The following is a 226,416-nucleotide window of genomic DNA, read 5'->3' as shown; positions in this document are numbered from 1 at the left end:
GCTTCTTTCAGCCGGTGGAACAGTGCGTCAACAACACTATTTTCCCAGCTCAGAAGCACCTTTCGTCGCTTAAACACACCCTGCGACCCCACCCTCATGAAAACCCCGGGCTAGTCCTTAGCCTTCTTTATTGTGTACGGGTCAGAAGGTTTTTCTGGGCGGGAAAGGCCGCAAAAAGCGTATAGAACCGCGGCAATAACGGTGTACGCCTCGGATACATTCTGGGGGTATTCTTGGTGATCAATCTTGGATGTATTCCTACTATTCAAAGCCGCACGGACATCACGGGGGTAGAGTTAGCAAAGATTCAGCAGACGATAGTCGGTATTCTCGACCCGCCCGATTGAGATGGCGCGGCGAGCAAGGTAGCGGCCGATTCGGTGGACTCGATGCCTTCGGGTCAGAGTTTTGCTCCGATATGTTCCGCCAACTTATGGATGCGAGGCTCTAATCGGCACGTCGGCCGTTCCAATCCGCTGCACTAAAGAGCCGGAAAGCCGATTGGGCTTCTGAAAAATACTGGGGAGATTCTGGGGGGTTTTAGCTCTCGAACTCGCAGGCCGCACTGATGCGCTCCATTGCCGCTTGCCTGGTGTCGTAGTCCGCGTATTCGCCCTCGCCGTAAGCGTTCTCGTACTCGGCGACTGCGGCCAGTTCGTCGGCTATCGCATCAGAGGACCTCTTTGAAAGCTCCTCAAGGTCGCTGGAGAACTGCGCGCTGAATTCTTCGTCCGGCGAGGATGGGTAGTCAACTATGAGCACGCGCAGTTCCGCACAAGTATCTGCGGTGGAGAGCTTTTCGCCGCCACAGCCGACCAGCAGCAGGGGGGTAGCGATCATGGTTAGGAGCGTGGACTTCTTCAAGGATTTCCTTTTGCTGGTGCCGGCCACGCGAAGGATTTTCAAGAGCAGTTCGGAATACAACGATGTCCCCCAGATGTCGAGTTGCGATAGCTCAGGCTAATCGAACCGGGGAAGCTTGAGGCCAGGCAACACACTGGACGGGACGTTGCGCATCCTTACCGCCGGTCTCTTGTGCCGGGCGGGAAGCGGTTACGGACAGTTAGTGCCGTCACCAGCCGTATGGCTGCTCCACTCGGCGTGGCGGAACCTGTCCGCGCCATCGACGCTCGGCGCAGTGAGGTGGTTGGACTTCGTCAGGCTTGAAGGCGGGCTTGCCTTCAATCGGAGGAAACGGCGTTCGTCCAGATCCTTTGTCGGTGGTTCGAACTTGTGGTTCCGCCGCCTTCGCCTGCTGGAGTTTCGTCGCCGCCTGCCGGAGCCGAGCACGGTGACCCGTAACACTCCTTTCTGCCGCGTGGGCCAGTTCGCGGCCGCTGGCAATTACTTCCGGTGTGACCGCTTCGTCCCCTCGGATGACTCGGTCGGAAAATGAAGAGTTGCTTCTGAGGATGGACGCAAGCATGTTTTCGGCTTTGGTGAGTGCTGCCACGGCTTGCTCGTACGCGTTCTGGGCTTCGGTGGCCTTGGACGAGGTGATCAACGTGACCGGTGCGTCCCGGTTATCCAGTGCGGGCATAAGGTACGTTCTCCTGTGAATTGGAATGGGAGTTGGGATGGCTTCGGTGCGTTGACGATCCGCCCGTCATGGGTTGCTTGGATGAGTGGGGCTTCCCGCAGGATTTCGGGCTCTTGGAAGACGTTCGGAAGGCCATACTGGAGTGCCTTGATGGCCTCAGCCATGGTCCGATGCTGTACGGGCGCCGTGAGGATGAGTCCGTGAGGTGTCGCGTACTTTTTACGCCAGTGTCTGAGCTTCAGGTTCATCGACCGTGTGACAGGTTGCAGGTGGCCGGGGCGAACGCATGCCGGGTTCTCACAGATGTGGTCAAGGTCGTCGTTAGGCAGTGGGAGTCCGGCGATGTGCACCCATCCCCAGCGGTGTGCCCGATGCGTAGTGCCACGGTTTGTCCATTTGCCGTAGCCGCGCTGAGTCCTGCCGGTCCAGTTCCAGCACCCAGTAGTCCAATCGCCTTCAACGCGTGCCATGAAGAGGTCGAGCGGGTCTTGCAGGCAAGCGGGCTTGTCGGTTTCTCCGGTATCTCGCCGGCGGCGCCAGTGGAGTCGGCAAAGTCCTAAGGCGTGATGTTTACGGCCGCATTGAGCTAAACGGCAGATTCGGTTCTTGCTGGCAGGCAAACGAAGCTCCTGATGATTGTGAGGAAGTGGGAAGTGGGGTGAGTGCTGGGCCGACGGCGCATCGGCGGGTTCGCGTGGCGCGGGCGGGTTCACGGTCCGGTGGTGGACCAAGAGGGCACGAATGCGCTCCTGGCCCACCACCCACAACCCAAAAGCGGTCCCCGAGCGTGAGGGAGGGGGCGGCAGGGCTAAATTTCGTCCGCCGCTACATCCAAGTTGGTGCGCTGTAGACGTGCGCGCTGGTTGAGCCAGTCCGTCACGTCCCGCAACCCCCGCGACGCCGCGGTCGCCTCCGCGCTCGACAATGCCTGCTTGTGGCCGTACTTGCGCGATAAAGCCCTTCGCCTGCTCGCCGTAATGACATCCAGCGCGCCGTTGATGTCCACATCGCCCTGCACAATAAGGTGCGGGCCAAGTTCAGTCCAAACCGACTTCGCGAGCATCTTCGAAACCATCTCGCCGGAGTACATCACCCCGCCCGTGAAATACATGTGCTCCGTTCGCTCATCTTGGCACCACGTGCGCGCCTGACGCTTGGCGAGGAAGGAAATCATTGCCGCGTCCGCATCCTTGACGTTCTTCCAGTCACGGATGAACAGCTCCCAAATGGCTTGTTCGATGTCCTCGACATCGAAGAGCGTCGAGTTCTTGTGCTCGGCTCGGGCGGCCCTTTGCACAATGGGAGAGTTGCGGACATAGAAGTCCGTGGTGAGTGTGTCGGACAATCTGACCCCTTTCGATATGAAGTTGTGGTTGCAGTACTAAGCGGATTGAGCGAAAAAGGCGTCAATGACGTTGGCGTTCCGAGAGGTCGGGAGCGTGCAGGTGATGCCGTCGTCCTCGCGGCGCTCTCCGATGTACCCAGCTCTGCGCAACTGTCCGATCGCCCTGCCGACAGAACTAGCGTCGGCTTGCAGCTTTCGCGCGACTTTGCCGATTGAGGTTTCCGCTATCCCATCCCGCCGTAACGTGTGGGCAAGCGCAACCCCTACTTCACGAGCGAGAAGAGTGAGCCGGTGGTCGCCTGAGACGGCTGCTGCATACTGTTCGCGCGATGCGATGCCGGCCGCGTTGTTCCACACGGTCTTGGTCACGCAGCCACTTCCTCGACCGCACTGGTGGGCGTCGGCAGAAGTAGGCCATAGCCGCCGCTTCCGCCGTAGAGGCGCACCCGGTACTCTGCGAGGAGGGCGGCCTCGCGAAGGTCTTCGATTCCGTCGAGGCAGGTTTGCAGGTCCAGCCCTGAGTAACGTGTCAACTGACGTGTGTTCGAATACGAGACAGGAGATAGACCGCTGGCGTGTGCTGCGATAGCCCGCGCGACTGTACGGGCATTGTCGTCGAGCTGCCGATCGACAATAACGGCCGCCAACCAAGCGTCAACGTGCTGCTTCATCGGTTCACCTGCTGTTGACGTGCCCAGTTGTCCAAATCGGCGAGGTTGTAACGGACGGCCCCGAAGAACTTCGCAAACTTGGGGCCGGTGCGGAGGTGGGTGGCAAGTGTCTTTGACGCAAGGCCAAGATAAGCGGCCGCCTCATTCCGGTTGAGCCATGTCGCTCCGGTAATGTCGCGGGCGGTCGCCGCGTCAATGAACCCGGTGGTGGATGTCGGGATTCGATTGGTAATGATGTGCTCCTATGGTGGGTCGGTTAACGAAAAAAGAGCAACGAGGCGGCCAGCCCATCAAGGGGCGGCACTTCGTTACTCTTATTAGGGCTATTCAGTTTTGGTGCCGAGGGTATCTTGCTCGGCACATTGCAGCAGGTACGACAGAGAACAGTACTCGCATCACTGGAGTGATGTCAATTCGAGCATGCCGCCGAAGTGTCGGGGAGCAGCACCCGCGGTCGCAGATGCTTGCAATGCCGCCCGCACCCTAATCCTCATTATGACCGTTCTATCATTGTCGTCACTGACGGCTAAGATGTGGTGTATGGCTATCCACAAGGTGGACTCACCCAAAAATCCTTGGCAGATCGACTGGACCGATCCGAACGGCAGACGCCGGCGTAAACGGTTCCCCACCAAGAAGGAAGCGCAGGACTTCGAAGCGAAGACCCGTCAAGCGCTTCGAGGCGGCACCTACATTGATCCCAGGCTCGGCCAGCGGATGACGGTAGACGCCCTCTATGCCGAGTGGCTGAACCGCGTCAAATCTGTGGGCGCCACCGGGCGCAAGGCGGCGGCCGCTAAGACCGTCGACAATTACCGCCGCCAGTACGAAAACTACATCGAACCGCGGTGGGGCGACACTCCTTTGGCGAACGTCACTTATGAGGCCACTTCGGATTGGATAACCACCTTGAAGGGCCGCGACGGCGGGACTGCGGGCGGTGCTACCCGGCGGGAGATTGCCCTAACGTTTGGGCGCCTCATGGGGTATGCGGTCAAGCGCAAGTATTTGCCTGGCAATCCCACCAAGGACGCGGTAGGGCAGGCTGACTATGTGCCAGCGAAGAGGCGTAGCAGTGAACACGTCTACTTGACGCTGCCTCAGCTCTTGGCAATCGCAAGGCATGCGGGGGAATACGAACTGATGATCCTACTTGCGGGTCTAACAGGTTTGCGGTGGGGGGAAATCACTGCGTTGACGGTGGGGGATGTGAGGCTTGGGGATCGTCCACAGATAGCGGTGACAAAGGCATGGGCGGACATCGGTGGGTCGCTTGTGCCTGGACCGACGAAGGGTGGGGAGAATCGTAAAGTGCCTATCCCGGACCGGCTGGCTGCCAGACTCGCCACGGCCATGGACGGCAGGTCGGCGGGAGAGCTCCTTTTTCGTTCCGTGAGGGGGCATGAGCTCCGAAACAACCTGTTTGCGCGACGGCACTACAAGCCCGCGATTGTCGCTGCCGCCGGAGACGACCCGGAGTTCCCTCGGCCAACGTTTCATAGTCTCAGGCACACTGCCGTCAGTCTTGCGATCAAGAATGGGGCTAACGTGAAGGTGGTCCAGAGGATCGCCGGTCACGCGTCAGCAACCATGACGTTGGATACTTACGCCGGCCTGTTTGACGACGATCTTCACGACAGCGCGGAGCGGCTGAACGTGGCGCTAGCCGCCTTGGACTTCAAATAGGAACGTCACTTTCTCGTCACCCAACAGGCCTATATCGCTGTGATAGCAAAGGTTATACGTTTCGTTCGCAATGAAAAGGTCAGGGGTTCGATTCCCCTAAGCTCCACGTAAGTTGAGAAATTCGAAACCTGCCCCGTCTGATGGCGGGGCAGGTTCGTGTCCGGGTCCGGTTGGGTCGTCTCGCCCCGGTGCTCCTGAGCGAGGACAGCGGCAGCCGGCTCGGCTGGTAGGAACGTGACGTGTTCGTCCTCGTCGATGATGATCCGCTTGAACAGCGCGCGGTTGAGGATGCGGCGTTCAGCAGGTTCGCACTTGCTGTAGAGGTCCCCGAGGTCGGTGAGGACACCGAGGATCTGATCGAGTCCTTCGCGAGCGTTGGGGTAGGTGGTCGCGAGACTGTCGAGGCGGTTGGTGATCGCGTCCAGGCTGGTGCGGATGCGGTCCTGTTCGGTCTTGAGCAGGTCGAGCGGGATGGCATCGGCGTAGTGGGCCTGGACGAGCTTGAGGCGTTCGGCTTCGAGCTTGTCGCGCTGGGCGGTCAGCACGGCGCGTTCATCGTCGCTGGAGGCTTCGAGCTGGGCGAACACCCGATGCAGGACCTGGCTGACGTGCTCGGCTTCCTCATTGGTGAGCCCGTTGGTGCCGTAGTCGCGTTCGATGCGGTCCTCGATCCGTTCGGCGAGGATCGCCGAGCGGGTGCAGCCGTTCTTCTTGCGTCGCCCTGAGCAGGTGAAGTACTCGTAGCGATCTCCTTGCTTGTCACGGGGCCGTTCGATCATGAGCTTGGCGCCGCACGAGCAGCACACGGTCCCCTTGAGGTAGTGGTCGTACTTCTGAGGCCGCTCACCGACGGCGTTCTTCGCATCGAGCTGCGTCTGGACGCGCAGCCAGGTGTTTGGGTCGACCAGCGGGCTGTGGGCGCCGTCGTAGGTGACGCCGCGGAAGGTGACGGTGCCCTGGTAGTAGGGGTTGGTCAGGATCTTGTGCAGCCCCGTGGTGGTGACCGGTTTTGCCGGCTGGGAGGGCGTGGACCGGGTTGTCAGGCCGCGGGTCTTCAACTCACATGCGAGGGAGGACAGGGACCAGTCGCCGGTGGCGTAGGCGGTGAACGCGAACCGGATCAGGTCCGCGCGGCCGGGGTCCAGTTCGATATCGCGGGCCTCTCGGCCCTTGGCGTCGGTGGTGCGCACGTTCAGGTAGCCCAACGGCGCTTTGGTCGGGGTGCCGCCGATTGAGGCCTTCTGCGTCATCCCTTTGAGGACTTCCTGGGCCAGGTTGAGGGAGTAGAACTCGGCCATCGACGCGAGGATGCCGTGCATGAGCATGCCGGAGGGGGACTCGTCGATATTCTCCGTGACAGAGACCAGGGTGATGTTGGCCCCGCGCAGGGTGGAGTGGATGATCGCGTCATCGAGCCGGTTGCGAGCGAGTCGGTCGACCTTGTTGATGATGCAGTACCGCACCGGGTTGGCTGCGATGTAGTCGAGCATCTCCTGCAAGGCGCGGCGGCGGGCGGTCTTGGCGGACTCGCCGGGCTCTATGAACTCCTTGACGATGACCGCGCCGAGCTGTTCGGCCTTGCGCTGGGCGGCTTCTCGCTGGGCGGGGATGGACAGACCTTCTTCGAGGCCGTTGCGGGTGGCCTGGTCCTTGGTGGAGACCCGCAGGTAGGTGATCGCCGGTACCAGCCCGTCAGGTTTTTCCTCACCGGTCACGGCTATCTGGCGTCGTTTGTCAGTTGCCAGGGCGCGGAGTGCTGCGAGGTCGATGCCGGAGGGAAGGTCGAGGACGTCATGGTGTGACCGCCTTTCAGGTGCCCAACTGTGGGTTGGGTGTCTGGGGCGCTGGATGGCGGTCACGTCAGGATTCGAAAAGAACACCCCTGAAGGGGGTTTAGGGTCTGTGCCAGCGACGCCGTGATCGTCGTGTTGGCCTCTGATTCTACCGTCCGGGTGTGAGCAGTTGTCGGAGGTGCTTGCCTGCTTGGGCGGTGGCGTCGTCGTCGGATGCTCGCAGGGCGAGGCGGATGAGGACTTCGGCGACCTTCTCAGCGTCGATCTCCTCGCGCCGGTCGAATCGAACGCGGACCGGCCGGTCCGCGTCGGCCCGGTCGGTCTTGCGCCCATAGGAGCGCACCATCAGCGCGCGCCTTGCTGGCGGTGGTCACCGGCGCGATGGTCGAACAGTTCACCAGTGGCGTCGTCGATGGTGGCGAAGAACGCGTCCTCAGCGGCTTGCCGTTGTCGGACCTGCTCGCGGACGAAGTCGACGAACTCATCGTCACGGTCAGCGATCACGATGTCCTCCACCGGTGGTGCGGGCATTTCGCCGGGCCAGGTGGTCTGCCGGGTGGGGCGGTCCCGGTCGAGGCGGGTGCCGGAAGCAGCGATCCAGTCGCGCAGTCGCACCCTGGCGTCGGCGAAGTCGCGGTGCCAGCCGATGGGTGCGGAGCCGTTCTGTTCAGCGTCGTAGGCGCATAGCCAGTGCAGGTGCAGGGCAGATAGCTCCCAGACCAGTTCGGGGTGGTGATGCCAGAACGGTGGGACTACGGCGGCGGGGAGCCCGTAGGTGTGGCGGAGCCAGTCGATCCACCGGTTCAGTTCCAGCCATTCTTGCTCCAGGTCGTGGGCTGAGAGCAGGTTCCAGTTCACCGGGTGCGGCGGTCCGCCCACCGACTCATTGGCCATCTCATCGCCGAAGTCGTCGTCCAGGTCGTCATCGAGGTCGCTCTCGTCGGGCTCCGGGGGCGGCATGTGGTCGCTCATGATGCTGTTCCTCCCGGTTCAGTGGCCCAGCACCGGAGCATCGGCAGCCGGCCGGGTTTGAGGCGGGTTGAACGCTCGGTTGTGCTCACGGGTCGCGCTCTCGCGCTCTGCGGCTACACCGGACCGGCGGGGTGTGCGGTCCACCTCGTAGCGGGTCCGGGCGGTATCGTGGCCGATCTTCTTGGCCACGAACTCCTCGCCCTCGATTTGTTGCCCGTCGCGGGTGTAGGAGTACTCGTGCGCGTAGCCTTCGGCGACGAAGTTGTCGCCTTTGGCGAACCGCTCGTAGGCGCGTTCGGCGGTGGCCCGGTACAGCACGAGGTTGCCGAAGCTCGGCTCTCGCTTCGTGAAGGACCCGTCCGGGTCCTTGCGGTAGTTCTCCTGCCCGAACCGGGCATAGAACCTTGCGTCACCGTTCTCCGTGGTGGTGAGCTGCGGATCGGTGGCGATGAACCCCGAGATGGACTGCTGCGTGCGGATAGCCATCGGACTTTCTCCTGACGATCAGTCGCGACCACCAGGACGTGGTCGCTGTGTCAGTCAGGTGCACGCCCCTACCCATGCAGGGCTCAGGACTGCGCGGGGTGGCGCAGCAGCGCTTCGATCTCTGCCCGGTCGGTCTTCAACTTGGCGGCGTCGGGCCGGGCCGGCCAGGCACGTAGGTCGGTGACGATGGGCGGTGCCGACCGCAGGAGGGTGATACCGGTGCCGAATGGCAGCGTTCTGATGCGGTCGGGTGGGAGGATCGGGATGCGGCGGATGGAGCGTTGGTTGGAGCGGGTGCCGTGGTCGCCGAGGGTGACGGAGTCGGTGTATTCGTCGCGTTCGCCGATCAGGGTGGTCAGGTCTTGGAGGTCACGGCTGTTGGAGGCGCCGCCGAGGATGATCTTGACGATGCTGGCGTCCCAGATCGCGCCGGCGGCGTTCTCGTTCCACTTGTCCCGTGCTTGTGCCAGCGACTGCAAGACCGGGAGAGTGGTGATGCCGGTGCCCCCGCCTTCGGCCATCAGCGTCGGCAGTGACGGCAAGGGGGCTAGGTTGCCGATCTCGTCCAGCGCGAGCAGTAGGGGCGGGTCGAGCCTTGCGCCGGGTGAGCGGGCGGCGATCTTCCGTGCGGTTTCGATGAGGTCTTCGACGAACGCTGCCACGAGGGCGGCGGATGCGCCGGCTCCGGCGCCGGTGGCGAGCAGGTAGAGGGTGCCGCGTTTGGTGATGAAGTGTTCGGGGTCGAAGTCCTCACCGGGTCGTGGTGTGACGGCGTCGAGGACGCGGGGGTCGGCCAGTGCACCGAGTGCCAGCGCCACGCCTTGCCAGATGGAGTCGCGGGTCTTGGGGTCGGCGTCGATCATCGCCCCGAGGGAGTCCGCCCACCCGGTCGCGGCCATGGGCGAGTCGGTGAGGATGGTGACGGCTTCGGCGGCCGCGGAGGGGTCGAGGGTCCAGCGGAACAGTTCGGCCGGTGGCCGGTGGTCGAGGGCGGCGGCGTGCAGGAGCGATTGGAGGGCGGTGCGGGTTTTGCCTTCCCAGAAGCCCCCGGATTCGACCCCACCGGCGGACAGCCCGGTGGCCGCGGCGAGGCCGGTGGCGCGGATCATCGCCGTCAACGGGTTTTCACAGCCGCGGACGGGTGACCAGCGCAGCCCGGTGGGGATGCCTGCGGCGAGGTGCTGGGGGTCGAACACCGCCACTGGTCCAATGCGCTGTCGGGCGCGGAGGGTGGCGGTGAGGTTGTCCGGCCGTGTGCTGGTGGTGACGACGGCGCCGGGCGCGTCGAGGATCGCTGGGATCACGATGTGCAGGCCTTTGCCGGACCGGGGTGGGCCGATGAGCAGGATTGAGTCCTCCACACTCGCCCAGACCTCGCGCCCCTTGGAGGTGCCGATCCGGTAGCCGACATCCGACGGGACTGGATCGCTCAGTGAGGGTCGAAGTGTCCCGGCGCGGCGTAGCAGCGCCTTGCCCGAAGCGGTCTGTGTGACTTCCTGGCTGGTGGCGGTCCCCGCGAGGCGCCGCGGGTCACGCTCGACTTTCCGTGAGTGCCGTCGTAACCGGCCCCACACCCATGCACCGGTGGCCATGAGCCCTGTGAGCAGGGCCGCGGTGGTGATCCAGTAGGCGACCGGGTGCAGGCCATCGGCGGCCAGCGCGCTTGCGGGGTCTGCGGGGTTGAACAACACCCCGAGTCCTGCGGCGGGGCCGGCTTCGGGTTGGTGTGTGCCGGTGAGGAACGCCGCGACGGAGCCTGCGGCGCGGAGGATGAGCGCGACCCCGAACATGCCGACCAGGCCGACGAGGGCGGCGTTGGTCAGCTCCTCGCCCATGCTTCCGGTCTGCCGTGGTGGTGCGCTCATGGCAGTCGCCGCACATGCAGGGTCCCCGAGACGCGGCCGAGCAACACGACCTCACCCGTGCCGTCGCGCAGGACGGGCCGGAGGCGGTCGAGGTCGAGGAGGGTGCGGGCGTCCCCGGTACCGGTCGCGTCGGTGTGGGAGACGATGACGGCGACGGCGACGTCCTCGCCTGGCACGAACCCGTCTGCGGTCACCTCCGCCAGCGCGGGGCCGCGGGGCTTCGTCGTGTGCTTCCCTCGCCCCGAGGCTGGCTCGCTGGGTTCGGCATCGGCGGGTGGCGGGGTGCGGCGGGCGCGGATGATGTCGGTGAACACGGTCCCGTCGGTTTCGCGGACCTCGATGCGCACGGTGATCGTCCGGTCGGCGGTGATGGCGTCCAGGAGGGTTCCGAAGGTGCTCCGCGTCCACGTCACACTTTCCGATGGCGGAGGGAAGTCGGTGTCGTCGACCGTGACGTCCAGGGCGCCGGTCTCGGTGACGGTGATGACGACGTGCGGCAACACCACCGGGGTCTCCTCGGACCTGTGCGGGGTCGTGCGGTGTGGGGGCTTGCGGGTCATCACTTCACTCCCGAGGTGAGCCGGGAGCTGGTGTCGAACAGTTCCAGCTCGGCCGGATGCAGCTGGTGTTGGGTGACGAAAGCCCTGTCTTTGATCCGCCAGAGCCCCTGCCCGACCCCCAGGGAGGGGAGGAGTTTCTGCTCGGTGCCGGTGAGTCCGAGGGCGTGGGCGGTGGGGCCGAGCTGATCGGACTCTTGCCGGTAGACGATCCGGGTCTCGGCATTGGCCAGGAGGCTGTTGGCCAGGGAGCGCATGGCGGAGCCGGCATCGCCGACGTTGTCGAGGTCGGAGAGCTTGTGGAAGATCAGCATGTTCGCGATCCCGTAATGCCGCGCCAGCCGCCAGTGCGCATCCATCCGGCGCAGCAGGGCAGGATGGGACATCAGCCGCCAGGCTTCGTCGTAGATCACCCAGCGTTGCCCACCGGCCGGGTCCAGCAGTGCCGATTCCATCCACGCCGACGAGCACGTCATCAACACCGACATGAGCGTGGCATTTTCCGTCACGCGGGACAGGTCGAGGGAGATCATCGGCAGGTCGGGGTCGAACGTCACGGTGGATGGTCCGTCGAACAGGCCGGCGAGGTCACCGGCGACCAGGCGGCGCAGGGCGTGGCCGACCAGCCGGCCGTCTTCGGCCAACCTGCCGTCTGCTTCGTCGTCCGGTCGAAGAATGCGGTCGACGACCATCGGCAGGATCGGCACGGTGTTCTCCCGCACCGTCTCGGACAGCGCCAGGTCGATCGCCGTGTGCTCCAAGGGCGTCAGGCCGCGGGCGAGGACGGTTTCTGCCAGGGCGCCGATGAGGTCGCGGCGGCGGGAGGCGACCGTGATGGACCACTGCGCATCCGAGAGCCCGGATGGTCGGTGGCCCTTGTCGAGGGGGTTGAGGCGGGTGTTCAGGCCGTGGCCGAGGATGATCGCTCGCCCGCCGACCGCTTCGGCCACGCGCGTGTGTTCGCCCTTGGGATCGCCGGGCACGTACACGCGCCGCCCGAACGGCAACGACCGCGTGTAAAGCGACTTCGCCAACGAGGATTTGCCGGAGCCGACGATCCCGGCCAGGACCAGGTTAGGAGCGGTGATGACCCCACGGGCATAGAGAACCCAGGGGTCGTAGACAAAGGAGCCGCCGGAGTAGAGGTCTTGACCGACGAACACCCCGTCGGCGCCCAGACCACCCTCGGCCACGAACGGATACGCACCTGCCAACGTCGCGGACGTGTCCTGGTGCCTGGGGAGGTGGAATCTGCCCGGTGTGCGCAGCGCTGCCGGTCCGGGTTCACCCGCGGCAGGCAGATACCGCGTGGCTTTGCGTTCGGCGCGCTCGGCGTCGGCCTTGGCCTTCGCTGCTGCCTGCTCGGTCCGGCGCTGTTCGGCTTGGAGGCGGGCGGCCGCCTCCCGGCGCTGCTTGCGCAGCCGGCGTCGCTCCTTCGCCGGAGCGACCAGCACCGAGGTGTGCAGCCGCTCGGTCTCACGCGCGCTCACAGGGACAGCCCCCGCCCTGCTGGACCGGCCGTGCGGGCGGGACCGGCGAACCAGTCCTCCTCCGTCGCGGGAGATGTCCGCAGTGGCCCTTCCCGCGTCGCGTCGGGGCTGGCGGCAGGTGTGTTCGTGTCGAGGGGACCGACGCCGGCGATGGCATGGCGGGCGGTTACCACATCGGCGTCGTCCAGTTCCGCATCGGGTGGGACGGTGTGCTGGCGCAGCAGGCTGACGTGTCCCATTGCCGGGTTGTAGGTCAGGGCGTAGTCGCCCTCGGTCACGATCCGGTCCAGTGCCCCGGTCGGGGGTGCGTTGTAGACGTAGCCGTTCTCCATGGCGGCGCCGGTGGTCTCCTCCCCTAAGTCCCACTGGGCCAGGTGGGTGATCGCGGTGTCGGCACCGTCGCGGTCGATCAGGTCCAGCACGTCCTCGGCCTCCTCGCCCTGGAGGAACACCACGGAGACCCACCGCCGCTGGGCGTCCTCGGCGAGTGGCTCGGTCGAGATAGCGGGCTCGGGGTGCCAGGCGATCCGCCCCGAGTGGCCGAACGCGGCATCGAGGCGGTCCTGGGCCTGGTCGAGCAGGGTGCCGGCGTGGTGCAGCTCGTCGGCGGCAGCGAACACGCTGTCCGATCCTGCGAGGTGGTCGCCGTCGTCATCGTGGGCACGGTCGCGGTGGGTCAGATGCGTGTTCGCGAGCTGGTCGAGCACCTGCCGCAGCGACCGCACGCTGGCCACGAGGTCACCGAACACCGCGTACGTGTCGGCGGGATTGTCGAAGACCCGGCTGGCGTGCGCGAGACCGCGCAGCGCTTCGGACGCTTCGGCGGCATCTTTGAGCGGGTCATGGAACGTGGGCATTAGCGTCTCCTGTGGGCGAGAACGGAAAACCCCGGCCTCCGGGGCTCGCCTGTCAGGTGCACGCACGCCCCCACCCTCAGCCCACCGTGGGCGGGGTCAGATGTGGCGGCACAGCGGCAACGCGGCAGCGGTGAACGCCGCGGCCTGCTGGCCGACCAGCAGCCGGGTCTCGCAGGAGGCTTGGATGGCGGCTTGTTCGATCGCGGCCACGGCGGCGTCGAGTTCGTCGACGGTGGGTGCGGAGACGCTGATGAGGCCGGTGTAGCGCAGCACGCCGTGGCCAGCGGTCAGGTCGGCTTCCTGCTGGAGGACGTCGTGGTATTCGGCGGTGTGGGCGGCGTCTTCGATCTGCCCGATCTTGGCGCGTTGGGCCTGGTCGGAGATGTGCTCGACCTTCTTCTTGCGGATGTCCCGGGCCGCCTGGTCCGAGCGCTTCGGCGTGCACAGCAGCGAGAACGAGCGCTGGATGCCGGTGGAGAGCAGCACCGGGGACAGGAAACCGGGGTAGACCATGGAGCGGGGCCACTCGTTGATCCACAGCACGGCGTGGTGGGCGGAGTCGGTGCGCAGTCTGGTCCAGGATTCGTTGACGGCCACGGGTCCGGCCGTGGCGAGGTGCTGTCCGAGTTCGCCGTGGCGCGCCAATGTGGCCGCGATGGCTGGGTCGTACGCGGCGCGCAGGATGACGGCGATCTGCCCCGGACTCAGCCAGCCCGAGGGAGTGAGGTCGGCCGAGCGCAGGGCGGCGGTGAGAGTGGACATCTCCTGGCGCAGCACGGCAGCAGCACCCCGGATGCCACCCCCGGCGGTCCTGATCTGCCGCGCGCTGGTCTTCATGTCCAGGCTCAGGGACACGGTGGTGGCGTGGCGTTCCCCGGCCGGGCCGGCGCGGTCGATGAGTTCGGCATACGTGGTCGCGGCCCATGTGTCGTCGGCGGTGCCGTGGGTCGCCCACCATTCGGCCAGCCCGGTGCCGGAGTCCGGCAGGGTGCGCTCCAGTACCTGGAGGGTCGCGATCCGCCCGGAGCGGCACACGGTGGCCAGCACCCGGCCCCACGAGGTGACCCGGCGTTCCTGCTCGCCGGGATCGAGCAGCACGAACGCGGGATGGGTCACCTCGCACACCACGGTCAGGGTCTGCTGGTGGGGGTCGTGGACCATCCCGGCGCCGGTGTCGGGGTCGGTGTATTCGCGCAGTCGGGCCATGTCGCCGGGCAGCGCGAGCGTGCCGGCCGGCCGGGGGGTGACGATGCGGCGCCGGTACAGGAGCTGACCGCCGGTCGCACGCCACAGCCACCACAACGTGATGGGCATCCATTCCACGGCCGGACGCCCGGCGACCGGTACCCAGGTCAGGGCGGCGGCGAGCACCCAGACCGGCGCGGTGTAGGCCAGCAGGATGCCACCGCCGGCATACAGCGCGACCACGACCGAGAGGACACCGGTCGACAGCGCGATGAGTTGGGATAAGGAGAGGCCGAGGAGGATGCCGCGGCGGGTCAGGCGGGAGAACTTGACCGGCACCAGCGCGGTCGAGGGCTCTTTCTGCTTCGAGGTCATGACCTCACTCCTTCCCCGTGGGCTTCGGCGTCGGCGGTGGTGGCGGCTTCGGCGGGCGCGGCTCCGGCTGTGAGGGACCGGTCGACGGTGCCGTGGGTGCCGGCGTGGACGACGGCTTGGACGTGGGACTCGATGGCAGGGGGCTCGAGGGCGGGGGCGCTTGCGATGGCGGTGGGGTGCTGCCGGTTTGCCCGGCGGCGTCGGCGGCGGTCTCTCCATGGCTGCCGAGGGCGGTGCCGGCCTTGGGGCCAGCGGTGGCGGCGTCCTTGGCGACCTTCGCAGCGATCACCGCCGCTGCGGCTGGACCAGCCGCCGCAGCACCGGCACCAGCACCAGCACCTGCACCAGCTCCGGCTGTGCCGCTCGCGCCGGCGGACCCGGAGCCGGCGGCGGCGGCTTTCCCTCCGCCTGTCCCGGCAGTGCTCCCCGCGGCCTGAGGTGCCGGAGTCTTCGGCTGGGGCGGGGTCTTCCCACCGCTCCCACTGCCGCCTCCGCCACCGCTGTTGCTGCCCCCGCCGCTGCCGCTGTTGCCTCCGTCGAGGACCTTCTGCGGGCCGTCGCCGGCCGGTTTGCTCGGTGTCGGGATGGGCCGGTTGAGGGCGGTCTTCGCGTCCTGCTCGGAGCCGATCGCGTGGTACATGTCAAAGCCCACAAAGGACAGGAACTTGTAGGTCAGGTAGGGGGCGAAGGCGGCCATCGCCATCAGCACGATCCCGGCGATGGGATCGCTGACCGAGGACAGGTCGCCATCGATCGGCGCGGCCACCTGGGTGACGGCGACGAGGAACATGACGACCAGGACCAGCTTCGAGCAGATCAGCGCGATCACGAACATCGCCCACTTGCCGATCCACCCCCGCGTGGCATCCCACGACGCGCCGGAGAACGCCAGGGGTGCAAGCACGATCGCCACCAGCAGCAGCGCCTTCCGCACGAGGAGGGAGAGCCACACGATGGCCGCCGCGCTGATGGCCAGGCCGGCAAGGAAGATCGTGATGATCGCCCCCACCCCGGGCGCGGTGATGTTGATGCCGACCAGTCCCGCGGCCAGCAGGGTGATCTTGTCGCCCATCGACTCGGTGGTCTCGCCGGCGGCCTGGATGATCCCGACGCACAGCTGATCCACGATTTCCAGGAGGAGGGCGGTCAGGGTGATGACGACGAAGCTGCCGAGCACGGACTTCGCCAACCCGAGCGCGGCCCTGCCCAGGGCGGTGGGGTCGCGGCGGATCAGACCGGTGATGAGTTGGAGACAGAAGAAGATCAGCATCACGAACACGGCGATGCCGAACAAGATGTTGTAGACCGCCACATACTCGGGCCGGGTGACGTCCACGAGGGTGGTGGTGTCGAACACCGTCCAGACGGCCTCGAACAACCAGCCGGCGGCGGCGCCCATGGCTTGGGCGAGCCAGTCGAACGGCGCCGCCACCAGCGAGGCGGCTGCTTCGCCGGCGGTGTCGCACACGGTCGAGATGATGGGAACATCGCACACACCCACCGCAATCACTCCTCAGATCGAGTTGATGGAGGGAGTTGGGGTCAGACCTGCTGGCCGACGTTCCAGAAGAAGTTGATCAGCGTCACCGACGCGCCGCAGATCACCGCGGCACCGCAGGAGACGAGGACGCCCACCTTGCCCCGGCCGGCCAGGTGCGGGTTGGAGGAGTTGGCGCCGAAGCCCCACACGATCGCCGAGATGATCAGTGCGAGGACGGACAGGATCAGGCCGATGGTCATGACCGCGCCGACGATGGTGCGCAGCTGGGCGATCCCGGGAAGACCGGAATCGTTGGGGTCGATGTTGATGTTCATCGGCACCAGTGCGGGTGCGGCCAGGACGGTGGTGATGAGGTCGAACACGGTTGGTCTCCTGACGAACGGACCCGCCCCGGAGGGCGGGGAACGCGGATGGGTTCGTCGGTCAGGTGCACCGCCGGCCCCACAGTCCTAAGAACCCTCGCGCCGCGCGGCGCGAGGGTTCGCGGGCGGGCAAGGGGGTCAGAGTTGCTGGCCGAGGTCGATGAGCCAGTTCAGCCATGCCACCCCGCCGCCGGCCAGGACGGCGGCCCCGAGGGCGGTCCAGGCGCCGATGCGCGCCTTGGTGGCGGTGGCGTGGTGGCCGTTGGCGGTGGCGAGTGTCCAGATGAGGGCGCAGACGATCAGCATCAGCACGGCGATCACCAGGACGAAGGTGAGCAGTGCACCGATCACTTCGCGCAGGTTGTCGATCCCGCCGAGGCCGTCGAAGTCGGGGAACACGTCCATGCCGCTCAGCTCCCGGACCGAACGGTGACATGGAGGTGGTCGTAGTGGCCGCCGGTGACGTCGCCGGGGTCGTGCATGCCGCCGCCGGTGTAGTCGCGCCAACCATCGGCGTCGCGGGCCAGTGACCAGATCTTGCCCTGCCAGATCAGATACTCGACACCGAGGGTTTCGGCATGGGTCTGCATCCAGTTGGTGACGTCCCAGCCGGCTTCGAGCTGGGCCGGTGTGGGGTGCTGGCCGATGGCGTTGCCGAAGGTCAGATCGCAGGCCCGGCCGAGTGGGTGTTCGGAGCGGGTGCCGGGACGCGGTGAGTAGCAGGCCCAGGAGGTGTCGGGGAAGGCGGCGGTGCCCTGCTGGTACAGGTGCAGCATCCGAGCGGTGATCTGTCCGTCGCTGGTGGGGTCGTCGACGAGGCGGTCCGGGTCACCGTCGAGGGGGTCGGGCTGCCCGCCCGGGGCGCTGGTGTCGGGGTCGCAGCCGGCCGGGGCGCCGGTCTCGGGTTCGGGGAGGTCGGCGGCATCATGGGCGTTGAGCCAGGCGGCGGGGTCGGTGTGCTCGCCGTCGGTGCCGCCTGGGCGGACCTCGAAATGCAGATGCGGCCCGGTGCTGTTGCCGGAGGAGCCGATGTCGCCGATGTGCTGGCCGGCGGTGACAGTGTCGCCGGGTTGGACGTAGATGCCGGTCTCCCACATGTGCCCGTACGCGGTCGCGACGGTCTGCCCGTTGAGGGTGTGTTCGATGACGATGAGCCCGCCGTAGCCGCCGGAGTACTCGGCGACGGTGACGGTGCCGTCCGCGGCCGCGAGGATCGGGGTGCCGTCCGGGGCGGCGAAGTCGGTGCCCGTGTGAAACGAACTCTCCCCGGAGATCGGATGGACCCGCGGCCCGTATGCGCTCGTCAGCACCCAGGTGCCCGCGGGCACCGGGAACACCACCCGCGAGGACTCCGCAGCAACAGTTTCCGCGATGGGGACTGTGGCGTCGCCGGCCGTAGCGCCCGCGCTGGCTGTCGTGGTGGTGCCGGTGAGGGTGGTCAGGATGGTCTCGGCGGCGGGCTCGTAGTTGCGGTACCGGTCGGGGTAGGCGGACACCTCGACGGCTTGGGCGGCTTCGCCTTTGTCCATCTGCTCCCAGCCGGGAATGTCCAATAGGCCCCGGGGCGAGGGGTGGTTGGGGCCGGTGGGTCCGCCGAAGAACGCCTGCGCCTGATACGTCGGGTCCATCAGCTCGGCGACGGTGCCCCACCCGGACTGCGGCCGCATCTGGAACAACCCCAGGGAGTCGTTGTCGGAACCGTCGCCGTCGTTGGGATAGTCCGCCGACTCCGGATAGACGCTCGTGTTGGACAGCATCCGCAGGGTGGATTCGGTCAGCGCCGCCATCAGCGCAATCACCAGCCCGTCCCTGGTCACCCCGTCGATGCTCGTGCCGTTCTCGATGATCGTCGCCGCATGCGTGAGCTGCTGCCGGTTCAGCGTGAAGGTCTCACCGTTGGCGGTGGTGACCTCCAGCTCGTCGGGGACGTCGCCGACCCTGACGCTTGTGCCGGCCACGGTGCAGGAGGCCGAGGCGGCAGGGTTCATCACCACCCCAACCCCGACCAACACCAGCGACGGCGCCAGGAACACCAGCGCGAGGGCGGCGAGGGCGAGCTTCTTCACCATGAGCGCACCTCCGGCCTATCGGAGGGGGTTGTCGAGCTGGGACAACCGCAGCAGGTGGCAGGTGTCGTAGGTCGGGCCGCAGACGAGGAACACGGTGAACGCCACCGGATGCTCTGAGGTGACGGTCTCGTCGTTCCAGAGGCCGGTGCGGTGGCGGGTGCCCTCGATCGTGTAGGCGATGGTGCCCTCGGCGAGCTGCCCGGGTTGTGCCTGCTCCACTGCCGTATCCCATGCCTCGGGGACGAACACCTCGTCGATAGTCAGGTGCTGGGCGGTGGCGTAGTGGCGCAGCTCGATCCAGGCGTCCCGGTTCGGCAGGTAGATGGCGATGTCGGCGGCGAGCCCGGCCTGCTCGGCACCCGAGGGGTCGCCCACGGCGAGGACGACCGAGGTGTAGTCCAGGGGCATGAACCCGCTGGCCGTGTCCCAGGCGAACAGCGCCGTCGCGACGTTGCGGGCGAAGGTCTCCGGATCAGCCGAGGCCGGCACGCTTGGCAGACGCGGTGTCGCGGTCGGTGCCGGATCGCTGGGTGCGGTCACAGCCGGTCCAGGCCCGGAGCCGCGGTTGGCGTCCTCGCCTGCGGTGGGTGGTCCGGTGAGGAGGCCGTAGACGCCGACACCGGCCAGCACCAGGACCGCCACGAGGGCGGCGAGTGCGGCGATCAGCCGGTGACGCGAACGCGGGGCAGACAGGTCGGGAGTCTTCATGCCCGGTAGGTGCACCACGAGCACCCGCAGTCAACCAAATGCTCAGAGGGCGCGCAGGTGCCCCCGTGTGGGCGGGGTTTCGTGGCCTGCCCGGTGGTCGCGGGCGGTACGCAGTTCCTCGGCGAACCTGCTGGTGCCCTCGACGGCGGTCAGGAAGGACTCGATCTGCTCATCGGTGAGTTCGGCGGCGAGCTGCTCGGCGTCGTAGTGGGTCCACCAGTTGGCCAGTTCGGTCCAGGTCAGCACGAACGCCCGCACCGGATACCGCACTGGTGCAGCTTCATCGTCGGCTGGCGGCGCGGGTCGGGAGGTGCGCTTCTTCGCTGTCGCGGTCTTCGCGCGGGCGAGCGCGTCGGCGGCAAGCTGGTGCAGGTCCGCCTCGCGGTGGTTCCTGGCCGTCTCGGCGAGATCGTGGATGTGCCGGTAGATCGGATCGACGGCGGCACCGGCGTCGATCCGATCCAGCTCGCCGGCCACGTAGTGGCGTAGCTCGACCGGCTGGGCGGTGTCGTCGGCAAGCTGCTGGAGGTAGCTGATCTTGTCCAGCGTGGTGTGGGACGCACCGCCCGGGACCATCGCCGCCGCCTGCTCCCGGGTCTTCCCGGAGGCCCCAGGTGACGGTGGTGCACAATTTGCACCACGGTCACTTCCAGGCTGATTCTCCGCACTGAACCGGGCCGCGGCCTGCCGGCGGGCGGCGTCCTCGGTCATCAGCGCCTTCAGCTCCCGGTAGAGGGCGGCGGCCTCGGTCTGGGTCAGGGGTTTGTGCAGGACGTTGTCGTCCTGCTCGGCCAGCAGGTGCCCGAGCCGGTCGGAGATGCCCGAGCGGACCCACACGTTGACGGTTTTCCAGCCGAGCTGTCTGATCGCGGTCAGCCTCCTGGCCCCGCACACGAGCACGCCGTCGGGGGTGATGGTGATGGGTTGCAGGAGCCCGTCGCGGTCGATGGAGGCAGCCAGTTCGTCGATGTCGCCCAGCTCGGTGCGGTGTCGGCGCCCAACCTGGATCGAGGCGACGGTGCGTTCCAGCTCGATGAACCCCGCCGGCGCGCTCATCGCGACCCGCCCCCACGAGGATTTCGGTTGCGGTGGGCGGGTGGGGCCAGGGAGATGGTGAGCACGAGGTCGTCGTCGCGCAGCAGCACCGGCAGACTCTCGCCGATCAGCAGCCGCAGCAGCACACCCCGCCCCGCGGTCGTGGCGGCGTAAGCGGGGTGGGGGTTGCCCAGCAGCGCCCTCAACAGCGCCGTCCAGGAAAGGCCGGGGATGTCGAGCAGGGCGCGGGCGTGCTTGTCGCGGCGCAGCGCCTCATAGGTGGCCTGGCGGGTGCCGGCCTTGGTCAGCACCCCGCACACATGCTCGATCCCCGCGCGCGCCGTGGCTGGCGGCCAGCCCAGCAGCGTGAACAACGCGATCGCATCCTCAACCGTGGAGCCCGCCGACGTGCGCGCCCGCCACGACGCTGGCGTACCGGCGTTCTCCTCATCCGTGGCCGAGGCGTCCTCGGTGATCTGGAATGCGGGGTGGTACTCGGCCAGCGGGTTCTCCCGGTCGGAGAAGCGTTCGGGGTCGTGGAACGCTGAGATGTGCGGGCGGCGTGCCTGGTGGACCGAGCACAGGAGTCCTTGGGCGCGTTCTTCGAAGATGCAGGTGATCCGCACCGCGTGGGTGACCACCGCCCACGGGTCATTCGCCGTGCGGGCAGCTTGGGCGCGCATCACGTCGAACGCCGCGCTGGCGGCCTCCCACGGGTCCAGGCCGTGCTTATGCGCCAGTGGCGCGTACTTCTCCGCCGCGTAAGCCATCAGTTCCGCGGCGGTGGGGTCGTGCTCCCACGCACCCGGCCCGGCATCGTGGAGGCGAGTCAGCAGCATGCGTAGACCCTCGCTGCGCGTGAAATCCTCGCCGTTCTCGGTTCTCTGGCGACTGGTGGTATGGGTGTTCTCGGTCATGGTTGGGGCACCTCCTGACAGGCAGGTGCGCACGCCGTCCCCAACGACGCCGTCCATGCTGCCTACCCGCGTGGTGCTCATGACCGCTCACTTGCTCAGCTCATCCGACCGGCGACCGCGACGGAACGGACTCGGTTGTCCTGCTGCGGCCGAAAACCGACAGCGGCGGCAATCGGCGCGCCCGATCCCCGAACCCCCGCACACCGGTGTTCGTGGCGGTGCGGGTGCGGCGAGCCAACTCGACCTCGAAGTCGATGCCCCGCCCCGCCAACGCCGCACCGTGGCGGGCAAGCAGGTCCGTAGGCCGCACCCACTCCACCCCCCGCGCACGAAGGCCCGCATCCTGCGCGAGCCGCTCACGGCTGTTGCCCCGGAGACCAGCGATCCTCGCCGCTTGCACTGCCTCTGGTGTCTTCTCGACCTGCTCGGCTAACGTCGACGGCGGGTGGTCGGTCTCCGGCACCGGTGGTCGCCGGAGAGGTTCCTGCTGGTGGTCGTGATCGGGATTCATGCGTCCTTCGCCTCCTCTGCATCGACGTGTTCGGTGGTATCGGGAAGGTGCGCGCTGGTGAACCACCGGCCCACCGTGGACGGGTGCACGCCCAGTTCTCGGGCGATCTTCTTGTTCGACCATCCCTGCCCGCGCAGCGCCGCCGCCCGCGCACGCCGATCGGCGAAATCCGCCGCGGCATCGACCTGCGGGTCAGCGCGCCGGTCCACTGATGCCTGACTCACGCCGGCAGCTGCGACGGGGTCGTTCTCCTGCGGGGTCGGCGCCGACAGCGCGGTGGCTTCCACCGCATTTGGTGGTGTCACCGCCGATACCGGCTCCCACGCTGCGTTCGGGGCAGGCTCCTCGATCGCTGCGGCTTCGGACTCGTCGGTGGATGCGGGCACCTCGGCGGCGAGTTGCGGTCGGGTGAGGATGACGGTCAGGTGGGTGATCGCCAGCAGCACCACTGGCGGCACCGCCGCCACCGCAGCCGCCAGCACCCCGGGCACGTCTGCATCGGCTGCCACCACGGCGTGGATTGCGTTGGCGGTCACCGACACGGCCGCGCCGCCGATCAGCAGCACCCACGGATACCACGCCGACCGCTGGCCGGCCAGGGCAACGACGGCGACGGTGGCCACGACGATGATGCCGTCGACGATCAGCGGCCACGCCCACGCCTGTGAGCCGCCGACCCCGGAGCGGGCCGCCAGGTCCGCCAACGCCGTGAACGACAGCCAGAACGCGCCGCCGGCGATGAACACCGTCCCGGCCACCGCCGTGACCACCGCCCACCGCCGACTCGTGCGACTGTTAGGGACGGTCATGACAGCCCCCGCATCGGAGCGGACGTCCGCACAGTCGCATCGCGAGCAAACCACCCGTCCGCAGCCAGCGGCGCGCCCTGCGCCGTCGATGAAGGGCGGGCTTGGTGTTGGGTGGTGCGGTAGGCTGAGCGGACGGTCGTGGTGATCTCCCGCTCGCCCAACCCCACTTCCGAGGCCGCGGCCGTGAGCACATCCAGTGCCTCCGGGGTCGGGACACCATTCTCGGACAGTCGGCAGGCGGCCCAGAACAGGCCCCGGTTCCGTTCCCCTTCGCCACGGGCAGCGACCCACGCCGCCAGCCGCGACACATCCACCGACCGCTCCACATCGTCACCCGCCCTGGGCGGGAGCATCGGGCGCGGGTCGAGGAAGTCCCGCAACCGGTCCGAATCCAGCGTCGCCGAGGAGCCGGTATTGATCTGCCGCACCCGGTAGCCCACAGCTGTACCGTTGGTGGACACCATCGAGGGTGGGACGAGGATGTAGCCGCCGTCGCCACGGAAGTCCACACCGGCGCGCGCGGCCTGCCAGGACCGTTGCGCCTGGTCCGGTGTCGCCGGGTAGTAGGCGTGCATCCCACCCGATGGCGTGGACACCAGGAGCGCCCACCCGGACACGAGGCCGGCACGGTGGGCGCGCTCGAACGCCTCGTACCCGTCGGTGGGGCCGTGGACATCGACGTCCACCACCACCATCCCGGAGGTGGCGCCGGTGGGGACAGCGACGTTCGCATCCGGGTGCGTCCGCCACCAGGCCTCCACCTGGCCAGGATCAGTGGTGGCGTCGTGGAACCCGTGCTCCGTGAGCGGACGCTTCCCGCCCGGCACGCACGGGAACACCGGCACGCCTGCGGCGGCGAGTTCTCGTGCGGCGGCGGAGACCGTCCATGGACCGGTCATCTGCGTCAACACACCCACGAGCGCGTCCGCAGCGGCCATCACAGATCCCGTCCCTGCATCACGGCCGCGCTGGCCACAGGGCGGAGACCCGATTCGGGCACAGGCTCCACCTGCCTGCCCGACGCTGCACGTTCGGGTGCTGAACGCTCATGGGATGGCTGGTTGCGCTGCGGCGTCTCACGGTCGAGACCCGGTGGAGTGCCGTCACCGACCTGAGCGGTGTCGAGCTGATCGAGGATCGTCAGCGCGATCTTGCGGACCCGCTCACCGGTGGCCTTGACGACCTCGACCGGTTCCTTGCCATCCACCCGCGCCGCCCAGGTCGACACGTACGGGATCGTGTACCCGGTCGTGTCCATGTGATGGGCGGCGCCGATCATCAGCGCCACCGATTCGGCCTCCACCTCCCCGATGCCGCGATGCTGGCGGGCGTCCTCCTGGTCGGGGCCGTGCATCAGGACGTGCCCGAGTTCGTGGGCGAGCGTCTTGACCTGAGCGGCGGGGTCCATGTTCTCCCGGACCGCGACCGTCTTCGCGGTATAGTCCGTCATGCCGTTGGCACCGTGTATCATGCCCTCGTGCGGCACCGCCAGCACGGTGAACCCGCGCTCTTCAATCAGCTTGGCCAGACCATCCCACAACCCGACCGGTGCTTCGCCTTCCAGCAGTTTCGGTGCCGGCGGTTCCGGGATCGGGTCACCGGCAGTTTGGGAGGCGTCCCACACGTAGGCGGGCTTGGCGGTGATCATTTTCGAGCGCACGACCTCACCGGGGCGGGGCTTTTCGCCCTTGCCGAGCCGCCGCCACGACTCCGCATCCTGTGGCGTGGCGGTGGCGAATCGGCCGGTGACCGGGGCGAGGATCATGTATCCCGCCTGACCCTTCTCAATCTGCCGGCCCAGGGTCTGCCACTGGCGATACCCGGCCACATACGACGGCACCGGCTCCGGAACCCGACCTGCCTCGTAAGCCGCGGCATGCTGTGCCCAGATCAGCAGGGTGTTGGAGAACGATCTCGCCCTGAACCGTGCGGCGAACGCGAGCGCCCGGCCCCAGTCGTCGCCGGAGACGAGCTGTTCGACCGCGCCGGTCAGCCGCCCGTGCAGCTCATCGAGCTTCGCCTCCCGCGCGGCTTGAGCTTCCTCTCGTGTCGTGGCCATCGTCGCTGTCTCCTCCCGATACCCTGAGCACCGGACCGACTGGGCTCGGTGACCATCAGGTGCGCCGGGAACACCAGTGACGAGAGACGGACAACAGGACAAGCGATGTGACCGTCAGGCGCGGCAGTGAACCCGACGAATCTCACCGGACTACCAGCCCGCGACCCACCCACGAGGCGAGAACGGTCAATGATGCGGATACGCGTATCGCAGATGCGCAGATCTGAACCGAGCCGTTAGGTGGCGGCTTTCTGCCGGATGAGCTGGCGGTAGCGCGTCGGGCTCGCTCCGACACACTGGCGGAACAGTCGCGCGGCGTGACCCCGGCTGTGCGAGCCGACCCCGCGCATTGCGACCTCGATCGGCAGATCCGTCTCACGCAGCAGACGCGCCAACTCTTGGGCCCGCAGCGTCGCCAGGTACGTCATCGGTGTTTTTCCGTAGGCGTCGACGAAGACGCGGCCGAGCTGGGACGGTGAGAGATGCACAGTGTCTGCAAGCTCGTGGAGTGTCCACCGCTGCTCAGGCATGTCGCGCAGCAGTTCGGCGGCTTGCCGGGCCTCGGCGCGTAGCGGCGCGAACCGACGCAGCGATGGGGGACCGGGACGGGTGGCCCTCCGCTGCGTCGGGGACCGCCGTCTCTGCGTGGTCTTCATGTACGGCTTGATCACGTCGAGGACAGCGAACAGCAGTGCTTGCATCCGGTAGAACCGGTCTGGAGACAGTCCGTCGAGGCTGAGCGAGACCAGCTCATCCAACCACGGCATCAGCATCCCGGTGCGCTCCTTACCGAGGTGAAGTATCTGTGCAGGCTCGGAGTACAGCTCATCGGCGAAGCCCTGCGCATCCAACCGATCAGCCAGCAATGCGGCGTACTGCCAGAACACTTGATCGATCACGTAGTCGCGGTCGAGGTAGAGGGTGGTAACGGTGATCGAGCCTTCGGGCTGACTTCCGCACAAAGTGTTCGCCCCGAGTGCGACGAGGTCACCAACGATGACGGGCTTCTCGCCGAACTCGCTGAGGAGGATCGCTGAGCCGCACCGGACGAAGATGAGCTTCACACAGTCGTACGCGACGGGGCCAACGGGGCGACAGATGCTCTGGGTGCGGGCAACGATCGGTGAGAAGGCACCACGATTCCGAGGATGGCGAGCCGTTACTTGTTGAGGCACCACCGTGTTCACGGCTGGTCATCTGATCCGGTGCGTCGTCCGAACGCGTCGCCAAGGAGGCTCACGCCGTCGCTGTTCACGAAGGCGCATTCGCCAGCGGAGAGAACACGGCAGCCTCGCCGTCGATCAGGGAGGACGCAAGAAGGCGCCTGACCGCTCTACGCCTGTTCGGTCGGCGCGAGGACCTCAACGCGCAGCCCTGCCTCGGACCGATGGCGCCATTGCGGTCGGCTCACCCACGGCAACCTCTGCTCAGGGTCACCGGTCCTTGCATTAGCGGGTCTAACACCCAAGTGGTACTATGTTCCATATGACACAGACTAACACTTCCTCAGTGGGCGCGGACCCTCGCCGCTGGTGGATTCTCGCTGCCCTTTGCTCAGTGCTCCTGCTCGTCGGCCTCGATCTGACGATCCTCAACGTTGCCGTCCCCGTGATCGGCGCCGATCTGGACGCCTCGGTCGGTGAATTGCAGTGGATCGTCAACGGCTACACCGTCGTGCTGGCAGCACTCCTGCTGCCGGTCGGTCAGCTCGGCGACCGCTTCGGCCGCAAACGGCTGCTGCTGGCCGGACTCGTCGTCTTCGGCATCGCCTCACTGCTGTGCGCATTCGCACCCACCCCGGGCTTCCTGATCCTGGGCCGCGCCCTGCTGGGCCTGGGAGCGGCGTTCCTTAACACTCTTGGCCTGGCGGTGCTGGTATCCGTGTTTCCGGCCGAGGAGCGCCCTCGGGCGATTGGCATCCAGGCTGCCGCCGTCTCGGCCGGCATGCCTTTAGGGCCGATCGTCGGCGGGTTCTTGCTGGAGAACTTCTGGTGGGGATCGGTGTTCCTGCTCAACCTCCCGCTAGTCCTGATTGTCTTCATCGCCCTAGCCGTACTGGTGCGGGAGTCCCGCTCCGAGCGCCCGGTTCGGGTCGATGTCACCGGCGGCATCCTGGCCGTCGGCGCCGTGGCGATCCTCAGCTACGGTCTGATCACCGCCGGCGAGACGAGCTGGACCAACGGCATCGCCATCGCAGGCATCCTCGCGGGTCTGGTGCTGCTCGTGGTTTTCGTCATCGCCCAGCGCCGGGTGAAGGACCCGATGGCGGACCTGTCACTCTTCAAGGAGTCCGGCTACACCTGGGGCTCGATACTCTCAACCGCCGTACAGTTCGTCGTCTTTGGCGTGATGTTCATCGTGCCCCAGTACTCATACGTCGTTCTCGACGCCTCACCCGTGCAGGTCGGCCTGCACCTGTTACCCTTAATCGCGGCCATGATTCTTGCCATCGGCGTCGCCAGCCGTGTCCGAAAGACTGTCGGGGCGCGGGCGATCATGGCCGCCGGGTTCGTCGCCTTGGCCGCTGGTCTGACCCTCGGTGCGCTCTCAGACGCCGAATCCGGCTTCGGGCTTTTCGCGTTGTGGACCGGACTCATCGGAGTCGGCTTCGGTGCCGCCATGCCACCTGCACTTGACATCGCGCTGGCACCGGTTCCCAGCAACCGCTCTGGAGTGGGATCGGCGCTGCTCCAGGCTCAGCGGCAGGTCGGCGCAGTCCTCGGCGTTGCTATCATGGGTAGTGTGCTCGCATTGAACTACCGTGCGCGTCTCGACACCGCCGCTGTGCCCGCCGAAACTTTGGAGACCGTTGAGCACAGCGCCCCCAGCGGCCAGAGCGTCGCCGAAGAGCTCGGCTCCACCGAGCTTGCCGCCAACATCTCGGACGCCTTCACCCACGGCATGGCCGCCAGCTTCTGGGTCGCCGCAGGCGTCTCGGTGGCGTGTGCGCTTGTCTCCGTAATCTTTATCCGCAAAGGCGCCGACCAAGTCACCGACCCCGAGCACGCGAGCGAGACCCGATGAGTACTCCCACCCTCGGACGACGCGAACGTAAGAAGGCCGAAACCCGTATCCGTATCCAGCAGGCCGCACTCGACCTGTTCGAGCAGCACGGCTTCACCGAGACCTCGATCGAACAGATCACTGAGTTGGCCGACGTGTCCACGACCACGTTCTTCCGGTACTTCCGAACCAAGGACGAGACTGTTGCGCACAACGGGTTCACTCCTGTCTTCCTCCAAGCGCTGCGCGCCCAGCCGGACGACCTCGAACCCCTTGACGCAATCCGTGTCGCGCTCAAAGCCGCCGACGAATCGGTCTCAGCCGAGACGTGGACCAACGAACGTCGCCGGCAGCTCTACGTCCTCAGCGAGCCCGATCTCCGGGGACCCTCAGTTGGTGCCATCAAAAAACTGTTCGACGACCTCGCCACTCTTCTCGCCGCCCATGCGGGAAGGGAACCCGACGACCCAGAGGTGACCGCCTTCACCGGCGCCGTCCTCGGTATCTTCGGTTCCACGGTCCTCAACGACAACCTCACCGTCGACAAGTACCTCGCCGCCCTCGACGCCGCCCTCGACTTCCTCGCCCAAGGCATGCCCCTGACCAGAAGGCCCTGAAGCAGGCGCCGCTCGCGGTTCCACGTGGCGAAGGGCTGCAGTTGCACCGCCGCCGGTTGCTCCACGGGTTGCACTGGTCATCGTTCGCTACTTCCGCCTAAGGCCGGACAGTGGGCGCGGACAGCAGCCCGCGCACGTCCTCGATCACCACGAACTAGGGGTGTAGCGCGTCAATCGCGGCTGTCGTATGCGGCCGAAGCCGGGAACGAGGCGCCAGGGGCGAGGCAAGCCTGCTTGCCACGATCGACACATCCGGCAAGGGAACTTCGCCGCAGAGGATATCCACCGGTGGCACGCGACGCGTGTCGATGGCAGTGAATTCGTCGGCGCTCGGGGCGTCGGGGCAGTGGCGTGCGAAGACGCGGGTGAAGGGCTCGTTGTGTTCGGGAACCGGACGGTCAGGCCGCTGAGGACGTGCTCGACGGCGAGGTCGCGTCCGCCGTATCCGAAGAACAAAGACCTGACCCGCATACGGCCCCCGCCGGTGGGCTGATCGGCTCGCGCATGACGGCTCCGCAGTTCGGGGAACCCGGACCGGACGCCTTCTAGAGTTCCGCTCGCGGGCTAGTCGCCTGGCAGTTGCTCGGTCCCGGCCAACCGCCACGAAGGCGGGTTACAAACAGCCTCCATGTCCACGGGACGCCTACCGGAGTCGTGACTCGGGCCGTCTCTGCTGACCCGCTCCTTAGTCGAGCACGCGTCTTGCAGACGAGGCGCGAGCCACGTCAACCAGAGTTGACGCACGGCGGGAGGGCTGCCGTCCACGTCCCGCGATCCGAGGCAGTCATTGCCCGCTCACCTGACCGTCGAGGAGGCGGCGGTGACGGTTTCGATGCGCGTGATGTCGGCGGGCGATGGGTACAAATACCTGCTGCGTACGGTCGCCGCGGCCGACGGTGACAGGTCGCTGTCGACGCCGTTGACGCGCTACTACGCCGAAGCAGGTAACCCACCGGGCCGCTGGCTCGGCACCGGACTACCAGCTTTAGGTGCCGGGCAACTCCATATAGGCGATGAGGTTTCCGAGCCCCAGCTCCAGCTCCTCGTGGGAATGGGCCGCGATCCGGTCACCGGCGACTCTCTGGGTCGCGCATACCCCGAGTATCGGTCTGTCTCCGAGCGCGTCGCGGAGCGCGTGAAGGCTCTCGACCCGGCCCCGAGCCTTGGCGAACGCGCCGATGCTGTCGCCGCGATCGAGGCGGAGGAAGCCATACGGGGCACGCGCCGGGCCGTTGCAGGGTTCGACTACACCTTCTCGATCCCGAAGTCCGCGAGCGTCCTGTGGGCCGTTGCCGATGCCGGCACGCAAGCACTGATTGCACAGGCGCATCATGCGGCGGTTGCGGAGATGATTGCGTTCATCGAACGGGAGGTTGCCGCAACCAGAGTGGGTGCAACCGGCCCGGACGGTGCGGTCGCGCAGGTGGACGTGACCGGGGTGATCGCGACCGCGTTCGACCACTACGACTCCCGTGCCGGCGATCCTCATCTGCACACCCATGTGGTGATCTCGAACAAGGTGCAGACCGCACAGGACGGAAAGTGGCGATCGCTGGACGGGCGGCCGATGCATGCCGCGACGGTCGCCCTGTCGGAGTTGCACGAGGCGGTCTTCGCCGACCATATGGCCCGTGCTTTCGGTGTCGGCTGGGAGCAGCGGGACATGGGGCGCGACCGCAATCCTGCCTGGGCCATCACCGGCGTACCGGAGGGACTGGTGGCGGAGTTCTCCACCCGTGCCCGCCACATCGAGGCGGAGAAGAACCGCCTGGTCGAGGAGTATGTCGAGCGCCACGGCCGCCAGCCCTCGACCGTGACGATCCTCAAGCTCCGCGCCCAGGCCACCCTCGCGACCAGGCCCGAGAAGGACGTCCGCTCACTCGCGGACCTCACCGGCGACTGGCGCCGCCGCGCCACCGGCCTGCTGGGCGAGGACGCCACCACCTGGGCACGTCGCGTGACCTCGAACGACGCTCCATTGCTTTTTCGTGCCGATGACATCCCGCTCGATGTCATCGCTGAGTTCGGGTACAGCGTGGTCGAGGCGGTCGGGGAGAAGCGGTCGACGTGGCGACGCTGGAACCTGACCGCGGAGGCGGCCCGGCAGACGATGGGCTACCGGTTCGCCAGCACCGAAGACCGCGAAGCCATCGTCGGCCTCGTCGTGGATGCAGCCGAGTCCGCGTCACTACGGCTGACTCCGCCGGAGCTGGCGACCAGCCCGGCACTGTTCCGCCGCCCCGATGCGTCCTCGGTGTTCCGGCCGAAGCACTCGACTGTGTTCTCCTCCGAGGAACTCCTCGCCGCCGAAGACCGACTCCTGGAGCGCTCGCGCACCACGACCGGACCGACCATCCCACTGCCCGCCATCGAGAAGGTCACCGCGAAGCCCGACCGCGACGGGCGACTCCTCGGGGAGGACCAGGCTGCGGCCCTCGCCGCGGTCGCCGTCTCGGGTCGTGCTGTTGATGTGCTGGTGGGGCCGGCGGGCGCGGGCAAGACCACCGCGATGAACAGCCTGCGCCGAGCGTGGGAGACCGAACATGGCAAACGATCGGTCGTAGGGCTCGCGCCGTCGGCAGTCGCGGCGCAGGTCCTCGCTGACGATCTCGGGATCGCTACGGAGAACACGGCGAAGTGGTGGACCAACCATCAACTCCATGGCGCCACGTTCCAGGCCCGGCAACTGGTCATCGTCGATGAAGCCTCTCTGGCCGGCACCCTCTCCCTGGACCGCATCACCCGGGTCGCCGCCGATGCCGGTGCGAAAGTCCTCCTCGTGGGCGACTACGCGCAACTGCAATCGGTCGACGCCGGTGGGGCGTTCGGTCTCCTGGTCGCGGATCGTGACGACGCGCCCGAGCTGGTCGACGTCCACCGGTTCACCCACGAGTGGGAGAAGACCGCATCCCTGTCACTCCGGCACGGGCGCACCGAGGCCATCGACACCTACATTGACCACGACCGCGTCACCGGCGGCGAGGCCGACACCATGAGTGATGCCGCCTACACGGCGTGGCGCACCGATCGCGCGAAAGGGCTGGTATCGGTGCTGATCGCGGAATCGCGCGAGGATGTGGCCACCCTCAACCATCGCGCCCGAGCCGACCTCATCCTCGACGGTGTCCTCCAGCCCGGCCGGGAAGTCGAACTGAACGGCGGCACCCAGGCAGGCGTCGGGGACACGATCATCACCCGCCGCAACGACCGCCGGCTGCGCAACGGCAAGGACTGGGTCCGCAACGGCGAACGCTGGACCATCACCGGCGTCCGCGACGACGGCTCCATCACCATCCGCAGGCCCGAGCGCCGGTTCGGCGGCGCCATCGTCCTGCCCGCCTCGTACGTGGCCGAGCACGTGGAACTCGGCTACGCGGTCACAACGCACCGTGCACAAAGCATCACCACCGACACCTCCCACGTCGTGATCGAACCGACGACGACGCGGGAGAACCTCTACGTCGCCATGACCCGCGGACGCCAGTCGAATCAGGCCTACGTGGTCCTGAACCGCCCCGACGACCACGCCCCCCCACACCCCTCGGACAGCCTTGACGCCACCGCCCGATCGGTGCTGTTCGGGGTGCTCCGGCATGTCGGCGCCGAGCTTTCCGCCCACGAGACCATCACCGCCGAGCAGGAGACCTGGGGGTCGATCGCACAGCTCGCCGCCGAGTACGAGACCATCGCCGCAGCCGCACAACACGACCGGTGGGCCAGCCTCATCCGCACCAGCGGACTCACCGACGACCAGGCCGAAGCCGTCATCGACTCCGAAGCCTTCGGCGCCCTTGCCGCTGAACTGCGCCGCGCCGAGGCCAACCACCACGACATCGACCGGCTCCTGCCACGCCTCGTCCGGGCGCGAGGATTCGAGGACGCTGACGACGTCGCCTCTGTCCTCCACCACCGCCTCGCTCGGGCGACTGCCCGCCCAGCTGGCTCCGGGCGCAACCGCAGGGCTCCGCGTCTCATCGCCGGCCTCATCCCACACGCCGACGGCCCCATGAGTCGGGACATGCGCGACGCCCTGGACGAGCGCCACCGCCTCATCGAAGCCCGAGCCGATGCCGTCCTCGACACCGCTTTGCAAGACAACGTGCCCTGGACCAGCGCACTCGGGCCGATGCCGAACGACTCACCCGGGAAACGTCTGCGGCGGCGGCGCGCACGGGTGATCGCGGCCTACCGCGACCGGTACGCCATCACCGACACGAGGCCTCTTGGCACCTCACCCGACTCAGTCACTCAGAAGATCGACCGCGCCCGCGCCGAAGCAGCACTTCGCGCACTCAATACGGAGCCGAGCCCGGCTCCGCAGCGGCGACCGGCACAACGGATCACCCCTGAGCGTGGCTTGTAGGCGGGTTTTCCGCGCAGAGAAGAGGGCCTCCGACCGACTCGACCGAGTGCGGGTACTCAGCTCAGGGAACGTTGGGTAGGGGTTCCTACATGGATCGCGTCTGTCCGGTCGCGCTCGGCCTCGGCTGGCGGGAGAACTCCGGGCCCAGCTCCGAACGTTCGATCCCATGTTCCGGTGGGCGACGGGTCAGGTGCTCGACGTCCGTGGCATTCGTGACGACACGGGCTGTCCCATCGCGCAGCATCATGTGCGGTCCCGCGCTGGTCAATGAGGTCACGGGGCCAGGCACCGCGCCGACGCCGCGACCCAGCACGCGCGCTTCGGCCGCGACACGGAGTGAGCCTTGAGCGTGCTCCTGCTTCGACGACGACACTGGCTTCGGACAGGGCCGCCATGAGTCGTCCGCGGGCCAGGAACCGATGTCGCGTTGGGGCTGCGCCCGGCGGCATCTCGCTCATCAGCAGGCCGACGTCTGCGACACGGTTCAGCAGTTCTCGGTGACCGGACGGGTAGGGGCGGTCGACGCCACCGGCCAGTACCGCGACCGTGTCCCCGCCCGCACCCAGCACAGAACGGTAGGCCGCGCCCTCGATCCCATATGCGCCCCCGGCGACGACTACACGCTGAGAACCGGCGAGATCGGCGGCCAGCTCACCAGCCATGTGTTGTCCGTAGGAAGTCGATGCTCGCGCGCCGGTGATCGTCACGAAGTCCTGCATCGGACGTGCGAAGAACGACGTCGCGCCTCGTGCCCACAGCACGTACGGGGTGCGATCACCGAGGTCTGCGAGGGCCTTCGGCCAATGCTCGTCACCCGGAATCAGCACGCTGACGCCGCTCTGATCCATGCCGTGCATCCGCTTCGCCACATCTTCCAGCCGATGCGGTAGCGCCAGGCGGTCACGCCACATCGTGGCGTTCACACGGTTCAATCCTGGGACTTCGCCCTCGTCGTCGACGAGTTGCAGTGTCTCGATCGCACCGACGCGGGCGAGGACACGACCGGTGACGGGATCATCCGGCTCGGCAAGGATCGACAGCAACATGCGCGCGGTGCGCTCGTCGTGGGCCAGGTCGGCGATCGCGGACATAATCTGGGCTCCTTCTCGGTCGGATGACGTCGAGAAGGTGCACAGCACCAGTCAGAGGCGGGTACGTGGGGGCGGTTATGCCGCGACGACGGGATGGCGAGTGACCCGGCGATCCCGCCACTCCACGGCCCGGACGCGGAGCAGGAGGACGAAGCTGACTGGGCCCATGATCGCGAACTTCATCGCGTTCCAGACGCACAGCAGCACCAGCACATGCAGCCAGCCCGGTCTGCCATCCTCGATCAGCACTCTCAGGATGCCCGCCACGTACATGTAGGGGACGGCCAGCAGCATCGCCGGGACACCCCACTTGAGGCCGCGGCGCGTGCGGATCGCATCGAGCAGAACGTTCGTGGGCATGTAGCGCCGTAGGAAGTGGCGGGTGTGGACGCTGGCGGTCCAGATCAAGCGGAACATGAGCGCAGTCCTCTCCTCGTCTCCGGCGACAAGGAATCAAGAAGGACCACTCCGGCCGAAGCCAGCGGGTCATCCCACCACATCCGGCGGTGGGTCACGCAGGTAGAGGCCGCCTTAAACCAACGATACGCCGGCCGCCCGGCCAGCGGAAGACCTGTTGGCTCTACTTCACGGCGCCGCTCCAGCAGTGCATGGCCGCGCCGAGGCTCCGCTCGATTAGTACCGCGGCCGTCACGAGTGGCCGTGTCCTCCAGCGTTCCAGGCTCCTTCTTCGAGATACTGATGGGTGACATGAATCTCTGACATCAGGCGAGTTCGCGCAGCCGAGCCATCGCCAGAGAGCGAGGCAGGCGATGGCGGCGACACCTCCACAAATCCGGCTCTGGGACGACAACCCCAGCACGTTGGACCTCCTCGGGTTCGACGCCGTGGTCGAGCCGATCGTCGCTGCGGTCCGCGAACGCCACATCCATCCGCTGACTCTCTCGGTGCAGAGTCCTTGGGGTGGCGGAAAGTCCACGATCCTGAAGCTCATCGAGGCCGAGTTCGAAGACGACAACACGTGCTTCGTTGTCTCAACAAATCCGTGGGCCTACGACGACCTGGGGGACGTCAAGGGAACGCTGATCTCAGAGATTCTGCATGGCATCGAGAGCCAGATCCCCGATCCGGCGACCAAAGAAAAGGTCGCAGCGAAGGCCAAGGAACTGCTGGGGCGCATCAGCTGGAGCCGCGCCGCAGTCGCAATCGCCAAGGGAGCGCTGACCTTCCAGGTTGACCCGCAGCAGATCGCTGACATCTTCCAGCCCAAGGACCCAGGCGGACCGGACTCGATGGCGAGCTTCAATGATGCCTACAAGGAACTGCTCGCGCTGATCCCGAACGTTGAGCGCGTGGTCGTCCTGGTCGATGACCTTGACCGCTGCCTGCCAGACGCAGTGACCGCGACGCTGGAGGCGATCAAGCTCTTCCTCTCCACCGAGAAGATGGTCTTCGTGCTGGCTGCCGATCAGGACATGGTCCGCGACGCCATCTCTGTCAGCCTCGATGGCGCTCGCCGCGGAGACATTTTCGCCAAGCGGTACTTGGAGAAGATCGTTCAGCTCCCGATCGCCCTGCCGCGCCTGTCCGCCGCCGATGCGGAGGCCTACATCGGTCTCCTCATCGCTGGCCGCTCCATGGAGGAGACAGATCTGCACGCCCTCGCGGCGCATGTTCGCGCCCGACGCAATGCCCACCAGACTCCGCTGCTGCACGACTTCGACGGCCTCGCCGTCAAGCCAGCCGAGGAGGACCTTGCACTTGCGATTCAGCTTGCCGAAGGGCTGAGTGCGGATCGGCGCTCGAACCCACGTCAGATCAAGCGCTTCCTCAACGCGTTTGGCGTCCGGGAGTCCGTCGCCCGCGCTCGCGGCGTCATGATCCCGCCGGCCGTGATGATCAAGATGCTGTTGCTGGAAGAACTTCACCGCACGTCCTTCAATACGCTGGCCGGGGCGCCTGTTCAGGAGCGCAAGTCCATCGTGGCCAGGTGGGAGGCATGGGCGAATCCATCCGGTGAGGAGGGCGAGGACGCGACCCTCCCAGAGGGCATCGACGAAGGGACGAAGGAGTGGGCCGCTGCACGTCCGTCACTGCGTAACGAGAACCTTGACCCGTATCTCACGCTCGCTGCGAGCCTGATCAACGTGAGTATGGGCGCCCAGGTATCCGACGACGTAGTGGCGCTCATCAACGATCTGCTAGGCGAGAGTGAAGCCGCGCGGAACGTGGCCGCCGACTCCCTGAGCGAGCGCGGTGAGGACGAGCAGCTGGCAGCTCTCGACGTCCTGTTCGCCACGACCAAGCGCCTGGATGACGGCGAAGCAGTGGTCCGCGGCGCAGTGCTCTGGGTCGGGAAGACACCCGCACTGGAGCAGGAGGTGGCAGCCGGAGTCGAAGCCCACTGCTGGGGATCACGACTGACTCCAGGTGCCGTCGTCGAACTCGCGACCAGTGGACGACCTACTCTGATACAGCTCGTGAGACGTGCCGCTCAGGACACCACACTGCACCCGTCGACGCAGACCGCCGCGCGCGAAGAGTTGGAGCAAGTCAATGGGAACTAGCGGTGCGTACGGCGGCAGCAACTCCGCCGAATGGAACGACTTCCGAGAAGCATGGTCCGACCTCGGCTCAGGGACCACCGGCACCGGCACGGACACTGGAGAGCCAGACCCTTCCCAGTCTTCCGACCAGCTCTTTGAACCGAGGCAACCTGTGTCCGACCTCGACTGGGTCGGGCAAGCACTCATCGATGCCCTCTGGCGTGACGATCCGGCAACCAGAGGCAACGTCGTCCCGACCATTCCGCGCCCACGTGTTCCCGGCCGCCGTGGCGCCGGTGCAGGAGGAGCGGGCGCCGGCGGAGGCTCCGCAGGCGCCGGACGGTCTGGGAGCCGGTCCACTCGGCAGGTGATTGGGGGAGCCTCACGCGGTGGCGCGACGATCGGCGCGGCCTACGCACTCCGAGATCGCGACGCCCAGCGGCTGGCTGATTACGGCCTGTCGCTCGCCGAGTTCGACTCCCTCAGCCCGCGCGCTCGGATCAGCAGGCTCGTCACCCTCATGATCGGGGACGACGGACACCCCGACGACCGGGCCATCCGCCAAGCGGCCACGGAACAGGTCAAGAAGATCGTGAGGACCGAAGGCGAGGCCCCGACCGCTACCGAGGCAATCAAAGGCTTCGTCAGCGCGTACATCTTCCAGCTGGGACTCGTCGAACTCCAAGACCAGATCACCAACGGAACGCTTGACGGTAACGAGGCAGTCGTCCGCGAGCGCATGCTGCGCGGCTGGATCGACGCGAAGGTTCGTGGCCTCGACATCGACGCCAGCCCCGCGCTCTCAGCGAACGCCCTTCACCAGGCGGCCGCTGATCTTGCCCAACGAGCCGTTCGCGTTCTGAGAGCGAGGTAGACGACATGCCGCTCACGCACTTCTATGTCTCCGGCGAGGCCTCCACCAACCAGCCCCCGGCGGATCGTCACCATCTACGGTGGCCCACCACGGCAGGCGAGACGGACACAGTCAAGAGCGCCATCGGCTGGTGGTTGCCCTCCCTGGGCCCAGTCCCGACGCAGGCGATCGATCTGGTCCGCATCGCGGGCGGTGCCTACCTCGTCGACCGGCTCTCTGGCAGGCCCAGCGCCTTCACTCGGCGACTTCACCTCACTGTCGAGGTGGCCGATCCCGAGCCGTGGGAGGGCGAGGCGATCGACCAGCTCGCTCAGCTACTTTTCTGGCTCACCGGCGACACCTGGGAACTCCAGCTCGTCCAGGACCCCACCACCCCGAATGACCCGGTCGCAGAAGCCTCTGATGGTTCGGACTCTGTCGCGCTCCTCAGCGGAGGACTCGACTCCTATCTGGGAGCGTTGCACCTGCTCTCCACCCTGAGTGAGTCGCCGCTATTCGTGGGCCACTACGACACCGCCACCGCTGTCCGTCGAGCCCAGAACACTGTCCATAGCTGGCTACAGGAGGCCCACACTCCACCGCCCTCGTACACGCAGATCGAGTTCACCCAAGTCGCAGACAAGAAGGAAAGCTCCAGCCGCAGCCGCTCCTTGCTCTTCGTCGCGCTCGGGACCGCCGTTGCCGCCAGCCGAGGCGCCTCCAAACTCTTCGTGCCGGAGAACGGATTCACCAGCCTCAACCTCCCACTGCACCCCAATCGGGCCGGCGCGCTCTCGACTCGTTCTACTCACCCCGAGACCTTCTATCGGATCAATACGCTCCTCCAGAGCCTTGACCTGTCACTCGCCGTGACCAACCCCTTCGCCGCTTACACCAAGGGGGAGGAAATGCGGCTGGTCGCTGACGGCCACCCATCGAGCGGTTGGGATCGCATCGCTGGACTCACGGTCTCCTGCAGCAAACTCGACGGCGCTCGGATCAAGGGCGGAAACTCCACCCTCAACTGTGGCCTCTGCTACGCATGCGTCACCCGCCGGGGTGCATTCATTGCCCCCGGCGTCAACGACTCCACCATCTACCTGTCCAACGAACTCACTGGAAACGCGCGGCTCGAACTTCTTGAACGGCGCTACAGCGACCGTGCCGCCATCTCATACGCGACAACTCGTGGCATCGACGACGACGTGATCGACGCAGGCACCTGGCCCCCAGACGCCGACCTGGACGAAATCAGCGACCTCGCCCGCCGAGGTCTGGCCGAACTCGGAAATGTGGTCCTGACATGAGCAATTTTGCTCTTCCCGCACTAGACGCCCACGCTCACATCGCGCCCGACGTCACGCCGACACAGGTCGCGGCGCTCGGACAGTCCGTGGTATTCGCCATGACCCGGAGCCTGAACGAAGCCCGCCAAGTCAAGAACCGGCGAGACTCAGCACTCGTCTGGGGGATCGGTGTCCACCCCGGCGTAGCGGCAGCGCGCGAGGCATGGGACCCCGAGCAGTTCACCGATCTGCTTGGCTCGTTCGCCCTGGTCGGGGAGGTCGGTCTCGACCGCCGCGGCGGTGACCTGGGGCGCCAACGTGCGATCTTGAAGGATGTGCTGAGCATCGTCCGCAGCGAACCGGTACTCGTCTCCGTCCATAGCAGCGGCGCTGCAACCGAGGTCGTCGAACACCTTCACGACGCCGATATGCGCGGCGCGATCCTGCATTGGTTCAACGGTGATTCCGCCGACATCTCCGGTGCTGTCGAGACCGACGCGTACTTCTCGGTCAACGCCGCGATGTCCGAAGACCAGATCAGGCAGCTGCCCCCGGAGCGAGTCCTGTGCGAGACGGACTTCCCTGCTCGCAAGATTCGCGCCCACAAGCCTGCCGACACACAGCGCATCGAACACCTGCTGAGCCAGATCTGGGACAAGACCCCCGAAGAGGTTCGCGCCCGAACCTGGTGGAACCTGCGCACCCTGAGCGAACGCTCCGGAGCCATCGAACGTTTGCCAGAGCCAGTCGCCGACACTCTTCTCTACCTGTAGGCGGAAGGACTGCCATGCGTTCGCGCCACACATACTTCTCGGTCTCGTTGCCACGCACGGCGGCCCATTTGCTGTCTGAAGGTGTGTTCTCGGCCGATGCCCGTTTGTCGGCTGGTAATGGATGGGGGAGAAATGACTAATCGTATTGGCATCTTTCCCTCCGGAACTGTCGAGGGTATCTCCAAAATTGTTGGAAACCTCTACACCGGTACCGAACTTACGCGCCTCATGTCCGAAGTGCCGCTTCGCTCTGACCCGGGCGAAGGACACACCAAATGGCGCCGAATCGCCCACGCCGTTTCCAACAACCAGGCGATTACGGGCAACGGTAATGCGCTGGTCGCCCTTGTGCGCGCCGCCCTGCGACCGGAGCGCACACTCGACCGCAAGTCCCGAGCTGACATCGCACGCGATGAGCTCAATCAGGTTCTATCGCTGGTGAGCCTCAAAGTGCTCGCTGACGGACGGGTCGCGACCGCCAAGAAGGCGTCCACCGACACTGAGGCGCTGGCTCGCTCCGAGCGGCTCTACAAGATTCTCGAGCAACGCGGAGCACATGCCGAGGTACTCGCGTACTGCCGAGAAGACCTCGTTCGGAAGGACTACTACGAAGCGGTCTTCGAGGCGATCAAGGGTCTGGGGTCGCGCATTCGTTCTCAGACTGGTGTCGACGCGGATGGATACGGTCTCATCGAAAAGACGATGGCTGGCTCAAGCCCACGGATCCGGATCAACGATGGCCGAACCCGAACCGAGCGCGATGAGCAACTGGGTATCGCCAACCTTGCCAAAGGACTCTTCAGCGCTTTCCGGAATCCCGTGGCCCACGAGCCAAAGCTGTACTGGACGATGAGCGAGCTGGACGCTCTGGACGTTCTGGGAACGCTGTCTATGATCCATCGTCGTCTGGACGCGGCCATCTCAGGTGACGGTGAAGGAATCTGAGCATGGCTGGAGCCGCTTCACCTGACCTGTCAACACGCATCGCCAACACCGACACAGCGCTCACCCTGGGCGGAGTCGCCGTGGTGGGTGCCGGGTTGTCGATAAGTAGTCGATTTCCCGCCACCCGAGGCCTCACCTCGCTCTTGTGGAACGCTCTGGACTCTGACGCAGCCACGCGATCGGACTTGGCGACCACATTGGGCCGCGACGACGCCGAGGCAAAGTCTCTGGTTGGGGACGCCTGGGCAGATGTTCAGCAAGCCTGGGCCGCTGTCGCAAGCAACTCAGTCGCGCGTGCCAGATTCCAGGGCCAGTTCGCTGAACTCGATGGGCAACGTAGCGCGCAACCCTCGGTGGCACACGAAGCCCTCGCTCGCCTCATTCACGCAGGCGTCATCGAATGCGTCGTCTCGCTCAACTGGGACACCGCGCTTGAACGCGCCTACCAGCGGCTCTACGGAACTTCACTGCCCGCAGGCGTGCTCTTCAAACCGCACGGAGACGCCGCGCAGCCAGACGACCGCTGGACACTCCCGCATGAGCCCGGAGTGGTTTCATCTGACGTGCTAGCGACGATCACCCAGTTCCGCGCAACACACGCCCGCACTCTCCTTGTTGTCGGCTACTCCGAAAGCGATCAGGTCGTCGTAGACGAGCTGGTGCACCCACTCGATCAGTCCTGGCGAACAATCCGCGTTGGGCCACACACGACGGGAACCGATGACCTGAAGGAGACGGCCGAGGTCGCCCTCCCGTTGCTAGCCGAAAAGTACGCCCTCCGAGAAGAACGCTCAGCGTGGCACACGGTGAGCTACGCGGGCACCCGAGGCGTCGAATCTTGGCTCGCTGGTCAGCGCCTCGGCCCGCAGGATGTGGACTCCTGCCCGGAGCTTGACGAGGTGCAAACGGTTACGCGCTCACTCCAACACGATCGCGCGGTCGTCTTGAATGGCCCTACGGGGTCGGGCAAGTCGATCTGCGCCTATCAGGCACTCCGAAGCTTGATGAATGACGGATACGAAATCCTACGCTTGCGTGACAATGCACGCCAGAATGGTGTGCGCTCCTGGCTCACCGAACTGGCCGCCTTCCCACACCGCAAGGTCCTGTTCATCGACGACGCTCAGGACCTCACCACCGACGCGGTGCGCGAACTCGCAGAAGCCGCCGCTCCCGACAGGCTCGTGCTCATCGTGGGCATCGATCACGTCGCAGGCGGCGTCCGCACAGTCCACCTCAGTGCCCGCAGCGCGGTCACCCGACTCGCACACTTCGTGCGGGAACAGCGCTCGACCCTCTTTCCTCACATACGTGCTCTCGATGACCACGTGGGCAACCACCCTCGTGACTTCCACTTCGAACAGCGCATCGACATCGCCGAACGCCAGGACACCACCTGGCAGTTCGCATACATTCTCACCGGCGGATGGCGAAGGGTCCGTCGTCAAGCACTCGAACTTCGCGACCAAGACCGGGCAGACCTGGCGCTGGCCGCCATCGCCGTTGCTCAAGTCGGCGGAGTCGACTCCGGAGTCGACCAAAGCGAACTGGACGTCCTCCTTCCCATCCTTCAACGAGACGAGCAATGGCTCGTAAGAGCACTCGAAGAGCTGCGATCCCGGCGCCTAATCTCCGAGGCTGACGGTCGCATACGCTGCGCTCATCTACAGGCAGCGCTGAACGTCATCACCTGGAGCCTTCACCCACCCCGACATGTCTTCCCGCCCCACCACCGACCTGAAGTTCCCCCGATCGCCTCCGCGACACCACCAGCTCAGACGACGGCGGATGCAACAGCTGAGGCTGCAGATGCGACACCGTCACCTTCGCCGCAGCTTCCTCAGTCAGAGATCGAAGCAGACCGGAAGACGGTCGGCGCCCTCATCGGTTCCGTACTCACCTCATCCTCAACACCCCTACGAGGGTGCGCATGGCTCGTCGGCCGCAACCTGGATACCGACGCTCGATGGATACTCCGGCACGAAGGAGTGCTCTCGGATTCGCTCTACGACGAACTCGCTCGGCGCGCGCTCGCAATCCCCGCAGACCTCGACATCACGGAAGCAGCTCAGCTGCTGTCCGAGGTCATGACCTACTCGGACGGGGCAGTGATCGACACCGTCCGCGCACACAGCGCCCGAATCAAAGAGTGGTACGAGGCGATCGCGCCCGAGAACGGCTGGGCGCTCGGAGACCTTGCAAATAGCTTGCACCGGCCTGACTCAGAGTTCGCTGCACAAGTCGCCAAGTTCGCCGACGGTCCACGGCTCGCGACCCTCATCCTCGACGGCGGCTGGCCGCACATCTACTCAAGCTCACACGCGCTGGACCGCCTGTGCAACATCGGCGGCGAACCTCTCCGGGAATCGATCAAGCCCCATCTCGACGAGGCAGCCTATAAGCAGATGCTAGACGATGGCTCGCCAGAGCTGCACCAGATCTCGATGCTCGTCGAGAACCTCGCGGCCGCCGACCACGACCTATCCCTACGCTTGGTCGAGCACGCCGCACGAAAGATCGCGTCACTACTCATGGTCGACCCAGTCCGACGATGGAACGACTTGTTCAGTCTGACGCTCCACACGCTCGGATACGCCGCCATCACCTTCGGCGACCGAGCCAACCTGCCGGCGGTGTGCCGGCCGGCGGCCCGCGCCCTCGTTCGCGAACTCAATAGAGACCAAGTCGCCCAGACCCTTTCTGGTCCGCAGGACCAGTGGGGACAAATGAACTTCGATGTCTTTATCGGACTCCTGGAGAAGGCTGACTCCGCCACGTTCACCGCAGTCGCAAACCGTCTCGACTTCGCCAGACTCGAAGAATCGCTGGCAGTCCCAGAAGGGCGACCAACCCGGACGGGTCTCTACCTCTGCTTGCAACTGTCTGAGCAGAAGCCAGATGAAGTGGAGACGATCCTTGACCGACTCGAACCATCACTCATCGAACTCGACTCACTCATAGCGTTCATGGCGCCGGACGTGGCAGCCCGGGCACTTCGGCGAGGCTTACCCCTCGACCTTGGACTCGATCACCATCATTGGGGCTGGGCCGCCGCTGTTGTAGCGCGCCTCGCCGAGCATGACGCCGACGTCGCACTGGAGGTAGCGGTCGCCAACCGAGGTGGAATGATCGAGGGCTTGAGCAACAACACGTCTAGCCCCTTCGACAACCTCGGCGCATGGGTCGAGGTCTGTGATCGTCTCGACCCCGCCCTGATCGACTCGCTTATCGCAGAACTCCCCGAAGGCGCCGTGTCGAAGTGGGACCGAGCTATCAGACGTCCACAGCGCTACGGGCACTGGCGCCGCGACCAGATCGCACCCCTAGTATTTCGTGCCACCCGAGCCGGTGGACACGTCCAGTCCGAGGCCGAAGCCCTGCTACGCCGGTTCCCGGCCCTCGCACGACTTCGGCCTCAAGACACGACTGTTGGCTAGCGCCCATGCGTATCGCGCAGTACCGTCCCAGCACCTAGAAGGTGATTCCGCACAGTCCCAGCCGAGAACCCGAGGCGCGAGCCCACGCGATCGAGTGATTCGCCCGACTCGTACCTGCGGACCATCTCGTCGACCTCCCAGGGGGACGGTGTCGTCCGGCGCAGCTTCACGCCGCGGGCACGAAGTAGGGACGCTAGTCGTTGCCGACTGACGGAGAGGTCAGGGGCAATCTCGCGTAGCGTTGCACCGGCCTCGTAACGAACCTCCGCCGCCAGTAGGGCCGCTTCGCTGACCCGCGTTCGATGTCGTACGCGGGCAGCCTGACCAGGAGCCGAACTCTTGCCTCTCCGTCTGATCTGTCGGTGCATCGCTGCCGTTCGAACAAGTGCCGGGGCAAGTTTCGACAAGCCTCCCGCTAGGTCCACTCCTGTCGTCAGACACCACGCGCTCAAAGCAGCGTCGCGTCGCTCGGCACCTCATCGAAGCGCCGTCCTTCAGGATTCGGCCTCATCAGCGTGGAGACAAACAGACCAATCGCACCAATCACGGGATTAGCCCGATGAAAATCATCCAGGCTGACATAGGCAGGATGTGCCAAGCGTGATCGACATGTCGAACAATGTCCGAAGTAGTGCAAATGAAGCATATATCGATCATTCCGTCCAAAACGACGTATGATCGATATATGGAACACGAGACGACCCCCTTCTACCGCGCCGTCGATGCCGTGTCGCTGGGCCGCTCGATTGGTGAAGCCCGCAAGGAACTAGGCATGACCCAGCAGGAGCTGGCAGTCCGCCTTGGCGTGGGAAGAGGAACAGTTGTTCGGTTGGAGAGTGGTGAAGCAGTTTCCGTCATCGTAGCCATGAAGGCGATCCGCGTTCTTGGTCGCGACGTGGCATTAGTACCTCGCTTCTCAAGGCTGCAGGTCAAGCAGTGAACTCACAGCAGGGTATGGAAGTTTTCCTGCATGGTCGGCATATCGGAATGCTTACCGGTACTTCACTGAGGCTCGCCTTCCAATACGATGCAGACGTTGTCGCCGAATACGGTTCCGGCGCTACGTTGCTGTCGTTGTCCTTGCCCCTGTCGCGAAAGAAAATCACCGGGCCGTCTGTCTACAACTACTTCGACGGGCTCCTTCCCGAGGGCCAGGTAAGGTCGCAGCTCGCAATGGACAACGGTGTTTCGGCACCGGACGCTCTCGGATTGCTTCGTGTATTGGGAGCAGACTGCGCCGGCGCAGTGCAGGTACTGCCTGCTGGTGTGAACCCTCAGCAGACGGGTCACGGCAAGGCGCTCACACCCGGCCAGGTCGCGAATATCGTTGAGGCGCTACCAACATGGGACTTGCCGGAGGACTTCATGATCACCGCCTCCCTCGGCGGAGTCCAATCGAAGGTTCTCCTAAGCCGGATCGACGGTGGTTGGGCCTGGCCCGGCAGCGGCGCGGTTTCGACCCACATCATCAAACCGGAACCGCTGAATTCTCCGGTGCCTCATCTCCTTGCATCCGAGGACTGGGCGCTGAAGGTTGCGGCTGCTTCGGGACTGCCCGCTGCGGAAAGTTGGCTTGAAACGTTCGGCTCCCGCACGGCAATCGTCGTGAAGCGGTTCGACCGCACACCCTCAGGTGGTCGGGTGCATCAGGAGGATTTCACACAGGCGTTAGGGCTTTCCAGTGCCAACAAGTACGAAGGAACGACGGCCTCCCCATCGCGTTTGACCAAGCTCACCTCTTTGGCGGCGCCCCACACCCGCAACGAGAAAGAATTCCTCCGCCAACTGCTGCGCGCAGTCACCTTCAACGCGCTAATAGGGAACGGGGATGCGCATTCGAAGAACTACGCCTTGCTCATCCTGGATGGCGGGGAGGTCCGCCTGGCGCCGCTGTACGACGCCGCACCGACCCTGCTGTTGTACTCCGCTTCGGTCAACGCCGGTCATACTCTTGGCGGCCAGATCAGACTGCCATACCTAACCTTTGAGCACCTGGTCAACGAGGGCGTTGCATGGGGTCTGCAGGGTTCCGAAGCCCGCCTCACCGCAACTCAAGCCCTGGAATCAGCAGCCGAAGCCGCCGCTGCGACGCCGAACGTTGAGGAGATCAGCTTCCTGCGCGAACTCGTGCCGGCACGGGCACAAGACCTTCTTAACGGACACACCGCCCGGCGCAGCCTCGCCTAAATGGAACCCATCATTTGCCCGGAGGGCCCGGACATCCCTGAGGGCTCCGCCACCAGCGATCCAAGCAACTGCAACGCCTCATACCCGGGGCTGCCCGGTTCGGCCGTATACAGCAGGACCCGGTGCCCCGAGCTGTCCGGGGAGACGAGCACCTCGAAGTCCAGCTCCAGGTAGCCAACTTCCGGGTGGCGCAGATACTTCCTACCGGATACGCAATTCACCACCGGATGCCCAGACCACAAGCGTGCGAACTCACAGCTCTTCACGGTCAGCTCGCCTACAAGTTCGGTGAGCTCGGGATCACTCACCGCTGCACCGGCAATCAGACGCAGGGACGAGACCGCCCTGGCAGCCTCGTCATCCCACTTGGTATAGAGCTCCCGTGTGTGCTCGTCGAGGAACAGCATGCGAGTCAGATTCGGCCTCGTTGACTGACGGGTTGGTGCATCGAAGTCGAGATGCCCGGCCACCAGCCGGTGCCCCAGCGGGTTCCACGCGAGGACTTCGCTTTAACGCCCAAGTACGACGGCGGGAGTCGCCGACATGGACAGGATCAGACGGGCCATGCCCGGGCGCACGTAATCTGGCTTGCGGGGTGCCCGGCGTGTGCGCTTCACCGGACGTGCGAGATTCTTCAGGTGGACGCGTTCGTCGTCGTTCAGGTTCAGTGCCCGCGCTAACGCTTCGATGACCGAGTCCGAGGCGTTGCTACTGAGCCCCTGTTCAAGCCGCGTGTAATACGTACTGCTGACGCCGGCAAGCATCGCAATCTCCTCACGCCTCAACTCCGGAACCCGGCGCATATCAAAACTGCGAAGTCCGACGTCGTCCGGCTGGAGCGCAGCCCTGCGCACCCTATGGAACTCCCCCAGTTCACCCACATTGCTCATCACCCCATACTGCCCGGGACAGCGGACATTGTCCTGTTCCTGACAGTGCTACCCACAGCAGGGTGTGGTTGCGCTATTCAATTCCACACACGCTGGAAGCACAGCAAACCAGCACCGAAGGAACCCATGCCCAGCCCAAACATCACCGAGCAGCCCACCGTCGTACCGCCCGTCGAACGCATGACTGGCAAGCAGCGACTCACCCTCGCCGTTCTGCTCACGGCGAGCTTCACCCTCGCCGTGGACTTCTCCATCCTCAACGTCGCGCTGCCAATCATCGGCTCCGACGTCGGGTTCAGCCTTGCGAATCTGCAGTGGATTGCCACCGCTTTTGCCCTCTGCGCCGCCGGTTTCACACTTCTCTTCGGCCGCGTCGCGGACCTGGCTGGCAGGCGGCGCATGTTCCTCATCGGCATGGCGCTCCTCGGTGCAGGTTCCCTCCTCGGTGGGCTGGCTACGGATCCGGCGGTCCTGCTCGCCGCCCGGGTTGCGCAAGGAATCGCGACGGCGATCGTTGTACCCGCAGCACTGTCACTGCTGCTGGGATCCTTCGCAGAGGGCCCACTCAGGGATAAAGCGTTGGGGCTCAACGGCGCTCTCATGGCCGCAGGCTTCACCACCGGCGCGATCCTCGGCGGTTTTCTTACTGACGTGCTGAGCTGGCGGTGGGCATTCTTCATCAACGTGCCTGTCGCCGTCGTCGTGCTGGTGCTCGCCCCAATGGTCCTGGGAGAAAGCAAACCGTCCGGCAAAACCAGGCTCGATGTTCCCGGCGCGATCACCGCAACGCTCGGCCTGCTTGCCCTCATCTACGGGCTCACCCACGCCGCCGAAACCTCCTGGACGCACCCAGTGACGCTCGGCGCCCTCGCGCTGGCCGGACTATTGCTGGTTGGGTTTACTGCCATCGAGCATCAGGCGCAGTTCCCGCTGGTGCCGCTGGGCATCCTCAAAAGGCCCGCTATTGCGTGGGGCAACATCGCGGGGATCCTGGCTTTCCTTACAGAGACGTCCCTGGTCTTCCTGCTGACGCTCTATCTTCAGCAGGTTCTCGGATACACCCCGCTTGCGGCCGGGCTGTCGTTCGCCGTCCTTGGCGCCGGTACGGTTCTTGGCGGAATGATCGGGCCGAAAATCATTGGGAGGATCGGCAGCAAGAGGGCGATCGTTTATGGGTTTAGCGTCCAGGCAGCCGCGACGGTAACACTCGTTCTGCTTGGTACCGGTGGGACAGCGATCCTCCTGCTCCTGGGAGCGACTTTCGTGGGTGGTGTAGCTAACCTCGTGGTGATCGTCGGCTTCATGGTCACCGCGACCTCGGGTCTTCCCGACGGGGAGCAGGGCCTGGCCACGGGGCTCGCCACCATGAGCCAGCAAATTGGAATCACCATGGGCATTCCCGTCATGAGTGCGGTCTTCAGCGCGCAGATCCATGCGCTGGGATCGACGACGACGACGGCGGCCGTGCTCAGCGGGGTCACCACAGCCATCTGGGTCAACGCCGGGCTCTGTGCCGCGACCGCCGTCGTTCTTGCGCTCTTCCTGAAAGCGCCGCGGGTTAGGCTTCAGGCTTCGGGCAACAGGACTCTGGACGGACGCGAAGCAGCACCAGGCTGAGCTAGGGTGCTGCCATGACGCGTTACGTGATCGACGCACCCACCCTCCTGCACCTCATCGGGACTAACCAACAAGTCCACGAACAGCACCAACTGGTGGCCCCGAACCTTATCCGTTCACAGGCCCTCTCGCTTCTGTTCGTCGCAGTTCAACGCGGTGACCTCAGCGAATCCGAGGCCCTGCAGCAGCACGAACGGCTGACCGAAACGAAGATGCGCCTGCTGGGCGACCGGGTCTCCCGCAGGACAGCCTGGAAGATCGCGCGTGAACAGCACTGGGAATCAACGCACGACGCCGAGTATGTGGCAGTTGCCCAGTTGCAGGCCGATGCGCTGGTCTCCGTGGACCCTGCGATGCGGGCGATGGCGGAAGGCCTTGTGGCCGTTGAACCCTTCGCCGCGCTGTTCCGCGCGTAACGCTCAGCGCACCCTCATGGCCGCGATCTCGAGGATCACCGTGCACCGGGTGCCGGGCGCCACGGATGGAAGCACCGCCGCCTTGATCGCCGCGCCGAGGGAGCGCAGCAGGGAAGGTGACTCGGCGTCGTCGTACACTCCAATCCTGGCTTTCACCTCCACGGTGCCGTCTGCGGATGTCAGCTGAACGCGGTCGCGCTCGGTATCAGTAAGCCGGGAAGCCACCTGGCCGACGACGGCGGCGAACGCGCCGGTGGGATAGGTGGTAACCACGCCGTCATGCTGGTGAATCAGCTCCGTGAGCTCGGCGGGGGTGATCATGCTTCTTCTCCGGTGGCGAATTCCATGTCGGCGATGGTGATGTGGATGGCGGTGACGTGCAGCTCGGTGTGACGCTCCAGCGCTTCCCGAATCTCCTGCCGGATGGTATCGGCGAGCGGTTTCAGCGGCTCGCCCTGCCAGAACACCGAGACACGCACGTCGACCGAAACCTCAGCGCCGGGCGTCGTGATGTCGCCCTGCAGCTTGACGCGGCCGATGAGTGCGCCGTCGACGGCGTCGCCCGCCGCTCGGATCAGCGACAGAATTGCCCCCTCGGTTTGGGAGAGGTGAAGATCGGTGTCCTCGCTCGGAACGGGAATGGACCTGCCTGGACGTGCCTGGATGGAGATGTGGTTGAAGAGTTCGTTTAGCCAGGAGTCGTCCTCGTCCGCAAGTTCAACATCCCGCTCCAGGACTTGCGGAGTCAGGGAACGAAGGCGGGACAGCGCGTCCAGGGCCGCCTGGCATTCGGGGCAGTCCTCGATCTCGCGGATCGCGGGGGTGCGGCCGCTTGCAAGGTAATCGTCGAGCTCGTCAATGGTGCGCCCGCATCCGAGGACGTCGCCGGTGTAGTCGTCCTGCCTGTCGCTCATCGCCATGCCTCCATTTCCCGTACAAGGGTGGCCCTGGCCCTGGTCAGCCTGCCGCGGACGGTTGATTCGCTGGTGCCCAGTTCCGCAGCGATCTCCGAATAGCTCATCTCGCCGATCTCCCGTAACGCCCAACACTGGCGTTGTTCCTCAGGGAGCGTGGCGAGCGCCTGCGAAAGTGCGTCCGCCGCGGACCGGGCTTCCACTTGCCGTTCCACCGTTGGGACCGGCGATTCCAGCTCATAGTGGTCATCAATGTTCTCACTGAGCCGCCGCTTGCGCATCAGGTCGATCGACTTGCGGCTGACAATCGTCATGAGCCAGCTCTTCACAGACGCACTCTCACGGACGTCTTCCATCCGGTTCCACGCAGCGATCAATGCTTCCTGAATGACGTCGTCGGAGTCGCTGCCATGCGGGCCCACCAGCCGGATGGCATAGGCGCGCATCAACCGGGCGTATCGGCGCATAAGGACTTCGAATGCAGCAGGATCACCATCGATCGAGCGCTCCACGAGCACCTGGTCCGGCGCCGCCGCCAGTTTCGAGGCGCGGGACTGGGCAACTGGTGACACACCAGGCTCCCTTCTGCCTCCTGTACGACTTCTACGACTTCTACGACCCCATTCCACCACGGCCGCCGAAGTGTCCAGAAAATACTTGTCGGTTTCGCGTGACGAATCTTCCGATGCCTCCGTCTTATCTATGTAAGCGAATATCGCAGATGCGTGAAGGAGCGAAAAATGGCTGAGAACCAGACCACTGAAAAGAACCTGCAGGGAACCCCGAACGGTCAAATGCCGGGCACGGAAAACAACAAGGAGAAGAACCAGGAGCAGAAGAAGACCGGCCCGCTGCACACCGACCACGGCAACACCGTGATCGCTGAGACTGTTGTCCAGAAGCTCGCAGGCATGGCCACCCGCGAAGTGCCTGGTGTGCATGCGATGGGCAGCGCCGGCCGCCGGGCCTTTGACCAGATCGCCGAGCGCATCCCCGGCTCGCAGACAAACGTCAGCGGCGGCGTGAGCGTGGAAAAGGGTGAGCGGCAGACCGCGATCGACGTGAGCGTCGTCGTCGAATATGGGGTTTCCATCGTCGAGATGAGCCAGAACATCCGCCGCAACGTCATCAACTCCGTGGAGCGTGCCACCGGTCTTGAGGTGATTGAGGTCAACATCAACGTCACCGATGTCCACCTTCCCGGCGACCAGGACCAGGACGAGCCAGGCCAGAAGAGCAACCGCGAGACGGAACTCCAGTAGGAACCGTCACGGAAGGAGACCTGCGATGTCACGCAGCACCATTGGTTTATTCACCGGTCTGATTCTGGGGGTCGTCGTGATCTTCGGCGGTTTCCTCGAGCTGTTGGCCGTCATTGTCTTCGGAGCCATCGGCCTGGCTGTCGGGCGCTTCCTGGACGGCAAGCTGGACGTGCAGGAACTGCTCGGTAACCGCTCCGGCCGGAGGTGACTTCGAATGGACACCCAAACTCCAGATGCCGGAACTGCAGGCGCCCGGCCTCCCACCGAGCGGGGCACACTGATCCTGAACGAGAAGGTCCTGCGGAAGATCGCCTCGCAGGCCGCCTCGGAGCTTCCCTTCGTGGGTGGCATGAGCGGGGGCGTGCTCGGCATCGGCAGGGAGACTGACCTTTCAGCCCGGCCGAAAGCGGAGATCGAACTGGCAGGGAACACCGCCTTCGTGAACCTCGCGGTGGCCCTGATCTATCCGTTGGACCTGCGCCACGGTACCGAACGGCTCCGCGACCACGTGAGTAAGGCGCTGCAGTCCTGGACCGGAGTCACGGTGGGGCGTCTCGATATCGACGTCACCGCGTTGGACACCGGCAGCAGTGACACGGCCCGCGGCAGGAGGGAACTCGAATGAGCAGCCGAAGTCCCCGGCCCCTCCGCCGTAGGCCCGCACGCACCATCCCCGCGGTGATCACCGCCGTCGTACTGTTGATACTCGGCGCAGGTGCGCTGTGGCTGGGCATCGACGCCGCGCGCGGAAACACAGGAGTTCTCGAAAGCGCTGCCGGCGCTGCCCGGACGCCCTGGAACAGCTCTGTGGCTGTAGCCGTCGCAGGCGTGGTGCTCGCGGCAGGGCTGATCCTCATGCTCTGCGCCGCCCTGCCGGGCAAATTCACTTCGCTGAGGCTCGGCGCTCCGACGAACCAGGGAACAACGACGACGACCAGCGAGTACGTGATGAGCCGCCACGCGCTTGCACGGCTTGCGAAAGCGCGGGCCGAGCAGGTTGACGGCGTGGAGTCCGCCGCTGCGACGGCGTCGCAGCGCAAGCTCGAGGTCACCGTCAGCACTTACCTCATCCAGACGGCGGAGCTGCGGGAGCGGGTGCACCAGGCCCTCACCCGGGCACTGCAGGACGCCGGCCCCCTCACCGAACCGCGCATCCGTGTCTCCGCCAATACCCACAAGCTCGACTGAACCCTTCGAAGGAGACAACCATGAGGCACTCAGCTGGACGCCTGAACCGAACGTGGCTCGCCGTCGTCGGACTGGTCCTTACCCTTGCAGCAGTGGCTTGGCTACTGGTCGCAACCGGTCTCCTGGCCGGTCTGCTGCCGGCAGGACTCCGCACACCGGAACCCTCCGGACCCGCCGCGCAGGTGGATCCCGCCGTCGTCGCGGGTAGCCCGGTGCTACCAGGGATCCTCATTGCCGCTGGAGCCGTGCTGGTTATCCTTGCACTCGCCTGGCTGGCCGCGCAGGTTCCCAAGCGGCACCAGGCGGGCAGGTACCGGATCCAGCAGGATGCCGCCACAGGGATGACCACCCTGAACCCGGATGTGCTGCAGGAAGCAGTAAACGCCGAAGCCGAAGGCATTCCGGATGTGCTGCGCGCCCGGAGCGTGCTGCGCGGATCGGCCGGTGCGCCGGACCTGACCATGAAGGTAACCATCAGCCCACGCGCCCAGACCCAGCGTGTGCTGGCAACCATAGAGCACGACGTCGCCACTCACCTTGCTTCCAGCCTTGGAGCACCGTTGGCTCGGCTGGCAATCGAAGTGGATGTGGACAACCGCACCCGCAAGACCTCCACAGTAACCCTCTAGGAAAGTAGCCTCTGGAGATACAGACCTTGCCGGTAACGAACCGGCAGCACACCCAGAAAAAGGAGAACACCATGGGACTCGATGACAAGATCAAGAATGCAGCTGAAAAGGTCGCCGGCAAGGTCAAGGAAGGCCACGGCGATGCCACCGGCAACGAGGACCTGAAGGCCGAAGGCCAGCGGGACCAGTCGAAGGCCAACCTGAAGAACGCCGGCGAAAACGTCAAGGACGCCTTCAAGAAGTAGCCTCACTTCACTGAGTGAAAGCCCCGGTCCGAGGATCGGGGCTTCCACTCGTAATCCGAATGTATTCTGAACCGCAGCAAGAACAATCGGTCAGGGGTACAAAAATGAGAAGAATCGCTTCAGTTATCGGTCTGCCGGCAGAACGCGCGGCTGAGTACGAGGCCCTGCATGCCGCTGTCTGGCCAGACGTCCTTGCGCAGATCGCCGAGAGCAGCATCAGGAACTACTCGATCTACCGCTACGGCGAGATGCTCTTCTCCTACTTCGAGTACGTCGGAGACGATTACGACGCCGATATGGCCCGCATGGCTGAGGACCCCGCCACCCAGCGGTGGTGGGCCGTATGCAGTCCGCTGCAGCGTCCCGTCGCGGAACGCGGCGAAGGCCAGTGGTGGCACGAGCTGCCTGAGGTTTTCCATACTGACTAACGCCATCTCAGGTAGCAGCCATCCGTTAGCCACCGGACTACGAATCCCTTGATCTGACCGACAGCGGAAGAAGTAGCCATGGCGGACACAAAGCTTTGGTCATCGGAGCGGTTGTTGACCACCGCCGCCCGTCTGACCGAGAACGCCTGGAATGAGCGGCTCCTGGGCGTCGGTATAACCCACGCCGGATTCATCACACTTCGCGCTATCCAGACGCTCGGTGCGGCGTCGCAAACTGAGTTGGCCGACCAGCTTCACATCACCGCACAGACCGTGGGCCGGACGCTGGTGCGCCTGCAACAGCAGGGATTGGTATCACGGGAAGGCAGCGCCAGCGACCGGAGAATCTTCATGGTTCGCCTGACCGATCTCGGCTCCACCAGCCTGAACGCAGTTGAAAAGGACGAGCACGAGTTCATGCTGGACCTGGACCGCGCCGCCCCGGGTCTGAGGAACCTTCTGATCGACCTCATCGAGGACTTGCTCCCCGGAAGGCCGGTGTCGATAGGCGCAGGACGGAAAACTATCGGCGTCGAAGAGGAGCTCCGACGCCGATAGGTTTCCGACCAAGGCAGGTTACGGGTTGTTCGCGCCGCCCTGGACGTTGGACTTCGCGTCCTGTGTCCGGTCCTTCATATCGGACGCGGCGTGTGTGCCCTCGTCCTTCACCGTGTTGGCGGACTGGGTTGCGCTCTCCTTGACGGAGTCGGCCGCACGCTGCGCCGGCTCCTTCATGTCCTCCGCTACCTGCTTGGCGGCGTCCGACACTTCGGAAACCAGCGGCTGTGCCTTTTCCTTGACAGCTTGCGCGGCTTCCTTCTCCTTTTCGCTGGCGGGGATGAGCGACGCCGCGAGGAGCCCCGCGCCGAAGGCGATCAGCCCTGCTGCGAGGGGATTGCCCTGCGCCTTGGACGCCACGCGATGCGGAGCGTCATGCATTGCGTCCCCGGCGTGGTGTGCGCGGTCCTTCGCTGAGTGCGAGGCATCGTGTGCCGAACCCATCACGCTGTTCTTCACGTTGCCGAACGTGTTCTTGACCTTGTCGGTCTGCCGGTGCGCGATGTTCGAAGGGCTTACCTTGTCGGCAACGGCGTCCACATCGGTGCCGAGTTCCCTGCGGGTGCGTTCGATGTCTGCACGGATTTCGTCAGGTGTCTGGTTCATGGCGTGTGCTCTCCCGGTTTCAACGTAGGCGGAATTTCCTTGGCTGTCTCAGCGGTCTGCGGCAGGCCCTTGATTGACTTCATTTCCTTCTTCCCCGTCAAAGCCAGTACCGCGGCGATGATGCCCCAGAGGACGGCCACAATCACCGAGGCCCAACCGAGCCCCATGAGTTCGGCCAGCCCCCACATGAGGGCCAGGGAGAGGAACAGAAGCACAAAGTGTCCGGCAACAGCGGCGCCGCCGAACATTCCCGCACCCTTGCCGGCCTTGGTGCCCGATTCGCGGAGCTCGGCCTTGGCAAGCTCGAGTTCCTGGCGCATCAAGGTGGACAGGTCACCCGTTACCTCGCTGAGCAAATGGCCCAGCGAATTGTCCTGCCCGCGGTCGGTGTCGAGGTGCGTGTCCAGGTTCGGGGTTGGTTGCGCAGTATGCGATCCGTGCACGTGTGGCTCAGTCATTACGGATAGTCCCTTCGCGGTTCGGTCGGTGACACGCCCGGCTGGGGCTCGGTGAACGGCGTCGCGGGGGCTGCCGGAGGCGCCGCGGGCGGCACTGTTGGCGAATTCCCGACGCCGGTGTCATAGTCCGGCGCCCCGGTCCCGTACTCGTCCGGTACAGGCGGATAGGTAGCGGCGTGCTGGCCGCCGGCCGTACCGGTGGTTCCCGCTCCCTGCATCCCTCCACCTGCAGCGGCGCTTCCGCTCGTGTCGGTTCCACCCTGAAGGCCGCGCGCGAGGCGGCCGGCGAGTAGGCCGGTGCCGGCTGCGATCAGCAGGAAGGTGCCTGGCCGGCGTCGTGCGAACCCGGTGACCTCATCAAGGAGGGAGCCGGGGTCTCGGCCGTCGAGCCAGGAGGCGGCACTGCCGGTCCGCTGTGCCGCCTGCTGTACCAGCTGCTGCGCCGTACCGCCTTCTGAATTGTCTGCCATGGAGCGGAGTTCATCGCTCAGTGACCGCAATCCTTCGGAGACCCGCTGCTGCTGGGTGCCCGCCTGGCTCTTGAGGTCCGAACCGAGCTCGCCGATCAGGTTCCTGGCCTGGGCGCCGGCCTCATGGGCTACGTTCTTGGCTTCCGAGCCGGCGGTGGATGCAACGTTTTTCGCCGCATCGACGCCCTCACGCCCCACATCCTTGGCTTCGTGCTTCGCGGCCGACGTCGTCGACTGCCCGGGTGAATCCCCGGGCGGCTGCTCCGTTGACTGCACGGGGGGCGGGTAGCCGTCCTCGCCGGTGCGTGAAGTGACCAGTGGGTCCTCTGACCAATTTTGTGTGCTCATAATGACTCCTTCTATTGTGTGGAGGACTCGCAGGAAAGTAAGTCATCGCACGTCCACGATAAGCATGCTTACTATATGATCACAAGACTGCAACGGAAATTGTTTCAACAGAGATTCCGCGGCCGATCGCGCTGACAGCCAGCAGGCTTAGTATCGTGGGATGGGTGGCGCCAACGCGCCGCTGCGCATTGAAGGAGGCACTATGGGGAACCGAAGCGGGAACGATGGGGAAAGCATCGTCGTGTGCCCGGATGGCCCGCTTCTGGTGCGCGGCGACGTCGCAATCGTGACTCCCGCAGGTGAGCCGGTGCCCCGCCGTCGTAAGACCGTAGCGCTGTGCCGGTGTGGTGCATCAACCATCAAGCCGTACTGCGACGGGACGCACAAACTCATTAATTTCCGCAGCGACCCTGACCAGGAAACAGACGCTTAAACAGGCAGTGGGCCCTCCCATCTGGGAAGGCCCACCGTTGGGTTCGAGGGTCAGCAGCCGCCGTTTCGGTCCAGGTATCCGTCCAGACGCGAAATGAACGCAGCCATCTGTTCGCGGGTGATCGGTGCCAGCGGGCGGTATTCGGTCCTTCCACCGGCAACCCATCCGTGGGAGATGTCTGCCGTCGCCATCCATGAGATCTCATGATTGAAGATGGTGGATGAATTCACGTCCACAAAGCTCGAAGCCCCCGGCCGGTAGTTGGCGGCCGCGGGCACGGCGCATACATGGGCAGCGTAACGGTGCAGGAATGCAGCCATCTGGTCGCGCATGATGGGCGACGTGGGGCGGAAATACCCGTCCGACCAGCCGTTTGCCACGTCCATGTTCTTCATCCAGGCGATCTCCCCGGCGAAGACGTGGTTCGTGGGAACGTCCCGGAAGGGTGCCGTCCGCGGTTTCGGAGCAACCTGAACGCCTGGATTCGCCAGCCGGTAGAGGAACGCTGCCATCTGCTCGCGGGTCATGGTGCTCAGCGGGCGGTAGGTGCCATCGGGCCAGCCGTTCGTGAGCTTGTTTGCCGCAAGCCATTCGATCTCGTTGCGGAGCGTGGAAACGCGCAGGTCCTTGAACGGAAGGCCGGCGTCGATCGTTACCACCGCGCGGTCGTTCGCAACCGAATTGATCGTGACTGTTGTGCCGGCGTGCGTGGTGAAGACCTGGCCTGCCTGCCAGGCAGTGTTACTGGCGTAGTAGCCGGAGTACCGCCGGGTGGACGGCATGAGGGCGATTGAAGACGCCGACGTCGCGCCACCGTTCTGAACGATCTTCACACCGCGGTTGCCTCCGACGGCAAGGTTGGCATCGAAGCCGACGGGAGTTCGGAGTTCCAGGTAGTAGGTCTCCCTGCTGCGCGGATCGGTGAACTTCACTGCCCGGTTCGCAGCTGTTCCTGCCCAGGGCCGTAGGGTGTATGTTTTGCGCCCGGCCACAACACCTGCGTTAAGGATCTCATCGCCGCGGCCGAACCCGCCGTAGTCCCAGAAGCTGGAGCTGATCGCCGGCGTGTCGAACCAGCGGGAGAGACCCATGAGATCCGACGTGTCGCCGTAGGCGCGGATGCCGCAACCGTAACCGAAGACCGGGGTATCGGATGCGCCATTGGTGCATTCAAGGGAATCCGCGTGCATCAGGCCCAGCACGTGCCCAAACTCGTGCGCCATCACATTGGTGGTGAAGTTGGTGATCTGTGGCATGAGAATGCGGCCGCTGGTCCCGTTGCTACTCCAGCCGTAGCCCAATATCCCGCCCTGTAGCCCGGAAGGAATGAACACAACCAGCGCCTTGTACGGGCTGTAGCTCCAGCCAAGCTCGGCGGTGACCTTGTTCATGATGTCCGAATAGCTCCAGGTGGAGCGTGCTGCGGACTTGTGATTGATGACGCGTGATCCCACGGACATGGTGATGCGTCCGTTGGACATCGACTTCCAGTAGGCATTCGCCTGATCGACGGCCCGCTTGGCTGTGTCATATGGAACCTGCGCTCCGCTGTCAGCCAGATCGACGGTTACCAGCTTGACGTCGATGTTGCCCCTACGCGAGAGCGTTCCGCCTGCTCCCAGCGGAGACATCGCTGCACCCTGCGGCGAAGCCCCACCCCGCTGGGAGTCTGATGGGACTGTTCCCTCGAAGGTGTGATCGGAAAGCTTGAGGTTGTCCGGTAGGCCGAGCGCCGATTCGCTCTCGATCTGGAGTTGCGACATCCCGCCGTGGTCATGATCGTGTGTGGCGGCCGGCGGTGTCCCGGCTGTTTCTGCCGATGCCTGGGAAACCCCGACCGTGAGGCTGCCCGCCAGGAGCAGAACGCCGGTGAGCGTCGCGGTGGAACGCTGAAGTAGAGCCATGTTGATCCTTGGTGGTACGAGTGAGATGGGACCCAGGGCGCCGCACTTCCCCCGAAGAAGCGACGCCCGGGGCGCTGAAAGCTCAGCCCTTTAAAGGTCCCGCACCAAGTATATGTTTATGAATTGACGGAAAAACGCCGGAGATATGCGAAGGATTATCTCAATAGGCTCAGTTTTTCCGCAGTTTCAACGCAAGACGCTCGAATGCCTATTCGAATTCGACGGAATAAAGGCCAATCGAATTATTGATTTCTCCAGGCAATTTTCTGGAATTCAGGAGGCTTGCCGCTGCACACGCGGCGAGTGGCCGGCCGTCTTGTGCTGGCCATTCAACGGGACGACGACGGCGTCGCGCATCCCTGCGGGGCGGTTGAGTATCAGCTGGGCCAGGGCGAGCAGGAAGACCGGGATCGATAGAAGTACAAAGGCGAAGAGCGCATACATGGCAATGATCGCGTGGACGGGAGAATGGAACAGGCTTGCAATGAACGCGGCACTGCCGAGCCAGGTCCACAGCCAGAAGAGCGCAACGGCATACAGGACCGTCCGGGCACGCCGGTATTTCAACGGATAATGCACCCGCCGACGCCTCATTTAATTTGACCCCCAGGTCTCACGGAACCCGCACCCGCGAGCCACCCTCCTGATACTAATCCCTGAAGGGGATTTTTGTATCCTGCCTGCCACGTTCGACACGTGACAGGCAGGAACCAGGTTCCAACTCAGAGGAACCGGACGTGCTCCGGCGTGAGGTCCTCAACTTCGGTGACGCCGAGCAGCTGCATGGTCCGCGCGATCTCCTTGCCCAGGATCGCGATGGTGCGGTCCACGCCTGCGCGTCCACCGGCCATGAGCCCGTACAGGTACGCGCGTCCGATCAGCGTGAAGTCGGCGCCAAGTGCGAGCGCCGCGACAATGTCTCCGCCGCTCATGATGCCGGTGTCCAGCATGATCGAGGTTTTGCCCTTGAGCTCAGCTGCAACCTCGGGCAGCAGGCGCAGCGGGATCGGCGCGCGGTCCAGCTGACGCCCGCCGTGGTTGGACAGCACAATGCCGTCAGCGCCGTGGTCCACCACCTTCTTGGCATCCTCGAGGGTCTGGATGCCCTTGACAACAAGGTTGCCCTTCCAGGCCTTCCGCAGCCAGTCGAGGTCCTCGAAGGTGAGCGTGGGATCGAACATGGAGTTGATCAGATCGGCAACCGTACCCGAGTACCGGTTGAGCGATGCGAATGCGAGTGGCTCATGCGTCAGGAAGTTGAACCACCAGGCCGGCCGGTAGGAGGCATCGATCACTGTTTTGAGGCTCAGTGCCGGCGGGATGGTCATTCCGTTGCGCACGTCCCGTAGACGGGAGCCGGCGACGGCGGTGTCCACCGTTACCATCAGCGTGTCATTGCCGGCTGCCGCGGCCCGGTTGATCAACTCCATGGAGCGTTCGCGGTCTGTCCACAGATACAGCTGGAACCAGTTGCGTCCGTTCGGGGCGGCCTCGGCCACATCTTCGATCGAGGCGGTCCCCATAGTGGAAAGGGTGTAGGGAATCCCGGCGGCCTCCGCGGCCTGCGCCCCGGCATACTCGCCCTCGGACTGCATCATGCGGGTGAATCCGGTGGGTGCGATGCCGAACGGTAGGGCGGACTCCTTGCCGAGCACCGTGACTGAGGTGTCAACCTTCTCAACGTTGCGCAGGATGCCCGGGCGGAACTCGATGTCCAGGAATGCTTCCCGGGCGCGGCGGAGAGTGATCTCAGCTTCTGCGGCACCGTCTGTGTAATCGAAGGGGGCTGTAGGGGTGCGTCGCTTGGCGATGGCCCGCAGATCCCCGATGGTGTTTGCCCGGTTCAACCGTGCGTTCTGGGTGAAGTCCGGCTTCTTGAACTGCATGAGCGGAGCCAGATCAGCAACTTTGGGGATCCGGCGCTTGAGCGCCGCCGGTGAGTACGACATGGGAAACCTTCTGTCGGGTAGTGTGGTCCGACCACACTATCGACCTGTGGCCTGACCACGCAAGCTAAACTTGCGGGATGCGTACCCATCAGCTCGTCCAGTCGTGGCTTGAGGAGGAGTTGGGCGCCGGCCGGTTGACGGTCGGTGACCGGCTTCCGGGCGAGCGGACGGTCGCAGAGCAGCTCGGCATCTCGAGGGCCTCCGCCCGCGAGGGAATCCGGGTTCTGGAGGCCATGGGCATAGTCCGTGCCGGCGTCGGCTCCGGTCCTGGGGCAGGCACCGTCATTACGGCGAACCCCGGAGCCGCGCTCGGTTCGGCGCTGCGGTTGCACATGGCAACCTCGCACCTGCCGGTGGAGGACATTGTGCAGACGCGGCTGCTGCTGGAAACCTGGGCAGCCGCACACGCAGAGGGTTCCTCTCCGGCAATGGCTGAGGCGGTGAACCTGCTGGACGCCATGGATGCTGCCGCGCTGGACCAGAAAGAGTTCCTCCGGCTGGACGCACTGTTTCATGTTGCGCTGGCCGAAGCCGCCGGAAACGTGCTGATCGGCGCGATGATGTCCTCGCTGCGCGGGTCGATCGAGGGCTACACGCTACGCCTCACCCGAAACCTCCCGGACTGGGAAGCCACGTCCGCCCGGCTGCGCGCGGAGCACCGCAGTATTCACGAGGCAATAAGGAACGACGACGGCGCCCTCGCGGCGAGCCTCATAGGCCGCCACATCGAGGGCTTCTACGAGGAGGCGGGGTTGTAGGACTCCGGCTGTTCTACCGCCCGCAGGTTCCCTCGGGCATTCGCCGCGCGCTGCGGTTGGGCCAGTTCCTCAATTGCGGCACGCAGGTGTGACCGCAATTCCGGGGAGAGCAGCGCCTCATCGGAAACCAGCGTCCGCTCGATGTCCCGCCCCTTTTCGAGGGTTTCGCGGCCCTTGTCAGTGATCCGCACCGTCTGGCTGCGACGGTCGTCGTCTCCCCGCGTGCGTTCGATGTGGCCCCTCGACTCAAGCCGGTTAAGGGTTTTGCCGATGGTTTGCGCCTGCACGTGCACCAGTTCGGCAAGCTGGGCCTGCCGTAGTGGTCCGTGTCCGGCCAGCACGGCGAGTGCCGTGAAGCCGGCGTGCGTGACATCCAGCTCAGCGAGCCTCTGATTCCATGATTGCTCCACCAGCCGCGCCGCTGTGGTGAGCAGCCTGCCCGTCGACCAGGCTGAAAGATCCGGCATGCGCTCTTCACCCTCCTGTCGAACCGTTTATCTGTCTAATCATCAGCTTACTTATGAATAAGCTGGAATCAACCGTGCAGGCACAAAAGAGTGATGTTTTGACCTCAGGAACATGAGAGGTAAGCCCTCATCACTTCCTCGGCGGCAACGCCCGTGTACAGCGCGGCTTCCGTCATGGCAGCATCCACGGAGGGTGCGGTCGCAGCCAGGCTCCGGGAATGCAGTACCCCATGCCCCGCCAGTGCTTCTTCGCCCAGCGTGATGCGGCCGGCGACCGCAAGGACGGGAAGATTCCGGCGCCGGGCGCGGTCGGCCAGTCCCAGGGGAGCCTTGCCGAATACCGATTGCGCATCCAGTGAACCTTCGCCCGTGACAACGAGGTCGCACCCCTCGAGCTTCTCCTGGAGACCCGTAAGGTCCGCCACCAGATCGAATCCGGGCTCCAGGGAAGCACCCGTGCAGGCCACGAAGGCGGACGGGAATCCGCCCGCGGCTCCCGCTCCGGGCTGCTGAACATCCACCCCTGTCGCTTCCCGCAATACGCGAGCCCACTGGACAAGGGCTGCATCAAGCGCCTCCTGCATCCGCGCATCCGCGCCCTTCTGGGCGCCGAAAACGTAGGCGGCGCCGTCCGGCCCGTGCAGCGGGTTCTGCACGTCGACGGCGATGCGCAGGCGCACGTCTTTCAATCGCGAATCGAGCCCCCCAAGATCCAGCCGGGCCGCGCGGGCCAGCGCGAGGCCACCCAAAGGGAGGTCGGCGCCGTCGTCGTCAAGAATGCGCGCGCCCAGGGCGCGGAGGGCTCCCGACCCGCCGTCGGTCATAGCCGAGCCTCCTACACCCAGCACAATCTCGGTTGCTCCCGCATCCAGGGCGGCGGCGATCAGTTCCCCGCTGCCATAGCAGTGTGCGTCGCCTGCGGTCTGAGCGGTCGGCGAGACGAACTCGAGCCCGCTGGCACGGGCGGTTTCGATGACGGCCGTTGACCCGGTGAGGGCCCACGGCGCGGTAAGGGAGTCCGAGAGCGGTCCGCGGACCACCGTCTCGCGGCGCTCGCCGCCTGCTGCAAGGACTGCCTCAAAGGTGCCTTCACCGCCGTCGGCGATGGGTTGTGTGGTGATTTCGGCGTCTGGAAGCGCGCGGCGGATGCCGGCGGCCATCGCCTCGGCGGCTTCGGCGCCGGTGAGGGTGCCCTTGAACTTGTCGGGGGCGATCAGAACCCTCATGCGTGCGCTCCTGCGGATTGGCGAATAATGACGGCACCGCGGATGGATTCCGGGGCGGGATGATCGGGATTGAGGGCGAGGTTCGCAGCAATCTCACCCAGCTTTTCCAGCGGGAGGCGAACCGTGGTGAGGGCGGGGAAGTAGTCGCGCAGGGTCGGGATGTCGTCAAAGCCGGTGACCAGGGCGTCCCCGGGTACAGATACCCCGACGGCGCGCAGCCCGGCGATCGCGCCGATCGCCATGACGTCATTGACGGCCAGCATGCAGACGCCGCGCTCGCCGCCGATCTCCTTCCAGCAGCGCTGTGCGGCGTCAAAGCCGCCCTCGCGCGTGAAGGCAGATTCGACGACGGCGGCGGCCTCCAGCCCCGCCGCTGCAAGTGCGTCGGTGAAGCCCTCGGCACGCTCCCGTGCGGTATTCAGTTCGCCGGGCCCAGCGAGGACGGCGAACCGCTGAACCCCGCGGGAGACCAGCTCGGCAACCAGGGCAGCGGCGCCGTCGGCATTTCCCACCGGGACCGTCAGCCCGGCCCCGGGAGAGCCGCCGATGGTGACCACGCGGCCGCCGTTCGCTTCGTAACGCTCGAGTTCGCGCTCAAGCTCGGGATCCGGCGTCGTGCGCCTTGAACCGGCGAGGATGATCGCGTCGGTACGGTGGGAGGCGAAGGCGCTGACGGCGTCGCGCTCGGCGCCCTCGGACGGGTCGGTGCTGGCGAGCAGCACCTGGCGCCGGTAGTTGCGCGCCGCGTGCTGGACGCCGCGCGCGATGGAGGAGAAGTAGGGGTCCGAGATGTCATGGACCACCAGGCCCACGAGACCGGTTGATGAGCGCGCGAGTGCCTGGGCCTGGGCGTTCGGAACGTAGCCGAGTTCGAGGGCCGCGGCGCGCACGCGTTCCGCGATCTCCTCGGCCGGACGGCGCGAGGATCCGTTGAGGACGCGCGATGCCGTGGCGAGGGAAACCCCGGCATGCCGGGCGACACCCGAGAGGGTTACTGCGGCCACGTTGCTCCTTCGCTTCTCCCGTGAGTGTGGAGATAATCGCTCTTCCAAGTCCTCAGAGGGTGATTATCCCGACACTCAACGGAAGTTGGGTCTTGACGTACTCCTCGTCCCACTCTAAAGTGGAAAGCGCTTTCCAACAACTTTACTGATCCTTCCGGGAGTGAACGTGACAGAGACCAAGACCATCCGCATCGCGATGAATGGCATCACCGGCCGCATGGGCTACCGCCAGCACCTGCTGCGCTCCATCCTGCCCATCCGCGAACAGGGTGGAGTCACCCTCGCTGACGGCACCAAGGCGCAGGTTGAGCCCATCCTCGTAGGCCGCAACGAAGCGAAGATCCGCGACCTGGCCCAGCAGCACAAGGTGGAGCACTGGACCACTGACCTGGACGGGATCATCAATGACCCGAGCGTCGACGTCGTCTTCGACGCCTCCATGACCTCCCTCCGCGCTGCCACCCTGAAGAAGGCAATGGCCGCCGGCAAGCACGTCTACACCGAGAAGCCCACGGCCGAGACGCTTGAGGAAGCCGTTGAGCTGGCACGCATCGCGCGGGAAGCCGGCGTCACCGCGGGCGTTGTGCACGACAAGCTGTACCTGCCCGGCCTCGTGAAGCTGCGCCGCCTGGTGGACGAAGGCTTCTTCGGCCGCATCCTTTCGCTCCGCGGCGAATTCGGCTACTGGGTCTTCGAGGGCGAGCACCAGGAGGCGCAGCGCCCGTCCTGGAACTACCGCAAGGAAGACGGCGGCGGCATGACCACCGACATGTTCTGCCACTGGAACTACGTGCTTGAAGGCATCATCGGCACCGTCAAGACCGTCAACGCCAACACCGTCACCCACATCCCCGCCCGCTGGGACGAGCAGGGCAAGGAATACAAGGCAACGGCCGACGACGCCGCGTACGGCATCTTCGAGCTCGAGACCCCCGCCGGCGACGCGGTCCTGGCGCAGATCAACTCCTCGTGGGCTGTCCGCGTCTACCGGGACGAACTCGTTGAGTTCCAGATCGACGGCACACACGGCTCAGCCGTCGCGGGCCTCAACAAGTGTGTGGCCCAGCAGCGGGCACACACCCCGAAGCCGGTCTGGAACCCGGACCTCCCCGTCACCGAGTCCTTCCGCGACCAGTGGCAGGAAGTCCCCGCGAACGCCGAGCTGGACAACGGCTTCAAGCTGCAGTGGGAAGAGTTCCTCCGCGACGTCTCCGCCGGCCGCGAGCACCGCTTCGGCCTGCTCTCGGCTGCCCGCGGCGTGCAGCTGGCCGAGCTGGGCCTGCAGTCCTCCGCGGAGCGCCGCACCCTGGACATCCCGGAGATCACGCTATGACCTCGCTCCACCTTCCCACCGCTGCCGGCTCGATCGAGCAGTATGAGCTGGCCGCGGCGGTTGATTGGGCGAAGCCGACGGCGCCCCTCACGGCCCGTCATGCTTACGCCGCGGCGCACGTGATCCCGCAAGTGACCGCAGACAACACCCCGGGTGCGCCCGCCGTCCTCGACTGGGACACCACGCTCAACTACCGTCGGGAGCTCTGGTCCTACGGGCTCGGCGTCGCCGACGCCATGGATACCGCCCAGCGCGGCATGGGACTGGACTGGGCTGCCACGCAGGAACTGATCCGTCGTTCAGGGGCTGAGGCGGCCGCCGTCGTCGGCTCGAATGCTGACGCGACGCGCGGCAAGTCCGTGCGGGACCTGCTCGCCTGCGGCGCGGGTACGGACCAGCTCGATATCGCCAGCCTGCCGTCCGGACGGGCGGGACTGAATGCCGTCGTCGAGGCCTACCGCGAGCAGATCAAGGTGGTCTCCGACGCCGGGGCGAAGGTCATCCTCATGGCATCGCGGGCGCTCGCAGCGGTGGCGCAGGGTCCCGCGGATTACCAGTACGTGTACGGGTTGCTCCTTGCCGAGGCCGACGAGCCCGTGATCCTGCACTGGCTCGGGACCATGTTCGACCCGGCGCTCGAGGGGTACTGGGGAAGCGGTGACGTCTCCGAGGCGACTGACGTTTTCCTGAACCTCATCAAGAGCCAGCCGGAGAAGGTTGACGGCGTCAAGGTGTCGCTGCTGGATGCAGCGCATGAAACTGCGTTGCGGGCCGCGCTTCCTTCGGGGGTTCGGCTCTATACCGGCGACGACTTCAACTACCCCGAACTGATCCACGGCGATGGGACGCACTACTCGGATGCGCTGCTGGGCATCTTCGCGGCGATCTACCCTTCCGCGTCGGCTGCGTTGCAGGCGTACGACGACGGCGACAACGCCCGCGGACGCGCCATCCTTGACCCGACGAGGGAACTCGGGAAGCATATCTTCAGCGCACCGACGTTTTACTACAAGACCGGTGTCGCGTTCCTGTCCTGGGTCAACGGGCATCAGCCCGGCTTCCAGATGGTGGGCGGTCTGCACTCGGGCCGGTCGGTCCTGCACCTGACCGAGACGTTCCGTCTTGCGGACAAGGCAGGGCTCCTTCTTGATCCCGAGCTCGCGGCCCGCCGGTTCGAGGGGCTGCTGGCCGGCTACGGGGTGGGTGCATGAGCCGCCTCTCGCTGAACACGGCGACCACGAAGAACATCACGCTAGCCGAGGCGGTTTCGCTTTCCGCGGATGCTGGACTTTCGCATATCGGCGTTTGGCGTGACCGGGTCGCTGAGGCCGGCCTGGACAAGGCGGCGCGGCTTGTCTCCGATGCCGGGTTGTCCGTTTCCAGCCTCTGCCGGGGTGGGTTCCTCACCGCCGCCGACGACGCCGGCCAGGCGGCCGCGCTTGCCGACAACACGCAGGCAATCGTCGAAGCGGCAACGCTCGGAACCCGCGAACTGATCATGGTGGTGGGCGGCCTGCCCGCAGCCGGGTCGCTGACCGGCGGCCCCGCCGTCGACCCTTCCGCTCCCGGAGCGAAGGACGTCGCCGCTGCCCGCCAACGGGTTGCGGACCGCATCGCGGAACTGGTGCCTGTTGCTCAGGAGCACGACGTGCGGTTGGTACTTGAGCCGCTGCACCCGATGTACGCGGCGGACCGCGCGGTGCTTTCGACCCTGAGCCAGGCGCTGGATCTGGCCGCGCCGTTCCCTTCTTCTACTGTGGGTGTTGTCGTCGACACCTTCCACGTGTGGTGGGATCCGGCCCTCGAGGCCTCGATCCAGCGGGCCGGCGCCGAGGGGCGCATCGCGTCCTACCAGGTGTGCGACTGGAACCTGCCGATCGCCGCCGATGCGCTGCTCTCCCGCGGGTATATGGGTGATGGTTATATCGACTTCGAGGCTGTGACGCGCATGGTCGCTGCTACCGGTTACGCCGGGCCGGTCGAGGTGGAGATCTTCAACCAGTCGATCTGGGATTCGCCGGCTTCCTCCGTGCTGGCCACCGTGAAGTCCCGTTATGAGGCGTTGGTGGAGCCGTACCTGTAGGCCTTGGGTTCGCAAAAGTGCCGAGTTTGCGCAGGATCGTGGGGACGTCCCTCTCGATCCTGCGCATTTCCGGCGCTCCTGCGGGCGGGGCAACTAGGCTTGCCCCTATGAGCGGAAGCGAAGTACTCGAGGAAGCATTCGGCCGGATCCCCGATGCGGTGGCTCAGGCGGTGGACGGGCTCGACGCCGGACAGCTCGCCTACCGGCCTACGCTTGCTGACGGTTCGGGCGCTCCCGGCAATAGCGTCGCCTGGCTCATCTGGCACCTGAGCCGGGTGCAGGACAACCACCTGGCCGACGCTGCGGACCGCGACGAGCTCTGGCTCTCCGAGGGCTGGGCCGAGAAGTTCAACCTCGCCCTTCCGCGGGAGGATACGGGCTACGGGCACGCCTCCGACGACGTCGACAAGGTCCGCGTGGAAGCCGGCCAGCAGTTGGTGGAGTACCACTCAGCCGTGCACGCCCGCAGCATGGAGTTCATCCGCGCATTGAATGAGATGGACCTTAACCGGATTATCGATGCGTCCTGGGATCCGCCTGTCACGATGCGGGTCCGGTTGGTCAGCGTGGTGGAGGACTGCCTGCAGCATGCCGGGCAGGCAGCGTATCTGCGCGGGCTGCTGATCTGACAGACTCCATCCCGCAATCCGTTGGCTTTCCGCAACCGACGTGGCATCGAAGCGCCGGTGTCCGCGGAGAGGGAACGGATCCGTTGCTTGAGAGCAGATCAGGTGAGCCCTCCTTCAGTTCAGAGCCCCGTTACCCGCAGCGTGATGTTGAGCCGGCCGTTCAGTTCCAGCGCAGGCTCGGCCGTCCCCGGGTAGGTCTTCATCACCCCGTGGTAGGCGAGCCTCGACGCACCCCCGAATACGAACAGATCGCCGGACTCAAGCCGAATGTCCGTCCACGGCTTGGTCCGGGTCTCGGTGTTCCCGAACCGGAAGAGGCAGCTGTCGCCGATGCTCAGCGATACAACCGGCGCAAGCGATTTCTCCTCACGGTCCTGGTGCATCCCCATCTTCGCTGTCGAATCGTAGAAGTTGATGAGTGCGGCGTCTGGCTCGTAGCCGTCGTCGTGCTCGCCGTAGGCGGCTGTCCCGGCGTCGCGCCCCAACCCGGCCAGCCACGAAGGAAACGCGGCGACCGGGCCGCCGCCGACGTCGTCGGCTGTCTTGCTGTACCGGTACGGCATCCAGTGCCAGCCCAGGCAGACTGTCTGGACTGACATGTGGGAGCCGTTCGGCATGCGGGTGTTCCGCATTGGGACCGGCCCCGTAGCCCAGTCCCGGCAGGCCGCGATGAGTTCGCGCTGTTGGTCGATGTTCAGCCAGTCGGGGACGTGGACCGCGCCGGGTGCAATTTCGGTGCGTTCACGGGGGAGAAGCTGGGCCATCTATCCATTCTCGCCCACGGCGTATTGAGGTTCGGCGCGCTCAGCCAACGGATCCGTTCCCTCGGTGCAGGCGGGGTTGCGTTGATGATGCGACGTTTGCGGGAAGGCAACGGATCCGCGGGTTAGGTGCCGCGCGGAGGTGGCTGGTGGCTGGAGATGGGGCAGCGCGCCACAGTCACACCTGCAGGAGTCCCAGTTCCTCGTGGCGTCCGCGGTAGATCCCGGTGCGGAGTTCGGTGGCGTACGCCGCCAGTTCGGGCATGCATAGTTCCTCGGCGGCCGCTATCTCGGCACCGATGTTGTAGGGAACGCGGACAAACTGGATCCCGAAAGGGTCGGAGGCCTCGCCATCCGGAGTGCCCTCAAGAATGACGTACGACGCCGTGGGCTCATCGAGTGCGTTGCCGACACTGCCGACGTTCAGCAGCGTCCGGCCGTTGTTCACCTCGAGGTAGGAATCGTGGATGTCGCCATAGGAGACCACGGTGGGCTCGTGCGAGTTACCGGTGAGCTCGGTGTTGCTGAACATCCGGTCGAAATCGTCCTGTGAGTGGTGAAAGTGCACCCGCGTGTATACGCTCTGCGCAGAGGCGTGGAATAAGCGGATCCATCGGCCGCTCAGGTTGAAATCGTGTGCAAGAGGAAGGTCCGCGAGCCATTGGCGGTCAGACGCCGTCAGTTCGCTGCGCCACCACCACATCGACTCCGCGCCCGGGGTGTTTTCTACGTTGGGAAGGAAGTCGTCCCAGTTGCCGCGAACAGTCACGGCGCAGCGTTCGCGGGTCAGGCGGATACATTCCGAGCCACGCGGACCCTTACCCGCGACATCGCCGAGGTTGTGAATCGTGCTGATTTCCCGCGCTTCGATGTCCTTCAACACCGCCTCGAACGCGGTGACGTTTCCGTGCAGGTCAGAGATCAGCGCGATGCGTTCCACCATGTCAGGTTAGCTGAGCGTGCTCGGGCCCGCAGTGCGGCTGCGCTCAGTCAACGGATCCGTTCCCTTGCCGCAGGTGACGCTGTGTCGATGGAACCCCGTTTGCGGGAAGGCAACGGATCCGCGGGTTAGGTGCAGCTAGCGCTTCCCTCGGAGGTACTGCACCTGCACTGCAACCGACTGTTCGGCGGCCCGGCGCACGGAAGGATCGACGTCGGAGTACACCCGATCGGTCACGGCACCGACGCCGGCATCCGGGCCGAGCGCCGACAAAGCCGCACGTATCTGGTCCAGCCGCTCCATCCGGTGCGCGCGATACGCGCGCGCGACCTCGCCGATACTCGGCAGCACCGGCCCATGGGCGGGAAGTACGACGGCGTCGCCAAGGGCTTCCAGCAGGTCCAGCGAACGCAGATAATCGCCGAGCGTCCCGTCGGGGCAGCCGAGCACAGTGGTGCCCCGTCCGAGCACGGTGTCGCCGGTGAGGATGGAACCGGTGGGGCCGTCGTCGGGCAGGTGGAAGCACACCGAATCGGCGGTATGCCCGGGGGTGGCCAACACCTCGATGCGGACACCGGCAGCAACAAGACTCTCTCCATCGAGCAGGGGAGCACCGCCGTGGCAATACGCAGGATCGAACGCGCGAACCGGCGCACCGGTCACCTCATGGAAACGGGCGCTGGCCTCGGTGTGGTCCCGGTGATGATGGGTGATCAGGACCAGTTCCACGCGCCCGGCGGACTGCAGCTCGGCCAGATGCGGCTCGTCCAACGGCCCCGGATCCACCACCACCACGGTCCCGGATGACGGCGCTGTCAACAGGTACGAGTTGGTCCCGTCCAGGCTCATGGGCCCCGGATTCGGGGCCAGCCTGTACCGTGTGAGGGGTCCGACAGGGAACATGGAGACTAGCGGACTGTCTCACGTACCTCGCCGAACGGGACCTCAGGGGACACCTCGGCCTGGGTGTCGGGACCGAGGTTGGTGGTGACGAGCACGCCATGCTCGCCGCCCGCAGCGGACTGCTTGAGCACGGGCAGCACGGCGGCCGCGGCGTCGTCGTCGAGCGTGGTGAGGTAGGTCTGGTACGCGTCGGGAAGATCCAGATAATCGGTCATGTTTCCCAACCTACGCCCGCGTGCGGCGCTCAACAACTGCCGCACCTCGCTGTCAGTGACCTGCGGGAATGTCCGGTAGGCGCTCCCGACGGCGGGCAGGTTCGGGGCGGACCACGGACTTACCAGCGCGTCCGCCAGCTCGCTGATCGCCTCGAGAGCGGACCCGAGGAACACGGGCGCAGCAGCGACGACGGCGCCGGCTTCCTGCGCGCGAAGAGCCGCGATGGCGGCGCGCATGGTCGCTCCGGTGGCAACGCCGTCGTCGACAATCACCACTGTGCGGCCTGCGACTGACAGTGGGTCCATCCCCGCACGGTACAGCCGCTCACGCCGCGCGAGCTCTTGCTCCTCGCGGGCAGCCACGCGGGCGAATGCAGCGTCCGGCTCGCGCATCTCGTGGAGTACGTGGGCGTTGCGTACGGTTTCCAGGTGCCCGCCGATCGAGGCGATCGCTCCCATCGCGAGCTCAGGAAATTCGGGGACGCCCACTTTCCGCACCATGACGACGTCGAGCGGTGCCCGGTATTCCTCTGCCACCACTGCAGCCACCGGCACTCCGCCGCGCGGAAGGGCAAGGATCAGCGGACTGGGACCTGCCAGAACGGGTTTCAGCGAAGCGGCGAGGGCGTGTCCGGCATCCTCGCGGTCCGCGTAGCGCGCGGGTTCTTTTCGCCTGTTCAGCATCTTTTGCCCTGCTCAGCCGAGGGGGTCTTTTCATCGGGCTCTGAGAGTGATAGACCGTCAGTAACCTTACCAGTTACGCATCCCGGGGGATGCGAACACCAGGAAGAGGTACGTCATGGCAGAGCGCGGCGACAACAGCGGCAAAGCGGACGAGAGCGCGGACCTGGAACCAGGGCAGCAGCCGCAGTATGACCCGGGAATTGACCCGGAACGCGGAATCGATCCCGACCTGGACGCAGCCCCGCAACGGTCCCTCACCGAACCCGCCCAACAAAACGCACGGAACGACAACGAGCAGAACGAGAATGAGGAGAGTTGAGTGACAAGCACCCTGCACGCCTTCGCAGACCTCTACCGAAAGCCCGGCCCCTGGGTCACCATCTACACGGACGCGAGCACCGGAACGGCGGATTCGCTCCACGCCGGTGACGTCCGTCCAGAAAACATCGCAACGGCCCTGGAGCAAGCCGGCGCAGCGAAGGAGGACCGCAAGGCGGCCGCGGAGGCCCTTCGGCGCTCGGCCAAAGGCATGCCGGACCCGGTGGCGCGGCTGATCCTGGTGTGCAACGGAACGGTCGAGTTGGACGAGTTCCTGCCCGGGCCGACCGTGATGCCGGAGATCATCAGCGTGGGTGAGGTACCTGACCTGTGTCCGCTGATCTGGCACCGGCCGGACGACTTCGCTTACGTGGTCGCCGAAGTAGGGCGCGACGGCGGCGAGATCCACCTGCGCCGGGCGAACGGCCAGGTCGACGAGAACACCATGCACGTCGAAGGCGACACCGAGAACCTGAAGAAGGTACCCACGGGCGGCTGGTCGCAGGGCAAATACCAGCACCGGACGGAAAACATCTGGAAAGCCAACGCGGCGGAGATCGCTGATGAGATTGACCGGGTGGTGCGCAGTTCACGTGCCCGCCTGCTCATTGTCGCCGGGGATATCCGGGCCCGGAACCTCGTGGCCGAACAGGTCAGTGAACAGTGCAAGGAGGTCCTGACCGTTGTCGAGAGCCACAGCCGCACGGAGGGCGCTGACAAGGGAGCCTATGCGCTGGAGATCGAGAAGCGCGTGGCGGAGTGCATCGCGCACCGGCAGGGCCAGCTGATCGAGCGGCTGAACAACCAGAAGGGCCGCCCCAACCCGGAGTCGGCCGAGGGCATTGGTGCCGTCGTGAACGCGCTCCAGCAGGCGCAGGTGGACACCCTGCTCCTTGAGAGCGTGGGGTTGAACGGACAGAAGCTGCTCGCACTGGGCGCTGAACCGTGGACCGCGTTCCTGGACGGGGAAACCGCGGGCGCACCGGTGCTCGGGGAGGTGCCGGCGCCGTCGTCGTTATTGCGTGCCGCCGTCCTGACCGACGCCGAGGTGGCGCTGTTTCCCTCCGGCGCGCTCGACGCCGGACCGGTGGCCGCGCTGCTGCGCTGGCCCGTTGGACCCCCCGTGCCGGCTGCCGGCTGATGGGGGACCGGCTGGTCGCTGACGGAATTGTTGAACGGTTGACGGCGTGGGGCGTCGACCGGGTGTTCGGCTATAGCGGCGACGGGATCAACCCCGTGCTCGGCGCCATTCGGCGTGCGGAAAAACCGGCGTTCGTGCAGACCCGTCACGAGGAGAACGCAGCGTTCATGGCAGTGGGCCACGCGAAGTACACCGGCGGTGTGGGTGTTGTCCTGTCCACGCAGGGGCCCGGCGCCGTTCATCTGCTCAACGGTCTGTATGACGCGCGGATGGACAGTGTGCCCGTGGTCGCGATCGTTGGGCAGCAGAGCCAGACCGTGCTCGGTTCGGCGTACCAGCAGGAGATCGACCTGCAGAGCCTGTTCAAGGACGTCGCTTCCGGCTTCCGGCAGCAGGTGGACAGCGCCGAGCAGGCGCCGATGGTGATTGACCGCGCATTCAAGGCCGCGCTGGCCACCCGGTCACCCGCCGTCGTCATCCTGCCGCATGACATCCAGCAGGAGCCTGCCCCGGAACTGGAGCACGAGCACGGTGTGATTCCGTCCGCCCCGCTCTGGCGGCCGGGCGTCGTGGTGCCGCAGGAGCAGGATGTGCACGACGCCGCCGCCCTCCTGAACGCCGGATCCAGGCTTGCGTTGCTGGTTGGGCAGGGCGCGCGGGACGCACAGGAGGAGGTGGTGGCGCTCGCGGAGAAGCTGGGTGCCGGCGTCGTCACGAGCCTGCTCGGGAAACCATATGTCGATGAGGCGCTGCCCTATGCGGCGGGGACCATGGGGCATCTGGGTACGAGTGCTTCCGGCTGGGTGATGGCGAATTGCGACACGCTGCTGATCGTGGGCTCGAATGATCCGTGGACCGAGTTCTACCCGCCCCCGGGCGCTGCGCGTGCGGTGCAGATCGACAGTGACGCCAAGGCGATCGGGAACCGGTACCCCGTGGAGGTCGCGGTGACGGGTGACGCCGCTGTGTCTCTGCGTCAGCTGTTGCCCCTGGTGTCGCAGCGCACCGGATGGCTTGCCGACGTCGAACGCCATGTTTCCGCGTGGCGGTCGCTTTCCGAGGCGCGGGCGTTCACGGCGGCGGACCCGGTGAACCCGGAGCGGGTGGTCCGCGAGCTAGACGGGCGCCTGCCAACGGATGCACTGGTTTCGGTCGACGTCGGGAGTTGCGTGTACTGGTACGCACGCCAGCTGCACCTGCCGCGGGGCGTGCCGGCGCACCTCTCCAGCACGCTCGCGAGCATGGGCTGCGGGGTGCCGTACGGTTTGGCCGCGAAGCTCTCCGCGCCCAAGCGGCCGGTGGTGGTGCTGTCCGGCGACGGCGGGTTCCAGATGACGGGTGTGGCGGAGCTGATCACCGTTTCGCGGTTGTGGCGGCAGTGGGTGAACCCCGTGTTCGCGATCTGCATCCTGAACAACCGCGACCTTGCCGAGGTCAGTTGGGAGCAGCGCGAAACCGAATCCGAACCGCGTTTCGAGGACAGCCAGGCGCTGCCCGACGTCGATTACGCCGGTTACGCAAAGGTGCTCGGCCTGGATGGGATGCGGGTTTCCTCGCCCGACGACGTCGGTGCCGCCTGGGAGCGTGCGCTCGCCGCCGACCGTCCGTTTGTCCTGGATTTCGTCACTGACCCGGACGTGCCGTTGCTGCCACCGTTTCCCGGCGGCAAGGCACTCGCGGAGTCCATGGAGGAGGCGCTCACGGCGGAGGGCAACACGCACGGGCTCTCGCTGCTGCGGGAGTACGTGCGGCTGGAGGAGGAGGTGCAGCTGTAACTTGTCCAAAGCTGCCCACCGAATTCGGGGGTTCACTGGGCTTATCTAGACATACCCAGCGAACGGGCCGATTCAGTGGGGCGCTTCGCTCGGGACAGGTCCGCCGGACTCAGGTGTGCGCCGCCCTGCGTTCCCGACGGTAGTTCCGGAACGTCAGGAGCAGGCGGTGTGCCGTGATGACCACGGCCAGCCAGGCAAGCCCGAGGGTCCAGGCGACAGCGACGTCGGTCACCCAGTGATGCCCCAGGTACACCCGGGTGAGCCCCATGATGAACGCGAATGCGACCGCAGCCGTGATGGTGAGCGCCCTGGTCCGCTTGCGCTGCTGCCTCAATACCAGCAGATAGGCGGTGATGCCCGCGATGACGACGGCGTTCAGCGTGTGTCCGCTGGGAAACGACGGCGATACCTCGAACGGCGGCACAGCGAACTCCGTATCCGGCCGCAGCCGGCCGATGGCGTCTTTGCCGAGGACCGTCATCAGGAGGGAGCCGCCTGCCGAGACAAGCATGAGGATAAGGGGCGTGAAGGAACGCCGGATGGACGTCAGGATGACAGTCGCTGCCGTGGCGAGGATAGGCATGCCTACCGTTCCACCCAGCGAGGTGAACGCGATGGCGGCGGCGTTGAGCCAGGGGGACCGGATGGCCAGGGCGGCGTCGAGTGCCGGCTGGTCGAGGGAGGCGATATCCTCCTGCTCTTTGACCGCCTCGTAGACTTCCGCGGATGCGAAGGTCAGACCCACCGCCGCACCTATACCCAGCACGAGGAGGAGGATGAGTGCCCAGCGCGGGCCAACCCACCCGGCCACGGTCCGGACGCAGCTGACCAGGAACCTGCCTATCGGCGACCTCCACCGGGTCAGGTCGCGTGTACCGACGTGGTGGTCCTCGTTCTCCGGATCCTGAAAGGCCATCCTTTGACCTTACTGAAGTTTCCGTCCCCGATGTGTCCGTGAACACCGGCGGGGCTAGACTTGGGCGGGTGCGCGCGTACTGGGAGTTGACCAAATCATCCTTCCGCCGCCATTCCACCTACCGGCTCGCCGCGTTCGCGGGGGCCTTCACCAATTCGGTTTTCGGTCTGATCCGCGCGTCGCTGTTGCTGAGCGCGATAGCGACGGCGGGTGGCAGCATCGGCGGTTACTCGCCAGTGGAAGCTGCAACCTACGTCTGGTTGGGGCAGGCGCTGCTCGGTCCCATCGGGCTCTTCGGCAACGCTGAATTGTCCCGCCGGGTGAAGTCCGGCGATATCACCACTGACCTGACGCGGTCGGTGAGCCTGCTCGGGTCCTACTGGGCACAGGACCTCGGACGTGCAGCGTTCGACATCTTCCCGCGCGCCGTGCCGCCACTGCTGGTGGGCGCCGTCGTCACCGGCTTGTCCCTGCCGACCACCGCGGGGCCCTACGTTCTGGGGTTCATTTCCATCCTTGCCGCGTTCTCATTGACCTTCATGGGCTTCTTCATCATGAACCTGCTGGCGTTCTGGCTGGTCGAAATCCGTGGCTTCTGGATGCTGTACATGGTTGTGATGAACCTGCTTTCGGGGTTCCTGGTCCCGGTGAGCTGGTTTCCTGGCTGGTTGGAAGACTTCGCGCGGGCAACGCCGTTCCCATCGATGCTCCAGACTCCGGTGGACATTCTGGCGGGAAGGGTCGACGGCTCAGACAGCGTTCTCCTCGTTGCAATCCAGTTGCTGTGGCTTGCTGCGCTGCTGGTTCTCGCCCAGGTGATGGTGCGCTACGGTTCGCGGAAGCTGGTGGTTCAGGGTGGCTGAAGCAGTGAGCAACCGGATGCTGGTGAAGCTCCTGGTCGGAGCGCGGCTCCGCTCCCAACTGGCGTTCCGTGGCAGCTTCGCGACCGACGTCGTCGGGCAGGTGGTCCTGAACCTCACCGAGTTCATCGAGCTGTACGCGATCGTCAATAACATTCCCACGTTCGGTGGAATGACGTTCGCGCAGACGCTGCTGGTGTTCGGGCTCGCCTCGCTGTCCTTCGCTCTAGCGGACCTGCTGATGGGCGAGACTGATTCCATGGCCGAAACCATCAGGACCGGCCGGCTGGAAGTGATGCTCGTGCGGCCTGTACCGATCCTGCTGCAACTGGTCACCTCGGACTTCCAGCTTCGCCGCGTGGGCCGTGCGGCGTTCTCCGTGGTGGCGCTCGCAGCGGCGCTTCTGCTCACGGACATTGATTGGGAGCCGGCGAAGGTGCTTCTGATTATCGTCACACCCATTGCCGGCATCGTTATCTTTTGTGCCCTGTATCTTGGCGCCGGAGCCATGCAGTTCTGGCTGCTGGACGGACGCCAGTTCGCCAACGCCTTCACCTATGGTGGACGGTACGTGTCCACGATGCCGGGGGCGGCGCTGTTCCTCCCGATGCAGGTATTCTTCACGTTCGTGATCCCGGCAACCCTGGTGGCTTACGCACCAAGCCTGATACTGCTTGACCTCGAGGGTCCAGCCGGGATCCCGCAATGGACAGGCTGGCTGGGACTGCCTGCCGCCGTCGTACTTTCTGCAGCGATGCTGTTGTTCTGGCGGTCCGCGATCAAAAAGTACACCGGAGCCGGGGGCTGACATGGCAATTATCGAGGCGGAGAACCTGAGCCGCGACTTCCAGGTGTTCGAACCGGCAGGGCGGTTCCGGCGCCGTAAGCGCACCGTGCACGCCGTCCGGGAAGTGAACCTCACGGTCGAGCCGGGGGAGGCCGTTGGGTACATCGGCGCAAATGGTGCCGGCAAGTCCACAACCATCAAGATGCTCACGGGCATCCTGGTTCCGAGCTCGGGCAGGGTCTCGGTGTGCGGGTTGAACCCGGTTCCTCAGCGGCGCGAGCTCGCGCGGCGGATCGGCGTCGTTTTCGGTCAACGTTCCCAGCTGTGGTGGGATCTCCCGCTGCAGGATTCCTTCCCTATCCTCGCCGCGATGCACAGGGTCCCCGCCTCCGAATGGAAGCCCCGGTTCGATGACCTTACGGCCCGGATGGATCTCGGCTCGTTCCTGACCACGCCGGTGCGCCAGCTTTCGCTGGGACAGCGCATGCGCGGGGAGGTGGCAGCAGCGTTGCTGCATCGCCCGGAACTGGTGATCCTGGACGAGCCGACCATCGGACTGGACATGATCAGCAAGGAAAGCCTCCGCCAGTTCCTCGACTTCGAACGCCGCGAGCACGGGACCACGCTCCTGCTCACCACCCACGACATGAGCGATATCCAGCGGCTCTGCCGGCGGGTCCTGGTGGTCGACGACGGCGCTATCGCCTTTGATGGTGCGCTCACCGCGCTCGCGGAGATGGAGGGCGCCACCCGGACCATGGTGGTGGACCTCGTTGAACCGGTACTCGATCCGGCCGTGCTGGCGCTCCCGGTCGGTGCAACCCACAGCGGCGTCGAGGCCCAGGGGATCCGGCACAACATCACGTTCAACTCGCGGGAAGTCTCCGCTGCAGCGCTCCTCGCCGCCATTTCCAGCTCTGCCGAGGTTGCGGACCTTTCGCTCCACGAGCCCGATATTGAGTACCTCGTCCGGCAGCTGTACGGAAGCTCGAAGCGCTGACTCGCTCAACGTAGGGTGAGATCATGAATGCCCGGAACCTGCTGCGCGGACTGCCCGTTTTCCCGGACGAGCTGAACCTGTTCGATCCTTCTCACGCACCTGATTCCCCGTTGGACCTGTTCACGCAGTGGCTTTCCTCAGCGGTCGACGACGGCGTCCCGGCACCTCACGCGGTCACCGTTTCCACTGTCGACGAGGACGGACACCCTGACGCACGCGTGGTCATCCTGAAGGACTGTGATGAGCGCGGCTTCTCCTTCGCCACCAGCAGCGAAAGCCCGAAGGGCCGCCACCTGCAGGGTACGCCGTTTGCCGCGCTGAGTTTCTTCTGGCAACCGGCCGGCAGGCAGGTTCGCGTCCGCGGTGCTGTGACTCCCGGAAGTTCTGAAGAGAACGACGCCGACTTCCGCCGTCGTCATCCCACCGCACGTGCGCTTGTGCTCGCCGGGCGGCAAAGCGACGTGATCAGCGGATCTGTGGATGACGTCGTCGCGCGGGAACTGGACGGGATCGAGGACAAGGGTTCCGCGACGTGGACGGTTTACACAGTGGCGCCGGACAGCGTCGAGTTCTGGCAGGCCGATCACGAGCGCCGCCACACCCGCCTGCGCTACATCCGCAGCGGGGAGGGGTGGCGGCGGGAGATCCTATGGCCTTAGGTCCGGCTCAGTGCCCGAATGGTGACTTCACCGCCGCGGAAGCCACCAGAGGTGCACTGTCATTCTCAAAAGCGGTCTGCGCGAACGTCAGAACCCGTCTGCACAGACTCCTGGCTTGTGGCTACAGGCTCTGTCCGGCACCAGTTAATTGAGGTCAACAATTGACGGGCGCCGCCCTAATTGTGCTTCGCATGTTTCAATCCGGCAGCGACGTGCCGGCCCGTTACGCACCCCGGCTTCACCCTCAACTGTGAAGAGCAGTTTTAGCTTCGACGGATTGCCACCCACAATCCACATCGTCGGCAAATGTGCGCTGCACCGTCAGCTAGCGCGTGCAGCTTCTGCAGCGGCAGATCTCGGCCGCAGCAAGAACACGCTGTCGAGGTGTCGCTGGTCCCTTGAACCGAGGTCATGCACCAGCTTAGAAGGGAACTTCAGGCTGCGAAAGTGGTCTCCACTCAGACTCTCATAACCAATGCATGGATTATTAGGTGACTTCGAAGTTGGCCATCATCATCATGTCTTCGTGTTCGAGGTTGTGGCAGTGGAGGACGTATTTGCCGCGGTAGCCGTCGAAGCGGATCAGCAGGTCGGCTCTGCCGCCGTTGTCGAGGTTGACGGTGTCTTTCCATCCGTGGTTGAAGGCTCCGGGGTCATTGCCGTCCCTGCCGATGACTTGGAATGGTGCGAGGTGGATGTGGATGGGGTGCTCGACGTTTTGGGCGCGGATGGTCCATTTCTCGGTGGCTCCGAGTTTCGGACGCGCGGAGATCGTGTCGGTGGTGAATGGTTCACCGTTGATGGTCCAGAGAGTCATCCCGTGGGCTTGTGCCCCGCCACGGGCAAAAACGAACTGCCGTTCGACGCTGACGTCATCCTCGGACAGGGTTTCAAGTTCGGTGAGACGATCCGGTACGCGGCTGTGGTCCGGTTCATCGCGGGTGACGACGAATCGCATCACTGATCGTCTACTGTCGCTGCCGTGTTGGTTGACCATGGTGATTTCGTCGCCGATGGTGTGCCCGGAGAAGTCCACGACGACGTCGAACCGTTCGGCTTGAGCGATGTCGATCTCCTCGTGCTCTACCGGTGCCGCGAGTAATCCTTGGTCGCTGCCGATCTGAATGAACTTGGGTCCGCCGTCGAGCCTCAGCCGGTATCGGCGGGCGTTGGAGGCGTTGAGGATGCGGAACCGGTATTTCGTGTTGGAGACTTCCAACACAGGCCAGGGGGCGCCGTTGACGAGGACGCAGTCGCCGAGCACCCCGCTCATGTAATCGGCGGTGACCCCGGGGGTTCCGGTAAGACTGGGATCCACGGACGGGTATAGGAAGGAACCGTCTTGGGCGAAGGACCGGTCCATGATCATGAGCGGAATGTCGCGGTCCCCGCTGGGAAGCCCGAGTGCTTGTTCTTCCTCGTCATGAATGAGGTGAAAACCTGCCAGGCCCCGGTAGACCTGCGGCCCGGTGAAGTCCATCCGGTGGTCGTGGTACCACAGGGTCGCCGCCGGCTGGTCAATGTCATAGATATAGTCCCTGGACCCGGTTGTCGTGTTTCCAGTGTGGCCAGTGTGGTCTCCGGAACCTCCTGCCGGGAGGATCAGGTCGGTGGGATACCCGTCGTGTTCCGGGGCGTTCTTGCCGCCGTGCAGGTGCACAACCACCGGAACCGGCAGTTCGTTATGGTGGGTGACCACGGTGCGCCGGCCCTTGGTGGAAGCGATGGTCGGTCCGGGAAACATACCGTCGTAGCCCCAGATTTCAGTCGTAAGACCCGGCAGGATCGAGGCTTGACCAACCCTTTGCGTGATCTCGTAGTAATCCGTGGAATCATCCGTGCGCACCGGTCTCAGCGTCGGCGGGATGGGCAGCACTGCGCGGAAGGGTCCCGGCAGCTGCGCCTGGCTGCGCAATAGCCGTCCGGCACTGCCCTCGACACTGTTGTTCGACCCGCCGCTGCCAATACTGCAAGCCGCCAGAAAGTTCGGCAGGGCGATGGCGCCGGCGGTGACACCGCCGGCTTTGAACAGGGTCCGCCTCGTCAAACTAAGAGGCTGATCCGACATCAGCAGGCTCCCCGTGATGGGTGCTTTGCAGTGCGGCTATCAATGAGCACTCCAACAACGATTCCGACTGCTGCAAGGACTGGTGTCAGCAAGCCCATCAGAATCGCCAACGGCAGGGGCGCCCGCAAGGATCCTCCATTTGCCAGTAGAAGAGGGGCGAGCAGGTCGTGGGCGATGAAACCTGCCAGGAGACCACAAATCAAACCGATCACACCGAATCCGACTTTTCGCATTGAAATGTCCTTTCTCCGTCCGGCTGGTTGTTCACCAGGAGGTCTGAGCGGGTGTGCGGCGGATCCCGCGTAGCCGTTGAAGGAACAGTGCGAGAAGACCGGCGATCAGGCCCCACAGCGCATTGGTAATCAGCAGCGGGAGGATGGCAAGGGGCATCGCCAGAGGCCCCTGCAGTTCTCCGGTGAGTATCGGGGAGAGAATGCCGCTGATAACGACGGAGTAGAGCGCGTACGCGACCCCGGCAAAGACCAGGGTCAGGACAGGGTTTCTCGCTTTGCTCAAGCCGACGATCAGGATCCAGGCGATGGACACGGCTAGCGTGAGCAGCAGCGGCGTAGCCGGTTTTCCCAGTGCGTCCGATACCCCGGTGATGGATGCAAGCGGCCGTATCAGCGCCAGCGCTCCAAGTCCCAGGATCAGCGGCCATTGCAACGACGTCAAAGTGGTCCGTAGTGTCTGTTTGGTGGTTTGTTCCATGCCCTCCACGCTACGAAGATCCAACGGTCGCGGCATCAGCCCGCTGCCTTCCCCTGTAGTCCTCATTTGTTGACGGCGCTTGTCGTTGCGAAGCGACAAACACTGACGCTGGAGAGCCGATGATTCTACCGGCCGACTGCTTCTACGATGAGCATCATGGAAGAGACCGCTGATCGGCCCGGGAAGGACGGCCACGTGGGACCTAAGACCCTTGATGGGCTGCTGGCGGCGGGGATGGCTCTTGCCGTCGCCGTCGTGATCGCTTCGGACATCGAAGGCACCGGGGCGGCGAACCTTGGCGCGTACGGCTTCGCAGTCGGGTTTGGTCTGCTCATGCTGGTTCGCCGCCGCTACCCCCGGACGGTTCTCTGCTTGACGATCTTTGGCATATTCGCCTACTACTCCTTCGGATACCCGCCGATCGGCATTTCACTGCCCGCAGTCGCTGCCCTCTACTCGACCGCCGAGTCCGGGCGGACGCGCTGGGCTGCCGGAGCCGGGGCGATGCTAGTGGCGGTCTCTGCCTTCTTCCTCATCTCAGAGGGCAAGCCCACCGCATACCTGCTCAGCTACGAACTCATCACCAATATCGCCCTGATAGGCGCCGCGATCATCCTGGGGCTGAACGTCCGGATGCGCAGGCAGACCAAGGAACAACAGGCGAGACTTGACGTGCTGACCGCCGCCGATCGCGCCAGGCATGCCGAAAGCCGTGTGAGAGAGGAAAAGATTCGCATGGCCCGGGACCTGCATGACGTCGTCGGTCACACCATGTCCGTCATCGCCGTCCACAGCAATGTCGCGGCCGAGGCGATCGGCCGCGACGACGAAAACGCCGCACGCGCCGTCGAACAGATCCGCACCGCGGCCACCCGGACGATGGCGGAGCTGCGCTCCACCGTCAAGCTGCTGCGTTCCCCAGAGTCCGGTGAAGCACGTGCGGCAGTCGGTCTGGACGGCGTGGATTCCGTGCTGCGGGCGGCCCAGGAAACCGGTCTAGTGTTGCGATCAAGCATCGCGGTGGACACCAGCGGGCTCTCCAGCGCAGTTGATGCCGCCGCGTACCGGATCATCCAGGAATCACTGACCAATATCATCCGCCATTCCAACGCGACAAAAGCACAAGTCACGGCCTCAGTGGACCGCGGCGTCCTGAAAGTGGAAATCTACGACGACGGTAATGGACTCGGCCAGGCCCAACTGTCCGATACCGACCCAATGGCCACCGGACATGGCCTGATCGGAATGCGTGAACGGGCCACAGCTCTGGGAGGCTACCTCAGCGCCAAAAACGCGCCGGGCGGCGGGTTCACCGTCAAAGCACAACTACCCACCAGACTGGACCCATGATCCGGATCATACTGGTCGATGACCAGGAACTCGTTCGCACCGGCCTTCGGGCCCTCGCCGAAAACGACGGCGACATCACCGTAATAGCTGAGGCAAACAACGGGCGAGCCGCACTGGCCGCCGTCAAACAACACAACCCCGACGTCGTCCTGATGGACATCCGCATGCCGGAGATGGACGGCATCGAAGCCACCACCAAAATAGTTTCCGATGAGAACCTCAAAGACGTCCGCGTACTGATTCTCACCACATTCGATGAGGACGAGAACGTCTTCGACGCCATCCGAATCGGCGCCGCCGGTTACCTGCTCAAAGACATCTCCGCCCTCGAACTGCGTCAAGCAATTCGCCTCGTCGCCTCGGGCGAAGCTCTGCTGTCACCATCCATTACCCGCAAAGTCATGAACTCCATCATGGGCACTCAAAGACCCACGTTGGACGAACGCGCATTAACCCATCTCACCGAACGTGAGCGGGAAGCACTCACCGAAATCGGACGAGGACTATCCAACGACGAGATCGCCAAGAAGCTGCACATCAGCCCCGCAACCTCCCGCACCTACGTCAGCAGACTCCTGGCCAAACTGCACGCCAGAGACCGCGCACAACTCGTCGTGCTGGCCTACGAAACAGGCCTCATCAAACCCGGCACCACCGAGAAAACGTGCTGAGGTTGGGGTGTGAGCGGCGAGCGTTCCTCCTACAGAACGGGTTCTCCCGTCACCAGGGAGGGCCCTATCGCTGGTGACGTTCTGAGCCGTGCTTTGGCATAGTCGCTGTATGGCTTGGTCTCCAGAACGCCATGCACTACAGCACCGCGTCGCCGTCGTCGCGAGGGCCACGCGTGGCGCCGGACGAGGAATCGCCGCTGCGCTGGGGGAGCGGGTGCGACAGTAATATGCACCGGGCGCAGCGGCGCGGCCGGCAGCGATCCGGTCCGGCCCGGTCCGGTCCGACTACGACACCCGTCCCGAGACAATCGAGCAGACCGCCGAGCTCGTCACCTCGCTGGGCGGGGTCGGCATTCCGATACAGGTGGACCATTTCGACTCCGCCCAAGGCCGGGCACTGGCCGAGCGAGTTCGCGCCGAGCACGGAGGCCTCGATGTGCTGGTCAACGACATCTGGGGCGCAGAGCTACTCAGAGGCCGCACGGCCAACTGGAACACGCCGATCTGGGAGCACGCGATCTCGATTGAGTTGGTGCACTTCATGGCGCGAGTTCCTTCAGGATGTGGGGCGACATGGTGTTGTTCGCTGCGGGGATGTCAGGTCGGGTCAGGCGCGTAGAACCTGGTGGTGGCTTCGACTGCGGACGTGACGTGCTCCGGTTCACCACCAGCGGCCAGGTGAGCCTCGCCCCAAGCCGCGGCGCTGCGCCGGATGAACTCGCGCCCTTCGGGCGACTTCTCGACCACCTCGTGATCTGCGGTCGCGCCACCGGCCAACAGCTGGGCCAGGGCGAGGAGATGCAGGTCCCAGCCAACGCCGCCGGCGCCGGGGCCGTAAGTCGGGAAGAGAGGCTCCTCGACGACCGCTGCGTGGATCAGTTCGAATTCGGTGTCCCCGGCCGAGCCAGGAGACAGGCGCACCTCGACCTCGCTCGTGCCGGGCCAAGCGTCGGCGCCTGGCCCGAACATCCAGGACACCCGCAGCAGGCGCGGCGGCTCGCACAGGAGGATTTCGCCGTGCTCGCCACCGTCCAGCTCGAATGCTCCGCCGAGGCGCAGGTCGCCGGTGACCGGCTTCATCCAGCGGCCCAGCCGCTCGGGACTGGTAACGGCGTCCCACACATCGTCGAGGTGCGCGTCGTAGCGACGCTTCAGCTCCATGGTGTAGGCCTCACCGGCGGGTAGGGTCGCCGTGCCCATCCTCCGGCGGGCGGCGGTCAGTTCGTCGAGTACATCCTTCATTGTCATATCCCTTTCGCTGATGAATCGGTCTTGTCTGCATCGGTGCTGGGCTCGGCCGGTCGGGTGAGCTTTCCACCAGCCGAAGTCCGAGTTGCACGCCTGCCCCGGGCCAGTTCGGTTTCCAGGGCGTCGAGGCGTTGGTCCCAAAACCGGCGAAATCGGTCCAACCATGCGTCGACCTCGCTCAGCGGCCCGGGCTCGACGGAGTACAATCGGCGAGCACCTTCAGTCCGCACCGACGTGAACCCGCTCTCGCGCAGCACGCGCAGATGCTGTGAGACACCCGGCTGGGAGAGCCCGAACTCGGCCCGGATTACGTCCGTGATCGCACCAGAGGTCTGCTCGCCGTCGGAGAGCAGCTCCAGTATGCGGCGGCGTCGAGGGTCGCCGAGGATGTCGAATGCGTGCATGAACCGAAGTGTATCTGTCTCTACTTATATAAGCCAGACTGGGTACTTGAAACCACGTTCGACTTGTCATAACCGGCTCCGGCATGGCCAGGTAAGCAAATCCCCTCGTCACCCCTCCGGCAGTAGAAGCCATCGAAGCTGGGCTCGATGCCCGACGAAGTAACCGTGGAGTCGACGCCCATTGACATCCGATGACCTTCTCCATGCGTGTGTCGAACGAGACTGACATACGGCGTCAAGTGAGACCGACATAGCCAATCAAGCTGGGCCGTTCGCGGTAAAGGCCCGAAGTGATCGGCGAACACCGATGGGATGACCTCCTAGAGCTGCTGCACCCGGAATTCTCGTGTCGCTACGTATACACGGGCTAGACCTTCAACCGCGACACCTGGGTGCGGATCAATGCGGACTATCCAGGTTTCCAAAATTTTCACCTTAGGGACTGCATAGCCAATGGCGAACGGGCAGCCGGTCGGGCGCACGTCACGGGAACAAGCCAAGGACAGTTGCAGCATTTCGAAGTCGCAACCTTCATCACGGTGCGTGACCAGCTCATTGCCGATATGACTGAGGTCTGGACCGGCCTCGAAGAAATCGCACCCGAAGACACTCGCCCACGTGACGCCCGCATCCTCCAACCAGACCGTCCCAAATGCGCTTGTTGCATCAAATCGTTTCGCTGGTTAACGTTTTGCGCAGACGACTTCCGACAAGTGCAGGATTGCGCGCGGGACTTGGGGCATTCGAATGACAACAGGCGGCTGCACAATGCCCGAATCCACCAGGTAGGCAGTGCAGTCGACATCGGAAACTGACATTGGACCGCTGTCGTTAGGGGCTGGCCTTACGGGACGAATCCAAGGCCTGTTCCCTCGAGCGCGTTCAGCGACCGGGTGCTGCACGAAAGCGAAGTGGTGATCAATCAGCGGCTGGCGAGCCTGCGCGCCAGCGGCGTCGGGTGCGTAAGGATCACTCGTACGCCGTCGCACCACTCGGTGACTCGTTCGGCTTCCTGTTCCAGCGCCGTGCGCGCCTCATGCCCGATGTCCTCCAGGCCTTGCAGTTCAACGACGCCGTGGTCGTCTTGACGCCAGCCTCCGACGACGCGCCCGTCCCACCAGGCGGTGGGTCCGGCGTTGCCAGCGGAGTCGATGAGGTCGGCCGTCCGTTGTTCGCTGAGGTACCAGTCGCGCTGTTGCCAGCCCATCGTGGTCGGGTCCAGTGGCGGGAGCAGAGCTGCCCACGGCGTGACGTCTGGTTCGGGGTCGAGGTCGTCGGGAAGGAGCCACCCGGTGCCGTCGCTGAGCGCAACTTCGACCGCGTCGAGGTCGGCGAGGGCGTCCCGCACGAGGCCGAGGGTGGTGCCGGTCCACCACTTGAGGTCGCGCTCGGTGCCCGGCCCGAAGGCGCGTAGCCAATGCCCGACGAGCCACACGGCGCCATCACGCTCGGTCCACGTCTCTGACTCGGAGCCCGTCCATTCTTCGGTCCGGACCCACCGGTGGCGCGGCATGCGCCAGTGACCCTCGCTGGGACCGCGCACGAGGAGGCCGCGCGCGGACAGCACGGTTAGCACCCGCGGACCGATAGCCACCGTGCCCGCCCACGTGGTCCCGGCCCCCTGCGGGTAGGACCCGGCGAGCGTCGGAAGCTCGGCACGGAGTTCGGCCGAGTTCCGCGGCCGCCCGTCTGCAAGCAGAGCGAGCACCTGCGCCATCGCGTTCTCCAGCCATCGCTGCCCGTCTCGGTGAAGTCCGTGGCGCTCGACGTCACGCTCGAGCCCGTTGCGCTCCGCTCGCGCGATGCGGTCGCCGACCGCCGCCTGCACCGGCCAGAGCGCGTCCGCAGGTAACGCGAAGACTGTGCGCCGCATCGCCAGGTCCTTCACGAGCGTGCGGTCATTCTCAAGCGAGCGGCGGACATCCGCAACTTCGACGTCGTTGACCCGCGCGCGACACGACAGGAACACCGTGGAGGGGTCAGTCGAGTGGAGGGCGACCACGTCGCGGGCGGCGGTCACCACATCCGGCGCGCGATGCTGCGGCGCGACGTGATGCCGGCGAGCCAGCCGCGACCTTCGCTCAAGGTCCGAAACGGTTCGCACGGGACCCATGCCAGCGGCGGCCATCTCAAGCGCCGCGCGGTTCCGGCTCGACCTCGGGTTCGACGCCGAGCGCCGGCATTGCCTCGAGAAGGGTCTGGTGGATGTAAGCGAGATTCGGGTCGGACCACTCTGTGACATCTGAGTCCGAATCGGCCTCCCAGTCCAGATCAGGAGCCTCGCCATGTTTGTACACCCACCACATGTTGCCCCATGGGTCGATCATCCGCGAGAAGTCCGTTCCGAAGAAGTCGGTCAGTTGGGTCACGATCCGCGCGCCGCGCTCGGTGGCTTGCGCCAGGACATTCTCCACGTCGTTGACGTAGATCTGTGTCAGTTGAGGGAGGAAGGGCCAGCCCGGTTTGCGCTCCCCGAACATTAGCGTGGTGCCGCCGATCTCAAGTTCTGAGTGGATGAGCAGGCCGTCGACATCGACGGTGCGGGCGTCGACGTGCTCCTCGCCGCCGAACACCTCCCGGAGGAAGGCGATCAGCCCCTCGACATCGTGGGTGATGAAGAACGGATTCAAGGTGGAGAATCCGGTCGGGGTCGGGGCGGTGTCCATGGTGGTCCTCCTGTCGGCGGCTGTTTGTCTGGTGTCTCCACCCTCGCCGATCGGCCGCCCCATGGTCTTGAAGAAATGCGCCAACCTCACTCGGTCGACGCCGCGAGGATGCGCGCCGGCGTCTCGCCTCGGACGCGTCGCAGCTCGCGGGTCAGATGGGCCTGATCTGCGTAGCCCACAGCGACGGCGACCTCGGACGGCGGCACACCCTCGCTGAGTAGCCGGTAGGCACGGCGGGAGCGGTCGAGTCGTTCGATCTCTTTGCGTCGGAGACCCGTGACGGACAGGAACCGACGCTGCCAACTCCGTCGGGACAATCCGCGATCATCCCCGCCTAGCGCCCGCCGGATGTTGGCATCTGCCACTATCACTCCGTCGGTCAGGAGCCGCGACACGAACGTTTCAAGTTCCTCCCACTCGGGGACCGGGTAGGAGCGTACCCCGATAGTCACCCGTCCACCGGCAACGGGTAGCTCGGCGATCGCACCGCGCAGTAACGCCTTATCGACACCCGGAATCACAGCATGTGCAGCTAGCTCAACGCCCCAGTACCACTCTCCGACACGTGAACGGATCGGAAGCCCTTCGATCCGCGGACCTGCAAGCTCCGCCGCGAGGGAACCGTCCGGCCGACGGATAAACGAGAGACCCCAGTGCTCACTCGCCTCATCTATGTAGTCGGCGTCCTCGTCGGCGAAAGCGCGCCAAACAGTGACGATGTCGGCACTGGTCGAGGCCCGCTGCTCCCACATACGCTCAGAGTAGAACACGATCATCTTCCGATTGCGGAGGCATGCAGCTTGCGCAGGGCGCCGCCGCGCAGACGGTGACGCGCAACGTGATCCATCCCCAGCGTCGCTATCGGCCGCTGCCGCCCAAGCTTCCGCCATGCGACGCCATGCGACGCCCGGTCGGCACGGCCCGGACCGACCACGGGGCATCCCATAGTGGGATCCCCCACGGGGACAACAGTCGGGCGTTGGATCGGCTGGCTGGGGGTGACGGGCTCAGAGGAGCAGGATCGGAGCCATCTTCAAGTTCACCGATGATTTTCGGTGGTTCGTCACGTCTATGACTGTGTATGGCAACGAAGTTGCCCGAGATACATGGCCCGCGGACCTTAGTATTGTTAGCCATCCAAACGCAGGGATAGAGGAGTGAGTTTAGCCATGAAATGGACCTTAGAGGTGTTGGTTGTACCGGTGGCTGATGTCGACCGAGCCAAGGCTTTTTACTCAGAGAAGCTAGGCTTCGCCGTCGACCACGACATCCGGCCGCCAGGCCCGGGAAACCGGCTTGTCCAGTTGACGCCACCGGGCTCCGGCTGTTCGGTCGTGATCGGCGAGGGCGTTGTGCCGCACATGCCTCCGGGCTCCATTCAGGGCCTGCAGCTGGTCGTCCCGGACATCACGAGGGCGCACGCGCAGCTGGTCGAGCGGGGTGTCGAGGTCAGCGAGATCCAAGCTATGGGTGGGGACGAGGACGCGGTGCGGCAGGGCGGGACGGCGCTCGACAACGTCGGGTTCGTGTTCTTCCGCGACCCGGACGGCAACGGCTGGGCCGTGCAGCAGATCTCCGCACGAGGGTGACATCGTGATCTGCGCATGGACCGGTCAGGTGCTCCCCTCTCAGGAATCAGTCTTGTCTGACATGGTCGAGGCCGTACTCTGCGCCCGGGAGACGATGCGACCGTGACTACCCGCACCGCGGCAGAACTGGTCGCTGAATTCGAGTCCGTTGCCGACACAGCGAAGTATCCCAACAAGCACTATCGCGGCTCCGGCGAGGTTATCGGCGTACGAATGGGCACGCTCTTCGACCTCGCCAAGCGAGCGAAGGACATGCCTCTGCCCGAAGTTGAGAAGCTGCTCGATCGTGCCGCCTACGAACCACGGCTCGCTGCGTTTTGCATTCTGGACTTCGGCGTGCGCGGCAAGCGCGTCACGGATGACGAGCGCGAAGCGCGCTATCGACTCTATGTTGACCGGCACGATGCGATCGACACGTGGGATTTGGTCGACCGGGCTGCGCCACGGGTAGTGGGCGAGTACCTGCGTGAGCGCTCCCGCAAACCGCTGTTCGAGCTTGCCGCTTCGTCCGATCCATTGAGGAAGCGCACTGCAATGACAGCGCCGCTCATCTACACCCGCCCTCCGCAGACAGAGGGCATCGCCGACCTCCTGAAGCTCGCCGAATTGCTTATGGACGATCGCGATCCCGTGGTGTCCAAGCCGGTCGGCATCGCTCTCAAGCACGCTGGCGCCGTCGCGCCCGAGGCGGTGCTGCGGCTGCTCGAACGCCTCGGCGATAAGGTTCCGCCGCCGATCCGTCGTGAAGCCCGAGCAAAACTGCCCCGATAATGGTGCGGGGCCCGGGGCTCATCGTTCGTATCGCAAGAGGAACCCCTTGCGGGCATGGTCAGGCGATCGGTCCGAAGAGCTTGTTTCTGTCGTGGCCGAGGTTGTCGGCGGCATTGAGGACGTCGATGAGTTGGCGTTCTTCGTAACGGAAATGTGTTTCCATGACGGCTTCTATCCCGTCAAGATGGCGCAGTTTTTCGTCGGTGGATGCGCCGGTTTCCAGGGCGTGTTCCAGCCCTCCGATCAGGTACTCGATCATGCTGTGGTCCTGGGAAAGTTTGGCGATGACCGGCGCCAGATCCGGGCGCACCTCAGTGATCTTCGGGAAAAGGGAACTGTCCTCGCTCCTGTGGTGACCGGCAAGGGCTATGCAAAATCCGCGGCAGTACAGCAGCAGATCCCTAGACGATTCCGGGGGAGCATCGCTTTCCACTGATTCACGGACTACGGCCAGGGCTTGGCGGAGCCTGTGGTGCACTTCTTGTAGTTCGTTGCCCCAGGCGGTGAGCCTTTCATGATCCAAGGATGCCCTCCTGCTGCAGCCATCGCTCACAGGCGGCGGACCATTGGGCGGTATGGGCGATGCTGGTGTGGCCGTGTTTGCCATATACCGTCCCGTCGGCCATGCCGAGGCCGTGCCACCCGTGGGGATAGATGTGAAGTTCAACGGCGACATCTGCCTCGACCAGGGCGTGTGCCCAAGCCAGAGCGTTGGGAAATCCGGGCGGGTCTTCGGCGGTTGCCCACACGAACGTTGGACAGGTGCGTGAGTCCAGATGCCGTGCCGGTGAAAGTTCGTCTTTGAGGTTTATCAGCTCTCCCAGCAGTGCCTCAACGGCTTCCTCGGGCAGCAGGTGGAGATCCGCGACGGCGTAGGCAAGAATGGCGAAGTCTGGCCGTGGAGGCTCACCGGTGAGGGACTCGATTGACAGGACGGTTCCTGCCATGAGCAGTCCGGCGAGATGGCCGCCGGCGCTGGAGCCGATCACGCCCACACGTCTGGCGTTCACGTCCAGGCCATGGCCACCCTTCCGGATGTATTCCAGTCCTGCCCGCGCGTCCTGAAGCGGGGCCGGGAACCGGTCCGGCAGCAACCGATAATTCACGACGAAGGAGTGCAGGCCTATCGAACTCAACCAGCGGGCGTACCCCTCGCCCTCATGCCGGGTGTGTTCCCGGAAACCGCCGCCGGGAAGAACCAGGACCGCCGGCCGCGGACCGGCGAAGTCCTGATCGGCTGGGTAGATCTCAATATCAAGGGAGGAAAATGCAGATCGTTCAGAGATGGCTGAAGCCACCTTTCACGCTACAACGCCTCCATGCCTGGCGCAGTCCGCCATCGACACGCGACGCTGTGAGGAACGCTACCAAGCCGACAACGCCCAGGCAACTGAAACCGCCGAGCACGGGTGTGTCGCTCGCGCCCGAGCGGCACGAGCGACACAAACCCTCAGTCGACAGCGATGCCTTCCAACTCCAGCATTTGACCGGGGATTGCCAGGCGTGAGACCCCGGGCATCGTCGTGGTAGGTGAGACGCTGGCCGCACCCAGTCGCGCTGCGAGCAATCCGTAGTGAGGGAAGAGCTCGTCGATGTCGGTCGTGTAAACGTTCAGTCGCACGGGGTTTCCCAGAGACATACCTGCTGCTGCGAATACCGCTTCGAGGTTGTCGACGCTCAACGCGAGCTGCGCTGCAATGTCGCCGTCGTGCTCGGGGCGGCCTTCCTCGCTTGTCGCGGTCTGCCCTGAAATATACAGCGTGCGAGTCTCGCCGGCGACGACCTCACCCTGGTTGAATCCCATCTCCAGCGACCACGTGACGGGGTTCACTGTTGTTCGTTTCAGTGCCATCTTCTGCTCCATTCGTTGTTCGAGCTGCGACCGGCGGTTCGGTCGAGCTGCGCGCCGAAGTCGACGATATTCTGAGCTTTTCAACGAATCACGACACCTCATGTCGTGTATTTCCCAGAGAGTTTCTTATGCGCGCAGCTCGGCTAGTCTCACTCGTGCTGTTGCTGCGCCACCGCGGTCGCCTTACGGCAACTGAGCTGGCTAAGGAGCTGGAAGTTTCCACTCGAACTGTTCTGCGCGACATGGAGGCCCTATCCGCGGCAGGTGTGCCTGTGTACTCCGATCGTGGTCGGCACGGTGGATTTTCTCTATTGCCAGGCTTCCGCGCCGAGCTGACCGGCCTGAATCACGAGGAAGCTCTCGCCCTACTTACTACCGGATCAGGACGGGGCGAGAAGGTCTTCGGTTTGAGTTCCGCGCTTGCCTCTGCGATGCGGAAAGTGGTCGATGCAATGCCCGAGCGCAACCGTGCTGGCCTGGACGACGCCGCCAGACGGTTCCTTGTCGAGCCGGAGACGGATCTCCTCTCACGGCGACTGGTCATCGAGAACGTGGCGAGCGAGGTGATGAACGAGGTCCGCCACGCGGTGCTCACCGGTCACAAGCTCCGATTCGACTACGCCGGCCCCGACAAGACGCCTCGCCTGCACACCGTCGATCCGATCGGCCTGGTCACCGTCCGTGACCGCACCTACCTGCTGGCTACCAAGGCCGGGGACGACCGCACCTACAGGGTTTCGCGCATGCTGGACGCCGAGGAGCTTCCTGAGATGGCGGAGCGTCCGGCTCAGGTTGACCTCGACCGGATCTGGACCGAACGCAGCGATCAGTTCCTTTCGGAGAACCACATCCCGGTCATCGTCAGGGTCAAGCCATCGCGATGTGAGGAGTTGCTGAGCACCGCGAGCGCTGTCCGATCCGAGGAACTGGAAGCGGACGACTGGGTTCGGCTGGACCTGACCTTTGAGGACCTGCGACACGCGGTATGGGCTATCTGGCAACTAGATACCGCTGCCGAGGTTCTTACCCCCGACGCGCTTCGGACCGCACTCCATCAACGTGCAAAAGCAATCTCTAGTCGCTACGAGCGTTGACTGATGAACAGCGCCCCTGCCGATGCAACGAGCGCCTGTGCAGGCTAATTCTGACGTTTGCACAGATAGCTTCTGAAACTGACACTTCCGGATGCACGCGACATTGCAGCCGGACTCAGCCGTGAGGGCGTACCAGTGAGCCCGGCGCCGGCGTCTACGATCCCACCGTTCCGTTGGGCGCCTCCTCTTCAACGTCCTTGGGCTGGTCGCTGAATTTGAAGCCGACCTCATTCGAACGAGAACTCATGAGTGCATGGCAGTCGCAAAGCCAAAGGTCGGCTGCGAGGTAGGATGCCAAAGCTCACCGCCCCACAGCGTCGGCACATGCTCGAGCGGCGCGACCTCTTCAGAAAGCGCGGTGAGTCGACTAATCGAGACGACCATCGATTACGTGACGATCATCTTGGTGGTTAAGCGTCTACATCAGAATGTCACCTACTCCGTTACTCTTTCTACGACTTGTATAGGACAGCCGACGGGCGAATGTGGCGGGAAGCTGGGTGGGCCGTAAAGGTTGCAGATCTCCGGAAGACCCGTAACACACCACGGCTTCACCCTCGACTGTGAAGAACCGCTTAGGCGGCAGGTTTAGCGTCGACGGATTGCCACCCACAATCCACATCGTCGGCAAATGTGCGCTGCACCGTCAGCTAGCGCGTGCAGCTTCTGCAGCGGCAGATCTCGGCCGCAGCAAGAACACGCTGTCGAGGTGTCGCTGGTCCGTTTAACCGAGGTCATGTACCACTTTAGAAGGGAACTCAAGGCACACGGAAGGTAGCTTGTTCCTCCATACTCATCAGTTGTCACGAGAGTGAGGTGTGCTCAGTCGGGCTGCGGAAGTGGTCTCCCCTCAAGCTCCCACAATCACGCTCACAGGACCACTGCTCTCCTTGTCGTTACGAATGGTCGTCTTGCCCGCTTGCAGGTGAAGCGAATCCCGGTGGCCTTGCCCTCTTTTCGTGCTTCCAGAGTTTGGCTGTTGTGGTGCCGGCGATGAGTGTGGCTCCTGTTGCACCGATAAGACGGGTCCGACTGGTGCGTTCGGGGTTGGCCGCGTTGGTGACTAGTGCCCACGCACCGGCCGAAGCGATCGAAGTGTAGCCGTGTCTGGCCGTGGCGATGACGACGCTTAGTGTCGCTGCGGCTCCCGCTACTGCAGATTGCGCGGTGGCCTTTCCTGTTTGGGTGGTGGGTGCGAGCCTGCCGTGCCGTCGGGTGGCGAAGACGTTGACGACGGCGGCGACGCCCGTCCATCCGAGCAGCAGTCCGGTGCTGTGGGTTGCAAGGTTCTGCCAACGGTCTGGCTTCGAATGTTGGGTCTTGCGGTGCGCGACACCAGCCAGTGTTGCGGCTACGGGCAGGATGAAGGGGGTGTAGCGGAAGCGGCCGGATTGAGCGGCAATGGACCAGACACTGTTCGCGCTGTAGGCGCCGGTGAGCCACCATCCGGTCCGGCGGTTGATTCCTGCTGTGGGGTTGATAGCGTGCTGGATCGCGTTGCCGGCGACGGCGGCGAAGATGGGCGCCCAGATCGTGAATGCATAATTTGGTGGGGTGATCTCAGTGTCGAGTTCCTGGGCGCCTTCCTGTGTGCCGGCGATGATCGGACCCAGCGTAGGCACGAGGACCATGGCGGCAGCGGATACTCCCAGTGCGGCGCTGCGCAGGCGATCCGCCGTAGTGGCCGCGCCGGCGTCTGCCTCGACTGGGAGCGTATCGTCCAGAACTCTCGTACTCATGCTGGTTCGTCTTCCATCGTGTCGTCCATCTCGTCGAGATTCGTGTCACGGTAATTCGGCAGCGAGATGGTGGCCGCCAGCCCAACAGCAAGGAACCCTGCCCCGATGAGCGCTGCGTTTCGGGTGGCGGACGAGAGTGCGTCGTTGGCTGCGGTTTGGACGTCTCCTTGGAGGCCGGTGATGGCGGTTCCTGCGCTATTGACGACGAGTGAGACGGTAGTTTCACGCGCGCTTGGGTCGAAGCCGAGGCCGCCCAGTGCGGTGTCGAGTTGCGATGCGAGGCTGGCGAACAGAATGGTTCCGATTACCGCGATACCCACCGCTGATCCCAGTTCCTGGGCGGTGCTCTGGATGCCGGCTCCCTGCCCGCTTCGTTCAACCGGGATATCGCGCAGGACCAGGCTGGGAAGCTGAGCGTCTGCGGTTCCGACGCCGAACCCGTAGAGGGCCAACGCTGGTATTAGTGCCCAGCCACTTACATCGGAGGAGGCGATACCCGCGAGCCACACAAGCCCGATGATCTCCGTGAGCAGGCCGAACCGGATGACCCACGTGGTGCCCCACGCTCCGGCCAGCAGTGGGGTGGTAGCCGCGGCCAGGAACGCCCCCGCAGCGATCGGGACCAGGAGCAAACCGGTCTGCGTGGCGGTGTATCCGAGGGTGGTTTGCAGCCATAGCGGCAGCACGAACAGGATTCCGAGCTGACCCAGTGCAACTATGAACACGATCGCGTTGCCCCGGGCAAACGCGGGCACCGTGAACAGCGAAAGATCAAGTAGTGGGTCGCGGCCGCTCCGCTCACGGTAGTGTTCCCACCTGGTGAAGGCCACCAGTCCGATGACTGCTGCAGCGAAGGCGAAGGGTACCGGCGAGAGCCCAGCTACTACCTCATAGGTCGGTGATGATGCCGCCCACCACCCCATAATCCGGCCCTCGATCAGACCGAAAACCAGGCTCAACGAGGTAACCACGCACAGCACCACGCCCAGGAGATCGAATCCGCGGCCGCGTTCAGCCTGTCTGGATTCGGCGATGAACAACAGTGCGCCAATGGCCGCGATCGGCCCCAGTACGAGGTTGATACCAAAAGCCCACCGCCAGGAAAATTCTGTTGTCAGCCAGCCGCCTAGGAGCGGCCCGACAGCCGCCATCGCGCCGATGGTGGAGCCCCAGACGGCGAACGCGGTCGCTCGTTCCCTTCCTCGAAACGTGGCATTCAACAACGACAGCGTGCATGGCAGAATCGCCGCACCGCCAATGCCCTGGAGAACACGGGCGACGACGAGCACAGCGCCACTGGGGGCAAGCGCCGCCAGTACGCTCGCTGCAGTGAAGACCACCAGACCGATAACGAGTGCCCTACGCCGCCCGATCGCATCAGCGATCCGCCCCGAGACCACAAGCAGAGCCGCCAACGTCAGCGTATAGGCCTCTTGGATCCACTGGGTCGTCGACGCCGAGGTGCCCAAGTCCACGACGATCGCCGGCACAGCGACATTGATGATCGTGATGTCGATGATTACCAGCGACACGGCGGCGCTGAGGAAGACCAGACCCCACCAACGCCTCGACCCACCCTGCATAACACACCTCGATTATCACGTCACTTGATCATCAAGTTAACGTAGCATGGGTCTATGCAAAACAAAACAGGTCACGGCGACCATGCGGTAGAAGCGGCTCCGGAGGAAGTTTCTTGGGCGCTGCACCATCTCATCGTCGCGGCAGCTGCTTTGGACATAACACTGGGACGCCGACTGAAGCTGAGTCCCAGTGAGTACCAGGCGATGAAGCACCTCATGACCTCTGAACGCCAGCTCGGTCCGGTCGAGCTTGGGGCTCTGGTGGGTCTCACCTCGGGTTCCGCCACCACGCTTGTCGACCGCCTTGAACAGGCTGGCCACCTTGCCCGCCGTCGTGACGGGAAAGACCGGCGCAGAATCACTCTCGAACCGACCGCGACGGCGCTGCGCAGCGCGCGCGAGCAGTTGCGGCCTCTCGAAGCAGGCCTCGACGACGTCCTACGAAACTACTCCACCGAGGAACGACACACCATCACACAATTCCTCAACGACGCCACCAAGACCTACAAGGACTTCAACCACGAGCCGGACTGAATGTGCCGCCCAGCCGGCATTCCCGACAAGGATTCCCCATTGACAGCCTGTAGAACCCTTGCGTGCAGTTGGCTCCCGACAAATGCAGCATTGCGCAGACGGGTTCTGACAAAGTACCGGCTTGTGAGGGGACTTCTGATATCTCGATGTCAACAGTCGACTGCACGACCCTAATTCGTGCCGTTGGTCATGCAGTCACCTTCTGAAACTGACATGCACGAAAGTTCCGGGTGGTCAGTGCCCGAAGGAGTCGGAGTCGGTGATGTCGTCGTCGCCGGTGTCCAGCGCCGAGAGCGAGTTCACCTCGCCCTGGGTGAGCTCGAACCCGAACAGGTTGATGTTCTGCTTGATGCGCAGCGGATTCGCGGACTTCGGGATGGCCACCAGCCCTAACTGCAGGTGCCAGCGCAGCACAATCTGCGCCGGAGTCATCCCGTACTTGTCGGCCAGCAGGTCAACGGCCGGGTCCTGCAGCAGGTTGCCGCCCTTGCCCAACGGGCTCCACGATTCCGTCACGATGCCGTGCTGCGCGTGGAACTCACGTGAGTCGGCGCGTGTGTGCCGGGGGTCGAGCTGGATCTGGTTTACGTCCGGGACCAGTCCGTCGTCGAGCAGCCGCTGCAGGTGGTGCGGCTTGAAGTTCGAGACACCGATCGCCTTCAACAGCCCTTCCTCACGTAGCGAGGCGAGGCCCTTGACGGCGTCAACGTAGCGGTCCTGGTCCGGATTGGGCCAGTGGACCAGCAGCAGGTCGATGTAGTCGACGCCGAGCTTCGCCGCACTCTGCTCGAAGGCACGCCGGACGCCGTCGACGCTGTGCCACTTTTTGTTGAACTTGGTGGTGATGAAAACCTGGTCCCGCTCGATCGCCGAGCGCCGGATCCCCTCGCCCACACCGGCCTCGTTGCCGTAATTCTCAGCTGTATCGAATAGCCGGTACCCGGCCGAGACCGCCTGCTCGACGGCGGTTGCCGCTTCGCCGTCGTCGAGCGGCCAGGTGCCGAGGCCGAGGGCCGGGATGGACGCACCGCCCAGGAGGTCGATGGTGGGTGCCGCTGCGTCAGTCATGTTCTCCTCTATCGCTGAATTTTCAGTGGTATCTCCCCTCAGCTTTCTAGTTGGAGCGGTGATGCGTCAATCCCGGCGTCAATCCTGTCGCCGCGAACACAGGGTGGTGCGGTGCGTTCGGTGAGGGCAAACTTGGCTTGTGAGCGAACGCCCGTGGGTGCTGCATGTGGATCTCGACCAGTTCATCGCCGCCGTCGAAGTGCTGCGGCATCCCGAGCTCGCGGGCAAGCCGATTATCGTTGGAGGCCGCGGTGATCCCACCGAGCGTGCGGTCGTCTCGACGGCGTCGTACGAGGCCCGGGCCTTCGGTGTGGGCTCCGGGATGCCGCTGCGGATTGCGGCCCGTAAGGTCCCCGATGCCGTGATTCTGCCTGTCGATCATGCGGCCTACCTGGCCGCATCGGAGGCTGTGATGTCGGTGCTGCGCTCGCAGCCGGGCGCAACTGTTCAGGTGCTGGGCTGGGATGAAGCGTTCGTCGGCGTGGTAGCGGCGGATCCGGAAGCTTACGCCCGGCGGCTGCAGAACGCCGTGCTTGAGGCTACGCGGCTGCACTGCAGCGTCGGCATCGGGGACACGCTGGTCCGGGCCAAGGTAGCGACGACATTCGGCAAACCGGCTGGCGTCTTCCGCCTCACGGAAGGCAACTGGCAAGAGGTCATGGGCAGCAGGCCAACCATCGAACTGTGGGGCGTGGGTACCAAAGTCTCTCGCCGCTTGGCCGGATTGGGCATTCACACGGTTTCAGAGCTGGCCTCGGCCAACCCTAATGACCTGGTGCCGGAGTTCGGTCCGAAGATGGGGCCGTGGTACGCGCAGTTGGGCCGGGGCGACGGCGAACGAACCGTCGATGACACCCCGTGGGTTGCCCGCGGTCACAGCCGGGAGACTACGTATCAGAAGGACCTGACCGAACCCGGGCAGATTTCCGACGCCGTCGCCGACTTGGTTGCGCGTGTCCTTGAGGACGTCGTCGCCGAGGAGCGGCCGGTGATTTCGCTGACGCTCAAGGTACGGTACGCGCCCTTCTTCACGAAGACGTATGCCCGGAAGATTCCTGAGACGTTCGACCGGGGCGAGGTGCTGGCTCGCGCCCTCGATCTCGTGGCGAAAATCGAGCCCGACCGCCCGATTCGGCTCCTCGGGCTGCGCGCTGAAATGCCGATGCCCGAGGACTCCCGGCAAGGCCACACCCCAACGCGCAGCGGCTGGTGAGATGCACGCAAAGCGGGTTGCCGCCGTCGTGCCCGTTAACGCACATCGACTCTCCAATAGGTGACCGTTTGAGTCCTCATTCGGTCACCTATTGGAGAGTCGATGCAACAGGGTGGAGCTAGGAAACGGTTACAGGTTCCTTGCGCTCGGAGAGGCCGCGGACGGCTTCGTCGAACTCGGCTTCGATCTCCGGGTTCGGCTTCCAGGTCATCCGGCTGACGACGACGGCGACAACCAGGTTCGCGAGGAACGCCGGCACAATCTCGTACATGGTCGCGGCCAGCGGCGAGTTACCCCAGGCGAAGACGACGGCGGCGCCCACGATCATCCCGGACAGCGCGCCCGGCATGCTCAGCTTCCGCCAGAAGAGCGAGAGCAGGACGGTAGGCCCGAAGGACGCGCCGAAACCGGCCCAGGCGAACGCAACCAGCGCGAGGATCGACTCGTTTTTACCTGAGGCGAGGATGATCGCGACGATAGCCACCACCAGCACGCCGAGGCGGCCGAGGACCACGCCCTGCTTCGGTGTGAGATTCTTCTTCGAGACCATGTTGTAGAGGTCTTCGACCAGGGCCGAGGAGCACACCACCAGCTGCGAGGAAATGGTGCTCATGATCGCTGCAAGGACGGCAGCCAACACGATTCCCGCAACGAACGGGTGGAAGAACGCCTGCGACAGAGCGAGGAAGACCGCCTCGGGATCCTCAAGAGTAAGCTGCGGGTTCTGCTGGAAGTAGGCGATGCCCACCAGGGCGGTCGCGATGGCTCCGAGCACGGTGAGGATCATCCAGCCAATGCCGATGCGGCGTCCGGCCGTGGCATCCTGCGGGGTGCGCAGCGCCATGAAGCGGACAATGATGTGCGGCTGCCCGAAGTAGCCGAGGCCCCAGGCTGCAGCGGAAATGATGGCCAGGACGGAGCCGCCCGCAACGAAATTGAGCATTGACGGATCCACGGCGCGGATGGATTCGGTCATGCCGGTGAAGCCACCCACGTTGACCAAACCAATGATCGGGACGGTGATCAGCGCGATCAGCATGAGAATGCCCTGTGCCACGTCGGTGAAGGTGGCGCCCATGAAACCGCCGAACAGCGTGTAGGCGATGGTTACAGCAGCGACGATCACCATGCCAAGCGTGTAGTTCGAGTTGAAGGAGGACTCGAAGAAGGTCCCGCCTGCAACCATGCCGGAGGATACGTAGAACGTGAAGAACACGAGGATGATGACGCCGGAAACCATACGGAGTACCCGTGAACGGTCCTTGAGCCGGTTCTCGAGGAAGCTCGGAACGGTGATCGAGTTGTTCGAAACCTCGGTGTAGCTGCGCAGCCGCGGGGCCACGAATTTCCAGTTCAGCCAGGCGCCAATGGTCAGGCCGATGGCAATCCAGACCTCAATCAAACCGGACAGGTAGATAGCGCCGGGAAGTCCGAGCAACAGCCACCCCGACATGTCCGAAGCGCCGGCGCTGAGCGCTGCGACGCCCGGCTTGAGCCCGCGGCCGGCGAGCATGTAGTCATCGAGATCGGAGGTTTTCCGGTACGCATACCAGCCGATTCCCAGCATGGCGAGCATGTAGAGCGCCATCGCCAGGTATTGGTAGGTCTGATCAGTCATGAATCCCTTTCACATTTTACTTGGAACTGGCTGAGTGCAGCCGCCCACTATTCCAAGGTCCCACCCAGTTTGGCTAATAAGGTGAACTGGCTCACTTGTGGCCGGCCTATGTTACTGGCGGGTAATATAGGCGGATGCATCTGCTCTTCCGGACCCTCTGGTTACTCCTTGCATCCCGTCGCCGCTCGAAGCTGAGCATCTGGGACTCGTCATCGCTGCAGCTGCGGGTCCAGCTCACCGACATTGACATTGCGATGCACGTCAACAACGGGATGTACCTGTCCCTGATGGACCTGGGCCGCTTCGATCTCATGATCCGCAGCGGCTTCTGGAAGCTCATGCGTCAGAAGGGCTGGAGTCCCGTGGTCAACGCGGAAACCATCACGTTTCGGAAATCACTGCAGCTTGGCCAGCGGTACACCATCGAGACGCGTATTCTCGGCTTCGATGAGCGCGCCATCTTCTTCGAACAGCGCATGGTGCACCGCGACGAGATTTACGCCCGCGCGTACATCGCCACCCGTCTGCTCTCCTCCCGCGGCCCCGTTTCGAACGAGGAGATCTTCGAAGCGTTCGCGGAGCTTCCGCCGGCGGATCTGGTCCTGCCCGAGTGGATCCATGAGTGGCGCCTCAACACGGCGCTACCCAGCACGAGGCGCCCTGCCCCGCATCACTGGGTGCACTAAGCCGCAAGCCTTGAGGCGCAAAAGTGCCGGATTTGCGTAGGATCGTGGGAGCGTCCCTATGTGTCAGCCTGAAGTGAGACAGTTTACGTTTCGTTGGGTTGATTCAGCGGCGGGGAAGGAAGTGCGTGATGGTAGTTCATCGGCGATCGAGTAACCGGGATAGTTTCACCGCGAATGAGCGACTTGCGATCCTGGCTGAGTATGAGGCTGCGGAGCCGGGCCAAAAGCAGGTGGTGTGCCGGCGGTATGACGTGAATCAAACCTCGGTGCTGCGCTGGCGGAAGGATCAGCGCGCCGGACTGCTGGAGCCTTCGGAGGGCAAACACAGGGGGCATGTAATGAATAAGCGAGAACGCGCCGATTATGTCCGGGTGATGCGAGAGAACGAGACGTTGAAGGCGAAGCTGGCGCAATCCGAGAGCGCGGTGGAGGTGCTGGGAAAAGCATCAGAGCTCTTGGCTTCCATGGCCAAGAGCTCACGGATCAGGATTCCGGAAACACCGGATCAGACGGAGATCCCAGTAGCTTTCAGGACCACGAAGCCGCAGGACGGGCTCGGGAAGTAAGGCGTGGGCTGGTCAAGGATTTGAAACAGGGTGGGATGTCCGTTGTCCGGGCGTGCCTGTTGACCGGATATCCGAAGGCGTCCTTCTACCGGCATTGCAGTCCCCCGGAGCCGAAACCGGACCCCATTCCGCAGGCCGACCGGTATCAACCGGCGGCCTTGGGTGACCGGGAACGTGCCGCAATCATTGAAGCTCTGGGTAGTGAGGAATACGCGGATTTCTCGGTCTGCCAGGTGTTCTATCGTGCCTGGGACGACGGGAACTATATCTGCTCACGCTCGTCCTGGTACCGGGTGGCGCGCGAGCATCAACTCACCGGGGACCGGCGTCGGCAGGCTACAGCGTCACCGAAGAAGATCCCCGAGCTCACAGCGACGGCTCCGAACCAGGTTTGGTCCTGGGACATCACCAAGCTCCACGGCCCGCGCCGGGGCGAGTACTTCCATCTTTACGTCATCACCGACATCTACTCGAGATTCGTCACAGGGTGGCGACTCGAAGCGTGGGAAGACGGGGAGTTAGCCAAACAGATGGTGGCCGACGCAGTGGAGGGAAACGGGAAAGCACCGCAGTATCTGCACTCCGATAACGGGGCCGCGATGATCAGCCAGCCTCTCTCGGTGCTGTTGGCGAAACTCGGGGTCGACAAGTCGTTCTCCCGGCCCGGGGTCTCGAATGACAACCCGTACTCGGAGGCCTTCTTCAAGACCTTCAAGTATGACCTGCGTTTCCCCGGCTCATTCGAGACCTACGACCAGGCGCTGGCGTTCTGTAACTGGTTCTTCTACGAATACAACAACAACCACCGACACTCAGCCATCGGCTGGCACACACCAGCCAACATGCACCACCGACGGACCACTCAAATCACAACGGCCCGCAGACAATGCCTCGACAAGGCCTGGCGGAAAAACCCGCACCGCTACGCCCACCGCCCCAAACCACCAGGCCTTCCCGGTCCGGCACACATCAATAACCCAATCAACAGAAAATCGACCAACCTGTCTCACACAGGTTGACCAATACCGGCGTCCCCACTATCCTGCGCAGAAACGGCACCTTTGTGGCTGGTCAGTACCGACCTAGTTGAGGAATGCGCTGACCACCACGAAGATCATCACGGCCGCGATCACCACGAGAATGCCTGCGATCATCAGGCTCCGGTATTTCGCACGGCCCTTCGGCGACAGCGTGGCGTCGTCGTCGTGCTTGTCTTTGTCCGGCATCTGACTCATCGTGCCTCCTGAAACTCGCGCGTGTGGTCCTTCTCCATCCTAGGGACGCTCCACCGAGATGGAAAGGCTACTTACTAATTCGGATCACCGGTACTTTCGGTGCTGGTTCTCCCTGGAAGACGGTTCGCCGGGAGCCTCGCTGATCCAGGGACCAGTTCCTTCCGACTGGTCCAGCACACCTTCCTCCAGCCACTCATAGCGGCCATCGAGAATCTTCGACGCAAGCCGGTTGTCGGCGGTGTCACTGTTCCTCCACAGCTCGGTGAACAGCTCGTCCACCCGCGTCCGGGACTGCAGGCAGAACGTGTCCGCCAGTTCGACTGCCTCCCGGCGCTTGCCCTGTCCGGCGAGATAATCGGCGTGCGAGCAGGTCGCCGCCATCGCGAACAGTTCAGCACCGATATCCACAATCCGTCCAAGAAACACCTGCCGATGTTCCAGCCGCGCCTGCCAGCGACCCATTCCAAAAAACGTGTGCCGGGCGAGCCGCCGTGACGCCCGTTCGACGTAGCGCACGTGCCGCGCCAGCCGGCCGAAGTCGGAATAGGAGCGCGGATTCAATCCCGGCCCCGCCATGAGCTTGGGGAGCCAGCCCGCGTAGAACCCGCTGGCGCCGACGGCCGCGTGCGCTTTGGCACGGAGGTCAGCGTCCGACGACGCCAGGTCGCCTGCCGCTGCAAGGTGGGCATCCACGGCCTCCCGTGCGATCAGCAGGTGCATGATTTCCGAGGATCCTTCGAAGATGCGGTTGATCCGCAGGTCACGCAACTGCTGTTCGGCCGGGACTGCCCGTTCGCCGCGGGCCTTCAGTGAGGCGGCGGTCTCATAACCCCTGCCGCCGCGGATCTGCACCAGTTCATCCGCTACCCGGTACGCCATTTCGCTGGACCAGAGCTTGGCGAGCGCAGCCTCGATGCGTACGTCCTTCTGACCGGCGTCGGCAAGGCTGGCCGAGAGCTCGAAGACGGACTCCAATGCGAACGCCGTTGCCCCGATGAAGGCGAGCTTCTTCGCGACGGCCTCATGCTTGCCGATCGGGCGGCCCCACTGGACACGTGCGTTGGACCATTCCCGGGCGATCTTCAGCGACCACTTTCCGGCCGCCGCACAGTTTGCCGGTATGGAAAGCCGCCCGGTGTTCAGGGTGGTCAGCGCAATCCGGAGGCCCTGCCCCTCCTTGCCCAGGCGGTTCGCCGCGGGTATCCGCACGTTCGAGAACCGGGTCACCCCGTTCTCGATGCCCCGCAAGCCCATGAACGCGTTCCGGTGTTCCACGGTGATCCCCGGCGCATCACCTTCAACCACAAAGGCTGAGATGCCGCCCGGTCCGCCGTCGTGCGGTGGAACCTTGGCCATGACCACCACCAGCTCCGCGATCACACCGTTGGTTGTCCAGAGCTTGTTGCCGTTGATGACGTAGGAGTCGCCGTCGCGCGTTGCGGTTGCGTTCAGGCGGGCCGGATCGGAGCCGACATCGGGCTCGGTGAGCAAAAACGCGGAGATGGCACCGGCCGCACAGCGCGGAAGGTAGGCCTGCTTCTGTTCGGGCGTGCCGAACATGCGTACCGGTTCCGGAACGCCGATGGACTGGTGCGCCGACACCAGCGCGCCGAGACTGGGATGCACCGAGGACAGCAGCATCAGCGCACGTCCGTAGTAGGTGAGCGAGAGGCCCAGTCCGCCGTACTCCTTGGGGATCTTGATCCCGAAGACGCCGAGTTCACCAAGCGCGCGGAGGTACTTGTCCGGGATCATGGAATCGCGTTCGATCACCTGCCCGTCCATTGTGGCAGCGAAGGTTCTCAACCGCGCGAGGAACTCCTCGCCGTCGTCGTACTGGGACGTTGTGGGGGAGGGTTGGGGATGGATGAGTGAGGCATCGAACCGGCCCATGAAGAGCCCCTTGGCGAAGCTGGGGCGGTTCCACTCAGTCTCGCGGGCTGCTTCGGCCACTTGGCGTGACGTGCGCTCGTTGACGTTCTCCTGAAGTGCCATGGCAGCCCCCTTCAACGGTGGGCTCCGCCAGCCGGGGCCCGGCCATTCGTTAATGCTACTCCCGGGTAGCTTTTTAGCGACGGGTGTTTTGGAAAGCGGCACCTTAGCGTTATGTAGCCGTCCGGCTTCCTGCTCCCCCACTACTCTTGTCTCTATGCCCGATTTCACACCGCTACAGCGTCTCGCCCAGGAACACCGCGTGGGAATCACCTTCCGTGGTTGGGACGGCGGGGAGCGGGCCGTAAGTGACTCGACCCTGGTTTCCGTGCTCACCGCTTTGGGTGTTCCCTGTGCGAACGACGACGACGTCACCTCCTCCCTCAGCACCGCCGAACACGCGCCGTGGCTGCGCACCCTGCCTCCCGCCGTCGTCGTACGTCAGGGCGTACCGGCGGAGGTGCCGGTGAATGTGGGTGCGGACCAGACACCGCAACTTCGGGTGGAACTCGAGGACGGGACGTCTCGGGCGCTTGAACTCAGCCCTGGGGAAACCCGTGATCTAGACGGAAACGCGGTGCGCCGGTTCACGGCCACCGTACCCACTGATCTGCCGCTGGGCTGGCACGCCCTCGAGGTGGAGGGTTCCCGCTGTGCGCTGGTGGTGACGCCGCAGAAGCTCACCACTGCTGACCGGCTTACCCGCACCTGGGGGCTTATGGCGCAGCTGTATTCGGTGCGCTCGGGGTCATCGTGGGGAGTCGGAGATCTCGATGACCTCGCGCGACTGACGGAGATCGCTGCGGAAAAGGGCGCCGGTTTTGTCCTGATCAACCCGCTGCACGCCGCCGAACCCAAGCCGCCGGTGGAGGCCTCCCCGTACCTGCCGAGCACGCGGCGATTCTTCAACCCGCTTTACCTGCGCGTCGAGAACATCCCGGAGGTGGACGGGCTCGCCGACCCTGAGGTTGTTCGGGACCTGGCCGGGCGCTTCCGGGATGCCAACCTCAGCGCTGAACACATCGACCGGGATTCGAGTTACGCCGCAAAACTTGAGGCCCTCGAACTGATCTTCGCGGTGCCGCGCACGCCCGAGCGCGAAGAGGCGTTCAAGCGGTTCCGTGAGGAAGCCGGGCCGGGACTGGAGAGTTTCGCGTTGTGGTCTGCGCTCGCCGAGACCCTGCCCGAGGGTGCGCCGGAGTGGTCCGATCCTGTGTTCCTGGAGGCTCAGCGCGGGCTTCTGCGCGAGCGGATCGAGTTTCATGAGTGGCTGCAGTGGCTGTGTGATGAGCAGCTCGAGGCCGCCCAACGCACGGCTGTGGACGCAGGCATGAACCTTGGCATCATGCATGACCTCGCGGTCGGCGTGCATCCCGCCGGCGCGGACGCCTGGGCGTTGCGGGACGTCCTCGCTCCCGGCATCAGCGTGGGAGCGCCGCCGGACATGTTTAACCAGCAGGGCCAGGACTGGGCGCAGCCGCCGTGGCATCCGGAACGTCTCGCTGAGTCCGGCTATGCGGCGTACCACGACATGCTGCGGACCATCCTCCGCCATGCCGGCGGGATCCGGATCGACCATATCCTCGGGCTTTTCCGGCTCTGGTGGATTCCGTCCGGACTGGCCCCGGCCGATGGCGCCTACGTCTATTACGACCACGAGGCGCTCATCGGCATCCTTGCCCTCGAGGCGGAGCGGGCGGGCGCCGTCGTAGTCGGTGAAGATCTCGGTGTGTTCGAACCGGGTGTGCAGGAGTATCTGGCGGAGCGCGGCGTGCTCGGAACGTCGATCCTGTGGTTCGAGTACGACGACGACGCGCCCCGCCCGCCCGAGCAGTACCGCCGGGCGTGCCTCACGACGGTCACCACTCACGACCTCCCACCCAGTGCGGGGTACCTCGCGGGTAAGCACGTGGACCTTCGGGAGCAGCTCGGGCTGCTGGGCCGTCCTGTGGAGGAGGAGAGGGCTGCCGACCGTGAGGCGCAGGAGGGTGTGCTTTCGCTGGTGCGGTCGCGGGTTTCGGCGGATTCAGGGGGCCAGGAGTCGGGCGATCTTCAGTCGACGGTTGAGTCGCTGCACGCGTTCATCGCACAGACCCCGTCGTTGTTGCTCGGAATGGCGCTGACCGACGCCGTGGGGGAGGAGCGTACCCAGAATCAGCCGGGTACGTCCTCGGCGCAGTACCCGAACTGGCAGGTCCCGCTTGCCGGGCCGGACGGCGTCGTACTGATCGAGGAATTGGCTTCTTTGGGCCGGTTCGATGCGCTGGTTAAGGCGCTTCAGGGCTGATTCTGGAGGTCAGTCCTGGACCGCGTCGCTGATCGACGCGTCCGATCCGCCGTCACCTGCGCCGAACCAACGGATCCGTTGACTCTGCGCAGGTGACGCGGCATTCGCACACCTTTGTCGGCGTCGAGGGGAGTCAACGGATCCGTTGCTCCCGTGCGCGTGCCGTGATCCTCAGTCGCGCGTGACGTCGAGGTGCACGCCGTCGTCGTCGACCCGCTCCACCGCGTCGGCAGCCTCGTAGAAGTTGTTGCCGATTCCGGTGCCGTCGACCTCCACATAGCCAAGCCGGAGGAGGCGCTCGGCGCGTTCGTCGTCGACGTCGTCGGTGCGGAAAACGTCCGAGAGGAAGTTGACGATCCCGCCGCGTTCCTGTGTTTGTCCTTCGGGAGTTACTGCTTCGGGATCGCCCATCTTGACGCTTTTGACGGTGCCGATTTTCTTGCCGCCCGCGTTGAGGACGTCCATACCTTCTCGAACTTCACTGAGGTCGTTCATGGGTGTTTTTCCTTCCGGTCCGATGCTCGGACTCCCACCGTAAACCGCTACGTGTTCGCGTGGGAAGGATGCGTTGTACGTGAGCGCCGAATGTTGTGGTGGTGTTACTCCTAAGGCGCTCCGGGCAGTGTCTCGCAGACGATCCCGTCGTCGTCCCGGTCGAGTTGTGCGATGTCTCCGTAGTACCGGAAGTAGCGCAGATACCAGTCCTGTGCTTGGCGCCAGGTGTCGAAGTCGCTGCAGTTCCTGGTGTCCCCAGGATTCGCTGGGACGGGAATCGGCGAAGGCTTCGGCGTTGGCTTCGGTGCTGGAGGCGGAGTCGGCTTGGGAGCAGGCTTGGGCGCAGGGCTCATCACGATCGGAGCGGGAAGGGTCACGGCAGCCGGCTGTCCGCCACACAGTTGGGCAAGGTAGGCGCGCATCACATCCCGCTCAGCCTGCGTAACCCAAAGCCCATGGATTGCCTTCACGGAAACCTGCCGGGAAATATATGCGCAGTGATAGCCGCCGTTCGGGGGCATCCACGTCGCGGCATCGCCGTCACCCTTTTGCTGGTTGGTTGGGCCATCTGTGGCTTGCAGGTTCAGCAGATCATTGGCGAACTGGATTCGCTGGTCCTTCGAGAGCTGCTGCGCTCCCTTCTGCCATGCGTCCGAAAGCGCGACGACGTGATCAACCTGCACTGCAGAACTGGTGGTTGCCCCGCGCACGAACTGAATATCGGTGGCCGTGTAGGGGTCCTTCAAGAGCCCGGTCGCTACCTGGCAGGTGCCTCCGTTAGTGAAGGCAACGTTGATCAGCTGGAGCTTCAGGACATCGTTTCGGGTATCGCAACCGTTACGATCGACGACGTCCGTCCATGCCGGGCCGAACTGTTCGCGATCGTAGCCCGTCTTCGGCGCACGGCCCTTCACTGGGAGAGTGTCCAGAACCTCCAACGTGGTCGAGCCGAAAGGCGCAGGCCGGTTCTTGGGCAGCTCCGTCGTCGTCCGGTAAAGGAACGCGGCCATCATGTCGCGGTTCACGGCGCTGAACGGTTTGAAGGTTTTGTCCGGCCAGCCTGTAGTGATGCCAGTTGCTGACAACCAGCTGATCTCCTTGTAGAAGGCACCCCGTGTTGCCACATCCCTGAAGGGCGAGGCACTCGAGGCATGGAACGCGGGTTCGACGGCATAGCGGTAGAGGAACGCGGCCATCATGTCGCGGTTTACCGGTGTGAACGGCCGGAACGTGCGGTCCGGCCAGCCCGTGGTTATACCCGACGATGCCAGCCAGTGAATCTCCTTGTAGAAGGGGCGCGCGCTGGAGACGTCGGTGAACCAGGATTGCGCTGGAGGGGTATAGCTGGGCTCCCCCGCCAATCGGTACAGGAACGCGGCCATCATGTCGCGGTTCACGGCGGTGTACGGCTTGAAGCTGCCGTCCGTGTAACCGGTCGTGATGCCTTGTGCCGCCAGCCACTGAATCTCGTCGTAGAAGGGACTGCTGGCTGGCACATCCGTGAACCTGGTTGCCGCCTGCGCGGACGGGGCGGGCGCCACGAGGGCGCCCGCGCCCAGTACGAGGACTGCCAACATAAGAAGGGCAGCGCGAAAGAACTTCATCTGGTTCTCCAAGAGTCGAAAGTTGAGCGGCGTGACGGCGCCGCCCAGCGCAACAAGAGCTTGGAAAACCTCGTCAGCCACAACCGACCGGCTGCGGCCGACCCCCCCCCCCAACTGATGCCCGCGACGGAAGCATATCCCGCAAAGTGCCCCCATTTTCGAGGACTTGGACAAAAACTGACTGAATCCTGCGGAGAACCTGGGAAGTGCTCGTCTCCTACTTCAAGACGGCCCGCAGCGATGCCGCATTCGCGTGCAACCAGGCTTCTGCCCGTGGCAGCCTGTCCTTAATCCCCTCGTCCCACCACCGGCGAAACACAGGGTCCGTCTGTGCTGCTGCCTTCATTGTGATGGCGGAGTTCCTCTGGCGGCGGAGTGCGACCTCGACGACCTGGCTCCTCTGGAGCTCATTCATTCCATAGGCGTCGGTGAAGAGCCTGACGCGGCGTGCGACGTCGACACCGGCCAGCGCGGGGCTGCGATCCCGGGGGTGACACAGCGGCGTCCACCAATATAGAGCGTTGACGGCGTCGGCCACTCGGGTTGTTGGTCTTGCCAGATCGAAGTCGATCAAGGCCGCCGGCATGCCGTCGCGGAAAACGACGTTCCCCGGACAGTAATCCTGGTGAGCTATGAGTTCCGGCTCCACAAACAGTGGTTCGAGTCCAGGTTGCGGGGGTCCTGGGATCGTTCCGAAGACAGCATCGGACGGAGGGCTCCACCCCACGGCGGCGTCGTGTGCCCTACGAATCAGCCGAGCAAGCTCCGCGAGTTGTTGGTCACCGACGGCCCATGCTGGCAGGGGCTCCATCGGCACGTCGCCCTCAACGTAGCTGAGAACTTCCCGACCGAGTTTGTCATACCCGTGAGGCATGGGTGCGCTCGTGAAGCCACGCTCGTGAAGATGAGTGAGAAACGCATGGATCGTGGCGGTGTGCGGGCGTGCCGGCCGATGGACCGAGTTCCCTATCCGGTATACCTCGGTCCAGCCGTCACCCTCGAGGCGTACCTCATGGTCCGGATCATCGGGTCCGTTCATTTCAGCCCTCCCTTGACCGGCACACGTAGGCAACGAACCCGTTGCCTCGGCGCAGGTGACGTGGAGTAGAACCACCGTCGTTTGCGCGAAGACAACGGATCCGGTGGTTAGATGCTGCTCGCGAGCTCCGCCGTCGGGACCGCTTCCTTCGCCGGGAACGACGGCGCGTGCACGCCGGTCATCTCCTCCATCACGCGGACCACCTGGCAGCTGTAGCCGAACTCGTTGTCATACCAGACGTAGAGGACCAGGTTCTTGTCGTTGCAGATGGTGGCGAGACCGTCCACTGTCCCGGCGCGGCGCGAGCCGACGAAGTCCGTGGAGACGACGTCGGGGGAGTCGATGTAGTCGATCTGCTTCCGAAGCTCGGAGTGCAGGGACATCTGCCGGAGGTGATCGTTCACTTCCTCGACCGTGGTGCCGTTCTCGAGCGAGAGGTTCAGGATCGCGATCGACACGTCCGGAGTGGGAACCCGGATGGAGCTACCGGTGAGTTTGCCCTGTAGTTCCGGCAGCGCCTTCGCGACGGCCTTCGCGGCACCCGTCTCGGTGATGACCATGTTCAGGGCGGCGGAGCGGCCGCGGCGGTCGCCCTTGTGGAAGTTGTCGATCAGGTTCTGGTCGTTGGTGAAGGAGTGGACGGTTTCAACGTGGCCGTGGACAACGCCGTACTCGTCGTTGATTGCCTTCAGCACGGGCGTGATGGCGTTGGTGGTGCAGGACGCCGCAGTCACAATCTGGTCCGAGGCGGCAATCGACGTGTGGTTGATGCCGTGCACAATGTTCTTCAGCGCACCCTTGCCCGGCGCGGTGAGCAGCACCCGGGCAACGCCCTTGCTCTGCAGGTGCTGGCTGAGGCCTTCCTCATCGCGCCAGCGGCCGGTGTTGTCCACTACCAGCGCATCCCGGATGCCGTATTCGGTGTAGTCGATGGTGGACGGGTCATTCGAGTAAATGACCTGGATCCGCACACCGTTGGCGGTGATGGTGTTGGTTTCCTCATCCACCTGGATGCTGCCCTCGAACGAGCCGTGCACGGAGTCGCGGCGCAGCAGGCTGCCGCGCTTCATGAGGTCGTTCGCGGCACCCTTCCGCACCACGATCGCCCGGAGGCACAGGCCGTGCCCGCCGCCGGCCTTCTCGATCAGAAGCCGCGCAACCAGCCGGCCGATGCGCCCAAACCCGTACAGCACGACGTCGGTACTCGTCCGCGCGTCCGCGCCGCGCTTCCCGACGACGTCGGCCAGTTCCGAACGGAGAAATTCCTCGAGCGAGGCGTCACCGGAGTCTGACTTGTACTTCTGGTTCAGGCGTGCGACGTCGATCGACGCCGCGCCAAGGTCAAGCTCAGCCAACGTGCGCAGCAGCGGTGCGGTGTCCTCCAGGAGCAGCTCTTCCTTGCTCATGCGGCGGGCAAACCGGTGGGCTTTCAGGATGCCCATGGTGGATTTGTTGATGAGGCTGCGTCCGTGAATGCTGGTGACCACGTTGTTCTCGCGGTAGAGGCGGCCGATCACGGGAATCATTCCCTCGGCGAGAGCCTCCCGGCTCATCCAGGTGTCGCGGGTGACGGAAGGGTTGTGATCCACGATGATCAGGTCCTCTCTTTCACCGGGTTCTCCGGTGGGTAAGGCGTCGAGTGCCCGAGGTCGCGGGCGACGGTGGTTTCTCCGCAGGGCCACCACGACAACGTCGAACCGGTGCATGCGGGAAGTACGTCAAGAATATCGGGCGGCGCGGTGGTGCCGCACGTAAAAGCGTTGTTAGTCCGCTCACGTTCCGGCCCAGTTTGACACAATTGGACCATGATCGGTTCCCCAATTGATGCTGTCCGGCTCCTGGCGTCCTTGTGCTCTGGACCGCGACAAGGGTCCCGGTCCGCAGTAGGAGAACGCTAGATGGACCCGGCGCTGGGACTGAGCTTCGCCGTCGTGCTGCTGGCGGGCGTGCTCATTTCCGAGCGAGCCAGCCGCACGGTTATCTCCACAGCCGTGCTCTTCCTGTTGGCAGGCTTCCTGCTCGGACAGGGGGTTCTCGACGTCATCACCGTCGAGTCAGGCGACCCCGTGGTGCTGATCCTTTCAGAGCTCGCTCTCTTTTCCGTCCTATTCACAGACGGGATGCGTGTGGGCCTGCGGGACTTGCGGGCCGCCTGGCGTTTGCCCGGCAGGGCATTGGTTCTCGGGCTGCCTCTCACCCTTCTGGTCACCGCCGTCCTGGCTCACTACGTCGCGGGGCTGCCGTGGCTTGAGTCGTTTCTGCTCGGCGCCGTACTTTCTCCCACAGACCCGGTATTTGCATCCGCCATCGTGGGACGCAAGGAGGTCCCGGGCCGGCTGCGTCATCTGCTCAATGTGGAGTCGGGTATCAACGACGGTCTGGCGCTTCCGATCGTCCTGGTACTTTTGGCTATCGCCGGCGGCACGGACGCCGGAGGATGGCAACTGACGGAGGAGATCCTGCTCGGCATCATTGTCGGAGTGGTAATTCCCCTTCTTGTTCTGGCGCTGGAACGGCTTCCCTTTCTGAGCGCGGAACGTCATCTGGAGCCATTGGTAACGGTGTCCATTGGCTTGCTGGTGCTGACAATCTGCACAGCCACGCACGCCAACCTGTTCCTCGGAGCATTCGCGGCGGGGGTCACCATAGCTACCGTCCGGCCGGAGTTTCGTGACGAGTTCGAGCAGTTCGGTGAACTCGTAACCGAGTTGCTCAAACTGGCTGCCATCCTGGTGTTCGGAGCGTTGATTACGCCGGCGTTCCTCTTCGAGGAGATCCCTTTCGCCGGTTGGCTGTTTGCGTTGCTTGCGCTCCTCGTTGCCCGTCCGCTCGCGCTGTTGGCGTCTTTCGTTGGCACGAATCTCCCCCGCGGCCAACGCATAGCGGCGATGTGGTTCGGTCCAAAGGGCTTTGCCTCGGTGGTTTACGGGCTGCTCGTCCTGCAATCCGGCATCGAGTTCGCCGACCAGGTTTTCCATCTTGCCGCGCTTGCAATTGTCCTGTCGATCCTGGCGCACTCGTCGACGGACGTGCTGATCGCGAAGAAGTTGAGTACACCGCCGGGCTAGCGAGCCTGAAAGGGCTCAGCAGGTCGACAAGCCAGGCGGTTGATGAAGGGAAAACCCTCATCCCTTTGGCCTAGATCCTGCGGGGGAGCCGGAATGTCGGTGCCGCTGGCTACACTGGCGCAGGAACAACCGGAAGGCCTGCACCAACCATGCTGAAAGTACTGAACCGGCTGACATCCGCCGATTTCGAGGAGAACCGGTGGGAGCGGCCGGGCCCTACACGGGACCAATTGCGCCGGGATGTGACCGGCGTCGTCGTGTTCTTTCTGGTCAGTGCGGTCACGCTCGAGCTGATCCGCGGGTTCGGAATGCTGGCCGAGGCGGAGAATCCCATTTGGCAACAGCACCTTGTGCTCGCGCTGATGATTCTCCCGTTGGTGCTGCGGAGACGCTATCCGGTGGCCGTGATGCTGGTGATGTCGGCCCTGTTCATCATTCTCAGCCTCTGGATTCCCATAGTGTCCATCCAGCTCTCCTACCAGGTGGCATATTTCGCGTCCCTCTATTCAGCGGTGGCGTGGGCGAAGGACCGCCGCGTGCTCTGGTTGGGTACCGCCGTCGTCGTTGTTTCGATGACCCTGTTCCTGATCCTGACGCTAACGGTCTCGAACGCCTACGACGGCCTGCTTGAGCAGGTACGTGACGAGGGCGAGCGGGCGCGTGGTTTCCTCGAGCCGTTGACCTCGGCAGCGCTGTACAACTTCGTGGTCAACATCGCTTACTTCGGCGGCGCGATCCTTGCGGGCATGTCGTCGTGGCGCAACGCGCTGCAGCGCACGCAATTGGGGGAGCAGGCCGAGCAGATCGCCCGCCAGTCCGCAGAACTGGCCCGCCGCGCGGTCATCGAGGAGCGGCTAAGGATCGCACGCGAGCTGCACGACGTCGTCGCTCATCACGTGTCAGTGATCGGCGTGCAGGCGGGAGCTGCCCGCCGCGTGCTGGACCGGAAGCCTGAGGTCGCCGCGGGGTCGCTGCGCACCATCGAGCAGGCCAGCCGCCAGGCCGTGACGGACATGCGGAACCTCCTGGGCGTGCTGCGCTCGGACACCCTGGTTCCACACATTGACGACGACGCCGCCCGCCGCCCGGAACCGGGTCTTGCGGACATCGGGGTGCTGGTCGAGAGCCAGCGGGACCTTGGACTCGACATCTCCTTCGCCCGGGTGGAAGACGTGCCGGGGGCGCTCGATGATGTCTCGGCTCCGCTGTCCCTCTCGCTGTACCGGACGGCGCAGGAAGCGCTGACGAACGTTCGCAGGCATTCGACGGCGTCGGGTGCGGTGATGACCCTGCGGACGGGGCAGACGGACGGGCAGCGCTGGGTGGAGCTTGAGACGGTGGACAACGGCAAGCCGCGGCATCGGCCGCATGTTACCGGATCAGGTTACGGGTTGCAGGGAATCCGTGAGCGTGTGGCGTTGCACCGCGGGACGGCGGAGATCGGTCCACGGTCCCAGGGCGGCTGGCGGGTTCGGGCGAGGTTCCCGATTTCGTGAGCCAGCGACACAGTCCACGGTCCCAGGGCGGCTGGCGGGTTCGGGCACGGTTCCCGCTGTCGTGAGAACTCAGGCGAAGAAACAGACAAGAATGGGTGCAATGGACACGATTCGGGTATTGCTCGCCGACGATCAGGGGCTGGTCCGCGCCGGCTTCGCCACCATGCTTTCGGTGGAGGACGACATCGAGGTGGTGGGCCAGGTGACCAACGGCCAGGAGGCGGTGGATTTCGCTGCGGCCAACAACGTTGACGTCATCCTCATGGATGTCCAGATGCCGGTGCTCGACGGGATCCGTGCAACCGAGCTGATCACCGGGGCAGGGCGGGGAAAGGTCATTATCCTCACCACCTTTGAGCGCGACGATTACCTCTTCGATGCGATCCGCGGCGGCGCCAGCGGGTTCCTGCTCAAGAACGCCGAACCGGAGGATCTCATCAGTGCGGTCCACGCCGTCGCCGGCGGGTATGCTCTGCTGGCTCCGGAAGTCACCGTGCGGGTGATCGAGCGGTTCGCCAAACAATTGCACGGCAACGCACCGTCCGAGAAACCCCTTACCGCAGAACAGCAACATCAACGGAAGCTTCTTGATTCGCTAACCCAGCGCGAGAAGGAGGTTCTCGTCTGCATGGCGTCGGGGCTGAGCAACGCCGAGTTGGCGACGCGACTCTTCCTCGCCGAGGCAACCGTGAAGTCCCACGTGTCCTCCCTGCTGGCCAAGATCCAGGTTCGCGACCGGGTGCAGGCTGTGGTCTTCGCGTACGAGAGCGGCCTCATTCGTCCGGGGCAGTAAACACTCCCGGCCTACCCGGCTTTGGTTTGGTTTCATCCGTCCGGGGGAGGAAGGGTTCACCCTTTCGACTCATCCCTTTGCGGTCCCGCCTCACTAGATTTGAGTGCAGTAGGACCAAACGGGAGGAAGAACCCATGCTGCAGGTGAATAACCTGACCCGGCGCTTCGGCGAGAATACCGCCGTCGACGACGTCACCTTTACCGTCCCCTCGGGGAAGATGACCGGTTTTGTGGGCGCGAACGGTGCCGGCAAAACCACCACCATGCGCATGATCATGGGTGTGCTCACGGCTCATGCGGGCGAGGTGCTGGTGGACGGGCATCCGGTCACCGCTCAGGACCGTTCGACGTTCGGATACATGCCGGAGGAGCGCGGCCTGTATCCGAAGCAGCCCATCCTGGACCAGCTGGTCTACCTGGGTCAGCTGCATCGGATGAGCCAGCAGGACGCCCGCGCACGTGCGCTCGACCTGCTCGAACGCTTCCAGTTGGGCGACCGCGGGAAGGACAAGCTCGAGTCGCTGTCGCTCGGTAACCAACAGCGGGTGCAGATCGCGGCCTCGCTGCTGCACCGGCCGTCGGCGCTCATCCTCGACGAGCCGTTTTCGGGGTTGGACCCGATCGCCGTGGATTCGATGGTGGACCTGCTTCGCGAACACACGGACCAGGGCGTGCCCGTCCTGTTTTCGAGCCACCAGTTGGACCTGGTGGACCGTCTGTGCGACAACCTGGTGGTGCTGCAGAAGGGCCGCCTCGTGGCCTCGGGGACCGGCGACCAACTGCGCGCCGCGGCGCCCCGCCGCCACCGGATCACTGTCTCCCCGGACGCAGGCTGGCTGCGGGAGGAAGCAGGCGTGACGGTGATCGACGTCGCCGGTAAGGACGCCGTTGTGGAGCTGGAGAACGACGACGCCGCGCAGCGCCTCCTGACCGCCGCCATGTCACGCGGCAGCGTGCACGAATTCAGCCGGATCAGGCCGAGCCTGAGCGAAATCTACCGGGAGGTATCCCAGTGAGTACCGAAACGAAGTCCCAGAACAAGCAACAGGAACGGGAGCAGCATGCGCCGTCGTCGTCCTCTTCGAGCGGTCAGCCGCCGTGGCTGATCGTCACGCTGCGCGAGGTCACGGTGAAGGCCAAGGACCGCGGGTTCGCGATTTCCACGATCGTTACCGTTGCCCTCATTGTCGCCGGAGTGGTGTTCAACGCCTATATGTCCAGCCGCGGTGAGGATTTCGCTGTCGCCGTGGCCTCGGACGCCGGTCAGTCCGTGATCGAGCTTGCGGACGAGGAGGCCCGGGCCGAGGACAGCAACACCACTTTCACCGCCGTGACGGCCGACTCCGACGACGCCGCACTGGAGCAGGTGCGGGCGGAAGAAGCGGACGTGGCGCTGATACAGAACGACGACGGCGGGTGGACACTCACTGGCTTGAACGAGGTTCCGTCCGGGCTGCGGACCGCGGTGGGTGCGTCGCTGGAAACCTACACGCTGCAGGCGAATGCAGCCGCTACGGGCACCACACCGGGGGAGCTGCTGGAGGGTTCCGAGCTTGAGGAGTCGCTGCTGGAGGGCAACGCCGAGAATCAGGCACTCGCACAGGTGGCCGGGTTTGTCTTCAGCTTCCTGTTCTACATGGCGTCCATCATCTTCGGAATGGCGATCGCCAACTCGGTTGTGGAGGAGAAGCAGAACCGGGTTGTCGAAATCCTTGCAACGGCCATCCCGATCCGTCAGCTGCTGTACGGGAAAGTGTTGGGAAATACGGCGCTCGCGATGCTGCAGCTCGCCCTGTACGGCGGGGCGGCGCTGCTTGCACTGAACCTGACGGGCACGGCGGAGTTGGCCGGAAGCATCATTCCGGCGTCGGGCTGGTTCATGGTGTTCTTCCTCTTCGGCTTCCTCATCCTCGCGGCTATGTGGGCAGTGCTGGGATCACTGGCCAGCAGGCCGGAGGACCTCAGCAGCAGTTCGACGCCGGTGATGGCGTTGATTTTCGCGGCGCTTTTCGCCGGACTCTTTGCGAAGGGTCAGTTGTTGGTGGTGGCGTCCTATGTGCCCGTGGTGTCCTCGGTGGCGATGCCGATCCGCATGCTGAACTCCGACGTCGCCCTGTGGGAGCCCCTGCTTTCGCTGGTGCTTGCCCTGGCGGCAGCCGTTGCGTTGATTTACCTCGGCGAGAAGATCTACCGGCGAGCGGTGATGCAGGGCGGCGGAGCGTTGTCGCTGCGGAAAGCGATGAAGCTGGAGCAGTAGGGGCGGCACGCCGGCGGTGCAGCTTCAGGCGCGTTTGCGGGGCGGCACGCGTTTGTGGGGCGGCACAGAAACTGCCCGCACGTTCAGTACTCCCGATTCGAACCGGCAGTACTGGCGCTGCGGGCAGTTTCTCTTCGGCGGTCTTGCTAGGGTCGGGACATGAAGAACAAACGGGACAAGCTGCAGATCCTCATCGTCGTGATCGCGTCCTTCATCTTGGCCGGCGTGCTTGATTTGGTCTTCAATGTGCCGACACTGCTGCGGTGGGGAAGCGTGATTGTGTTCGCCATACTCGTCACGCTCGGAATCGAGGCGGTGCGCCGCGGGCGTGAAGGTCGCAGGACAAACGACGCCGCGACCGCCGAAAGTCAGAGCAGCACTCACCCATAGGAGCACTGCGTCCGAGGCTTCCCCGGTTCCACCGAACCAATTTCTTAATGCGAACCATTCTCATGTAGAGTCCACGATGTGTTCATCACCATCGTCAGTTCACTCGATTCCTTTTGCCGCCAGCAGGCCTGCGAGGCTGCCGGCCGGACGCTGCCGGGCGCCGTCGTCGTTCTTCATGACCTCCTCGAGGAGGGGCGGGTAATCCGCCGGATCTTCGAAGGCGAGAAGCTGATCGAGCGTGAGGAGACCATCCTCGAGCACGGCTGTCTGAGCTGCACCGTTCGCCTGGACGTGGTGCCCACGGTCGAGCACCTGCTCGCGCGCGGGGTTGAGAACATCGTGCTTGGGCTGCCCCCGGCGGTGACGGGCGAAACTGCCGTCGAGGCGTTGCACCACGGCATCACGCGGCCATTCAGTATCGATTCCGTGGCTCTGGCCTGTTCACCGGATGCAGTTGAAGATCAGATCTGGGATCACCACACGCTGTTCGAGTCAGGGTTCACGCCTGTGCCGTGGGATAACCGTACGCCCGGTGAGTTTCTCATCGGTGAACTCTCATTCTGCGACACCGTGATCCTCGCGGAGCCTGCACTGATTCCGGTGGACCCCAAGGAACGACGACGCGGTGTGCACCTTATTGAGCATCTTGCGCCGCATGCAGAACTGACCGCGATCGAGGAGCCGCTCCGTACAGGCCATCACAACCTGACGGCGGCGCTCCTTCGCTCCGCTCCCGGTACCGTGCGTGTGCCGGCCGGACTGCCGTCGTCGTCGTTCTGCACCGTGGTGCAAACTGCACGCCGTCCGTTGCACCCCGAACGGTTCCGCAAGGCTCTCGCGGAATTGGCGGCAGGATGCTGCTGGCTCCGTGGGCGTCTTTGGGTTGCAGCGGCACCGGAGAGCTGCATCGCAGTGCAGGGGATCGGGCCGCGGGTGTGGCTGGAGAACACCGGACCGTGGCGGCCGGAACCTGTTCAGCCGGACTCCGATGGCCAGTCCGCGTGGTTCCCCTACTTCGGTGAGCGTGGCAGCGTCCTTGCGGTCACCGGCGAGGAGATCGATGCGGATGAAATTCGGGCGCTGATTACCGGCTGCGAACTGACCGACGCCGAGATGGCGGCCGGCGCAGAGGCGTTCTCGGACCCGTTCAACCTGAAAACGCCCAACTAGAAAACCAGTCAATTCGTCCGACCCAAGGAGACCCGTGAAAGTACGCAATTCGCTTCGAGCACTCAAGAAGGTTCCTGGCGCACAGGTGGTCCGGCGCCGTGGCCGTACCTTTGTGATCAACAAGAAGAATCCGCGGATGAAAGCGCGCCAGGGGTAAGTGCGGTTATCAACAGGCCCTCGACGCCGACAGCTCGGCCAGCCGTTTCAACTCCTTCAGTTGCTTGCGCATCATGAACAGATCGCCCCAGGCGAGGGCATACCGGCGGATTGACTTCAGCGGTCCGGGAGGCAACGGAACCACCATTTCCACGATGAGGCGGGAGTTTGAACCTATGCATTCCACTTCATAGTGGACCGTGAGCGCCCCAAACAGGGAGATAGGCATTCCCTCGTTCATGCTCAGCGTGATCGATTTCCCCGGCACGACCGCGACGGCGGTGAAGATGGTCATGACTGGATCGCCCACGGAAATGTGAATTTGGCTGCGGTCGATAGCTTGCGGGCTTCGACGTCCGAAGTTGTCGGCCCAGTCGTAGCTGTAGGGAGCCCTGCGCAATTGGGTGACCCAGGCGAAAAGCTCCTCGGCAGGTGCATGGATGTCGATGGCGCGGATCCAGTGCTGTCCCGGACGGGACACCGGGAACTGCCGGGGGATGAGACTGTCACTCGATCCGCCACTCGTTCCAGGGTACCACCACCAGGGCGCGCGTTGCGGCAGGAGTTCCATCATGTTTCGACTCTCGGCCGGAACTTCGAGAGGGTGTACGGATGCGTTGCCATTGCGCTACCTTTCCAAGTGCAGGATACGGGGAGGGAACCGTTCTTCGTTCCTTGCCGGGATATTTTTTCCTTGCAGCGACGTTGGACTACCAAGAGACCGCGGAAACGAAAGAAGGAACCGTCATGGCTGGATTCGGATCGCTCGGCAAGATCGCGAAGGACCTTGCACGTAACCCCAAGGTCCGCGAGGCCCTCAATAACCCCAAGACCAGGGAGATGGGCGGCAAGGTTGTGGACCGGGTAGCCGATGCCGCGGACAAGGCTACAAAGGGCAAGCACCAGGACAAGATCCAGAACGCACGCGGGCAGGCGCAGAAGCATCTGGGAGGCGAGGACGGTACCGCCGGTCCGGCTGGCACTGTTGGCCCTGACGGCACTCCGGGTACTCCGGGTCCGGCTGGCACGCCGGGCGCGGGCACCACTCACGGCACTCCCAGCGGCACCGGTGGTAGTCCCAGCGCTTCCGGCACTAGCGGCCCTACGACGCCGGCGGATTCCACAGATTCGAACGGTCCCACTGGTCCCGCGGCCACCAATGATCCCTCCAACCCGAATGATCCAGCGAGCCGGGACAACCCCATTAACCGCAACGATCCCGGAACTCCCCGCCCTTGATCCCTTGAGAAACGAATCTTGAGCGACGCAGCCGACTTCATTGATGCCGCGCTGCAACGGGAGGCGTCCTGGGAACGTGCGGAGGATCTTAACGCGCTCGACGACGGACTGCGCTACTACGGCGCGTCCGTCGGCGCGGTGCGTGGAACGGTTCGTGACGCGCTCCGGAAGTACCGGAACCTAACGCACGACGACGTCGTTTTCCTCAGCTCCGAACTCTGGGACATGCCGGTTTTCGAGCGACGCCTTGCAGCCGTGGTTCTGCTGCAGTCCAACCTGCGTTTGTTGCGCACCTCCGACTTCACGAGAATCGAAGGCTTTCTCCGCAGTGCTGTGGTGGAGGCTCTCATTGATCCGTTGTCAGCAGACGTCGTTCGTCCATTGATTGCGGAATTTAGTGGACAGGACCGAGCGAAGGCTGACGTCGTTCTTGACCGCTGGTCAAGAGACGCGGAACCACTTCTCCGGCGGGCAGCACACCTTGCCAGGACATCCGGGCCGAACAAGGTACACCGCTGATGCAGTCGCGATGGTGGCGCATGCGTGCGGCAGCGATGTTGGCGCCCGCGCCCGCCATGCAGCAGGGCGCGGCTATCTTCGGCATCAGGGCGTAGCTGCAGTCACGCTTGATGTTCGGGATTCGAGCGCTTACTGCGCCCCCACACCGCTCGACTTAGAAGGGTGGTGGTGGTTCGGGGAGCGTGGTGTAGGTTTTGCCGGCGAGTGAGGTGCTGTGTACTGCACCGGATGGGTCTGTTGTGAAATCTGCCCAGATGCCGTTGGTTTTGAGGGCGTGGTGGAGTTTGCACCGAGGCGCGAGGTTGCTGAATTTGGTTGTGCCTCCGTGGGCCCAGGGGACGGTGTGGTCGATTTCCGAAGTCCAGGATGATCGGTTGCATCCGGGATGGATGCATGTCGGGTTTGTGATTCTTACCCAGTCCTGGAGGTGTTTGGGTGGGCGGTATTTCTCCCTGCCGACGCTGAGGACTGCACCGGTTTCGGGGTGGACAAGGATTCTGGTGAAGCTGGGTGCGTGCGCCGCGAGGTTTCGGGCTGTTTCCGGGTCGATGGGCCCGTATCCGTCCAGTAGGCCGTTCGTGCAGCCCTCCAGGTCCGGGGCGTCAGCACGCACGCCGGCACTGGGGTCAGCACCATTCGAATCATCCCTTATCGGATTCGCAGCGTCCCAACCGGCACCGTTCACATCGATATCGCCGGGGTCGAGGTCTCCCACGCCCACGTTGTCGCCAGTTGCTGTGCTCGATCCTGCGACGCCGCCGTCGGAGGTGTTTTGCCAGTCGTGTTTGGGGTGTCCGAGGAGGGTCATGACGGGGACGGTGAGGTATACGTTGGCGTTGATGCCGCGGTGGCCGGTGCCGTTTTTCGGGTTTCCGGTGCAGGTGTGGGTGAGGACGTCGGTGAAGACGTCGGCACGGAGTTGGTTGAGGGTGCGTGGTTCGTCCGGGTTTTGCAGGGAGCGGGCTGCGGTGTTGACCCGGTTGTAGATCCCGTGCGCTTGCTCTGCGGGTAGGTACGCGCCGAGCCAGGCCATACCGTCCTGCTCCGGTTGGATGGTGACGGCGCGGTCCTTCACCGCCCGTTTGCGGCGTTCGATGATCGACTCGGGGTGTAGTTCCTCCCGTAGCCGGCGGCACCGCTGCGCCAGTTTGGGGCGCGTCAACGCCCCCGCGGTGCCTAAAATTTCCTCCTCGTAGTCCGGTATTGCTTCGGTGGGGATGGTCCCGGCTTCCTGGACGATGACCTGGGCTTGGACGGGGCTGAGTGTCCCGGCTTCGAGGGCTTCCCAGGTGGCCGGTAGATCCTTGCACAGGGTGAGCGCTTCGCTGAGGATCTGCTGCGCGGTCCGGCCCGGTACCCGCAGCAGGGGTGCGATCTCTTGGGCGGTGTAGGTGAAACCTGTCCCCGGGCGTTCCAACCCGGTTCGGAACATCTCGTGCCCGTTCACGTGGTGGTAGACCTGCGCGATCAGTTCCGCCTGCTGCGCGGCAACCCAAGAGGTGAGCCGGTCAGCAGCCCTTAGCAAATCCAGTGCGTCGGGTAATCCTTGCAGCCGTGGATGCTGCTCGATGAGCAACTGCACTAGCGCCTCTGGTCCGGCGGCCTCCACGCCGTCGGGCGCATCCTCATCCGCTGAGGAGCTGACACCGGACCCATCCCCGTAGGAATCGTCCACGGATGAAGCGTCCACGGAGGAATTGTCCGTGGAGTAACCGTTCATGAAGGGATCTCGACCGGTGCAGAACAGACCATCACAAGCGGCACCCCGCAGGCACGGACAGGTAGCACCACCTGCCTCCCTGGAGGGGGAACCGGAAGGGGAACCCGTTTCTGTAGTCGCTGATCCGTTCATGACTTCAGTCCATCACCCGCCACTGACAGAATCGGCCCGGTGACAAGCGACCAGATTATGCCCACAGCGAACAAGGGAGCCGGTTCCGTCCAGTGCAGCGAACGCCGCAGACGAACGGTGTGACAAAGGCGTTTCAGTGCAGCCGGTCGGGCCCGCACGCAACCGCCCGCGATCGCGGCCGCGCACCTGGGAAGACATTCCAGAGCGGCCAGCCGGAACCGGCCAGCCGGACCGGCCAGCCGGACCGGCCCGCGATCGCGGCCGCGCACCTGGGACGAATTCCCCACCGAGCGGACCGGCAAGCTGACTGGTTAATCGAGACGGACCGGCCGAGCAAGGGACTACACAGCACGCCGCCGTTTCGGAAACGGAATCCGGTCTAAATCCTCGGCAGCAACCACCAAGACGTCCGAAGAAGCGACGGCGGCCCTTGCCTGCTCCGCCAGCACCCCGACATCCGGGTACCGCGACGAGAAGTGCGTGAGCACCAGCGTTGCCGCATCGCCGCGGGCCGCGAGGGCACCAGCCTGCCCTGCGGTGAGGTGAAGGTACTGGGCGGCGAGGTCGGCGTCGTCGTCGCTGAAGGTTGACTCGGCAACCAGGAGGTCAACGCCGTCGGCCAGTGCCTCGGCACCCGAACATTCGGCGGTGTCCATGACAAACGCGAAGCTCTGCCCCGGACGCGGCACGCTAACGTCATCCAGCACGACGTCGGCGAGCCGGCCCTCGCGCTGAAGGCGCCCAACGTCGGGCCCGGTGATCCCCAAGGCTGCGAGCCGGCGGGGCAGGAGCGTGCGCGAGTCGGGTTCGGTGAGCCGGTACCCGTACGCCTCGATTCGGTGGCGAAGAGGCTCCACAGTGAGACCGTCGGCGATGGAACCAGCTGAGCCATGAGGTTGCAGCCGCAGGTCGAGACCCGGAGAGGCCAGTGAAATCAGCGCCCGGACCACCTCCTCACCCGAGGCCGGATAGTGCAGGTAAACGGGGTGGTGAACGCCGTCGAGCACCATGCGCGAGAGCACGCCGGGCAGGCCGAAACAGTGGTCGCCGTGGACGTGGGTGAGGCAGATGCGGTTGATGTCGGTCGCGGACACACCCGCATAGGTCATCTGCCGCTGCGTGCCTTCCCCCGGATCGAACAGCAGCCCTTCGCCGTCCCAGCGCAACAGGTAGCCGTTGTGATTGCGTGTGCGCGTGGGAACCTGCGAGGCGGTGCCAAGGATCACGAGTTCACGCATGGCACGAGTCTGTCACTTCGAGGGCCGGACAGACTCGACCTGCTCGTAGGTGTCCAGTCTCATCCAGCCGCCCCTGCGGAAAACGGGGGTTCCAACAAGCAGAACCACCACCGTCAGGGTGCAGGCGCCGAGCATCACTACGGCCATGGAAACCGAGTTTCCGCCGAGTAGTCCCACCAACGGACTGACGACGCCGGCAACACCGGACTGCAGCGCACCGATCACTGCGGCGGCGGTTCCGGCCATATGCCCGTACGTGCTCAGCGCGAGAACTGAGGCGTTCGCCGGAATCATTCCCTGGGTGCCGAGTACCAGCCACAACGCAATCATGAGGCCGAGGACGCCGCCGAAACCGGATGCGGCAACAGCCACCAGAACAAGCGCAAACACCAGTTGCACCACAGCCGCCGCCCGCAGCAGGCGGGCCGATGAGACCTTGCGCACCAGGGTCGCATTGAGCTGCGCGGAGGCCACCAGGGCCACCCCGTTCAGCGCGAACACCAGTGCGAACTGGGTCTGGCTCAGCCCATACTCGTCCTGAAACACAAACGGCGAGCCGACCACGTAGCTCATGATCACGCCGAGCCCCAGTCCGGGGATGACCGCGAGCGACATGAACCGCACGTTGCGCAATAGGTGCCAGTAACCGCCGGCGATATGGCCCACGTGACCGGGCCGGCGTCGTTCCTCCGGAAGCGTCTCCGGCATCCACCGCCAGACGATTGCCACGAGCACCAGCCCGATCACGGCCAGGGCATAGAACACGGCACGCCATTCCCACAGACCGGCAATTGCCTGGCCCACTGTCGGCGCGAAGAGCGGGGCGACGCCGATCACCAGCATCAGCCGGGACAGGAGTCGCGCGGCGTCCGAGCCGACAAACCGGTCACGGATCACGGCGATCGCCACCACGGAGGCTGCTGCGTTGAAGAACCCCTGCAGCACGCGCAGGGCAATGAGCGTGCCGATGTCCCCAGCGATGGAACAGAGCACCGAGATCACAACGTGCAGCAGGATTCCAACGATGAGAGGCTTCCGCCGCCCGAAGCGATCAGAGAGCGGACCGATGACGAGCTGCCCGACGCCGCCACCGAGCAGCATCCCCGAAAGCGTGAACTGGACCGCCGCCTGGCTCGCCCGCAGATCCTCGGCCACCGCGGGAAGCGACGGCAGATACATGTCCGTGGTGATGGCAGGCAGGGCGGCGAGGGCGCCGAGCATGAGGATGTATTTGATGCCGGGCTTGTAGCGGGGTGTTTGCGCTGGCTGCGCAGGGGTGGAACTCACCTGCGCAACTCTAGTCCTGTGGAGGGGCGCATGGGCGATGTTCTGAAACGTTACGAACCCGGCGTCCGGCACAGGCCCGATAGGGTAGATGGGTGAAACCAGGGGGACCGTACTGGAGGCTGAGCGCCTCCTGGTCGGCTATGCGGGCGCACCGGTGTGCGGGGAATTCTCGGTGAGCGTCAGCGCAGGGGAGGTTCTCGGCGTCGTCGGTTTCAACGGCGCGGGGAAGTCGACGGCGGCACGCACCCTGGCCGCGAGGCAGAACCCGATCTCGGGCGAGGTCAAAGTGCACGGGCTCCTGGCAAACCCCGACGCCGTACCCTTTCGCCGAGAGGTGTCCGCAGTTTTCGATGAGGACCTCTTCTTTCCCTCCCTCACGGTCCGCGAACACCTGCTCCTCGTAGCGCGCGGACACTCGCTGCCCCAACCCGAAGCGGTTGTGGAGGAGGAATTGGATTTCTTCGGGCTGAATGAGCGGGCCGACGTCGTCCCGGAGCAGCTTTCCTCCGGACAACGACGTCGCACCCTCCTCGCTGCAGGGCTTCTGCGCCCGGCCTCCCTGCTCATCCTCGACGAGCCGGAGCAGCGGTTGGACCCCGTGATGCGGGAGGCACTGGGACACCGCATCCGGACAATGGCCGAGGGCAGCTGCGCGGTTGTCCTCGTCACCCACGATCCGCAGCTGCTGACCAGCACCGCCACCAACTGCCTGGTGATCGACGACGAAGTCACGCACTCCGCCCCGGAACGCGGCGCGGCGATCATCGCGGGCTCCTGATGGGCGCGGCGCCCGCACAGGAGGTGAGCTCCGCCGTCGACGTCGTCCGCTTCACCCGGCGGTCCTCGCGCCGCTACAACCGTGCACGAACCTCGTTCGGGGACCTCTTCATCGACGTGTACACGAGCGTGCTTGCACTAGCGTGTGCCGCGGCGCTTGCGACGTCGTTTGTGCTGGCGCTGCGCGGTGAGTTCCTTGATCGAACATCGGCCGGCAGCGGCATCATCCCGAACCCGGTTCTCGTCGTCCCGGACCAGGCGCTGTGGGTGCTGCTGACGTTCGCGGTGCTCGCCGTCGTCGTACTTCTGGGCCGGCGGTTGGGGCCGATCGCGCTCGGCGGGCCCGAGAGCGCGTGGTGGCTGCCGCTGCCGGTCGACAGGCGGCCCATGGTGTGGCGGCCGTTCCTGAAACGGACCGTTGCGGTGGGCCTCGGGACCGTGGTGTTGTACCTGCCGTTCAGCGTCCTGACCGAGCTTGACCGGCCGCTCGCTGTACACGGGTTGGCGGCGGCGACGTTCGGCGCACTCGCCGCGGCCGCGCTTGGGGTAGCTGCGCTGCTGCAGCTGAAAGCGGGCGGGGGAGTCCTGCGGGTCCTTGTGCCTGCCGCGCTCCTGGCGGGCAGCGCTGCGGGGGTGGTGTTGGTGCCGTCAATTTGGACGTCCGTGCTGGGCCTGGCGCTGGCCGTCGTCCTGCTTCGCGTGATCTCACCGCTCGCCGGCACCGTTCCGGGTGCTGACCTGTTGCGTGCAGGCGGGGTATCCGGACACGTTGGCGCCTCAATTTTCCTGGGAAACTCGAACGAGGTACTGCGCGCCCTCAGCAGCGGCGCTCGTTCAGCCCAGGGCCGCGGAGCGCGCTTCTACGCGCGCCCCACCCGACGGCCCGCCGTCGCGTTGCTGCGCGCCGACGTCGTCGCCTTCCTTCGCCTTCATAGGACGCCGACGACGGCGCTCGCCTGGCTGGCCGTGTGCGTTGCAGTGATGCTGGTGGACGGCGGCCTGCCGGTCTTCGCCCAGTTGGCAGCGATTGTGGTCGCCGGCTGTGCGACGGCATCGGGGTTCGGTGCAGTAGCGCGGCGGGCCGCTCTGGTTCCCGAACTCGGCGGACTGGTTCCGGTCAGCCAGACGATGGTCCGCTCGAGCAGGGCCTTCATGCCTGCCGTCGCAATGGTGGCCTGGATGGCCTTGCTTGGCGCGGTGCTCGTCCTCCTCGGCGCGGCCGGACCACTGCTCATTCCGCTGGCGGCGCTCGCCGGTGTGGGAATGGGTGCGGGCTCTGTCCGCGGCGCCACGCGGCCTCCGACGGACTGGACAGCACCGCCGGTCGAAACTCCCTTCGGGCCGGTGCCGCGGGCGCAGTTTGCAGCCTCCCTGCGGGGCGTCGACGTCATCGTACTCAGCCTGATCCCCGTGCTCCTCACGCTGTACGTCGGCACGGTACTCCTGCCGGTACTGATTGCGCAGGCGGTGGTTAGCGGGCTCGTGTTCCTGGTGGTCGCTATGACCGCTTCCAAGGGTGAAGGGGACGTATAGCTGGCCGCTCACCGTGAGCGGGCGGCGTCGTACTTTTATTGAGCATTGAAGTGAAACAGCGGGCTGACTTTACCGCTTCCCCACATTTTCTGCAGGGAAAAAAATAAAACTTCATCAACGGCGTCGGGTTACGTACTAATTCAGCCACGGCCTATATGCACAGAGTCATCTGCATGCTAAAAGCACAACGAAAATATCTAAACGAGTGACTAAATCGCTCTTGAAACGATCCCCGCCAATCTACGCCCGGGATCTGCGTCGGTTGCGCGCTGGCGAACGTTTGATATCGAGAAGGTGACGGCTATCACATACCGTATAAAGAGCGTGACCGCATCACTTTTGGGCGAACTTGTTCAATTTGCCTGGGAGGTATTTACACCTTGCAAAAACACTCGTACTTTTACATCGGCTCCCGGTTCACCTGCCGAGAACCACCATCATTCCCACCTCCCGGAATCCAATCGATTCGGGACGAGAGAAAGCAGTTCAATGGGTAATTCCAAATCGAGGAAGCAGGGGCTCCTCGCACTGTCCGTCGCTGCGGCGGTCGGTGCGATGACTTTCGTTGCTTCCCCTGTGATCGCCGCGCCAAACCCCAGCGGTAAAGCTGAGGCCGGAAAGGCAACCGCGTTCGTTCAGAACGTCGCGGAAGGCGAAAGCTACAACAAGTTCATCGTGACCTACAAAGCGTCGGCTGCAAACGCAAACGCCAAGGGCCGCGCAAATGCGTGGGGCCTCGCTGCAAAGGAGCAGGGAGTCTCGGTCAAGGAAGTCCGCACCCTCGCAACCGGCGCCACCCTGATCTCCTCCAGCAAGCCGTTGGCCGGAGAAGACGCGAAGAACTTCATGAAGGACCTCGTCGCGTCCGGCACCGTTGAATCCGTTGAGCCGGATATCATGCTGAAGCCGCTCCTTGAGCCCAACGACACCCGTTACAACGAGCAGTGGGACTTCACCGGCCAGAACGGTATGCGCACACCCGGTGCCTGGGACACTTCCACCGGCGGCGGCGCCGTGGTTGCGGTCATCGACACCGGCATCACTTCCCACTCTGACCTCAACGGCAACATCCTGCCCGGCTACGACTTCGTCTCGGATGCTTCAGCCGCCCGCGACGGCAACGGCCGCGACGCCAACGCCCAGGACGAAGGCGACTGGTACGGTGCCGGCGAATGCGGCCAGGGTTCGGCTGGCCGCTCATCCTGGCACGGCACGCACGTCGCCGGCACTGTCGCGGCAGTGACCAACAACGCCAAGGGAGTAGCAGGCGTCGCACCGGACGCGAAGGTGGTTCCGGTACGCGTTCTTGCCAAGTGCGGCGGCTCGTTGTCGGATATTTCCGACGCCATTATCTGGTCCTCCGGCGGCACCGTTCCCGGTGTCCCGGCGAATGCTAACCCGGCGGACGTCATCAACATGAGCCTTGGCGGCGGCGGGTCCTGCAGCAGCTCCATGCAGAGCGCAATCAACGGCGCGGTATCCCGCGGCACCTCAGTGGTGGTCGCCGCAGGTAACAGCAATGTGGATGTCTCCGGCTCGCTGCCGGCGAACTGCAACTCCGTTATTGCCGTTGCGGCCAGCAACATCAACGGTGGGCGCTCGTACTACTCGAACTACGGTTCACTCATCGACGTCACCGCACCCGGCGGCGACACCCGCAGCGGCGCTGCGGGCGGCATCCTCTCGACCCTGAATGCGGGTTCGACGACGCCGGCCGGCGAGAGCTACGCCTCTTACCAGGGCACCTCCATGGCCGCCCCCCACATCGCGGGTCTGGCAGCACTCATGGTCGGTGCGAAGTCCGACATCACCCCCGCCCAGGTCGAGGCGACGCTCAAGGACGGCGCACGCACCCTTCCCGGCGGCTGCTCCGGCGGCTGCGGTGCCGGCCTCGCAGACGCAGCGGCCACGCTGGCCCTGCTCGGCGGCGGAACCGATCCCGACCCGGATCCGGACCCGGAACCCTCCGGCAACCTGCTGAAGAACGCAGGCTTCGAAGAGGGCGGCGCGTCCTGGACGTCGAACTACGCCGACACCTTCGAGAGCGGTGCAAGCGCACGTACCGGCAACGGGTATGCGGGGCTGAACGGCTACGGACGGTCCAGCTCCTACACACTGGACCAGTCGGTAACCATTCCGGCTAACGTCTCCGCAGCTTCGTTGAACTTCTTCCTGAACGTCGCCAGCAACGAGGGCACATCCTACGCCTACGACACGCTCCGGGTGCAGGTGATCGACGGGTCCTCAACCAAGACCCTTGCCACCTATTCGAACCGGGACAAGTCGTCCGGCTACGCCGAGAAGGTTCTCGACCTCTCTGCGTACAAGGGCAAGACCGTCAAGCTGCGTTTCCTCGGTGTGGAGGACTACTCCTACGCAACCGTGTTCCGCATCGATGACACTTCGGTGACCACCAGGTAGAGGTCCCGGAATAGAGAGGCCGCCGACCGCACCCCCACGTGCGGTCGGCGGCTTCTTCGGTTATTAACCGGCTCTTCCAGTCCTGGCCGGCCTCGCGCGGCTACTATTCGAGCATGACGAGGAAGAACCTGGTGATCGCCTTTCGGTTGGTGTTCGCGGCGCTGTCCCTTGCCGGCGTCGTCGTACAGCTCACGATCTCGCTGAACTCGGATTTCGGTGCCGTCAACTTTTTCAGCTACTTCACGATTCTCTCCAACATCATTGCCAGCCTTGTATTCATCATCAGTGCGGTCCGCCTGGCACGGAACTATCAGACCAACGACGCCGACGTCGCCATCCGCGGTGGGTCGGTTGTTTACATGGTCTTCGTGGGCGTTGTGTTCAACACGCTGCTTCGCGATGTTGATCTCGGTGGACTGCTGCCCTGGATCAACACAGTTCACCATATGGTGATGCCGTTGGCCGTGCTGGTCGACTGGATCGTGTGGCCGCCCCGGTCACGAATCAGCCTGCGGACCGTCTTCGTGTGGATGATTTTTCCCGTGGTCTATGTCCTCTACTCGCTGATTCGCGGAGCGGCGGTCGGGTTCTACCCCTACCCATTCCTGGACCCGACCGTGCAGCGGTACGGAGGCGTCGCGCTGTACTGCGCCGCGCTGGTGGTGGCGTTTGCGGTGCTGGCACTGCTGGTGCGCTGGATCGCGAACAGAGTTCAGCACGCGGGTGCCGTTACCGCTGGAGGATGACCTTCGAGGTTTCGAAGTCGACCGGCGCGGAGGTGTGTTCGTGAACGATCCTCCAGCCGTCGTCGAACTTTTGCAGGACCCACGTCAGCCGGTTCTGCATGGAACCGAGTTCCTCACCGGTACTGCTGACCTCCCGGTAAGTGATGATCGCGTGCAGGGTGGCCAGTGTGTCCGTGACGGTCGTCTGCACATCGGCGAAATCGACGCCCACGCTCTGCTCGCCCAGCGAGCCGAACCACTCCTCCACGGATGTCCGCCAGGCGGACGCACCTTCGTGGCTCCAGACGACCCAGAGATCGAAGAGGCGGACGCCGTCGTCGTACAGGGAAAGCAAGCCGCCGACGTCCTTGGCGCGGACGGCGGCGGCGTAACGCTGCGGAAAGGTCTCGACCTCGTTCACGGCATTCCGTCGAAGCCGGCCTGACCCTGCACGCCGGCGCCGGGGTACTGGTGGGCGTTGTGCGGGCGGTCATCTTCGAAGGGCTTGCCGTCTTCATCCTGGCCGTAGGTGCGGGGACGGTTGAGGTCGCGCTTGCGTGCCTGGAGGCCGAGGAAGAACATGACGATGCCCTCCAGCAGCAGGAAGGCGCCGATAGCGGCGAGGAACCAGGCCAGTCCGTCAGCCGTGCCGTTGATGATCTCGGCCAGCGGAGCCAGGAGCAGGAAGAATCCGGCGAGAAGTGACGTGCCGCCGATCAGCAGGAGTTTGGTGAAGGTCATGACGTTCCCCCTTGAATAGTCGTTCTTCCATTCAAGCAGCGTTGGTCCGGCAGTGCTAGGCGGCCGGGTGTTCGTGGTCCGATCGTAACGAGACCGGATCCACCAGCGTGCCCGACTGCTCCCGCATCCACCACAGGCCTGTAGACCGCTTTTCCTCGCGGGTGCTGAAGCGGTAGCGGAAAACCCGGGCGCGGATGTAGCGGGGAGGTTCGCCGTCGAACGGGTCGTGGCGGAGGAGTTTCAGGATCTTCGGGTCGGCCTCCAGAAGCTTCACGAGTAGCGGGGTGAACCAACCGCCGTCGGACCCCAATGCAAGGAACCACATCAGCCAGTCCAGCCGCAAATGGTACGGCGCGTACTGCCGGGGCATGCGGCCGGGGTCGCCGGGCTTGCCCTTGAATTCGTATTCGCGCCACCGTGAGCCGGGATTGCCGTCGTCGATGGTGCCCTCGATGATCACCTCGTACCGGACCTTCGTCACGCTCCCGAACGCGCCGTACGCGTTGACCAGATGGAAGCGGTTGAAGCTGGCGTTCATGAGCTGGCGCTTCGCGAACAGGTTCCGCAGCGGTTGCCAGCTCAGGTAGGCGATGAATCCGGCCATCAGTACGACGACGACGGCGAACCACACCGGCGTCCGCCCGTAAGTTGGCTCAACGGTGACCTGGAAGAGGGCCTCGTAGAAGGAATCGGGGACGGCGCCGAACGTGAGGACGATGGTGATCCAGTTCAGCCACGCGAAATTGCCGGAGATCACGAGCCAGGCCTGGGTGGCAATGACGATGACCGCGGCTATCCCTGCTATCGGCTGGGGCGCGAAGAGGAAGAACGGCACCACGAGTTGGGTGAAATGGTTTCCCGCAACCTCGATGCGGTGCAACGGTTTGGGCAGGAGATGGAAGAACCGGCTGGCCGGGTTCGGCATGGGCTGGGTTTCGTGATGGTAGTAGAGGGCTGTGAGGTCGCGCCAGGAGCGGTCGCCGCGAATCTTGATCATCCCTGCGCCGAACTCGAGGCGGAGCACCAGCCATCGGATGGCGAGGAGCGTCAGGAGCGGGGGAGCGACGTCGTTCGAGCCGAGGAACGCCACCAGGAACCCTGCTTCGAGCAGCAGGCTTTCCCAGCCGAAACCGTAGAACACCTGGCCGATGTTCACGATCGAGAGGTAGAGCGCCCACATCACGAGGAACGCGAGCATCGGGAGCCAGGGCGGGCCAGTCTGGGGCAGGCCTGCTATTAGGAGGGCGGCGATGGCGGAGCCGATCCAGCAGGCTCCTTTGAGTAGCCGGTCCGAGTAGCGCCAGCGGAACAGTGTGGGCCCTGCGCGCTTGCCGGCGCGCTCGATGAACCGCGGCGCGGGGAGGAGTCCGCGTTCGCCGAGCAGGGCCGGGAACTGGTTGATGGCAGAGACGAACGCGATCAGGTAGATGGCGGCGACCCCGCGCTGGAGGATCTGCCGGCCTATCTCGTACCCGTCGGCGTCGAGCCAGTCCATGCTTCAACGATTGTTCGGGTGAGTTGCTGCGTCAAGGGGTGTGCTCGGCGTTGCGTGGGTGTTGCGCTTCGGAGAACTGCGAGCCCATCAAGTGTTGCTTCTTAATTGCCGCTTGCGTTTGCTGGCTTCGCCGAGGCGCATGAACCAGAGCCAGATGGTTGCAAAGAGAAGGCCCCCAACTCCATAAATAACAACGTCGACAAATCTGACTGGTTCGACCCAGATGGCGCGCATTCCTAGGGTGAGTGCGGCCCAGATCATGCCGAGCATCAGAGCAGTGCTCCAGCGCGTCCGGCTTCCTGTCGGGCTCGGAGCCTCGCTGTCGTTCTCTTTACTCGTCATATATCTCCCGGTTGTCTGCGGTTCCTTCCCAGCGATTCAACCAGCAGCGGGCGTCAGGCCGAAATCATTTGGAAGCGGCCGGGGAGCGTGTGGATAAGAGCCGGAAGCTGGCCGGCCTCCTGCGTTACGATTCATGCATCGACCGCGAACTGGGTCGCGGCACTAGGGGGAACTCGCCATGAAAAAGTCTCTTCTCACTTCCTGCGCGCTCGCAGCAACCCTGTTGCTGGCTGGCTGCGGCGGCTCCAACGAGTCGTCGCCGGACGCCGGATCTTCCGCACCCTCCACAGAGCCGACGACCACGGCGCCCGCCGAGCCGGTCAGCAAGGCCGAGCTTGAGGCGCGGGTAGCAGGTGTCAAGGATGTGTTGGGCGACCCCCTCGAGGTTGTTCCGACGGATCAGGCGGCAGCCGGCATGGAGAAGTTGAAGTCCGCACTGGAAGGTGCCGAAGTTGAACCTGCCGAGTGCAAGGACCAAGCTCTGGGCAACATGGCGTCTTCGGGTGAAGTGGCTTCGCAAAGCGTGGCCGGCATGGGTGCGGCAAACGAATCGGGTGGGATCCTGGTTGCGGTCCTACTCGATGGAAGCACCGAAGACGCTCTCGAACAGGGTTTTGGCACAAACCGGGAGGCACTCGAAGAGTGTTCGTCGGTAACGATGACCATCGCGGGCACCACGGTAACCTCCACGACGGAGGAATTGCCGCAGCAGCATATCGGTGTGGATTCGTTTGCCCTCCTCACCACCCAGGAGCTGGGCCCGGAACAGATGATTCACACGCTGATTGTCTCTGCTCATGCCGACGGTGTGATCGTCTCGGTGCAGACCGTAGGAGCCACCAAGCCTGATGCTGGGGTGCAGGAGCAGCTCGCAGACATCGCTGCGCAACTGCTTGAGCCAAGCACAAAGTAATGCCAATCGCAGACCAGTCGGGCGGGTCCGAGGCGGAATCGCAGCGTAGTACGTTCCTCACCTTTCATCGGCAGCTGCCGCAGCCTCTTCGCGGTTTCTACATCGCTTTCATGGTCGCGTTTGCCTGCACATGGCTGACCATCCTCTTCTCGGCTGTGCTGCAGAACGGTGTTCTGCTCACGGCGGCGCTGTGGCTCGCCGGCGCGCTGGGGTTGTGCGGATTCCTGGTCGGTCTGTTCATCATCACCAACTTCCGCGGATCGCTCCCGGTCATGGTGAAAGCAATGAAGAGCTACAGACCAATGGGAATTGATTACTCCCGCTCCTTCATCGCCACCCCTGGCTACCTACGAGTTGTGGCCGTCGCGTTCATGGTCATTGGGGTGTTCTTCATTCAGGTGCCATTCAATCCCGCCTTCCAGGAGCTGAGCCCGTAGCCGAGACGCTTGGGGGTTACCTTCGCAGAAGATGCAGGCGTTGCAGGCAATGCAGGCAACGACTACAGAGCCTGCATTCTCCGGGAAGACATATGGTCGACCCGATCAATGAGCGGTGGAACTTAGGAATAAGGAACATGAGAGCAACAGCAATAGCAGCAGTACTGACAACGGCGGCGCTCGCCCTGGGCGGCTGCGGCGTCGGGAATGAAAATTCAGGCATCGAACCGGAGGCACGTGCTGGAGCCCCGGCACGTGCGGATGGTTGCATCGGCGGGTGGGAGGGGTGGTGGAATTCCACACCCGTTGACGGAAATGACGAGCACCTGCCCCAGCAGACAGTCACACTCCTGACTGACACAGGTCGCGTCATCGACACCTTCGACCGTTCCATGAACCTCGCCGGCGATGCCGAAACCACCGGCGTCGACTATCAGCCGGAAGTCGACCAGGCCTGGCCGGCGAACTCTGTCGTGGTCGTCGATGCCAAGACCGGCGAGATGATCAAGATTATTCCCATCGAGCCGGGAACCAATGTGTGTGGCGAAAAGCCTTGATCCGCTGAACAGGCTAGCCGGCACCCGGCCGGATGAACCCCGATTCGTACGCAGCGATCACAGCCTGGGTACGGTCCCGGACGCCGAGCTTCGTGAGAATCGACGCGATATGGCTCTTCACCGTCTCCACACCGAGGAACATCCGCTCCGCAATTTCCTGATTGTTGTACCCGCGCGCAAGATTCTGCAGCACTTCGTTTTCGCGAGAACTCAACCCAGCGCTCCCAACGAGATCGTTCCCAGCCACGCCGCCATCCCGTTGACGGTCAGCAACCAGCTGCCTCAGCTTCGAGGGGAAGACTATCGACTCACCGTGGGCAACCGCACGCACCGTCTGAATGAGTTCCTCCGGCCGTGAGCGCTTCAGCAGGAAACCGTCGGCGCCGGCTTTGAGTGCATCGTAAACGTAGTCGTCACTCTCGAACGTGGTCAGGATCAGAATCCGCGGGGCATGAGGCAGGAGCCCGGAATTGGCCACGAGCTGCGCTGTCGCCTCAATGCCGTTCATCTGCGGCATCCGGACGTCCATCATCACCAGGTCCGGCTGCAACCGGCGAACCTGTGACCAGACTTCCCTGCCGTCGTCGGCCTCGACCACCACATCGAGGTCCTTCTCCAGGGACAGGATGGCCGCAAGACCGGACCGGATGAGCGGCTCATCATCCACGAGCAGGATCCGAATAGTTTCACCCACGGGCACTCCCAAGAAGGGGAAGCGAGACGTCGAGGGTCCACTGGCCGTCCGCCGCACCGGCCCGCACGCTTCCGTCCACCAGCCGTGCCCGCTCCCGGATGCCGTCCAGGCCCCGACCGCCACCCGCCGAAGATGAAGAAGAAGTCGAACCCACAGGGTTGCCGAGCACCAGCTGTAGAGAGCGTTCATTGCGCAGGACCTGAAGCCGGGCTTCGCGCGGAGACGCGTACTTCAGCGCGTTGGTCAGCCCCTCCTGCAGGATCCGGAGAGCGGCAGCCGAGGTGGCCGGAGGCAACCCGGCCAGCACGCCGTCGTCGTAATCGGTCACCACAACAAGCCCCTGCGAGGTGATCCGCTCCAGCACGGCGGGAAGCTCCTCGAGCCCCGTTTCGGCACCCATGGAGCCGGAGGAGCGCAGGATGCCGATCACCCGGTCCAGCTCAGCCAGTGCTGCCCGGCCAGTCTCAGCGGCGGCGTGCATGGCGCGTGCGGCGGCATCAGGATCGGTCGCCAGGAGCCGCTGCGCCGCCGTGGACTGCAGTGTTGTGACGGTGAGGGCGTGACCTACGGAATCGTGCAGCTCACGGGCAAGTTCGTTGCGGCGTGCGGCTGCCCGTTGCTGCTCTGCCTCGATCGCGAGCCGTTCGGCGGCGTCCGGGCCCACCATGCCCTGTGCCCAGTGCGGCAGCGCCGACCCGGCGAGAAGAGTGAAAACCGTGATCGCGACGCTAAGGCCGAGGGTCCAGAGCACCGCCGTCGTCGTGTCAGCGAAAGGGACGACGACGGCGGCAAGTTCCGCGACATCCTCCATCCGGCTGGTGAGGAAAGAGGCGGCGATCGTAACGACGAGCGGGACAGCGACCACCAGCGTCACCAACAGGAGCGATCCGGTGAGCAGGTGCACCACGTACCAGGCGGCGCCACGCCAGCGCCGGGCGGGACGGTCTACGCCGATGGGCTCCGGAAGGTCGACTGCCAGCAGCTCCCGCACGGCGGTCCGCTCGAGGGCACGGGTGGCCGCAAGGCTCGCCGGTACAGCCAGCAGCGCGACGAGGAGCACAAACGCCACGGCCGCTGAGCCGGGACTTACTGACGCCAGCTGCGCCGCCCAGATGAAGACCGCGAAATACGGCACGGCAAGCAGGGCGCCGATCATCATGAACACGAAGTGCCTGGCAATGCGGGCTGTCCGCCTGGGTACGCGGCCGCTGTCCGTCATGGGCCTATTCTTGCTCATCAAGGACCTCAGGCGGACTGCCCGCAGATGCCGCACTCTCCGCGTCGCTTGAGGAAGTAGGCGAGCGTCGCCGCCGCCAGCAGCGGACCCCAGACGATCCAGAGGAAGGCAGGCGCACCGGTGGCCCAGTTCTCGGCGTCGAACGGGATTCCGCCGGTGATACCAGCGGTGAAGAGGCGGATGATCTCGGCGCCCGCGGGCACCACAACGACCGAAATCAGGCTCGCCGGAATAACGGCCAGCAACACGGGCACTGCGCGCCCGCCGACGAACGGAACCCAGCGCGGGAACACCGACCCCCAGCGCTGAATCAGGCCGAGCGTCAGCAGGGTGCCGAGCAACGCCATCGAGGCCAGGCCCAGGCCGGCGTACACCATGCCATTGGCCTGCATCTCGCTGAGCATCTCTGTACTGATTCCCAGCGGAATGCCCGCAGCCCACGCGAACCGGGTGAGCGCGTAGGCGGCCGGGATCGCCGCGGCGGCAATTGTCACCGGCTTGCCCCACCGCCGGGCTGCCGTAGCCGTGAACCAGTTAGTGCCGCGTCCGCAGGCGAGGCACTCGTCCATGCTCCGGCGAACGACGACGACGGCGGTCCACACCCACAGCGCAACACCGGCAAGCATCGCGGCCTGATGCCCTACTATCGGCCAGTGGAAGTCGATGTCCAGCGAGCCGGGATTCGTCAGGAAGCTGATGAGCAAATAGGGCACGTAACCGAGCATCGTCAGGAGGCGGCTGTCGACCACGAGCAGGAGCGCAATGCCGGCATAAACGACAGCGAACGTCACCGCCGCGCTTGCGAGGAGCCGGCCCGGCCGTCGTCGTGCGTGGACTGCCAGGGCGAGGGCACCGCCGAGTACCGCAAGGATTGGTAGCATCCAGTGCAGTACGTCGCCGAGCGGTCCGTTGAGAGGTGCATATTCGGCGGGCGCTGCCGGATCTGCCAGCGGCAGCCGACCGCCAAGTACGACGACGGCGGCCGCCCCTGCCGCGTAGGCGAAGGCTGAGATTGAGGTGATGAACGGGACGGCGGGAAGCAGCTTGGCTGGGCGTTTCAAGGATTGCTGAGTCATGACTTCAGTCTTGTTTCGCGCTGACCTCCGCGAATCCCTCCCGCGGATGAGCGGCATCCCCCATGCGGGGGAACTTACGTGCACCTATGGCGGCTTCCACCGCGGCGAAGTCGCCGTAGCTGCACGAAAGTTCCGGATTACGGGGTGTTACGGGGTTTTGGCTGCCCGGGGCTCGATGGTGATTGAGGTGACCTCCCGCAGCTTCGGCGCAGAATGGTCCTTATCGTCAACAACGCCGGTGTCCCAGCGGAGCAACAGGCCCTCGGGTGTTACCTCGAGGCTTGCGAGGTTGTTATCGAACCACGGGCTTTTCAGTGTTGACCAGTGAAACGGTGGATGAGGAATGAATCTGGCGAGCATACCTCCCACGGGCCCGGCAACCCGCGTGGACCCGAGGGCCGCGACCCAGCGCAGCGCCGGCCGCAACGGGTTGCGGATGGGGGAGCAGACCGCCTGAAGCACGCGGGACTGCATGGGCTGGTCCACCTCCTCGATGTAGGAAAAGTGCACGTCACCGGACAGGAAGGTCACCGTCTCCGGAGCTTTACCGCGGCGGCCCTGGGCAACTTCTGTGGCCATGGCGGCAACCGCGCGGAAGGTCGAAGGGAAGGCAGCCCAGTGTTCAAGGTCGATGGCCTGCCGGATTCGTTCGCCCACAGCGGCAACGCGCTCTCCCCAGCGGCCGTCGGCAAGCACGGCGTTCCACTCCTCGATATGGTGCAGCCCACGCGGTAACAGGAACGGCAGGGACGTGGCCACCAGCAGATGGCGGCGGTCGCCCTGCATCCGCTCGTCCAGCCACTGCAGTTCCTTGCTGTCCAGCATTTCGCGCTTCCCGGGTTCGAGGACGCGCGCCGCCCGTGAATCGAGCACGATCAGCCGCACGTCACCGAAGTCCCGGCAAAAACTCCAGCGGTACCGTTCAGGATCCCGGTCGGCTTCCTCGACCACGGCTTCAAGTACCGGGCTTAGTTCCAGTTCGCCGGGGCCGCGGTGGGAGACGATGGCCTGCCAGATTTCGTCGTCGGCCCTTTCTGCGGGCGAGAGGTTACCGAGGTGCTGGTACACCCAGTAGGACGCAAGCCCGGAGACAATCCGGTCCTTCCACCAGGGGATGTTCTCGACCTTCCGTTTCCAGAGCAGCGAGGAGTTCCAGTCGTCGCGGATGTCGTGATCATCGAAGATCATGGCGCTCGGAAGGGTGGACAGCAGCCAGCGGATGGCGGCGTTGGACCACGCGAGCCTGTAAATCTGCGTGTACTCCTCGTAGTTGCGCAGTTCAGCGTCCAGCTTGGTGGCGATGCCGCGGTCGTCCCTGATGAGCTGCAGCATCTCGTTGCTCGGAATGTCCGCGTACACCTGGTCTCCGAGGAACGCGATCAGGTCCGGCTGCGTGGACCCATCGCGGGAGGCTAGATCCAGCGCGAAGGCCAGCAGCGAATCGACGCCGTGGGTCTTGTGCGCCGCGAGGTCGTTGGCCTCGCTGGTCCTGCAGGATCCGAACGACAGCCGGAACGGGCGCTCAGGATCCACGGTACGGATGGTGGAAGGCGGGAAAGGCGATCCTTTCTCGGGCCACACCTGCTCGTTTTCGATATGCACGGTGTAGGGGAGCGTGATTCCAGGTTCCAGCCCGCCGATCTCAACCAAGGCGTAGTGATGTCCATGGACCGAGAACGTGCGGGCATCCCACTCGCGGTCGCCGGCACAAACAACGACGACGCCGGCCACCCCGGTTTCCACCCATATGCTCGCCGAGGTCTCGTCGACGAACCGCAGCAGAGGGCCGAGCACCAGAAGATTGTCCATCGTCCATTTCTACCCGGGTTCGCGGCGGGAGCGCTATGGGCGTGTTGAACAGCTAGTGCGGAAGGTCAGGCCGGCGGTCGAGGGGAACGATACTCCGTCGGCGAGAGTCCTGACCATGCCTTGAACCTTCGGGAGAAGTAGAGCGGATCCTTGAAGCCAACGGCCGCCGCTACGTTCGAAACGCTCATCGACGTCAGGCGGAGGTAATCTGCGGCTGTTGAAAGTTTGATGCGGGACACATACGACTTGGGACTGACACCTACCGCCGCGACGAAACGTCGATGCAGGTTCGCCGGCGAGGACGTTGCCCGGGAGCACATGTCCTTGAGCGTAAGCGGCTGGTCCAGGTTCTCGGCGATCCACGCGAACAGGTCTTCGAGGTCGGCGTTTTCGGTGCCACGGCTGCCATCCGAGTCTGCCCCGGAACCCAGGATTGTTCCAAGGAGTGCGAGCAATTCCCCGGTGACGAGCGGGGACTTCTGAGGATCAGCACTTTGCTGCGCGTGGGTCAGGACGGAGATGAACCTGCGGTAAGTGAACGGAATATCGAGCGGAACTACAGGCTGGTCAAGACGCGTGAAGTCCTCGTGGAAAGTACTGGCCGCAGCGCCGTCGAAATGGACCCAAAGCCAGTGCCAATTGCCCCGGCTCGGTGCCCAGTAGGCGTGTGGAACTCCGGGAGGCAGTAACACCGCTTCTGACGCCGATGCCACAAACGGAACGCCACCGACTTCACCGCTGATGTCTCCATCAACTACCCACACCAGAAGATAGTCGGTAGGTGCATCCCGCCGCACCGGTGGAATAGGCAGGTTCGTGAAGGAACCGGAAGCCCGGAGCTGGAGAAGGTCGCTGAAGGCCACACAACTAATGATAAGAAAATCCATGCTGATGAGACAGCGCTCTATGTCATCTGGCCGCGCGGCGAACCACGATTGAGGGGTACCCATCACTAGGAGAGGATGACCAAGTTGCCTGACCTGGCCACAACATACCGGCTCACCGAGCAGCAAGTAACGGACTACCACGAACTCGGCTTCACCGTTGCGAAAGCGCTCTTCAGCGCAGACGACGTCAGCGAATGCAAGGAGTATTTCGAAAACCTCGCCGAGAAGGGCGAACCGATCGAGGGATTCTGGAAACCGGGCGAAGGGGTAGACCCGCTGGCACGCTATCCCCGGGTGATGCATCCGCACCTTTTCGACGAGGGCAGCAGGAAGCGCCTGCTCGATCCCCGTGTTAAGACAGTGCTGACCCAACTCATGGACGATGAGCCGATCGCCGTACAGACGATGTACTACTTCAAGCCACCTGGAGCACGGGGACAGGCGTTTCACCAGGACAATTACTTCCTCAAGATCAAACCGCAGACCTGCGTGGCCGCCTGGTTGGCCGTCGACCGGTCCATTCCGGAGAACGGAGGACTTCAGTTGTGCCCGGGAACGCAGCACATGGAGGTGGTCTGCCCTGAAACCGCGGACTCAACTGAAAGCTTCACTCAAGATTATGTTCGTCCGCCGGAGGGGCATGATCCGGTCAAGCTGGAGCTTGAGCCGGGGGATGTACTTCTCTTCAACGGCAGCGTGGTACATGGTTCGGAGCCCAACCGCACCGAGGATCTGTGGCGCCGCTCCTTCATATCGCACTACATGCCCGCCTCCGCTTCCCACGTCGGAAAGTGGTATGTGCCGGGCATGATGGATTTCGACGGTGCTCCCGTAGTCAAGGAAAGCAACGAAGACGGCGGGCCTTGCGGCTCCGAATTTGATGAGCCGATGATCCACTGAACCGCACATATTCGGGCTGAACTAGGCACTCCAGGTGACGTACTCCGCCCACAGGCGGTCGACGTCGTCGTTCTCCCCGGCCGCTTCCCGCAGGAGGAGGAGGCCCGTGGATTCGAGGTGCCGGCGCATCGCGTCCGCGGCGGCGTCGGCGTTTCCGTGTTCGACGGCGGTGAGGATTGGGAGGTGCTCGGCGTACACGTCCTCGAGGGACCGGGATTTGCGCATGGTGGACATGCCGACAAGGCGCGTGGCATCGCGCAGGTTCTCGATGATCCGGATGGTGTGGCTGTTGCCGGCGAGGTCCAGCAGGAGGGCGTGCAGCCGCTGGTCGTGGAGGAGGAACGCACCCTCATTGCTGTCCTGGACCGCTTGCTGCATAGCCTCGCGTTCAGTTTCCAGCGCTGCGCAATCCTCTGCGGAAGCCCGCCGCGCCGCCTGCGCCGCTGCCGGTATTTCGAGCGCCAACCGTACGGCCATGATTTCGACCAGCTCCCGCGCACCGGGCAGCACCACGCGGAACCCCCGGTTGCGCACAATGGACACCATGCCCGTCTCCGCGAGCCGGAGCAACGCCTCGCGGACCGGGCTGCGCGAAACGCCGAGCCGATCCGCCAACTGGTACACCGAATACAGCTCGCCAGGCACGAAGGTGCCGTCCCGGATGCCCTCGCGCACGGCGTCGATGGTGCGCTCGGTCAGGGACGGTGGGCGGGGAGTGGAAGGCATGTCACCAGAGTAGTAGCCAGCGCCCCCCTCATGGGAGTAACATGTTACCTATGGCGACGACGCTCACCGAACCCCGTTCCCTGACCGCAGAGCTGCAAGCGCGCGGCGTTGCCGACGCCCGCGCGGACGCCACGTCCCGCGCCGTGTACTCGTCCGACGCCTCGCTGTATCGGATCCAGCCCGCCGCCGTCGTCTTGCCGCGGCACATCGACGAGGTGCTGACCACCCTCGAGGTGTGCCGTGAGCGCGGCGTTCCCGTTACGTCCCGCGGTGCAGGCACGTCGATTGCAGGCAACGCCATCGGCCCGGGCGTGGTGATCGACTTCAGCCGCCACCTGAACCGGGTTCTGGAGTTCGACGCCGAAGCGCGCACTGCGGTCGTCGAACCCGGCGCAGTCCACGCGACGCTGCAGAAGGTGGCGCTCGCGAACGGGCTTCGGTTCGGCCCGGACCCTTCGACGCACACCCGCTGCACCGTCGGCGGAATGATCGGCAACAACGCGTGTGGCTCGCGCGCGCTGGCCTATGGGCGCACCGCAGATAACGTGACGCAGCTCGACGTCGTCACCGGCTCCGGCACGCGCCTGCGGCTGGGGGCTGAGGGGGCGTCGTCGTCGTCGGAAACTGACGCATTGCGCTCACTCGTGGCTGCGAACCTCGGCACCATCCGGACCGAGCTCGGGCGGTTCGGGCGGCAGGTTTCGGGATACTCGCTGGAGCACCTCCTGCCTGAGCGCGGGTTCGACCTGCGGCGCATGCTCGTGGGCAGCGAGGGCACGCTCGCGGTGATCCTTGGGGCCGGCGTTCGCCTCGTGCAGGACGCGCCGCACAAAACCATGGTGGTGCTCGGCTTCGGCAACATCGGCGAGGCGGGCGACGCCGTCACCTCCGTGCTGCCCTTCAAACCGACGGCGTGTGAGGGGTTGGATTCGCGGATTGTCGAGGTGGTCCGCACCCGTAAGGGGCCGCAGGCCGTGCCCGAACTTCCCGGCGGCGCCGCCTGGCTGTTCGTCGAAATCTCAGGTGATGACGCGCTCGAGGTCGCCTCCCGGGCCGCTGAGGTGAGTCGGATCGGCGCCGCCCGGCATACGCGTATCGTTGAGGATCCCCGTCAGGCGGCGGCGCTCTGGCGGATCCGCGAGGACGGCGGCGGACTGAGTGGGCGCTCGCCGGCGGGAGCCCCCGCCCACGCCGGATGGGAGGACGCGGCGGTTCCGCCGGAGCGGCTCGGCGACTACCTCCGCGAATTCGATGAGCTGCTTCTTGCCCACAACCTCACCGGCTTCCCGTTCGGCCATTTCGGCGACGGCTGCGTGCACGTCCGCCTGGACTACCCGTTCCAGAACGACGACGGCGCCGCCGCCTTCCGCGCCTTCCTCACCGACGCTGCGAAACTGGTGGCGTCCTATGGCGGCTCACTCTCCGGCGAGCACGGCGATGGTCGCGCCCGCAGCGAGCTGCTGCCCTACATGTACACACCCGATGCGCTGGCACTGTTCGGCAAGGTCAAGGGGATCCTGGATCCGGACAATCTCCTCAATCCGGGCGTCCTTGTGGATCCCGACCCGTTGGACGCCAACGTCCGTGTCGCCTCCGCTGGGCCCCTGCGTTCGGGGTTGGCGTTCGGCTACGAGCACGACGACGGCGACTTCAGCCAGGCGGTCCACCGCTGCACCGGGGTGGGGCAGTGCCGTGCGGCGCATCGCGATAACCAGACCGTGATGTGCCCGTCCTACATCGCGACACTTGAGGAGAAGGATTCGACCCGCGGGCGCGCGAGGGCGCTGCAGGAGATGATCAACGGGAGCGTGACCGGGGGGCGGTCCGATGGTCTTCCTCCTGGAAAGCCGAACTGGCGGGCACCTGAAGTGCACGATGCGCTGGACCTCTGCCTTTCCTGCAAGGGCTGCGCCTCCGACTGCCCCACGGGAATCGATATGGCCGCCTACAAGGCCGAAGTACTCCACCAGAGCTATAAGGGGCGGTTGCGGCCGGCGTCGCACTATTCCCTCGGGTGGCTGCCGCGGTGGGCGCGATTCGCTTCTGTGGCGCCGCGGGTGCTGAACTTCCTGATGCGGCTACCTGGGGCCCGGCAACTCGGGTTGCGGGTTGCCGGGGTGGATTCGCGGCGGAACATTCCCGCGTTCACTCCGCAGACGTTCCACAAGTGGTTCCGGTCCCGGGCTGCTGGTTTCTCCGGTGATCGTCCCCAGGTACTGCTGTGGGCGGATTCGTTCACGGACAACTTCTCTCCTGAGGTTGGTCAGGCTGCGGTGCGGGTGCTGGAGGGCGCCGGGTACGAGGTGCTCATACCCGAGAAACCGGTGTGCTGTGGGCTGACGTGGATCTCGACCGGGCAACTCGATGGAGCCCGGAAGATTCTGCGCTCGTCCGTATCGGTGCTCAATGAATATGTGGAACAGGGCATTCCCATCGTTGGGCTCGAACCCTCCTGCACAGGGGTGCTCCGGTCGGATGCCGTGGAATTGCTCGGCCGCTCAACTGCCGGTCCGGTTGCCGGTGCCACTTTCACCTTGGCCGAGTTGCTTGCGAAGACACCCGGCTACACGCCGCCGTCGCTGGCGGGAACCACCATCGTCGCGCAACCGCACTGCCATCATCATGCGGTGATGGGTTGGAGTCCTGACGCTGCTCTGCTTGAGGGCGCCGGTGCGACGCTGCAGAAGCTTGGCGGCTGCTGCGGGTTGGCCGGGAACTTCGGCGTTGAACGCGGGCACTACGAGGTGTCCGTTGCGGTGGCTGAGCAGCAACTCCTGCCGGCGGTTCGCGCAGCGGAGGACGACGCCGTCGTACTTGCCGATGGCTACTCTTGCCGCACCCAGCTCGAGGATCTCAGCGAACGTCACGGTATCCATCTGGCACAGCTGCTGGACCGGCGGCGGTAGCTTGGGCTGCTGCCATCTGGCGCAGCTGTTGGACCGGCGGTGGTCGCTCCTGCCTTGTCACTGCACGCGTGCGGCAGCGATTCCCACTGTCTGGTGTGCCGCCGGGGGTCGATATGCCTCTCGCGAAAGTGCAGGCATTGCAGGCATTGACGGCAGATTGCAGGCAACAGCAGCAGAATGCAGGCATGCCTGCACTGCAGGCAGAATCTGAAAGCACATAGGTGGTCAGGCGCACGGTGGGTTCAGGGGGTCGCGCGAACACCGCATGCCGATCAATGCACCTGCTCAGATCGGCTCGCGCAGATCCTTGATGAGCGGCCCGACCATCTGCTCCATCGTTGCGAACCGCAGCGCCCTATCCCGCATTGCAGCCAGGCGGGCAGAGCGCACGAACATCAGCCGTGCCAGCCGCCGCGACTGGTTCTGCGCCGCCTCGACGCGCCGCCGCCGTCGTCGTACATAAAGGTCGAGTGCGTTCGGGAGGTAGCAAGCGTCAGTGCGGGATAGCTCGTCCGCCAGTACAGCCGCCGATTCCAGTGCCATCGACGCGCCGATCCCCGCCGTCGGAAGGAACGCTGCCGCGGCGTCACCCACCAGCGCTACCCTTCCCTTCACCCACTTCGGTGACCGCACGTCGGCCATCGGCCAGAGGTAAAGCGGCTCATTCTCCGGTGGAAGACCGTCCACCAGTTCGGGCGCGCCGTGTTCTGTGAGCAGCGATGCCACCCGCGTGGACCGGCCGCCGGCTCGCAGCGTATCGAGCGGCGCTCCGGCGATGACGCACAGCCGGTCGCGGCACGGGTAGGTGCCGAGGAAGCTCCCGGCACCCCAGTGTTCGGTGGTCGCGCCGGGCCGAGCCAGCGATGGATCCGCCCACCAGACGTAGCAGCCCCAGCCCGTGTGCCGGTCGGGCACGCGTCCGAGGGTGAGGTCGCGCACACGGGAGTGGATGCCGTCCGCGCCTACCACCAGGTCGAAGGTGCCCGTCGTCCCGTCATCGAACGCCACCTCCACCTCGTGGGCGGACTGCCACAGCGAGGCGATCCCGACGCCGTCGCGTACGTCGATCGCGCCAGCGGCGGTGCGCGGTTTCCGCAGGAGTGTCAGCAGGTCCTCGCGCGGGATGATGCCAAGATGCCCGAAAGCGCCGATGCTCTCCGGCATCGCAGAGGTCAGCAGTGTGCGCCCGGACCCGTCCCGCCCTGTGTAGGACTCCATCGGCTCACTCGCGGCGACGAACTCCTCGTGCACGTCGAGCGCATGGAAAACCCGGCTCCCATGCGGCCACAGGGCGATCGCGTAGCCAAGGTCCGCGTCGTGAGGCCGACGGTCGACGACGACGGCGGCCTCGCCCCGCCGCGCCAGCAAGCCGGCCAGCGCCAGGCCTGCAATGCCGGCTCCGACAATAAGGATGCGCATGATTTTCGTCCTAACGGGTCAGCGGGAAATGAGTCCGCGCAGCAGCGCCGCTATCGCCGGTGCGGGGTCGGCGTCGGGCGCGGGATGAACCAGTCGACTGGTCAACAGCCCATCGATCAGCGCGAGCAGATACTGCAGATGCGTCTTCGGATCGTGTGAGCCAAGAGTTATGAGCGCGGGCATCATCCAATTCGCCAGTTCGGCGCGGCCCTTCTCGGCCTCCTCACCCAACTGCGGCCGGTTGCTCGCCTCCACGAACACGGCGTGGCGCGCGAGGGTAAGCGAACGGTGCTCGCCTGTGAGCTTCTCGACGAGGCGGCCGAGGGCGGAAGCGAACCCGCCGACGTCGTTCTCTGTTTCCTTCGAAAGCGCCGCCCAGACAGCCATTTCCCGTTCGAGGATCCGGTTCAGCGCGGCGGTCAGGAGGGCGTCGCGGGAGCGGAACCGGTTCGACGTGGAGCCGAGCGGCAGCTGGGCCGCTGCATCAACCCCGCGGTGGGTCAGTTGCCGTACCCCGCCCGCGGCAAGCACCTCGATGGCGGCGTCGAGAAGAAGCTGTTCACGCATAGACAGAACACTACACCCGTAGTCTAGAATCACTACACATGTTGTCGAACCTGCCTGTTGGTTTCCTGCTGACCGTCCTGATCCTCGGGGTAGCGACCGTCTGCGCGCTGTGGCCGAAGCGTGCACAGGGCCCACTGGGCACCAGTATGTACCTGGCTGGAATGGGCGTGAACGAGATGCCCCTGGTCGCTGCACTTTGGGCGGTGCCGGGGACCGTGCTGACCCTGGCCGACGACGATCCACTCACGCCCGGCGGGATCCTCGGTGCGGTGATCCTGGTTGCGGCCTGGGTTGGCCTCGGTGTCGTGGCGTACCGCGCCGTGAGGTCAGCCGATGTGCCGGAGGCAGCTATGCATGCGTCGCTCGGTACGGACTGGCGCTCGGGTGTCGAGCCTGGGCGGCCGAACCTGCTGCGTGCCTACCTGCTTCCCTTCCTTCGGCGGCGGCGGGACGTTGAGCGCGTGCGGAACATCGCATACGACGACGGCGGCAGGCGGCACCTGCTCGATGTGTACCGGCATCGGTCCCGGCCCCAGGGGTGCCCGGTGTTTGTCCATTTCCACGGTGGACATTTTGTTTCCGGGGCGAAGAACCGCGAATCGCTGCCGCTGCTTCACCGTCTCCCGAGCCGTGGATGGCTGTGTGTGAGCGCGAACTATCGGTTGACTCGCTTTCCCGATTACGTGGTGGATGCGAAGCGGGTCCTGGCCTGGGTGCAAGGGCACGGTGCGTCGTATGGTGCGGATCCGTCGGTGGTGTTCGTGGCAGGTAATTCCGCCGGCGCCTATCTCGCGTCCTTCGCGGCGCTGACTCCGAACCAGCCGGAGTTTCAGCCGGGCTTCGAGGGCGTCGACACGTCAGTTACCGCCGCCGTGTGCCAGTACGGGTACTACGGCAGGACGGCGGGGGACCCTCGCAGTACTCCGGCCGCGCACGTCACTGTGGATGCACCGCCGTTCCTTATAGTGCACGGGGATCGGGACACGATGGTTCCGGTTGAACGGGCCCGCGAGTTCGCTACTGAACTGAAGGCAGCTTCCCGCGAGCCCGTGGTGTATATGGAGCTGCCCGATGCCCAGCACACGTTCGATTACTTTAACTCTCTCCGCGCACAGCTCGTGGCCGAGCGGATTGAGGCGTTCGCCGGGTGGGTCCGGAGCCGCGCGGACGCGAGGTAGGCAGCCCGTACGTCAGCCGAGGACGACGTCGCCCGCTTCGGTGATCCGCCAGCCCGGGTTGTGTGCGATCTCCCAGACGACGCCGTTCGGGTCCTTTACATGCGCGTGAAAGATCCCACCGAACTTACCCTGCTGAGGCTGCTTCAGGATGTTGGCGCCGGCTGCAGCCATCGCGCCGACCGTGCGGTAGACCTCCTGCGGGCTGGCGACGTTGTGCGACAGTGTGATCCCGGAAATACCCGGCGCATGGCTGCTGCCCTGGTCCTCGGCGAATTTGCCTGCCTCGAACAGACCAAGAAGCAGGCCGGGGGCAACCTGGTAGAAGATGATTTCGTCGTCGATGTCCAGCAGTGCGTCCCAGCCGAGGCCCTCATGGTAGAAGCGCCGCGCCGTCTCAAGGTTGGGTGTGGCAAGCGTGATGAAGTGCAGTTGCTGGTCCATGGGGTTCCCCTTGCGTCGTTGCGGCACCGATGGCAAGCCTAGCTCTGATCATCCGACGGCGAGTGACGCGGGACTATCGTGAAGCCGGCGCAACCGTGGCCGCCACAAACATTCAGGAAATGGTTGGCGAAGACGCGGATAGTATGTAACATTTCACATACTATGTGGCATAAGCCACAAGGGATCACCGCCGGGCTGGCCGTCCTCGGCCGGCGGACGACGACTCAAGGAAGAGGCGCATGGACACCCTGGTAAGCATCAGCGACGGGTTATGGAACCCGATGGCCTACATGGCGCTGGGGGTGGGGCTGTTCTTCACCCTCCTCACCGGCGCCGCCCAGTTCCGGCTCCTGCCGGAAACATTGCGGCTAATCTTCAAGCCCAAGAACGCCGACGACGGAGGCATCTCGCCCCTTCAGGCGCTCCTCCTGACCATTTCGAGCAGGGTGGGTGTCGGTAACATCGCCGGCGTCGGAACGGCGATTGCCGCGGGCGGCCCGGGAGCACTGTTCTGGATGGTGGTCTGCGCCCTGTTGGGTGCGGCGAGTGCTTTCGCGGAGTCAACCCTCGCGCAGGTCTTCAAACGCAAGATCAACGGCGAGCACCGTGGCGGGATGCCGTTCTACGTGAAGTACGGGCTGCGGATCAAGTGGCTGGCCGCGTTGCTGGCGGTACTGACAGCGCTGGGGTATGGGTTCCTCTTCCCGGGCGTTCAGTCCAACAACATTGCGGCGAGCATGGAGACGGCGTTCAACATTCCGGTCTGGATGACTGCGATCATCGTGACCGGCCTTCTGGGGTTTGTGATCATCGGTGGGACAAAGCGCGTTGTCGGCGCTGCCCAGTTCATGGTCCCGATCATGGCTGTCGGGTACATCCTGACCGCCATCGTCGTACTGTTGGTCAACTTTGACCAGATCATCCCGACTCTCGGACTCGTCCTCTCGAGCGCGTTCGGCATGCATGAAGTGTTCGGCGGGATCGCGGGCGCGGCTGTCGCATGGGGTGTCCGGCGAGCGGTGTTCTCCAATGTTGCCGGCGTGGGTGAAGGAACGTACGGTGCGGCGGCGGCGTCGGTCAGTCACCCGGCGAAGCAGGGCCTGGTGCAGGCATTCTCGATCTTCATCGACACCGTTGTAGTCTGCTCGGCGACCGGCCTGATGGTGGTCATGACCGGCTCGTACAACGTCACGCGTGATAACGGCGATCCGATCGTCACCAACGTTCCCGGCCTTGAAGCCGGCTCCGCTTATACACAGGAAGCTGTGAGTGATGCGCTGCCGGGATTCGGTCCGGGCTTCGTCGCGATTGCTCTGTTCTTCTTCGCCTTCACCACACTGGTGGCGTTCTACTACATCGCGCACACGAACATCGTGTTCCTGGCGGGCCGCGAATTGGGTCCGGTGCTGAGTTGGGTGCTGAAGATCGGCATGCTCGCGATCACGTTCTACGGCTCCGTCGAGTCCGCGGCAGTCATGTGGACGATCGGCGACATCGGTTACGCCTCGCTGGGCTGGATCAACATGGTGTGCATCCTGCTGCTCGCGCCGATTGTCCGGAAGGTCATTAAGGATTACGACCGCCAGCGCCGGACGGGCGCGGACCCCGTTTTCGATCCGCGTCCGCTTGGCATCAAGGGGGCCGACTTCTGGGTGGAAGCCACTCCGTCGGAGACAACAGTCGGCTCGCGGCGCGGGAGTGCGGACGAGGACTGACCCCCGGTCTTCCCTTTGAAGTAGAGCCCGACGCCGGTGTCCACCTCCGGCGTCGGGCTTTCCTCTGGCTTCCTAACCGTTGGGGCGAAGCTGCGCCTCCGCTGCCTCGCGGTGCCCGGGTTCGCCGGATTCGAGCGCAAACAGCGCATAGTTCAATGGTCCAGCGGCGATCAGCTCGCTGCATCGTCCTGCGAGGTTAAGTTCGATGTTTCCGGTGAGTTCGCGGTACGCATCGACGGTCGCGGCGAACTGCTCCGGCGGCGCGATTATGAACTGGTACATGAAGTCGAGCGCCGGATCGCTGACCCTGGCGGTGGTCCAGTCCAGCGCTGAGACTATGCGGCTGCCTTCATCCAGCAGCAGATGCGCCGGGTAGAGCTCGCCGTGGGTGAGCACGGTGCGTTGCGGCCAGAGGTCGTCGTCATCAATCCAGGTGCGCCACACGTTGACGAGATCGGGGTCGACGTCGAATTCATCCAGCACCCGGTCGAGGTCGTCAGTCCACCGTTGCTGCACCTGTTCGTGAGTCTCGGACGGGATGCCGGCATCGGCAGCCTCGATGGTGTCGAGGCGGTGTAGGGACGCGATCACCTCCGCAAGCGATCGAGCGTACTCGGGCGAGGCGACGTCGTAATGCCAGACCGGCTGCCCTTCATCATCAAGCGTCAGTCCTGGCCTGCCGGGCAGTAGAGGATAGGCGATGAGCTCGGGCGAGCTGATGCGCCAGTCCGGCACCGCGATGGGCAGGCGCGGGCCAACGAAGTCGAGGATGCGCTTCTCCTCTACGATCTTGGCGGACACATCCGCCCGCCGCGGTATCCGCAGCACCCAGGCCTCGCCGGTTTCCGTACTGGTCGCGAAGGCCACCCGGTAGTCCAGGCCGGCCTCGTTGAACCGGATGGTCGCCGGGTCCAGGGCAAGTCCGTGCTGCTGGGCGAGGTCCGCAACGGCATTGGCTGTGGGGTCGGGTGTCATGCCTTCGATTCTTGCACCCGACGACGCCGGCGGGCTCAGCTTTTCGCAGTTGCCTTGCGGGCGCTCGGCGCTGTTCACCCCAATCCTTTCCGGCCTGTCCTCCCGGGTGCGCGCGGCTCTATGTCGTCGCTGGTTTTCGCCTGCACTGCAGGCAATGCATGCAACGAGAGCACCGCAGGCGAAACCCTGAGAAGGATAAGGACCCCAATTCACCTTCAGCCGACTGGGCTAGGGCAAATAAGACGGCAACAGAAGACAGAACTCAGCCCGCCGTCGTCGTTGTCCTCCTCACCCAGCCGACGGCCGGCGCGATGTGCTCGATGACGTTGCGGAGGAGCTTCGCGTTGTAGTCGACGCCGAGTTGGTTGGGGACGGTGAGCATGAGGGTGTCGGCGGACTGCACGGCGGCGTCCGCGGCGAGTTCTTCGGCGAGTACGTCGGGTTCGCCGATGTAGCTCTTGCCGAAGCGGGACATGGCGCCGTCCAGCACTCCTACCTGGTCGCGGCTTTCGCGGAGGGCGCTGAGGGCGAAGTAGCGGCGGTCTTCGTCGTCAACTATCGGGATGACGCTGCGGCTGACCGATACGCGCGGTGAGAAAGAATGCCCGGCGTTCGCCCAGGCGCCGCGGTACAGCTGGATCTGTTCGGCCTGGAGTTGGTCGAAGGGAACGCCGGTGTCCTCAGTGAGCAGAGTGGAGCTCATCAGATTCATGCCCTGTTCGGCGGCCCATACGGCGGTCTTGCGCGTGCCGGCACCCCACCAGATTCGTTGGCTCAATCCGGGGGAGTGCGGCTGGATGGGCAGGAGCCCGGAAGCCTGCCGGGTGTCCGCCTCGGCGACCCCCGCGCCGCTGATCGCATGACGGAAGAAATCGGTGTGGCGGCGTGCCATGTCGCCGGATTCTTCGCCCTCGGCCGGAACGTACCCGAAGTTGGCGGCGCCGTTAAGTGCGGGTTCAGGTGACCCGCGGCTGATCCCGAGTTGGAGCCGCCCGCCGCTGATGAGATCCGTCTCGGCGGCTTCCTCTGCCATGTACAGCGGGTTTTCGTAGCGCATGTCGATTACGCCGGTGCCGATCTCGATCCGGCTGGTACGCGCAGCTATTGCGGCAAGCAATGGGAACGGCGCGGCCTGCTGGCGAGCGAAGTGGTGGACACGGAAGAATGCACCGTCCACTCCGATTTCCTCTGCCGCAACGGCGAGGTCGATGCCCTGCAGGAGGGAATCGCGTGCGGTGCGCGTACGCGAACCCTCAAGGGGAGACCAGTGACCGAAGGAGAGAAATCCGATGCGCAACATGTCCGGCACAACCACGCACGACGGCGGGACATTCCGCGGGAGCACTCAGTAGCTCCCGGACGCGCCGCCGCCCGTGAAACCGCCACCGCCGCTGATCGATGATCCGGATGAGTTCGCGGTGGTGCCCCCGTACAGTGACGGATTCGCTACGTACAACGGCAGCCAAATCACCGGACTGGTCACCGCGTTGTCCTTGCGGTGGCTGTAGCGATATTTTCGGTATGCATCGCGTTGGGCGTCGGTCAACTGAAAGTCCGGATCGCTTAGCTCGGCCGCCTGAATCTCCTGGTCCGCAACACGACGTCGACGGCGCGAGTCCACCACGACCAGCCCGACCACGAGCCCGATGAACACAACAAGCCCGCCAACGATGCTGACCGGAAGGACCCAGGCATACGGGTCCTTCGGTGGTTCCTGGCCCTGTGCATAGGTGTAGATCTGGCTGACCGCGCCGGTGAGGCCTTCGGCGTACTGCTCGTCGCCGAACGCGGGCTCGAGGACATCCTCGATGACGTCCTCCGCTTCATCATCGGAGAAGCGCTCGCGGACGCCGTCGGCTGTTTCGATGCGCAACTCGCGCTCGCCGGTATCGGCGACCACGAGTACGCCGTTGTCCGCGCCCTCATCTCCAACACCCCAGGTGGTGGCGACTTCGCGGGCGTAGTCTTCGATCGATCCGGAGGCGCCGTCGACGGTGAGTACCGCCACACGGGCTGCGTCGGTGCTGCTGTTCTGCTCCTCGATCAGCGTGTTGAGCTCCTGCTCCTGCGCACTGGTGAGGACATCGGCGGAGTCCAGGACGTTTCCCTGGCCTGGTGGTTCGGGCACCGCTGCGGAACCCTCGTCGCCGCAGCCGGTGAGCACCAGCAGCAGCATCGCACCTGCGAGGACTGCACGTTTTGGATGCAACACGAGAGTCTCCTTCGAGTCCGGTTTTCTCCAGCGTAACGAGGTCCTCGGCGAAGGAAATCGGCCGGAAGGACTAATCCGTCCGACGCATTGAATTCCGTTCGTCGGACGGACGAAGCGATCTTGCCTGCACCTCCGTATGTATATATGCTGTGTATATACATACGGAGGGCCCATGGCTACAACGAAAGTTTTCAGAAACAACCAAACCCAGGCTGTGCGGATACCGAAGGCGTTGGAGTGGCCGGATTCGGTGAAGGAAGTGGAAGTGATCCAGGCGGGCTCAGCTCGGATTATCTCCCCGGTCGATATGGTGTGGGATTCGTGGTTTGCCGAGCCGGGAGTGGACGCCACCTTTCTGGCTCACCGTGACCAGCCTGAAGATCAGGAGCGGGAAGCGCTGTGACGCTGAAGTACCTTCTGGACACCAATATATTGATCCACGCCCTCAGGTATAAGCCGGAGGTCCTTCATGCCCAGTTCAATGAGCATGCCGGGCGCATGGCACTCTCTTCGATTGTGCTGTCCGAACTCGTCTATGGGGCGGAATTGTCTGAGCGGGTAGAGGGAAACTTGCGGGTTGTCGAGGGATTGGCAGCGAGGTTGTCGGTGCTGGATTTTGATGCCTCGGCCGCTCACCACACGGCACAGGTCAGAGCTGCTTTGAAGCGGTCGGGCAGCTCTATCGGACCGTATGATGCGATGATCGCCGGTCATGCGCGTTCCCGCGGATTGGTGGTCGTAACCAATAATCTCAAGGAGTTCACCCGTGTGGCGGGTCTGCTCACGGAGGATTGGCTGGCTGAAGGTGATCCAAGTCGACGGTAGCTGGATTGTGTTCCGCCCATCCTCAAGCGTTCTGCGTGCTCCAGCTCGCCAGGAAGTTCAGCGCCTCTTCAGCGGGGCTTGCAGGTTCCACCGTGTACGTCACGATGGTCAACCCGGGATCGCCCGGCAGCACCAGGGACTCCCCGGTCACCTCGAACTCGCCGACCACTGGATGGCGCAGCGTCTTCGTGGCCGTGTAGTGGAACTTCACGTTGTGCGAAGCCCACCACGTCCGGAACTCCTCGCTGCGCGTGGACAGCTCACCGACGAGGTCCGTCAGGCCGCGGTCGTACGGATTGGAACCGGCTTCCAGGCGAAGCGCCGCAACGGAATCCCGCCCGATCCTCTCCCATTCCACGAAGAACTCACGCGATCGGGGATCAAGGAAGGTATAGCGGGCGAGATTGAAGGAGGTCGCGCCGTCGTCGTACGCGTCTGAAAACAGTGCGCGGCCGAGGCGGTTGGAGGCCACGACGTCGAACCGATTGTTCCGCACATAAGCGGGCGCATGGATGGTTTCGAGAATGCGCAACACGCCCTCACGCACCCCGGTTCGTGCGGCAGCACGCGGCCGTGGGCGGGTCCCGGACGTGGTCACACGGCTGGGCGCCTTAGCCGCGTTCGCGAGGTTGAACAGGTAACCGCGTTCCGCCTCGTCGAGCTGAAGCGCCCGGGCCAGGGACTCCAGCACGGAGTCGGACACCCCGCCAAGGTTCCCGCGTTCAAGACGTGTGTAGTAGTCAGTGCTCATGCCGGCGAGCATCGCCACTTCTTCACGGCGCAGGCCCTTGACCCGGCGTCGTCCGCCGTAGAAGGGGATCGCCGCCTGTTCCGGGCTCAGCCGTTCGCGGCGCGTTGTGAGGAAGGCGCGCACTTCGTCCCGGTTTTCCATGCTTCAACGGTACGACGACTCACGGCCCGCCAGGGAGGGACTGGCAGTACCGGGACAAGCCGTGACTCCCACGCCAAGCTCCCAAGGGTGTTTGATTGATAACAGTCCGCACGATCGATCTGAGGAGATTTCCTTGCCCACCACTGTTTCCGCATACTCCGCACCATCCGCAACCGAAGACCTCATCCCCACAACCATCGAGCGCCGGGACGTAGGGCCCGATGACGTCCTGATCGAGATCAAGTTCGCAGGCATCTGCCACTCGGACATCCACACCGTCCGCGGTGACTGGGGCGCGCAGCAGTATCCGCTGGCACCCGGGCACGAGATCGCCGGCGTCGTCACGGAAGTCGGCGCCAACGTCACCAAACACGCTGTCGGTGACCGCGTGGGCGTGGGCTGCATGGTCAACTCCTGCCGCGAGTGCAAGAACTGCAAGGCCGGCGAAGAGCAGTACTGCCTCAAAGGCATGACCGGAACCTACGGCGCTGTTGACCGCGACGGCTCGATCACCCAGGGCGGCTACTCCACCCACGTTGTGGTGGCTGAGGACTTCGTGGTCCGCATCCCCGAGGGCATCGAGCTCGACGTCGCCGCGCCCCTTCTGTGCGCGGGCATCACCACGTACTCGCCGCTGCGGCACTGGGGTGCCGGGCCCGGTAAGAAGATCGCCGTCGTCGGCCTCGGCGGTCTCGGCCACATGGCCGTCAAACTCGCCCAGGCGATGGGTGCTGACGTTACGGTGCTGTCCCAGTCGCTGAAGAAGCAGGAGGACGGGCTCCGTCTCGGTGCCGACCGCTACTACGCCACCAGCGACGAGAACACCTTCGCTGAACTGGCCGGTTCCTTCGACCTGATCATCAACACGGTCAGCGCCTCGATCAACATCAGCGACTACCTGGGCCTGCTCTCGCTCGACGGTGCGCTTGTGAACGTCGGTGCTCCCGCCGAGCCGCTGCCCGTGAACGCGATGGCGCTGATCGGCGGACGCCGGTCCTTCGCCGGATCAGCGATCGGCGGTATCCGCGAAACCCAGGAGATGCTCGACTTCTGCGCCGAGCACCAGCTGGGCGCAGAGATCGAGGTCATTCCGGCCGAGAAGATCAACGAAGCGTACGAGCGCGTCCTCGCCTCCGATGTGCGGTACCGCTTCGTGATTGATACGTCGACGCTCTAACCATTCGTCGCAGGTTCAAACCGAAACCTCGGCGTGTCCGTTGAGACACGCCGAGGTTTCGGCTTTAAGGCCCGTCAAACCTGCACGGGATCGTTCAGGAGTAGCCGGTGCTACGGCGTCGGCCGCCCGAGGGTGAAGGTGAAGCTCCACTCGGCGGTGGCGCCGTCGTCGAGCACGTACCCCTCCTGCGCTGCGGCGGTAACAGTCACGGTACCGCGCGGCTTCCGGTGCGTTCCGGCTGCAACAACCTCGCCGTTGACCAGGTAGTCCACGCCCTCGACTGCGGGAATCGTGTAAGCATCCCGCCCGAGACCCGGCCGGTCCACGGACGTCGGCTCCGCAGGAACCACCTCGGTGGCGTAGCTGAGGCCGAAGCCCAGCGGCAGAAGCATGCCCTCGCCGTCGGCTTCGGGAATGTTGACCGGCAGCTTGCCGGTCGGATTCACTTCACCGGTCATCGCGCGGACAACGCCGTGGAAATTCACCGGCTTGACCCCGTAACTGTTCAGCACGGCGTCAGCGCCCGGGAGGACACTGATGTCGTACGGGTTGCGGGTAGCGATAACGACGACGGGCGTCCCCGTCTCTGCGAGCGCAGCCACCATCTGTTGCTGGGCGGTGTTGCCGGTCGCGTTGTACGAGGTGAAGACGACGACGTCGGCATCCTCCGCCGCAGCGACCGCACGTTCGCGGTACGCAGCCGAAGGCGAGCTGCCGTTTTCGTAGTCCTCAGTAACAGCGAAGCCCTTGTCCAAGAGCATCGGCCCAACCAGTTCCGGCCAGCCCGAACCCGATCCGACCATCAGCACCGACTCGTGCCCGTCGAGCGGCAGGACGTCGCCCTCGTTGCGCAGAAGGGTGACGGCGCGGTCCGATATGGTGTTGGCCGTGGCGAGGTGCTCAGGGTTACCGACGACTGTGTCCACGGCCCCGGGATCAGCCATCGGCTGCTCGAACACTCCGCGCTTTACCTTCCACTCGAGGATCCGGCGGACCGACTCATCGAGGCGTTCCTCGGTGAGCTCTCCGGATTCGACGGCGGCGCGAACGCCTGCGAAGGAGGCGTCGACGTCGGGCGAGTTCAGGAGGATGTCCGAGCCGGCCTGGATGGCCATGACGGAGATCTCCTCCTGGCTCCACTGAGCGGTCATCGCGGCCATGTCGAGTGCGTCGGTGGTGACCAGTCCCTCGAATCCCATCTCGTCCCGCAGCAGTCCGGTGAGGACCTTCTCCGACAGGGTGCCCGGCATTTCCGGGTCGATCGCCTCGACGATGATGTGTGCGGTCATGACCATGTCCACCCCGGCGTCAATCGCGGACTGGAACGGCTGAAGGTGCTTGTTCAGTGTTTCGCGGTCGTAGGTGACGATCGGCAGGCCGTAGTGGGAGTCCACCGAGGTATCGCCGTGGCCGGGGAAGTGCTTGGCTGAAGCGCCGACGTTGTTGGCCTGCATGCCCTCGATCTGGGCGACACCCAATGCGCTGACGGTGTCCGGGTCCTCACCCATGGATCGGATTCCGATCACCGGGTTGTCCGGGTTGGAATTGAGGTCCAGGACAGGAGCGAAGTCGACGTTGATCCCCATGGCCCGCATTTCCGAGCCGAGGATCTCACCCTGTGCGCGGGCCAGTTCCTGATCGAACGTGGCGCCGAGGGCCATGTTGCCTGGAAGGACTGTGGCGGGCGGCCCGATGCGGGCAACGAGTCCGCCTTCCTGGTCGATAGTGACTGCCAGCGGAATGCCGCTATCGTCCAGGGCGACTTCCTGCAGGCCGTTGGACAGGCCAGTCACCTGCTCCGGGTTGTTCGTGTTCCCGGACCAGGCGAAGTAGAGCACGCCACCCAGATCGTACTTCTCCACCACCTGAGCCGGGGTGTCGACGCCGTAGCGCGCCTGGTTATTGGCCTTCATCGACGTGTCGTTCGCCGATGACCCGTACACGTGTGTCCAGGTCATCTGGCCGATCTTCTGGTCCAGGGTCATGTCGGCGATCATCGCGTCGATGTCGGGCGCCGCCGTCGTCGTAATGGGGGTGTTGGCTGGGACGTTGGTCGGGACGGTTGCGAAGGCTGCGCCGGTGCCTGCCATGAGCAGCGCCGAGGCGGCCGCCGTCAGGACTGACGCTCTTCTGCCTAGTTGTTTGTGCATCTCTTACCTTCAGTTGTGGGCTTCATCGCCCGGTGGTGGGGGTGGTGGGTCAGGAGTTTTAGCGGCGTACTTCGGAGAACCCGTCAGCCTCAAAGGCGTCAGCGTTGCGTTCGCCGTTGAGGATGGTGCGGTTGCCGTCGTGAACCTGGATGTTGTCCGCGAAGACGCCGCGGCCAAGGGTGTTTCCGTCGGTGGTGTAGCGCCAGCGGATCAGGTGCTCGCCCACGGGAAGCGTGGCCGTGGCCTTGCCCCAGGTGCGCTCGCCGTGGTTGTTGTAGGTGCCATCCGTCTGCGCTCCGGATACTGAGAACGGCATGAGCGACCAAGTGTCGCCGCCATCGGTAGAGGTCTCCAGCGCGAAGACGTCCGTCGCCTCGTTGTCCGCGAAGACTTCGAAGGACAGCTCGGCTTCGTTGTGGACGGTCACGTTGGTCTGCAGCGTGGCCTCGGAGCTGTTGGCAGCACCGCCGAACCAGGCTGTTGGGCCCTTTTGCGGGTTCACGGCGAGGGCGCCGGCGAGACCATCCGCAATCACCCGTCGAGCCGGGTTGTTGGAGCCCCAGGTCCGGCTGGGATGCACGCGGTTGGTCAGCAGGATCGCGAAGGACCGTGAGGCGTAGTCGATGACGATCGACGTTCCGGTGTATCCCGTGTGGCCCGCCGCCGATGGATTGGAGAGGCCGCCCATGTACCACATCTGGTTCAGCTCGAACCCGAGACCGTGCGCGTTGCCGGGGAACTCCTCGTTCTCGTTGTGCAGCAGCTGCTCAACCGTGCTCTGCTCCAGGATTCGAACTCCCTGGTAGGTGCCGCCGTTCAGTAGTGTCTGGGCCAGCACGGCCATGTCGCCGGTGGTGGAGAAGATCCCCGCGTGACCGGCAATGCCGCCGAGGCTCCACGCGTTCTCGTCATGGACTTCGCCCCACACAACGCCGCGGTTGGGCGTGGCCTGGTATTCGGTTGCCGCGATCCGGTGAAGCTTGCTTGCGGGCGGGTTGAATTCGGTGTCCGTCAGCCCGAGGGGGCCAGTGATCCCGGTTGCCAGCGCCTCATCAAGCCGCTGGCCGGTAACCTGCTCCACCAGCACGCCCAAGGCGATCAGGTTGAGGTCGCTGTAGGTGTAGGCAGTTCCGGGTTCGTCATCCGGAGTGGTCTCCATAACGGCCTGGATGCGTTCGGCCTTGGTGTCGTAGGCACTCCAGAGCGGCAGCCACGGTTTCAGGCCCGAGGTGTGCGTGAGCATCTGCCGGAGAGTAATCCCTTCCTTGCCGTTGTTCCCGAATGAGGGGACGTAGGCGGCATACGGCTGGTCGAGGTCCAGGCGGCCCTGCTCAACCTGCTGCATGACCAGTAGTGACGTGAAGAGCTTGGTCACTGACGCGAGATCGTAGATGGTGTCCTCGGTGGCCGCGATCTGTTCTTCGGCGGGGAGCCTGGTGCCGTCGCCGTCCGCGTACAGGCGTGAGAATCCGCTTGCATGCGTCCCCACGATCCGCCCCTGATGGGCCATCAGCCCGACGGCGGACGCATACATTGGCCGGGTGTCCGCGTCCGCGGGATTTGCGTACGCTTCGATCTGCTTCCAGGCGGCGTCAATGGTTGAGGTGTCGTGGATGCCGACGGCACGGGGGTTACCTTCGACCAGGCGCGTGTTGGCCGGTGAGAACCCGTCCAGGGGCATGTCGAACCTTCCCGCGGCGCGATGGTCTGCGCCGTTCGTATTGCGCTGGGCTGAGCTGGCTGCGTCGTTCTTGTCGGCGTAGGCTACGCCGCTGACTCCGCTGAGGACCATTCCAGTGATGGCAAGGACGGCGCCTGCCTTGTATCCGGTCTGGCGAGGGGCGCGCATCAGCGGCGTCCGGGGTAAAGGAGGAAAGGCCGGGTGTCGCGGACAAACTGGCCGAGTTCGCGGCCCCAGGAGCCGATGATCCTCTCAGCACTCTCTCCGGCGTCGATCTGCTCGGCCGCGCGTGCCGACCCGCTGAGCAGGCCCATCCAGCGGCCGCCGTCGCCGCGCCAGTCGAAACCCGGGTAGAGCCGCTTTGCCTCGACGAGCATATGGATGCCCACCTCGAGGGCTTCGACGACCTCATGGTCGTTGATGTGCACCTGTACGCCTGCGCAGATCTTGCCGACGTTCTTGGACAGTGTCGGCTGGAAGTACGCCTCACGGAAGGTGACGCCGTCGAGCCCCTTGCTGTTCAGGGCCTCCGCCCACTGGTAGTCCACGTACGGGGCGCCGATGAGTTCGAAGGGGCGGGTGGTGCCGCGTCCCTCGGACATGTTGGTGGCCTCGAACAGGGCGGTTCCTGGGTAGAGGGTGGCGGTTTCCGGCGTCGGCATGTTGGGGCTGGGGAGGATCCAGGTTGCCCGGTTGTCCGGGACGATCCTTTCCCGCTTCCAGCCCTGGACCTCGACAACTTCGAGTTCGATGGGCTCGAGGCCGGCCTTCGGGAGGAAGACGGCATTGAAGTAGCGGGCGAGCTCGCCGACGGTCATGCCGTGCTGCAGTGCGATTCCGAGCTTGCCGACACCGGACTGGAAGCCGTCCTGCAGCACCGGGCCGCGTGCCTGGCCGCCGATGGGATTGGCTCGGTCCAGGACCACAAAGCGGCGTCCGCTCTGCGAAGCTGCCTGCATGGCATCCCACATGGTCCAGATGTAGGTGTAGAAGCGGGCGCCGACGTCCTGGATGTCGAACACGATGGTGTCGACGCCGGACTCCTCGTAGAAGCGCGCGTAGGTCGCTACCGATGCACCGTAGGTGTCGTAGACAGTGATCCCGGTGCGGGGGTCAACGGAGGTTTCCTCGGCTGCGCCGTCCTGCGCGGTGCCGCGGAAGCCGTGCTCGGGGCCAAAGACGGCGCCGACGTCGACCCCCTTGCCCGCCATGTCATCGACAATGGTGCGGAAGTTGGCCAGGACACCGGTTGGGTTGGTGATGACGCCGATTGTGCGGCCGGCGAAGACGTTCCAGTTATCAGCGGCAGCTACATCGGCTCCATTGACCAGCGTGTGCTTGTTCTTGTTCTTGGGCTCCTTCGCGGCGGCGCTTGGCGCGAACGGTGCGGCGACAGCGGCGACGGCGCCGAGTCCCGAGGCCTGGATCAGGCTTCTTCTGTTGATAGACATGGGGGGTGCCTTTCGATGGGTGTAGAGGCGTAACACTTGATCGGCAGTATCGTTTCAACCGGGCGTGCTGGAGGTGGGCTTTTAAAGGGCACCTGCTGCCGGTTTAGTTGAAGCGACATGTGAAGGTGATCTAGATCACTATGAAACCTATGCCGACTTAGGGGCTTGAGTCAACTAAGTTCTGGGAATTAGTTCTTCTTGCGGGGAGTTCAGTCCGTGGTGCGGTCCTGGGCGGCACCCTGTTGATTCCGTGCAGGTCTGCCCGGGGGTTGCGGCGTGTTGCTGAGGGCACGCCGAGTTTTCAGCGTCTCAGCCGGTCAGACATGCACGGAATCGACTGGGATGAGCCCATTTCCAAGGTCGTTGAGGAGCGCAAGGCCACGGAGTGCGAATCGCTTCCTAAGCGCGCGGGAGGGTGATTCCGAGATAGATGGAGTCCGCGTAATAACCGAAGGGCGGCACTTCGGTGTAGCCGGCCGACCGATACACGCTGAGGGCGGCGGGCTTTGCTCGGTGGTCTCGAGGATCAGCGCGGTGGCGCCAGCCGCTGCCGCAGAGGCCTCAAGCCAGTTCAGGATCAGCCGCGAGTAGCCGTTGCCCCGTGAGGATTCGACCACGTACATGCGCTTCAGTTCGGCACGGCCGTCGTCGTGCAGACGCCAGCCTCCCATGGCTATCGGCTCCTCGCCGTTGTACCCGACGGCGAACTCACCCCGCGGCGGCGTGAACTGTTTGCGTTCAATGGGACTCTCGTCCGGCGATCCGAAGATCAAAACGTACTCGGCCTGCACCTGTGCGACGAGGGTGATGACGTCGTCGTGGTCGTAGGGCCTGGACGTGATTCTCACGGTCTCAAGGTACCGTGTGGGTACTGGCGCAAGGAGTCGGCGTGACTCGGGTACTTATATATTAGTGCTGTTATATTAGTGCTGTGACGAATTCGAATGATCCGACAGAAACCAGCTCAATTCGTCCTCTGAAGCAGCTACTCGCTGGCATGGACGACGACATCGCAGCTGTTTACAGTGCGCGCGGCGTCAAAGGCGTGCGTCCGCGATACAGCATGGCCTTGATCCGGCTGCGTCACTTAGGACCAATGACTGTTCGCGCACTTGCGAGCGAGGTTGGTGTCACTCATTCGGCGATGAGCCAGACCGTGGCAGAGATGAAGCGCGAAGGTCTGATCAGCAGCGCTCCCGGCGCCGATGCTAGGACCCGCGAAGTCTCACTGACCTCCAAGGGCGAAGACCTCGTCCCCTTCCTCGAGACAGAGTGGCGGGCAACCGAAGCAGCTTTCGACGACCTCGATTCGGAGTTGCCGTACTCCTTCAAACAAGTAGTGAGTGACATGGCCGATGCGTTGCAGGGACGCTCCTTTCGTGACCGGATTTTTCAGCATCTGGAGAGTGGACAGCCGGAATGAGCATCCTCGATCGGTCACTCGATACGAGGCCCCTCCGCTCCAATCCACACTTCCGAAGACTATGGATTGGAATTTCGCTTCAAACCCTTGGCCGTCAGATCACGGTTGTCGCGGTTCTCTACCAGGTATGGGAGATGACGCAGAGCTCTCTCTGGGTTGGAATTGTTGGGCTGGTCTATGCCTTGCCGATCATCATTTTCGGGCTGATCGGCGGATCGCTGGCGGACTCGATGGATCGCCGGGTGCTGGTTCTGTGGACAACCATCGGGGCACTAGTGGCGGCCTTGCTTCTCGCCCTTCAGGCCCTCCTGTCCGCAGGTTCCCTGCCGATACTTCTGTTGCTGCTGTTCGCCCAGAGTGCGTTCACGTCTCTCGGGAGCCCTGCCCGCCGCACTTTCGTTCCGAGGCTCCTACCAACCGAGCAGGTCGGGGCAGGGATAGCTCTCATACACGTCAGTTTCCAATTGAGCATGTTGATTGGCCCGGCCATTGCCGGGCTGTCCATCGCCTGGCTGGGCGTAGAAGCGTGCTACGCGCTCGAAGCAGTCGCGTTTTGCGCCGCGATCTATGGTGTGGCGAGCCTTCCCTCGATGTGCCCACTCGGGGAAGCTGGCAAGGCGGGCGTTACGGGCTTGAAGAACGGGCTTCGATTGATCGTTCGGCGTCCAGAACTGTCGGGGTCTTTCCTCAGCGATTTGGCGGCGATGCTTTTGGCCATGCCCGTGGCTCTGTTCCCTGCGATGAATGAGCAACGCTTCGACGGCAGCCCCCAGACACTGGGATTGTTCCTGTCAGCCATCGCGGCCGGTGGAATCGTAGCGAGCGCTTCGTCCGGCATGATCAACCGGATTGCCCATGCCGGAAGGGTTCAGTTGGTTGCAGCTGCGCTCTGGGGTGCGGCCCTGGCAGCGGCGGCCCTGGTAAACGGTCTTTGGGCCACACTTCTGTTTCTCGCCCTGGCAGGTGCAGCGGACACCATTTCGGTAATCTCACGGGGAACAATCCTGCAGGTGGCCACCCCTGACGCCTATCGCGGCAGGGTGAGTTCCGTAGAGGGCATAGTCGGTGTTGGTGGACCTGAATTGGGGAACCTTCGTGCAGGAATCTCGGCAACCCTGCTCTCGCCGCAGCTGACCATGGCGACCGGAGGCCTCGCGTGCGTGCTGTCCATCGGCATCATCGCCCTGACCAATCCGGCCCTGCGCAGGTTCACGATGAAAGATCACTCGCAAGAAGAGTAGTGGCAGGGCTCCGAGGGTTCTCTACAGACCAGTGGGGTTTCGTCAGGTGATCATCGCGCGTAGAGTTCCCGCATGGCTGGCACACTGACACGTCCCCGTAATGGCAAGCTGATCGCCGGAGTCTGCGCAGCTCTGTCCGCCGGATTCGGCATCCCCAAATGGCTCGTCCGGCTCGGGTTCGTCATCTTCGGGCTGGTGGGCGTTGGAGAGCTCGTTTACATCATCCTGTGGATCGTCCTGCCGAAGGCTAGCGCCTAGTACAGGCCTGGTCTCAGGGCAACAAGCATGAGGAACTGGCTGTGGGGCGCCCTTGGAATCATGTTCTTGTGCCTGGGACTAGGCACAACCATCGTCGGCTTCCTGCAGCCCGGCGTGACATGTGCAGGGGAAGATAGCTCCGCAGGATGTCCAGCAACACCCCTTTACTCCAGCCTGCTGGCGATGGGACTTGTGCTGGTTACCGTGAGCATCTTCATCTTGGTGCGCGCCGGAAAGACGCGGAAGCTACCCTCGGATGCTGCCGGCCCCTTCCGGGCGTATGGGCCAATCCGCTAGGTTTCAGCCACCGAACTTACGTTTAGTGGTCCCGCACGCTGCGGTTCCGCAACAGCACTACCGCTCCCAGAGCGATTGCAAGCAATCCGCTCAGCGCAACGGCGATCACCCCAGCGGGTGCGCCCGTGTCGGGGAACCGGTCGTCCATCAGGTCGCCGGGTTTCCTCGGCCCATCGGGATCGCCGGGGTTACCTGGATCGCCTGGATCACGCGGGTCGCCCGGGGATCCCGGGCCCGGAGCGCCGTCGTCATCGCCCGGTGGGTCGATCTGAGGCGGCGTGACAGGTTCCTCCGTGACCACCACCGTGACGGTCTGGGACGTGCAGGCCGGATCCGGCTGACGGTCATCACATGCCTGGACACTGAAGGTGTAAGTGCCGGGGGTAGTGGCAGCTCCGGTGAATGAGCCGTCCGGATTCAGGCTGATCCCCGGCGGAAGCTCGCCCGCCACCTGCTGAACGGTCACTCGGTCGCCATCGGGGTCGCTGACTTCCAGTGGCTGCAGCGGCATCCCGACTTGGACGTTCTGCTGTTCGTTTACCGGCACATCGGCGAAATCGGGCGCGTTGTTCAATACGGTGACCGTCACCGTGGCGGTGACCGTTCCTCCTTCACCGTCCGAGATGGTGTAGGTGAAGCTGTCCTCGCCGGCAAAGGCGTTGGCGGGAATGTAGGTGAGCGTCCCATCGTCGTTGAGCACCACCCGGCCATTGGCAGGATCGCTCGTCCCAACGATTGCCAGCCCGCCGCCGTCGGGGTCGCTGTCATTACCCAGAACGTCAATCCGGACTGCAGTAGCCCGCTCAGTCTGGGCCGAATCGTCCTGGGCGCTTGGTGCCGCGTTCCCAACAATCACTGTCACGGTGGCAGTGGAGGTTCCGCCGTCGCCATCGGTGATCGTGTAAGTGAACATTACTGTGCCGGTGAAGCCTGCCGGCGGGCTGTAGCGGATGCGTCCATCCACCACCTCAGCGCTGCCCTGCTGCGGCTCATCCACGCCGCTGATCGTCAGGGAATCGCCGTTCGGGTCAGTGTCATTGGCGAGCACGTCGATCTCGACCGGGGTGTTGAACGGTGTATCAGCTCTGTCATGCGTCGCAACAGGCTGGTCATTGTCGACGATCACCTGGACGGTGCCCACAGCTAACCCGCCGGCGCCGTCGCTCACGGTGTATTCGAAGGTGGCTACACCCTTGAAACCCTCCGCCGGCGCGAACACGAGGTTTTCGCCGTCCTGGGTCACTGTGCCGGCACCGGGTTGTGGCTGACCGAAGCCCACGAGGGAAAGGGTCTGACCGGTCACCGAGATATTGGGATCGGCGTCGTTCCCAAGGACGCTGATGCTCACTGGTTCCCCTTGGGTGGAACCAGCACGGTCATCGACGGCAATCGGCGGCGCGTTACTGACAATGACAGTAACCGTCGCTTCGGCCGTTCCACCGTGCCCATCCGAGACGGTGTAGGTGAACTCGTCAGATCCGGCCCACCCGCTGTCAGGGGTGTAGATCAGAAGGCCGCGGTCGTCGATCGTCACACTGCCATGCTGAGCAGTGCCGGTTCCAGCGATTGTCAGTCGGTCGCCTTCCGGATCGCCGTCGTTGTCCAGCACGTACAAAGGCACGTTAGGAGTCCCGTACTCGACGGTCGCAATATCGTCGGCAGCAGTCGGGCCGGCATTGCGAACCGTCACGGCCACCTTGCCGCTGGTCTCCTGCCCGGCGCTGTCGCGCACAACGTACGTGAAAGTTGCGACGCCGGCGAAATCCGGGTTCGGGGTGAACACGATGCGGTCATCGGACGGATCCTCCGGAGTACCGGCGTCGTTCAGTGACGCGCTGCCCTGTGCCGGGTCGAGTCCCTGGATGCCGACAATGGTGAGCGTGTCGGAAGGGTTCGGATCGCTGTCGTTGATCAGCACGTCGATGCTGACTGGCTGCTGCCGGTCAGTTTCGGCGGCGTCCTCCTCCGCAACCGGGGAAGCGTTGCCAACGGTCACGGTGACCGTTCCAGTGTCCGTACCGCCTTGTCCGTCCTCAACGGTGTAGGTGAAGATGGCGGTGCCCGAGAACCCGGCAGGAGGCGTGTAGCGGACGGTGCCGTCCACGATTTCCGCGCTGCCCTGATCCGGCTGCTCTACGGACGTTATGGTCAGAGCGTCCCCGTTCGGATCGAAATCGTTCCCCAGTACCTCGACGTCCACGGGAGCCAGATAGGGGGTCGAAGCGAAGTCATCGACCGCTACCGGCGCTGCATCGGACACAGTGACCGCGACTGCCGCGGTATTCTCTCCACCTGCGCCGTCCGAGACGGTGTAGGTGAACACAGCGGTACCGCTGAACCCGGCCGCCGGCGTGAACATGATCGCGGAACCGCCGGGCACCAGGCTGGCTGTTCCGGCGCCGGCCTCCGGCTGCGTCACTGAAGTTACGGTGAGTCGCTGGCCGGTACCCGGGATGTTCGGGTCAGTGTCGTTTGCCAGTACGTCAATAGTCACTGGCGTGTCAGCCCCGGTACCGGCGCCGTCATCAACTGCTACCGGGCGGGCGTTGCCTACTTCGACCGTGACTGTGGCGGTGCTGGTGCCGCCGTGCGTGTCGGTAACGGTGTACGTGAAGGTGTCGGTGCCGGTCCAGTTCGAATCGGGGGTGTAGGTGAGCGTTCCGTCGGCGTTGATGGCTACCGCGCCGCGCGTAGGCTGCCCCACATTCGTCAGGGCCAGCTGGTCCCCATCGGCATCGTTGTCATTGGCCAGCACGTCGACGACGACGGGTGTGTTCCACTCCGTCGACGTCGCGTCCAACTCGGCGGCGGGCTCCGCGTTGGTCACCGTCACGGCGACCTGGGCGCGAGACTGCGTGCCGGCGCCGTCGTCAATGATGTACGTGAAGGTGGCTGTGCCGGCGAAGCCTGGGTTGGGAGTAAATACAACTCGGTCATCGGATGGATCGTCCGGGGTGCCGCCGTCGTCGACGGTGGCCGTGCCCTGCACTGAATCCGTACCCTCCACCCCTACGATCCGCAGTGCATCGTCCGGGTTGGGGTCGGTGTCGTTCGCGAGGACGTCAATGCTGACCGATCCCTGCCGGCCGGTGGTGGCGGTGTCGTTACCGGCCACCGGGGCGGCGTTGCCGACCGTGATCGTGAGGGTTGCCGTATCCCGGTCGCTCGTTCCGTCGTCGATGGTGTAATCCAGCGTGACCGTGCCCGAGAAGCCAACAGGTGGGGTGAACTCGATATCCCCGCCCTCGATCGTGGCGGTGCCGACCGCAGGCTGGGTCAGTTCCTCGATGGTCAGCGGATCAGCGTTCGGGTCGAAGTCATTCAGGAGTACGGGGACGCTGACCCATGTGTTGTACGGCGTGGTCGCGGCGTCGTCCGCGGCAACCGGTGCGGCGTTGGAGACGGTGACGGTGACCGTTGCGGTATCGGTGCCGCCGGCGCCGTCGTCGACCGTGTAGGAGAATGTGGCCGTCCCCGCGAAGCCGGGTGCCGGATCGAAGACGACGCCGGTCCCGTTGTCGGCGATGCGCGCAGTACCGCCGGTGGTGGGTTGCGTGACTTCCGTGACCGTGAGCGCCTGGTTGGTCCGCGGGATATTCGCGTCCGTGTCGTTGGCCAGGACGTCCACGGTGACCGGAGTGTCCGACGCCGTGCCCGCCTCATCCCGGTTGGCCAGTGGGGCCGCGTTGCCGGTGGTGACCCTGACGGTCGCGGTGTCTGAGCCGCCGTTGCCGTCGGAGACGGTGTAGGTGAAGGAGTCCTCGCCGGCGTACCCGTTTGCCGGCAGGTAGGTCAGAGTGCCGTCGGCATTAATCTCGACGGTGCCGTTTGCCGGGATGCTCGTGGTGGTGATGGCGAGGCTATCGCCCTCGGGATCGCTGTCATTTGCCAGCACGTCCACCGTGACAGCTTCGCCGGCATCAGTGGGCGCGGTGTCATCGACCGCATCCGGGCCCTGGTTGTTGACCGTTACGGTGATGGTGCCCGTTGAGACGCCGCCGCGTGCATCGCTGACCCGGTAGGTGACCGTGTCCGTGCCGCTGAAGTCGGCCGCCGGGGTGTACCGCACCTGCCCGTCCACTACCTCTGCCGTTCCGTTGGCAGGCTGCTGCACGAAGGTCAGGGAGATGGCGTCGTCGTTGGGGTCTGTGTCGTTCGCCAGCGCGTCGACGGTAACAGGCGTACCGCGGGTGGTGCTTGCACTGTCCGCTTGGGTGATGGGATTGCCGTTCAGTACGGTCACCGTCACCGTTGTGGTGCTCGCGCCGCCCCGGCCGTCGCTGATGCTGTAGGTAAAGGCATCCACGCCGGCGAAGTCGTCAAAGTAGGTGTAGACCAAGCGTCCATCGACCACGGCCACTGTGCCGCCGATGCCCCGGGTAACGCCGGTGATGGTCAGCGGATCGCCGTTGGCATCCGTGTCGTCTGCCAGCGCGTCGAGGGTTATGGAGCCTCCGGGTTCGGCCATAGCGCTGGCGGAGTCGTCGTTGGCAACAGGTGTCGTATTGACCACCTCGATGGTCACGGTGCCCTCGGTGGTGCCGCCGTCGCCGTCGGACACTGTGTAGGTGAAGGTATCAGTGCCCTGGAAGCCCGCAGCAGGGGTGTAGATCAGCTCATCGCCCTGCTGGGTGATGGTGCCGTTGGGTGTGGTGGCCTGGAAGTCAGCGATGGCGAGGGGATCGCCGTTGGGATCGGTGTCATTGATCAGGACGGGCACGCCCACCGCTGTTCCGCCGGGAGTGGAGCGGCGTTCGTTGGTCACGGTGGGCGCAGCATTCTTGACGGTGACCGTGACAGTACCTTCATCGGTTCCGCCGTTGCCGTCAGAGACCATATAGGTGAAGGTGTCGGTGCCTTTGAACCCGGGGTTCGGGGCGTAGTAGGTCACCGTTCCGTCTGGCTCGACGGTCACCCGGCCGTCCTCGGCGGTGCCGGTGCCGACAATCTGCAAGGTAGTCCCATTGGGATCGGTGTCGTTGGCGAGTACGTCGATGGTTACCGGTGTGTCGGTCTCGGTGGTCGCCAGGTCATTCTCTGCCGTGGGTGGCGCGTTCTCGACGACGATACTCACCATGCCGACGTCGGTACTGGTCCCGCCCATGCCGTCCGTGACGGTGTAGTCGAAGGTGACGGCGCCGGAGAAGCCTGCTGGCGGCGTGTAGCGAACCTGACCGTCAACGATCTCCGCGCTGCCGCGAATCTGCCCGTCTGCGTCCGTTGGTACGGTGAGGCTGCCGGCCACGATGCTCAGCGGCTGGCCGTTGTTGTCCGTGTCATTGGCGAGCACGTCGACGTCGACCACGGTGTTGTACGGGGTGGTGGCTGAATCGTCGGCGGCGACCGGAACGGCGTCGGGTACAAACACGCTCACGGTGACGGTATCGGTACCGCCGGCACTATCGGAAACGGTGTAGGTGAAGGTGTCCGTGCCGGAAAAGCTTGCGTTCGGCGTGTAGGTGATGGTGCCGTCGGCGTTGACTGCCGCAGTGCCGTTTGCCGGCGTGCTTACTTCAGACACGGATAGCGTCTGATCGGTGCCCGGGATGTTCGGATCGGTGTCATTGGCCAGCACACCGATGGTTACTGGCGTGCCCGTGGTGGTGCTCGCTTCGTCGTCTACCCCGACCGGCGGCGCGTTGTTGACGGTGATACCAAGCGTGCCCTGGGCAAGGCCGCCTCGGCCGTCGCTGACGGTATAAGTGACTGTGTCGGTGCCGGCGTAGCCCGGGAACGGACGGTAGGTCAGGGTACCGTCCGGATTGACGGTCACGGTTCCGTGCTGTGGCGGCTCGACGAGCGCCTCGATAACGTTCAGCGCATCGCCGTCCGCGTCAACGTCATTAGCGGCGACGTTGACCGTGACTGCCTCGTCTGTGTTGGTGGTCGCGCTGTCGGGGCTGGTAATGGGTGCCTGATTGACCGCGATCGAGGCCGTAGCGGTGTTGTTGCCGGGGTTGGGTTCGGTGGTGTCGGAAGTGACGGTGGCCTCATTCACGGCCGGATCTTCAGTAGTGTCCGAAGTGCTGGCGACAATATTGACGACGGCGGTGTCGCCCACCGCCAGTTGCCCAAGTTGGCAGGTAATCACCTGGGCGGCAATTATGCAGGTGCCTTGCGTTGGCGTGACCGTCTCCGGGGTCATGCCCCCCGGGAGGGTGTCGGTGACGATGACGCCGGTCGCAGCCTTGGGGCCGTCATTGATGACGCGGATCTGGTAACCGGCGTCGTCGCCTCGTTGTACGACGTCGGTGGCGGCCACCTTCCGGATCCTCAGGTCCGATCGGGGTGCGGTGACTGGGTCCCGCGTGATGTTGCTTGAGGTGGAGAACGCGAGCCCCGTCTGTGCACCCGTGTAGTCGGTGAGTGCGACGTTGACGATGTCGACGTCGTCGAGCACGTCAGGGTTAACCTGCGCGCGGTAGGTGACCGTGGCGGTCTGGCCGACGCCGACGCGGCCGCCGCTCGTCGCGGTGGCACCCTGCCCGAGGTTCACGCGGATGCGGTTCTCGTCGGTGCCGGTGCGCAGGACCCCGGTGTCGTCGCCGTCGGCGTCCGTCAACGGTTGACCGTTCAGGGTCATGGACCCGGGCACGTACGTTGTGTTGACCGGGATGGCGTCGACCATGCGCGAGAGAGTGGCCGCGTCTTGCCCGTCGTTGACCGTCGCGAGGGTGTACTCGATGATGTCGCCGGGCTCCAGTACGCCCCCGTTGAGGTCTTCACTCGACTTGTCCGTGCTTAGCTTGGGTGCGTAGAGCTCGGTGGAGAACGTGGTGACTGCCGGGTAATAGGTGTCGCCGTTGGTGGTCAGGCGCAGTGTTGCCGAGGTGGCGCTGTTGCCGAGGATTCCTGTGGCGTCGAACCGATCGGCGTCGCTGCCCATGTTGTTGACGTAGTTCGGGTTGCGAGTGGTGATAAGGGAGCCGTCTTCCGAGACCGTCGAATTGAACGTGTTCGCAGCGGGATTGGCAGCGTTGGTCAGATTCTGTCCGTTGAGTTGGAGCTGGTCCCCGACGAAGCCGCGGTCGCCCTCGAAAGTCACTGAGCCCACACGGGTGCGCACCTGGCCTGATGGGGGAGTCTGGAAGCCGCTGACAGGGATGGTTACCACTTCGGTACCGGAGACCGAGCCGAAACCGTCGAACACAGTGAGGTTGCGCATCGGCTCGCCGGGGTTTCCGTAAGCGACGACGAGCGACCACCCTGCGTACTGGTCGACGCCGCGCGCGGCCTGGATATTGGCAACCTGATAGGTTCCCGAACCGGCGGCCGCGACGGCACTGGTGACGTCAGCGAAGGCATAGTATGCGCCGTTTGAAAGCCGGGATGTTTCCGCCGCGGCGACTGTTGAGTAGCCCTGGGCTGGTGTTTGCAGCTGTACCTGGTTGAACAGCGTGGCGTTCGGCGGTGCGGTACCTCCGCTCGGCGTGGTCAGCGAGCCGCTCCAATACAGCCCAGCGAACAGCACGTTGGAGCTGTCCGGCATGGCAATTTGGGCGTTTGAGGAGTTGAACGTGCTGCCGGTGGTGTCGATGTCGGTGAACACCATCGAGAAGTTGTTGTTGTTCAGCACTGTGCCGGTGCCCGCCCTCGCAGCGGTACATCCCGCCGCGCTGGTGAGGCAGGTCATGTTCGAGTTCCCACGGATCTGGATTGCGCCGTTGGTATTCGCTGAGAATACCGGCTCGAATGGGCGCACGACGGCGGCATCAGCCGGCGCGGGATTGATGAGCGGCAGCGCTGTGGCAGCGAATAGCGCCACCAGCAGGCCAGCCATGCCCCGCCGGACTAGACGAACGAAAAAATTCCCCGAATACCAAGACTTTGAGACCACACAAACCATCCAACACTGAAAGTGTGGGATTCGCTAGCGGTGTGATTGAAACGTATTACGGGGCGGTTCAAGGCGCGGGCGTCGTCAACGTCGGGTATCAGCCGCCGTCCGCGCATAGGCCTAGGAAACACGGCGGCAACCCAATGTGATCTAGATTGCAGTGAGACCAAGATGCAATCCTGGTCGCAGGAATGACCGGCATCAACGTTGATGAGGAGTGAACAGCATGCAGCAACTCGCGCACCGGCTCGAACGATTGGGCACTGAAACCGCTTTTAGCGTGGCTCAGGCAGCCGCCGCATGGAAGGCGCAGGGGAAGCACGTGTACCCCTTCCATCTCGGCGATATCAACATCCCAACGGCCCCACACATCATCGAAGCCATGAATCGCGCAATCTCCGACGGCGCAACGGGTTACTGTCCCGGTCCGGGCATTCCGCAGCTGCGTGAGGCCCTCGCCGAGGACTTGGGCTCGCGTCGCGGCATCAGCCTTTCTCCGGACAACGTCGTCGTGATGCCAGGCGGCAAGCCGGTGATCACGAAGTTCCTACAGGCGGTCATGAACCCCGGCCAGGAAGTGCTCTACCCGAATCCCGGGTTCCCGATTTACGAATCGCAGATCGAGTATCTCGGCGGCACGGCCGTGCCGTACCGTTATCTACCCACGAGTGAGGGCTTCTCGATCGATCTCGACCAGGTGCGCGCATCCATCACCCCGAATACGGTCGCGATCATCTACAACGACCTGCAGAACCCCATCTCGGCCGAGTCCACGACGGCGGAACGCGAGGCTATCGCGCTGTTGGCCCAGGAACACGATCTCTGGGTGCTTTCGGATGAAGCCTATTTCGAGACGCGCTATGAGGGTGTCTCGCAATCGATCGCGTCTCTGCCGGGCATGCTGGAGCGCACAGTGATCCTCTATACGTTCAGCAAGAAGTTCGCGATGACCGGCTCACGCCTGGGCTGCGCGGCCGCGCCGGTCGGGATCGCCGAAGTGCTCGGGACGCTCAACACCAACGATGAGTCCTGCACCACGCATTACGTGCAATGGGCCGGCATCGAAGCGCTCCGTGGCACCCAGGAACCCGTGCAGCTGATGCTTGACACGCTGCGGGAGCGGAGGGATGCTGCATGCGAACTCGTGAACAGCATCCCCGGCACGCGCGTCGCCGTCCCGCAGTCAACGTTCTACCTGTTCCCGGACGTCACCGAGACGATGCACAGGCTGGGTTATACGGCGGTAAGTGATTTCGCCTCCGCAGCCCTGCACGAGACCGGAGTCTCTTTCTGCACACGTGAGCACTTCGGTCGCCGCCAGCCCGGCGAGGACCGGCAGTACATCAGGCTCGCCTATTCGGGCATCGACGTTGCTGATATCCGGGACGGCCTGGGCCGTCTTCGCGAGTGGATCGAGACGGTATGAGCCCGCTCAGGCTGTGGGCGCCGTCGTCGTCGGGGTGTCCGATGCCGCTGTGCGTGCATAGGTCTCTGAAACCCGGCGGTAGACCGGCGTCAGGAATGCCAGTAGCGCGGCCACGATGATGACTATTCCTGCGACGAGAAAGATCAGTGCAATGCCGCGTGAGGTACCTTCACCGAGTAGCGGCGCGAGTTGGGCGGCGCCTTCGGTTGATCGGGCGTAGGGGATGATCCAGAGCTCAGCGATCGGTGCGATGAGAAACGCGGTGATGGGTGCGGCGCCGGCTTCGAAGGCCATCGCTAGGCCGAATACCCGGCCTTGGCGGGGGAGTGGGACCACCCGCTGGATCACTGTCTGCTCAGCGGCTTCGATGAACGGGATCAGCACCAGGTACAGCCAGATGCCGAGGATGTAGAGCCACGCCCACTCGCGGATGGTGAAGAGCGCGCCGATCACTCCCATGATGACGACGGCGAGCAGCATGGTGCGCAGCGGATTGGCCCCGAGACCGAACTTGCTGATCAGCGCGCCGCCGAGGATGAAGCCGGTGGCACCGAGCGCGAATAACGTTCCCCACAGCTCAACCGGGAACATCTCGAGTCCGTAGGGATCCATGAGTGCCATGTAGACCCCGCCCACGAAGTTGTTGAACGTCGAGAAGAGGATGAGCGCGAACAGGCCGGTGATGGCCATGACCGCGGCGAAGGAGCCGCGCAGGTCGAAGCCGCCGTGGGCGTCCGTGGCGGCCGCCCGCACTTCCTCCGGCAGGCGGAGCGTGAGCAGGTGCGCGAACGCGAGCGCAGTCAGAACGAGCGCGACGACGATGGTCCATCCCATGCCGATCAGCCCGACCGACAACCCTGAGAGCACCGAGGTGATGATGAACATGATCCCCTGCACCATGCCGACCAGTCCGTTGGCGTTGGCGCGTTTGTCGGGCTCGATCAGGATGGTGACGGTGGTGGAGAGGGCGATGTTGCGCAGGTTCTCGACCACGGCGCCGATCAGGATGATCACCGTGAAGACCCAGAACCAGGGTTGGGTCAGGTCCAGCAGGGTGGCTTCGGGGAGCAGCAGGAAGACGACGCCGGCGAGCACGAACATGATGAGCGTGAAGGCTGCGGAGAACCGCATGACGGCGAGCTTGCGGTAGCGGTCAACGAAGGTGCCGAAGCTGATGCTGGAGAGCGCGATGAGCAGCATGTACGCGCCGCCGATCACCCCGGTCGCGATCACGTTGCGCGTCTCAAGGTAAGCCCAGAACGTAAGCGCGAACCAGAGGTAACTGGTCGTGATGTTGGCGACGCCGGTGTTTACCAGGATGCCCATGAACGTTCGGTGGCGTTCCTCGGGGCTCCGGAGGGAGAGGTCGATGGACTCGTCGTTGCTGATGTCGGGTGAGCCGGTGCCGTCGGTTGGCGCGGAAGCGTCGTCGTCGTTCATGTCTGTGTTGCTGTTTGAGAGCGGGGAAATGCCCCGCGAAGCTGGGTCCTGCCGGGTCATGCGCCCCAGTGTACTTCCGGGCTGGGGCCGGCGACAGGGTTCAGACCGAACGCCCTGCCAGCGCCCCAGATAACTCCTCGAGACTCGCGATTGTGATGTCCGGGGTTTGGAAGTGCCCGGGATACGCTGCCCCTCCGCGGTTGACCCATGCGGTCCGCAGACCCGCCTGGGCGGCACCGTGGATGTCCCAGGGGTGTACCGCCACCAGGAGCATCTCGCCCGGGTTCGTTCCGCATTCCCCTGCTGCAAAGGAGTAGGAGGAAGCCGACGGCTTCCACGCCGGCGCGTCATCGACGGACAGCAGCTTCTCAAACCGGTCGCGGACTCCGGCGCGGGTCAACAGCTCATCGGAGGTCTGCACCGATCCGTTGGTCAACGTAACCAGCCGGTACCTGTCCGAGGCCAGCCGCTCAATCCCTGGCGCTACATCGGGGTGAACATCGAGCGCGCCCATTGCTTGCAGGGTCTGACTCACGGCGCTTTCGATGTCGAGATTGTCATCCGCGTTTGCCGCGAGGAGGCCGCGTAGATTCTCGGCTGCGATGTCGGCGAAGCTGCGGCTGGTGCCGGCAGCAGTGAGCGCAAAGCCATCGCGCAGCACCGAAGCGAACCACAGTTTGGCCACGGGCGCCGGTAAGCCCAGGTCAACGAACCGCTTCCCGAGGGGCGACATGTCCGAGAGCGTTTCATTGACGTCGAACACGATCACTGACGGTTTAGCGCTGACCATTTTCTCTCCTTGTTGTTCCTGTCCTGACCTGGAGATGTCCGCCGCGCGCAGAAGAACGGGAAACGTTGGTGCAGTCCCGTTCGACGGCGGTCCAGGGGTGGGCGTCGATATCCGCACCACCCAGCTTGCACGCAAGCCGAGCCAGCGGTGTGAGTAGGGCGTATGTACCCGTCGGCGTCTGCATGTCCACCACGCTCAACCTCCCGCTGACCTTCGTGAGGTCCCGCATGTTGGACCACGCATCTTCCCAGCGTGGCATCAGGGACAGTGCGTAGGTCGCTATACCGGCGTCGCACAACCCGCGCCCGCCCGCAGCTGCCACGGCGTCTGCGATAGCGGCCGGCGTCATCGCGGTTGCATCGGCCTGAATGAGGATGACGTTTCGCCAGCCCTTCCGCTCCGCCCGGCGTCGTGCCTGTCGAAGCATCTCGGCGCTCCGATCGATCCCCACTACGGTCCCGGCAGCGCCGATGCGCTTCTGAAGCAGCGGGAAGTTCAGGCCGGTGCCGCACCCGAGATCCAGAACCTGCTCTCCGGGGGACAGGTTCAGCTGATCAACGCCAAGACGGCGGCCCGCACGGTATACCGGTTGCTCCGCTGAGAGCAGGTCATACAGCGGTGCAAAGGTCGAGTACTTCTCGATGCCGGTCACCCTCCGTCGATTACGAAAGCAGTGGAAATGAAAGCCTACGGCGTCGGAGCGTGTCCTGGATTGCAGACTGCAGCGCCGCTCGGGGTGACCGTAGGCTAGGTGTTGCCTGACCTACATTTCGACGAAAGGCATAGCGCATGGACAAGTCAGTGGATTTCCTCGTCCTGGGTGGGGGCACTGCCGGAATCGTCGGGTCCAAAACGGCGGCCAGTCTGGGAGCCCGGACCTTGTTGGTGGAGAGGGACCGCACCGGCGGGGACTGCCTGTGGACCGGCTGCGTTCCCTCGAAAACACTCCTGTCGGCGGCGAAGGACGCTGTCATCGACCGCCGTGCGTCCGGGCGCGAGGCTGACTTCCATAGCGTGCGCGAACGGATCGCCGCGTCGATCCGAGCCATCGAACCTGACGATTCCCCGGAATCCCTACGCGCGGCCGGCGTCGAGGTTCTCAGTGGAAACGCTCGGTTCATGGGCAACGATGAAGTGGACCTTGACGGACGGCGGATCCGGTTCCGGCAGGCGTTGATCGGCACAGGAAGTTACCCGACGGTCCCGCCGATTCCCGGGCTGGGCAACGCACAGGTGGTGACTTCTGAGGATGTCTGGGACTTGACGGAGCTGCCCGGGCGGCTCGTCGTCGTCGGGGGCGGCCCGATCGGCTGCGAACTGAGCCAGGCGTTCGCGCGGCTCGGAGCGCAGGTCACCATCCTGGCCCGGTCCGGCATTCTCCCGAAGGAGTCCCGAACGGCGGCAGCGCTGCTCCGGGAAGCCCTGCAGGCCGACGGCGTGACGGTGGCGGAGAATGAATCAGCCAAGTCGGTGGAGGGCGCCGCCGCCGGGAGCGCGAGGGTCCTGACCTCCCGCGGCAGGACGTTCGACGCCGACGTCATCCTCATCGCGGCCGGGCGCACCGCGCGAACCGAAGGGCTGGGCCTGGAAGAGGCAGGGGTGGAGTGCGACGACGTCGGGCAGGTTGTGGTGGACGGCGCTATGCGTACCTCGAACAAACGCATCTGGGCGGCAGGTGACGTCACCCAGCATCCCAAGTTCACGCACCTTGCCGGGGTGCATGCGAGCACCGCTGCTTCGAACGCAGTCCTGGGATTGCACCGATCCGTGAGCAGCATCGTGCCCCGCGTCACCTACACCTCACCCGAAATTGCCGCCGTCGGCCTCACCGAAGCTACAAGCGCCGGAACCCTCTCCACCGTTGACCTGGCGCACACCGACCGTGCAATTACCGAAAACCTGACAACAGGCTTCGCGCAACTGGTGATCGGCAAACGCGGCCGCATCCTGGGCGGGACTATAGTTGGCCCGCGCGCCGGTGAATCACTTGCAGAGTTGACCCTCGCGGTGGAGCAGGGCATGAGCACCCGAGCGCTCGCCGGCGTCACCCACCCTTACCCCACGTATAACGACGCCGTGTGGAACGCTGCGATCGCGCACGCCCGGTCGGGCCTGGACTCCCCGCTTGCCAGGGTGGCGGTACGGTTACTCAGCGCCGTCGCCCGCGTGCGGAGCGGGCGCCCGTGACCTCAGCGCAGGGCGCGGAAGCCGGCGACAACGCGCTGGCCGGCGCTGATCGATACCAGCACCGCCCACACCAGAGCGATCTGCCCGGCAAACGCCGGGAGTATCAGCCAAAGGCTATGTACGACGACGGTCTCCGCACCTTCTGCGAGTCCGCCCAGGAAGGAGAGGGAGCGGCCGTCGTCGAGTTGCCTGCCGCTGCGTTCCGCGATGGAGGAAAACGCGAGGAAGACGCTGCCGTTGATGTAGTACGCAAAGAGCACCAGCAGAAATGGCAGCAGATCGGTGTTGAACCCGGAAGTCGTGCCCACTGCCACGCCGACCACCGTGGCCCCGTACACAATGAAGTCTGCTGAAATGTCCCAGAACCCGCCCTGGCCGACGTCGTCGTTCGTGGCATTGCTACGTGATGCCCGCAGCCGCGCCAGTGGGCCGTCGAGGCCGTCGGCAAGGCGGCACAGAAGCCACGCGATCAACGCCGGAACCCAGAGCTGGCCCGCTGCCAGAGCAGCGCTGGCCAGGCCCAGTATCAGGTTCAGTGTGGTCAGACGGTTGGGGGTGATCCAGGGTACGTCCAACCGTGCGGCGGCGAAGTTGAGCGCAGGCGCCATGATGGGCCGCAACCGGGCGTCAAACATTGGTTTCCCCGCTCTTCCTACGCAAACGGATGGCGTACACAGCACCCGCGACGGTCAGGATGCCGAGCCCGGCTGCCGCCACCTGGGCCTGCCAGCCCAGTTCGAACCCGTAGGCGCCCAGCGCGAGGAAGCTGATGGTCCCGGGCAAAATTCCGACGGCGGTGCCCAGGAAATAGGGCCGCCAGCCCACAGAGGTGAGACCGGCGGAATAGTTGATGGCGGTGAACGGCAGGACCGGCACCAGCCGCACTCCAACCACGGCAAGGAAGCCGCGGCGCCGCAGCACGTCATCGACCCGGGCCACCCGGGTTCCGGTGAAACGCTCAACCGCCTCCCGTCCCAGACGCCGGCCCAGCCAGAACGCCGCGGCAGCTCCCAGCATTGCGGCGACGTACACGATCACAATCCCCGCACCGAAGCCGAACAGCACACCGGCGGCGATGGACAGGATGTTCTTCGGGACCGGCGCGAGGGTCAGCACGGCATAGGCGAGGATGAAGCCCACGGGACCCCACCAATCCGCGCGTTCGACCAGCGTCCGGATCTCCTCAACCGGAGGAATCGGCAGCAGAAGGACAACCACAGTCATAACCGCAACGAATGCCAAGAGAAGACCAGCCCGCCTCAGGACAGCAGGGAAGCGTTCGCGCTGATCGCCGTCCTCCGCCACTGCACCTGCCATCCGTCAACCCGCACCCATTCTCGCTGAACTCGCCTCGAGCATACGTGAAGCAGCCTGACTCCCCGAAGGAACCCATGCAGTCCATTCACCTCCGCCGATGCCGCCGCAGGTTCGTCCCGCTCACCTTCGTCTCGGCCCTGGCGTTGTCCTCCTGCGGGACGCCGGCAGCAGGACCCGGCGAAGAGTACGCCAGTTTCGACGAGGTGCTGGACGCCGCGGACGGCCAGACCGTTGATCTGTGGATGTTCGGCGGGGATGAGCAGGGCAACGCCTACGTGGACGAGATCCTGGCGCCGGCAGCCGCCGAGGAACTCGGTGTCACGCTGCGCAGGGTGCCGGTCGCGGACACCGCCGACGCCGTGAACCGGATGCTCAGCGAACAGCAGGCCGGGCGCGAAGACGGATCCGTGGATCTGGTGTGGGTCAACGGTGCCGGCTTCAGCACCGGTCAACAGGCGGACGCATGGCGCTGCGACTGGACGGGGATGCTTCCCAACATGGCCTATACGGATCCGGAGGACCCGCTGCTCCTGAACGACTTCGGCACTCCCGTTGACGGCTGCGAGGCACCCTGGCACAAAGCCCAGTTCACTTACTTCTACAACTCGGACACCGTCGCCGAACCGCCCGGCAGCCTGGACGGGTTGCTTGAGTGGGCTGAAGCGAACCCGGGGCGGTTCACCTACCCTGCACCACCGGACTTCACCGGAAGCGTCTTCCTGCGCGAAGTGCTGATCTCCGAGGCGGGCGGGCCGGACGAGGTTCCACTTGCCTACAGTGAGGACGCCTTCGACAAGCACGCACCGAAGGCGCTGAAAACCCTCGAAGCACTCGAGCCCGCGCTATGGCGTCAGGGCGCCACGTACCCGCGCGACGAGCAGGCGCTAAACGAGCTGTTTGCGAACGGCGAGGTGGACTTTGGGATGACCTACGGTCCGGCGACGTTGACCAACCTGGTGGACTCGGGAGCGCTTCCGCCTTCGACCGAGATTCTTCCCCTCAAGGAGGGCAGCGTGGGCAACGCAAGTTTCCTCGCCGTTCCCGCCAACGCCGCAGATGCAGCCGGCGCGATGGCCGTCGCCAACCTGGCGCTCTCACCCGAACAGCAAGCGGCGAAAGCGGACCCCGAAGTATGGGGACAATTCACCGTGCTCGACGTCGGACGCTTGGACGGCGAGCAGGCCACGCTGTTCAGCGAGCTTCCGGAATCCCCTGTGGTTCCGCCGTATGAGGTGCTCTCCCGGAATTCGCACGCTGAGCTGGGTTCAGCGTGGGTGCCCGAACTTGATGATGCGTGGCGGCGCTTCGTCGCCGGTGGGTAATGGCCGGCCGCTCGCGGGCCCTCCTGCTTGCCGCACCGGCTGTTCTGCCCGTTGTGCTGGTGGTCGGCGGGTCGCTGATCGCCGCGCTCCTCCAAAGTGTTGGCCTGCTGCCGTTCATCGGGGAACCTGACTTCACCACCACGGCGTGGGACGCGGACGGAGAGCTGCTGCAGGCCACCGGACTTTCCGTGTACATTGCGGCGGCGTCCACGGGACTGGCCGTCGTCGTCGGCTTCCTCATCGCCGCGTACGTACTGCGCTCAGGGATCAGCGGTCGGCTACTTGCAGGGCTGAGCGCAGCGTCGGTGCCGGTCCCGCACCTGGTCGCCTCGGGTGCGATGGGCCTACTGCTGTCCGACGCCGGTTTCCTCTCCCGCCTGTTCGGCGTCCCCGGGACGTTCCCGGAACTGGTGGGCGGGAGCTGGTGGGGCGCGGTGATCCTCGAGTTCGGCTGGAAGGAATCAGCCTTCGTGGCGCTCATCCTCCTGGGCAGCATTGCCCGCTCCGCGGGTGAGCTCTGCGATGCCGCCGCCACGCTCGGCGCCTCCGGGCGCCAGCGGACACTGCACGTCCTGTTGCCGCTCGCGCTGCCGGCGCTCGCCGTTTCCGCGCTCGTTGTCTTTGTCTACACGCTGGGTTCCTACGAGGCGCCGTGGTTGCTGGGTCCCGTTGCGCCCGAGCCGCTGCCGGTGCGTGCGGTGCGGTTGTTCGGCTCAATCGACCTGACCGCACGGCCGGAGGCAATGGCCACGGCATTGGTGTCGGTGATCGTTGAAGGAATTGCGATCGCCGGGGGAGTGCTGGCGCTGCGCAGAATGAGGGGGTGGCGCTGATGCAGGTAGTCCAACCCGCAGGAGCTCCGGGGCGATCCGGTATCGGCGTCGGTATGCCCCTGCGCCGCGTCTTCGGGGCGCTGCTTTTCGCCTGGATCCTGCTGCCCCTGGTTCCGTTGGCCCTGTGGTCCGTCGCTGGAGCGTGGCGTGCACCGGACATCCTTCCCGAATCGTTCTCACCTGACGGGTTCAGCGCGCTGCTGGCGCCCTCCGTGCTTTCGGCTGCCGCAGCGTCCGCTGCCTTGGGGATCTGCGTCGCTGTCCCTGCCACAGCAGTGGGTGCGATGGCCGCCTTTGCTGTCCGGCAGCTTCCCAACGGCCTCGCGCGGATCACCGAAGCCGTCCTTCTGGTGCCATTGGCGATTCCACCGTTCGCCCTTGTCATGGGATCGAATGTGTTGTTACTCGGAGCGCGCGTGCCTGCATTCCCCGCCGTCGTCGTCGTCCTGACCATCACCGCGCTGCCCTATACGGTCTGCATGTTCCGTGCCGCGCTCGCGTCCTACGACGAGCGATTCGAAGAGGTTGCCCGCACTTTGGGCACCCCCGCTCGGCGTATCGTCGTCAGGGTGCGGTTGCCGTTGTTGTCCCGTGCGACCGCCCGCGCCGCGTTCCTCGCGTTCCTGGTCGGTTGGAGCGACTACATCGCAACACTGCTGGTAGGAGGTGGGCAGGTGGTGACGCTCCCACTCGTGCTGGGCTCTGCGGCGTCGGCCACGGGCAATGAGCAACTTACGGCGGCGCTTTCGCTGGCCATGATCCTTCCGCCCCTGGCGCTCCTCGCGCTGCTGACCGTCCCCGGCCTGAGGAGGGGCCGGTGAGTTCCACTCTCACGTTCGAGCGCGTCGGCCGGTCATTCGGCGGGTCAGAGGTACTGAGGGACATTTCGCTGTCCGTCCCGGCCAGTTCCTGTGTTGCGCTCCTCGGGGCGTCGGGTAGCGGCAAGTCGACCCTGCTGCGCATTGCGTCGGGCCTGGATTCGCCGTCGCGCGGTACTGTCCTGGTGGACGGGACGGACGTCGGTGGCGTGCCCGCCGAGCTTCGCGGGATTGCCCTTGTCTTCCAGAAACCGTTGCTGTTCCCGCACTTGAGTGTGGTGGATAACGTTGCGTTCTCCGCGCGCATGAGCGGTGTTTCAAGACGGTACGCCCGCGCACAGGCGAAGGAATTCCTTGAACTCGTCCAGCTGGGTGATTACGCGCGGCGGATGCCCGGGCAGTTGTCGGGCGGCCAGGAGCAGCGGGTATCGCTGGCACGCGCTCTGGCAGCTAACCCGCGCATCCTGCTGTTGGATGAACCGTTCAGTTCACTGGATTCACGCCTCAAAGACGACATGTATGAGCTGCTGGACCGCATCCGCTCCCAGCTGGAGCCAACGATCGTGCTGGTTACCCACGACCGGCGGGAAGCGTCGGTCCTGGCAGACACCATCGCAGTCCTGGACGAGGGCACCATCCTGCAGCACGGGCCTGTTTCTGAGCTGCATTACCGACCGGCGATCCGTGCGGTGAACCGCATTATGGGTGGGCTCAACGAGGTGTCCGGCGTTGTCGCTGACGGCGTTCACACCTCCGTTCTGGGCCGGGTGCAGGTCCAGCCAGGTGCTGCGGACGGACCGGCAACACTGGTGGTGCGGCAGGAAGCGGTTCGGCTTACCAGAGCGGGGGCCAGCGCTGTTGACGGCGTGGTTTCCGCGGTCAAGCCTCTGGGCGCGCACGCGCTGGTAACGGTGCGGATTCACGGCGACGACGACGACGACGGCGACGGCGCGAGTGTCGACGGCGGCGCGCGCATCGCCGTCGAAATGGCGGGACTGACGGAGCTGCGAGTGGGCGACCCGGTAGGGGTGTGCCTGCCTGACGGCCCGGGTTGGGTGGTCAACCGATAGGGCGTAGAGTCGCCGCAAGCGAGTCCGGCTGTGACGTGTACTGCCGCAAGTTCCCGATGAGGAGGACAGCGATGCCGATTGTGGAAGTCCTGAGGCAGCTTGAGCTTGCAACCCGTCCTATTCATCCTGAATCCCGTGCTGCACTGGACGCGCGTTGGTCTGCCCTGCCTGACCACGTGAAGACCCAGAACCAGTTGCTTGGCCGCTCCGCGATCGGGTGTGAGGGAACCCACGGTGTCTTCCCCAAATGCAACCTCACCTGCACTCCGTGTTATCACTCTGCTGACGCCAACCAGGTGCGGATAGATGGGGACCATACCGTTCGTGAAGTGCAGCGGCAGATGGAGTACCTCAAAAGGGTGCGCGGACCTCGGGCCCATGCGCAGCTCATTGGGGGCGAGGTGAGTCTCCTTTCGCCTGAGGATCACGCTGCGGCACTGGAGGCGATGCGCGCCAACGGCCGCGAACCAATGTCGATGACGCACGGGGACTTCGACTACGAGTACCTCCTGGCCGTTGTCCTCGGCCCTGATGGTAGTCCCCGCTTCGACAGGGTTTCATTCGCAGCACATTTTGACTCATTGATGCGGGGCAGGCGCGGCGCAGTCCGGCCACGTAGCGAAGCTGAACTGGATCCGTTCCGGCTGGAGTTCGCGCAGATGTTCGCCGACCTGCGGCGGGAATACGGTGTCGCCTCGTATCTGGCACACAACATGACGGTGACGCCGTCGAACCTTCATGAAGTGGCGGAGGTTACCCGGGCAGTGCTCGCAATGCCGTACAACATGCTTTCGTTCCAGCCGGCTGCCTTCATCGGCGATGACCGCCGCTGGAAGGAGGATTTCACCGCCGTCGGGATTGATGACGTCTGGACGAAGATCGAGGAAGGCGCCGGCCAGGAACTTCCGTGGCAGGGCACCCAGTTCGGGGATCCCCGGTGCAACCGCTATACAGCCGGCCTGTCTGCAGGCGGCCGATTCACTGTGCTGATTGATCCGGGGGATCCGGCCGATACCTCCGCGCGGGACACCCTGCTGGCGCATCACGGCGGGATGGTTCTCGGTGGTCAGGCCAAACCCGTTCTCGCGGCGAAGATCTTGCGGGCAGTGCTGCGACACCCCGCCGACCTTCGAGTCCTGGCAGGAGTGGGGCGGCGCATGGTGCGCCGGGCAGGCGGGGTTGAGGCACTGTGGCGGGCGTGGCGGAGCAAGTCCCTCGGGGTGAGGTCCTTTGTGGTGCACAACTTCATGGATGCCGAGGTTGTGGCGCCGGCCTGGAAACTCATGCAGCAGGGGAAGATCAGTGATGATCCCACGGTGCGCGAAACCCAGGAACGGTTGGGGGCCTGCATGTACACGATGAGCCATCCGGAAACCGGGCAGCTGGTACCGGCGTGTGCTCAGCATTCGGTGTTGGACCCTGTGGCCAACGTTGAATTGCGGCGACTGTTGCCGTTGCGGGTGAGAAGCTGAGCGGGCGCCGCCTTTGCCGGTCATTTGAGTTGCATTCAGGACCGTTCCTGTCCGCTTTACATGGCAGCGTAAGGGCATGACTACTTCAGAGATTGTCCCGTTTACCATCAACATCCCGCAGGGCGAGATCGACGATCTCCGCCGTCGTCTTACCGCGGCCCGCCTCCCGGATCCGTTGCCGCAAGCAGCCAACGAGTGGGGTGCTTCGTCGGAGTGGGACCGAGGTGTTCCGCAGGACTGGTTGGCGGCGTTGGCGGACTATTGGCGCGACGGGTTCGATTGGCAAGCGTATGAGCAACGGCTCAATGACATTCCCCAGTTCACCACCACGGTTGATGGTCAGACCCTGCACTTCGTTCATGTCCGTTCAGAGCACGACGACGCCGTTCCCCTGCTTTTAGCGCACGGGTGGCCGGGATCTTTCCTGGAGTTCGTTGACTTGATCGGGCCGCTGACCGCACCTGAGCAACATGGTGCCCCTGGCGGCCCAGCGTTTCACATCGTGGTGCCGTCCGCTCCGGGGTTCGCGTTTTCCAGTCCGTTGGCCGATGGCGGCTGGGACGACTCCCGGATTGCCGAGGCGTATGCGGAGTTGATGAGCAGGCTTGGCTACGAGCAGTTCGGGGTCCAGGGCGGCGACTTCGGGGCAGGTATAGCGCCGGAGATCGCCCGTCGGGCTCCGGAGAGGGTGATCGGTGTCCACGTCAATGGGACCACGGGCCCCATGCCCGAGCTTCCCCTGAGTGAGGACGAAGCGGCTGCCCTGACCGATCGTGAGAGGCAGGCGATCAAGGACATCGAGGCGTTCATGTGGCAGCAATTCGGCTACATCTCCATCCAGTCGACGCGGCCGGGGTTGATCGGCACGGTGCTCACCGATAGCCCGATCGCGCAGCTGGCGTGGATCATGGACAAGTTCCAGGCGTGGACGTGGCCGGTGGAACAGGACGTCCTGCAAATTCTTGACCGTGACCTGCTGCTCGCAAATGTCTCCCTTTACTGGTTCACCCGCACAGCCGGATCGGCTGCCCTGACCGTGTATGCGCAAGGAAGCGGCTGGGGTACACCGAAAGAGAGAACAACCGTGCCGACGGCTGTCATCAACTTCGCCCATGACATCGCGATCCGCAGCTACGTCGAGCGGGAAAACACCGTCACACGATGGACCGACGTCGAGCACGGCGGGCATTTCGCAGCACTCGAAGAACCCGACCTACTCATCGAGGACGTACGGGCATTCTTCGGCACCCTCGCCAAGCCCTGAGCGGCGCCCGCGTTTGTCTGCCTGGACTGCATCCTCAGGCGATACGCCGTGCTTGAGTGCACTCGCGTGGACCCTCACGCCGCAAAGTCAGCCAGTGCGCGGCGAATCGCCTCCGAGCGTGACAGGTGCTCTCGCTCGGCCAGCTTGTCCAGTGCTGCAATTTCCTCGGCGGTGAGCCGCACTGCGACGACCTGCATCGGTTCAGCGCCGCGACCGGGGCGACCGCGTCCACGACGCTTCAATTCCTCTACGTCATAACCAGATTCGGCCTCGTCTGCCCACTTCTGGATCTGCTCATCGGTGACCATGAAAAAATCGTATAACGAAAATAGTCTGGGCGGTAGAGGAAGCGTCTGACGTTGGGTCGGCTCGAAGGGTGTCGACGTCGATGGCCGAAATGCTCGGCCCCAGGCTTACATGCGCCGGGTTGGCTGGTAGGTCAACGCCAAAGTGCGTCCGTCAAGCGTGCGGCTGTCCAGAAGCTCAAGATCGTAGTCACCCAGGCCGGCGTAGATCGGGCTAATGCCGGTTTTTCCGCTGATGACGGGAAACACGGAGACTTCGATCCGGTCTACAAGGCCGGCCGCGAGGAGCGACCAATTCAGCGACAGGCTGGCTTGCGACCGGAGCGGCACATCCGAGGTTTCCTTAAGCTGGCGGATGATCTGCGCGGCGTCGCCGTTCTCGATCGTCGCGTCAGGCCATCCGAGAGTGTCATCCAATGTGGACGACACAACCGTTGCAGGCATCTTGTACAGGCGCGCGTTCCACTCGTCGAGCGTGTTTGGGTCGACCCCCGCGGCGAAGATTCCTGCCACTTCGCGGAAGGTCGTCGCGCCGTAAACCATCCGCTGCGGGTCGGCAAAGAGCCCGGCCCGCCACTCCAGAAGCTCTGGGCCCTGTTTCGACCAGTAGCCGCCCCAGTCGACCCCTTCGGGGCTTAGATTGTAGGACCCGTAGCCGTCCAGTGTTGAAAAGACATCCCAGGTGTACGTGGCGGTCATGGCGTGTGCTCCTTCGGGGGGCGACTGTTGTTGGCGGCTTTAGTGAACGACGTCGTAAATCGCTTTGACGACGCCGTTCGCATAGGCCTCGGATTCGCGCAGGCGCAGCTGTTGCCGGTCCTTGTCCTCGGCGCTGAAGAGGCTCTTCCCTGCGCCGAGAAGTACCGGGAACACGAGGACGTTGTAGCGGTCGATGAGATTGGCGTCGGACAGTGTGCGTGCCAGTTCCGCGCTGCCGTGGATGAAGATCGAGCCGCCTTCGGTCTGTTTGAGTGCCGAAATGTCATCGACTGATCGCAGGATTTCGATCGGTCCCCAGTCGTCGACGATCGCCTCTTCATCGAGCGTGGTGGAGACAACGTACTTGGGAAGGTCCTTGTACGCTGCGTGATCCTCGGAGCCTGGCCAGATCGGGGCGAACGCTTCGTAACTGCGGCGGCCGAACATGAGCGCCGTCGTCTCCGTCAGTTCTTCGCCCTTGAGAGCGAACGCTTCGGGGATGAAGTCGGTGCTGAAGACCCATCCTCCGCCGCGATGGCCCTCAGCGACCCCTCCCGGTGAGTCCACTACGCCATCCAGCGACATGAATCCCGTCCACACCAGTTCTCTGGCCATTTCCTGCTCTCTTTCTTCTGCTGTAATTCCCGCTTGCAACGCAACTTCAGGTTGAAATGCTAATTCTCTGGTACTTCCTGCAGGGCACGTACTTCGATGCGGCTCTGTACCGCTGATGATGCCTTGGCCGCCCAACCGACTGCGGCGTCGTCGTCGGCCGCTTCGATCAACCAAAAGCCGCCAACGTAGGATTCCGCTTCGACAAAGGGTTCGTCGAGCACCCGGGTCTTGCCCGCGGTGGCATCGACCGTCTTCGCGGTGGAGGGCGGGTTGAGCCCACCAGCGTAGATGAGGGAACCGGAGTCTTTCAGGGCTGTGTTGAACTCCTCGACCGCGGCCATGACGGCGGCGAGCTCAGCTGGGTCGAACTCCTGCATGGAAGCCATCGTCGGCTCGGTTGCCGAATCATGGGGCATGGTCAGGAAATAGCGGGTCATGACAGATCCTTTCGTAGGTTTTTCGTTCAGTACCAGTTAGACGGAGGTGCTTCACGAAACTCATCGGTGGGGACGACGCCGTCTGGCCGTAAGACAATGAGAAGGACGAGGGTGTTCGAATGAGCGGCACTTTTGATGATTCACAGGTGATGGGGGACGGACCATGGCGGACGCGATAGATGTCACTGCTTACTCGGACGGGAACCGGTTGGCTGGAACCCTGCACATTCCACCTCAGCCGCGGTCCTTGCTGCTCATGCATCCCGGATCCGGGCCCTCCGATCGCAACAATGACTCGTTCTTCCCTCCGATCAGGACGGCGCTCCTGGAAGCGAATATCGCCGTCGCCTCCTTCGACAAGCGCGGTGTGGGCGGCTCGGAGGGAGACTGGCGTCAGGCGGGGATCGAACTGCAAGGTGATGACCTTTGTGCTTGCCTGCAGACGGTGCGCGAGTTCATTCCCACCGTGCCGTCCGGCGTCTTCGGTCACAGTCAGGGTGGCTGGGTGGTCCTGGAAGCCGCCAGTCGGAGCGGAGCGGACTTCGCGATCACCAGTTCCGGACCGGCAGTGTCACCGAACCAGCAGGAACTCTTTGCCGCCAGAAATGCGCTGACCGCGCGCGGGCTAAATGACGAAGAGGTCACCGAGAGTGTTGAGCTCTACACACAGCTCATGGCGCAACTGTCGAACGGCTACTCCTTCGCCTCCTTCGAGGCTTGGGCCGCTGCTCATAGAGATTCCGTGAACCTCCTGCAAAACGCAGGCGTCTTCATACCGGGCGATCAAGCGCACTGGGACCTCGCGGCGTCGATGGGTGATTACGACCCCGCGGTACGTCTCCGCAGCTTCGACGTACCGCTCCTCGCCATCTTCGGTTCCGAAGACCACGGGGTGCCGGTCGAGCAGAGCATCAGCATCCTCCGCCGGTCAGTGCCCGCCTCGCTGCTGCGGACAAGCGTCATCCCGGGAGGTAATCACCGGATTCAACGCCGCCCCAGCGGTGACCTCGCCCCCGGCTACCTCGAGGCTCTTCTGGCGTTCATCGAGAACCATTCCTGATCGCGGCCCGCCCGCGGTGCCTGGAAGCAGCAGTTCGCGCAGTAAACGTACGAGACAGGGAGAGCCAGTCACGTCAGCGCGGACTTTGGATACTGTGTCTTGATGACTGACTCTCATGCCTCCGATTTGTACGACGCCGTCAACACCTGGGGCGCTGATGACGAGTTCTTCCTGCAGTTCGCTACAGCGGTCCCTGCTTCCCGGGTGCTCGACCTGGGTTGCGGCACTGGACGCGTGACTCTTGCGGTCGCGCTGGCAGGCTGCAAGGTTACGGGTGTGGACCCTAATGGGAAAAGACTGGAAGCGGCGCGGGCCAAGCCGGAGGCCGGACGTGTGGAATGGATCGAGGGTGATTCGACGGTGATTCCACCGGACCACGAGTTCGACACTGCAATTATGAGCGCGAACGTTGCGCAGGAAATTCTCGACGACGCGGCGTTGGCTCGGTCTTTCGCCGATATCGCAGGCCATCTTGTCCCGGGCGGCCGACTGGCTTTCGACAGCCGTGACCCGATGGCACGGGGCTGGGAAGCATGGACAAAAGAGCGTAGCCACAAGACTGTCCAACTTCACGAAGGGCAAAGCCAGCACTGGTACCAGACCACCCAGGTTGACGAGGCGAACGGCCTGGTTGATTTCTGCGCGCACGAAGTCGGTGTTGATGGCACTGAGAATGTTGGATGCGGCACCCTCCGCTTTCGTTCAGAAGAGCAGCTGCGCACCATGCTCAGCGAGGCCGGATTGGTCGTAGATGACGTATTCGGAGGTTTCGAAGGCGAGCCAGCGGGGCGAGGCGTCGGCGCTCTTGTGGTTACCGCTCACAGAGCCTAGCGACGGTGCGTGAGCGTCGCTATGCGGAGGCTCTCAGGGATTCGAGGGCGGCCAGGACTAGGTCGAGGCCGAACATGAACTCCTGCGCCGGATCGTAGCCGGCAGCCACGAGCGCCGCGGCGGACTCGCTGAGAAAGGGGAACTTGTCGGGAGGAAGCTGGGGCAGGTAGACGTCCTCGCCCATGTCCGCGAACTCATCGGCGGTGTCGAACGGCAGACTGGCTTCCTGCAGGGCGTAGCCGTAGACAAGGCTGTCGAGTAACCAGTTGGCGTGCGTCGCCATCAAGACCGGGAAGCCGGCCCTCCGCAGGCAGGCGGTGACCGCTTCGTGGTGGCGGAGGTTCGCTGGCCCCGGCGATGTCCGCGACTCCATCAGGCCAATCGCCCACGGGTGGCGTGCGAGAACCTCTCGGGCGGATACCGCCCGCTGTCGCATCGCCGACTGCCAATCGGTGTCTTCGGGTGGGAGCTCGATCTCCTCGAACACGATGTCGATCATGGCGTCCAACAGCTCCTCCTTGCTCGCCACGTAGTGGTAGAGCGACATCGCGCCCGCGCCGAGCGTGCCAGCCAGCCGGCGCATGCTCAGCCCGTCGACTCCCTCGCGGTCGGCGAGCCTGACCGCCTCGACCACCACCCGCTGCTTGCTCAGCCCCGCGTCGGACGCGACCTGGCGTTGTTTCCTTACGGACATTTGTCTCCTCGCTTTCTCGCACTGCTTGACAATCGTACAGCGTACGCTCACAGTATGACGTACAGCGTACGCGTACGGTGTACGAGACAGCGATTATCGCGTCTCGGAGGCGAGGAGGCTTCTGTGGAAATCGAAAAGCAATCGAATGCCGGTGCACGCCCGATGCCAGAGGCGAGTCCGGTCGGGGCTGAGACGATGCGGGCCGCCGTCCAGCACCGCTACGGCCCGCCTTCCGTCGTCGAGGTGTCCCAGGTCGGGCTACCACTGCCCGGTCGGGGCGATGTGCTCGTCCAGGTGGGCGCAGCCTCGGTACATCCCGGCGACTACTTCGTCATGACCGGTAAGCCGTACATGGTGCGCCTGGCATTCGGGCTCCGCAGGCCGCGCCACGGCATCCCCGGCATGGACCTCGCCGGCGTTGTGGCAGCGGTCGGGAAGGATGTCACCGGTCTCCGCGCTGGCGAGGAGGTGTTCGGTTGGAGCACCGCTGGAGCGCTCGCGGAGTACGCCTGCGTCCCGGCGGGAAACCTCGTTCCCTTGCCTAGCAACCTGTCGGTCGTGGACGCGGCAGCGGTGCCCACGTCGGCCATGACGGCGTTGCAGGCGTTGCGCGACATCGCGAAGGTCCGAGCGGGCCAGACGGTGCTGGTCACCGGCGCGTCGGGCGGTGTGGGCTCCTTCGCCGTACAGATCGCCAAGTCGTTTGGCGCCGAGGTGACGGGTGTGTGTAGCACCGGCAACGTCGACTTGGTCCGCTCCCTCGGTGCCGACCACGTCGTTGACTACACGAGGACCGACTTCACCGAGACCGGGAAGCGCTACGACGTCATCCTCGACAACGTGGAAGCCCAGAATCTGGCGGCTGTCCGCCGAGCGCTGATGCCCACCGGCACTCTCATCCCCAACAGCGGACGAGGCGGCCGCTGGGTCGGCCCCCTCGGTCGGATCGTCAAATCGCGGGTGCTGTCCGGGTTTACACACCAGCGGCTGAGGCCCTTCACATCGATCGGGAAGCGTAAGGATTTGCTCACCCTGGCCGACCTGCTTGCGACCGGGCAGGTCACGCCCGTCATCGATCGTACCTACCCACTCGACGAAGCAGCCGATGCCCTCCGCTACGTCGGGGACGGCCACACCCGAGGGAAGGTCGTGATCACCGTCTGACTACCTTCACCAGCGAGAACGTCCCAACCCCTGCGTATGTACCCCAGACCTGCCGCCATTCCGGCGGACGGACCGCTTCCCCTCGAAAGAAAACCGATGACCATCCGAACGAACACCCCAAAACTTCTCGACACCCCGCCGATTCCTGTGCAGGCCAAGCTCGCGGCGGCCTGGGGCACCCTTGCCTTCCTCATCCTCTACATCGATTACTTTCACCTCTACCAGCCCGGCGAGATCGACGACATCCGACGTGGCTTCATCTTTGCGTTCGACATCAACGGGGGATTGATGTCCATCTTCTTCGTGATCATCCTGATCCCGGGCTCGATGATCCTGCTCTCCACCACGCTGCCCGCGCGGGTGAACCGCATCACGAACCTCATCGTGGCATCGCTGTACACCCCCTTGCTGGTGTTCAACGCGGCTGGGTCGACCTGGGACTATGCCTTCTACTACGCCCTCACCATCGGCGTCCAACTGGTGATCATGGCCTTCATCCTGCGCTCCGCCTGGACCTGGCCCCGCACCACGTCGCCGGCAACCATGTGGAGCAGTCGTGAGGCTGATCGCGCCCAGCAGCAAGCGTGAACCCATAAGTAGTCCGCGTCCTTCTCGGGGCCTGACTTGCCGGTAGGGGCTTTCCAAGGCCCCTACCAGCAGGTCAGGCGAGCCTGATAGTGATGGCCGCCTCCCCACGACGACGACGACGGCGCCCGCCGCCGCACTGCCGAACGACCCGAATCAGCCAGGGGCAAAGCCCACTTCTCGGCCGACGACCATAGCTACGAGGTCGTCTAGAGTTCCGTGGCACTTCTCCAACTCAGGTAGGTGGTAGAACGTGCTGGTGGTCTCGAGGTTGGTGTTGACTTCGCCCGGCGAATGCAAGATTGTCCTTCTTCTTTGGGCGATCGCGATGCCAAGCTCAACATGTGTGCCCTTCCCGCCTGGAAGCAGGATGACGACGACGTCGGCACCCATCACCGCATCTCGCTCACGCTGCCCGATGGAGCGCAGATCATCGAGGGTGACTGTACCCGCATCACGCTTTGACGCGTTCTGGGTCCAGTCGTAAGTGTTGACGTAGCCCTTGCTTTCCAAGGCTTGCGCGACGTACCGGACGTTGACAATATTCCTGAAGCTCGACGCAACGTAGAACTTTCTCGAAACCTCTGCCTCCTGATTTGTGCCTGCCGCCATTGTGGCTTACTCAACTGCCGGGTGCGTCGCACACGCACCCAGAGGCACCGCTCACCGGGCACCCTGTTCAGTTGTTTGCCTTCGCCCAACTGTTTGCGCACTCCATCAGTAATGACCAAGCCGGAGCCTTGATTTGTCCGTAGCTGGCCAAGTCCGGTGCAACGTTCGCTATGGCCCGTTTGAAATCCGACCAGAGAATCAACTTCTCCGGATTGGCGACCAGGTAGTCCCGGAACAACCTAGCCGCGCGGGTCGTGGCTGCTCCGTCCGGTCGAACATGGATGTTGCAGTTCGGCCCATTGATCGGGGGAGCAAACACCATTTTTGGCCAGTCCCGCCCTTCAGCGGGCTCGCAATTGTTCCACGGCTCTGGCCGGCGTCGGAACCCGGCACTGGTCAGATTGGATTCCGCAAACGACACTTCGAGATCCGAGACAACGATCATCAGATCGATACAGGGCTTGGCCGCCATGCCGGGGATCGAGGTTGATCCGATGTGTTCGACAGCGACGGCGTCAGGGACCAGGCGATTAAGTTGAATGATGAGATCGGCCGCTTCAGTTGCCCAGGAAGGTTGGTAGGACAGAACGGACACGCCGTCCGGAGACAGTTCATCGGCGAAGGGCATAGCGGGCACGCTAGCGGTCAGGTGGTGCAAGGTCAAGCGAATGATAGAGATGCAGGCCGCACGGGTCGATCTTCCCGGGCGGGCGCGAGGCTGTTCACCATCAAGGCGTCCCGCAAGCCCACCCTGCTATGGCGACGAAGCGTGAACTGCTAGGCCACGTAGATGCGAATCGGCGGCCGGTGCCCCTCGTGTGTGGTCCAGCCAGCTAACCCGTGATCCACCCCGCGCCAACCGAGCCGGTCGTACAGCGCGATTGCCGGGCTGAGGAATCCCTGCATATAGAGGTAGCCTTCCCTCTTTATCTGGTTCCACAACCAGGCTTTATCCTGCCGGAATTCATCGGGGACCGGCTGGAGCGCACCAAGGCGGGCGGGGGAATCATCCAGCACATAGCCGTTCGAAGTAAGCATGAATCCGATACTTCCAGCGACGGGTCCCAAGCGACATGCACAATATCGCCCACTTCCTTGGACTTACCTGCAGGGGACGACGACGGCCTCGTATCACACTGGCGGCAGCCGGGCCTTCGTAGCTCTTGGCAAACGGATTCAGGCGGGAGCGATCGCTTTCACCATGACGCAGTTCTTCAGCCCTTTGGGCCTGTCGTAGGTGAAGCCGAGCCGCTCGTAGAGTCGGCGGGTGCCGTTGTAGAGGAACGACGACGACATCTTCTTGGTCTGGTCGGTCAGGTCGTGCGGGTAGCTTTCTACTCGCCCGCCGCCGGCCTGCGCAATTAGTTCGAGCGCACCGGTGATTGCCAGCTCCGTTATGCCCTGTCGCCGGTGGCGCTTGTCGACGAAGACGCAGGTGATTCGGTAGTCGGGGTCTGCGGTCTTGGTGGCGTCGTACTCCTTGCGGTGGTGGATGTTCGGCAGCTCGACCGGGGCGCCGTACTCTGCCCACGCAATGGCCTCGTCGCCGTGCATCACCAGCGCGGCGTGCGCCTTGCCCTGCTCGACGTAGGCCTTCTTCATTGCTCGGCTGCCGTCGTATCCAGGGGCTCGCTCGGCACAGTCCGGGTGGAAGTAGGTGCACCAGCAGCCCCCGAAGATGCCGTTGTGCCGCACCACCATGGCCTCAAAGGCCGGCCAGGTAGCGGGGCTGAGGGGAGCGATGCTGTACGGCGACCCGGCACTCATGCTTTACTCCTTGGCCGCGGCGGACGCGTCCATGCAGAGGACTCCTCTGTTCCCGTCCTGGTCGGCGATCACGGTCAGCATCGGTGCATTGCTGTCGTCGACGACGGTCCCACCCGCCGCAAGAGCGGCGGCAATCCGCCGCTCGGCCACCTCCGGTGCCACGTAGACCTCGACGTGGAATCGCTGACGCTGGGGCTCGTGCTCGTCGGCGTCCCCGAACCACAGGTTCGGAACCCGTCCTGTGGCGTCCCGGACTTCGTCGCTTGGGGTTCCGCGGCCCTGGGCGTCGGCGTCCCCGGTCAGTAGTGCCGCCCACACCGGGGCGATGGTCGCGGAGCTTGCCGTATCGAGGCCGAGCTCGATGACGCTCACCGCGGCCGGGTCTGTGTCGATCTCGTGACCGGATGCTATCTCGGTGATCCGGCGCGCGAGGTCTACGTCCTGCTGAGTCACCCATTCGACGACGTACTCAGTGCCATTGTCGTCGCGGTAGATGGCATTGTCAGTGACCAGTCTCAGGTCGACGTACCCATTGCCGATCGACACGCTCGGGTGGTGCCCGAAGGAGTCACCCGCCTCACCAACCGCCGTGACGAACCGCGCGCCCGTGCCGAAATCTTTGACGAGGTAGCGTGCATGCAGTCCCTGGGCCAGTTTGCGCCAGTCGGTCAGCTCGGCTTCAGCGATTTGCGCACCTGTCAGCATGTCCATAGGCGGACTCTACACGTGATTCAGCTCACAGCGGTTGGCAATAACGTGGAAGTGGCCTTGCGATGGGCCAACGTGCCTTGAACAGTGCGATTAGCGCGACTCGCCCCACGCCGATGAGCCACTCGGAAAGAGATGCCGCCTCTAAACTGACCCTTCTTGGTTCCGGACACACTCCCAATTGTGGATTGGCCGCCACCCTAAGAGCTCGCTTGCTTTCGACGCATCGATCAGTGCCTTGAACGGCGATTCTTCGTAACTATGACGATTACGGATCGGAGTTCCGGGCAATAGCCTGTCAGCAAGCACCAACGATTTGTCCGTAGCCGAACTAATGTCCTTGGCATTCACAAGTAACCGGTGGTGTCCGGCAAGCGGGACGACAAGGGCGGCCAGTACCGCAGCAGCAAGGTCGCGCACGTCTACGAAAGCGCCGTACTCCCAATAGGGGTCCCACTCAATGCCTGGGTTGTTCCTGCGGGCTGTCTTGATGAATTCGTACATAGCCGTGGCGAAGACGCCAGGTGCCCGAAGACAGACGCTCGGTGTCCCAGTGGTGGCTGTAAATGTTCGACAGAGTTCTTCGCCCGCAACTTTTGACCAGGCGTACGCGCCTTTCGGAGCTAACGGGTGAAGCTCGTCAATAGGAAGGTACGCCGGTTCACCTTGCCCCATGAAGCACCCAAACACGTCCACGCTGCTCATGAACACGATGCGTTGAATGCCAGCACGTTCTGAAGCGCGAATAACGTTGTAGGTGCCGCCCACATTGGTTTGGAGAATGGTGGAGTCCTCAGCCGTTGACCCAGCTAACAACTCGGCAAAAGGAGAGTCCCCCTCCTGAGGCTCATCCAACGCTGCCAGGTGCACTACGGCTTCGCAGTCACGTACCGTACTGACTAAAAGGTCGGCATCAAGCACGTCTTGCCCATCCGCCACGTCATAACCGACCACTTCATGACTTGCACCCAACAAGCACGACGTGACTGCCTGCCCAACCATCCCCAGGTGTCCCGTGACGAGAATCCTCATGTTTCGATCCTTACATGACGGCACGGCACGCCTTCACAAGCGGATCGGCTTACGGGGCTAGTAATGAGAATGTCAATGCTATTGGAGGCCACTTCCGCAGCCTGACTTGAGCCCACCCCACGTGATGGCTCGGGCCGGGAGTACTGTTTGAGTCTCCACTCATGATTAGGGGTGGCCAAGTACCAGAGCTACTACCGTTGCTGAAAGGTGAGCGCTTGTCCGAGTGGGTTCGCATACAGGCCAGATCGAAACGCAACTACGTGTGGCTCGGCGTCAACGGACAAGGTAAGCCGAAGATCGACGGAGAACCTTGGTACATGCCCGACGGTGTCACCAGTGTCTATCCATTCATCGTGGACTGGCGTCCTGAGGAACTTCCCTTCCCGGTATGGCTTGCTCCCTACAACGGAGGTAAGAAGTTCGGTGACATGCTGTGGACCGGTGGGATGACGTTGAAGATTGCCTCCACTCGTTTCATCGAGGCACTTCGCGCCGCTGAGGTCACCGGTTACCGAACCTTCGACGTCAATGTTCGAGACCACGTAGGCGCGCCTGTCGAGGGATACACCGGCTTCGCGACCGATTCGTTCCCGGGCTCTGACATTCAGAACATCTACGGCCAGACGGTTCAGAACTTTGCTTTCATCGCCACGCAGCGTGTCGTCGAGGCATTGCACGATCACGGAGTTGACCAGCTGGACATCAGGCCCTACACCCCCGACTGAGACCAGCCGCTGTTCATGGTGAGAGGGGTGTTGGTCTCAAGTCAGGCTGCGGAGGTGGTTTCCACCCAAGCTGCCATAGTCACCAGTACCTGACCACAATGACACCAGGGCTAATCAGATCGTCCTCCATAGACTTCAGAACATATTCTGAGTTAGTTGACGCACCTTGTTTCGGAGGTCAGTAGCTGCGGATGCCATCAAGTTGCTCCCGGAGTATGTCCAGGTGGCCGAGGTGGCGGGCAGTTTCGTCGATCATGTGCGTCAGGATCCAGCGAACGCTAACTGGCGTGAACTGGGGCGGTGTGAACTCCTGCATCGTCCCAAGTTCTAGACGCGCGACCACTCGTCGCGAAAGCGCGCATTCCGCTTCGTACTCGTCGAGAAGCTCGGTAAGCGTCGTACGCGGGAACTCCCAGCCGCCTTCGTCCCGCCTCAAAGTTTTGTCTTCGGCGGCGCTAGGGAAGCTGGCGGCGAACCATCCGCGTTCTGTCCACCGCAAGTGGGACACCAGTCCTGCGATCGTCATTCGCGGTGAGGTCGGCAGAAGCGACCGATAGCTGTCGACCTCGGACAACCCTTCGACCTTGCGGCGCACCGTTGCCCGTTGCCAGTCCAACCAGCCCGTCAAGATCGTTCGTTCGTCGCCGTGACCGTCGGGATCGATGCGCTCCACCCTGTCATTATCCGGGCTCGGAGACCGCGGCGGCTAACGGGGTGTTGATGAAGTTGGTAGCCGACGACGACGGCCTCGTCAGAGATCACGCCCGCACCGACACCAACTTGGCGGCAATCCCGGACTGGGTGTGGACGATGCTCACTAGGCAGCACTCGACGTCGCATAGCGTGGGATGATTGCTAATCAGTAGTGGTCGCGTGCCTGCAACGCCACGATGTGCGTGTCGGTCGCAAGGTAGACGAGGCGGTTCGCCTCATCGATTCGCCGGGACCAGGCGCCCGACAGGATGTGCTTGAGCGGCTCGGGCTTGCCGGTTCCGGCAAAAGGGTCCCGCAAGACATCCCGAATCAGTGCGTTGATTCGCTTCAAAGTCTTCCTGTCCTGGCTTTGCCAGTATGTGTAGTCCTCCCACCCGTGCTGGTCGAATGCGAGCTGTCGACTCACGCCTCGTGCAGTTCGTGAGTCTCGAACTCGCCGCGCCGCGCGCGCTCCAGGGCCGCCAACAGCCGCTGCGCACCTTTGGCGTGGCGCAACAGATAGGCCGTCTCGGTGATCGCGTCGTAATCGTCCTTGGAGATGATGACGGCGTTACCGTGCTTCGAGACCACCTCAACCGGAGCATGGTCCTCGTTGACCTGCTGTATGAGTCCGAACAGGTTGCGTCGAGCGTCTGTGGCAGTGATTGCGGCCATCAGTCATTCCCTTCTAAGTGGTACATGAAAGCGTACCATTTGTGGTCCTTCTGCCGCAGATTGGGATGGGGGCGCCGTCGTCGTTTCTTCCGCGGCTACGCGCGCGCAGGATCCGGAGATCCAGCGGTGGACCGACGTCAGGAAGGCAAGCAGTGCGGCGATGACCATGGGATGGTCCACCGTGACTGATGGCCCGTTCATGGAAACCAAGGAATTTATGGCCGGGGACTACATCGTCGACTGTGTGGACACGGAGCGCGCCGTGGAAATCGCCATAAAACTCGGAGAGGCACAACCATGGCCGATCGAGATACGCCGAATCAACCCATAATCCCGTAGTTCGGTGGTGGGATCTAACGAGCAATCGGTTTCACATTTACCGATGATTTCGGCGGTGCATCGCCGTCTTTATGAAGAGGACCGAATACTTGGTCTGAGTGTTTCCATCACATCAGGAGTGTTATCTATGGCTGCACCTATGCCTTACATCAGCTTCCCGGGAACGGCACGGAAAGCGCTGAGCTTCTACGCGGAGATTTTTGGGGGTGAGCTGTCCCTGTATTCCTACGAGGAATTTGGCAGGACCGATGGGCCGCGAAGCGCCATAGCGCACGGCGTCCTCAGTGGTGACGTGTCCCTGGCGGGATCCGATGCAGCCATAGGAGAACAGACCGTGCAAGTGGAAGGCCTCATGCTCTCACTGCTGGGAACCGCTGAACCGGCGATCCTCCACGAGTGGTTCGATAAGCTCTGCATCGGTGGATTGGTGATCGACCCGCTGGCGCCCAAGCCGTGGGGCGCCTCGGACGGTCAGGTCACTGACCGCTACGGCCTTCGTTGGCTCATCGGATACGAGCCTCAGGCGTGAGCGACAAGCTACTGCTTACCCAACTGGTAAGTGAACGCGATCATGTGTTGCAGGGGGTGGAAGGGCTGACCGATGCCGAGATGGCTCGGCCGCTCGTCCCATCAGGGTGGACCATAACGCGCCTCCTCAACCACCTTGCCTTCGACGATGAGATGTTTTGGATTTCGGCCGTTCTCGGTGGCGACCCCGAGGCCATCGCAGCCCTTCACAACGGTTGGGCATCCCGCCCCATGACGGGCACCGAAGCGGTCAGTATCTATAAGGACGAGATCGAACGAAGCAACAAAGTCCTCGCCAAAGTCGACCTCAACGGCCCGCCCTGCTGGTGGCCACCGCCTAGCGAGTTCGCCGCACCACCGATGCGCGAGGGGCGGGAGGTGGTCTTTCGCGTGCTCTTAGAGACCTCCACTCACGCGGGTCACCTCGACATCGTGCGCGAACTGATCGACGGACACCAAAACGTCGTTGTCAGCTGACCCACCGCATGTCTTCACGAGAAACAGGACGACCTCATATGCCACAATTTGCCATTCTCATCTATGCAGACGAGTCCCTCCATGCTGTTGATGCAGCAGAGACCGAACTCGAAGAGAACGACCAACATGCAAAAGACCTTTCAGCCTCAGGCACCATGTCGCTCGCTTATGCCCTGACCCCTCGAGCTGATGCAGTGTCCATCCGACGAGACAGCACAGACGCTGGACCGTTCGTCCAAGCCGACCAGTTCGTAGCAGGCTTCTACGTCGTAGAAGCTCCCGATCTCCACGGCGCTCTGGTGATTGCCCGCCTGAACCCAGCGGTCCGCACTCGCACCGGTGGCGTCGAAGTCCGCCCCGTACACAGCGGAGGCATCACACTCAATAACAAGTAGAAGATGCGTGGTTTCGACGTGGCCTACTGGGTGCTCCCAGCGGGGACAACGCAATATACCCTGCCCCTGCGCATTCGCGAGAGGCGCCCGCTCCTGGTGAGAATTGCCCTTCAGCGGGAACGATCGCCGCTGTCATTAACCGGCCGCGTCGTCCACATGCTGACTGGTGTCCCAGCTGGGCAGCTCCTCGACGTCGCGGGTGTGGCGTAGCGCGAGGAAGAGGGGAATTGGTGAGAGCACGATGATCGCGCCGGACACCCAAAGGGTGCCGCGCAGCCCGATCGCCTCGCCCAGGATGCCGCCGAAAAGGGCGCCGATCGGGAACAGCCCCATGATCAGGAACCGCATGGTCGCCGTCACCCGGCCGAGCATCCGATCAGGGCAGAGTCTCTGCCTGAGACTCACATTGGTGATGGCGTAGATTATCGACCCGAACTCGGCTGCGCCGCCTACGATGACCAGAACGACCAACCATCCCGGTTGTGCCAGCGGGGTGAGAAGGGCTAGCGGTCCGGTCACTGCTAGTGACAGCCAGATGATGCGGGCGGAGCCGACGAGCCGGGACAGCGCCGGCGTGACGGCGGCACCGACCACCACCATCACGGAGCCGGCCGCGAGGATCAAGCCGATGGCCGCCGGCGTAAGGTTCAGGCTGCGTGAGAGGAAGATGAACATCACGGCGGCGGCGACGGCAAACGAGAAGTTGCCGGCGGCGCTGGCAATCGCGGTCGCCCGCAGAATTCGGTTGTGGACAACAAGACGCAGCCCTTCGACGATCTGCTTCCGCAATCCCGGTCGGTGGGGTTGGGACGGTATGACTGGTTCACGGGTGCGGATCGCCAGAAGTGACACCGCGGAGACAGCAAAAGTGACAGACTGGATGAGGACCACGCTCGCGGCACCGACCAATGACACGAGCAGACCGCCGAGCCCGGGACCGGTCACCTGACCGGATGCACGGATCATCTCCATCGCCGAGTTCCCGGCCAGAACTCTGTCCTTTCCGATGACGAAGGGAATGTAACTCTGGTAGCCGACATCGAAGAAGACGCGGGCGAAACCGGTGAGCAGGGAGACGATGATCAATTGCGTGATGGTTAGCGCCCCGAATAGCGCGGCGAGTGGGATCGTGGAGAGAAGGACTGTGCGGGCGAGGTCGCTGACAACGAGGATCGGCCGCTTACGCCACTGATCCAGCCACGCCCCGGCTGGGAGCCCTATAAGGGCGAATGCCAACGTCGATGATGCGGCAACCAGACCCACCTCGAAAGGCGAGGCCTGCAACGTCAGCACGGCGAGCAACGGGATAGCCACACCGCTAACGTGAGCGCCGAATTGACTGGTGGTCTGCCCGAGGAGCAGTAACCGGAAATCGCGATTCGCGAAGAGCAATCGATTGGACACGTAAGTGCCTCCATTGAGCTAGGAGATGAGCAGAATACCCACCCCACAAGCTCGAAATCGTTGCTCCGGGGGGTCAACTCTAGGCGCGATACAGCGACTCCGTCAACCGGCACTGCACTCCGACGGCGAGTGGCGCGGCGTCGGCGAAAGCCCCGCCATGGACGTGGCCGGCAGCGTCCTCGCACGCCGGTCGCCGGCGTGCAGCTGAGGACCTGGGCTAGGTACTCCCGGTGATTCCCCGAAGTCAGTGTGATGCTTTGCGACGATGTCCGCTCAGGGGAAGGGTCGGAGAATTGGTCGGTCGGGGCGGACCGGAAGCGTTTGTTCGGCAACCCTGCCGTCGGGGCCGGTGAGGCGCACGCGAACAGATTGCGGACGCTGCGGGCTGAGCACCCAGTAGACGCCGAAGCGGCCCGGAAGCCGGCCAACAATGGTGCGGGAGGATGCCGTGGGAGGACGCCCTTCGGGAACGCCTTCCCACGGCATCTCTATGACCACCGGGCGCTGCCCAGGCGCCGGGAGGCCCGGCAGTGACGGGCGTCCGGGCAAGCCCGGACGCCCCGGACGCCCCGGACGTCCCGGCAGCCCGGGACGTCCCGGCAGCCCCGGGCCGGCGGAAGGTGCCGGCTGCAACTCAACCCTCAGCACATACGATCCCGCATGAGTTGCGGCGAACGGTGTACTGCTGTTCCACTCGACGAGAATCCCGGTGCGGGGCTGCCTGCGGGCCAGGACGAGGCCACTGACCTCCGGCGCGGGCAGCAGCGATCCCGGCGCAACGGTCAGCGTCCTCTCGGTGAACCGTCCCAACGGGTCAGTCACGCGGACGGTCACCGTGACGCTCTCACCGACGTCCGTCCGGCGCAACAATGCGTGATAGGTATAAGCGTAAGTATGGGCTCCAGCCGGTGAGACGCCGCTGCCACCCACCCGCCAGAAACCGGATCCGCTGGCCGGCTGCACCTCCGACACCAGCCCAAGCTGCTCCGTGGAGTTCGTCAGCACGCCTGAGGCTGTGCGGGCGTCGACGGTGATGCGATGCGTGCCCAGCGGAGATCGAACCAGGGGTGCGCCGCTGGTCCACGTGATGAGAACATCGGCCAGGGCCGAACCCGCCGGCGCTGCCGTGAGTGTCGAGAGATCAGGCGGGCCCGACGGCGGCACCACCACCCAGGCCGCAGAACTAGCCTCGGAGCGGTCGCTCAGGATGCCGCGTTCGGCGTCGTCATTGCTCCAGGCCGTTGCCCGGTACCACACGCGCTTCCAGGAGCCGTCGGGGACGTCATACCCGTCCAGCCGCCGCAGCGAACCAGCCGATGCGTCCACCGTCCAGCCCGCGGATCCTGCGGATACGGTGGTTAGGGTGATGATGGGGGGTCCCATGGTGGATACATCGCGCACCGCCTCGTCGACGCGCACCCGGTGGAGGTCAATCCTGCTGACCGGCGCCCCGTCGCGCGCCCCCACGAGCACCCGTGCCTTATGGATGCCGGCGTCCTGCAGGGCATGCAGCTCGAGCGTGGGGGGTGCCGGCCGTGAGCGCCGGGGAGCGGCGTAGGCAAACCACTGGTCTGCCGCGGCGCCGCCGGTTGGCCAGGCCGCCTCCACCTGCCCTGCACTCACCCCGATCACTACGAAGACGTGGATGTCCGTTGTTCCCCGGGGCATCGTGATGTCGGTGCTGGTTCCCTTGATGAGGGTGGCGTTCCGCCGCGCGAACTCCCGTCGGGACGGGTTGGCGTTGAAGGCGTTCCGCATCACCACAAGCCTGCCGGAGAGTGTGTCTTCCAGATCCGCGGGCGGCAGCGCATTTCCCTGGAGGATCTTGGTCTCGGTGGACTCGTAGATGGCGTAGCCGGCAACAGCTCCTCCGGCCGACCATGACAGCCGCGCATGCGACTCGCCATTGGCATCCGGCAGGCTCCCGAGGGTCACCAGCTGCACGGCATCAACAACGACGACGGGCGGCCGTGGGTCCGAGGTGGTCACCACGGTGGGGTACTGGGACCACGCCCCTTCGCGACCCGGCGCAACGCGTTCGGTGCCGCGGGCCCACAGGGCCAGCCCGATGTGTCCGGACGAGTCAAAATCCAGTGTGAATCCGGGCAGGCTCAGACGGTAGCGGCGTTCGCGTTCGCCCTGTCCGGCGGACGTCATGGGGGCCGGCTCGTCGCCGCCCGGGTTCAGGCCCTGTATCCCGCCGGTTCCGCCGGCAACGGAGGCCGCGTCCGCGCTGAATTCGACGTCCAGGTACGCATCGGATTCGCCAATGCTGCGCTGCAGGCCGGGGGGCGGCGATGAGTCCGGCGGCACGGCCCCGTGCAGCGGTGCGGGAAACAGCCTTCCGCCAAACCGGATCCGCTGCGGCGAGCGGGCGGACCAGTCCCACATGAACTCGACCTCAAGCCGCGCCGCAACGGGACTTCCCGCCGTCGTCGTACCGGTTGCAACCAGCGCCGCGCTGACAATCCGCACCGGATCCACCGGTGGCTGCTCCACCGTGGTTCCGGCGCTGCGCCAGCCGCTCCAGAGACCGTAGATATCCTGGTGCGCTACGCCGTAGAGCGGTGAGATGGCTCCCGGGTCGGTGGGGATGGGGATTTCGCGGTCGACGGCGGAGATGCGGTTGGGTGCCGGATCGGAGGGCAGCACGGTGTCGTTGATGATGCCGGGCATCCACCCCCCGCCCACGCGGGGGGCAAGCAGCGCCTCGGAGGAGAGGCCGCCGGAAGTGGCGCGCCTGGCGAAGGCGTAGCTGCGTGGCTGCGCCAACGGCGTAACGGGCGGACGGTCCCAGCTGGTCCGTACGGACGTGCGCCAGGATTCGTCCCGTCGTTCGGGGCGCAGGAAACCCATGGGGGCCGTGGACGTTGCAGCCGGCGCCAAGGGCGCAACGGCCGGCCGTAGGTTGGGAACCACGGCGGCGTAGGTCACCCCTGGAGAGTTTCCGTCCAGGCCCTTTTCATAGGTTGCCGTGATGAGGAAGTCGTAGCCGAGGCGTTCGCCGTGGTCGTCCTTCGGGAGGTCGTTCGGCCCGTAGGCCGTGCCCATTCCGAGCGCCAACGCGGCATAGGGATCCGTACCGGCCGAGAGCAGTGTCATCCCCCACGGCGACACCAGGGACGTGGTGGGACTGCCCGGCGCCGTGCCCCCGCTGGAATTGTTGGGCGGCGGCATGGTGACCGCGATGGTCCGGCCAGCGTGCTCCTGTGGCGGGTAGGACGCCGTGATGCCGGCGAGGTGGTGCACCAGCGTTGCGTTGGCGTGGTCAATGACGTCGGTGAAGTCAGGCTCCCACCAGGGCGGCGCTGTGACGCCCGGGGTGAGTTGCGGATTCCAGCCCGACGACGGCGCGCCCCGCCGGAGCCGCTGGCCCGCCGCAGCGGCTGGGTCGGTGAGGAGCGACGCCGGTCCCGAGGCGTCCACGAGCATGCCCTGTTGATTGCCTCCGTAGGCTGTACCGGCCCAGTAACTCCCGTCCGCAGGAAGCCCCACGTACTCGATTTCCTCCCAGCCCATGCGTTCGCCGTACTGGTCGACGGGCGTTCCCATCATCCCCGTCACGGTGATGCCCGGGTCCACCAGCAGTCCGTCCATGGACGAGGCCGAGATGGTCACCGAGCCGGCCCCCGACTCGTACCGGGAAACCGCCACCGCCCCGGATACAGTGGGCCACCCGGTGAAGGCATAGACATAGCCTGAGGGCCCTGAAGCGAAGAGTTGCACGCTGACAAGGCGCGGTCCCGTCCAGGTGATGAGGGCCCGCCCACCCAGCGCGGGGACGGTCACGGCGGTGAACTGCACCTCATCGCGTGCACCCACGCCAACGGGCCGGCGCCACACCGTGAACGGCGAAGTGGGGATGCCGCACTCCGCATTGGTGAGCCACCGCAGCTGGATGTTGGCCGGCCGCTCCTTGAGCGTGCGTGAGTACTCCTTGGACCCGCCATGGGTACCGGCATGCTTGACCCAGTCAATGGCAACGCCCTGCGCCTGGAGTTTCCGGGCATCGAAGAGGTAGCTCATGGTCAGTCCGTTTCTTCCCAGGGTGCGTTGCCAAGAATTAGGTCGGCGATGAGGTGGGCCACGTCCGCGGCAGCGGGTCCGTCGAGGTACTTCTCGGGTTGGGCCAGACGGTCCAGAACCAGCGAAAGCCGCTTGCCGCGTGATCCCGGCTTCAGTGACACCAGTGCCCGCTGGCCGCCCGGCGCACGGACAATCCGGTCAACAACCGCGTCCCCGCCGGTGCCTTCCGCGAGTTCCAACCACAGCCGCGGCGTCATGACGTACCGCCGGTTGCCCTCCACCGCACTGTCCGCCTGCTCAATGCCAACGTGGCGGCTGCGCCACATGGGTTCGGATGAATCGACCAGCACGGCGGCCGGCTGGGGAACAGTCCCGGGCAATCCGGCGCTCTCCCAAAAAACCACAATCCGTGGCGATTCCGGCACACCCATGGGTTCGAGTCCCGCGGAATGCAGTGCCTGGTCAAGCTCGGCTCCTTCCGGCTCCCGGCCGGCAAACGCAGCGGCAACATCCTGCAGCGCGGACGGTTGCGAGTACCGGTGCTGCACCCTCACGTCGGCGAACGAACCCGCGAATTCGGGGATGTCGGTGAACGCACCGGTGCTGAAGGAACGCCGCCAGATGACCTGCCCCTCTTCCCCCTCCGGAGCATCCAGCGCAGCCATCTCCACGTCCATGATGTAGTCCGTGAAGCTCTCGAGCTCCACTCCAACGTTGACCACGGAGTGGCGCACCCGTTCCTCGTCCACCGGGATGCAACTGCCCGTGAGCACGCCCTCCAGCGCCTGTTCCCACGGCGAGAGCACCTGGGCAGCCACCAGTTCGGGGTTGTTGGCTCCGCCGGCCACCGTCCCGGGCAGCATCAGCACCAACGGGTGCGCAAAGCCGGGTTTGGTTTGGACGGGCCGGTAGGCGGATGAGCGTAGCCGCACCTGCAATCGCTTCCCGTAGGCGGCGAACAGGCGCACCACGTTGGAGGTGCCGAAGATGAGCTTGATCGGTTCCCCGGTGGGGAAATGTTGTTCCCCCTCCTCCGGGACGCTGCCCAGCACCCACGGATCGAGGCGGTTCGGCGCCTGTCCGTCGGTCCTGAAGAAGAACGACTGCGGGGACGCCGCAATATCCGCCGCCGGCCCGTCCGTGCCGTCCGGCAGCGCAGGCTTGGCCTGCACCGAATACTGCACGGTGGCCTTGTAGACCGTGTTGGGCAACAGCAGCGCGTAATCGTCCGTATCGCCACCCAGCACATTGCCGACGGGAGCCTGGTTGGAGGTTTGCTCGGTCTGGTCCCAGTCGTAGCGCAGGAACTCCGCGTAACCGGTCAGCTCCGCACCGGCCAGGTAATAGCCGCGGGTTGCCAGCTTGTCGTGGACCATGACGTGGGGCAGCACGCCGATCTGGACATGGTCCACTTTTTCGCTGCCTTTCACACGCACGACGACGGCGAAATACCCCTTGGGTGCCATGGCTGCGGCCTGGCCGCGCAGCAGGAACTCGTCATTCCACCACGGCCCGGCAGTGTCGGTCCAGGTAGGCGGGAGACTGGACGGTGCCCCGTCCACGGGCACCCTGCCGAGTTCGTTCTCCTCGGCGTCGAACAGGGAAACCACGAGTGCGGCTTCCAGGAGTTCGCGGCGCACCAACAGATACAGCACCAGTTGGTCCACCGGACCGGTGTGGAGCACCACGGCGTTGTCCAGGGGCCCCGGTTGGAATCCCGTGTTCTTCCATCCCTCCTGGATGTCCTTGTCCCGCTGCGCGTCGCCGTGGTGGATGGGCGTACGGGCATCGAACATGGGGGCGGCAAGCGACCGGCTGGAGCACTTGCCCTGCCCCCCGCTTTGACTATCGCCCGGCTGATGGTTGTCACCGCCCTGCTTGTCCGTTTCCGGCACATCGAACAGTTGGGCCCGGCGGTAGGTGGCATCGTGGTCCGGGTTGGTGATGACGTCGCCCCAGTTGACCGACGTCGGGACATTGATTTCCGGTTCCTTCCCGCCTCGGGCCGCAAGCACCGGGTCAAGTGGCCCGTGCGTGCCGGGCTCGGTGCCTGGCTCCAGGGGGCCGGGGGTCCCGGGGGTGCCGGTTCCACTGGGACAGGGCACGCCGAGTCCTTCCACCTGGGCCGGGATGACCGCCAGCAGGCTGTCCACCGAGTGGTCACCCGACCTCCACCGTTCGGTCACCGTCAACCGGGTCCGGGGCGGGGTGGAGCGGTAAGTGCCCGGCGGATCGGGCCAGGGCGTGCCGTCCAGCACCCACCCGGTTTCTGAAGGGCCCAACGGTTCACCGAGGAACGTGAAGAGCACCGATGCCGGAGGAGCGATGGGATCGCAGACCGTTCCCCAGCTGTCCGTGACCGATTCCGTCAGCGTGTAGCCGGTTTCCACCGCCTTGGGCGTGCCTTCCGGAATCCAGCTCAACAACGCCAACTGGGCAGAGAGCGCCGTATCCCCGCTCTTCTGCTTCCACCAGGTGGCGGGCGTGGCGCCGTCGGTCAGGGAATCCGCAAGCGGCGAACCGGACGCATCGACGGCATCCAGGGTGACCGACCCAACGGTGTACTTGTAGGACGCAGACCCCTTCTTCACCCAGCCGCCAGCCGGAACGCCGGTGCTGCCCGCCGTCGTCGTACCCTTGAACGCAAGTCCGCCGGCCACCGGCGGCATGGCCATCATGAGCACGGGGATGGCGTCGATGGGAACAGTGGTTTCGGGGTTCAACGCACCGAGCGAGTCGGCGCCGTCCGCCAGGCCGCTGTCGATCGGCTTGTCCACCCCCGTGCCCATCACCAGCGCGGGCGAGCGGCTCACCAGCTTCAGTACTTCCACGAGCGGCGGCGGAGGCGGAGTCTGGATGGAGGTCTCGCCGAGTTCGAAGGTCACGCAGCCCTTGACTTCGAAGAAGAAGAACTTCACGCGCCCACAGATTTCGCCGGTGATCCGCGACACCTTGGCCGGATTTGCGCCGATCATCTTCTCGCCCACAAAAACTTCCAGCGTGGCCCAGGCGCTGATCTCGATGATGAACAGGTGGAGGCTGCCTCTCACATACAGGATTCCGGCCAGGCAGAACGGGTCAAATCCCACAATCGCGTCAAAGCCGGCCGCCAGCTCCGCATACAGCCCGCTGCCGCGGTCGCCCCACTCGAAGGACACATGGAGGCCTGTGGCAATGGAGAATCCGTACACTTCGGGCAGATCCCCGATGTCCTTCAACCCGTTGCCGGAGAGCATCAGGTACCCGGAGCCTTCGAACACGTCGAGGATGTTTGCGTGGATGGGGCTGGAGTACCGGCCAAGGTACAGGTGCCAGTCCTTCACGTCGTTGAAGTTGAAGAAGGCCTCCACGGGGATGTGGATTTCCAGCAGGGGCGCAATGTCGAAGTCGATCGAAATGCCGATCGTTAGGGTTCCGCGCCCTATGTCCAGGTCGATGATTGCAAGGAACGTTCCCTCCGCGTTGCCTCCCAGTTCCGGCATGACCGCCAGCAGCTTTGCCTTCATCATGAGCAGCAGCCGGGGCCCCGGCAGCTCCAGCATGATCACGCCCTTGAGGTTGAAGATCACACTGGATCCCATGGTTCCCACGATGGCGCCCACGCCAAACGCCCAGGTGTTCACCTCCGGGCTCCAGTACTGCAGGTTTGCGGGGTTGCCACCGGTTGCGCGCAGCCACGCCAGGGCAGGGGCCATGTTGGTGGTGTCGATGCCCGTCATGTCCCGTGAATAATTCATGGCAAACAGGCCAAGGAAACCGTAGATCCCAAGCCCGGAGTTGCCCAGCGGAATAGCCACCGGGAACTCCACCTCCAGGGTGAGGATCACGGCCGTGGCGGGGCCGCCGTCGTCCGCTGAAATGTTGGCCACACCCACACCTGCGGCGATGCGGACGGACACCGGAACGATGGTCAGGTCCAGTTGGCCGATGATCTCCGTCGCGCTCATCTCGAGGTAGCCCGCGCCCGTCAGGGCACCGGGAATGTCCACGGACGCGCCGAAGGCCGTGAGGGCAAATCCGAACGGCTCAAACGTCACCCGCGCACGGGCGCGGTCAACGCTCACCACCCCCAGGTCGATGGCGAAACCCAGGTCTATCTCGAACACGAACGGGTTGTTGCGACCCACTCTGGCGCCAAGCACCTGCAGGATCTGGCCCAGCGGATCGGCAACATTGAGCCCGCCGGGACCGGACACATCGATTGAATAGCCCTTGGACGCATCAAACACCGGGCGGAACTGGAAAGGCTGGCCGGCGGTGCCGTCGCCCAGTCGGATCCCCACTGCCTTGTACCGGATGGTTAGCGGAGCCTCACGGGTGATTTCCACGATGTCGAAGATGTTCATGGAGAGTGCCGCTTCGATGTCGAAGAGGATCACCACCTCGTTGGCGCCCGGGACGGCGTTGACCAGCACCTCGCCGCCATACCAGACCACGCGTTCCGTCTTGGCAAACCCGGTGCCGGCAATGGCGGCCGGAATGGCGAGCATCGCTCCGGTGACGGCCATCTGCGTGATCGCGCCCTCGTTGGCCAGGGCGCCCGCCGTCTCCGACAGCACGGGCATGAGGGCAACGGCGGCCCCGAAGAAGTCGAGGCCGAACTCGGGGTCCTGTAGCGGTTCGCCCGGCCGGATGCCCCACAGGTAGAGGCCGTCCTTGTCCTGCGGGTGGGAACCGTACTGTGCGGTGATCTTGACCGACCCCACGGCCTCGTCGATCTCAACGAGGAGCCTGATCCGGATGATGCCGTCCGCCGGGTTGCTGCCGATGGCACGGGCGGCGCTCAGGGGCTCGCTGTCGGGTTCCATCTGCCCGGCGAGCCGATCCTCCGCGGCGGTCTGGATGTCAAACTCCCCGAAGACCTCGCAGGAGACAAACTTGTTCTGGACAATGCGCACCACCGCCCCGAGTTTCCGGAACCATTCCGGCGGGTTGGTGCGGGCGCCGCCGTCGTCGGAATCCGGGGTGTCAATGTCCGTTCCCGGCCCGCCGGCGGCATTGTCGCGCCACAACTCCGCCGTGACCACGCGGTCGCCCGCCGCAATAGCCGCCCACGTGGCCTCCGCCTTCCAGAAGGTGCGCCGCACATTGAGGGAGGGGCCCTGGTTCAGCCAGTTGGACATGTCCGCAGCGGCGGTGACCTGCAGCGGGCCCCCTGCCGTAGAAACCTCGCTGCGGATGCGTTCGATGCGGAGCTTGAGTGCATTGGCGCGCCTGAGGGCCAGGCGGTCGTTGTAGCTGCGGACTGTCTGGGTGTCCGTGCCTTCGTAGCTGGCGTAGCCTTTCACCGCGATGGGATGGTTGCCCGGGAGTGCGGCCAGGAGGGGGCGAAGCACGCTGTCCATGTCGGTGCCCTGGGTCCAGGGTGTGGCCGCACCGGCATTGGGCGCAGGCGTGGACCGGCTCTCCGCGGACGGTTCGAAGCCCGGGTCCGGTGCGTCGAAGCGGAAGAATGCCGTTGCCGTGCCCGTGGCGCTGCCAGGGCCGGCACCCCCGGGAAGCCGGGCCTCCACCGAAAACCGTTCGCCGGGATCGACGTCAAGCGTGAGGGTGGGCCCCGTGGTGGCCGTTCCGCCGTTGACCCTCCACTGCGTGGTGGCAGCCGTTGCCGTGTCCACATCCAAGGCAAGCGTGACTGACGTTGTTGTGGCGGCTGTTGTCTCGGAAACGATCCGCAGCCGCGGTTCCGCAGCTTCCACGCCGCCCAACGTGGTTGCGGTGGTCTGCAAGCGCACGGACTCCCCTCCGCCCGCCGGTGGTGCCGCCAGTTCCGAGGTGTTGATGGTCAGCGTTGCGGACTGGGGGGTGGCGCTGGAGTCGGTGACCGAAATGACAATCTGCCGCGTCGCGTCCGTGGAGAGGTCAACGTCGGTGACCCGGCCCGCGGGTTGGGCGGCGCCGTCGATCGAGATGCGCACCGTGTAGGGCGCCAATCCGCCTTCCACATCCGCAACCATGCGGGTGAGCTCGGGGAGAGTGACCGTCCTGGTGTCGCCGTCACCCTCCGGACGGTAGCTTCGGCCCGCCGCGTCGTAGAAGCGCGCTCCGAGCTGGAGGGCACCGGCGCCCTGATAGGCGACGGTGAGGTCGAAGTCTCCGGAAACGCCCGACGTGTCGCCAAAGCCGATCAGCAGGTTCTTGGCACCGGCATCCACGCACAGGTCCCGTGCACCGCCGGGAGCCACAAAAAGCCGGATTTCGGGAAGGTACAAACCCTGCCATGCCGGGTCCAGATTGAGGAGGGCAAGGACCGCAGGTGGAGTTGCGTCACCGGACAGGTCCAGCATGCCGCCCCGGAAGCCGAAGCCCACCACTTCGGTGGAGCCAATGAACGCATACGGCGGCTGCATGGTCACAAACGACGCGATATTCGGGTCGTCAGTCCCGGTGGTTCCGATGCCGAGCAGCTTGGCATCGGTTGCCCCGCCTTCACCGAAGATCTGGAACTTCACCGCGGGAAGGGTAAACGTTACCTCGGGATTTTGCGGATCCGGAGTCAGTTCGCCGGGTGCTTTTCGCTTGGCCCCCCGGAGGAACGGAGCCTTGAGGACAATGTTGGTCAGCGAGAGGTCCAACGTGAACTCCTCGCCGCCGAGCCCGGGAACCTGCAATTCAAAGGCGATGGTGGTGTTGCGTACGTCGATCCAGGAGTTTTCGCCGAAGGCGTCCGCACCTCCGGCCGTGGACGCCGGCGTCCAGACAAGCCGCTTGCTCACCACATCAACGCCCAGTTGCACCCCAGCAGCGAATGACACCGAGCCGGTGACGGTCACGCCGTCCGGGTTGGAGGGGTTCTGCTGGTCTTCGACCGTGAAGCCGTCGAGGGCTTCACCCAATTCCCCGAGGTCATTTCCCCCGGTCAAAGGCGCAAGCAGATCCAGTAACGAAGACATTCCCCCAACTCCTCTTCTGGAAGGCCAGACCTCGAATTTCTTGATTATGGCCCTCGGAGGGAAACTCCACAAGGGTAAAAATTGATCTACGGGAAAATCTATGTTAATCTTCGCGATTCCTATGGAAGGTGGCGAGGCCAACCGACACCGGCCTCGTCGCGAACCCCAGCCTGTGCGGCGGTACCTACAACCTGTTTGCCCACACGCTGAAGAAGTTCGGCATCACGGTCACCTTCATGGCAGATCCTGTGGGCGAGACTCAGAGGCTGATCAGTACCAGCGCTGCCGCACTGAGCGCCAGCCCCACTCCCTGGCGGCGCGACCACCATCGCCTCGCGGCGATCGCGGCGACCATGACCGTCACCGCGGAGTAGAGCGAGGTGATGACAGCGACGACGGTGAGGTCGCCCGTGCGCAAGGCTGTCTGGAAGCTCGCCGTAGCCGCACCTGCCGCCAAGCCCGCCGCCATCGCGGCGACCTTTGCCGCCTGCGGGGGACGACGCAGTGGACGCACGGTCGTGAGCACGACAGCCATCAGCACGAGCACGGAGACGCCCTGGCTCACGGCGAGCGGGACGAGTCCGCCCTCGGGCGACGTCTGGCCGAGGCACGCGAACTGCGTCCCGAAGCCGGCACCGGCACCAGCCCCGAGCAGCACGCCACGCGACTCGTGCTGCTGCTGACCGCCTTCTCCGGAGACGAGCCAGATGGCGGGCACTGCGGCGGCGAGTCCGAGGATCTGCAGCGTCGACAAGGTATCGCCGCCGAGAATCCCGGCTGCAACGGGGACTGCGATCGCGACGATCCCGGAAGTGGGCGCGACCGACGTCGCGCCGTGGCGGGCGATGCCCTGGTAGATGAGGGCGTTGCCCGTCGCGCTGCCGATGCCTGCGGCGGTCGCCCAGAGCAGGTCCGATGCGCTCGGCTCGCGGGTGGCGATGGGGAGAACGACCAGCAGCAGTGCGACGCCGCAAGCGAGGGTTTGGCTGATCACGGCCACCACACGGGCGTCGAGCCGCCGCGCCGCGACACCGCCGGTGAAGTCGGAGGCTCCGTAGCAGAGCGCAGCAGTAGTCGCCAGCGCGATGGCGAGCACCGCCGACCTCAGGACTGCGTGGTCGCGGTTGGTGCCCCATGCTCGCCGAGCCACCGCGTGAGCGCTTCGAACACGGTTGGCCAGACGCGTCGCGGTAGCTCGTGGCCGACGCCGTCGAGCACGACGAGGTCGGCGGTGGGGATCTCGTCGGCGAGGGCTTCGCCGTTGGCCAGCGGGAAGAGAGGGTCAGCGGAGCCGTGGAGCACCGTGGTCGGCGCGGCGATGCGGTGGAGGTCCTCACGCCACCTTGGGCCCGGGTTCATCATCGGATGGTTCCCCGACGAGCGCAGGTCGGTTGTGCGTCGGGCAGCGGCCGCGCAGACGGCGCGCACCGCGGCATCGTCGAAGTCGTCGCCCGCGAGCACGCGCTCGCTCTCCACAAAGTAGTCGACTACCGCAGGGATGTCCTCCCAGTCGGGCTCTCCGAGCGCTTCCCATGCCCTCAGAAGCTCGTCGGTCAGCTCCGGCAGATCCTCATCGGCGGGTCCGTGCCCTGTGGGCCGACTCGCGATCAGGGTCATTGACGCTACACGTTCGGGGTGACCGATCGCCATCAGCTGGGCGACCCATCCGCCCTGGGACATGCCCACAAGGTGGGCTCGGTCGATGTCGAGCGCGTCGAGGATGCTGACGGCGTCTGCGACGAGGTCGCGCAGACCGTAGTCCGGCTTCTCGACGGGCCAGTGGGTGCTGGCCCCGGTGTCGCGCTGATCAAAGCGGATGATGTGTAGGCCGAGATCGGCCAGCGCTTCACAGAACTCCGGTGGCCACCAGTCGCGGCTGCAGGACGTGCCAGCCAGGAGCAATACCGCCGGGTCGGCGGCGTCGCCCCACGCCTCCGCCTCGAGCCGCGCACCATCGGTGCTCACGGTCGTCGTCGATGTCATCCTCTCTCGTCCCTTCTCAAAACTCGGACATCTGCTCGTGATTGAGCCTCCCGCATCCACTCCCGCTCGATCCTGCGTACGAGGACCGGATACACGATTAGGTACCGGAGCGGCTTGATCGCGGCCATGTAGGCGCGACCCAGCAGTCCATTGGGTTGAACCAGGGCCGTCATCTGGCCGCGGTAATTGCCGGAGCCGTCGGGAACCCAGCCGATGTGTATCACCGTGTGCACGGTCCGGTTGGCCAGCTCCGCCGCCCACTCGTGCTCCAGCTGGTACAGCGGGGTGAACGGTTCGAATTCCGGCCCCGAGGGCGAATCGCGCAGATCCGCAGGCAACCGGTCCCGCAGCGAGGGCACCCGGAAGCCGACGCTGGATACTTTGCGGTCCCAGCCCAACACTGCGCCGAGTCTCCACCGGGCCTGCCACAGAAACCGGACGATGAAAGGGGCTCCGTGTGGCCAGTCGTCGGAAGCGAACTGCGACACCAGCCGAGGGAACTCCTCCGCGCCACCTGGCGTCCGTAGTAGCCACACGTCCTCGACCTTGAAGTCCGGTGCCACCTCGTGAATGCGCCACATACGCGACGTGTGGGCGGTGATTGGCAGCCTCAACGTTGAACCTCCCTTTCCTCGTGGGCCGGCAACGTCGAGGACCCGACGACTCTCGGTGGATCAGTCACGAGCGGGGTGGGCGTCAACCCAAGGACTCCCCGCGTAGCCCGTTCCATGAGTTCGATGTCGTGTGGAGCGTGGCCGGCTAGTTCCATCCCGACCGCCTCGACGATCGCGGTGTAGGCTGCTGCCACTTCCCGGGCCGGAGGTCCGGGAGGGATCGACCCGTTGGCCCTGCCTGCAGCGATCAGATCAGCGCAGTCGGCGTCGAGGCGATCAATGATCTCGGCGATGGCCCTTCCGATCGGGTGGTCTTGTCCGGCGAACTCGACTCTGAGTGTCATCAGCACTCTGGCCACGTCGCGGCGGCAGTAGATTGCGTGGCCCCGGGCGATCGTCATTAATGCATCAAGGGCGTTGGCTTCTTCGGCGGCGGGATCACCCACCTCGGCCCGCCAGGTCTCCTGGATCCACTTCACCACCGCCAATGCGAGCTCTTCCTTGTTCGCGAACAGGTGATACACGGCCCCGCGGCTGTATCCCGCCTCGCTCGCAACCCGCTCCAGCACCAGGTTGGCGTACCCGTGCGTGGACATTCGCCGAGCCGCTGCTTCCAACAGTGCGCTCGTGGTACGCGCGCGCCGATCGGCCTGTGTCTGCCGCTGCTTCGCTCTCGTCATCGCTTCTCTCCCGCAAACATAAGCGCGCGTCCTTGCTTTCGGAGCCACCGGCTGTCTGCGGATCCCTTGACGGAGCGCCTTCGCCTGGCCTGCCATGGCCACTGTGGGCCTTGGCTTGGAGAGCAGCGCTGTCGACGTCTGTCCCCGAAGGCGATCAGTCCGCCGACGAGTAGGAACGCCCAGCCGGGGGAGGCCGGGAGCACAATTACAAGGGCCGCTCCCCAGGCGAGAAAGGTACATCCCAGCCACCCCGGTACGCGATGGCACTGGCGGGCCGACCACACGACGTAGCCACCGAACGCGAGGGTCGGCACGCCCCAACTGCCGACGGTGGTCCAGAACGTCTCGGCGCGCTCGAACTCGCTGATGGTGCTGGGCGTCTTGAGGGTGAAGGTGTTCCACACTCCGTCACCAAGGACCTGCGACCAGACGTTGCCCCGCTCCAATGGCGCGACAACCACATGCACGGCACCCATGCCGATGGCGATCCAGCCGGCAGCCTCAACGAGGGGAACCCTCTTGCCCACAACGCAATCTGTTTCCACAAAAAAAACATACATGCACGAATGTATGTTGACAAGCCCGAACGAAAAACCGCTTGACCCGGCCGAATGACGGCGCCTTGAGCGCGCCTTCTCGGTACCCAGGGCGAGGTTCCTGCTCGGGCTGGGTCCGTTCGCGAGAATCCTCGCCATGACGCTGGGTTCGCTCGGCTCGATCGGCAAGGTGTTCGCCGAGGCCATGGAGTCGGTGGACCGCGGCCCGATGGTCGCCATGGAGGCGGTTGGGGCGTCGAAGCGGCAGGTCATCCAGTACGGGATTGTGCCGCAGGCTGCACCGCTTCTCGTCTCGTATACGCTGCTGCTGTTCGAGGGGATTGTGCGCGGCGCGACGATCCTCGGCCTCGTGGGCGCCGGCGGCATCGGCCTCGAACTCACCACCGCCATGCGCATGTACGACTACGGCCACCTCAGCGCCATCATCATCTGCATCATCGTGCTGGTCACGGTGATCGACCAGGGCAGCGCCCTTATCGAGTAGAGAATCACATGACCACTGTTGTTGAAATTGAGTTGAGTGCGCCGGTCAATCTGCGCGACCTCGGCGGCATCTCCACCGCCGGTGGCATCCTCCGCGACGGGTTGGCCCTGCGTGCCGATGACCTTGCGGTGATTACCGACGACGACGCCGCCCGCCTCGTCAGCGCTGGCCTCACCTCGGTGATCGACCTGCGCACCAGTGACGAGGTTGCTCTGACCGGTCGCGGGCCGTTGGCCTCCTATCCGGTGGCCTACCACCACCTGCCTTTGATGGCGAGAATTGGTGCGGGGATGCCTGAGGATCGTTCGTTTGTGATGGATCACGTCGCGATGGGGCAGATGTACGCGCGGATGGTGGAGACCGCCGCGCCGCAGCTGGTGACTGCGCTGGGGATTATTGCGGTGTCGCCTGGTACGACGGCGTTTCATTGTGCGGCGGGCCGGGATCGGACCGGTGTGCTGGCGGCGGTCCTGTTGCTGGTGTTGGGAGCCGACGACGACGACATCATCACCGACTATGCCCGCACCGACCTCAACATGGCCGCGATTCACGAGCGCATGCGCCCAGTCATGGGAAGGCTGATGGCGCGGCTCGGTTTCGACCTCGAGGAGATGACTTCGCTGACAATGTCCGAGGAACCGATGGACATCTCGATGCGGACGATGCTCGCCCGCCTGCGTGAGCGGCACGGTGATGCGCTGGCACCGTTGCGTGCGGCGGGGTTGTCGAATGCGATTGTTGCCCGTCTGCGTGAGCGGTCGGTTGCATGACGACCACGCTCGTCGATGTCGCGACGCCGGCGCAGACTGTGCGTCGGCGTCCTGGCCGTCCGCGTAATGAGGAAATCGATGCCCAGGTCCTGCAGGTGACTCTGGAGCTAATTGATCAAGGGGCAGAAATTACGACGTCGCGGGTCGTCGAGCGTAGTGGTGTGAGCAAGGCTGCGCTCTATCGTCGGTGGCCTTCGCTGACAACGCTGATCGCTGCGGCTCTTGACGTCGGTCGTGAGATGCCGCCTGCTATTCCGATCGATGGCAACCTGCGGGAGTCAATCATCGGGGACTCCTCGGCGGGAGCGACGGATCCGGTCTCGGCGGCTACTCGGAGGCGCGGTTCCGGCAGCGCATCCGGTTGGCGATGGCCGACCGTGAACTGCAGAAGGCCTACTGGAAGTCGCACGTATCGCGCCATCGGGCACCGATAGAGGCGGCTCTCCGTGCAGGGATCGAGAAGGGTGAGCTTCGTGCGGACCTCGATGTGGAGGCGTGCTTCGACCTCATCGCCGGTGTTTTCTACTACCAGTTGGTGGTCCGCGGCGATCGTGTTGAGGATCCAACTACCCGAGCGCGCTGCCGTGCGGCACTCGACGTCGCTTGGCGGGGGATGGAAGCTCACCGCTCTGTGTGATTGAGTATTTGATGCTTTGAGCACCATCTGATCGTGCGGTTCAGCCCCACCGTTTGTGCGGGAGAGCGCCAGCGATGGTGTGTTTCAGCACCGCTGGCGCTTCCCGTCATGGATTACGCGGTGGTCAGAGCTGTGTGCTCGCGCATGTTGTAGTTGCCCGTCTCAACCCAGATGGTGTTGTGGATGATCCGGTCCATGATCGCGTCGGCATGGACGCCGGAGCCAAGGCGTTGGTGCCAGTCTTTCTGCTGATACTGGGTGCAGAACACTGTCGAGGTCTCGCCGTAGCGGCGTTCCATCAGCTCCAGCAGCATTCCCCGCATCGATTCCGTCGGTTTGTCCAGCAACCACTCGTCGATCACGAGTAGGGTGAAAGCCGCATACTTCCGCAGGAACTTCCCGGACCCGCCGGGGGTGTCTTGCGCGGCAACCCATGCTTCCTCGAGGTCCGGCATCCGGACGTAGTGGGCACGGATTCTGTTCTCGCAGGCGCGCTTTGCGATCGCGCAGCCCAAGTAGGATTTCCCTGATCCGGTGAATCCCTGGAAGACAACGTTTTGCTGCCGGTCCACGAACGAGCAGGTGCCGAGCTGACTGAGCATCTGCTGGTACAGGCCGCGCTCGTCCAGCAGGTCGATGCGGCGCATGTCCGCGTTTGGGTATCGCAGTCCCGCGCGCCGGATGAGTCCTGCGATCTTGGAATGGGTGAACGTGGAGTATGCGTCATCGACGGCCAACCGGACGCGCTCCTCGAAGGAGAAGCTAATCGATAGCGTCTCGTCCTGGGTATCGATCGCGTCCATCAACTCGCCGGCGTTCATCTCCCGCAGCTTGCGTTTGGTTTCTCCATCGAGCCGGCTCATCGGTTCCCTCCGGCGTAGTAGGCGCCGCCGCGAACGTATCCGCCGTCGTCACTCTCTGGCCCGTCGGGGACGTGCCCGGTCTTGTCTTGCCCGGTATCGAGGATCGGCCTCAGGTGCGCGTAGCGCGGTGAGCGGATCGGACCCCGTAAGGCCAGTGCGCAGGCCGCTTCCACTCTGACCGGGGAAAACCGGCGCGAGAGCCGCAATACTGCCAACGCTGGGTCGTAGGCTGCTTCTTCGATGGGCGCGGATTCGAAGATCTTGCCGATCACTGTCACCGTCGCCGGCCCCATCCGGGCAGCCCACTGGTCGATCCGGGCTCGGTCCCAGGCCTGGAAGCTGCGCCCTTCGGGAAGGTCCGCCGCGTTCGTCTGATACTGGTTCGTCGTCGACGCGGGCAGCAGCAGGTGGCTCGTCAACCGTTCGTCACTGCGATAAATCTCCAGCATGGTGTCCGTGACCCGCAGGTCAACATGACCGCCGATATGGGTGAAAGGAACGGAATAGAAGTTCTTCGCCCAAACCACATGCCCGTTCCTGCCCACCTTGCGCTTGTAGGCCCACGAGCTGATTTCGAACCCAACCGCCGGTAGCGGTTGCATCAGCGGCAGCTCCTCCATGGTGAAAACGCTCAGCCGAGACCCGTCCCGTTTCTGGAACGGCTGCCGGTTATAGGCATCGATCTGCTCCCGGATCTGCCCCCGCAGCTGCGCCAGGGACGTGAACTGCTCGTGCCTCAAACCCGCGATGACCCAGGTGGCGACGTGGGAGACGGTGTTTTCGACGCCCGCTTTATCTTTTGGAGCCCGAACTCTGCCCGGTAACACCGCGGACGAATAGTGCGCGGCCATCTCTCGGTACGCATCGTTGAGGACGACTTCACCCTCGCGCGGGTGGGAGATCACCCCGGTCTTCAGATTGTCGGGCACCAAGCGCGGGACGCTACCGCCCAAGAACCCGAACATCGCCACGTGGGCGCGCAGCCACGACTCCTGCCGCATATCCAGACATGCCTCGACAAATGCATACCTGCTGAACGGCAAACAGCCGACAAAAAGATACACCTTCGAGATCTCACCCGTGGTCGGATCCAGAAGCTCCATCGTGGGCCCTGACCAGTCGACCTCAATACTTCGGCCGGCCTTATGGCCCACCCGCGACGATGCCCCGGTCACAGCCGCGTAGTCGCCATAGAGCCGACAAAACCGGTCATAGCTCATCACTGCCTGCCCCGCGCGAGCACTGGTGTCGACATACTCCTGGTGCAGCAGCTTCAACGTCACACCGACCCGCGCCAACTCGCGGTGCACCCGCGGCCAGTCCGGTTGCGCAAAGACACTCTCGCGGACCCCACGGCCAGGAAACAACGCCGCATAAACTTCGGCCTCGGACATCTCCACGACATCGTCCCACCCGAGACCCAGCCGATCCGCAGCATCGAGCACCGCTTGGATGCTATGCCGGGATATCCCGTGAGCGGACTCGATTGCTCGTCGCGACAGGCTTTGATTACGAAGCTGCAGAACCAGCTTCGCTTTGATCTTCCGTACCATTACCGGTACTCCTTCCACCACATGGCCCTCACATGGTGGAAGGAGCATCTCAGCCGGTGTTCAACCACACCGACAGTGGTGCTGAACAGCACGCATCACGGAACTGAACAGTGGTGCTCACCCGCACCAGAGGTGGAGCCCTTAGAGGCGAATATTCATGATCGCCCGACTTCTTAGCGGAGCAGGTCCCGAACCATCGGAATGACCTTTGTTCCATACAGCTCGATGCTGCGCATCAGCTTTTCGTGGGGTAGCGGGCCGGCACTGTATTTGAGGTCGAAGCGGTCGAGTCCCAAGGTCGTCGCTGTCGCTGCGATCTTGCGTGCGACGGTTTCTGGGGAGCCGACATACAGGGAGCCGGTGTCTGCCTCCTGGGCGAACTCCGCGCGGCTCGTGGGGCCCCAGCCGCGCTCGGCCCCGATGCGGTTCCTCATCACGGCGAAGTCGGGCCACAACTCCTCCCGGGCCTGCTCATCGGTGTCTGCGATGTGGCCCGGGGAGTGGACGCCGACGGGCAGGGTCGGCTGGCCTAGCTCAGTGAGGGCGCGGTGGTACAGATCGACGTAAGGCTCGAAGCGGGCCGGGTCGCCGCCAATGATGGCAAGCATGATGGGGAAGACGTAGCGGGCGGTGCGCACAACGGATTCGGGGCTCCCGCCGACGCCGATCCAGGTCTTCAGCTTCCCGGAGGCGGTCGTTGGGAAGACGCGCTGGTTCGTCAGGCCGGCGCGGGTGCTTCCCGACCAGGTGATGGGCTCTTCCTTCAGGACTTCGGCGAACAGGTCGAGCTTGTCCTCGAAGAGTGTTTCGTACTGCGAAAGGTCGAAGCCGAACAGGGGAAAGGACTCGGTGAAGGAGCCCCTCCCGAGGATCACCTCCGCCCGGCCGTTGGAGGCCGCGTCGAGTGTCGAGAAGCGCTGGTAGACGCGTACCGGGTCATCGGAGCTGAGGACGGTGACCGCAGATCCCAGTCGGATCCGCTCGGTTCTGCCGGCAATCGCGGCGAGCACTGTCTCGGGCGCAGAGACGGCGAAGTCGTCGCGGTGGTGCTCTCAGACGCCGAAGAAGTCGACTCCGACCTGGTCGGCGAGGATTGCCTCGCTGATGACGTTCCGGATCACCTGGTCGTATGCGACGGGGTTGCCGTCCGCGCCCTGGGTGACGTCTCCGAACGTGTCGAGTCCGAGCTCGAGTTCCTTCGCCATGATCGTGCTCCTGTATTGTGTTGACGCTGATCAAAGACCTGCGGCCCAGTGGAACTTGAAGGTTCCTCCGGTTGGGCTTCGTAGTCTGGTCATCAAGTGGGGAGAGGCCGGATGGCATCAGGCGCTAAAATCTACTCCTTGAAGCTGTGTCACTTCATACCGAATTGAAAGGAGCGCTCAGCAGTGGTCAAGGTGATGGGAAATTCCAACTGAGTGGAAAGATCCTCTAGATAGGCTAAGAATTCTCTCACGTCTCTTTTGGTTCCATCCGCGAGGCTGACTTCTAGGGAGCCCCCAGGCGTGATCTCAGCCAGTGCGAGCATGCCCATTGAGTCGGCTTTGCGCGAGATGAGTTGTGTTAATTCTGACGGCAACTGCCCGCTGAAAATACGGCTATTGCGAGACGATTGTGCAATGCTTTCAGACCGCTGCCCCAACTGTAGATGGTGCAATTCGCTCGGACTCATCAGCTCTCTCTGAAAACCGGACGGAAAATCACTTCGTCGTTCTACCCGATCTACCTTATCCTCAAGGCGTTCCACTACGCGGAGTAATAATTGCTCAGTTGTATCTCCGGAAGACTCCACCTGTTGCTGTGTGGTCCACGAGCGAAAAGCCGTGGCCACTGGGTTCAACATGTCTTTGAATGCAGATGGCGCGCCCATACTCGCTGTCTTAGCTCTTAGCTGGTCGATCGCATCTTCGATCTCCTCAGGCATCAAACCGTACTTGATTGCTCTTTGGTCCTGGATATCGAATGGGGACCTATCCGAATCACCGTCCATAATTACCACATGTTTGTCCATGGCGTGGGCTAGGGCAAGTTCATAGAAGACGTTCGGATTCCGGCCGGTGATGTCGGCAACGCAGATGTGAGACTTGAAGATCGAGTCGAGCATCGCTGCGGTGATCGCATGTGGAGAATCATGTTCGTCTGCACGCTCGACCATGTAAGCCGGTGCGGGAAGAGCGGCACGCACAATATACTTCAGGAATCGGTCGGCACGAGCACGCTCGCTGCTTGCGACGCTGCCAATGGGCGAAATGACAAATACGCGCTTAGGTTCCGCCGACTTGCTTTCTTGTTCTGCTGGCACGATGCTAGGTGCTTTCTTTTCGGAATACGACTTTGCAAATTTCATTATGGGTCTATCTAGCACCCGGAGAGCGCTCGATCTCAGTCTGTGCGAACAGTCGTATTGTCACCCATTTGCCGAGATTAAACTACACCGGATGCAATACCCGCTGGAGGCGCCTTGTTCAGGAACTCGGATCCGTTGTCGAAGTCCAGGCCGGTCACCGCGAACGGGATCTCAACGACGCCGGCCTTTAAAGCGGCCAGGATGTGGGAGTGGGCGTTGTTGCGCACGGTGCGGGTGAACACCCAGCCGGTGTGCACGTCGGTCAGGTTCAGCGTGCGGGCGAACTCGCCCTGCAACGTCGGCCCGCAGTGCGCGACCGTGTCGCCCTCGAAGAACCCCGGTTCGGCCTCAACCTCATCCCCTGCTCTGCGGATCGTGATCGAAGACCGCAGCAGCGGTGAGGGCTTCGTCGTCGACACCCCCCGGATCTGATCCGCCGCTTTCGCCGGCTTCAGGTAGCGGTCAATCGACGCCGCGCTCATCGCTAAGAGTTCGGCGCGCACCTCCGGCCCATATCGGTCAATACCATCGATAAGCTCACCGTGCGCTTCGAGCAGATCGAGCTGAGTGCGCATCGAAACCACAAGGTACTTCCCGCATTGCCCACCAGAGCCGGCCCACACCCGCTGGAGCACCTTTAGCGCGTCGTAGGAATACTTCAGTGGCCGCGGTTTCCTCGGCTTCTCCGCGATCTGATGACCAACCCCAGGAAGCTGTTTCGCCCCCTTGGTGAGCCGTCGCCGGGCGTTATCCCGCGACCAGCCCGTCACCCCCACCACCTCCTGAAGGATCCGGCCCTTATCCTTCTTCGGCGCCTTCACGTACGCCTTCGCATACCTTGAGGTGACCTCAGCACGAGACGTCATCGACAGTTCACTCCTCATACCTCACGAGGGTCACCGTTTCGCGGGCATTCTCATCTGAGGCACCGAGGGTGTTTCGCGGGCACTTTAGATGAGTCTCGTCGAGGCGTTGCAATTCAACGAATTGTGAACTAAGGTGAACCAGATCCGCTGAGCCGCCGAAGTTGATCCCCCACGTCAATTAGCTTCCGCCAAGGAGTGCGCGAGAGAGTCTAAACCCCCCGAGTATCACATGACTCCTTCACCTGCAGCTGAACTTGCCACCAAGCGCCGCGGACGCGCGCACAGCCGCGGCAGGACCAACTCCGGGAAATTTCTGCGTTAGCCCGGGATTTTCATCGGGGTTGTGTGCTGGCGCGTGTTTAAGCGGGGAAAGGGTGCTCTGACTTGGGAAAATGGTGGTGTCTAGGCATCATTTTCGAGTCTTGAGGGA

Annotated in this window: 218 protein-coding genes and 2 pseudogenes; 95 read left to right on the top strand and 125 right to left on the bottom strand. The window is 64.4% G+C overall.

Features of this window, described 5'->3' with window-relative positions; all coding sequences use genetic code 11:
* Positions 1–540 precede the first annotated feature (540 nt).
* The 5 genes from ACX80C_RS08910 to ACX80C_RS08890 all read right to left on the bottom strand — a co-directional run bounded on the left by ACX80C_RS08910 (position 541) and on the right by ACX80C_RS08890 (position 3,556).
* Positions 541–840: a hypothetical protein gene (locus tag ACX80C_RS08910; RefSeq protein ID WP_459326099.1), complete on the bottom strand. Its 300-nt coding sequence runs from the start codon at positions 838–840 to the stop codon at positions 541–543.
* Between the two features lie 660 nt (positions 841–1,500).
* Positions 1,501–2,010, bottom strand: coding sequence for an HNH endonuclease (locus ACX80C_RS08905; protein WP_459326098.1), 510 nt, complete (start codon positions 2,008–2,010; stop codon positions 1,501–1,503).
* Between the two features lie 338 nt (positions 2,011–2,348).
* On the bottom strand, positions 2,349–2,885 hold the full coding sequence (locus ACX80C_RS08900; protein WP_459326097.1) for a hypothetical protein: 537 nt from the start codon (positions 2,883–2,885) through the stop codon (positions 2,349–2,351).
* A gap of 36 nt (positions 2,886–2,921) precedes the next feature.
* Positions 2,922–3,254, bottom strand: a complete 333-nt coding sequence (locus ACX80C_RS08895) for a helix-turn-helix domain-containing protein (protein ID WP_459326096.1) — start codon at positions 3,252–3,254, stop codon at positions 2,922–2,924.
* Positions 3,251–3,556: a hypothetical protein gene (locus ACX80C_RS08890; RefSeq protein WP_459326095.1), complete on the bottom strand. Its 306-nt coding sequence runs from the start codon at positions 3,554–3,556 to the stop codon at positions 3,251–3,253. Before ACX80C_RS08890 ends, ACX80C_RS08895 begins: the two co-directional genes overlap by 4 nt.
* 540 nt (positions 3,557–4,096) lie before the next feature.
* Here ACX80C_RS08890 and ACX80C_RS08885 point away from each other — a divergent pair.
* On the top strand, positions 4,097–5,242 hold the full coding sequence (locus tag ACX80C_RS08885) for a tyrosine-type recombinase/integrase (RefSeq protein ID WP_459326094.1): 1,146 nt from the start codon (positions 4,097–4,099) through the stop codon (positions 5,240–5,242).
* 29 nt (positions 5,243–5,271) lie between these two features.
* Here the strand turns inward: ACX80C_RS08885 and ACX80C_RS08880 are convergent, their stop codons facing one another.
* From ACX80C_RS08880 to ACX80C_RS08780, 21 genes are all read right to left on the bottom strand, one after another.
* Positions 5,272–7,101, bottom strand: coding sequence for a recombinase family protein (locus ACX80C_RS08880; protein WP_459326093.1), 1,830 nt, complete (start codon positions 7,099–7,101; stop codon positions 5,272–5,274).
* Positions 7,102–7,183: 82 nt separating this feature from the next.
* Positions 7,184–7,381, bottom strand: a complete 198-nt coding sequence (locus tag ACX80C_RS08875; RefSeq protein ID WP_459326092.1) for a hypothetical protein — start codon at positions 7,379–7,381, stop codon at positions 7,184–7,186.
* Positions 7,381–8,007: a hypothetical protein gene (locus ACX80C_RS08870; RefSeq protein WP_459326091.1), complete on the bottom strand. Its 627-nt coding sequence runs from the start codon at positions 8,005–8,007 to the stop codon at positions 7,381–7,383. Before ACX80C_RS08870 ends, ACX80C_RS08875 begins: the two co-directional genes overlap by 1 nt.
* A gap of 18 nt (positions 8,008–8,025) precedes the next feature.
* A complete protein-coding gene (locus tag ACX80C_RS08865) occupies positions 8,026–8,493 on the bottom strand; it encodes a single-stranded DNA-binding protein (protein ID WP_459326090.1) in 468 nt (155 codons plus the stop codon).
* A gap of 83 nt (positions 8,494–8,576) precedes the next feature.
* Positions 8,577–10,358 (bottom strand): type IV secretory system conjugative DNA transfer family protein, encoded by a 1,782-nt coding sequence (locus ACX80C_RS08860; protein ID WP_459326089.1) that lies wholly within the window; start codon positions 10,356–10,358, stop codon positions 8,577–8,579.
* Positions 10,355–10,918: a hypothetical protein gene (locus ACX80C_RS08855; protein ID WP_459326088.1), complete on the bottom strand. Its 564-nt coding sequence runs from the start codon at positions 10,916–10,918 to the stop codon at positions 10,355–10,357. The genes ACX80C_RS08860 and ACX80C_RS08855 overlap by 4 nt, the downstream gene beginning before the upstream one ends.
* Positions 10,918–12,405, bottom strand: coding sequence for an ATP-binding protein (locus ACX80C_RS08850; RefSeq protein WP_459326087.1), 1,488 nt, complete (start codon positions 12,403–12,405; stop codon positions 10,918–10,920). Before ACX80C_RS08850 ends, ACX80C_RS08855 begins: the two co-directional genes overlap by 1 nt.
* A complete protein-coding gene (locus ACX80C_RS08845) occupies positions 12,402–13,262 on the bottom strand; it encodes a hypothetical protein (protein WP_459326086.1) in 861 nt (286 codons plus the stop codon). The genes ACX80C_RS08850 and ACX80C_RS08845 overlap by 4 nt, the downstream gene beginning before the upstream one ends.
* A gap of 96 nt (positions 13,263–13,358) precedes the next feature.
* On the bottom strand, positions 13,359–14,822 hold the full coding sequence (locus ACX80C_RS08840) for an SCO6880 family protein (protein WP_459326085.1): 1,464 nt from the start codon (positions 14,820–14,822) through the stop codon (positions 13,359–13,361).
* Between the two features lie 4 nt (positions 14,823–14,826).
* Positions 14,827–16,323 (bottom strand): conjugal transfer protein TrbL, encoded by a 1,497-nt coding sequence (locus ACX80C_RS08835; RefSeq protein WP_459326084.1) that lies wholly within the window; start codon positions 16,321–16,323, stop codon positions 14,827–14,829.
* Positions 16,324–16,364: 41 nt separating this feature from the next.
* On the bottom strand, positions 16,365–16,685 hold the full coding sequence (locus ACX80C_RS08830; protein ID WP_193095653.1) for a DUF6112 family protein: 321 nt from the start codon (positions 16,683–16,685) through the stop codon (positions 16,365–16,367).
* Between the two features lie 138 nt (positions 16,686–16,823).
* The gene (locus ACX80C_RS08825) at positions 16,824–17,090 is read right to left on the bottom strand and encodes a DUF6112 family protein (protein WP_459326083.1); all 267 of its coding nucleotides are present in this window, start codon (positions 17,088–17,090) and stop codon (positions 16,824–16,826) included.
* 5 nt (positions 17,091–17,095) lie between these two features.
* The gene (locus tag ACX80C_RS08820; RefSeq protein WP_459326082.1) at positions 17,096–18,754 is read right to left on the bottom strand and encodes a M23 family metallopeptidase; all 1,659 of its coding nucleotides are present in this window, start codon (positions 18,752–18,754) and stop codon (positions 17,096–17,098) included.
* A gap of 15 nt (positions 18,755–18,769) precedes the next feature.
* A complete protein-coding gene (locus ACX80C_RS08815) occupies positions 18,770–19,462 on the bottom strand; it encodes a hypothetical protein (RefSeq protein WP_459326081.1) in 693 nt (230 codons plus the stop codon).
* Positions 19,463–19,504: 42 nt separating this feature from the next.
* Complete coding sequence (locus ACX80C_RS08810; protein ID WP_459326080.1) at positions 19,505–20,518, bottom strand: ParB N-terminal domain-containing protein; 1,014 nt, start codon at positions 20,516–20,518, stop codon at positions 19,505–19,507.
* The gene (locus ACX80C_RS08805; protein WP_459326111.1) at positions 20,515–21,414 is read right to left on the bottom strand and encodes a hypothetical protein; all 900 of its coding nucleotides are present in this window, start codon (positions 21,412–21,414) and stop codon (positions 20,515–20,517) included. The genes ACX80C_RS08810 and ACX80C_RS08805 overlap by 4 nt, the downstream gene beginning before the upstream one ends.
* Positions 21,415–21,514: 100 nt before the next feature.
* On the bottom strand, positions 21,515–21,925 hold the full coding sequence (locus tag ACX80C_RS08800; RefSeq protein ID WP_459326079.1) for a hypothetical protein: 411 nt from the start codon (positions 21,923–21,925) through the stop codon (positions 21,515–21,517).
* The gene (locus ACX80C_RS08795) at positions 21,922–22,734 is read right to left on the bottom strand and encodes a DUF2637 domain-containing protein (protein WP_459326078.1); all 813 of its coding nucleotides are present in this window, start codon (positions 22,732–22,734) and stop codon (positions 21,922–21,924) included. Before ACX80C_RS08795 ends, ACX80C_RS08800 begins: the two co-directional genes overlap by 4 nt.
* Entirely contained in the window at positions 22,731–23,675 is a 945-nt protein-coding gene (locus ACX80C_RS08790) for a bifunctional DNA primase/polymerase (protein ID WP_459326077.1), read from the bottom strand. The genes ACX80C_RS08795 and ACX80C_RS08790 overlap by 4 nt, the downstream gene beginning before the upstream one ends.
* The gene (locus tag ACX80C_RS08785) at positions 23,672–24,793 is read right to left on the bottom strand and encodes an ImmA/IrrE family metallo-endopeptidase (RefSeq protein ID WP_459326076.1); all 1,122 of its coding nucleotides are present in this window, start codon (positions 24,791–24,793) and stop codon (positions 23,672–23,674) included. Before ACX80C_RS08785 ends, ACX80C_RS08790 begins: the two co-directional genes overlap by 4 nt.
* Positions 24,794–25,029: 236 nt before the next feature.
* A complete protein-coding gene (locus tag ACX80C_RS08780) occupies positions 25,030–25,914 on the bottom strand; it encodes a helix-turn-helix transcriptional regulator (protein ID WP_459326110.1) in 885 nt (294 codons plus the stop codon).
* A gap of 364 nt (positions 25,915–26,278) precedes the next feature.
* Between ACX80C_RS08780 and ACX80C_RS08775 the strand changes: the two genes are divergently transcribed.
* The 3 genes from ACX80C_RS08775 to mobF all read left to right on the top strand — a co-directional run bounded on the left by ACX80C_RS08775 (position 26,279) and on the right by mobF (position 32,776).
* A complete protein-coding gene (locus ACX80C_RS08775) occupies positions 26,279–27,817 on the top strand; it encodes an MFS transporter (protein ID WP_459326075.1) in 1,539 nt (512 codons plus the stop codon).
* Positions 27,814–28,413: an acyl-CoA-like ligand-binding transcription factor gene (locus tag ACX80C_RS08770; protein WP_459326074.1), complete on the top strand. Its 600-nt coding sequence runs from the start codon at positions 27,814–27,816 to the stop codon at positions 28,411–28,413. The genes ACX80C_RS08775 and ACX80C_RS08770 overlap by 4 nt, the downstream gene beginning before the upstream one ends.
* A gap of 832 nt (positions 28,414–29,245) precedes the next feature.
* A complete protein-coding gene (mobF, locus tag ACX80C_RS08765) occupies positions 29,246–32,776 on the top strand; it encodes a MobF family relaxase (RefSeq protein ID WP_459326109.1) in 3,531 nt (1,176 codons plus the stop codon).
* Between the two features lie 56 nt (positions 32,777–32,832).
* Here mobF and ACX80C_RS08760 read toward each other — a convergent pair whose 3' ends face one another.
* Both ACX80C_RS08760 and ACX80C_RS08755 read right to left on the bottom strand, forming a co-directional pair.
* The gene (locus ACX80C_RS08760; RefSeq protein WP_459326073.1) at positions 32,833–33,867 is read right to left on the bottom strand and encodes a DNA-processing protein DprA; all 1,035 of its coding nucleotides are present in this window, start codon (positions 33,865–33,867) and stop codon (positions 32,833–32,835) included.
* A 75-nt stretch (positions 33,868–33,942) separates the two neighbouring features.
* On the bottom strand, positions 33,943–34,284 hold the full coding sequence (locus ACX80C_RS08755; RefSeq protein ID WP_459326072.1) for a sulfate permease: 342 nt from the start codon (positions 34,282–34,284) through the stop codon (positions 33,943–33,945).
* Between the two features lie 353 nt (positions 34,285–34,637).
* On the opposite strand from ACX80C_RS08755, the gene ACX80C_RS08750 reads away from it, so the two are divergent.
* From ACX80C_RS08750 to ACX80C_RS08715, 8 genes are all read left to right on the top strand, one after another.
* The gene (locus ACX80C_RS08750; RefSeq protein WP_459326071.1) at positions 34,638–36,392 is read left to right on the top strand and encodes a KAP family P-loop NTPase fold protein; all 1,755 of its coding nucleotides are present in this window, start codon (positions 34,638–34,640) and stop codon (positions 36,390–36,392) included.
* Positions 36,382–37,245, top strand: coding sequence for a hypothetical protein (locus tag ACX80C_RS08745; protein ID WP_459326070.1), 864 nt, complete (start codon positions 36,382–36,384; stop codon positions 37,243–37,245). Before ACX80C_RS08750 ends, ACX80C_RS08745 begins: the two co-directional genes overlap by 11 nt.
* Before the next feature lie 5 nt (positions 37,246–37,250).
* Positions 37,251–38,531, top strand: a complete 1,281-nt coding sequence (locus ACX80C_RS08740; protein WP_459326069.1) for a queuosine biosynthesis protein queC — start codon at positions 37,251–37,253, stop codon at positions 38,529–38,531.
* Positions 38,528–39,283, top strand: a complete 756-nt coding sequence (locus tag ACX80C_RS08735; RefSeq protein ID WP_459326068.1) for a TatD family hydrolase — start codon at positions 38,528–38,530, stop codon at positions 39,281–39,283. The genes ACX80C_RS08740 and ACX80C_RS08735 overlap by 4 nt, the downstream gene beginning before the upstream one ends.
* Positions 39,284–39,415: 132 nt before the next feature.
* Complete coding sequence (locus ACX80C_RS08730) at positions 39,416–40,228, top strand: TIGR02391 family protein (RefSeq protein WP_459326067.1); 813 nt, start codon at positions 39,416–39,418, stop codon at positions 40,226–40,228.
* A 2-nt stretch (positions 40,229–40,230) separates the two neighbouring features.
* Positions 40,231–43,665 (top strand): P-loop NTPase, encoded by a 3,435-nt coding sequence (locus ACX80C_RS08725; protein ID WP_459326066.1) that lies wholly within the window; start codon positions 40,231–40,233, stop codon positions 43,663–43,665.
* 685 nt (positions 43,666–44,350) lie between these two features.
* Positions 44,351–44,605, top strand: a complete 255-nt coding sequence (locus ACX80C_RS08720) for a helix-turn-helix transcriptional regulator (protein ID WP_459326065.1) — start codon at positions 44,351–44,353, stop codon at positions 44,603–44,605.
* Entirely contained in the window at positions 44,602–45,852 is a 1,251-nt protein-coding gene (locus tag ACX80C_RS08715; protein ID WP_459326064.1) for a type II toxin-antitoxin system HipA family toxin, read from the top strand. The genes ACX80C_RS08720 and ACX80C_RS08715 overlap by 4 nt, the downstream gene beginning before the upstream one ends.
* Here the strand turns inward: ACX80C_RS08715 and ACX80C_RS08710 are convergent.
* Together ACX80C_RS08710 and ACX80C_RS08705 are read right to left on the bottom strand one after the other, a co-directional pair.
* Positions 45,849–46,346, bottom strand: a pseudogene (locus tag ACX80C_RS08710) (MmyB family transcriptional regulator); the annotation flags it as partial. The gene ACX80C_RS08715 and the pseudogene ACX80C_RS08710 sit on opposite strands and share 4 nt — an antisense overlap.
* A 15-nt stretch (positions 46,347–46,361) precedes the next feature.
* Positions 46,362–46,742 carry a helix-turn-helix domain-containing protein gene (locus ACX80C_RS08705; protein WP_459326063.1) on the bottom strand — a complete coding sequence of 127 codons (381 nt, stop codon included), beginning with the start codon at positions 46,740–46,742 and terminating at the stop codon, positions 46,362–46,364.
* Between the two features lie 126 nt (positions 46,743–46,868).
* Between ACX80C_RS08705 and ACX80C_RS08700 the strand changes: the two genes are divergently transcribed.
* Positions 46,869–48,359: an MFS transporter gene (locus ACX80C_RS08700; RefSeq protein WP_459326062.1), complete on the top strand. Its 1,491-nt coding sequence runs from the start codon at positions 46,869–46,871 to the stop codon at positions 48,357–48,359.
* Positions 48,360–48,373: 14 nt separating this feature from the next.
* Positions 48,374–48,775 (top strand): hypothetical protein, encoded by a 402-nt coding sequence (locus tag ACX80C_RS08695; protein ID WP_459326061.1) that lies wholly within the window; start codon positions 48,374–48,376, stop codon positions 48,773–48,775.
* 3 nt (positions 48,776–48,778) lie between these two features.
* Here ACX80C_RS08695 and ACX80C_RS08690 read toward each other — a convergent pair whose 3' ends face one another.
* Genes ACX80C_RS08690 through ACX80C_RS08680 form a run of 3 tightly spaced genes read right to left on the bottom strand, consistent with a single transcriptional unit; the run spans position 48,779 to position 50,261 of the window.
* Positions 48,779–49,096 (bottom strand): hypothetical protein, encoded by a 318-nt coding sequence (locus tag ACX80C_RS08690; protein WP_459326060.1) that lies wholly within the window; start codon positions 49,094–49,096, stop codon positions 48,779–48,781.
* Positions 49,093–49,689 (bottom strand): hypothetical protein, encoded by a 597-nt coding sequence (locus tag ACX80C_RS08685; RefSeq protein ID WP_459326059.1) that lies wholly within the window; start codon positions 49,687–49,689, stop codon positions 49,093–49,095. Before ACX80C_RS08685 ends, ACX80C_RS08690 begins: the two co-directional genes overlap by 4 nt.
* Positions 49,686–50,261, bottom strand: a complete 576-nt coding sequence (locus tag ACX80C_RS08680; RefSeq protein ID WP_459326058.1) for an RNA polymerase sigma factor — start codon at positions 50,259–50,261, stop codon at positions 49,686–49,688. The genes ACX80C_RS08685 and ACX80C_RS08680 overlap by 4 nt, the downstream gene beginning before the upstream one ends.
* Before the next feature lie 168 nt (positions 50,262–50,429).
* Here ACX80C_RS08680 and ACX80C_RS08675 point away from each other — a divergent pair, with 168 nt between their 5' ends.
* From ACX80C_RS08675 to ACX80C_RS08640, 8 genes are all read left to right on the top strand, one after another.
* On the top strand, positions 50,430–50,951 hold the full coding sequence (locus ACX80C_RS08675; protein WP_459326057.1) for an Asp23/Gls24 family envelope stress response protein: 522 nt from the start codon (positions 50,430–50,432) through the stop codon (positions 50,949–50,951).
* Between the two features lie 25 nt (positions 50,952–50,976).
* Entirely contained in the window at positions 50,977–51,159 is a 183-nt protein-coding gene (locus tag ACX80C_RS08670) for a DUF2273 domain-containing protein (protein ID WP_459326056.1), read from the top strand.
* 6 nt (positions 51,160–51,165) lie between these two features.
* On the top strand, positions 51,166–51,576 hold the full coding sequence (locus ACX80C_RS08665; RefSeq protein WP_459326055.1) for an Asp23/Gls24 family envelope stress response protein: 411 nt from the start codon (positions 51,166–51,168) through the stop codon (positions 51,574–51,576).
* A complete protein-coding gene (locus ACX80C_RS08660; protein ID WP_459326054.1) occupies positions 51,573–52,139 on the top strand; it encodes a DUF6286 domain-containing protein in 567 nt (188 codons plus the stop codon). Before ACX80C_RS08665 ends, ACX80C_RS08660 begins: the two co-directional genes overlap by 4 nt.
* Before the next feature lie 20 nt (positions 52,140–52,159).
* Positions 52,160–52,768, top strand: a complete 609-nt coding sequence (locus ACX80C_RS08655) for an Asp23/Gls24 family envelope stress response protein (protein WP_459326053.1) — start codon at positions 52,160–52,162, stop codon at positions 52,766–52,768.
* A gap of 71 nt (positions 52,769–52,839) precedes the next feature.
* Complete coding sequence (locus ACX80C_RS08650; protein WP_167995148.1) at positions 52,840–53,013, top strand: CsbD family protein; 174 nt, start codon at positions 52,840–52,842, stop codon at positions 53,011–53,013.
* A 104-nt stretch (positions 53,014–53,117) separates the two neighbouring features.
* On the top strand, positions 53,118–53,441 hold the full coding sequence (locus ACX80C_RS08645) for an L-rhamnose mutarotase (protein ID WP_459326052.1): 324 nt from the start codon (positions 53,118–53,120) through the stop codon (positions 53,439–53,441).
* Between the two features lie 78 nt (positions 53,442–53,519).
* Complete coding sequence (locus tag ACX80C_RS08640; protein ID WP_459326051.1) at positions 53,520–53,999, top strand: MarR family winged helix-turn-helix transcriptional regulator; 480 nt, start codon at positions 53,520–53,522, stop codon at positions 53,997–53,999.
* A gap of 18 nt (positions 54,000–54,017) precedes the next feature.
* Here ACX80C_RS08640 and ACX80C_RS08635 read toward each other — a convergent pair whose 3' ends face one another.
* From ACX80C_RS08635 to ACX80C_RS08625, 3 genes are read right to left on the bottom strand one after another with little or no spacing between them, the layout of a single operon-like run.
* Positions 54,018–54,605 carry a DUF3618 domain-containing protein gene (locus ACX80C_RS08635; RefSeq protein ID WP_459326050.1) on the bottom strand — a complete coding sequence of 196 codons (588 nt, stop codon included), beginning with the start codon at positions 54,603–54,605 and terminating at the stop codon, positions 54,018–54,020.
* Positions 54,602–55,063 (bottom strand): phage holin family protein, encoded by a 462-nt coding sequence (locus ACX80C_RS08630; protein ID WP_459326049.1) that lies wholly within the window; start codon positions 55,061–55,063, stop codon positions 54,602–54,604. Before ACX80C_RS08630 ends, ACX80C_RS08635 begins: the two co-directional genes overlap by 4 nt.
* Complete coding sequence (locus tag ACX80C_RS08625; protein ID WP_459326048.1) at positions 55,063–55,881, bottom strand: hypothetical protein; 819 nt, start codon at positions 55,879–55,881, stop codon at positions 55,063–55,065. The genes ACX80C_RS08630 and ACX80C_RS08625 overlap by 1 nt, the downstream gene beginning before the upstream one ends.
* A gap of 202 nt (positions 55,882–56,083) precedes the next feature.
* Between ACX80C_RS08625 and ACX80C_RS08620 the strand changes: the two genes are divergently transcribed.
* On the top strand, positions 56,084–56,314 hold the full coding sequence (locus tag ACX80C_RS08620; protein WP_459326047.1) for a CDGSH iron-sulfur domain-containing protein: 231 nt from the start codon (positions 56,084–56,086) through the stop codon (positions 56,312–56,314).
* A gap of 50 nt (positions 56,315–56,364) precedes the next feature.
* On the opposite strand, the gene ACX80C_RS08615 is transcribed toward ACX80C_RS08620, so the two are convergent.
* From ACX80C_RS08615 to ACX80C_RS08605, 3 genes are all read right to left on the bottom strand, one after another.
* On the bottom strand, positions 56,365–58,218 hold the full coding sequence (locus tag ACX80C_RS08615) for an S-layer homology domain-containing protein (protein ID WP_459326046.1): 1,854 nt from the start codon (positions 58,216–58,218) through the stop codon (positions 56,365–56,367).
* A 273-nt stretch (positions 58,219–58,491) separates the two neighbouring features.
* A complete protein-coding gene (locus ACX80C_RS08610; RefSeq protein WP_459326045.1) occupies positions 58,492–58,797 on the bottom strand; it encodes a hypothetical protein in 306 nt (101 codons plus the stop codon).
* A gap of 143 nt (positions 58,798–58,940) precedes the next feature.
* Entirely contained in the window at positions 58,941–60,167 is a 1,227-nt protein-coding gene (locus ACX80C_RS08605; protein WP_459326044.1) for an alpha-hydroxy acid oxidase, read from the bottom strand.
* Between the two features lie 77 nt (positions 60,168–60,244).
* Between ACX80C_RS08605 and ACX80C_RS08600 the strand changes: the two genes are divergently transcribed.
* Positions 60,245–60,925: a FadR/GntR family transcriptional regulator gene (locus ACX80C_RS08600; RefSeq protein WP_459326043.1), complete on the top strand. Its 681-nt coding sequence runs from the start codon at positions 60,245–60,247 to the stop codon at positions 60,923–60,925.
* Here the strand turns inward: ACX80C_RS08600 and ACX80C_RS08595 are convergent.
* The 3 genes from ACX80C_RS08595 to ACX80C_RS08585 form a co-directional block, all read right to left on the bottom strand.
* Positions 60,904–61,392, bottom strand: a complete 489-nt coding sequence (locus ACX80C_RS08595; protein WP_459326042.1) for a MarR family winged helix-turn-helix transcriptional regulator — start codon at positions 61,390–61,392, stop codon at positions 60,904–60,906. The genes ACX80C_RS08600 and ACX80C_RS08595 overlap by 22 nt on opposite strands.
* 104 nt (positions 61,393–61,496) lie before the next feature.
* Positions 61,497–62,618 (bottom strand): glycerate kinase, encoded by a 1,122-nt coding sequence (locus ACX80C_RS08590; RefSeq protein WP_459326041.1) that lies wholly within the window; start codon positions 62,616–62,618, stop codon positions 61,497–61,499.
* Positions 62,615–63,622 carry a LacI family DNA-binding transcriptional regulator gene (locus tag ACX80C_RS08585; protein WP_459326040.1) on the bottom strand — a complete coding sequence of 336 codons (1,008 nt, stop codon included), beginning with the start codon at positions 63,620–63,622 and terminating at the stop codon, positions 62,615–62,617. Before ACX80C_RS08585 ends, ACX80C_RS08590 begins: the two co-directional genes overlap by 4 nt.
* Before the next feature lie 196 nt (positions 63,623–63,818).
* Here ACX80C_RS08585 and ACX80C_RS08580 point away from each other — a divergent pair, with 196 nt between their 5' ends.
* The 4 genes from ACX80C_RS08580 (at position 63,819) to ACX80C_RS08565 (ending at position 67,667) form a co-directional block, all read left to right on the top strand.
* On the top strand, positions 63,819–64,955 hold the full coding sequence (locus tag ACX80C_RS08580; protein ID WP_459326108.1) for a Gfo/Idh/MocA family protein: 1,137 nt from the start codon (positions 63,819–63,821) through the stop codon (positions 64,953–64,955).
* Entirely contained in the window at positions 64,952–66,166 is a 1,215-nt protein-coding gene (locus ACX80C_RS08575; RefSeq protein ID WP_459326039.1) for a dihydrodipicolinate synthase family protein, read from the top strand. The genes ACX80C_RS08580 and ACX80C_RS08575 overlap by 4 nt, the downstream gene beginning before the upstream one ends.
* On the top strand, positions 66,163–67,038 hold the full coding sequence (locus ACX80C_RS08570; RefSeq protein ID WP_459326038.1) for a sugar phosphate isomerase/epimerase family protein: 876 nt from the start codon (positions 66,163–66,165) through the stop codon (positions 67,036–67,038). Before ACX80C_RS08575 ends, ACX80C_RS08570 begins: the two co-directional genes overlap by 4 nt.
* Before the next feature lie 107 nt (positions 67,039–67,145).
* Entirely contained in the window at positions 67,146–67,667 is a 522-nt protein-coding gene (locus ACX80C_RS08565; protein WP_459326037.1) for a mycothiol transferase, read from the top strand.
* 119 nt (positions 67,668–67,786) lie between these two features.
* Here the strand turns inward: ACX80C_RS08565 and ACX80C_RS08560 are convergent, their stop codons facing one another.
* From ACX80C_RS08560 to ACX80C_RS08545, 4 genes are all read right to left on the bottom strand, one after another.
* Positions 67,787–68,431: an alpha-ketoglutarate-dependent dioxygenase AlkB family protein gene (locus tag ACX80C_RS08560; RefSeq protein WP_459326036.1), complete on the bottom strand. Its 645-nt coding sequence runs from the start codon at positions 68,429–68,431 to the stop codon at positions 67,787–67,789.
* 175 nt (positions 68,432–68,606) lie between these two features.
* The gene (locus ACX80C_RS08555) at positions 68,607–69,368 is read right to left on the bottom strand and encodes a metallophosphoesterase family protein (protein WP_459326035.1); all 762 of its coding nucleotides are present in this window, start codon (positions 69,366–69,368) and stop codon (positions 68,607–68,609) included.
* A gap of 138 nt (positions 69,369–69,506) precedes the next feature.
* Positions 69,507–70,271 (bottom strand): MBL fold metallo-hydrolase, encoded by a 765-nt coding sequence (locus ACX80C_RS08550; protein WP_459326034.1) that lies wholly within the window; start codon positions 70,269–70,271, stop codon positions 69,507–69,509.
* A 5-nt stretch (positions 70,272–70,276) separates the two neighbouring features.
* A complete protein-coding gene (locus ACX80C_RS08545; protein WP_459326033.1) occupies positions 70,277–71,170 on the bottom strand; it encodes a phosphoribosyltransferase in 894 nt (297 codons plus the stop codon).
* Between the two features lie 115 nt (positions 71,171–71,285).
* Here ACX80C_RS08545 and ACX80C_RS08540 point away from each other — a divergent pair, with 115 nt between their 5' ends.
* The 3 genes from ACX80C_RS08540 to ACX80C_RS08530 are packed head-to-tail and all read left to right on the top strand — an operon-like array spanning position 71,286 to position 74,404.
* Positions 71,286–71,489: a hypothetical protein gene (locus ACX80C_RS08540; protein ID WP_459326032.1), complete on the top strand. Its 204-nt coding sequence runs from the start codon at positions 71,286–71,288 to the stop codon at positions 71,487–71,489.
* Positions 71,490–72,629 carry a baeRF2 domain-containing protein gene (locus ACX80C_RS08535; protein WP_459326031.1) on the top strand — a complete coding sequence of 380 codons (1,140 nt, stop codon included), beginning with the start codon at positions 71,490–71,492 and terminating at the stop codon, positions 72,627–72,629.
* Positions 72,629–74,404 carry a thiamine pyrophosphate-requiring protein gene (locus ACX80C_RS08530; RefSeq protein ID WP_459326030.1) on the top strand — a complete coding sequence of 592 codons (1,776 nt, stop codon included), beginning with the start codon at positions 72,629–72,631 and terminating at the stop codon, positions 74,402–74,404. Before ACX80C_RS08535 ends, ACX80C_RS08530 begins: the two co-directional genes overlap by 1 nt.
* A 109-nt stretch (positions 74,405–74,513) precedes the next feature.
* Here ACX80C_RS08530 and ACX80C_RS08525 read toward each other — a convergent pair whose 3' ends face one another.
* The gene (locus tag ACX80C_RS08525; RefSeq protein WP_459326029.1) at positions 74,514–75,320 is read right to left on the bottom strand and encodes a phosphatase PAP2 family protein; all 807 of its coding nucleotides are present in this window, start codon (positions 75,318–75,320) and stop codon (positions 74,514–74,516) included.
* A gap of 68 nt (positions 75,321–75,388) precedes the next feature.
* On the opposite strand from ACX80C_RS08525, the gene ACX80C_RS08520 reads away from it, so the two are divergent.
* Genes ACX80C_RS08520 through ACX80C_RS08505 form a run of 4 tightly spaced genes read left to right on the top strand, consistent with a single transcriptional unit; the run spans position 75,389 to position 78,626 of the window.
* A complete protein-coding gene (locus ACX80C_RS08520; RefSeq protein WP_459326028.1) occupies positions 75,389–76,183 on the top strand; it encodes an ABC transporter permease in 795 nt (264 codons plus the stop codon).
* On the top strand, positions 76,176–76,988 hold the full coding sequence (locus ACX80C_RS08515; RefSeq protein ID WP_459326027.1) for an ABC transporter permease: 813 nt from the start codon (positions 76,176–76,178) through the stop codon (positions 76,986–76,988). Before ACX80C_RS08520 ends, ACX80C_RS08515 begins: the two co-directional genes overlap by 8 nt.
* A gap of 1 nt (position 76,989) precedes the next feature.
* Positions 76,990–77,967, top strand: coding sequence for an ABC transporter ATP-binding protein (locus ACX80C_RS08510; RefSeq protein WP_459326026.1), 978 nt, complete (start codon positions 76,990–76,992; stop codon positions 77,965–77,967).
* A gap of 23 nt (positions 77,968–77,990) precedes the next feature.
* The gene (locus tag ACX80C_RS08505; protein ID WP_459326025.1) at positions 77,991–78,626 is read left to right on the top strand and encodes a pyridoxine/pyridoxamine 5'-phosphate oxidase; all 636 of its coding nucleotides are present in this window, start codon (positions 77,991–77,993) and stop codon (positions 78,624–78,626) included.
* A gap of 487 nt (positions 78,627–79,113) precedes the next feature.
* On the opposite strand, the gene ACX80C_RS08500 is transcribed toward ACX80C_RS08505, so the two are convergent.
* Positions 79,114–80,673: a multicopper oxidase family protein gene (locus ACX80C_RS08500; RefSeq protein WP_459326024.1), complete on the bottom strand. Its 1,560-nt coding sequence runs from the start codon at positions 80,671–80,673 to the stop codon at positions 79,114–79,116.
* Positions 80,674–80,958: 285 nt separating this feature from the next.
* The gene (locus ACX80C_RS08495) at positions 80,959–81,405 is read right to left on the bottom strand and encodes a hypothetical protein (protein ID WP_459326023.1); all 447 of its coding nucleotides are present in this window, start codon (positions 81,403–81,405) and stop codon (positions 80,959–80,961) included.
* Positions 81,406–81,561: 156 nt separating this feature from the next.
* Between ACX80C_RS08495 and ACX80C_RS08490 the strand changes: the two genes are divergently transcribed.
* Both ACX80C_RS08490 and ACX80C_RS08485 read left to right on the top strand, forming a co-directional pair.
* Positions 81,562–82,755 carry a sensor histidine kinase gene (locus ACX80C_RS08490; RefSeq protein ID WP_459326022.1) on the top strand — a complete coding sequence of 398 codons (1,194 nt, stop codon included), beginning with the start codon at positions 81,562–81,564 and terminating at the stop codon, positions 82,753–82,755.
* Entirely contained in the window at positions 82,752–83,426 is a 675-nt protein-coding gene (locus tag ACX80C_RS08485) for a response regulator (RefSeq protein WP_459326021.1), read from the top strand. The genes ACX80C_RS08490 and ACX80C_RS08485 overlap by 4 nt, the downstream gene beginning before the upstream one ends.
* Positions 83,427–84,023: 597 nt before the next feature.
* Here the strand turns inward: ACX80C_RS08485 and ACX80C_RS08480 are convergent.
* From ACX80C_RS08480 to ACX80C_RS08460, 5 genes are all read right to left on the bottom strand, one after another.
* Complete coding sequence (locus ACX80C_RS08480; protein WP_459326020.1) at positions 84,024–84,674, bottom strand: SRPBCC domain-containing protein; 651 nt, start codon at positions 84,672–84,674, stop codon at positions 84,024–84,026.
* Positions 84,671–85,078: an ArsR/SmtB family transcription factor gene (locus tag ACX80C_RS08475; protein ID WP_459326019.1), complete on the bottom strand. Its 408-nt coding sequence runs from the start codon at positions 85,076–85,078 to the stop codon at positions 84,671–84,673. Before ACX80C_RS08475 ends, ACX80C_RS08480 begins: the two co-directional genes overlap by 4 nt.
* A 922-nt stretch (positions 85,079–86,000) precedes the next feature.
* On the bottom strand, positions 86,001–87,182 hold the full coding sequence (locus ACX80C_RS08470; RefSeq protein ID WP_459326018.1) for a winged helix DNA-binding domain-containing protein: 1,182 nt from the start codon (positions 87,180–87,182) through the stop codon (positions 86,001–86,003).
* 25 nt (positions 87,183–87,207) lie between these two features.
* Positions 87,208–87,744 (bottom strand): VOC family protein, encoded by a 537-nt coding sequence (locus ACX80C_RS08465; protein WP_459326017.1) that lies wholly within the window; start codon positions 87,742–87,744, stop codon positions 87,208–87,210.
* A gap of 86 nt (positions 87,745–87,830) precedes the next feature.
* Positions 87,831–88,496 (bottom strand): helix-turn-helix domain-containing protein, encoded by a 666-nt coding sequence (locus ACX80C_RS08460; protein WP_459326016.1) that lies wholly within the window; start codon positions 88,494–88,496, stop codon positions 87,831–87,833.
* A 417-nt stretch (positions 88,497–88,913) separates the two neighbouring features.
* On the opposite strand from ACX80C_RS08460, the gene ACX80C_RS08455 reads away from it, so the two are divergent.
* Together ACX80C_RS08455 and ACX80C_RS08450 are read left to right on the top strand one after the other, a co-directional pair.
* Positions 88,914–89,333, top strand: coding sequence for a VOC family protein (locus tag ACX80C_RS08455; RefSeq protein ID WP_459326015.1), 420 nt, complete (start codon positions 88,914–88,916; stop codon positions 89,331–89,333).
* Positions 89,334–89,435: 102 nt separating this feature from the next.
* Complete coding sequence (locus tag ACX80C_RS08450; protein ID WP_459326014.1) at positions 89,436–90,104, top strand: DNA alkylation repair protein; 669 nt, start codon at positions 89,436–89,438, stop codon at positions 90,102–90,104.
* A 58-nt stretch (positions 90,105–90,162) separates the two neighbouring features.
* On the opposite strand, the gene ACX80C_RS08445 is transcribed toward ACX80C_RS08450, so the two are convergent.
* From ACX80C_RS08445 to ACX80C_RS08435, 3 genes are all read right to left on the bottom strand, one after another.
* Positions 90,163–90,711: a hemerythrin domain-containing protein gene (locus ACX80C_RS08445; protein WP_459326013.1), complete on the bottom strand. Its 549-nt coding sequence runs from the start codon at positions 90,709–90,711 to the stop codon at positions 90,163–90,165.
* Positions 90,617–91,402, bottom strand: a complete 786-nt coding sequence (locus ACX80C_RS08440; RefSeq protein WP_459326012.1) for an alpha/beta hydrolase — start codon at positions 91,400–91,402, stop codon at positions 90,617–90,619. Before ACX80C_RS08440 ends, ACX80C_RS08445 begins: the two co-directional genes overlap by 95 nt.
* 152 nt (positions 91,403–91,554) lie before the next feature.
* Positions 91,555–91,950 (bottom strand): RidA family protein, encoded by a 396-nt coding sequence (locus ACX80C_RS08435; protein WP_459326107.1) that lies wholly within the window; start codon positions 91,948–91,950, stop codon positions 91,555–91,557.
* 134 nt (positions 91,951–92,084) lie between these two features.
* Here ACX80C_RS08435 and ACX80C_RS08430 point away from each other — a divergent pair, with 134 nt between their 5' ends.
* Both ACX80C_RS08430 and ACX80C_RS08425 read left to right on the top strand, forming a co-directional pair.
* Complete coding sequence (locus tag ACX80C_RS08430; protein ID WP_459326011.1) at positions 92,085–93,050, top strand: helix-turn-helix transcriptional regulator; 966 nt, start codon at positions 92,085–92,087, stop codon at positions 93,048–93,050.
* Positions 93,051–93,252: 202 nt separating this feature from the next.
* Complete coding sequence (locus ACX80C_RS08425) at positions 93,253–93,561, top strand: hypothetical protein (protein ID WP_459326106.1); 309 nt, start codon at positions 93,253–93,255, stop codon at positions 93,559–93,561.
* A 385-nt stretch (positions 93,562–93,946) separates the two neighbouring features.
* On the opposite strand, the gene ACX80C_RS08420 is transcribed toward ACX80C_RS08425, so the two are convergent.
* Positions 93,947–94,789: a hypothetical protein gene (locus ACX80C_RS08420; RefSeq protein WP_459326010.1), complete on the bottom strand. Its 843-nt coding sequence runs from the start codon at positions 94,787–94,789 to the stop codon at positions 93,947–93,949.
* Positions 94,786–96,372 carry an MFS transporter gene (locus ACX80C_RS08415; RefSeq protein WP_459326009.1) on the bottom strand — a complete coding sequence of 529 codons (1,587 nt, stop codon included), beginning with the start codon at positions 96,370–96,372 and terminating at the stop codon, positions 94,786–94,788. Before ACX80C_RS08415 ends, ACX80C_RS08420 begins: the two co-directional genes overlap by 4 nt.
* A gap of 54 nt (positions 96,373–96,426) precedes the next feature.
* Between ACX80C_RS08415 and ACX80C_RS08410 the strand changes: the two genes are divergently transcribed.
* Positions 96,427–96,906: a MarR family winged helix-turn-helix transcriptional regulator gene (locus ACX80C_RS08410; protein ID WP_459326008.1), complete on the top strand. Its 480-nt coding sequence runs from the start codon at positions 96,427–96,429 to the stop codon at positions 96,904–96,906.
* A 234-nt stretch (positions 96,907–97,140) separates the two neighbouring features.
* Here the strand turns inward: ACX80C_RS08410 and ACX80C_RS08405 are convergent, their stop codons facing one another.
* Positions 97,141–97,974, bottom strand: coding sequence for an aldo/keto reductase (locus ACX80C_RS08405; RefSeq protein WP_459326007.1), 834 nt, complete (start codon positions 97,972–97,974; stop codon positions 97,141–97,143).
* A 139-nt stretch (positions 97,975–98,113) separates the two neighbouring features.
* Between ACX80C_RS08405 and ACX80C_RS08400 the strand changes: the two genes are divergently transcribed.
* Positions 98,114–99,187 carry a DNA polymerase IV gene (locus tag ACX80C_RS08400; protein WP_459326006.1) on the top strand — a complete coding sequence of 358 codons (1,074 nt, stop codon included), beginning with the start codon at positions 98,114–98,116 and terminating at the stop codon, positions 99,185–99,187.
* 118 nt (positions 99,188–99,305) lie between these two features.
* On the opposite strand, the gene putP is transcribed toward ACX80C_RS08400, so the two are convergent.
* Positions 99,306–100,805 (bottom strand): sodium/proline symporter PutP, encoded by a 1,500-nt coding sequence (putP, locus tag ACX80C_RS08395; protein ID WP_459326005.1) that lies wholly within the window; start codon positions 100,803–100,805, stop codon positions 99,306–99,308.
* Positions 100,806–100,939: 134 nt separating this feature from the next.
* Here putP and ACX80C_RS08390 point away from each other — a divergent pair, with 134 nt between their 5' ends.
* From ACX80C_RS08390 to ACX80C_RS08380, 3 genes are all read left to right on the top strand, one after another.
* Positions 100,940–101,491 carry an acyl-CoA thioesterase gene (locus tag ACX80C_RS08390; RefSeq protein ID WP_459326004.1) on the top strand — a complete coding sequence of 184 codons (552 nt, stop codon included), beginning with the start codon at positions 100,940–100,942 and terminating at the stop codon, positions 101,489–101,491.
* Between the two features lie 125 nt (positions 101,492–101,616).
* Complete coding sequence (locus tag ACX80C_RS08385; protein ID WP_459326003.1) at positions 101,617–102,057, top strand: hypothetical protein; 441 nt, start codon at positions 101,617–101,619, stop codon at positions 102,055–102,057.
* An 8-nt stretch (positions 102,058–102,065) separates the two neighbouring features.
* Entirely contained in the window at positions 102,066–103,076 is a 1,011-nt protein-coding gene (locus tag ACX80C_RS08380) for an IS3 family transposase (protein ID WP_280801356.1), read from the top strand.
* Positions 103,077–103,139: 63 nt separating this feature from the next.
* Here the strand turns inward: ACX80C_RS08380 and ACX80C_RS08375 are convergent, their stop codons facing one another.
* Positions 103,140–103,292 carry a hypothetical protein gene (locus tag ACX80C_RS08375; RefSeq protein ID WP_459326002.1) on the bottom strand — a complete coding sequence of 51 codons (153 nt, stop codon included), beginning with the start codon at positions 103,290–103,292 and terminating at the stop codon, positions 103,140–103,142.
* Between the two features lie 84 nt (positions 103,293–103,376).
* Positions 103,377–105,287 (bottom strand): acyl-CoA dehydrogenase family protein, encoded by a 1,911-nt coding sequence (locus ACX80C_RS08370; RefSeq protein ID WP_459326001.1) that lies wholly within the window; start codon positions 105,285–105,287, stop codon positions 103,377–103,379.
* Between the two features lie 154 nt (positions 105,288–105,441).
* Here ACX80C_RS08370 and malQ point away from each other — a divergent pair, with 154 nt between their 5' ends.
* Positions 105,442–107,511 carry a 4-alpha-glucanotransferase gene (malQ, locus tag ACX80C_RS08365; RefSeq protein WP_459326000.1) on the top strand — a complete coding sequence of 690 codons (2,070 nt, stop codon included), beginning with the start codon at positions 105,442–105,444 and terminating at the stop codon, positions 107,509–107,511.
* A 171-nt stretch (positions 107,512–107,682) separates the two neighbouring features.
* Here the strand turns inward: malQ and ACX80C_RS08360 are convergent, their stop codons facing one another.
* The 4 genes from ACX80C_RS08360 to ACX80C_RS08345 all read right to left on the bottom strand — a co-directional run bounded on the left by ACX80C_RS08360 (position 107,683) and on the right by ACX80C_RS08345 (position 112,238).
* A complete protein-coding gene (locus ACX80C_RS08360; protein WP_459325999.1) occupies positions 107,683–108,006 on the bottom strand; it encodes a hypothetical protein in 324 nt (107 codons plus the stop codon).
* 110 nt (positions 108,007–108,116) lie between these two features.
* A complete protein-coding gene (locus ACX80C_RS08355) occupies positions 108,117–109,610 on the bottom strand; it encodes an S-layer homology domain-containing protein (RefSeq protein ID WP_459325998.1) in 1,494 nt (497 codons plus the stop codon).
* Positions 109,611–109,827: 217 nt separating this feature from the next.
* Entirely contained in the window at positions 109,828–110,649 is an 822-nt protein-coding gene (locus ACX80C_RS08350; RefSeq protein WP_459325997.1) for a phosphotransferase enzyme family protein, read from the bottom strand.
* 107 nt (positions 110,650–110,756) lie between these two features.
* Positions 110,757–112,238 (bottom strand): glyceraldehyde-3-phosphate dehydrogenase, encoded by a 1,482-nt coding sequence (locus ACX80C_RS08345; protein ID WP_459325996.1) that lies wholly within the window; start codon positions 112,236–112,238, stop codon positions 110,757–110,759.
* Positions 112,239–112,547: 309 nt separating this feature from the next.
* Between ACX80C_RS08345 and ACX80C_RS08340 the strand changes: the two genes are divergently transcribed.
* From ACX80C_RS08340 to ykgO, 8 genes are all read left to right on the top strand, one after another.
* Positions 112,548–113,717 carry a cation:proton antiporter domain-containing protein gene (locus ACX80C_RS08340; RefSeq protein WP_459325995.1) on the top strand — a complete coding sequence of 390 codons (1,170 nt, stop codon included), beginning with the start codon at positions 112,548–112,550 and terminating at the stop codon, positions 113,715–113,717.
* Positions 113,718–113,866: 149 nt separating this feature from the next.
* Positions 113,867–115,213 (top strand): histidine kinase, encoded by a 1,347-nt coding sequence (locus ACX80C_RS08335; RefSeq protein WP_459325994.1) that lies wholly within the window; start codon positions 113,867–113,869, stop codon positions 115,211–115,213.
* 100 nt (positions 115,214–115,313) lie between these two features.
* Positions 115,314–116,006, top strand: coding sequence for a response regulator transcription factor (locus ACX80C_RS08330; RefSeq protein ID WP_459325993.1), 693 nt, complete (start codon positions 115,314–115,316; stop codon positions 116,004–116,006).
* Between the two features lie 134 nt (positions 116,007–116,140).
* The gene (locus ACX80C_RS08325) at positions 116,141–117,022 is read left to right on the top strand and encodes an ABC transporter ATP-binding protein (protein WP_459325992.1); all 882 of its coding nucleotides are present in this window, start codon (positions 116,141–116,143) and stop codon (positions 117,020–117,022) included.
* Complete coding sequence (locus tag ACX80C_RS08320; RefSeq protein ID WP_459325991.1) at positions 117,019–118,263, top strand: ABC transporter permease; 1,245 nt, start codon at positions 117,019–117,021, stop codon at positions 118,261–118,263. Before ACX80C_RS08325 ends, ACX80C_RS08320 begins: the two co-directional genes overlap by 4 nt.
* 159 nt (positions 118,264–118,422) lie before the next feature.
* Positions 118,423–118,653 carry a hypothetical protein gene (locus ACX80C_RS08315; RefSeq protein ID WP_459325990.1) on the top strand — a complete coding sequence of 77 codons (231 nt, stop codon included), beginning with the start codon at positions 118,423–118,425 and terminating at the stop codon, positions 118,651–118,653.
* Between the two features lie 78 nt (positions 118,654–118,731).
* Entirely contained in the window at positions 118,732–119,823 is a 1,092-nt protein-coding gene (locus tag ACX80C_RS08310) for a GTP-binding protein (RefSeq protein ID WP_459325989.1), read from the top strand.
* Between the two features lie 34 nt (positions 119,824–119,857).
* A complete protein-coding gene (gene ykgO, locus ACX80C_RS08305; protein ID WP_026544400.1) occupies positions 119,858–119,980 on the top strand; it encodes a type B 50S ribosomal protein L36 in 123 nt (40 codons plus the stop codon).
* 9 nt (positions 119,981–119,989) lie between these two features.
* Here ykgO and ACX80C_RS08300 read toward each other — a convergent pair whose 3' ends face one another.
* Positions 119,990–120,553, bottom strand: a complete 564-nt coding sequence (locus tag ACX80C_RS08300; RefSeq protein ID WP_459325988.1) for an SRPBCC family protein — start codon at positions 120,551–120,553, stop codon at positions 119,990–119,992.
* Positions 120,554–120,726: 173 nt separating this feature from the next.
* On the opposite strand from ACX80C_RS08300, the gene ACX80C_RS08295 reads away from it, so the two are divergent.
* Positions 120,727–121,218: an antitoxin gene (locus ACX80C_RS08295; protein WP_459325987.1), complete on the top strand. Its 492-nt coding sequence runs from the start codon at positions 120,727–120,729 to the stop codon at positions 121,216–121,218.
* Positions 121,219–121,236: 18 nt separating this feature from the next.
* Positions 121,237–121,737 carry a DNA alkylation repair protein gene (locus ACX80C_RS08290; RefSeq protein WP_459325986.1) on the top strand — a complete coding sequence of 167 codons (501 nt, stop codon included), beginning with the start codon at positions 121,237–121,239 and terminating at the stop codon, positions 121,735–121,737.
* Between the two features lie 154 nt (positions 121,738–121,891).
* Here the strand turns inward: ACX80C_RS08290 and ACX80C_RS08285 are convergent, their stop codons facing one another.
* The 3 genes from ACX80C_RS08285 to ACX80C_RS08275 all read right to left on the bottom strand — a co-directional run bounded on the left by ACX80C_RS08285 (position 121,892) and on the right by ACX80C_RS08275 (position 126,114).
* Entirely contained in the window at positions 121,892–123,427 is a 1,536-nt protein-coding gene (locus ACX80C_RS08285; RefSeq protein WP_459325985.1) for an HNH endonuclease, read from the bottom strand.
* 503 nt (positions 123,428–123,930) lie between these two features.
* A complete protein-coding gene (locus ACX80C_RS08280) occupies positions 123,931–124,827 on the bottom strand; it encodes a ribonuclease Z (protein WP_459325984.1) in 897 nt (298 codons plus the stop codon).
* 12 nt (positions 124,828–124,839) lie between these two features.
* A complete protein-coding gene (locus ACX80C_RS08275; RefSeq protein ID WP_459325983.1) occupies positions 124,840–126,114 on the bottom strand; it encodes a multidrug effflux MFS transporter in 1,275 nt (424 codons plus the stop codon).
* Positions 126,115–126,202: 88 nt separating this feature from the next.
* On the opposite strand from ACX80C_RS08275, the gene ACX80C_RS08270 reads away from it, so the two are divergent.
* The 4 genes from ACX80C_RS08270 (at position 126,203) to ACX80C_RS08255 (ending at position 131,591) form a co-directional block, all read left to right on the top strand.
* On the top strand, positions 126,203–126,892 hold the full coding sequence (locus tag ACX80C_RS08270; RefSeq protein WP_459325982.1) for an ABC transporter ATP-binding protein: 690 nt from the start codon (positions 126,203–126,205) through the stop codon (positions 126,890–126,892).
* A complete protein-coding gene (locus tag ACX80C_RS08265) occupies positions 126,892–128,424 on the top strand; it encodes a DUF6297 family protein (RefSeq protein ID WP_459325981.1) in 1,533 nt (510 codons plus the stop codon). Before ACX80C_RS08270 ends, ACX80C_RS08265 begins: the two co-directional genes overlap by 1 nt.
* Positions 128,425–128,913: 489 nt before the next feature.
* The gene (locus ACX80C_RS08260) at positions 128,914–130,845 is read left to right on the top strand and encodes a S8 family peptidase (protein ID WP_459325980.1); all 1,932 of its coding nucleotides are present in this window, start codon (positions 128,914–128,916) and stop codon (positions 130,843–130,845) included.
* A gap of 113 nt (positions 130,846–130,958) precedes the next feature.
* Positions 130,959–131,591 carry a Pr6Pr family membrane protein gene (locus ACX80C_RS08255; RefSeq protein ID WP_459325979.1) on the top strand — a complete coding sequence of 211 codons (633 nt, stop codon included), beginning with the start codon at positions 130,959–130,961 and terminating at the stop codon, positions 131,589–131,591.
* Here ACX80C_RS08255 and ACX80C_RS08250 read toward each other — a convergent pair.
* From ACX80C_RS08250 to ACX80C_RS08235, 4 genes are all read right to left on the bottom strand, one after another.
* Complete coding sequence (locus tag ACX80C_RS08250) at positions 131,575–131,991, bottom strand: YybH family protein (RefSeq protein ID WP_459325978.1); 417 nt, start codon at positions 131,989–131,991, stop codon at positions 131,575–131,577. The two genes, ACX80C_RS08255 and ACX80C_RS08250, sit on opposite strands and share 17 nt — an antisense overlap.
* Positions 131,988–132,311, bottom strand: coding sequence for a hypothetical protein (locus ACX80C_RS08245; RefSeq protein ID WP_459325977.1), 324 nt, complete (start codon positions 132,309–132,311; stop codon positions 131,988–131,990). Before ACX80C_RS08245 ends, ACX80C_RS08250 begins: the two co-directional genes overlap by 4 nt.
* Positions 132,312–132,366: 55 nt before the next feature.
* Complete coding sequence (locus ACX80C_RS08240; RefSeq protein ID WP_459325976.1) at positions 132,367–133,806, bottom strand: lipase maturation factor family protein; 1,440 nt, start codon at positions 133,804–133,806, stop codon at positions 132,367–132,369.
* 87 nt (positions 133,807–133,893) lie between these two features.
* A complete protein-coding gene (locus ACX80C_RS08235) occupies positions 133,894–134,148 on the bottom strand; it encodes a hypothetical protein (protein ID WP_459325975.1) in 255 nt (84 codons plus the stop codon).
* Positions 134,149–134,326: 178 nt separating this feature from the next.
* Between ACX80C_RS08235 and ACX80C_RS08230 the strand changes: the two genes are divergently transcribed.
* The 3 genes from ACX80C_RS08230 to ACX80C_RS08220 all read left to right on the top strand — a co-directional run bounded on the left by ACX80C_RS08230 (position 134,327) and on the right by ACX80C_RS08220 (position 136,055).
* Positions 134,327–135,061, top strand: coding sequence for a DUF5642 family protein (locus tag ACX80C_RS08230; RefSeq protein ID WP_459325974.1), 735 nt, complete (start codon positions 134,327–134,329; stop codon positions 135,059–135,061).
* Complete coding sequence (locus ACX80C_RS08225; RefSeq protein ID WP_459325973.1) at positions 135,061–135,498, top strand: hypothetical protein; 438 nt, start codon at positions 135,061–135,063, stop codon at positions 135,496–135,498. Before ACX80C_RS08230 ends, ACX80C_RS08225 begins: the two co-directional genes overlap by 1 nt.
* 137 nt (positions 135,499–135,635) lie before the next feature.
* On the top strand, positions 135,636–136,055 hold the full coding sequence (locus tag ACX80C_RS08220) for a hypothetical protein (RefSeq protein ID WP_459325972.1): 420 nt from the start codon (positions 135,636–135,638) through the stop codon (positions 136,053–136,055).
* Positions 136,056–136,068: 13 nt separating this feature from the next.
* Here the strand turns inward: ACX80C_RS08220 and ACX80C_RS08215 are convergent, their stop codons facing one another.
* The 5 genes from ACX80C_RS08215 to ACX80C_RS08195 all read right to left on the bottom strand — a co-directional run bounded on the left by ACX80C_RS08215 (position 136,069) and on the right by ACX80C_RS08195 (position 141,734).
* Positions 136,069–136,749 (bottom strand): response regulator transcription factor, encoded by a 681-nt coding sequence (locus ACX80C_RS08215; RefSeq protein ID WP_459325971.1) that lies wholly within the window; start codon positions 136,747–136,749, stop codon positions 136,069–136,071.
* Entirely contained in the window at positions 136,742–137,968 is a 1,227-nt protein-coding gene (locus ACX80C_RS08210; protein ID WP_459325970.1) for a sensor histidine kinase, read from the bottom strand. The genes ACX80C_RS08215 and ACX80C_RS08210 overlap by 8 nt, the downstream gene beginning before the upstream one ends.
* 26 nt (positions 137,969–137,994) lie before the next feature.
* Positions 137,995–139,062 carry a hypothetical protein gene (locus ACX80C_RS08205; protein WP_459325969.1) on the bottom strand — a complete coding sequence of 356 codons (1,068 nt, stop codon included), beginning with the start codon at positions 139,060–139,062 and terminating at the stop codon, positions 137,995–137,997.
* A gap of 147 nt (positions 139,063–139,209) precedes the next feature.
* Positions 139,210–140,871: an alkaline phosphatase D family protein gene (locus tag ACX80C_RS08200; protein WP_459325968.1), complete on the bottom strand. Its 1,662-nt coding sequence runs from the start codon at positions 140,869–140,871 to the stop codon at positions 139,210–139,212.
* A gap of 65 nt (positions 140,872–140,936) precedes the next feature.
* Positions 140,937–141,734 carry a helix-turn-helix transcriptional regulator gene (locus ACX80C_RS08195; RefSeq protein ID WP_459325967.1) on the bottom strand — a complete coding sequence of 266 codons (798 nt, stop codon included), beginning with the start codon at positions 141,732–141,734 and terminating at the stop codon, positions 140,937–140,939.
* A gap of 99 nt (positions 141,735–141,833) precedes the next feature.
* Here ACX80C_RS08195 and ACX80C_RS08190 point away from each other — a divergent pair, with 99 nt between their 5' ends.
* On the top strand, positions 141,834–142,658 hold the full coding sequence (locus tag ACX80C_RS08190; protein ID WP_459325966.1) for a phytanoyl-CoA dioxygenase family protein: 825 nt from the start codon (positions 141,834–141,836) through the stop codon (positions 142,656–142,658).
* 21 nt (positions 142,659–142,679) lie between these two features.
* On the opposite strand, the gene ACX80C_RS08185 is transcribed toward ACX80C_RS08190, so the two are convergent.
* Positions 142,680–143,384, bottom strand: a complete 705-nt coding sequence (locus tag ACX80C_RS08185) for a GntR family transcriptional regulator (protein ID WP_459325965.1) — start codon at positions 143,382–143,384, stop codon at positions 142,680–142,682.
* Between the two features lie 50 nt (positions 143,385–143,434).
* Here ACX80C_RS08185 and ACX80C_RS08180 point away from each other — a divergent pair, with 50 nt between their 5' ends.
* Positions 143,435–146,290: an FAD-binding and (Fe-S)-binding domain-containing protein gene (locus tag ACX80C_RS08180; protein ID WP_459325964.1), complete on the top strand. Its 2,856-nt coding sequence runs from the start codon at positions 143,435–143,437 to the stop codon at positions 146,288–146,290.
* Between the two features lie 285 nt (positions 146,291–146,575).
* On the opposite strand, the gene ACX80C_RS08175 is transcribed toward ACX80C_RS08180, so the two are convergent.
* Complete coding sequence (locus tag ACX80C_RS08175; RefSeq protein ID WP_459325963.1) at positions 146,576–147,709, bottom strand: FAD-dependent oxidoreductase; 1,134 nt, start codon at positions 147,707–147,709, stop codon at positions 146,576–146,578.
* 18 nt (positions 147,710–147,727) lie between these two features.
* Complete coding sequence (locus ACX80C_RS08170; RefSeq protein ID WP_459325962.1) at positions 147,728–148,276, bottom strand: TetR/AcrR family transcriptional regulator; 549 nt, start codon at positions 148,274–148,276, stop codon at positions 147,728–147,730.
* Positions 148,277–148,314: 38 nt separating this feature from the next.
* Here ACX80C_RS08170 and ACX80C_RS08165 point away from each other — a divergent pair, with 38 nt between their 5' ends.
* On the top strand, positions 148,315–149,454 hold the full coding sequence (locus tag ACX80C_RS08165; RefSeq protein WP_459325961.1) for an alpha/beta hydrolase: 1,140 nt from the start codon (positions 148,315–148,317) through the stop codon (positions 149,452–149,454).
* Positions 149,455–149,466: 12 nt separating this feature from the next.
* On the opposite strand, the gene ACX80C_RS08160 is transcribed toward ACX80C_RS08165, so the two are convergent.
* The gene (locus ACX80C_RS08160; protein ID WP_459325960.1) at positions 149,467–149,895 is read right to left on the bottom strand and encodes a VOC family protein; all 429 of its coding nucleotides are present in this window, start codon (positions 149,893–149,895) and stop codon (positions 149,467–149,469) included.
* Between the two features lie 239 nt (positions 149,896–150,134).
* Between ACX80C_RS08160 and ACX80C_RS08155 the strand changes: the two genes are divergently transcribed.
* Positions 150,135–151,610 carry an alanine/glycine:cation symporter family protein gene (locus ACX80C_RS08155; protein ID WP_459325959.1) on the top strand — a complete coding sequence of 492 codons (1,476 nt, stop codon included), beginning with the start codon at positions 150,135–150,137 and terminating at the stop codon, positions 151,608–151,610.
* Positions 151,611–151,682: 72 nt separating this feature from the next.
* On the opposite strand, the gene ACX80C_RS08150 is transcribed toward ACX80C_RS08155, so the two are convergent.
* The 3 genes from ACX80C_RS08150 to ACX80C_RS08140 all read right to left on the bottom strand — a co-directional run bounded on the left by ACX80C_RS08150 (position 151,683) and on the right by ACX80C_RS08140 (position 154,797).
* A complete protein-coding gene (locus ACX80C_RS08150) occupies positions 151,683–152,585 on the bottom strand; it encodes a macrolide 2'-phosphotransferase (RefSeq protein WP_459325958.1) in 903 nt (300 codons plus the stop codon).
* A 262-nt stretch (positions 152,586–152,847) separates the two neighbouring features.
* Positions 152,848–153,885, bottom strand: coding sequence for an LLM class flavin-dependent oxidoreductase (locus tag ACX80C_RS08145; RefSeq protein ID WP_459326105.1), 1,038 nt, complete (start codon positions 153,883–153,885; stop codon positions 152,848–152,850).
* Positions 153,886–153,930: 45 nt separating this feature from the next.
* On the bottom strand, positions 153,931–154,797 hold the full coding sequence (locus tag ACX80C_RS08140) for a TPM domain-containing protein (protein WP_459325957.1): 867 nt from the start codon (positions 154,795–154,797) through the stop codon (positions 153,931–153,933).
* Positions 154,798–154,969: 172 nt separating this feature from the next.
* Here ACX80C_RS08140 and vapB point away from each other — a divergent pair, with 172 nt between their 5' ends.
* Together vapB and vapC are read left to right on the top strand one after the other, a co-directional pair.
* Complete coding sequence (vapB, locus tag ACX80C_RS08135) at positions 154,970–155,200, top strand: type II toxin-antitoxin system VapB family antitoxin (protein ID WP_459325956.1); 231 nt, start codon at positions 154,970–154,972, stop codon at positions 155,198–155,200.
* Positions 155,197–155,622, top strand: coding sequence for a tRNA(fMet)-specific endonuclease VapC (vapC, locus tag ACX80C_RS08130; RefSeq protein ID WP_459325955.1), 426 nt, complete (start codon positions 155,197–155,199; stop codon positions 155,620–155,622). The genes vapB and vapC overlap by 4 nt, the downstream gene beginning before the upstream one ends.
* A 22-nt stretch (positions 155,623–155,644) precedes the next feature.
* On the opposite strand, the gene ACX80C_RS08125 is transcribed toward vapC, so the two are convergent.
* Positions 155,645–156,514, bottom strand: coding sequence for a helix-turn-helix transcriptional regulator (locus ACX80C_RS08125; RefSeq protein WP_459325954.1), 870 nt, complete (start codon positions 156,512–156,514; stop codon positions 155,645–155,647).
* 133 nt (positions 156,515–156,647) lie between these two features.
* Between ACX80C_RS08125 and ACX80C_RS08120 the strand changes: the two genes are divergently transcribed.
* Positions 156,648–157,691: an NAD(P)-dependent alcohol dehydrogenase gene (locus tag ACX80C_RS08120; protein ID WP_459325953.1), complete on the top strand. Its 1,044-nt coding sequence runs from the start codon at positions 156,648–156,650 to the stop codon at positions 157,689–157,691.
* A gap of 110 nt (positions 157,692–157,801) precedes the next feature.
* On the opposite strand, the gene ACX80C_RS08115 is transcribed toward ACX80C_RS08120, so the two are convergent.
* The 4 genes from ACX80C_RS08115 to ACX80C_RS08100 form a co-directional block, all read right to left on the bottom strand.
* The gene (locus tag ACX80C_RS08115) at positions 157,802–159,841 is read right to left on the bottom strand and encodes a glycoside hydrolase family 3 protein (protein ID WP_459325952.1); all 2,040 of its coding nucleotides are present in this window, start codon (positions 159,839–159,841) and stop codon (positions 157,802–157,804) included.
* Between the two features lie 58 nt (positions 159,842–159,899).
* On the bottom strand, positions 159,900–161,690 hold the full coding sequence (locus ACX80C_RS08110; protein ID WP_459325951.1) for a serine hydrolase domain-containing protein: 1,791 nt from the start codon (positions 161,688–161,690) through the stop codon (positions 159,900–159,902).
* Positions 161,690–162,973: an exo-beta-N-acetylmuramidase NamZ family protein gene (locus ACX80C_RS08105; RefSeq protein ID WP_459325950.1), complete on the bottom strand. Its 1,284-nt coding sequence runs from the start codon at positions 162,971–162,973 to the stop codon at positions 161,690–161,692. The genes ACX80C_RS08110 and ACX80C_RS08105 overlap by 1 nt, the downstream gene beginning before the upstream one ends.
* Positions 162,974–163,290: 317 nt before the next feature.
* Positions 163,291–163,821: a GNAT family N-acetyltransferase gene (locus ACX80C_RS08100; protein ID WP_459325949.1), complete on the bottom strand. Its 531-nt coding sequence runs from the start codon at positions 163,819–163,821 to the stop codon at positions 163,291–163,293.
* Positions 163,822–163,970: 149 nt separating this feature from the next.
* Here ACX80C_RS08100 and ACX80C_RS08095 point away from each other — a divergent pair, with 149 nt between their 5' ends.
* The 3 genes from ACX80C_RS08095 to ACX80C_RS08085 all read left to right on the top strand — a co-directional run bounded on the left by ACX80C_RS08095 (position 163,971) and on the right by ACX80C_RS08085 (position 165,895).
* Complete coding sequence (locus tag ACX80C_RS08095; RefSeq protein ID WP_459326104.1) at positions 163,971–164,396, top strand: MarR family winged helix-turn-helix transcriptional regulator; 426 nt, start codon at positions 163,971–163,973, stop codon at positions 164,394–164,396.
* The gene (locus ACX80C_RS08090; RefSeq protein WP_459325948.1) at positions 164,393–165,637 is read left to right on the top strand and encodes an MFS transporter; all 1,245 of its coding nucleotides are present in this window, start codon (positions 164,393–164,395) and stop codon (positions 165,635–165,637) included. The genes ACX80C_RS08095 and ACX80C_RS08090 overlap by 4 nt, the downstream gene beginning before the upstream one ends.
* Before the next feature lie 72 nt (positions 165,638–165,709).
* Entirely contained in the window at positions 165,710–165,895 is a 186-nt protein-coding gene (locus ACX80C_RS08085; RefSeq protein ID WP_459325947.1) for a PspC domain-containing protein, read from the top strand.
* A 319-nt stretch (positions 165,896–166,214) separates the two neighbouring features.
* On the opposite strand, the gene ACX80C_RS08080 is transcribed toward ACX80C_RS08085, so the two are convergent.
* Positions 166,215–173,972, bottom strand: coding sequence for an Ig-like domain-containing protein (locus ACX80C_RS08080; protein ID WP_459325946.1), 7,758 nt, complete (start codon positions 173,970–173,972; stop codon positions 166,215–166,217).
* Between the two features lie 283 nt (positions 173,973–174,255).
* Between ACX80C_RS08080 and ACX80C_RS08075 the strand changes: the two genes are divergently transcribed.
* Entirely contained in the window at positions 174,256–175,455 is a 1,200-nt protein-coding gene (locus ACX80C_RS08075; RefSeq protein ID WP_459325945.1) for a pyridoxal phosphate-dependent aminotransferase, read from the top strand.
* A gap of 6 nt (positions 175,456–175,461) precedes the next feature.
* On the opposite strand, the gene ACX80C_RS08070 is transcribed toward ACX80C_RS08075, so the two are convergent.
* The 3 genes from ACX80C_RS08070 to ACX80C_RS08060 form a co-directional block, all read right to left on the bottom strand.
* Positions 175,462–176,781: an MFS transporter gene (locus tag ACX80C_RS08070; protein WP_459326103.1), complete on the bottom strand. Its 1,320-nt coding sequence runs from the start codon at positions 176,779–176,781 to the stop codon at positions 175,462–175,464.
* A 214-nt stretch (positions 176,782–176,995) separates the two neighbouring features.
* Positions 176,996–177,685 (bottom strand): haloacid dehalogenase type II, encoded by a 690-nt coding sequence (locus tag ACX80C_RS08065; protein ID WP_459325944.1) that lies wholly within the window; start codon positions 177,683–177,685, stop codon positions 176,996–176,998.
* Positions 177,672–178,337, bottom strand: coding sequence for a class I SAM-dependent methyltransferase (locus tag ACX80C_RS08060; RefSeq protein WP_459325943.1), 666 nt, complete (start codon positions 178,335–178,337; stop codon positions 177,672–177,674). Before ACX80C_RS08060 ends, ACX80C_RS08065 begins: the two co-directional genes overlap by 14 nt.
* A gap of 137 nt (positions 178,338–178,474) precedes the next feature.
* Between ACX80C_RS08060 and ACX80C_RS08055 the strand changes: the two genes are divergently transcribed.
* Positions 178,475–179,872 (top strand): dihydrolipoyl dehydrogenase family protein, encoded by a 1,398-nt coding sequence (locus ACX80C_RS08055; RefSeq protein WP_459325942.1) that lies wholly within the window; start codon positions 178,475–178,477, stop codon positions 179,870–179,872.
* Between the two features lie 2 nt (positions 179,873–179,874).
* Here ACX80C_RS08055 and ACX80C_RS08050 read toward each other — a convergent pair whose 3' ends face one another.
* Positions 179,875–180,507, bottom strand: a complete 633-nt coding sequence (locus ACX80C_RS08050; protein ID WP_459325941.1) for a CDP-alcohol phosphatidyltransferase family protein — start codon at positions 180,505–180,507, stop codon at positions 179,875–179,877.
* The gene (locus ACX80C_RS08045) at positions 180,500–181,189 is read right to left on the bottom strand and encodes a TVP38/TMEM64 family protein (protein WP_459325940.1); all 690 of its coding nucleotides are present in this window, start codon (positions 181,187–181,189) and stop codon (positions 180,500–180,502) included. Before ACX80C_RS08045 ends, ACX80C_RS08050 begins: the two co-directional genes overlap by 8 nt.
* A gap of 74 nt (positions 181,190–181,263) precedes the next feature.
* On the opposite strand from ACX80C_RS08045, the gene ACX80C_RS08040 reads away from it, so the two are divergent.
* From ACX80C_RS08040 to ACX80C_RS08015, 6 genes are all read left to right on the top strand, one after another.
* On the top strand, positions 181,264–182,511 hold the full coding sequence (locus tag ACX80C_RS08040) for an ABC transporter substrate-binding protein (protein ID WP_459325939.1): 1,248 nt from the start codon (positions 181,264–181,266) through the stop codon (positions 182,509–182,511).
* Positions 182,511–183,344, top strand: a complete 834-nt coding sequence (locus ACX80C_RS08035) for an ABC transporter permease (protein WP_459325938.1) — start codon at positions 182,511–182,513, stop codon at positions 183,342–183,344. Before ACX80C_RS08040 ends, ACX80C_RS08035 begins: the two co-directional genes overlap by 1 nt.
* Entirely contained in the window at positions 183,344–184,165 is an 822-nt protein-coding gene (locus tag ACX80C_RS08030) for an ABC transporter permease (protein WP_459326102.1), read from the top strand. The genes ACX80C_RS08035 and ACX80C_RS08030 overlap by 1 nt, the downstream gene beginning before the upstream one ends.
* Complete coding sequence (locus ACX80C_RS08025) at positions 184,162–185,232, top strand: ABC transporter ATP-binding protein (RefSeq protein WP_459325937.1); 1,071 nt, start codon at positions 184,162–184,164, stop codon at positions 185,230–185,232. The genes ACX80C_RS08030 and ACX80C_RS08025 overlap by 4 nt, the downstream gene beginning before the upstream one ends.
* A 71-nt stretch (positions 185,233–185,303) precedes the next feature.
* A complete protein-coding gene (locus tag ACX80C_RS08020) occupies positions 185,304–186,704 on the top strand; it encodes a hypothetical protein (protein ID WP_459325936.1) in 1,401 nt (466 codons plus the stop codon).
* Positions 186,705–186,780: 76 nt separating this feature from the next.
* Positions 186,781–187,968 (top strand): epoxide hydrolase family protein, encoded by a 1,188-nt coding sequence (locus ACX80C_RS08015; protein ID WP_459325935.1) that lies wholly within the window; start codon positions 186,781–186,783, stop codon positions 187,966–187,968.
* Between the two features lie 74 nt (positions 187,969–188,042).
* Here ACX80C_RS08015 and ACX80C_RS08010 read toward each other — a convergent pair whose 3' ends face one another.
* From ACX80C_RS08010 to ACX80C_RS07995, 4 genes are all read right to left on the bottom strand, one after another.
* Positions 188,043–188,276 carry a ribbon-helix-helix domain-containing protein gene (locus tag ACX80C_RS08010; protein ID WP_167994966.1) on the bottom strand — a complete coding sequence of 78 codons (234 nt, stop codon included), beginning with the start codon at positions 188,274–188,276 and terminating at the stop codon, positions 188,043–188,045.
* Positions 188,277–188,381: 105 nt separating this feature from the next.
* The gene (locus ACX80C_RS08005; RefSeq protein WP_459325934.1) at positions 188,382–188,972 is read right to left on the bottom strand and encodes a dihydrofolate reductase family protein; all 591 of its coding nucleotides are present in this window, start codon (positions 188,970–188,972) and stop codon (positions 188,382–188,384) included.
* A gap of 39 nt (positions 188,973–189,011) precedes the next feature.
* Entirely contained in the window at positions 189,012–189,587 is a 576-nt protein-coding gene (locus tag ACX80C_RS08000) for a dihydrofolate reductase family protein (protein ID WP_459325933.1), read from the bottom strand.
* 59 nt (positions 189,588–189,646) lie between these two features.
* A complete protein-coding gene (locus tag ACX80C_RS07995) occupies positions 189,647–190,024 on the bottom strand; it encodes a YciI family protein (protein WP_459325932.1) in 378 nt (125 codons plus the stop codon).
* A 163-nt stretch (positions 190,025–190,187) separates the two neighbouring features.
* On the opposite strand from ACX80C_RS07995, the gene ACX80C_RS07990 reads away from it, so the two are divergent.
* The gene (locus ACX80C_RS07990) at positions 190,188–191,084 is read left to right on the top strand and encodes an alpha/beta hydrolase family protein (RefSeq protein WP_459325931.1); all 897 of its coding nucleotides are present in this window, start codon (positions 190,188–190,190) and stop codon (positions 191,082–191,084) included.
* Positions 191,085–191,186: 102 nt separating this feature from the next.
* A complete protein-coding gene (locus tag ACX80C_RS07985; protein ID WP_459325930.1) occupies positions 191,187–191,915 on the top strand; it encodes a class I SAM-dependent methyltransferase in 729 nt (242 codons plus the stop codon).
* A gap of 19 nt (positions 191,916–191,934) precedes the next feature.
* Here the strand turns inward: ACX80C_RS07985 and ACX80C_RS07980 are convergent, their stop codons facing one another.
* A complete protein-coding gene (locus ACX80C_RS07980; protein ID WP_459325929.1) occupies positions 191,935–192,609 on the bottom strand; it encodes a TetR/AcrR family transcriptional regulator in 675 nt (224 codons plus the stop codon).
* Positions 192,610–192,732: 123 nt separating this feature from the next.
* On the opposite strand from ACX80C_RS07980, the gene ACX80C_RS07975 reads away from it, so the two are divergent.
* Positions 192,733–193,773: an NAD(P)-dependent alcohol dehydrogenase gene (locus ACX80C_RS07975; protein WP_459325928.1), complete on the top strand. Its 1,041-nt coding sequence runs from the start codon at positions 192,733–192,735 to the stop codon at positions 193,771–193,773.
* Positions 193,774–193,869: 96 nt separating this feature from the next.
* Entirely contained in the window at positions 193,870–194,361 is a 492-nt protein-coding gene (locus ACX80C_RS07970) for a DUF6326 family protein (protein ID WP_459325927.1), read from the top strand.
* A 153-nt stretch (positions 194,362–194,514) separates the two neighbouring features.
* Here the strand turns inward: ACX80C_RS07970 and ACX80C_RS07965 are convergent, their stop codons facing one another.
* The 6 genes from ACX80C_RS07965 to ACX80C_RS07940 all read right to left on the bottom strand — a co-directional run bounded on the left by ACX80C_RS07965 (position 194,515) and on the right by ACX80C_RS07940 (position 198,477).
* Positions 194,515–194,970 (bottom strand): hypothetical protein, encoded by a 456-nt coding sequence (locus tag ACX80C_RS07965; RefSeq protein ID WP_459325926.1) that lies wholly within the window; start codon positions 194,968–194,970, stop codon positions 194,515–194,517.
* 67 nt (positions 194,971–195,037) lie between these two features.
* The gene (locus ACX80C_RS07960) at positions 195,038–195,598 is read right to left on the bottom strand and encodes a GrpB family protein (RefSeq protein ID WP_459325925.1); all 561 of its coding nucleotides are present in this window, start codon (positions 195,596–195,598) and stop codon (positions 195,038–195,040) included.
* A gap of 149 nt (positions 195,599–195,747) precedes the next feature.
* Positions 195,748–196,008: a hypothetical protein gene (locus tag ACX80C_RS07955; RefSeq protein WP_459325924.1), complete on the bottom strand. Its 261-nt coding sequence runs from the start codon at positions 196,006–196,008 to the stop codon at positions 195,748–195,750.
* A 138-nt stretch (positions 196,009–196,146) separates the two neighbouring features.
* Positions 196,147–196,737, bottom strand: coding sequence for an N-acetyltransferase (locus ACX80C_RS07950; protein ID WP_459325923.1), 591 nt, complete (start codon positions 196,735–196,737; stop codon positions 196,147–196,149).
* 3 nt (positions 196,738–196,740) lie between these two features.
* Positions 196,741–197,448 carry a VOC family protein gene (locus tag ACX80C_RS07945; protein ID WP_459325922.1) on the bottom strand — a complete coding sequence of 236 codons (708 nt, stop codon included), beginning with the start codon at positions 197,446–197,448 and terminating at the stop codon, positions 196,741–196,743.
* Between the two features lie 141 nt (positions 197,449–197,589).
* Positions 197,590–198,477 (bottom strand): NAD-dependent epimerase/dehydratase family protein, encoded by an 888-nt coding sequence (locus tag ACX80C_RS07940; protein ID WP_459325921.1) that lies wholly within the window; start codon positions 198,475–198,477, stop codon positions 197,590–197,592.
* A gap of 215 nt (positions 198,478–198,692) precedes the next feature.
* Here ACX80C_RS07940 and ACX80C_RS07935 point away from each other — a divergent pair, with 215 nt between their 5' ends.
* Complete coding sequence (locus ACX80C_RS07935) at positions 198,693–199,202, top strand: hypothetical protein (RefSeq protein WP_459325920.1); 510 nt, start codon at positions 198,693–198,695, stop codon at positions 199,200–199,202.
* A 178-nt stretch (positions 199,203–199,380) separates the two neighbouring features.
* Here the strand turns inward: ACX80C_RS07935 and ACX80C_RS07930 are convergent, their stop codons facing one another.
* From ACX80C_RS07930 to ACX80C_RS07920, 3 genes are all read right to left on the bottom strand, one after another.
* A complete protein-coding gene (locus ACX80C_RS07930; RefSeq protein ID WP_459325919.1) occupies positions 199,381–199,875 on the bottom strand; it encodes a DinB family protein in 495 nt (164 codons plus the stop codon).
* Positions 199,876–200,061: 186 nt separating this feature from the next.
* Positions 200,062–200,322, bottom strand: a complete 261-nt coding sequence (locus ACX80C_RS07925; protein ID WP_459325918.1) for a Txe/YoeB family addiction module toxin — start codon at positions 200,320–200,322, stop codon at positions 200,062–200,064.
* A complete protein-coding gene (locus ACX80C_RS07920) occupies positions 200,319–200,570 on the bottom strand; it encodes a type II toxin-antitoxin system Phd/YefM family antitoxin (protein ID WP_459325917.1) in 252 nt (83 codons plus the stop codon). Before ACX80C_RS07920 ends, ACX80C_RS07925 begins: the two co-directional genes overlap by 4 nt.
* Positions 200,571–200,607: 37 nt before the next feature.
* Here ACX80C_RS07920 and ACX80C_RS07915 point away from each other — a divergent pair, with 37 nt between their 5' ends.
* The 4 genes from ACX80C_RS07915 to ACX80C_RS07900 all read left to right on the top strand — a co-directional run bounded on the left by ACX80C_RS07915 (position 200,608) and on the right by ACX80C_RS07900 (position 202,309).
* Positions 200,608–200,901 carry a YciI family protein gene (locus ACX80C_RS07915; protein ID WP_459326101.1) on the top strand — a complete coding sequence of 98 codons (294 nt, stop codon included), beginning with the start codon at positions 200,608–200,610 and terminating at the stop codon, positions 200,899–200,901.
* A 135-nt stretch (positions 200,902–201,036) separates the two neighbouring features.
* Positions 201,037–201,438, top strand: a complete 402-nt coding sequence (locus tag ACX80C_RS07910) for a VOC family protein (RefSeq protein WP_459325916.1) — start codon at positions 201,037–201,039, stop codon at positions 201,436–201,438.
* Positions 201,435–201,914 (top strand): mycothiol transferase, encoded by a 480-nt coding sequence (locus ACX80C_RS07905; protein ID WP_459325915.1) that lies wholly within the window; start codon positions 201,435–201,437, stop codon positions 201,912–201,914. The genes ACX80C_RS07910 and ACX80C_RS07905 overlap by 4 nt, the downstream gene beginning before the upstream one ends.
* Before the next feature lie 38 nt (positions 201,915–201,952).
* A complete protein-coding gene (locus ACX80C_RS07900) occupies positions 201,953–202,309 on the top strand; it encodes a YciI family protein (protein WP_459325914.1) in 357 nt (118 codons plus the stop codon).
* 135 nt (positions 202,310–202,444) lie between these two features.
* Here the strand turns inward: ACX80C_RS07900 and ACX80C_RS07895 are convergent, their stop codons facing one another.
* The 8 genes from ACX80C_RS07895 to ACX80C_RS07860 form a co-directional block, all read right to left on the bottom strand.
* Complete coding sequence (locus tag ACX80C_RS07895) at positions 202,445–203,713, bottom strand: MFS transporter (RefSeq protein ID WP_459325913.1); 1,269 nt, start codon at positions 203,711–203,713, stop codon at positions 202,445–202,447.
* A 273-nt stretch (positions 203,714–203,986) separates the two neighbouring features.
* Positions 203,987–207,739: a hypothetical protein gene (locus ACX80C_RS07890; protein WP_459325912.1), complete on the bottom strand. Its 3,753-nt coding sequence runs from the start codon at positions 207,737–207,739 to the stop codon at positions 203,987–203,989.
* A gap of 2 nt (positions 207,740–207,741) precedes the next feature.
* Positions 207,742–214,632 carry a hypothetical protein gene (locus ACX80C_RS07885; protein WP_459325911.1) on the bottom strand — a complete coding sequence of 2,297 codons (6,891 nt, stop codon included), beginning with the start codon at positions 214,630–214,632 and terminating at the stop codon, positions 207,742–207,744.
* Between the two features lie 259 nt (positions 214,633–214,891).
* Positions 214,892–215,782, bottom strand: a complete 891-nt coding sequence (locus ACX80C_RS07880; RefSeq protein ID WP_459325910.1) for an EamA family transporter — start codon at positions 215,780–215,782, stop codon at positions 214,892–214,894.
* Complete coding sequence (locus ACX80C_RS07875) at positions 215,737–216,615, bottom strand: alpha/beta fold hydrolase (RefSeq protein WP_459325909.1); 879 nt, start codon at positions 216,613–216,615, stop codon at positions 215,737–215,739. Before ACX80C_RS07875 ends, ACX80C_RS07880 begins: the two co-directional genes overlap by 46 nt.
* Positions 216,612–217,229, bottom strand: coding sequence for a DUF2867 domain-containing protein (locus ACX80C_RS07870; RefSeq protein WP_459325908.1), 618 nt, complete (start codon positions 217,227–217,229; stop codon positions 216,612–216,614). The genes ACX80C_RS07875 and ACX80C_RS07870 overlap by 4 nt, the downstream gene beginning before the upstream one ends.
* Complete coding sequence (locus ACX80C_RS07865; RefSeq protein WP_459325907.1) at positions 217,226–217,909, bottom strand: TetR family transcriptional regulator; 684 nt, start codon at positions 217,907–217,909, stop codon at positions 217,226–217,228. The genes ACX80C_RS07870 and ACX80C_RS07865 overlap by 4 nt, the downstream gene beginning before the upstream one ends.
* On the bottom strand, positions 217,906–218,454 hold the full coding sequence (locus ACX80C_RS07860) for a DUF6463 family protein (protein WP_459325906.1): 549 nt from the start codon (positions 218,452–218,454) through the stop codon (positions 217,906–217,908). The genes ACX80C_RS07865 and ACX80C_RS07860 overlap by 4 nt, the downstream gene beginning before the upstream one ends.
* Positions 218,455–218,566: 112 nt before the next feature.
* Here ACX80C_RS07860 and ACX80C_RS07855 point away from each other — a divergent pair, with 112 nt between their 5' ends.
* Genes ACX80C_RS07855 through ACX80C_RS07840 form a run of 4 tightly spaced genes read left to right on the top strand, consistent with a single transcriptional unit; the run spans position 218,567 to position 220,357 of the window.
* Entirely contained in the window at positions 218,567–218,950 is a 384-nt protein-coding gene (locus tag ACX80C_RS07855; RefSeq protein WP_459326100.1) for a PhnE/PtxC family ABC transporter permease, read from the top strand.
* Between the two features lie 8 nt (positions 218,951–218,958).
* On the top strand, positions 218,959–219,720 hold the full coding sequence (locus ACX80C_RS07850) for a tyrosine-protein phosphatase (protein ID WP_459325905.1): 762 nt from the start codon (positions 218,959–218,961) through the stop codon (positions 219,718–219,720).
* Positions 219,717–220,154, top strand: a complete 438-nt coding sequence (locus ACX80C_RS07845) for a TetR/AcrR family transcriptional regulator (RefSeq protein WP_459325904.1) — start codon at positions 219,717–219,719, stop codon at positions 220,152–220,154. Before ACX80C_RS07850 ends, ACX80C_RS07845 begins: the two co-directional genes overlap by 4 nt.
* A complete protein-coding gene (locus ACX80C_RS07840) occupies positions 220,088–220,357 on the top strand; it encodes a TetR-like C-terminal domain-containing protein (protein WP_459325903.1) in 270 nt (89 codons plus the stop codon). Before ACX80C_RS07845 ends, ACX80C_RS07840 begins: the two co-directional genes overlap by 67 nt.
* Before the next feature lie 113 nt (positions 220,358–220,470).
* On the opposite strand, the gene ACX80C_RS07835 is transcribed toward ACX80C_RS07840, so the two are convergent.
* From ACX80C_RS07835 to ACX80C_RS07815, 5 genes and pseudogenes are all read right to left on the bottom strand, one after another.
* Positions 220,471–221,220: an ATP-binding protein gene (locus ACX80C_RS07835; RefSeq protein WP_459325902.1), complete on the bottom strand. Its 750-nt coding sequence runs from the start codon at positions 221,218–221,220 to the stop codon at positions 220,471–220,473.
* The gene (gene istA, locus ACX80C_RS07830) at positions 221,217–222,773 is read right to left on the bottom strand and encodes an IS21 family transposase (protein ID WP_459325901.1); all 1,557 of its coding nucleotides are present in this window, start codon (positions 222,771–222,773) and stop codon (positions 221,217–221,219) included. Before istA ends, ACX80C_RS07835 begins: the two co-directional genes overlap by 4 nt.
* A 173-nt stretch (positions 222,774–222,946) precedes the next feature.
* Positions 222,947–223,978, bottom strand: a pseudogene (locus ACX80C_RS07825) (LLM class flavin-dependent oxidoreductase).
* Positions 223,979–224,127: 149 nt separating this feature from the next.
* Positions 224,128–225,120, bottom strand: a complete 993-nt coding sequence (locus ACX80C_RS07820; protein ID WP_459325900.1) for a hypothetical protein — start codon at positions 225,118–225,120, stop codon at positions 224,128–224,130.
* A 77-nt stretch (positions 225,121–225,197) separates the two neighbouring features.
* Entirely contained in the window at positions 225,198–225,986 is a 789-nt protein-coding gene (locus ACX80C_RS07815; protein WP_459325899.1) for a hypothetical protein, read from the bottom strand.
* Between the last annotated feature and the right edge of the window lie 430 nt (positions 225,987–226,416).

Source organism: Arthrobacter tecti, assembly GCF_054511355.1.
The sequence above is the reverse complement of the archived record's forward strand: the minus strand, read 5'-3'. Positions and strand labels throughout refer to the sequence as shown.

Coding starts and splice junctions, on each gene's coding strand:
- ACX80C_RS08910 (WP_459326099.1), bottom strand. CDS start 840: ATGATCGCTACCCCCCTGCTGCTGGTCGGCTGTGGCGGCGAAAAGCTC.
- ACX80C_RS08905 (WP_459326098.1), bottom strand. CDS start 2,010: ATGGCACGCGTTGAAGGCGATTGGACTACTGGGTGCTGGAACTGGACC.
- ACX80C_RS08890 (WP_459326095.1), bottom strand. CDS start 3,556: ATGAAGCAGCACGTTGACGCTTGGTTGGCGGCCGTTATTGTCGATCGG.
- ACX80C_RS08885 (WP_459326094.1), top strand. CDS start 4,097: ATGGCTATCCACAAGGTGGACTCACCCAAAAATCCTTGGCAGATCGAC.
- ACX80C_RS08875 (WP_459326092.1), bottom strand. CDS start 7,381: ATGGTGCGCTCCTATGGGCGCAAGACCGACCGGGCCGACGCGGACCGG.
- ACX80C_RS08870 (WP_459326091.1), bottom strand. CDS start 8,007: ATGAGCGACCACATGCCGCCCCCGGAGCCCGACGAGAGCGACCTCGAT.
- ACX80C_RS08865 (WP_459326090.1), bottom strand. CDS start 8,493: ATGGCTATCCGCACGCAGCAGTCCATCTCGGGGTTCATCGCCACCGAT.
- ACX80C_RS08860 (WP_459326089.1), bottom strand. CDS start 10,358: ATGAGCGCACCACCACGGCAGACCGGAAGCATGGGCGAGGAGCTGACC.
- ACX80C_RS08855 (WP_459326088.1), bottom strand. CDS start 10,918: ATGACCCGCAAGCCCCCACACCGCACGACCCCGCACAGGTCCGAGGAG.
- ACX80C_RS08845 (WP_459326086.1), bottom strand. CDS start 13,262: ATGCCCACGTTCCATGACCCGCTCAAAGATGCCGCCGAAGCGTCCGAA.
- ACX80C_RS08840 (WP_459326085.1), bottom strand. CDS start 14,822: ATGACCTCGAAGCAGAAAGAGCCCTCGACCGCGCTGGTGCCGGTCAAG.
- ACX80C_RS08825 (WP_459326083.1), bottom strand. CDS start 17,090: ATGGACGTGTTCCCCGACTTCGACGGCCTCGGCGGGATCGACAACCTG.
- ACX80C_RS08820 (WP_459326082.1), bottom strand. CDS start 18,754: ATGGTGAAGAAGCTCGCCCTCGCCGCCCTCGCGCTGGTGTTCCTGGCG.
- ACX80C_RS08815 (WP_459326081.1), bottom strand. CDS start 19,462: ATGAAGACTCCCGACCTGTCTGCCCCGCGTTCGCGTCACCGGCTGATC.
- ACX80C_RS08810 (WP_459326080.1), bottom strand. CDS start 20,518: ATGAGCGCGCCGGCGGGGTTCATCGAGCTGGAACGCACCGTCGCCTCG.
- ACX80C_RS08805 (WP_459326111.1), bottom strand. CDS start 21,414: ATGACCGAGAACACCCATACCACCAGTCGCCAGAGAACCGAGAACGGC.
- ACX80C_RS08800 (WP_459326079.1), bottom strand. CDS start 21,925: ATGAATCCCGATCACGACCACCAGCAGGAACCTCTCCGGCGACCACCG.
- ACX80C_RS08795 (WP_459326078.1), bottom strand. CDS start 22,734: ATGACCGTCCCTAACAGTCGCACGAGTCGGCGGTGGGCGGTGGTCACG.
- ACX80C_RS08785 (WP_459326076.1), bottom strand. CDS start 24,793: ATGGCCACGACACGAGAGGAAGCTCAAGCCGCGCGGGAGGCGAAGCTC.
- ACX80C_RS08775 (WP_459326075.1), top strand. CDS start 26,279: ATGACACAGACTAACACTTCCTCAGTGGGCGCGGACCCTCGCCGCTGG.
- ACX80C_RS08770 (WP_459326074.1), top strand. CDS start 27,814: ATGAGTACTCCCACCCTCGGACGACGCGAACGTAAGAAGGCCGAAACC.
- mobF (WP_459326109.1), top strand. CDS start 29,246: ATGCGCGTGATGTCGGCGGGCGATGGGTACAAATACCTGCTGCGTACG.
- ACX80C_RS08760 (WP_459326073.1), bottom strand. CDS start 33,867: ATGTCCGCGATCGCCGACCTGGCCCACGACGAGCGCACCGCGCGCATG.
- ACX80C_RS08755 (WP_459326072.1), bottom strand. CDS start 34,284: ATGTTCCGCTTGATCTGGACCGCCAGCGTCCACACCCGCCACTTCCTA.
- ACX80C_RS08750 (WP_459326071.1), top strand. CDS start 34,638: ATGGCGGCGACACCTCCACAAATCCGGCTCTGGGACGACAACCCCAGC.
- ACX80C_RS08745 (WP_459326070.1), top strand. CDS start 36,382: ATGGGAACTAGCGGTGCGTACGGCGGCAGCAACTCCGCCGAATGGAAC.
- ACX80C_RS08740 (WP_459326069.1), top strand. CDS start 37,251: ATGCCGCTCACGCACTTCTATGTCTCCGGCGAGGCCTCCACCAACCAG.
- ACX80C_RS08735 (WP_459326068.1), top strand. CDS start 38,528: ATGAGCAATTTTGCTCTTCCCGCACTAGACGCCCACGCTCACATCGCG.
- ACX80C_RS08730 (WP_459326067.1), top strand. CDS start 39,416: ATGACTAATCGTATTGGCATCTTTCCCTCCGGAACTGTCGAGGGTATC.
- ACX80C_RS08725 (WP_459326066.1), top strand. CDS start 40,231: ATGGCTGGAGCCGCTTCACCTGACCTGTCAACACGCATCGCCAACACC.
- ACX80C_RS08720 (WP_459326065.1), top strand. CDS start 44,351: ATGGAACACGAGACGACCCCCTTCTACCGCGCCGTCGATGCCGTGTCG.
- ACX80C_RS08705 (WP_459326063.1), bottom strand. CDS start 46,742: ATGAGCAATGTGGGTGAACTGGGGGAGTTCCATAGGGTGCGCAGGGCT.
- ACX80C_RS08700 (WP_459326062.1), top strand. CDS start 46,869: ATGCCCAGCCCAAACATCACCGAGCAGCCCACCGTCGTACCGCCCGTC.
- ACX80C_RS08695 (WP_459326061.1), top strand. CDS start 48,374: ATGACGCGTTACGTGATCGACGCACCCACCCTCCTGCACCTCATCGGG.
- ACX80C_RS08690 (WP_459326060.1), bottom strand. CDS start 49,096: ATGATCACCCCCGCCGAGCTCACGGAGCTGATTCACCAGCATGACGGC.
- ACX80C_RS08685 (WP_459326059.1), bottom strand. CDS start 49,689: ATGAGCGACAGGCAGGACGACTACACCGGCGACGTCCTCGGATGCGGG.
- ACX80C_RS08675 (WP_459326057.1), top strand. CDS start 50,430: ATGGCTGAGAACCAGACCACTGAAAAGAACCTGCAGGGAACCCCGAAC.
- ACX80C_RS08670 (WP_459326056.1), top strand. CDS start 50,977: ATGTCACGCAGCACCATTGGTTTATTCACCGGTCTGATTCTGGGGGTC.
- ACX80C_RS08665 (WP_459326055.1), top strand. CDS start 51,166: ATGGACACCCAAACTCCAGATGCCGGAACTGCAGGCGCCCGGCCTCCC.
- ACX80C_RS08660 (WP_459326054.1), top strand. CDS start 51,573: ATGAGCAGCCGAAGTCCCCGGCCCCTCCGCCGTAGGCCCGCACGCACC.
- ACX80C_RS08655 (WP_459326053.1), top strand. CDS start 52,160: ATGAGGCACTCAGCTGGACGCCTGAACCGAACGTGGCTCGCCGTCGTC.
- ACX80C_RS08650 (WP_167995148.1), top strand. CDS start 52,840: ATGGGACTCGATGACAAGATCAAGAATGCAGCTGAAAAGGTCGCCGGC.
- ACX80C_RS08645 (WP_459326052.1), top strand. CDS start 53,118: ATGAGAAGAATCGCTTCAGTTATCGGTCTGCCGGCAGAACGCGCGGCT.
- ACX80C_RS08640 (WP_459326051.1), top strand. CDS start 53,520: ATGGCGGACACAAAGCTTTGGTCATCGGAGCGGTTGTTGACCACCGCC.
- ACX80C_RS08635 (WP_459326050.1), bottom strand. CDS start 54,605: ATGAACCAGACACCTGACGAAATCCGTGCAGACATCGAACGCACCCGC.
- ACX80C_RS08630 (WP_459326049.1), bottom strand. CDS start 55,063: ATGACTGAGCCACACGTGCACGGATCGCATACTGCGCAACCAACCCCG.
- ACX80C_RS08625 (WP_459326048.1), bottom strand. CDS start 55,881: ATGAGCACACAAAATTGGTCAGAGGACCCACTGGTCACTTCACGCACC.
- ACX80C_RS08620 (WP_459326047.1), top strand. CDS start 56,084: ATGGGGAACCGAAGCGGGAACGATGGGGAAAGCATCGTCGTGTGCCCG.
- ACX80C_RS08615 (WP_459326046.1), bottom strand. CDS start 58,218: ATGGCTCTACTTCAGCGTTCCACCGCGACGCTCACCGGCGTTCTGCTC.
- ACX80C_RS08605 (WP_459326044.1), bottom strand. CDS start 60,167: ATGTCGTACTCACCGGCGGCGCTCAAGCGCCGGATCCCCAAAGTTGCT.
- ACX80C_RS08600 (WP_459326043.1), top strand. CDS start 60,245: ATGCGTACCCATCAGCTCGTCCAGTCGTGGCTTGAGGAGGAGTTGGGC.
- ACX80C_RS08595 (WP_459326042.1), bottom strand. CDS start 61,392: ATGCCGGATCTTTCAGCCTGGTCGACGGGCAGGCTGCTCACCACAGCG.
- ACX80C_RS08590 (WP_459326041.1), bottom strand. CDS start 62,618: ATGAGGGTTCTGATCGCCCCCGACAAGTTCAAGGGCACCCTCACCGGC.
- ACX80C_RS08580 (WP_459326108.1), top strand. CDS start 63,819: ATGAATGGCATCACCGGCCGCATGGGCTACCGCCAGCACCTGCTGCGC.
- ACX80C_RS08575 (WP_459326039.1), top strand. CDS start 64,952: ATGACCTCGCTCCACCTTCCCACCGCTGCCGGCTCGATCGAGCAGTAT.
- ACX80C_RS08570 (WP_459326038.1), top strand. CDS start 66,163: ATGAGCCGCCTCTCGCTGAACACGGCGACCACGAAGAACATCACGCTA.
- ACX80C_RS08565 (WP_459326037.1), top strand. CDS start 67,146: ATGAGCGGAAGCGAAGTACTCGAGGAAGCATTCGGCCGGATCCCCGAT.
- ACX80C_RS08560 (WP_459326036.1), bottom strand. CDS start 68,431: ATGGCCCAGCTTCTCCCCCGTGAACGCACCGAAATTGCACCCGGCGCG.
- ACX80C_RS08550 (WP_459326034.1), bottom strand. CDS start 70,271: ATGTTCCCTGTCGGACCCCTCACACGGTACAGGCTGGCCCCGAATCCG.
- ACX80C_RS08545 (WP_459326033.1), bottom strand. CDS start 71,170: ATGCTGAACAGGCGAAAAGAACCCGCGCGCTACGCGGACCGCGAGGAT.
- ACX80C_RS08540 (WP_459326032.1), top strand. CDS start 71,286: ATGGCAGAGCGCGGCGACAACAGCGGCAAAGCGGACGAGAGCGCGGAC.
- ACX80C_RS08530 (WP_459326030.1), top strand. CDS start 72,629: ATGGGGGACCGGCTGGTCGCTGACGGAATTGTTGAACGGTTGACGGCG.
- ACX80C_RS08525 (WP_459326029.1), bottom strand. CDS start 75,320: ATGGCCTTTCAGGATCCGGAGAACGAGGACCACCACGTCGGTACACGC.
- ACX80C_RS08510 (WP_459326026.1), top strand. CDS start 76,990: ATGGCAATTATCGAGGCGGAGAACCTGAGCCGCGACTTCCAGGTGTTC.
- ACX80C_RS08505 (WP_459326025.1), top strand. CDS start 77,991: ATGAATGCCCGGAACCTGCTGCGCGGACTGCCCGTTTTCCCGGACGAG.
- ACX80C_RS08495 (WP_459326023.1), bottom strand. CDS start 81,405: ATGGAACAAACCACCAAACAGACACTACGGACCACTTTGACGTCGTTG.
- ACX80C_RS08490 (WP_459326022.1), top strand. CDS start 81,562: ATGGAAGAGACCGCTGATCGGCCCGGGAAGGACGGCCACGTGGGACCT.
- ACX80C_RS08485 (WP_459326021.1), top strand. CDS start 82,752: ATGATCCGGATCATACTGGTCGATGACCAGGAACTCGTTCGCACCGGC.
- ACX80C_RS08480 (WP_459326020.1), bottom strand. CDS start 84,674: ATGACAATGAAGGATGTACTCGACGAACTGACCGCCGCCCGCCGGAGG.
- ACX80C_RS08475 (WP_459326019.1), bottom strand. CDS start 85,078: ATGCACGCATTCGACATCCTCGGCGACCCTCGACGCCGCCGCATACTG.
- ACX80C_RS08465 (WP_459326017.1), bottom strand. CDS start 87,744: ATGGACACCGCCCCGACCCCGACCGGATTCTCCACCTTGAATCCGTTC.
- ACX80C_RS08460 (WP_459326016.1), bottom strand. CDS start 88,496: ATGTGGGAGCAGCGGGCCTCGACCAGTGCCGACATCGTCACTGTTTGG.
- ACX80C_RS08455 (WP_459326015.1), top strand. CDS start 88,914: ATGAAATGGACCTTAGAGGTGTTGGTTGTACCGGTGGCTGATGTCGAC.
- ACX80C_RS08445 (WP_459326013.1), bottom strand. CDS start 90,711: ATGGCAAACACGGCCACACCAGCATCGCCCATACCGCCCAATGGTCCG.
- ACX80C_RS08430 (WP_459326011.1), top strand. CDS start 92,085: ATGCGCGCAGCTCGGCTAGTCTCACTCGTGCTGTTGCTGCGCCACCGC.
- ACX80C_RS08420 (WP_459326010.1), bottom strand. CDS start 94,789: ATGAGTACGAGAGTTCTGGACGATACGCTCCCAGTCGAGGCAGACGCC.
- ACX80C_RS08415 (WP_459326009.1), bottom strand. CDS start 96,372: ATGCAGGGTGGGTCGAGGCGTTGGTGGGGTCTGGTCTTCCTCAGCGCC.
- ACX80C_RS08410 (WP_459326008.1), top strand. CDS start 96,427: ATGCAAAACAAAACAGGTCACGGCGACCATGCGGTAGAAGCGGCTCCG.
- ACX80C_RS08405 (WP_459326007.1), bottom strand. CDS start 97,974: ATGACTGACGCAGCGGCACCCACCATCGACCTCCTGGGCGGTGCGTCC.
- putP (WP_459326005.1), bottom strand. CDS start 100,805: ATGACTGATCAGACCTACCAATACCTGGCGATGGCGCTCTACATGCTC.
- ACX80C_RS08390 (WP_459326004.1), top strand. CDS start 100,940: ATGCATCTGCTCTTCCGGACCCTCTGGTTACTCCTTGCATCCCGTCGC.
- ACX80C_RS08375 (WP_459326002.1), bottom strand. CDS start 103,292: ATGAGTCAGATGCCGGACAAAGACAAGCACGACGACGACGCCACGCTG.
- ACX80C_RS08370 (WP_459326001.1), bottom strand. CDS start 105,287: ATGGCACTTCAGGAGAACGTCAACGAGCGCACGTCACGCCAAGTGGCC.
- malQ (WP_459326000.1), top strand. CDS start 105,442: ATGCCCGATTTCACACCGCTACAGCGTCTCGCCCAGGAACACCGCGTG.
- ACX80C_RS08360 (WP_459325999.1), bottom strand. CDS start 108,006: ATGAACGACCTCAGTGAAGTTCGAGAAGGTATGGACGTCCTCAACGCG.
- ACX80C_RS08355 (WP_459325998.1), bottom strand. CDS start 109,610: ATGAAGTTCTTTCGCGCTGCCCTTCTTATGTTGGCAGTCCTCGTACTG.
- ACX80C_RS08350 (WP_459325997.1), bottom strand. CDS start 110,649: ATGAACGGACCCGATGATCCGGACCATGAGGTACGCCTCGAGGGTGAC.
- ACX80C_RS08340 (WP_459325995.1), top strand. CDS start 112,548: ATGGACCCGGCGCTGGGACTGAGCTTCGCCGTCGTGCTGCTGGCGGGC.
- ACX80C_RS08335 (WP_459325994.1), top strand. CDS start 113,867: ATGCTGAAAGTACTGAACCGGCTGACATCCGCCGATTTCGAGGAGAAC.
- ACX80C_RS08330 (WP_459325993.1), top strand. CDS start 115,314: ATGGACACGATTCGGGTATTGCTCGCCGACGATCAGGGGCTGGTCCGC.
- ACX80C_RS08325 (WP_459325992.1), top strand. CDS start 116,141: ATGCTGCAGGTGAATAACCTGACCCGGCGCTTCGGCGAGAATACCGCC.
- ACX80C_RS08315 (WP_459325990.1), top strand. CDS start 118,423: ATGAAGAACAAACGGGACAAGCTGCAGATCCTCATCGTCGTGATCGCG.
- ACX80C_RS08300 (WP_459325988.1), bottom strand. CDS start 120,553: ATGATGGAACTCCTGCCGCAACGCGCGCCCTGGTGGTGGTACCCTGGA.
- ACX80C_RS08295 (WP_459325987.1), top strand. CDS start 120,727: ATGGCTGGATTCGGATCGCTCGGCAAGATCGCGAAGGACCTTGCACGT.
- ACX80C_RS08280 (WP_459325984.1), bottom strand. CDS start 124,827: ATGCGTGAACTCGTGATCCTTGGCACCGCCTCGCAGGTTCCCACGCGC.
- ACX80C_RS08270 (WP_459325982.1), top strand. CDS start 126,203: ATGGGTGAAACCAGGGGGACCGTACTGGAGGCTGAGCGCCTCCTGGTC.
- ACX80C_RS08265 (WP_459325981.1), top strand. CDS start 126,892: ATGGGCGCGGCGCCCGCACAGGAGGTGAGCTCCGCCGTCGACGTCGTC.
- ACX80C_RS08260 (WP_459325980.1), top strand. CDS start 128,914: ATGGGTAATTCCAAATCGAGGAAGCAGGGGCTCCTCGCACTGTCCGTC.
- ACX80C_RS08255 (WP_459325979.1), top strand. CDS start 130,959: ATGACGAGGAAGAACCTGGTGATCGCCTTTCGGTTGGTGTTCGCGGCG.
- ACX80C_RS08245 (WP_459325977.1), bottom strand. CDS start 132,311: ATGACCTTCACCAAACTCCTGCTGATCGGCGGCACGTCACTTCTCGCC.
- ACX80C_RS08240 (WP_459325976.1), bottom strand. CDS start 133,806: ATGGACTGGCTCGACGCCGACGGGTACGAGATAGGCCGGCAGATCCTC.
- ACX80C_RS08235 (WP_459325975.1), bottom strand. CDS start 134,148: ATGACGAGTAAAGAGAACGACAGCGAGGCTCCGAGCCCGACAGGAAGC.
- ACX80C_RS08230 (WP_459325974.1), top strand. CDS start 134,327: ATGAAAAAGTCTCTTCTCACTTCCTGCGCGCTCGCAGCAACCCTGTTG.
- ACX80C_RS08225 (WP_459325973.1), top strand. CDS start 135,061: ATGCCAATCGCAGACCAGTCGGGCGGGTCCGAGGCGGAATCGCAGCGT.
- ACX80C_RS08220 (WP_459325972.1), top strand. CDS start 135,636: ATGAGAGCAACAGCAATAGCAGCAGTACTGACAACGGCGGCGCTCGCC.
- ACX80C_RS08210 (WP_459325970.1), bottom strand. CDS start 137,968: ATGACGGACAGCGGCCGCGTACCCAGGCGGACAGCCCGCATTGCCAGG.
- ACX80C_RS08205 (WP_459325969.1), bottom strand. CDS start 139,062: ATGACTCAGCAATCCTTGAAACGCCCAGCCAAGCTGCTTCCCGCCGTC.
- ACX80C_RS08200 (WP_459325968.1), bottom strand. CDS start 140,871: ATGGACAATCTTCTGGTGCTCGGCCCTCTGCTGCGGTTCGTCGACGAG.
- ACX80C_RS08190 (WP_459325966.1), top strand. CDS start 141,834: ATGACCAAGTTGCCTGACCTGGCCACAACATACCGGCTCACCGAGCAG.
- ACX80C_RS08185 (WP_459325965.1), bottom strand. CDS start 143,384: ATGCCTTCCACTCCCCGCCCACCGTCCCTGACCGAGCGCACCATCGAC.
- ACX80C_RS08180 (WP_459325964.1), top strand. CDS start 143,435: ATGGCGACGACGCTCACCGAACCCCGTTCCCTGACCGCAGAGCTGCAA.
- ACX80C_RS08175 (WP_459325963.1), bottom strand. CDS start 147,709: ATGCGCATCCTTATTGTCGGAGCCGGCATTGCAGGCCTGGCGCTGGCC.
- ACX80C_RS08170 (WP_459325962.1), bottom strand. CDS start 148,276: ATGCGTGAACAGCTTCTTCTCGACGCCGCCATCGAGGTGCTTGCCGCG.
- ACX80C_RS08165 (WP_459325961.1), top strand. CDS start 148,315: ATGTTGTCGAACCTGCCTGTTGGTTTCCTGCTGACCGTCCTGATCCTC.
- ACX80C_RS08160 (WP_459325960.1), bottom strand. CDS start 149,895: ATGGACCAGCAACTGCACTTCATCACGCTTGCCACACCCAACCTTGAG.
- ACX80C_RS08155 (WP_459325959.1), top strand. CDS start 150,135: ATGGACACCCTGGTAAGCATCAGCGACGGGTTATGGAACCCGATGGCC.
- ACX80C_RS08150 (WP_459325958.1), bottom strand. CDS start 152,585: ATGACACCCGACCCCACAGCCAATGCCGTTGCGGACCTCGCCCAGCAG.
- ACX80C_RS08145 (WP_459326105.1), bottom strand. CDS start 153,885: ATGTTGCGCATCGGATTTCTCTCCTTCGGTCACTGGTCTCCCCTTGAG.
- vapB (WP_459325956.1), top strand. CDS start 154,970: ATGGCTACAACGAAAGTTTTCAGAAACAACCAAACCCAGGCTGTGCGG.
- ACX80C_RS08125 (WP_459325954.1), bottom strand. CDS start 156,514: ATGGAAAACCGGGACGAAGTGCGCGCCTTCCTCACAACGCGCCGCGAA.
- ACX80C_RS08115 (WP_459325952.1), bottom strand. CDS start 159,841: ATGCACAAACAACTAGGCAGAAGAGCGTCAGTCCTGACGGCGGCCGCC.
- ACX80C_RS08110 (WP_459325951.1), bottom strand. CDS start 161,690: ATGCGCGCCCCTCGCCAGACCGGATACAAGGCAGGCGCCGTCCTTGCC.
- ACX80C_RS08105 (WP_459325950.1), bottom strand. CDS start 162,973: ATGTCTATCAACAGAAGAAGCCTGATCCAGGCCTCGGGACTCGGCGCC.
- ACX80C_RS08095 (WP_459326104.1), top strand. CDS start 163,971: ATGGACGACGACATCGCAGCTGTTTACAGTGCGCGCGGCGTCAAAGGC.
- ACX80C_RS08090 (WP_459325948.1), top strand. CDS start 164,393: ATGAGCATCCTCGATCGGTCACTCGATACGAGGCCCCTCCGCTCCAAT.
- ACX80C_RS08085 (WP_459325947.1), top strand. CDS start 165,710: ATGGCTGGCACACTGACACGTCCCCGTAATGGCAAGCTGATCGCCGGA.
- ACX80C_RS08080 (WP_459325946.1), bottom strand. CDS start 173,972: ATGGCTGGCCTGCTGGTGGCGCTATTCGCTGCCACAGCGCTGCCGCTC.
- ACX80C_RS08075 (WP_459325945.1), top strand. CDS start 174,256: ATGCAGCAACTCGCGCACCGGCTCGAACGATTGGGCACTGAAACCGCT.
- ACX80C_RS08070 (WP_459326103.1), bottom strand. CDS start 176,781: ATGGGCATCCTGGTAAACACCGGCGTCGCCAACATCACGACCAGTTAC.
- ACX80C_RS08065 (WP_459325944.1), bottom strand. CDS start 177,685: ATGGTCAGCGCTAAACCGTCAGTGATCGTGTTCGACGTCAATGAAACG.
- ACX80C_RS08055 (WP_459325942.1), top strand. CDS start 178,475: ATGGACAAGTCAGTGGATTTCCTCGTCCTGGGTGGGGGCACTGCCGGA.
- ACX80C_RS08050 (WP_459325941.1), bottom strand. CDS start 180,507: ATGTTTGACGCCCGGTTGCGGCCCATCATGGCGCCTGCGCTCAACTTC.
- ACX80C_RS08045 (WP_459325940.1), bottom strand. CDS start 181,189: ATGGCAGGTGCAGTGGCGGAGGACGGCGATCAGCGCGAACGCTTCCCT.
- ACX80C_RS08040 (WP_459325939.1), top strand. CDS start 181,264: ATGCAGTCCATTCACCTCCGCCGATGCCGCCGCAGGTTCGTCCCGCTC.
- ACX80C_RS08035 (WP_459325938.1), top strand. CDS start 182,511: ATGGCCGGCCGCTCGCGGGCCCTCCTGCTTGCCGCACCGGCTGTTCTG.
- ACX80C_RS08030 (WP_459326102.1), top strand. CDS start 183,344: ATGCAGGTAGTCCAACCCGCAGGAGCTCCGGGGCGATCCGGTATCGGC.
- ACX80C_RS08020 (WP_459325936.1), top strand. CDS start 185,304: ATGCCGATTGTGGAAGTCCTGAGGCAGCTTGAGCTTGCAACCCGTCCT.
- ACX80C_RS08015 (WP_459325935.1), top strand. CDS start 186,781: ATGACTACTTCAGAGATTGTCCCGTTTACCATCAACATCCCGCAGGGC.
- ACX80C_RS08010 (WP_167994966.1), bottom strand. CDS start 188,276: ATGGTCACCGATGAGCAGATCCAGAAGTGGGCAGACGAGGCCGAATCT.
- ACX80C_RS08005 (WP_459325934.1), bottom strand. CDS start 188,972: ATGACCGCCACGTACACCTGGGATGTCTTTTCAACACTGGACGGCTAC.
- ACX80C_RS08000 (WP_459325933.1), bottom strand. CDS start 189,587: ATGGCCAGAGAACTGGTGTGGACGGGATTCATGTCGCTGGATGGCGTA.
- ACX80C_RS07995 (WP_459325932.1), bottom strand. CDS start 190,024: ATGACCCGCTATTTCCTGACCATGCCCCATGATTCGGCAACCGAGCCG.
- ACX80C_RS07990 (WP_459325931.1), top strand. CDS start 190,188: ATGGCGGACGCGATAGATGTCACTGCTTACTCGGACGGGAACCGGTTG.
- ACX80C_RS07985 (WP_459325930.1), top strand. CDS start 191,187: ATGACTGACTCTCATGCCTCCGATTTGTACGACGCCGTCAACACCTGG.
- ACX80C_RS07980 (WP_459325929.1), bottom strand. CDS start 192,609: ATGTCCGTAAGGAAACAACGCCAGGTCGCGTCCGACGCGGGGCTGAGC.
- ACX80C_RS07970 (WP_459325927.1), top strand. CDS start 193,870: ATGACCATCCGAACGAACACCCCAAAACTTCTCGACACCCCGCCGATT.
- ACX80C_RS07965 (WP_459325926.1), bottom strand. CDS start 194,970: ATGGCGGCAGGCACAAATCAGGAGGCAGAGGTTTCGAGAAAGTTCTAC.
- ACX80C_RS07960 (WP_459325925.1), bottom strand. CDS start 195,598: ATGCCCTTCGCCGATGAACTGTCTCCGGACGGCGTGTCCGTTCTGTCC.
- ACX80C_RS07955 (WP_459325924.1), bottom strand. CDS start 196,008: ATGCTTACTTCGAACGGCTATGTGCTGGATGATTCCCCCGCCCGCCTT.
- ACX80C_RS07950 (WP_459325923.1), bottom strand. CDS start 196,737: ATGAGTGCCGGGTCGCCGTACAGCATCGCTCCCCTCAGCCCCGCTACC.
- ACX80C_RS07945 (WP_459325922.1), bottom strand. CDS start 197,448: ATGGACATGCTGACAGGTGCGCAAATCGCTGAAGCCGAGCTGACCGAC.
- ACX80C_RS07940 (WP_459325921.1), bottom strand. CDS start 198,477: ATGAGGATTCTCGTCACGGGACACCTGGGGATGGTTGGGCAGGCAGTC.
- ACX80C_RS07920 (WP_459325917.1), bottom strand. CDS start 200,570: ATGGCCGCAATCACTGCCACAGACGCTCGACGCAACCTGTTCGGACTC.
- ACX80C_RS07910 (WP_459325916.1), top strand. CDS start 201,037: ATGGCTGCACCTATGCCTTACATCAGCTTCCCGGGAACGGCACGGAAA.
- ACX80C_RS07900 (WP_459325914.1), top strand. CDS start 201,953: ATGCCACAATTTGCCATTCTCATCTATGCAGACGAGTCCCTCCATGCT.
- ACX80C_RS07890 (WP_459325912.1), bottom strand. CDS start 207,739: ATGAGCTACCTCTTCGATGCCCGGAAACTCCAGGCGCAGGGCGTTGCC.
- ACX80C_RS07885 (WP_459325911.1), bottom strand. CDS start 214,632: ATGTCTTCGTTACTGGATCTGCTTGCGCCTTTGACCGGGGGAAATGAC.
- ACX80C_RS07875 (WP_459325909.1), bottom strand. CDS start 216,615: ATGACATCGACGACGACCGTGAGCACCGATGGTGCGCGGCTCGAGGCG.
- ACX80C_RS07865 (WP_459325907.1), bottom strand. CDS start 217,909: ATGACGAGAGCGAAGCAGCGGCAGACACAGGCCGATCGGCGCGCGCGT.
- ACX80C_RS07850 (WP_459325905.1), top strand. CDS start 218,959: ATGACCACTGTTGTTGAAATTGAGTTGAGTGCGCCGGTCAATCTGCGC.
- ACX80C_RS07845 (WP_459325904.1), top strand. CDS start 219,717: ATGACGACCACGCTCGTCGATGTCGCGACGCCGGCGCAGACTGTGCGT.
- ACX80C_RS07840 (WP_459325903.1), top strand. CDS start 220,088: ATGGCCGACCGTGAACTGCAGAAGGCCTACTGGAAGTCGCACGTATCG.
- ACX80C_RS07835 (WP_459325902.1), bottom strand. CDS start 221,220: ATGAGCCGGCTCGATGGAGAAACCAAACGCAAGCTGCGGGAGATGAAC.
- istA (WP_459325901.1), bottom strand. CDS start 222,773: ATGGTACGGAAGATCAAAGCGAAGCTGGTTCTGCAGCTTCGTAATCAA.
- ACX80C_RS07820 (WP_459325900.1), bottom strand. CDS start 225,120: ATGAAATTTGCAAAGTCGTATTCCGAAAAGAAAGCACCTAGCATCGTG.
- ACX80C_RS07815 (WP_459325899.1), bottom strand. CDS start 225,986: ATGACGTCTCGTGCTGAGGTCACCTCAAGGTATGCGAAGGCGTACGTG.